A 225,751-nucleotide genomic window follows, 5' to 3' on the forward strand; every position below is an offset into this window, starting at 1 on the left:
GATCCCAGCCTGCGCGATATTCCGCTGGCGATTGGCGGCAGCGCCGATCGGCGCGGGGTGATCAGCACCGCCAACTACCCGGCGCGGCGCTACGGCGTGCACAGCGCCATGTCCACGGCGATGGCGCTCAAGCTGTGCCCGCATCTCACCCTGTTGCCGGGGCGCATGGCAGCCTACAAAGAGGCCTCGCTGCACATCCGCGAAATCTTCGCCCGCTATACCCCGTTGATCGAGCCGCTGTCGCTCGATGAAGCCTATCTCGACGTGACAGACAGCCCGCAATGCAACGGCTCGGCGACGCTGATCGCCCAGGAGATCCGCCAGGCGATCGCCGACGAACTGAACCTCACCGCGTCGGCCGGCGTCGCGCCGATCAAGTTTCTCGCCAAAATCGCCTCTGAGATGAACAAGCCGAACGGGCAATACGTGATCACGCCAGCGCAGGTGCCGGCGTTTTTGCAGCAGCTGCCGCTCAGCAAGATCCCCGGCGTCGGCAAGGTGACTGCCAAGCGGCTGGAAGAGGTGGGGCTTATCACCTGCGCCGACGTGCAGCAATACGATTTGGCGCAGCTGCTCAAGCGCTTCGGCAAGTTTGGCCGGGTGTTGTGGGAGCGGTGTCAGGGCATCGATCGGCGCGAAATCTTAGCGGAGCGGCTGCGCAAATCGGTGGGGGTGGAGCGCACGCTGGCGGAAGACATTCACGACTGGGAAGACTGCGAAACGCTGATTATCGACAAACTCTATCCCGAGCTGGAGATGCGGCTGCGCAAGGTAAAGCCGGATCTGCACATCGCCCGGCAGGGCGTGAAGCTGAAGTTTCAGGATTTTCAGCAAACCACCCAGGAGCACGTCTTCCCGGTGTTGAACCGGCAGGATTTGCTGGAGGTGGCGCGGCAGGCGTGGCGCGAGCGGCGTGAAGGGCGCGGCGTGCGGCTGGTGGGGTTGCATGTGACGCTGCTCGATCCGCAGCTGGAGCGGCAGCTGGCGCTGCCTTGGGAATAAAAAAGCCGGCGAGTCGCCGGCTTTTTGCGTTAAGCGCGCAGATTACGCGCGCTCAGGGATCGCTTTCAGCAGCGAGGTCAGCAGCTTCCAGTACAGACCGACGCTTTCGATATGCACTTGCTCATCCGGCGAGTGCGGGCCGGTGATGGTTGGCCCGATCGATACCATATCCATGTTTGGATACGGCTTTTTGAACAGACCGCATTCCAGACCGGCGTGGATCACCATGATGTTCGGCGTCTTGTTGAACAGCTCCTGATACAGCTCGCGCACCAAGTGCATCACCGGCGAGTCGGCGTCCGGCTGCCAGCCCGGGTAGCCCCCCTTCGGCGCTACCTTGGCGCCGGCCAGCTGGCCCAGCGCGGTCAGCATCTCGACAACGTAATCTTTGCCGCTGTCGATCAGGGAGCGGATCAGGCAGATGATTTCCGCTTCGTTTTCGCTTGTGGTGACTACGCCGACGTTCAGCGAGGTTTCCACCACGCCTTTCACCGCGTCGCTCATGCGGATCACGCCGTTCGGTGTGCCGTTCAGTAGCGCCAGGAAGCGTTGCTGGCTGTCGGCGCTCAGCGCCTGCGAAGCGCTGGTGGTCGGCTCCAGCAGCACGGTGATGTTCTTCTCTTTGGCGGAGAGTTCGTTCTGCAGCACGGCCAGGAACTCTTGGCTCAGCGCTTTCAGCGCGTCGGCTTTTTCTGCCGGCACCGCTACCACCGCGGAGGCTTCACGCGGGATGGCGTTGCGCAGGGTGCCGCCGTTCAGGTCCAGCACGCGCAGGTTCAGCGCCTCCGCATGGGCGAACAGGAAGCGCGCCAGCAGTTTGTTGGCGTTGCCCAGCCCGACGTGGATCTCGGCGCCGGAATGGCCGCCTTTCAGGCCCTTGAGGGTCAGCTTCAGGGTTTGGTAACCGGCCGGCACCGCTTCGCGCTGCAGCGGCAGGGTAGTGATGAAGTCGATACCGCCGGCGCAACCCATGTAGATTTCGCCTTCTTCTTCGGAATCGGTATTGATCAGGATGTCCGCCTGCAGCCAGTTCGGCTGCAGCCCGAAGGCGCCGTCCATCCCCGCTTCTTCGGTCATGGTCAGCAGGACTTCCAGCGGGCCGTGCTCAACGCTGTCGTCGGCCAGCACCGCCAGGGCGGAGGCCATGCCGATGCCGTTATCGGCGCCCAGCGTGGTGCCGCGCGCTTTCACCCACTCGCCGGCGATATAAGGCTGGATCGGATCCTTGGCGAAGTCGTGCACGGTGTCGTTATTCTTTTGCGGCACCATGTCCAGGTGCGCTTGCAGCGCCACCGGCTTGCGATTTTCCATGCCTTTGGTGGCCGGTTTGCGCAGCAGGATATTGCCGACCTGATCGCGCTCGGCGTGCAGGTTCTTTTCTTTGGCCCAGGTGAGGATGTGCTGCGCCAGCGCTTCTTCATGATAAGAAGGGTGCGGGATAGAACAGATCTTGGCGAAAATATCCCACAGCGGCTGTGGCGAAAGCTGAGACAATTCAGACACTATAAGTCTCCTGTGACGGCAAGCTCCGACAGGACGGGCGTGCCGCGCGGTTAAGGTGAGCGGGTATCTGTGCGTCGTGGCACGATCGTCAGAGAATATCACTTTATTTCCGGCGGTGCGCGCCCCGTATTGTGTGGTTTAAGCGCTTGATCACACGGCTTCGCTGCGGGAACGCTCGTTTTTTCAGCATCAATCACCGAAAAGCCGCCCGGCGGAAATCGCGAGGATTTCCTCGGTACAGCTGGAATTCAACGCGGCCAGTCTCTATAATCTCGCGCAACCTTTTTTCCCCTGAACTATAAAGTAAGCCGCTTCACCAGCCGGCTGGGACACGATTCTATGAGCGAAAAATACGTTGTTACCTGGGATATGCTGCAAATACACGCACGCAAGCTGGCGCACCGCCTGCTGCCTGCCGACAAATGGACGGGCATCATTGCCGTCAGCCGCGGCGGCCTGGTGCCGGCGGGCCTGCTGGCGCGCGAGCTGGGCATCCGCTATGTGGATACCGTCTGCATTTCCAGCTATGACCATGACAACCAGCGCGAAATGAAAGTGCTCAAGCGCGCCGAAGGCGACGGTGAAGGCTTCATCGTGGTGGACGATCTGGTGGATACCGGCGGCACCGCGAAAGCGATCCGCGACATGTATCCGAAAGCGCATTTCGTCACCATCTTCGCCAAGCCGGCGGGCCGTCCGCTGGTGGACGACTACGAAGTCGACATCCCGCAGGATACCTGGATCGAACAGCCGTGGGACATGGGCGTCAGCTTCGTTCCCCCTATCGGCGGTCGCTAAGTCCAGCCAGTTCCAGCCCAACGCCCGGTTATGCCGGGCGTTTGTTTAATGATAAACGTGATGGCGTTGTCAGGCTTACCGAAGGCAAGATATAAAAAATAAGGAAAATCAATTTATTGATTTTCGGCCGTTGACCACAAAGGAGGAAAAACCACGCTTTTTCCTCCTTTGTCAGCCGCCTGACGCCCGGTTATGCCGGGCGTTTGCGTTATCTTGGTTTATCCCGCCAGAGTTAGGTACACTACCTCCAGTTAAGTAGGCCTTTTGCGGCCTATCGCCAGATTTACGGAGGCTGTTGTTACCATGGCACAGGCCAACCTTTCTGAAATTCTTTTCAAGCCCAAATTCAAACACCCTGAAACCTCGACGCTGGTGCTGCGCGCGCGCAACAAAGTGAGCGCCGCCATGCATTCCGCATTGGAAGGCGACACTACCGGCAGCTGGTATCGCATGCTGAACCCGCTGCTGTGGGCCTGGCGCGGCGTCAGCCCGATCGAAATCCACGAAGTGCTGGCGCGTATCGCCGCCTCGGACGCCGAGCGCAGCAATCCGCAGCGGCTGGATACCGTGGTGGGCTACCGCAATGGCAACTGGATCTACGAGTGGATCCATCAGGGCATGCAGTGGCAGCAGCGGGCGATGGAGCAGCAGGATCCGCTGGTCGGCGGCGAGTACTGGCTGAAGGCCGCGAGCCTGTACAGCATCGCCGGTTACCCGCACCTGAAGGGCGACGAGCTGGCTGAACAGGCGGAGATGCTCGCCAACCGCGCTTACGAAGAGGCGGCGCTGCTGTTGCCGTATCAGCTGAAAGAGCTGGAGTTCCGCATCGAAGGCGGCGGCTGCGTCACCGGTTTCCTGCACATGCCCGAGAAGGGCGAAGCGCCGTTCCCGACGGTGCTGATGTGCGGCAGCCTCGACACGTTGCAGACCGACTACCACCGCCTGTTCCGCGACTACCTGGCGCCGCACGGCATCGCCATGCTGACGCTCGATATGCCGTCGATCGGCTCCTCCTGCAAATGGAAGCTGACGCAGGACTCCAGCTACCTGCACCAGCAGGTGCTGATCCAGTTGGCCTCGGTGCCGTGGGTGGATCATCAGCGGGTGAGCGCCTTCGGCTTCCGTTTCGGCGCCAACGTGGCGGTGCGATTGGCCTACCTGGAGCCGCAGCGGCTGCGCGGCGTGGCCTGCCTGGGGCCGGTGGTGCATCGCCTGCTGTGTGACAGCAGCACCCAGCTGAACGTGCCGGACATGTATATGGACGTGCTGGCCAGCCGCATGGGCATGGCTAACGCCTCGGACAACGTGCTGAAGGTGGAACTGAACAGCTACTCGCTGAAAATGCAGGGGCTGCTGGGGCGCCGCTGCCCGACGCCGATGATCTCCGGCTACTGGGAGCGCGATACGCTCAGCCCGAAAGAGGAGTCGCAGCTGATCGTCACCTCTTCGGTGAGCGGCAAGCTGATCGCCATCCCGCGCACCCCGGTTTACGACAGCTTCCATCGGGCGTTGCTGCAGATGTCCGGTTGGCTGAAGGATAAAATGCGTTAATTAGTTGCTAAATTTTAACAGTTTGTTAAAAAGAGTGGTCTACATTGAGGAGGTTAGAGAATGACGTTACCGAGTGGTCACCCTAAAAGCCGACTAATGAAACGTTTTGCCAGCTTGGGGCCGTACCTGCGTGAAGGGCAATGTGAGAACGACCGGTTTTTCTTTGATTGTTTGGCCGTCTGCGTCAATGTAAAGCCCGCTCCGGAGAAGCGTGAGTTCTGGGGCTGGTGGATGGAGCTGCAGGCGGAAGAGGCGCGCTTCACCTATTCGTACCAATTCGGCCTGTTCGACAAAGAAGGCGACTGGACGGCGCAAAACATTAAGGATGATGAAGTGAGCGCCAAACTGGAAGACACCCTGCGCGACTTCCATCGCCGCCTGGGCGAGCTGCTGGCGACCATGGAACTGGGGCTGGAACCCGCCGACGATTTCAAAGAAAAACTGATCAAACTCTCCGCCTGACCCCGTTTGACCACGTATTGTGCTGATTTCGCGTTGTGCCTGTTGGCATAACGCGTCTCTCCTGTTACAAAGACCTTTGCACTCTTCTTCTCATCATTACACACGGCAGAAATACTATGAACGGCAGCCAGACATTGGTTGTGAAATTGGGCACCAGCGTGTTGACCGGCGGCTCGCTGCGTCTTAACCGCGCCCACATCGTCGAATTGGTGCGCCAGTGCGCGCAGCAACACGCCGCGGGCCACCGCATTGTCATCGTCACCTCCGGCGCCATCGCCGCCGGGCGCGAGCACCTGGGCTATCCCGAGCTGCCCGCCACCATCGCCTCCAAGCAGCTGCTGGCGGCGGTGGGGCAGAGCCGGCTGATCCAGCTGTGGGAACAGCTGTTCTCCATTTACGGCATTCACGTCGGGCAGATGCTGCTGACGCGCGCCGATCTGGAAGACCGCGAGCGCTTCCTCAACGCGCGCGACACCATGACGGCGCTGCTGGACAACCGCATCGTGCCGGTAATCAATGAGAACGACGCCGTCGCCACCGCCGAAATCAAGGTGGGCGACAACGATAACCTGTCGGCGCTGGCGGCCATTTTGGCCGGCGCCGACAAACTGCTGCTGCTGACCGATCAGCAGGGCCTCTACACCGCCGATCCGCGCAACAACCCGCAGGCCGAACTGATCCGTGAAGTGCACGGTATCGACGACGCGCTGCGCGCCATCGCCGGCGACAGCGTCTCCGGTCTGGGCACCGGCGGCATGGGCACCAAGCTGCAGGCGGCCGACGTGGCCTGCCGCGCCGGCATCGACGTGGTGATCGCTGCCGGCAGCAAGCCGGGCGTGGTGGCGGACGTGATCGAAGGCAAACCGGTGGGCACCCGTTTCCACGCGCTGGAAACCCCGCTGGAAAACCGCAAGCGCTGGATCTTCGGCGCGCCGCCGGCCGGTGAAATCACCGTCGACGACGGTGCGGTGGAAGCGATGATGGCGCGCGGCAGCTCGCTGCTGCCGAAAGGCATCCGCGAAGTGAAGGGCGACTTCTCGCGCGGCGAAGTGATCCGCATCCGCAACCAGGCGGGGCGCGATCTGGCGCACGGCGTCAGCCGCTACAACAGCGACGCGATGCGTATGATCGCCGGGCACCACTCGCAGGAAATCAGCGAGATCCTCGGTTATGAATACGGTCCGGTGGCAGTGCACCGCGACGATATGATTGTCAGTTAAGGAGTGAGCATGCTGGAGCAGATGGGGAAGGCCGCCAAGCAGGCCTCCTGGCAGCTGGCGGTTCTGAGCACGGCGAAGAAGAATCAGGTGCTGTCGGTGATGGCCGACAGGTTGGAAGCCAACAGTGAAGCGATCCTGCTGGCGAACGAACAAGACATGGCGCAGGCGCGCGCCACCGGTATGAGCAGAAGCGCTGCTCGATCGCCTGTTGCTGACCCCGGCGCGGCTGGCGGCGATCGCCAACGACGTGCGCCAGGTATGCCGCCTGAACGATCCGGTCGGCCACGTGCTGGACGGCAACCTGCTGGACAGCGGGCTGAAGCTGGAGCGCCGCCGGGTGCCTCTCGGCGTGATCGGCGTGATTTACGAGGCGCGGCCGAACGTCACCATCGACGTCGCCAGCCTGTGCCTGAAGACCGGCAACGCAGTGATCCTGCGCGGCGGTAAAGAGACGCACAACACCAACCAGGCGACGGTGAAAGTGATCCAGCAGGCGCTGGAACAGTGCGGCCTGCCGGCGGCGGCGGTGCAGGCGATCGACAGCCCGGATCGCGCGCTGGTGAGCGAACTGCTGCGCCTGGATCGCTATGTCGACATGCTGATCCCACGTGGCGGCGCCGGCCTGCACAAGCTGTGCCGCGAGCAATCGACCATCCCGGTGATCACCGGCGGCATCGGCGTGTGCCACACCTACGTGGATGCCGACGTTGATTTCGACAAGGCGCTGACGGTGATTGAAAACGCCAAGATCCAGCGCCCTAGCGCCTGTAACTCGCTGGAGACGCTGCTGGTGAACCGCAGCATCGCCGCCGAGTTCCTGCCGGCGCTGAGCGCCAAAATGGCGGCGGCGGGCGTGACGCTGCACGCGGCGGAAAACGCGCTGCCGCTGCTGCAGGGCGGCCCTGCGACGGTGGTGCCGGTGAACGCGGAGGATTACGACGACGAATGGCTGTCTCTGGATCTGAACGTATTGCTGGTGGACGATATCGATCAGGCCATCGACCACATCCGCACCCACGGCACCAACCACTCCGACGCGATCCTCACCCGCTCGCTCAGCAGCGCCGAGCACTTCGTGCGCGCGGTGGACTCCTCGGCGGTGTACGTCAACGCCAGCACCCGCTTCACCGACGGCGGCCAGTTCGGCCTGGGCGCGGAAGTGGCGGTGAGCACCCAGAAACTGCACGCCCGCGGCCCGATGGGCCTGGACGCGCTGACCACCTACAAGTGGATTGGCTACGGCGACGATCTGGTGCGCAGCTAAGGCCGGATTGCGGTAATAAAGAGGTCAGGGCGCAGCGGGCTGCGCCCTGATTGTTTTTGGAAAAGGGGGACTGCACGACAGTCTGGTTGCTTGCAAAACAACCAAACGCCCCGGCGGGCTATTGACTCATTTCGCGCGCAGGTCTACCTTGTTCAACGCACTTCCGGCTTGCCCCGCAGGCCCGAATCGATGCCGATATAGCTCAGTTGGTAGAGCAGCGCATTCGTAATGCGAAGGTCGTAGGTTCGACTCCTATTATCGGCACCATCCTACCTATTTTAACGTCTCCCCAAGTCTACTCAAATACCCTTTAAAGCCTTATAATACGCGGTTTGACGGACCTTATTGTCTCTGCTCGTCTACTCACGTTCACAGAAATCCACGGTGAGCTGGGGGTATCAATGGGGGTATTCGCTGTTCGGTAGGAGATACCCTGTAAGCATACCTGTTTTAGTTCCATGCACTTTTTGAGAGTTCCGGGTTTTCAGCCATAAGTCGGTACTCTTCCGGCGTCAGCTTATTCAAGGGTTCATGAGGCCGCTCGTTGTTATATTCCATCAGCCAGCGCTCGGTAACTTCCCGCGTTTCATTCCCGTCCTGAATCGTAATGCGTATTGCTGGCAAAGGGCATTCCTCCCCTTGCTCAGGCAAGTTATAGCTTTGCTTTTTCCAGCATACGCATGACGAATAGATAGAAGACAGGAACAAAGAATATGGCTAATAATGTTCCACTTATCATACCGCCAAAAACGCCAGTGCCGATGGAGTGCTGGGGCTTATCACTGGCGCCGGTAGCGAGTATTAACGGTACAACACCGAGCGTAAAGGCGAGTGAAGTCATCATAATAGGGCGCAATCGCTGCCGGGATGCCAGCAATATTGCGGAAAAAATATCCATGCCTTGCATTCGTAGTTGTCTGGCGAACTCAATAATCAAAATGGCGTTTTTAGTAGAAAGCCCGATGATCGTTATCATTCCGACTCTAAAAAACACATCATTTGACATGTCAGCAATGAAGACTGCGCAAACCGCACCGATAAGCCCCAACGGCACAACCAACATCACGGCAAAAGGGGTTGCCCAACTTTCATAAAGGGCTGCCAGCACCATGAACACAACAAGAATAGAGAGCAAAATAAGCAATGGAAGTTGTGAAGCTGACTCTTTTTCCTGGAGCGAACTACCTGCCCATTCAGCTTTAAAGCCTTCGGGGAGATGGCTCGCCAGTCTCTCCATCTCTGCCATGGCAGTTCCACTAGAATGCCCATTAGCGGCACTACCTGTCACTCTGAGTGCGGGATACCCTTGATAGCGATTCAATTGCTGCGGTGACAAAGTCCATGATGAAGACACGAATGTTGAAAGAGGCACCATCTCTCCCATTTTATTTTTGATAGAGATTTTGAGTAAATCCGCGAGTTGCATCCGGTAAGCTATGTCAGCCTGAATAATGACCTGCTGAACACGGCCGTTATCAGTGTAATCATTGACATAGTAAGATCCAGAAGCCGCAGAGAGCGCTTCGCCAATTTCATTAAATGATACGCCAAAAGTTTCGGCCTTCTCTCTATCGACCTTTAATGAAAGACTTACACCCTCAGGTAAGCCATCAATAGCTACCCCTCCCAAAACCCTACTTTGATTAGCGTGCACAAGAAGCTGATCTGTTGCCTGTTTCAATGCGTGATAACCTTTTCCACCGCGATCTTCTATGTACATCATAAACTCTGAGGAAGTTCCCATATCAGAAATAGCCGGTGGCAATTGACTGGTTGTTTTACCATCATCAATATCCTTCATTGCGGCCTCAGCAAAATGAGCCTCATCCTGAGCCGTTGCCCCATTTCTATATGGCCAATCTTTTAGTGTTGTAAATGTCATCGCTGTGTTTTGGCCCGAACCGGAAAAACCAAAGCCAAGGATAGAGACATTATTCTCGATGGCACTACGGGTTGCTATCGCCGCCTCGTAGTGTTTCACAACTTCACGAGTACGCTCCATGGTTGCGTCGGAAGGAAGCTGGATTGATGACATAAAATATCCCTGATCTTCCTCAGGCAAAAACGATGAGGGGAGCTTTTTCAGCCCTAGAAAAAGCAGGCCGCAGAGGACAACATAAAGTAACATTACTCGCCCCCCACGTTTCAATATATATATCAATCCCGTTTCATAACGAATAGTTAACGCATTAAATCTGCGATTAAACCAACGTGAAAAGCGACCCGATTGATTCTCTTTTAGTTCATGTGCTTTCAGCAGGGATGCACATAAAGCTGGAGTCAACGTCAACGCCAAAAACGCGGAGAACAAAATAGATACGGCCATAGAGAGCGTAAACTGTTTGTAAATGACTCCCACCGAACCGCTGGCGAACCCCATAGGGATAAATACTGCGGTCAAGACCAGAGTAATACCGACAATGGCGGGAGTAATTTCTTCCATGGCTTGGTGTGTCGCCTGCTTGGGAGGAAGCCCTTTCTCCTCTATCAGACGTTCGACATTTTCCACAACTACGATAGCATCATCTACAATGATGCCGATTGCCAACACCATGCCAAACATGGTCAGTACATTGATGGAAAAACCACTGAACAGCATAACGGTGAACGTGCCCAACAATGCAACCGGTGCCACGATAGCCGGAATAAGCGTGCAACGGAGTTTATGCAAAAAAAGCAGCATAACGAGGAACACCAAAACCATTGCTTCAATGAACGTTTGGATGACTTTCTGTACGGATAATTTGACAAATGGGGCGGTATCAAAAGGGACTGAAAATGCCATCCCTTGTGGCAACGTGCTTGAAAGCTCTTTAAGTCGCGCATGGACGCCGGCAGCCGTACTGATGGCGTTAGCGCCCGGTGATAGTTTGATGGCAGCAGAGGTTGCTGGTTGGCCATTTTCACGCGTTTCAAATGCATAACTTTGCAAGCCCTGCTCTACGCGAGCAATATCAGCCAGTTTTAAACGACCGCCGCTGACATTCGCTTTAAGGGTGATATTGCGAAACTCTTCGACAGAAGAAAGCTGTCCGCTCACAGTAATAGGGTAAGTTACTTTTTGCCCAACAGCTGCTGGAGCATCACCAATCCTACCGGGTGAAACCTGTAGATTCTGTCGGCTAATCGCGGTAATGACATCATTAACCGATAACTTGTAGCTAAACATTTTTATCGGGTCCAACCAGATACGCATTGCCTTTTCTGCACCGAAAAGCTGAACTTTACCTACACCTGGTACGCGGCGCAGTTCATCGGTGATATGACGAGCAAAATAATCACTTAAGTCAGCCTCTTGATACTGGCCTGAAGGTGATTTCAAACCAATCAACATCAGAAAGCCAGAGTTGGCTGACTCCACGTTTATTCCATTCTGCCGCACAACTTGTGGAAGGCGCGCCTCTACCACCTTGATTTGGTTCTGAACGTCTACCTGAGCAAGTTTGATATCAGTACCAGGTTTAAACGTCATTGTTATTGAAGCGACACCCGATGTATCGCTGGACGACTCAAAATAAAGCAGGTTATCTACCCCAGAGATTTCACGCTCAAGCAGTGATATCACGGATGTATTCATGGTATCCGGTGTTGCCCCAGGATAGGTTACAGATATTGTCACACTGGGTGGTGCGACAGCGGGATATTGAGCTACCGGTAACTGGGGGATAGCAAGAACGCCACCAAGTATAATAAATAGTGCGATAACCCAAGCAAAGACGGGGCGTTCAATAAAAAAACGGGACATATAACACCATCCAAATTAATTATAAAGCGGTGATGGATTAATGTGACTGCAAAGCATAAAATGCTATAGTATGCTGAATCAAACCACGGTTCACTTTCCCACCTTATATACACGGTTCCATACTTCAAAAGCATCATGTAATAATAAGGGTGAGCTCATTGTCCAACTTACTCTGATTCTGTATTGACACGTCTACCAATATCCTTGAGTTCGGAATACTTCTCCAGTAATCGAGGTCCATCATCCAGGCTTGTGGCAAACATCCATAAGTAAGTCATTACCGAATAAATATGACCAGCATTGATGTTCACTGAATTGGACATCCATATAATCGTCAGGCTAAACAGCATGGCGACAAGACCACCGACCGACAAATACCCCAATGCTTCACGATCAGAAAGTCTTATGCGCAGCTTGGCAAGCGTAGAATAATGCCGGTTCAAAGATAACGTTGAAGCTTTGTTAACAAAGTCGACCTCTTTTTCAAGGCGATTGTTCAGTTTGTTATAAAGCACCTCATTTTTCCTGGTAAATCCGGACAGAAAACAAGCCAGGAATACCAAGATGGCCAAACATGAAATCCCTGCCCAGAATTCGATGATCAACAACATTACCGCTGCACCTATCATCGAGGAAAGTGATGTAATGAGCGTAGGTAAGTGCAACTCAAAGAAATCGACAAATTCTCTGGACAGTGTCACCCGGGCTGCAACGGTAGAGTGGTTAAGATTATTTCTGCGTTGCGCCATAACAACAGAAACCGCCAGAGCAGCATAAATCTTGGCAAAAGTGCGGGTGTCCACGCTTCTACGTGCAGCTCCCAGACACCAGATAAATAAGATCATCAATCCGTAAAGCACTGCATTAAGCGTCTGCCCGGCCATGATGGCATTGATGGCGATACCAGCCAAAATCGGGTACAGAAGATATGTCAGGTTTTCGGCAACAACCAGAAAAAAGGTGAAGAACAGCTTTTTCTTGTTTCTTTTTGCCAGTAATTTCAATGTATTGCTTGCACTTCCGACTGGCTTTTGGGCTGCGATATTATGACTGCTCATGACGTTTTTTTCTGTTAAAATTAAAAATTGAGCGATCGCTCAACACATGAGTGCATGCTATTTGAGCGTTTGCTCAAAGTCAATGGGAGAGGTTAAATGAAAGCTAAATCAGAGCTCATGAGAGAAAAAATATTAAATGGCGTCGTCGAGCTATTTATCGAAAAGGGCATTGAAAACGTCACTACGCGTGAGCTTACTGAGTATATTGGTGTCTCCAGAAGCCATATTTATCATTACTTTAAAGATTGGCAATCGTTGAGCATCGAAGCCGTTGCTAATTTCATGCGCAGCGAATTGGCAGAGTTTCGCACTATCATCACACCGCTACCAGCTATTCAGAAACTTCAAGAGTTCATTCATGGCATGATCTCAGAAGAACCTGACCCTACCAGAAAACTATATGGTTCGTTATGGTTACTTTCCACCCACAACGGAGCTTATGCCGAACAGATGCAATTCTTTTTAGAGGAATGGCACAAGGTATTAACTTATATCATTGACTCCGGTATAGAGGAGGGCGTTTTTCAGCGAGTCGATGTACACCGTACAGCACGACAACTGGATGCAATGCTGTTTGGCTACAGCGAACATTTGTTTACTTTGCCCTCTTCAGCTGCGTTATTACAGGCAAAAGAGGATATTGAAAGTTTTATAGAGAGAAATTTACTCATCGATAATATTAAGGTTCTATAAAGAAACTGGCGGCAGTTATTATTGAATGGTGTCGCCAGGTCTTGATTTTGTATTTTTATTAAAATCAATAATAAAATAATTATTATTTCAAAGCATCAAAGATCTGCCTAAACTTAACACGTTGCACCATTGCTTTTTATACTCCCATCTTGGATCTTCCATGCCTAACGAGTAGATTGTCTTAATATTTTTTTCTTTACCTGTCTTTTTCGCTAACTCTATGTTTTTATACATGAGGAGACTCCCCACACTATAGTTGGCAAAGGCTTGATCAACACCACCATTATGGCAGTCAAAAAAAATCCACTCTTTGCATTCGGCCTTAAATACAAGGTCATATGCGCAGGGTACCCCGTTAATCAACAGTACATGGCCAAACACCAGATGGCGTAACTCACTAAAGACGTCTAATAGAATCTCCTCTGAATAACATTCTAGCTTTTTACCCCATCTTTTTTTAAATAAAGAAATATAAATCTCTGATAACGCCTTGTCAGAAAATTTATCAATAGATAAACATTCCCCTCCGTTATTAATGAAGTATTCATATTCGGCTCGTCTTTTTTTATGGGTTTTCTTAGAAAAGTCATCCTTGACTACACAGGTTTTCCTTTTTAATTTCTGCCAATGAATACAATTGGAGAAGTCCCCTTTATGATGATGAGATAGCTGTTTTGTCTTAAATGGCATTAAGATTTTCCCACTGCCCTTTTTAAACGGGATGATGATATCATCAAAAAAAATAGGGTAATTATGCTTCTTAAGAGAAAGCTCATTATTTAGTGAAAAAGCAGCAGCTATAACATCACCTTTCCGTTTGTAAACATAAAAATCAGGGGGAGCAAGACGCTTACTCAAAAAGTCAACCACATCGGGATGCGTACACACGCTCCCGCCGAAAAGAGAGTATGTATAACCATACTCTTCCCTGGTAGATTTTTCCCAGCCTAAAATACGTGCTTTCATATCGGACTTACCGCTATCAAAAAATAAAATGTAACAAAATGAATTAAAACGGTAGTCAAACGAACGAGTAAAAGTGGTGGTACCTTGTAATTTCATAATAAAATCATGTGGTTGAATCGTGATATTCAAGGTGCGCAACAAAATATAAAGCTTGTAATAGTGTAATCGGGTATTCCATGAATTACAAAATAATCATTATCATAGCAATGAGCGTTTAAGAATTGCTAGACCTGTTTTTATAAAGGGCCATATTTTCTGCAATGGTAAGGCTTTATAAAAAATTAGATAAGTAACTATTTGGCTTGTTAATCGAGGATGCTATCGCGAGAGAATTAATGTTTTTTTCAAAAATAACTTCCTAACCTGGTCCCGTTCTTATTTTTTTTGTTCAATCAATAAGTTTCTTACCTAAACATCATCATGAAGAAACCAAATGATATACCGTAAACTTTGTGGATGAGGCCACATCATCCTATTCAGGCTTTCGCGTTCGATGCACCTTGCAGTGGACGACAAATCACGGTCATAGCCGCAGCGCTGCACAAGGGAAACAGTGCCAACAGCAGCCAGGGATAAATGGCCTGCGTTGAAGGTACCAGCGCCTTATCCAGCAACGGACCAAACAACAAATTACCGGTCAGCACCGCGAAGCCTCCGGCGGTGGCTAACGCGCCATAGTGCGCGCCAAGCGTCGACTCATCGGCGAACCGCGGGATCAGATCCTTAGCCGACGGCACCAGTAGCATCTGCCCTAACGTTAAAAGCGTGACCAGACAAGCCGAAGGCATTAACCGCAGCCAGCCAGCCAGCGGCGGTGTCGCGGCGAACATGGCCACACTCCCAAAAGCGGCAGACAGCAGCAAAAAACCCATCGGTAAGATTTTGATCGCTCCTACTCGCCGTGCGAAACGTGCAAGCGGAAGCTGGAGGGCAATGATCAGGACGGAAGCTAACATAAAAAGCGGGCCGAGATCTTTTTCGCTGCCGCCCGATCGCTGAATTTCAACCGGTAGCGCCAAATAGAGCTGGTTGTAGCTTAAAAGCCACGAACTGTAAGCGATGATAAAGGCGACGAAACGCGGCTGACGGAATGTCGTCCACCAGGGCACTCTTTCTAGCGCCCGCTCGCTGCGATGAGCGGCAGGAAGGCAGAAGTACAGCACCGCCAAGGCGACAACAAAGACCCCAGCCCCTGCAAGTGCCACCTGGCGGAAGCCGAGCCCTGTCAGCAGCGCGCCGACAACCGGGCCCAACACGGCGCCGAGTTCGCCGCACACGGCGAAAAGCGCGAACCACTCCGCGCGGCTGCGTTTTCCGTTTACCTCGCTGTGAGTGCCCGCTTTAGCCAACAGCGCTTCAATCGACGGTGAGAACAGTGCGCCGCCGATGCCGGTTAGGCAAGCCCCCAGAATAATGGGCCACAGGGATTGTCCAAGCGCCAGCAACAAATAGCCCGCAACGCGGATCATGCAGCCGCTCAGGATGACGACCTTTGCACCGTATCGGTCAGAAAGCGTGCCGCCCAAAATAAACATCCCTTGCTGCGAGAAGGTACGCAACCCGAGAATCAATCCGATAACGCCGCCGGAGAGCCGCATGTCGTCGCGCAAGAATATCGCCAGAAAAGGGACGACCGCGTAAAAGCCGATGTTGAAAACAAACTGGCTGCCCAGTAAAACGGGCGGCCGTAGCGTTGTGGCAGGACGAAGGGAGAAAAGAAACATGCCGCCGCATCCTAAACGATAAAATGGATGTGCTTTTTACCATGGAAGCGGGAGATCTCAATTTTCGTTTTCACCCTAAAGACGTCCCAGAGCAGTGCTTCCGACAAAATAGCCTCGGGGGTCCCGGTGGCGATGATTTGCCCGCCCTGCATCACAATCAGCGAATCACAGAACATCGCAGCGTGATTGAGATCGTGAATGGCCACAATGCTGGTGACGGGCAACTCGCTGATCAACTGCATGAGCTGCATTTGATGGTGAATGTCCAGATGGTTGGTCGGTTCATCCAGCAGGATCTCGCTGGGCGTCTGCGCCAGCGCACGGGCAATGTGCACCCGCTGGCGCTCCCCACCGGAGAGACTCAGCCAACCTTGAGCGCTTTTTTCCAGCATGTCCACTCTTTGCAGGGCGGCGGTGACGGTTTCATCATCGTGCGCGCTCCAGTTCGAAAAAGCGGAGTGATGTGGAATACGCCCGAGTTTGACCACGTCGCGAACGCGCATGTTGGCCTCAGTCATGCCATGCTGCTCAACGAAAGCTACCCGGCGGGCAAGCCGCTTTTTGGCGATACGGGCAATGTCTTGCCCATCCAGCGTCACGCGGCCGGCATCCGGGCGCCGCAGGCCCGCTAGGATGCGCAAAAGCGAAGATTTACCGCAACCATTGGGGCCAAGCAGCCCCACGGTTTCACCGCGAGAAACGCTCAGCGAGACGCCATTGACGATGACCTTTTTACCTACCTTCCAGGTAATGTTGTCAGCGGATATGCTCATCACTTATTCCTTGAACGGTAAATAATCACGGCAAAGAAAGGCACCCCGACCAGCGCAGTCACCACGCCGACCGGCAGAGTTTGCGGCGCAATCAGCAGACGAGAGGCAATGTCGGCCAGCACCATCAGGATAGCCCCCGCCAACGCGCTGGCAATCAGCAACGTCCGGTGCAGCGGGCCAAAAAAGAAACGCATCACATGCGGAACCACCAGTCCCACAAAGCCGATAGAGCCCGCCATACTGACGATGGTCGCGGTGATGAGTGCGGTGACGGTAAAAAGAGTCAGACGCACCCAGGGCACCGCGATACCGAGCGATGCGGCGGCATCATCACCGAAAGTAAATGCATCCAATGCCCGGGAATAGTAAAGGCATACGGCAAGCCCTATCGCCACCACCGCCAGCACCAGCTGGAATTCAGGCCATCGCACGCCGCTGAAGCTGCCCAACAACCAGAACATCACATCACGCGCCTGCTGCGCGCTAGCCGACGTGCTGATGGTGTAAGCGGTAATCGCATTGAAGAGCTGGGAAGCCGCAACGCCTGCCAGAATAGTGCGTTCATTTCCGCCGCGCGCGCCGTTGGTCAGAAAAGCGACAAAGGCAAAAGCGGCAAATGCCCCGGCAAAAGCACCCGCAGAAAGAGAGACGCCTCCGGTGCCTATGCCCATAACCACAACGGAAACCGCTCCCGTCGATGCCCCGGCAGAAACGCCGAGTACATAAGGCTCGGCCAGCGCATTCTTCAGCAAGCTTTGCAAAACGGCGCCGCAAATGGCTAACCCTGCGCCGCTGCATGCTGCCACCAGTGCACGGCTCAGACGGAAGTCCCAAATCACGCTTTCCTGGATTCGGCTGAGCGGCATTTCAGTCAGCCCCATTTTATTACTGATGGCATAAAAGACGCTTTGCAGCGGGATCGAAAGCTCCCCCACGCTCACGCCAATCGCGATCACCAGGAATAACAGCACCATGGCGAGCAAGATCGTGAAGCTCCGAAACAGCCCCTTGCGAGGCTGAAGAACGGCGGTCGTCATCAGTTCAGTCCCAGTTTTCTGAGTTGTTCGCCCACCTGTTCCGCACCGTAGAGCGTCCTGATTGTCGGGTTCATCGCCTGGCCGTCCATCACCACGATATGACCTTTTTTCACTGCGTCCAGTTGGCTGACGGCCGGGTCGCTTTTTAGGAATTTGATTTTTTCCGCCGCGTTGTCCAGCGCCCAACGATTACGATCCAGACTGGAGACCACGATTACATCCGGATTCGCCGCGATAATGCTTTCCCAACTTACCGTCGGCCACTCTGTCTCGGAAGTGATGGCGTTGTGTCCGCCCAGCACATTGGCGATAAATCCGGATGCGCTGTTTTTCCCCCCTACATAGGCGTCAGCTGAAGGGGATGAGCTCGAGAACCAAAAGACAAAGGAGAGATCCTGTTTGTTTTTACCGAACTCCCGGCGCAGGTTCGCCTCACGCTTTTTGAAATCGGCAATAACGGCCCGGCCGCGATCTTCAACGTTAAAAATGTTGGCGAGATCGGCAATTTCTTTATAGAGATAGGCCATATCCCACAACTTCTGCCGGCTGCCATACATGTCGCCGATGGCTTTTTTGGTGGCGCACATGCCCGGTGACACATAGCTGTTCACGCCCAGGGTCACCAGATCTTCACGTTTGGCGACCTTGCTTTCAGGCCCCAGCAACAGCGGTAATTGAGCAGCTACGAAGTCTGGATTCTGTGCAAGCACAGATTCAAGCGTAGGGATTTCTACCGTCAGCGTCTTGATTTTTGCATTCTGTTCAGCCAACTGCGGCAAGACTTTGGTCGGCCAAAATGCACTGGCGATTACCTTGTTTTGCAGGTTCAGCAGGAGCAAAATCTCAACGGTATTTTGCCCCAGCGCCACCACGCGTTCAGGTGCTTGGGAAAATGTCTCTTTATACCCACAGTTTTCGATGGTTAAAGGATAGGTGGTTGCCAGAGCAGAACTGACCGAGGCAAACGCTATACCCAACGCGCAGATGACCTTTTTCATTAGCTATCCTTCATTAAAATCGTTTTCGAAAATCCGGGGTGTTTTTTGAATGAAAATGAAACTCATTACTGAGGCGGGGTTTTATACAATGGCCTATATAGGGTGTCAATGAGAGATGGTACCCGCGCGTTATCATTGACGTGTGCAAGTACATGTGCATGAGTATGCAACCATATTGTACATATGGCTCAAGGTGGTGATCATGGTGTACATAGCAATGCTAAAGCATCCCATCGGCGGAAAACGGCCAATATCATGACTACAAGTACTCTTAAAACGGGTTAAACCTGTTTTTGCTTGAAGTTCATACTGTTTACCCCTCAGTGTACTGTGGCACATAGTGATACGGTAACTGTGCATTTGTTAATTTATTGAATTAAAATAAGAAAATCGATAATGAATAGTGCGCACAGTTTTCCTATAAATCTTTTATGCGCCAGGTTAAGCATCGGAGTTGTTTTAACTTAGATGCTACGGGACGGTGTAGGGACGATTGTATATATAAGTGTATATTTGGGTGTATTTTTAATTAAATTTTATTTAAAACAGTGTGTTATGTTTTTATTTCATTCCTATTATCGGCACCATCTCCTCTCCATACTCCCTCTGCTTACCCTTTCTCCGGTTAAACAACCGTTTAATTAATCACTGTTATAATTACCCCTGTTGAGCCTTGATGGATGAATGTTTTCCTCCTCAAGCATTGCGATGCGGCGCTCTGTGGAGCGGCATCCGTTTTTAGGCATGCCGGTGGTTCGGTGAGAAGTTAGGAGAAGTGAACTATGAGCAGAAAAGACAAGCTCGCGGCGGCCCTGTTGGCCATCTTCCTGGGCGGACTGGGCATTCACAAGTTTTACTTAGGGATGAAGTGGTGGGGGCTGTTCTACCTGCTGTTCTGCTGGACGGGGATCCCATCGATTGTCGGCTTTATCGAAGGCATTATTTATCTGTTCCAATCGGAAGAGAAATTCAACCAGAAATACAATCCTGGTCTGATTTAAGGCTTTTCTGACGGCGCTTCCTGTTGCGGGAAGCGCCGTTTTTCATTCCGTTACTGTTTCTTCATCATCATCTTGCCGCGCATCTCTTTGCTCATCATTTTATTCGAGCTGGAGATCACACAGTTATATTGCTTGCCTTGGTTAATGATCATAAAGGTGCTGACCGGATTTTTAAAATCCTTGTCGATGGTGAAATAAATATAGGCCTGCGGTAGTGCAGCCGGTTTAAAGGCGCCGAAAGCATAGATATCCGCCAGGCCCAGCGCAGAGAGATCGACCGTCAGCTCCATGGGTTTCATGGAATCCGGTGATGGGAACATCGACTTGGCCGACATCATCATGGTGCTGCTGTTGATGGTGTAATCGGTTTTGACCTTCATGCCCATATATTTCGATTCCGGCATGGAAAGTTCTTTTTGGCAGGCGGCGTCGTGCTGCGGCGCCGGGCTGCCGTTTTCCATCACGGCGTGCACGTGTTCCAGCATCACTTCCGCGTTGCCGGTGGTAGGTTGTGCATCGGCCGCGTAAGCCGCGCCGCTGAAGGCGGCTACAGAGGTAAGGATAATGCCCGTAACGATTTTCATTGTCGGTCTCCGGAATGCTAATAATGATATTAATTGCGGTGTGTAGCCTATTGGCCTGATAAAACGCAAAGTGACCCGTTCCGTAGAGATAAAATATCTGCGGAATATTGCTGGAAAAGAGTTTTTCTTCCTTGCGGCAAGCAAGGCTGTGTTAATTTTTTAAGCGCCTTTCTGATTTTTTATTCGGTGTTTTTCCTGCATATAAATAGTATGTCTAAACATAGTCAATGTTTAGAATATGTACAAATTATTGCGATTTTTTTCTCTTTACGCTTTCTGTTTTTTAATCGAGCAATAAATATTTATTGAGATACAGAGAGTTATGTTTTTACGCTGGGACCACTCGGTAAAGCGTTATTTATGTGATCTTCATAGTCACAGAAATAACGCTGAAATTATTACCTTTCTATTTAACGGCTAATTATTCATGGCATAGGCTTCAACCCCACTAACCGCCTGAGCTAGAATCAGGCGGTTTTCTCTTCGAAAAGGATATCGCCATGGCCGCCTGGGCGCTTTTGATCGTCGGTTGGTTATTGATTTGGCAGGATCACCCGGTTTGGGGTGTGCTGTGCATCGCGCTGTTTGCCGCGCTGCAATGGGCGAAGCGCGCCGCTAAAAGCGGGCAAGAACCCGAAGAGGCGACAGAGTGGCGCAAGACCGACTGGCGTTCGCAGCCGATTGAGATGGCGCACGCCGGCGACAGCGACCGGCAGATTGGCGGCGTGGGGGAACTGGGCATGGGCGGCCCCAGCTTTTGGACGCTGCTGCTGCGCGACGGGGCGATTGTGCATGGCGCTTGCGCCGCGCCGCAGGACGTGGACGATGGCAAGCTGCGCCTGATACCGACCCGCAGCCGCGAGGGAGAGGAGCTGACGGTATACGAGCCCGCCGCCCGGGCGATGTATGCGCTGCCTGCGTTGACCGATCGCGAGCTGGGAGCCTTGGCCGCCGGTTCCGTTGAGGCGTTGGCGCGGCTGCGGGCGACGTGTCGGCAGGTGGAAGCCACGCCGTTGCACCTTGTGCGCGGTCTGTGGGTGCCGCAGTGGGTAGCGGATCCGGCGGATCGGCTGGAGATCACGTTGCCCAGCGGCCGCGTGCTGGCGGCGCGCTCGATGTTGCCGGCGGATCTGCGCCAGGCGGACGATCCTGCCGCGCTGCTGCACACGCCGCCTTATGAACTGTTGTTGGATAACAGGCCGACCGATCGCTTCGTGCGCGATCTCGAACGCGTGGCGGGATCCCCGTCGGGTGACGGTTTGAGCGTCGGCGGCTGCCAGTTCCGCGGCGAGCATATCGTCGATGGCCTATACCATCTCTACTTCGCCGGCGAGTGGTTCAGCCTGCTCTCTTATGCGCATAAACCGGCGGGAGGGCGCGGTTCGGACACCACCTTTTTCGTCGAGCGGGTCGAGCCGCAAGACGGCGGGGTGTTTGTGATTGAATGGGATGCCTACAGCGTGGGGCCAGGCGGGCGTGAGCCGCGCGTGCCGGCCCCGCCGGTATTGGTTATCGCGGTAAGTTGGCAGGAAACGCCGCTGCAGTTGCCAACGGCCAACAACCGCGTGACCGTGCGTTTGCCCAACGCCACGGCGTAAGGCTTAAGGCAGCACCCTGACCTCGCCGTTGTGCATGGTCAGCACCGCGATCGGGCTGCCGGAGAAGCACTCCCTAAAGATCCAGTCGCTAGGCCGAAACGCCGCCGCAGGCAGCCCGGCCTGCCACTCCTCCCACTGCGGGGTCGGCTTATCCGGCGGTAAAGAGAAAGAGACCAGCCAACCGGCTTCGCAGTGCACCGTTTGGCCGGTTGGACGGGTGAAGGTATGCGCACCTGCCAGCTCCATCACCGGCGGTAAAACCTCGAAGGCGATGATCGGCACGCCGGCCACGCTCTGCGGCTGAGGAAAGCGCACGGCGGTCACGCCGTTCATCGTGATGGGGCTGTCTTCGGTGCCGGGCTGGCGCGGCTCCTGCCGGTTTACCCAGCTGCCTTTCGGCAGGGTGATTTCACCGAACGGTTTTGCCGCCTCGAGCGTCAGGTAACTGCGCCGATTCCAGCGTTCTTCCGCCCGCTGGCTCTTGAGATCCTGAAGGGCAATGTCGATCAGCATCAGCGCGAACGCCACCGGGTAGATCGCCAGCGCCGAGGCCAACAGATAGCCGCCCCAGGAAAGCGGCGGGCGCGGGCGGCCGCAGCGGGCGGCGGCGTATCGCCAGCCCCACCAGGCGAGCAGGATGCCGGCGAGCAGCAGGGCCAATAACAGCGCCAGCAGGCCGGCGGCGCCGGCGCCATAACCTAACAGCATGGCAAGTTCCTTATGTTCATGGCGTGGTGGAGCGATAGCGAACGAAGTAGGGCAGCGCCGGGGTCTCCCCGTCATCGCCATAGTGGCTTTCCGGTTCGATCACGGTTTGGCGTGCGTCGTCGCGCCCGTTGTAGCGGTACTCCAACGGCTGTCGGTAGCGCACTTCGGATGAACGCAGATCGAAAATCAGCGAAAGGCGCGCATCGCCGTTATCCGTTTGGGCGACCAGCTTGTCGTTGCCCGCCCACAGCTGATACAGCGATTTATCGCCGTTTTCCAACAGCACCGCCAACTGCCCGTCGGATTGATAACGCAGAAGCTGATACAGTCCTCTGTCCAGCGTTTGGGCGATCAGGTAGATGCCGCCGTCCGGAGATTGCGCGCTTTCCTTGACGCGCACCGTTAGCCAATGCAGTTCGGCCACCTCGCCGGTTTTGCCGTTAACGGCAATGTGCAAGGCGCCGGAACCGAGCACCGGGTTCATCCAAAACAGCACGCGATCGCCATCAACGGCGGTAAAGATCTCGGGCATGGATTTGCGCTTACCGGAGGCGTAAGCCGTCGGTGACTCCTCCTCGCCGCGCTCAAAGCCCAGCAGCTGTCGCTCATCCAACAGCGCCGGCAGATCCAGCGTCTGCCGCCAATGGGCGCCAAAGTCCGGGCTGTAGAATACGCCTTCGGTGCTGATGAAATACAGCGCGCGCTTTCCCGACAGCGCCACCAGTTTGCCGCCGATAAAGGAAGGCAGATTGTCGTCGCCCTCCGGCCAGGGGATCAGCGCCCCGATGGTGCCCCGTTGCACATCGACCAGCCGGCGCCCTTTGGACAGAAAAAGCATGCACTCCTGCTCGACGCAAACCGCATCGTAGATTGATTCGTCGAGTTGCCCCAGCATCTGCAACCCCTTCGGGCCGGTGAATAACACCTGGCTGAGGTAGTTGGCCGCCCAGCCGTAGAAGCTGTTGTAGGCGCTGGTCTCACTTCTTTTACTGATGAGCAGCAGAGCGCCGTTCTGCGCCGGGTAGCTGTGGATGAGATCGTAACGGGCTATTGTCGGCAACGTCTCGTCGCTCTGGGTCCATTGCCACTGCGCATAGCGTTGTTCAGGGGCGAGGAAATAGACGCCCACCGCGCTGGCCAAAAACAGCGTCAGGATAATAAGGGGTCTTTTATAAAGCGCTAGCGTCATCATTTCAGCTCCGTCACCTGTTCCTGCCGCCATAGCCTGCGGCGCAGATTGCGCAGGTATTTGAACGTCTTAAACGTGCGGTGCTGCTCAAAAGCGTAGAGGCGGCAGATCTGGGCGAAGCCCTCGATCAGCAGCGCCAGGCCGCTGACCATCAGCATCATCAGCAGCAGAATCGGCGGCAACTCACTGCCGAGGCGCTTCAGGGTCCAGGCATCCAGGTAAAAGCCCGCTGGGGTATCGGCGTTATCCCACACGATCAGACCGAGCATCAAACACATCATGATCGCGCCCAGGATGAAAACGACACGCGCGCTCAGGTTAAGGCCGGCTTCGGTGAAGTAGCGATTGCCGCCGATGAGATAGGTCTGGCGGTCGCGATGATTGATGATCCCACGCACCGTAGGCAACTCGGGGACGGTGTCGTTCTCGCAGTACAACACCTGCAGCGGATCGCCCTTAGCGATGAAAAGCGGATGCTGCCGACGAAATACCGGATGCAGTTTGGTCGTAGGGACGTTGAGCGCGCGGGTCGTCACCGCGAAGTGCGTCTCGTTCTGACGCCACGCGTAAGTGTCCAAATACTGCACCTGCCGCGGGATCTCATAGTGGCGAAGTTCGTAGCTCAGGGCGTTGACCGTCTCGATGCCGGAGGCCTCGACGCCGTCAGGAAGGGGAAGTGCGGTCTGCAGCGGTGCGGTCGTCGGCACGGCGTCTTTGCGGACGGCCCGGTATCTGATGCCGGGGATTTTCAGGCTGAGCGAATCGGGCGGCGTGACGTCTTGCCCCAGCAGCACGCGATCCAGTGCCCTGAGCAGGCGCCTGCGGCCGCGATGCCCGATCAGCAAGAGCTCTGAACCGACGAACAGCACCATGCCGATGCCGATGAGGCCGGCGATGATGGCGATAAAGAACAGGACAATGGTCAGCCAGGAATCTTCCCGGTCCATGATGAAAAAGGCGGCCGGGAAGCCACCGGCCAACGCGGCGCCCAGCACCAGCAGGGCGAAGTATTTCAGCTTGTATTTCAGCGTTCTGTCGGGTTCCAGCCGGCCTTTCGTGCCGTGCAGCAGCCAGTGCAGCCAGTAGCTGCCGTCACGCAGGCGGTGAGCGCCAATCTTCACCCGATCGCCGGCGGCGAGCGTGGCCAGCAGATTTTCGCTGTCGCTGAAGTCATCACGGTAAAAAAAGAACGTCTGGCCGGAGGCGATGATCCTCACCAGGTTGTCGGGCGCCGTCTGCTGGCAGGCGCATTGTTCGACGGTCACATTAAAAAATTGGGTTTGCATGTCATTCCCTGTCAGCGGGCGTGGCCCGAAAAGTCATCCCTGGCGCCGGGTATTCAGCGTTTTTTCATCAATGGCAGCATGCGCACCAGCGCATTGTCCTTGACGATGTAGTGATGGAACAGCGCGGCGGCGGCATGCAGGCCGATCAGCCAGTAGCCGAATGAGGCCAGCGTTTTATGCCAGCCGATAATCATCCGCGCCTGCGGCCGATCGGCCACGTCGGTGAACGGCATCGACAGGCCGAACAGATACCACTCCTTGCCGCCCAGATAGCGCGAATACACCCCCAGCACTGGCAGCGTCAGCAGCAGCAGATAAATCAGGGTATGCGTCAGGTGCGCCATGCCGGTTTGCCACTTCGGCGGTTTGGGCGCAATGGCGGGCGAGGGGCGGCGCCAGCGCAGGAACAGGCGAGCTAGCATCAGCGCAAACACCGTTACGCCGCAGCTGAAGTGGGTGACAACCAGCGCGTACCAGGGGGCGCTGCCCGGTTCGGCAAAGCCCCGCAGCTCGATGGTGACGCAGGTGATGACCAGCAGGATCGCCACCAGCCAGTGCAGGCGAATTTGCCACGGCATATAGGTGTTCTGCACCGGGTTACCTTTTGATGTTAAAGGGTCTGTGCGCCGATGGTAACGAAATGTTACATCGGAGGAAAGCGCGTGCGCGCAATTTAGGCAAAACGCCAGGCTCAACTCACTTATTAAGCGATTGGTTTAGTGGGGTATGCGCCAGGCGGTAGAGGGGCATCGTAAGTTGAGAAGCTAATGGACGACAGTTTCAGAGGCTGGCAGCTTATTAAGCGATGACGCGGGTTGCGCCGCAGCCCTCGCTGCGGCGCCTGGGATCAGTTCAATTTGGCCTTGGCGAAATCGCTGCCGTTCACGTCCACCACGTAGCCGCTCAGGTTGCTGCGGGTGGCGTAGAATACTTTGCCGGTGGCCAGCGGCAGCCACGGCGCCTGTTTGGCGAAGATCACCTGCGCCTGTTGATACAGCTTGGCGCGCGCCTGCGGCTGGTTCTCTTGGATCGCCTGCTGGATCAGCCGGTCGTAATCCTTATCGCACCAGCGCGCCACGTTGGCGCCGCTCTGCACCCCGGCGCAGCCGAGCAGGGTGGCGAAGTTGTCCGGATCGCCGTTGTCCGATACCCAGCCGTACAGCGCGCTCTGCTGCTCGCCTTTGCGCAGCCCGGCCAGATACTGGCCCCACTCCCAGGTGACGATCTTGGCCTTCACGCCCACCTTCGCCCAGTCGCTCTGGATCATCTCGGCGATGCGCTTCGAGTTCGGGTTGTAAGGGCGCTGTACCGGCATCGACCAGATGTCGGTCTCAAAACCCTGCTCCAGCCCGGCTTGCTTCAGCAGCTCGCGCGCCTTCTGCGGATCGTAGGCGTATTCCGGCAGCTTGTCGTTGTAACCCAGCATGCCCGGCGGCAGCAGCGAATTGGCCGGTGTGCCGCTGTCTTTGAACACCGCGGCGACGATCGCTTTCTTGTCCACCGCGTAGCTCAGCGCCTGACGCACCAGCAGGTTGTCGAACGGTTTTTTCTGGGTGTTGAACGCCAGATAGCCGACGTTCAGCCCGGTAATGTCGTGCAGCTGCAGGTTGCCGTCGGCCTTGATGGCGGCGAACTGTTCCGGCAGCGGCGCGGGGATGATCTGGCATTCGTTGGTTTTCAGCTTGGCCAGCCGGGTCTGCGGATCCGGCGTGATGGAGAAGATGAGGTGCTTGCTGGCCACTTCACCCTGCCAGTAGTGCGGGTTGGCGATGTAGCGGATCAGCGAATCCTGCTTGTACTGCTGCAGCGCAAACGGCCCGGTGCCGATCGGCCAGTTGTCGACGTATTCCGGCGTGCCCTTTTTCAGCATCGCGTCGGCGTACTCGGCGGACAGGATCGAGGCGAAATCCATCGCCCAGTCGGCGACGAAGGCGGCGTTGGGCTGGCTCAGCGTGAAGCGCACGTGGTGCTCGTCCACCGCTTCCACCTTGGTGATCAGCTTATCCAGACCCATGTCGGTGAAGTATTCATAGTTGCCGCCGGAGACCTTGTGATACGGGTTGGCGGGATCCTTCTGCCGCATCACGGTGAACACCACGTCTTCGGCGTTGAAGTCGCGCGTCGGGGTGAAGTATTTGTTGCTGTTGAATTTTACCCCCTGGCGCAGGGTAAAGGTGTAGGTCTTGCCGTCCGGGCTGACGCTCCACTCGGTGGCCAGCGACGGGGCGGGCGTTTTATCGCTTTCGCGCAGCGTCACCAAGCGGTTGTACAGCACCTGCGAGGTGGCGATAAAGGTTGGCCCGGAGCTGGAGAGCTGCGGGTTGAACGATTCCGGCGAGGCGACGGTGCAGTACACCAGCGCATCGGAAGCGGCCAGCGCGCCGCCCGCCGACAGCAGGCCGCAACCGGCCAGCACCAGCGCGGCGATTGGGTGTTTTAAAAACGTCAAGGCAAGATCCTCAGGTGGAGTGGGCCGTTACCGGCGAATTGAATTAACTATAGATAACGGATGGCGAGACCGGGAACAAGCGTCTCACCTGCGCATTCTGTGCGCCGCGCGTTGCTTGCCAAACCGCTTTACTGGGTCTCGCGCTTGCGGTCGGCATCATAGCGCTCGCGAGCGGCGTCCAGCTCGGGGAAATGGTATTCCGCCCATCGGTCCAGCGCCGTCAGCGTCTCGACCAGCGAGCAGGCGACGGCGCTGAGCCGATATTCCACATGTGCCTGATTTTTTTCACTTAAATCCAGCCGCTCGAGCAGCCCGTTGCGTTCCAACTGGCGCAGCGTTTGTGTCAGCACCTTCTGCGAAATGCCGTCGATGCGGCGCAGCAGTTCGCCGTTGCGCATTGGCCGCTGCGCCAGCGCAGGCAGGATCAACATCACCCACTTGCCGGAAATCAGCGCCAGCGCATCGCGCGCGGAGCACTTGCTCGAATAGACGTCGCCGGGATAAGCCATTGGGGGTTACCTTCAGGTGCGTAATTGCCAAGGGTGCGATAAAGCCACAGCATAGCAGCACCACCTTACAACGGGAGAAACAGGATGAACGTGCTGATTGTGCTGGCTCACCCCGAGCCGCATTCCTTCAATGCCCATTTGGCCGAACAGGCGCGGCAGGCCTGCCTGGCGCAGGGGCATCAGGTGAAGACGGTCGATTTGTATCAGGAGGGATTTGATCCGCGCGAGGGCGCCGGCCATTACCCCAGCAGAAAGCAGGCGGACAGATTTGATGCGATGCAGGAGCAGCGCCATCACTGGACGACTCAGGCGCTGCCGGCGGAGATCCGGCGGCATATCGAGCTGCTGCACTGGGCGGATACGCTGGTGCTGCAGTTTCCTTTCTGGTGGTTCGGCGCGCCGGCCATCATCAAAGGCTGGATGGATCGGGTGTTCGTTTATGGCGGGATCTACGACAGCCGCCATCGCCATGAGAACGGCGTAATGCGCGGCAAACGGGCGCTGCTGACCGTCACCGCCGGCGCTTCCGCACAGGCCTGCGCGCCGAACGGGCGCGACGGCGATATGCGGCTGATGCTGTGGCCCATCATGCATGCGTTGCACTATATCGGCTTTAGCGTGCTGGAGCCGTTCCTGGTCTATGGCGTGCGCGGCGGGTTGGCGGGCGAGGCTCTGCAGGCGCAAAACGCCGCGTTGGCGCAGGTGACGCAGGCGTACCGGGACGGTTTGAAGGCGTTTTCCGCCTGGCCGGCGGTGCCGTTCAACCGCAATGAAGATTTTGACGCCGATCTGGCGCTGAAGCCCGGCGTGCCGGTGTACAGCCCGTTCGTGCGGCATTGCGATCCGGATTAGAATCCGGCGTTCAGCAGTTCCTCGCGCAAATCGTCGATAATCGCCGGTTCGATGTCGGGGAACTGCTGCTGAATATCGGCGATGGCTTCGGCCACGCTCGGGCCGGCGAAGGTGCCGGAGAAGGGCAGCAGCGGCAGGTTCGCGTCGCTGTCCGGCAGTTCGCCGCGGATGGTGCCGGTGATCATGCCCGCTTTTTTTTCCGCCGTGAGGTCGTACTCCCCCACGCTTTTGTCGATCGGTTTCATTGGCCGCCTCGCTGTCGGTGAGTGTTTACCCTGTCTGTTAAAGCATAGTGTTTCAGGCAATGAATACCAATCAATGTATATAATATTAATATAAAACAAGGCGATGCGCGTTTTGTCGTTTGACGTTCGCCGGGGGCTGGCGCTATGCTCTTGGCGCTAAAGGAACCTTCCTCACTGACAGGGACAGACGACATGAAAAGACTGAAAAGCGCGGCGCTGTTGTTGCCGCTGTTGGCGCTCAGCGCCTGCACCCATCACCTCAGCAGCGCCGAGCTGCATGCCAAGCACTACATTTATCAAACCCGCGACGATTTCGATCCGCAATTCCGCACCGATGTGAACGGCAGTATTAAGAACGCCGTGCCGATGTTCGAACAGTTCTACCAGCTGGGGAAAAAGGATCGCGCGGCAGGCGTGGCGCGCAGCGAGGCGCAGAAAAAGGCTGACTATCTGGCCAGCCCGGAATTCCAGCAGAACATGGAACACAAAACCATTTTCATCAACCGCACTTACAGCGGCTCCGACAACCCTAAACGCCGCCAGGTGTTCTCGCAGGAAGCGGTAGGCGCGTACTGGGACGGTTACGAAGGGCGCTGAACATAATTCCTCACAAATATACCCGTCATACTTGAAGCTGCATCTGTGTTGACTGCGAGCGCTCACCCCAGTCACTTACTTGAGTAAGCTCCTGGGGATTCCCGCTCTTGCCGCCGTGATGCAACTCCAATTATTTAGGGTATAGAAGGTAATAAAAACTGGTCTTCTGGCGGTTATTTGATTATAAAAACCGCCGCTAAGGACGATGTTCATAGATGAAACCAGGAGTGTTTATGTTGGCAAAAGTTAAGCGTTCGTTCGCCGCCGCCGTCGTATTGATGTTGGCGCTGCCCGCGGTTCAGGCCGCGGATTACCGCGCGGGCGAGCAATACACCCGGCTGGATAAGCCGGTGGCCGCCGCGCCGGCGGTGGTGGAGTTCTTCTCCTTCTACTGCGGCCCTTGTTATCAGTTCGCCGAAACTTACCGTGTGGGCAGCACCGTGGCGCAGGCGCTGCCCGCGGGCGAGAAGGTCACCAAATATCACGTCAGCCTGATGGGCAAACTGGGCAATGCGCTGACCGAAGCCTGGGCGGTGGCGACGGTGCTGGGCGTGGAAGACAAGATTGAAGGGGCGATGTTCGACACGGTGCAAAAACAGCGCGCCGTCAACAGCGCCGACGATATTCAGCGGGTGTTCACGGCGGCCGGCATCGATGCCGCCACCTATGAAAACGCGCGCCACAGCCTGCTGGTCAAAGGGTTGATCGCCAAGCAGAATGAAGCGGTGAAAGCGTTTGACGTGCGCGGCACCCCGTCGTTCTACGTGGCCGGCCAATACAAGATAGACAATGCCGGCATGGCCGCCACCAGTGTTGAAGGCTACGCCAAAGAGTACGCGGCGGTGGTGCGTTACCTGTTGGACAAACAGCCTTAAGGTGGTTATCCCTTCGGCACCCGATGATCTGTGATCGCGGTGCCAAATCCCCCGCTCGCCATTGATTGTGTGTTAACGGATTGTTATGGTGATTTTCTGTTCAACGGCGCAGCGACGCCGGCGTTTGAAGGGAGAGATCATGACGGCATTGGCAACGCTCCGCGACGCCGGCTTCGAAGAGTGGCTGGGCAAAATCAACACCGCCTGCGGCAGGTTCTGCGCGAAAACGCTGGGGCCGGGTTTCAGCGGGGCGATGCAGGAGTTCCGCGCCCATGCGCTGCGTCTGAGCGTGGTCGACGTGGCCCAGGCCCGGCTGTATCGCACGCCGCGTGACATCGCCCGCAGCGACGGCGCACACTTTTTTACCGTCTTCCAGCTGCGCGGCAGTGCGTTGATGGAGCAGGGAGATCGCCAAACGATGCTCTCTCCCGGCGACATGACGCTGATCGACGCCTCACAGCCCAGCAGCTTCACCTTCCAGCGCGATTCGCGCCAAATCTCCCTGTTGTTGCCGCGCGGCTGCCTGCCGCTGCCGCCGCCTTGCGCGCAGCGTCTGGGGGCGGAGCTGAGCGCGGTGCGCCTCAGCCGCCAGCTGGTGCTGAGCAGCATGCAGGATCCTCAGCTCGCCGCGGCGGAAAGCGAGGCGGTGCTGAATGCGCTGGCGGCGCTGCTGCGCCCGGCTCTGGCGCTCGAACAGGCGCGGCCGGAGGGGCAACACCCGGTCTTTGACAAGGCGCTGGCGCTCATCGACAGGCATATTCAGTCGGCGCAGTTGCGTCCTGAGTGGGTAGCGGACGAGCTGGGGGTATCGTTACGCAGCCTGTATCGGCTGTTCGCCCGTCAGGGGCTGGTGGTGGCGCAGTACATCAGGAACCGCAGGTTGGATCTGTGCGCGCAGGCGCTGCGCAGCGCCGCCGGGCAGGAAAAGCTGGCCGGCATTGGCCTTGACTGGGGCTTTGCCGATCACAGCCATTTCTCGACCGCTTTCAAGCAGCGTTTCGGCATGTCGCCGAGCGAGTACCGTCGGCAGTATCAGTAAGTCAGGGCGCGGGCCAGGCCCGCGCCGCTGCACTCAATAGCGGATGCAGACCGATTTCGACTCGGTGTAGGCATCCAGCCAATCCGGGCCGAAATCACGGCCGCTGCCCGACTGTTTGAACCCGCCGAACGGCATGTTCGGGTCGATCAACGTATGGGTGTTGACCCACACGGTGCCGGCCTGAATGCGCGGCGTAAACGCCATCGCCTTTTGCAGGCTGGTGGTCCACAGGCTGGCGGTCAGCCCGAAGTCGGTGTCGTTGGCTTTGCTCAGTGCCTCTTCGGCGCTCGCCACCCGGATCAGGTTGACCACCGGGCCGAACACTTCCTCGCGCGTCAGGTTCAGCCGGTCATCCGGGTTGATCACCAGCGTCGGCGGAATGTAGAAGCCGTTGGCGTCCGGTCCGGCCGCGCCGCCGATAAGCTCGGCGTTTTTCGCCCGGGCGTCGTCCAGGTAGGCCGCCACCTTGTTGCGGTGCGCGAGCGACACCAGCGGGTTGATTTGCGCCCCGGTATCCATCCCCGGCCCGACCGACAGCGATTTCACCGCCTGTTCGAATCCGGCCACCAACCGATCGTAAATCGGCGCTTCGATATAAATTCGCGAGCTGGCGGCACACACCTGCCCCTGGTTGAGGAAGCTGCCGAGCATCAGGCCTTCGATCACCTGCTGCGGATCGGCATCTTGCAGCACGATGGCCGGGTTTTTACCGCCCAGCTCCAGCGTCACGCGGGTCAGGCGATCCGCCGCCGCGCGCGCGATGCTTTTGCCCACCGGCGTGGAGCCGGTAAAGCTGACTTTGGCGATCAGCGGATGTTCGGTCAGCGCCTTGCCGCACACGGTGCCGCGCCCGGTGACCACGTTGAACACGCCCGGCGGCACGCCGGCTTCGCTCGCCAGTTCGGCGATGCGCAGCAGGGTGAGCGGGGTGGTTTCCGACGGCTTGATGACGATGGAGCAGCCCGCCGCCAGCGCCGGCATCACTTTCCACATGCCGATCATCAGCGGGAAGTTCCAGGGCACGATGCCGGCGACGACGCCGATCGGTTCTTTGCGGGTATAAACCTGATATTTGGCGCCCGGCGGCATCGGAATGGACACGTCCAGCGTCTGACCGGTGATTTTGGTCGCCAGCCCGGCGGTGTAACGCATCCAGTTCAGGGTGCTGCCGACTTCGAAAGCGCGGGCGATGTTGATGGATTTACCCTGCTCCAGGGTTTCGAGCTGCGCCAGCTCTTCGGCGTGCTGCTCCACCAGATCGGCGAAGCGCAGCAGGATGCGTTCGCGCTCGACCGGCAGACACTGCGCCCAGACGCCTTCGCTGAAGGCTTTGTGGGCGGACTCCACCGCCTGCGCCACGTCGTGTTCGTTGGCGTCGGCAGTGGTGGCGATTTGCTGCCCATTGGCGGGGTTATACACCGCCAGGCGGCCTTCCGCGGCGGACGCGCGCCACTGGCCGTCGATATACAGCCCATGCTGACGATCGAGAAAACGCGACACGCTATCCAGCACGGCTACGGTATTGTCAGACATACATCCTCCGATCAGATTCATCAGGTTATCGTTAACCCTGAGAGTCTAGATCAGCGGTAAAGCGGCGGCTTTGCTCTGCCTGACATTCGATTTGTCCTGCGTGTCATTTTGCCGTGACGGAACAGTAAACTGCGGCCGGCGGGCGCCGGCCGGGAAGGATTACGAACTCAGGGTCGCCAGACGGGTGGCGAAACCGAGGAACAGCAGGCCGATCAGGCCGTTGCCGAGCTTCGCCAGGCCTTTCTTGTGGTTGAAGAAATGCGCCAGCATCGCGCCGGAGAAGATCAGCGTGCTCATGTAGATAAAGCTGACGGCTTCGAGGATCAGCGCCAGAATGGTGAACGACAGCCCGGTGTGCGCGTAGTTGAAATCGATGAACTGCACGAAGAACGACACGTAAAACAGAATAGCTTTCGGGTTGGTCAGGCTCAGCGTCAGCGATTTACGCAGAATGCTGTGGCCACCTTCAATTTGCTGCTGTTGCGCCTGCGCCTTCTGCACGAAGGTGGCGTAGAGGATTTTTGCGCCAAGGAACAGCAGGTAAATCGCGCCGAGAAAACGCACCAGGGTAAACAGGAACGGCGTGGTGCGGATCAGCGAAGCCACGCCGATATAGGCGCAAAAGATCAGGATCGCATCGCCGATAAACACGCCCAGCGCCGCGGTATAGCCGGCGCGCACGCCGCGCGATATGCCGGTTTTCAGCACGTACAGCGTATTCGGCCCCGGCAGAATGATGATGAAGACCACCCCGGCCAAATAGGTCCATAAATTCAGGACGCCAAAACTCTCTAACACAATAACCTCTCCATGCGCGCAACTAACAGGCAGAAACACTGGCCACGCCCGTGGCCGGCCGCGATCCTAACGCCGTGCAACCGGGTTGGCAACGTAATAAACTTCATGTTGTTGGTTAAAAATTGTCGAAAGATTGTTGAAAACGTCGGCGACGAATTAAAAAGCAAGAGTCGGCGTGTTTCGCCAACGGCCCGTCACTATGCTGGTTAACATCGAAACCGCAGTGAGGAACGGATGATGAAAAACGTAATCGACAGCGCCGATCCGCGCTGGCTGGCGATTGTCAGCCGCGACAAGCACGCCGACGGCCGCTTTATCTACGCGGTGAAAACCACCGGCGTGTATTGCTCGCCTTCCTGCCCGTCACGCCAACCGAATCGGCAAAACGTGGAGCTGTTTGACGACGCGGAGCAGGCGGAGGCGGCGGGCTATCGGCCCTGCAAACGCTGCCGGCAGGGGCTGACGCCGCTGACGGAACAGCATGCGCGGCAGATAGCTGAGGCCTGCCGCTATATCGAGCAGGCGGAAAAAGCGCCGTCGCTGCAGACGCTGGCGCGCCACGTCGGGTTGAGCCAATACCATTTCCACCGGCTGTTCAAAGCGATCACCGGCCTGACGCCGAAAGGCTACGCCGACGCGCAGCGCAGCCAACGCTTACGCGCCGGTCTTACGCAGCGGGAAACGGTGACCGACGCGATCTTCGACGCCGGTTATGGCGCCAACGGCCGCTTCTACCAGCAGGCCAACGCCGCGCTGGGCATGACGCCGAAGGCCTATCGGGCGGGCGGCAAAGGCATGCGCATCCATTTCGCCGTCGGGCGCTGTTCGCTGGGCGAGATCCTGGCGGCCCAGAGCGAGGTGGGCATCTGCGCCATTCTGCTGGGGGACGATGCGCAGCAGCTGGTGCAGGATCTGCAGGACAAATTCCCCAACGCCGAGCTGATCGGCGGCGACGCGCAGTATGAAGCGCTGATGGCGCAGGTGGTGGGCCTGATTGAAGCGCCGGAGAACGGGTTGGCGCTGCCGCTGGATATTCGTGGCACCGCGTTTCAACAGCGGGTCTGGCGGGCGCTGCAGGCGATACCGGTCGGCGAAACCGTCAGCTATGCCGATATCGCTTGGCGCATTGGGGCGCCCAAAGCGGTGCGCGCGGTAGCCGGCGCCTGCGCCGCCAACATGCTGGCGGTGGCGATCCCCTGCCACCGGGTGGTGCGCAACGACGGCACGTTGTCCGGCTACCGCTGGGGCGTCGATCGCAAGAAAGCGTTGCTGGAAAAAGAGGCGCAGCGATGAGCGGCTCGCTGGCGACCCGGCTGGCCGAATTGGACTGGGCGGCAATTGAACGTGAACTCGATGCGCAGGGCTGCGCGCGTCTGCCGGGCGTGCTCAGCCAAGAGCTGTGCCGCGAGCTTTCGGCGCTTTACCCGCAGGATGCGCATTTTCGCAGCCGCATCGTGATGGCGAAGCACGGTTTTGGCCGCGGCGAGTACCGCTATTTCGCCTATCCGCTGCCGCCGCCGGTGGCCGAAGCGCGCAGCCTGATGTATGCGCGGCTGGCGCCGGTGGCCAACCGTTGGAACGCCTTGTTGGGGCTGGCGGCGTGCTATCCCGCCGCACATGAAACCTACCTGGCGGAATGCCACCGGGCCGGCCAGCGGCGGCCGACGCCGCTGCTGTTGCGCTACGAAACGGGGGATTACAACTGTCTGCATCAGGACCTGTACGGCGAGCGGGTGTTTCCGCTGCAGGTGGCGTTTCTGCTCTCCGCCCCCGAGCAGGACTTCACCGGCGGCGAATTTGTGCTGACCGAACAGCGGCCGCGGATGCAGAGCCGGGCAGAGGTGGTGCCATTGCAGCAGGGCGACGCGGTGGTGTTCGCCGTGCATCACCGGCCGGTGGCGGGGGCGAAAGGCTGTTATCGGGTCAATCTGCGCCACGGCGTCAGCCGAATACGCGCCGGCCAACGCCACACGCTGGGGATTATCTTTCACGACGCGCTATAGCTTGCGCGCCAGCAGGGTGGCGAAGCGCAGCGAGATGCGGTTGCCGGCGGCGTCGGTCTTGTGCAGTTGGCCGACGTCTTCGTTGTATTTGAGGATCTCCCAGCCGCGATAATAATGCTTCAGCTCACCCGGCCGGAAGGTAAACGGGAACGGCAGCGGGCAGGGATAATCCTCGGTATCCATCGCCGCCACGATCAGGTTATGGCCGCCGCGCACGGTGCTGTCCTGCATGTCTTGCACGATATGCGGGATCTGCTGCCGTTCGAGGAACATCAAGACCACGGTGGACAGGATAAAGTCGTATTCGCCGCTGAAGCGGTGGGTGTTGAGATCCTGCACCCCGGCGCTCAGGCGGGTTAATTGCTCGGCGTCGACGATCTGGTTGAGGCGGGCTATCGACGGCGCATGCTTGTCCCAGGCGGTGACATCGAAACCTTTCAGATTGAGGTAGAGCGAATTGCGCCCGCCGCCGCAGCCCAGATCCAGCGCCTTGCCCGGCGCGATGCGCGCCGCCGCCTCAACCACTTCCGAGTGAGTGCGCGTCAGTTCGTATTTCTTGTGGTAGTAATCTTCCGGCGTGCAGTAAAACGCCAGCCGGCAGGTCATGTCGCCCGAAAAGGAAACGATGCGATGCCACTGTTGGGGGGCGATAAACGGCGGCTGGCTTTCAGGGCTAAACTGCCAGGTCTCGGTGGTGGCGCCGTCTTCGGTCATCATGGCGAACGTCAGGCTGCCGCTCAGCACGGTGAGCTTCGCCCAGGTGCCGCTCTGGGTGTTGTGGCGCTGACGAAAGGCTTCCGGCAGCGTTTCGCTGTTCCATTCCGGCAGGGTTTTATAGCAAAGCAACTGCTGCTCCATAGGGGGCTCCTCTGGCTGGGCAAGCAAAGTGATTTATATGATGCATATAAAATACATTTTTATCGATCGTTTGAACATAGCAGCCTGAAGGAAAGGCGCGGCGAGATCTTTATACTGGATTGTGCGCGGCGGCTGGGCTAATTTCAGTGCTGTTCATGTCATCACGTTCAGGGAAAAGATGTCGATACGCCGTTTATGCCACCCGAAGCCCCTCCGTTTGCTGAGCCTGGCCGCGCTGCTGGCGCTGGCGGGCTGTACCAGCAAAACCACCACCACCTCGCCGGCGGCGCGCCCCGCCGACGTCAAAGCGCGACTGATGACGCTGATCCCGGCCAATGCCGGCGATCGTCAGGGTTGGGCCACCGATATCACCGCCGCGTTCGCCGCGCAGGGCATTGAGCCGAGCGATGAGAACCTGTGCTCGGTGCTGGCGGTCACCGAACAGGAGTCGACGTTCCAGGCTAACCCGCAGGTGCCGGGGCTGCCGAAGATCGCCTGGAAGGAGATCGACCGCCGTGCCGATCAGATGCATATCCCTAACTTTTTGGTGCATACCGCGTTGAAGATCTCGTCGTCGAACGGCCAGAGCTACAGCGAGCGCCTGGATAAGGTGCGCACCGAAAAGGATCTGAGCGATATCTTCGATGACATGATCGACCGCGTGCCGATGGGGCAGAAGCTGTTCGGTCATTTGAACCCGGTTCATACCGGAGGCCCGATGCAGGTGAGCGTCGCCTTCGCCGAGGCGCATGCCAAAGGGTATCCTTATCCGGTTGACGGTTCGATTCGGCGCGAAGTCTTCAGCCGACGTGGCGGCATGTACTTCGGCATTATGCATTTGCTGGGGTACCCGGCCGACTATAGCCGGCCAATCTACCGCTTCGCCGACTTCAACGCCGGCTGGTATGCCAGCCGCAACGCGGCGTTCCAAAACGCGGTCAGCCGGGCGAGCGCCATTCCGCTGGCGCTGGACGGCGATCTGATCGACTTTGGCAGCGACAAGCCCGGCTCCACCGAGCTGGCGGTGCGCACGCTCGGCAAGCGCCTGAACATGAGCGACAGCGCCATTCGCCGGGCGCTGGAGAAAGGCGACACGGCCGACTTTGCCGATACCGACCTGTATAAGAAGGTCTATGCGCTGGCGGGCGGCAAGCTGCCGCGCGAGATGCTGCCGGGCATCCAACTGGAAAGCCCGAAAATCACCCGTAAGTTGACTACCGCCTGGTTCGCCAAGCGGGTGGATGAACGCCGCCAGCGCTGCATGGCGCGCGCCGGCGGTTAACCCTAAAGAAAACGCCGCCGGTGGCCTGAGTCACCGGCGGCGCGATCGCGCATCAGGCGCTGCGGCGCGGGTTGGTCAGGCCGAAGTTAAAGCTGTTGCAACGGTTGCAGAACTCTTTCATCACCGGCGGCGTGTCCATCATCGGCACTTTCACCTCGATAAACGCCAGCCTATCCTGCCGCGAGGCGTGTTCCAGGGCCATTTCCAGCTGTTGCGTGGTTTCCACCGCCACGCTGAACGGCTGCGATCGAGTATTCAGCACCGCCGGCAGTTTGGCGTAGTCCCACGGGCTGATGTCGTTGTAGGACGAGCTTTCGCCGAGGATATAGCGTTCGATGGTGTAGCCGTCGTTATTGATCAGGAAGATGATCGGCTTTTGCTCGCAGCGCAGCAGGGTGGACACTTCCTGCGCGGTCAACTGGAAAGAGCCGTCGCCGATGAACAGCAGGTGGCGGCGTTCAGGGGCCGCCATCAGGGTGCCGAGCAGCGCCGGCAGGGTATAGCCGATTGAGCCCCAAATCGGTTGGTTGACCACCTTGACGCCGTCCGGCATGCGCATGCCGCCGATGGCCGCGCCGGAGGTGCCGTTTTCCACCACCACCACGTCATCCGCCCGGATGAAGCGTTGGATGCGCCGCCACAGATAGGCCTGGTCGATAGGCGCGTCGCTCGGCGTCGCCAGCTTCTCATGTGGGCTGGCCAACGGCGCCAGGGGCTGCGCCGGCGCGTCTTCGCTCAGATCCAACAGTGCCTGCAGCAGATCCGCCGTCGACACCGCCGGGTAGGAGGTGTTGTCCAGCTTCATTGAGAACGGTTGGATGTCCACCTGAGCGGCGGCGGGAATGTGCTGGGAGAAATAGCCGGTGGTGGAATCCACCAAACGCACGCCGAAGCTCAGCACGCAGTCCGAGTGGGCCATGTGTTCATACAGTTCGGGGCGCGACAGATTGCCGCTGTAGCCGCCCATCCAACCGGCGGTGTTTTCCGGGATAATGCATTTGGCGGTGGGCATATTGGTCAGCGGAATGGCGAAGCGGTGAGCGACCGCGATGACCAACTGCTGCAACTGGTAGCGATCCACCATTTGATCGACCAATATGATTGGGCGCTGTGCGCGTTTGATTTTGGTTAACAGCGCCATCGCCGCTAATTGCACATTGTATTTATCGCTGGCCGGTAATTGCGGTGCCGCCGCCGCCGCGGCGATTTCAATTTCCACATCGCAAATATCCGACGGCAGCTGTAAATACACCGGTTTCTTCTCTATCCAGGCGCGGGAAATAACGCGTGGGATTTCTTGTGCGGCATTTTCCGGCGTAATCAAGGCTTGCGCAACGGTGAATTGTTTAAAGCAGTTCATGACGTTGTCGAAATTGCCATCGCCCAGGGTATGGTGCAACAGCTGGTGATTTTTCATCGCATGCAGCGGTGGCGTGCCGGCGATGCAGATAACCGGCGAAGATTCGGCATAGGCCCCGGCGATGCCGGACAGCGCGGCCAGATCGCCGACGCCGTAGGTGACGATCAGCGCGCCGGCGCCTTTCATTCGGGCGTAACCGTCGGCGGCGTAGGAGGCGTTCAATTCATTGCAGTTGCCGACAAACGCCAGCCGCTCGTCGTTTTCCAGCAGCTCCAGCAGGCTGAGATTATAGTCGCCGGGCACGCCGTAAATACGATCGACGTTCAGGGCGTGAAGCTGTTGCAGAATGAATGACCCGATAGTTATTTTCATTGATTGCTCCGAATTATTTATCTTTATTTTGTCAGGCGAAAATCAGCAAAAATAAATTGCTGGCGATGTTGTGTCGTTAGCATTAACAGTTATTTAAAGTGTCGGCTTGTTCAAGACAGGCGTGGCAGCCGATGAATAGGCGGTTTGTATTCGGCGCTTTACGCGATTGAATGATGTATAAATAGTGTGGTTATTATGCAGGAGGACGGTGCGGTATTTTTCCCTGGCGGTATATCGACAGAAAAATGGCGGCGTATTGGCATTTATCATGATGCAGGGCGAATCATCCGGTACTTTTGACGCCGCGTTAAATCCCATCGGGTGGCGTAACGCTACTTTGCTGGTAAAGAAAGGCAGAAGCCGGCGCAAAGAGGCATTTTGGTGATCCACCGCACGCTTATTTCATGAAACCATTGCGCAACCAATCAAAAACAAAAAATTAACAATGTCGCTTTTTTATTCGCGTCGTGTTGTCAGTTTTATTTTACGGGGCTGCAATGCGCGCCGCCTCGGGCCGGCGTAAACAAGCGTCGTTACGGGCGCTAATATAACGTGGCGACCATCACATTCCTTGGGGCCGATACGTAAACTTTTCTCTACGTGCGCCTGGATGGCGTATACCTACCAAAGGGCCTGCGTCCCAGCGGGGGTCGTCTGAGGGGGAAATAGCCATGAAAAGCTATCGACATGTGCTGGTGCTGATCCACGACGAGCGTGATGGGTTGCCGTTGCCGCGCGTCACCCTTCGGCGTTTTAAAATCGACTGTTCGGCCTTATTCTCTGGCGTTCGTGAACCGCCTCGATGTCGATGTGTTGGTCAAGCACCTGGCCCGCGAGTAGCGAACGACAAAGCGGACTTTTCCCACGGTTTTGCCGTCCGAAAGGCGCTAACATGCAGATGTCGGTGCAACCCGTTATAAACCAATGCGAATTTTCCGATGCTAAGCTTAACCAAGGCGAAACGGGCGTTGGATAAATTGGATACAGCTTGATCTTGCCTGGGCTATCGGTAAAAATCTTCGGCCGTATTTTTACAGGAGCTTTACCATGTTTCTCAAACGGACTCTGTTGGCATGTTCTCTGGCGTTGATATTTCCTGCACTGCCTTCTTACGCTGAGGTTAGTACAGAAAGTGGCAATACCGCGCAGGCCGAAAAACCGGGTCTATGGCAGCGCTTTACCCATAACGTGTCGGAGACCTGGAACAATTCGCCGAACCACGATCTCTATATTCCGGCCATCACCTGGCATAACCGTTGGACTTACGATGACGAACATATCGATAAGTACAACGAGCGCCCGTGGGGCGCCGGTTACGGCATCTCCCGCTACGACAGCGACGGTGACTGGCACGGCATCTACATCATGGCGTTCAAGGACTCCTTCAACAAGTGGGAGCCGATCGGCGGCTACGCCTACGAGAAGATCTGGCGTCCGTTGGATGACAAGGATTTCCGCCTGGGGCTGGGTTTCACCGCCAGCGTCACCGCGCGCGATAACTGGAAATATATTCCTATCCCGGCGCCGCTGCCGCTGGCTTCTATCGGCTATCAGCGGCTGACGTTCCAGGCGACCTACATTCCCGGCACCTATAACAACGGCAACGTGTTCTTCGCCTGGCTGCGCTGGCAGTTCTAAACTTCCTGAATTCCGAAAAACGGCGCGGCGGCGAGATAAAAGGAACTTGTCGCCGCAGGCGGCGTCGGAGAGGTATCCCGGCGCGCTGCGCCGATTGCATGCCGTTCTTACAGGAGTTTTATCACTATGATCACCAAACATCGTTTACTGCTGGCTTTGGCGCTGTCCGCGACCCTGGCCAGCGGCGCCACCCAGGCCGCCGGTCTGATGGATTCTCTCAGCAGCGCGGCGGGCGAACTGAGCAAGTCTGGCGGCGAAAGCGGCGGCGGCATGTCGCTCTCCTCGTTGACCGGCCTGCTGAACGGCGGCGACAAGGCGTTAAGCTCCAGCAGCATGACCAACGCCGCCGGCATCCTGCAGTACTGTGTGAAGAACAACGTGCTGTCGGCTAACGGCGCCGAAGGGGTGAAAGATCAGTTGCTCAGCAAACTGGGCATCACCAGCACTGAAAACGCCAAGAGCCAGGATTATCAGCAGGGCCTGGGTGGCTTGCTGCAGACCGGTGAAGGCAAGAGCCTGGATCTCAACAGCCTGGGCACCTCGCAGATCACCGAGAAGGTGAAGCAAAAAGCCTGCGATCTGGTGCTGAAACAGGGCAAATCCTTTATTTCATGATCAACCCACGGCGGAGCGTTCCGCCGTGGGTATTTTGCATAAGCTGGAAAAATGAAAAAAACGTTGATGCTTTCCCTGTTGGCAGGGATGACGATGTTGCAGGGGTGTTCCGTGAAATCCAACGATGCGCCGCCACCGCCGCAGGTGAAACCGATCGGCATGGCGAATCCGGCCGACGTGTATTGCACCAAAATCGGCGGCAAGCTGAACGCCAAAGAAAACGCGGCGGGCCAGTATTCGACCTGTACGCTGCCGAATGGGCAGGAAATTGAAAGTTGGGAGCTGTTCCGCCGCGATCATCCGGTGAAAAAGTAACCTCTGCGGCGCCGGCGACTCTGCCCGGCGCCCGATCAGAATTGCCGATCGCCTATCGACTGCAGCTGCAGGCTGCCGTCCTTTTGCAGCGATAACGGTATGCGCCAATCGCTCCGTTTATCCAGGTTGAACGGCCTGGAGCGGAACATGCAGCCGGTCTTGATGTTCTTGATTTTCATCACGTGTTCCGCATCCGCATTCATTTTAACCTCGAAGCTGCCGGCGGCCGGAATAAAGACTTCCGCCAGCTGCTGCGGCGCGGCGGGCGTTTCCATTTTGACCAACACCGCGAAATCGTTGCCTTGATTGTCCAGCGTCAGCCGATGCAGGCCGGTTGCGGGCAGGCCGGTCGGCTGATGCAGATAGCCGGCTGACGCGGGCCAGGGTTGCCCGGCATTATCGTGCAGCGGCCCGCCGCATTGCTCACGTGCTTCGCGCTGCGGCATTTCGCGCTTGATGGCGCGGTTGTAATCGGTGGGGGCGGCGAGGCTGAATTCGTCGTCATACTGGTGGGTGAGCAGATAGCGCTTGACGCCGAGCACCCCGAGGGCGACCAGCATGAAGAACAGAAATACCCTCAGGCGATTTTTAAAAATCAGCCCAAACAGCTTCCCGGGTAATTGAAACAGCCACCTTGCGATCGTCAATAACATCGTTTTCCCTTTACGCCCAAGCCGTTACGTCTGCGGTAACTTCGCTTGCCTCAGTATAGCCAAAGCGTTGCCACCGGGCGGCATGCGCCATGAAATTCCTGTTTTTTTATCCTAAACCTTCTTCCAACAGCAACAGCAGCAGGAAGCCGGCAAAGAACATCGCGGCGGCGAACGGGGTTTCCTTTCCGCCTTCATGCGCTTCGACCAGCAGCTCTTCGGTCACCAGGTAGAGCAGGGCGATCAGGCCAAAGGCCAGAAAGGCGGTCAGCCAAAATGCGCCCAGCATGGCCACCGGCGCCCCCAGCAGGCCGCCGATGGGCAACAGCAGCGCCAGGCCAACTATCGCCGCCATGACGCGCAGCCGCCTGCCGAGAAAGTCTTGCAAATCGCCGACGATCGACAATCCCAGGAACAGCACTTCCAGCGTTAACGCCAGCGTCAACAGCAGGCCGGCTTTGGCGCCGGCCGCGAAGGCAATGCCCAGCACCAGCCCATCGATAAAGATATCGACGCCGACCGCGGCGATAAAACCGACCGGCCCCTGCGCTTTTTCGCCCAGACGCCGAACCAGCAACATTAACAGCACCCCCACAGCGCCGCCCAGCAACACCGCCAAAGGCGACTGCTGTTTGAGATCGGGCAAGATTTCGGTGGCGGCGGCGGCGAACACGATGCCGGCGGTAAAGTGATGGATGACGCGCATCGCGGCGTCGCCGGGGCGGCGATAGAGCGCCACCGCTGCGCCGACGACGGTGGCTGCGGCGGGAAACAGCGTATAAAGCACGGCGGAGGTCATCGCGTCATAATCCCTTATCTGTGATGTCACTTTCAGTCTAGACGAGCGCCGCCGCTTGAGTGTTGCCAAAAAAGTGTTTGTTCGATCGTGTACGTTTGTGTACATTCATGATCACTTTAGCATCGCCGGATTGACATGATGTCCAAACTGTTACCGAATGAGCGCCATCAGGCCATTCTCGACACGCTCCGCCAACAGGGGCGAGTGCTGGCTCTGGAGATGGCGCAGCGGCTGAATACCACCGAAGCGACCATCCGCCGCGACCTGCGTCAGCTGGCGGCACAGAATCTGTGCAAACGCATCTATGGCGGTGCGCTGGCGCCGACGCCGGCCGAAGGCCCCGTTGCGGCGCGCATTGCCCTCAGCGGTGATGAGAAGCTGGCGCTGGCACAGACCGCGCTGGGGGTGATCGGCGAAGAACAGCTGATCTTCCTTGATGCCGGCAGCACCCACCTGTATCTGGCGGATCTGTTGCCGCGCGATCGGCGTTTGACGGTGGTAACCAATGCGTTGAGCATCGCCGGCAAAATGCTGGAACGGCCGGGGATCCGCACCATCCTGATCGGCGGCGAACTGGATGCGCAGGTCGGCGGCTGCGTGGACGCCAAGGCGGCGGAAGAGATCGACGGATTTCATTTCGATCTGGTGTTCACCGGCATTTGCGCCTACGACCCGGCCGGGGGCTTCTCCGCGTTGAGTTACCAGGACGCCACGTTCAAAAAGCGGTTGCTGACGCGCGCCGGCAGCGTGGCGGTGCTGTGCACCCGCGACAAACTCAATACCTACGCCCCTTACCCCTTCCTGCCCGCCGGGCGGGTGGATCATCTGGTGACGGCGCGCGGCGCGCACCCGCAGCTTGAGCAGCAGGTGGCGCAGGGCGGCGGCCAGATCTGGCACAGCGATTTATCGACCGGAGAATGATGATGAAAATAGCCCATGTTGCCCTGTGGACCCGTGACATCGACGCGCAGCTGGCGTTCTGGCAGCGCTATTTCAACGGTGAAGCGGGAGAGGAGTACGTCAGCCGCAATCGGCCGGGGTTCGTTTCCCGCTTCGTCAGCCTGGCGGCCGGGCCGACGCTGGAGATCATGCGCGTGCCGACGTTGCTGCCGGCGCAGGCGCAGGAGGAGCGGGTGGGCTGGGCGCACATCGCGCTGTCGCTGGGGGATGAGCGGCAGGTCGATCGGTTGGCGCAGCGCGCACGGCAGGAGGGCATCTTGCTGTCCGCGCCACGCTGGACCGGCGACGGCTTCTACGAGGCGGTCATTCGCGATCCGGACGGCAACGCGATCGAAATCACCGCCTGATTACTCTTCTTCAATGCTGGCGAACTGCTCACCCAGATAGTCGAGCAGCAGCCGCACCGCCGGCAGCAGGCCGCGGCGCGACGGGTAGACCGCGTGCACCACGCCGCCCTGCGGCTGCCAGCCAGGCAACAGTTGCACCAGCTCGCCGCGCAGCATGTCGTCGCGCATCATCATCGCCGGCAGTTGTACGATGCCGGCGCCGGCGATGGCGGCGGTGCGCAGCATCAGCATGTCGTCGGTGACCAGCCGCGGCGTGTGTTCCCACTCCACCCGTTCACCCTGCGGGCCGGTCAGCCGCCATTGGTGCTGAGCGCGCGCCGGGCCGAGATCGAGCGTCGGGTATTTACGCAGGTCTTCCGGCGTTTGCGCCGGCCCGAGGGTGCGCACCAGCGCCGGGCTGGCGGCGACGCACCAGGTGCGCTGCGCCAGGATCTTCAGCACCAGATCGCTGTCCTCCAGCGGCGGCGGCCGCACGCGGATCGCCAGATCCAACCCTTCCCCCACCACGTCCACCCGGCGGTTGGTGGCCTCCAGATGCACCGTCACCTTGGGATAATCGGCCATAAAGGCCGCCACCATGCTGCCGACGCGAGTGTGCAGGATCGCCACCGGGCAGGACATGCGCACCGTGCCGCAGGGCTCGGCGCGCGTCTGCTCGATCGCCTGCTGCGCGGCTTCCGCTTCCACCAGCATCGCCTTGCAGTGCGCGTAATAGGTTTGGCCGACCTCGGTCACCGAGAAGCGCCGCGTCGAGCGTTGGATCAGGCGCACGCCCAGCCGCTCTTCCAGCAGCGCCACGCGGCGGCTGAGTTTGGATTTGGGAATGCCCAGCGCCCGGCCGGCGGGGGCGAATCCCTGGTGATCGACCACGCTGGCGAAGAAAAACAGGTCGTTCAGATCGGTCAGCATCGCATCCCTTATCGTTCTACCAGTAGAACGCTGAGTGTACATCTTGCCTACTACTGCAGCAAACCCCGGCGGATTAAACTTCTGACATCAACTTAAGGCCGTGAGGTCTGAAACGGGAGTTCAAGATGAAAAAAATCCTCGGTATTCACAACAGCCCGGAAGCACATTGGGTCGGTAACGGTTTCCTGGTGAATTCGCTGTTCTCTTATAACGATTTGGGAGCGGAAATGAGCCCGTTCCTGCTGCTGGATCACGCAGCGCCAACCAAATTCCGCTCCGCCTCCGGCACCCGTGGCGTGGGTCAGCACCCGCATCGCGGGTTTGAAACGGTGACCATCGTCTATCAGGGCGAAGTGGAACACCGCGACTCGACCGGCAGCGGCGGGGTGATTGGCCCCGGCGACGTCCAGTGGATGACCGCCGCCTCCGGCATTCTGCACGAAGAGTTCCATTCGCGGGACTTCTCGCGCAAGGGCGGCACCATGGAAATGGTACAGCTGTGGGTCAACCTGCCGGCCAAGGACAAAATGGCCGAGCCGGGCTATCAGACGCTGCTGAACGCCGATATTCCGGTGGTTCCTCTGGCGGACGGCGCAGGGCAGGTGCGGGTGATCGCCGGTGACTTTGGCGGCCACGCCGGCCCGGCGCGCACCTTCAGCCCGCTTAACGTGTGGGACATGAAGCTGAATGCCGGCCATACCACCACGCTGACGGTGAAAGAAGGCCATACGCTGGCGCTGGTGATGCTGCACGGCGCGATCCTGGTTAACGGTGAAGACGTGGTGCGCGAAACCCAAATGGTGCGTTTCGACCGGGCGGGGGATTCGATCACCATCGAAGCCAACAACGACGTCGCGTTGTTGGTGCTGAGCGGCGAACCGATCGATGAGCCTATCGTCGGCTACGGCCCGTTCGTCATGAACAGCGACGCGGAAATCCAGCAGGCGTTCCGCGATTTCAACAGCGGCAAGTTCGGCAGCATGAACGCCGAAGCGAGCGCCGGTTGAACCTTGGCGCCTGGGGCGGACAGTGTTCCCCGGCTCAGGCGCTACACTTAAACCTCAACGCCCCGCCCTGCGGCGGGGCGTTTCATCCGCAACATCAACCCCACAGGAGTAAAACCATGACTGCAAATTACAAGCGCCTCGACAAAGACCAGGCCGCCGTATTGCTGGTGGATCATCAGGCAGGGCTGCTTTCGCTGGTGCGTGATATCGATCCCGATCGGTTTAAAAACAACGTGCTGGCGCTGGGTGATTTAGCGAAGTACTTCAACCTGCCGACCATTCTCACCACCAGTTTCGAAAACGGCCCCAATGGCCCGCTGGTGCCGGAACTGAAAGCCCAATTCCCCGATGCTCCCTTCATTCCTCGCCCTGGCCAGATCAACGCCTGGGACAACGACGACTTCGTCAAGGCGGTGAAAGCCACCGGCCGCAAGCAGCTGATCATCGCCGGCGTAGTGACCGAAGTGTGCGTGGCATTCCCGGCGCTGTCGGCGCTCAATGAAGGTTTCGAGGTCTTTGTGGTGACCGACGCCTCCGGCACCTTCAATGAGCTGACGCGTCAGTCGGCCTGGAGCCGCATGGAGGCCGCCGGCGCGCAGCTGATGACCTGGTTCGGCGTCGCCTGCGAGCTGCACCGCGACTGGCGCAACGACATCGAAGGCCTGGGCACGCTGTTCTCCAACCATATCCCGGACTACCGCAATCTGATGACCAGCTACAACACGCTGACGAACGGCAAGTAACGCAACGGCCCTTTACCCAACCTTTTGCCTCTCATCACGTTAAGCGCGTGTAAGCAAAGCGCAGCGGGGCGAAAAGGTAGCGAAAAGCGGCTTTCTCATGGGCCGGGGGCGGGGTAGCGTAATCCCGAACCCGGCAAATGAGGCTAATTCAATGAAACAAGCAATCAAGATCCTGGCGCTGCCCTGCATGGGCATGGCGCTGTTGTTCAGCGCGAGCGCGATGTCTGCCCCCGAGGCGCCTGCGGCCAAAGCGTTGCCGCCTGTGGCGGATGAACCGATGCGCATGCCGCCTTTCCCGGGCGGGCACCCGCCCAAGCCGGGGTTCTGCCGCGGCGGTGAGCTGTTCTGCGCCACCTCGGCCAGCGACAATCCGGTGGAAACCATCAACAAACTGACGGCGGTGATCCCGGCGGGCAGCGCCAAACATTACGAAGTGCGCGTCGCGGTGGTGGCGGTGCCTGACGCACCGCCCGGGCCTTAACACGCCCCGTCATCCCGCTCTGGCCTGGGCGCACCAGGCGCGTTAGGCTAAGGCGAGCATTTTTCGGGAGGCGGGATGACCCCTTTATCACAGTTGCCTTATCTGCAGCCCGGCGATCGCGCGTTGTTGTTCGACGGCGAATGCAACCTGTGTCATGGGCTGGTGAGATACCTTGTTCGCGCCGATCGGCAGCGGCGCATTCTGTTGGCGACGGTGCAATCCGTCGAAGGGCAGGCAATCCTGCAGGCGCTGGGATTGCCGACCGACCGTTTCGATTCCGTGGTCTATGTGGAACAGGGGCGCTGTTGGCTGCGTTCGGCGGCGTTGTTTCGGGCGCTGCGCCAAGTGGGATGGCCGTACCGCGCGCTGGCGCTGGCGCGTTTCCTGCCGCCGCGACTGGCGGACAAGATCTACGATGCGGTCGCCGGCAATCGCTACCGGCTGTTTGGCCGCAACGACGGCAGCGGCCTGCCGGGTGCCGACCAGCCCGGGCGCTATCTGCCTCGGCGGCGGGAGCCGCCGGCCTGAGCTTTACGCTTCTTTACCATCCAACCGCTTGAAATATCAGCACTCCAGCTCCATATAATGGGTCATTCAGCCAACAAGGAGCGCGTATGGGAATCAGTGAAGAAGAGCACATCCGCCGTTTGACCCAAGAGAAAAACGACATGGGCAATACGGCGAAATGGGTGGCGATCGTTTCCGCCGTCTACTTTGCCTTGATGGTGTTTTATGGCCATCCAACCGGCGTATTGGCGATGTCGGGCGCGGTATTCATTGTCTCTACCGCCACCTGGTTGAAAAAGCGCCAGAAGGTCAAATCTTACCGCATGGCGTTGGCCAAAATCAGCGACGATCAGCCCTGATAGTCGCAGCGCTTTAGCGTATACACCAGGCTCGGCGCCGCGCCGGGCACGTCATCCAGCGTATCCACCCGCTGCATGCCGATCTTTTCCAGCACTCGCCACGACGCCTGATTCTCCGCACGCACAATGGCGGAAATCTCCCCCAGCGCCAATCCGACAAAACCGTATTGCAGCGACGCCCGCGCCATCTCGGTGGCCAATCCCATGCCCCAGACGCGAGTATCGAAGCGATAGCCGAGGTTCACGGTGCGCTGCGCCCCGAGCGGTTTCCGGGACAATCCGCCAAAGCCGATAATCCAATCCGGCCGTTCGCGCAGAGCGATCGCCCAGGAACCGTAACCGTGTTGTTGCCACCCGGAAATCCTCTCTTGCAGCGCCGATGCGGCCTGCGCTTCGCTGGTGAGTGGGCCGGCGGGATTGAAACGCTGCGTTTGCGGATCGCCGAAGATGGCGTAGAAACGCGCGAGATCCGCCATCACCGGTGGGCGCATCTGCAGGCGTTCGCTGAAGAAAGGAGTGGAAGGATTAAAGCTTGTCATCGTTTCTCTCTGCTGGATAAATGAACAGTGTTCACTGTAGACCAGAATGGCGAAACGGGAAATCCCCCTCTGCGGGTGAGAGGGGGCGAAGGGAATTACAGGAAGGAGTCGTCGTCGTCGCTGTAATCGTCGTCGGCGTAGTCCGTGTCGTCCTGATAGTTGGCGTTCTGGAAGCCGTTGTCCTGGTTGAGGAAGCTACCGCCATCGCCGTTGTTGAAGGTATCCAGGTTGTTGGAGGCGTCGAAATTGCGCATTGCGCTGTCGTCCAGCGGCGCCGGGGTTTCCTCGATAATATTTACGATTTCCTGTGGTTGCGAATGGCGGAACATGCCGGTCAGCATGTCGGCCAATACCACGCCACCGGCGACGCCCGCCGCCGTTTGCAAGGCGCCTCCCAGGAAGCCGCCGGCGCGTGAAGGCGCCGCCTGCTGCGGTGGGGCATAGGCCGGTTGCTGCGGCTGCTGTGGCTGCTGCGCGTTGTTCCAGGCCGCCGTATTTTGCTGCTGCGCCTGATACTGTTCGCGCGGGCTTGGCGTACTGCGGCTGCCGCCGCCGAACAGGCCGGCCAGGAAGCCGCCACTGCTCTGCTGGCCGTTGGCGGTTTGCTGCAGCTGCGCCACCTGGGCCTCCAGCTCTTTGACCCGCTGATCCATCTGCTTGAGCGCCGCTTCCTGAATAATCATCGCCTGCGCCATGTAATAAGGGGCGGAAGGCTGCTCGCGAATATGCTGGTTGATTTGCTGCTCTGCCTGGAGATCCCGTGGGCCCGTCTTGGTCTCGGCTTCTTTCAGGCGGCCAAACAGACCATCGATAAGGCGTTGTTCTTCGGATTGCATAGGAGTACCTCAGGAGATAAATAACGGTGCTGGATGATCACTATCATCGGTATCAATTACCCTAGCGCGTTTACATGAACCAATAAATAAATGGCGGGTAAACCTGCCTATGAATTTGTTACCAATTGCGGCAGCGGGATCAGCATCACCAGCTTCAGACCGGCGTGCTCCGCCGGATGGAAGGTGAGTTGGCGATAGCGCAGCGCGCCTCGCTGAGGATGCTCGAACGCTCTTTCGCCGCCTTCGCGCGCCATGACGTCATGTTGCTTCCACCAGTGATTAAAGTCCGCGCTGTTGTGCGTCATGTTGCGCACGAAGGCGCGCATCTCTTCGGTATTTTGATGATGGCTGGTCTCGGCGCGAAACTCGGCCACCACGCGGCGCGCGCGCTCTTCCCAATCGCTGACCAGCGTTTTCGCCAACGGGTGGAAGAACATGAAGTGCAGCAGGTTGGGGCTGTTGGCCACATCCAGCCAGCCGCTGAACAGCGCCGCCGCCTGCGGATTCCAGGCGACGACGTTCCAGCTCACGTCCAGCAGATAGCAGGGCACCGTCATCTGATGCACGCTTTGCAGCACCGCGTCATTGGCGGTTTCTCGGTGCGCTTCCTGCTCGGGGTCGGCGATACGCGCCAGGGTAAACAGGTAGTGGCGTTCGGCCGGGCCGAGCCGCAGCGCTTTGGCGATGCGCGCCAGCGTGAAAGGAGAAATGGACACCTCGCGGCCCTGTTCGATCCAGGTATACCAGGTGGCGCTGATGCCGCTGATTTGCGCCAACTCTTCGCGGCGCAGGCCGCTGGTGCGGCGGCGCGAAGAGCTGGGCAGGCCGATCATTTCCGGCGTGATGCGTTCGCGGTGCGCGCGCAGAAACGCGCCGAGGGCTTTTGGCCCGGATAAGGCTTCTGATGACATAGCATGGTACCTATTTATACCAGGATAACTGCTCATATTGTACCCGTATAGTAGCCTGATTATAGTAGCCGAAAGCCTTCAGGCACAGGCGCAAGCCGGATAATAACAGGAGCAAACATGAGCAACAGCAACAGCCATAACAATGCGGTAGACCGGCAGTTCGGCGAGCAGGCCAATGCCTATTTAACCAGCGCGGTGCATGCGCAGGGCAAGGATTTGCAACGTCTGGCGCGGTTACTGGCGCCGCACGCCGAAGCGCGCCTGCTCGATCTGGGCTGCGGCGCCGGGCATGCCAGCTTCACCGCGGCGGCCAGCGTGTCGCAGGTGGTGGCCTACGATCTGTCGGCGCAAATGTTGGCGGTGGTGAAGCAGGCGGCGGCGGAAAAAGGCCTGAACAACATTCAGCAGCAGCAGGGCGTGGCGGAGTCTTTGCCGTTTGAGGACGCCAGTTTCGATCTGGTCATCAGCCGCTATTCGGCGCACCACTGGCGCGATGTCGGCCAGGCGCTGCGCGAGGTCAGGCGGGTACTCAAACCGGGCGGCAGCGCGATCTTTATGGACGTGGTCTCGCCGGGGCACCCGCTGCTGGATATCTACCTGCAAACCGTGGAAGTGCTGCGCGACACCTCGCACGTGCGCAACTATGCGCCGGGCGAGTGGCTGACGTTGCTGACCGAGGCCGGGCTGGTGGTACGCGAGGTGACGTCGGATCGATTGACGCTGGAGTTCGGCAGTTGGGTGGCGCGCATGCGCACGCCGGCGCATTTCGTCACCGCGATCCGCGCGCTGCAGCAAAGCGTGTCGCAGGAGGTGGCGGAGCATTTCGCCATCCAGCCGGACGGCTCCTTCACCAGCGATATCATGATGTTTGAAGTGACGAAGGGCTGAAAGCAACGGGGCAGCCGATGAAGGCTGCCCCGTGAAACGCGTCGACTGCGATACGCTTATTTTTTGTCTTCCAGCAGGCAGCGGTAGATCAGGCCGCCGATAATGCCGCCGACCAGCGGCACCAGCCAGAACACCCACAGCTGCTGCAGCGCCCAGGTGCCCTGGAAGATCGCTACGCCGGTGCTGCGCGCCGGGTTGACGGAGGTGTTGGTCACCGGGATGCTGATCAGGTGGATCAGCGTCAGCGTCAGGCCGATAGCCAGCGGGGCAAAGCCTGCCGGCGCGCTCTTGTCGGTCACGCCATGAATAACGATCAGGAAGAAGGCGGTCAGCACCAGCTCAATCACGATTGCGGCTTGCAGAGAGTAACCGCCCGGTGAGTGTTCGCCGTAACCGTTGGAGGCGAAACCGCCTGCCGTGGCGTCGAAACCGGCTTTGCCGCTGGCGATCAAATACAGCACCGACGCTGCGGCGATACCGCCGATCACCTGTGCGATAACGTAAGGGATCACGTCTTTCGCCGCGAAACGGCCGCCGGCGAATAAGCCGACGGTGACCGCCGGGTTAAAATGCCCGCCGGAAATATGGCCGACGGCATAGGCCATCGTCACTACGGTCAGACCGAAAGCGAGCGCGACGCCGAGGAAACCAATACCCAGCTGTGGGAATGCCGCTGCCAATACTGCGCTACCACAACCACCAAACACCAACCAAAATGTGCCAAAAAATTCAGCAAAAAGTCGCTTTGACATAGATTCCATCCTGCGGAATAGACTAACGGGCGTTAGCACTAAAAACTATAGAACAGCTTTTTAAGTTCATGCAGATATTCTATAGAATTTTCTTAATGCACCTTGAATAACGGCGGTATTAAATCCCTGACATTTTATTTTGTCTATGAGAAAAACACCGTTTTTCGCCGTGTTGACGCGCGTTTGCCGATTTTTTTATCTTTGCTATAAGAATTTACCCTAAGCAAAACGGCGGGCTATTTTCGGGCGGTTTTTTCCAGCGGTTTTCTCCATTCAATACGCTCAGGTTAATTGCTCATTTCTATTTGCCAGCCAACCTTATTGCCTGATGTGCATTTGACGAATTGCCTATTGTCATCTAAGTGTCATGCTAAATTAATATCGTCTTCTGCCTGACAACGCTTCATTTAACCTCGGGTAAAAAATATGAAAATAAAATCGCTCTCCCTGCTGTTGGCTTCACTGTTTCCGGTATTGGCTCACGCTGCCGACATTGAGGTGGCGCGTTATGTGGTCGGCTTCCCCGGCGGGGAACGCGTCGCCTATCAGGGGGCGTCCGCCAAGCATTTCCCGCAGGGATTGCCGGTAGGGATCGGCTCCGGGTTGATGTTCAACAAGAAGCAGGGCGACGATTTGGTGCTGACGACGCTGACCGATCGCGGCCCGAATGCCGATGCCCCGGCGGTAGGCAAGCAAGAGGCCAAGATTTTCGCCAATCCGCAATTCACGCCTCTGTTGATGGACATTCGTATCGGCGGCGGCAAGGCCGTAGCCGAGAATGCGCGGCCCTTGCACGACGAAAAAGGGCCGATCGGCGGGCTGCCGTTGCCGGGCGAGCTGATTGGTTCTACAAACGAAGTGGCGTTGAACGACGCGTTGCAGCCGCTGTCCGGCGATCGCCGCGGGTTGGATACCGAAGGGGTGACCGGTGACGGCAACGGCGGCTATTGGCTGTGTGATGAGTACGGCCCGTTTCTGATCCATATCGACGGCAAAGGTAAAATCCTCGCCAAATATGGCCCAACGCCGCAGGCCGGCGAACAAGCGGTGGCGGGCGGTTTGCCGAACATCCTGAAATGGCGTCAGCCCAACCGCGGTTTTGAAGGATTGACCCGGATGCCGGACGGGCGAATTCTGGCGGCGGTGCAGAGCACGCTGGATGTCGATGGCAAAAGCAAAAACAAGGCGCAGTTTACCCGGCTGGTGAGCTTCGATCCGCGCAGTGGCAAAACCGCCATGTACGGCTATCCCATCGATATCGACAGCTATAAAAAAGCCAAAGACGCCAAAATTGGCGATGTCGTGGCGTTGGACAACCAGCGCATCCTGTTGATTGAACAGGGAATCGGTAAAGATAAGTCGATGATAAACAAGATCTATCTGGTGGATCTCGCGCAGGCCAGCGATCTGAGCGCGTTTGACGGCCAGGGTAAAGCGCTGGAGTTCGACGATGCGAAAGATCTGGCTAAACGCGGCGTGAAGCTGGCGCAGAAACGGGAAGTGGCGGATCTGCGTCAGTTGGGCTGGCGCCAGGAGAAAGCGGAAGGGTTGGCGCTGATCGACGATCGCACGCTGGCGGTGATCAATGACAACGATTTCGGCTTGCAGGCCACGCTGGTGGATGCGTCGCCAAAGAGCAAGAAAATCGGCGACTATCAGCTGGAGAAAGGAGGGCGGTTGAGCCTCGACGGTGACAAAACCGACGCCTGCATCGAATTGCGCCCTCTGGAGCAGCCGGAATCGCTGAGTGAGCTCTGGGTGCTCACCTTGCCGCAATCCTTGAAGTGACCGACATCGGGGGCGATTGCGCCCCCGTCAGACCGTTGACAAAGGAGGAAAAAACGTGGTTTTTCCTCCTTTGTGGCCATCAGCCGAAAATCAATAAATTGATTTTCCTTGTTTTTTTATCCGCTGCTCTCTGCAAACCCGGTAATGGCATGAGGTTTGTCATCAATCTCACAGCGGGGGCGGTGACGCCCCCGTTTGATTCAGGCTTGCGCGTGCCGCTGCGGCGCTTTGCCGCGCGAGATGCTCTCCCACGTCGCCACCACCACCATGATCAGCGTCGTCAGGCCATTGACCATCAGCAGGTCGGTTAAATAGGCGATCGGGGCCAATACCGCCAGCGCCAGCAGCCCGACCAGATGCGACAGCGGGAAGCGGCGATACACCAGCCGTTTGTACAGCGCGTTGGCGAACAGGTAAATCGCCGGGCCGAGCAGCAGCACCGCCGCCGTGGCGTGTTGGATGCGTCCGTCGGGCTGGGCGATCACCAGCTCGTTGGCCACGGCGCAGACGATGATCGCCCCCACCAGCGCGACGTGCACATAATGGAAATAAGCGCCCAGCTGGCCGGGATTTTCCGCCTGGCTGATGGCGTGGCTGCCGGCTTTGCTGCTGGTGTCGAAGTAAACCCACCACATCGCCAGGCTGCCGAGAAAGGCCACCAGCGAAGCGATGAGCACCGGCAGGCTCCAGCTTTCCATTTCGCTCAGGGTGGCGCCGGTGATCAGAATGGTTTCCCCCAGCGCCACGATCACGAACAGCTGGCAGCGCTCCGCCAGATGGTGGCCTTCGATGGTCCATTCGCTGCTGCTGTCCGAGCGCCCCAGCACCGGCAGGCGAAAACCGAACATCGGCGAGACGTATTCGCACAAGACGGCGATCGCCCACAGCGCCAGGCGAGCATGGCCTTCCGCCAGCCCGCCGGCGATCCAGAAGACGGCGGAGATGCACAGCCAGCCGAGAATGCGGCGAAAGTTTTGTTTTAACGGATGATCGGGCGCCAGCAGGCGCAATACCGTGGCGGAGCGCCCGACCTGAATGGCGACGTAGAACAGGGCGAAGATCAGACCGCGTTCGCCAAACGCCTGCGGCAACGCGGCGGCGGCGAACAGCCCCAGCAGCATGATCGCGAACAGCAACAGGCGGATCTGGCGGGTATCCGGATTGAACCAGTTGGTGACCCAGGCGGTGTATTGCCAGGCCAGCCAGACGGCGAACCACAGCAGCAGGGTTTCCAGCGCGCCGGTCAGCGTCAGGTGATGCAACAGATAGTGGGAAAGTTGGGTCACGGCGAAAACGTAGATCAGATCGAACAGCAGCTCGGAAAATGAGACCGACGCGCCCTGACCGTCACGCACGCGCAGCAGGTTTTGCGACATAAGCGTTCTTCCTTAAAAGGGTAAGCCACAAAATTCAGCGTAGCTCAGCGCGCTCCGGCGGGTAAAAAATCTTAAATAGACGCGGCGCGCATTCTTTATCACGCGCCGTCTTTAATTGTTCATCAAATAGGGGTAAGGTGAAGCCTATAAAGTCATTCTCGCCTGAAAATACACACCCGCTCTCACTTCCTCCTTATTCTCCTCACAATGATTGATGTTCTTTACGTTGCATGACGTCCGTTTTCATTGGCTAGCGGATAATTAACATCACTGACAACGAGCGAATAAACAAGAACACCTGGAGTCAATCATGAAACTTATCCCAAGCATCGCAGCCGTATTGATCGCCGCCGCTTCATTTTCCACTTTCGCCGCGCCGCTGTCGTCGGTAAAACAGGTCAACAGCGAGCAGGCTGCCAATCTGCAAAGCCTCGGCGTCGTGTCGGTTTCCGGCGTTAGCGGCTCACCGCATGACGCCATCACCGCCCTGAAAGAAAAAGCCGCGGCGGACGGCGCCAGTCATTATCGCATTATCGGTCTGGACACCCCCGGGGACTCCAGCAACTGGCGCGGCAATGCGGAAATTTATCGCTAAGCGTTAGCTTTTTACCCTCTGGCCGCGGCAACGCGGCCAAAAAATAAACGGTCGCAATAATTATCTGAACGGTCGGCGCATAAACCGCTTATTCTCAGATCATTATTGCGACCGTTTTTCTTTGCGCGCCGCTGACAAGGTTGCATTTTATTACAACTGTGTCCGCCGCTTTCGGAATCATGTTAATGATTACTTAAGAAATTCGGCTCACATTGAGGGCTTAACCCAAGGAGGCCTCAATGTTAAATGCGACCCGACTGCAACTGATGAATCACTTCGCTTACCTGCAGCAATTTATGGCTTCACCGCGCACCGTCGGTACGCTGGCGCCTTCTTCCCCGTGGCTGTGTCAGGCGATGCTCAATCAGGTTGAATGGACCCGGGCGCTGTCGATCGCGGAACTGGGCGCGGCGGACGGCGTGCTGACCAAACGCATTCTGGGGCGGATGCGCGCCGATGCGGCGCTGGAGGCCTTCGAGATCCAACCCCATTTCGTGCATCGGCTGCGCGGGATTGACGATCGGCGGCTGCAGGTGATGGGCCATTCGGCGACCCGGATGGCCACGGATTACGACGTGGTGTTTTCCTGCCTGCCGCTGCTGTCGATCCCGGTCAGGATCAGCGTGCGCATTCTTCAGCAGGCCCGGCAGCGGCTGCTGGCGCGCAACGGCACGCTGGTGCTGTTCCAATACAGCCACCTGTCGGAAAAATTGCTGTCGCGCTATTTTCACTGGAAGCGCCTGCGGGTAGTGCGCAACTTCCCGCCGGCGCTGGTGTATGTCTGTACGCCGCGTTAGCTACAGTTTTTTCTCCATCACCACCACCTCTTCGTCATGCTGCCGCCGGCGCTCCAGAGGTTGCCAACCCCAGCCGGCGTACAGCGCTTCCGATTTGTCGGTAATGAGATGCAGAACCGAGTGATGGCGCTGCCGCGCCGCCTCGACGATGGCCATTTCAAGACGGTGGGCGATGCCCTTGCGGCGGTGATCGGGATGCACGAAGACGCCGGCCAGCCACGGGGTGAGATCCTGGCGCTGATGGTCGTCGCTGGGCCATAGGCTGGCCATGCCCACCGGACGATCGCCGTCGATCATCATCAGCGTCAGGTGGTCGTCGCCCGGTCGGCTGCATTGGGCGAAACGCAGCTGGGTGCGCTCCAGCGAGCCGCCGCGCTGTGAACCCCACTGGCCGAATGCCCAGGCGGCGCATACATCGGCAAACTGCGGGCAATCCGACAGCGGAATGATGCGTTGAGTCATGGAGGTCTCCCGGTTTTTAGCTGTTTCCCCGTTCTATTTAACCGATTTCCCCGCCATTTTTTTAACTTTTTAAAGCCGTTATTTTAGCGGTTTCGCCGTGTTTGCCGCACGCCCGGCGCCGTTTCCCGGATTTCTTTTGGCAATGGCGGCGCGGGATTGCAAGTGCTAATGAGAGTGATTATCATGCGCACACTATTTCCCCCTTTCGGCTCAATCATGCGCAATTTCCTCATTTTACTGCTGCTTTCTCTGTGGTTCGGCGTGTTCTCCGCCCAGGCGAAGACGGTGACCGATATCACCGGCCGTCAGGTTGTGGTGCCGGACAATCCGCAGCGCATCGTGGTGGGGGAGAGCCGCATGTTGTATACGCTGGCGCTGCTGGAGCCGGGCAACCCGGCGCAGCGCATCGTCGGCTGGCCGGCGGATCTGGCGCGTTTCGATGCGCAAAGCTGGCAGCTTTATACGCAGCAGTTTCCGCAGATAGCCCAGATCCCCGTCATCAGCGGCAATAACTTTCGCCAGGTCAATGTCGAAAGCCTGCTGCAGCTGAAACCGGATCTGGTGATCCTGGCGCGCTATGCGCGTGAAGACGGCGACAACGATCGGTTGGTTTCTGCGTTGAACAAGGCCGGCGTGGCGGTGATCTACGTCGATCTGCGCATCGATCTGCTGAACAACACCGTGCCGAGCGTGCGGCTGCTGGGCGACGTGCTCAATCGCCGGCAGCGCGCCGAGCAGTTCATCCAGTTTTATCAGCAGCATATGGCGGTGATTCAGCAACGTCTGGCGGGCTATCAGGGGCCGAAGCCCAAAGTGATGCTGCACCTGCATCTGGGGCGGCGCGACACCTGTTGCACCACCGCCGCGCACGGCAACCTTGGCGATCTGCTGACCTTCGCCGGCGGTGACAACATCGCCAACGCCAGCGTCAAAGGGGTGTATGGCGAGCTGAACCCGGAAACCATTCTGAGCGCCAATCCCGACGTGTACCTCGCCACCGGCATGGCTGGGCCGCAGGGCAAACGGCTGTCCGATCTGCGCCTCGGGCCGCAGGTCAGCCGCCAAGAGGCCGCTGACAGCTTCCGCCGGCTGATCGCCAAACAGCCGATGCTGACCAACCTGCAGGCGGTGAAAAACCACCGCGCCTGGAGCGTCTGGCACAACTTTTACCTCAGCCCGTACCACGTGGTGCTGGTCGAGGTGTTCGCCAAAGCGTTTTACCCGGATCTGTTCGCCGACATCAACCCGCAGCAGACCTTCCAACAGCTTTATCAGCAGTTTTTGCCGTTACCTTTTTCAGGGACCTATTGGAGTCAGTTAGATAATGAATAACAACAAACGCGGTTGGTGGTGCGCATTGCCGTTGGCGGCCTGCGCGACATCGCCGACGTGGGCGGCGGAAAAAACCGCGTCGCAGGAAGAAAACCTGGTGGTGATCGGCCGCAAAGACGCCGACGGCGTGCAGAGCTATCAGCCGTTGACCAGCGTCACCGGCACCCGCAGCGAAACCAACCTGCTGAACGTGCCGCAGGCGATCGACGTGGTGCCGCAGCAGGTGATTGCCGATCAGACGGTCAGCAGCCTGGATGAAGCGCTGTACAACGTCAGCGGCATTACCCAGGCCAACACACTGGGCGGCACCCAGGACGCGGTAATGAAACGCGGTTTCGGCGACAACCGCGACGGCTCCATTCTGCGCGACGGCGTGCGCTCGGTGCAGGCGCGCAACTTCACGCCGACCACCGAGCGGGTAGAGGTGCTCAAGGGGCCGGCTTCGATGCTGTACGGCATGGGGGAACCGGGCGGCATGATCAACATGATCACCAAAAAACCCCAGCTGCAGCAGCGCACTCATGTGGAAGGCTGGGGCAGCAGCTTCAACGGCGGCGGCGGCCAGCTCGACGTCACCGGGCCGCTCGGCACGTCGGGATTCGCCTATCGCATGATCGTCGATCACGATGAAACCGACTACTGGCGCAATTTCGGCCGCAACCGCCAGACGGTGATCGCGCCCTCGTTGATGTGGTATGGCGAGAACACCACCGTGCGGCTGGCCTATGAACATATGGAATATCGGGTGCCGTTCGATCGCGGCACCATTATCGATTCGCGCACCGGCAAACCGGTGAATACGCCGCGCGATCGCCGTTTCGACGAAGCCTATAACGCCACCCGCGGCGATCAGGACAGCATCACTCTGCAGATCGATCAAACGCTCAACGAACGCTGGAAAAGCTCGCTGACCTACGCCTATAGCCGCAACAGCTACAGCGACAACCAGGCGCGCGCTACGGCGCTGAATCCGGTGACCGGCGTGTTGACTCGCCAGGCCGACTCGACCGCCCATGCCGTCAGCCACGCCAACGCGGTACAGTTGACGCTCAATGGCGACGTGGACTGGGGGCGCATCAACCACCAGATGCTGTTCGGCTTCGATTTTGAAGATAACCGCACCTACCGCGGCGACATGATCCGCGGCAAAAAGAACAGCGATTTCAATATCTATCATCCGGTATATGGCCTGATGCCGCCCTCGACCGCGGTCAGCGCCAAAGACAGCGATCAGCGGGAAAATCTCACCAGCTACGGCTGGTTTATGCAGGATTCTATCCAACTGACCGATAAATGGCTGGTGATGGGCGGGCTGCGCTACGACGCTTTCGACGTCTATGCCGGCAAGGGGCGGCCGTTCCAGACCAATACCGACAGCTCGGACGGCAAGCTGGTGCCGCGCGCCGGGGTGGTGTACAAGCTGACGCCTTACGTGTCGCTGTACAGCAGCTATACCGAGTCGTTCAAGCCGAACTCTTCCATCGCCACCCAGATTGATTCGCTGCCGCCGGAGCAGGGCAAGTCGTGGGAAGTCGGCGGCAAGCTGGCGCTGCCGAACGGTGTTACCGGCACGTTGGCGCTGTTCGACATCACCAAGCGCAACGTGATGGTCAGTGAGCTGGTGGAGGGCGAAACCGTGACGCGCACCGCCGGGCGCGTGCGTTCGCAGGGCGTGGAGCTGGACGTGGCCGGTAATCTCACCGACTCGCTGAGCCTGATCGGTTCCTATGCGTATACCGACGCGCGCGTGGTGGACGATCCGGACAACAAGGGCAAAGAGATGACCAACGTGGCGCGCCATACCGCCTCGCTGTTCCTGACCCAGAACCTCGGCAGCCCCGGCCTGTACAGCGGCGATGAGATGCGTATCGGCGCCGGTGCGCGCTACGTGGGCCGCCGCCCGGGCGATGCCGCCAACAGCTTCAATCTGGATAATTACACCGTTGCCGATGCGTTCGCCGCTTACACCATGCCGATCAACGGCTATCGGGTGAAATGGCAGCTGAACGTGAAGAACCTGTTCGACAAAACCTATTACCCGTCCAGCGGCGGCAATTTGCGCGTGGCGGTGGGGGAACCGCGTGAGGTGGTGCTGCGCGGCAGTATCGATTTCTGAGCCGCGGGCGGTGAAATTTGCTTAAATAACCGCCCCAACGTTAAGGAGAACCCATGAGCCTGCAAATTCGTTTGGCGCAGCAGCGGGATATCGCGCATCTGATGGCGGTTGAACGCTCGGCGGCGCAGCTGTTTCGCCAGCAGCCGGCGTGGCGCTTTATCGCCGAAGGCGAGGTGATGAGCCTGCAACAGCACGCCGCGTTTATCGCCGAACGCCGTGAATGGCTGGCCGAAAGCGACAACGGCGAGTGCGCCGGTTTTATCGCCGTGCAGGCTCAGGGGAAAGACTGGCATATCGCCGAATTGTCGGTCGCCGGTGCCTGGCAACGGCAGGGCGTCGGCCGCCGCCTGATAGGGGCGGTGGCGGAAGAAGCCAAACGCCAGGGCGCCGCTCGCCTGACGCTCACCACCTTCATTGACGTGCCGTGGAATGCGCCTTATTACCGGCGGCTGGGGTTCCGGCCGCTCGACGACGCGCGGCTCACGGCCGCCTTGCGGCGGCATCTGGATGAGGATCTGGCGCACGGCTTTGCCGCTGGCAGTCGCTGTGCCATGGAATTTACACTATCGTAAATATTGAAATACAGAGCGGGCGGGGTATGATGCTGCCACCACGCCATCGCACCCGCTCGGTATTTTGGTATGCAATGCACTCAAGTCACCGCATAAGGGACAACCCGTAATGACACAAACCCTGTTCATGATAGGCGCTCGCGGAGCCGGCAAGACCACGGTAGGCAGCGCATTGGCGCTGGCGTTGGGCTATCAGTTCGTCGATACCGATCTGTTTATGCAGCAGGCGGCGCAGATGAGCGTGGCGGAAATGGTCGAGCGCGAGGGCTGGCTGGGGTTTCGTCGCCGCGAGACCATCGCGTTGCAAACCGTGACCAAACCGTCAACTATAGTTGCCACCGGCGGCGGGGCGATCCTGGCGGAGGAAAACCGCCAGTTTATGCGCCAGCATGGCACCGTTATCTACCTGCGCGCGCCGGCCAGCGTGTTGGCGCAGCGGTTGGAAGAGTACCCGGAAGATGCGCAGCGCCCGACGCTCACCGGCAGGCCGATCGCCGAAGAGATGCTCGAGGTGCTGGCCGCGCGTGAAGCGCTGTATCAGGATGCCGCGCATTACGTGATGGACGGCGCCGCCGATCCTCAGCGGGTGGTGGAACAAATCCTCGCGGTGCTGCCGCGCGAGACGGTGAAATAACCTTTTCTTCTCTTCGGGCGCTGGGCGCCCGTTTTCTTATTCCCTTTGCCGAGCGGCCGCAAAGTACGCGCCGGGCGTGACGCCGAAGCGGCGGCGAAAGGCGGCGATGTAGGCGCTGACGTTGTCATAGCCGCAGGCGTCGGCCACCTCGCTGACCGCTTCGCCGCGTGATAATCCCTCCAGTGAACGCAATACCCGCGCCTGTTGGCGCCACAGCGCGAAGCTGATGCCGGTTTCCTGCAGAAAGCGGCGGCTCAGGGTGCGTGGGCTGAGCCCGGCCCAGGCGGCCCAGTCGCGCTGGCTGTGCAGGCTGGCGGGATCGTTCAGCAGCGCCCGGGCGATGTTCAGCAACCGGGCGTCCTGCGGCAGCGGCAATTGCAACGGCGCGCGGCTTGCCGTGTGCATTTCATCCAGCAGCACCTGCAGCAGCCGCCGTTGCGGCGCGCTCATCGGGCCGGCGGAGAACTGCGCGATGCGTTCCACCAGGGCCTGCAACAGCGCTGAGGCGGTGAACAGCTGCGGCTGCGGCGGCATCTCCGGCGCGCTTTCCACCGGCAGATACAGACTCCAGCCCGCCACATCGCCACAGGCCAGCGCCTGATGGGGGCACCCCGGCGGCAGCCAGCCCAGCGCACCGCCGGTGATCGCCCATTGCCGGCCAGGCAGTTCCAGCGCCAGCATGCCGCGCGTCAAGAGATAGATCTGGCCGCCGTCGTGCCGGTGCCAGGGTGTCAGGTGCTTTCTTTCATGCTGAAGGCGTTGGCTGCGGATCTGCGTCATATTGGCCGTTTAACGTTATTTAAAGTCTTGATGCGGTTATTATGCCATCGCCTGGCCGGGATAGGATCGCCATTCCCCCCATTTCGGAGAAACGTGATGACTCAACTTACCCCGCTGAACCTGGTGCTCGATACGCTGCAGCAGGTGGTCGCCAGCCCGGAGCATCGGCCGACGCAGCTCGCCGCCCGTTTCAGCGCAGGCTACCGCCAGCAGGTGGATGGCAAGGTGCTGAACTTCGAGCAGTTTGAGCAACATATGGCGCTGCTGAAACGGCAAACCCGCCGCATGACGCTGAAGGTGCTCGCGGCGGCGGCGCAGGATGAGTCGGTGCTGACCCACCATCTGGTCGAGGTAGAAAAGCGTGACGGCACCTGCAGCCGCGTGCGGGTGCTGGCGCACTTCACCGTGCGTGAAGGCCGCATTTGCGCCTGCGACGAACTGACCGAGCTGTTGACGGGCGCCCCCGGCGATCGCGATCTCGGCTCGCGCGTGCCGGAATGAGGGCGGCTGCTATACTTGCTACTGTGTGAAACACACGGGAGAACGGCATGCGCGAAAATGATCAACCTGCTTATCCACGGAGCGCCCGCGTCGTAGAGGTGTTTCGAGGCGACCCGAACCTGCATCTGCGCCGTTTTGAGGTGCGCACCGACGACATTGAGCCGAATACGTTGCTCAGTGAACATGAAACCGAGCAGGAAGCGCTCGACGCCAAGCACCGCTATGAGGACGAGGCGTTAGAGCATTGACCTGCAGCCCAGCGGAAACCGGCGTCAGGCCGGTTTCCTGTTTATGGTTTGGAAATCGACGCCCTTGCTCTCTTTCCCGCGCGGATCGCACCGCTTGTCCCGCCAGACGCTGCGCACCGACTCTATTATGCTGTCCGCCCATTTGCCGGTAAGCGTCCCGGCCGCAGTTTGCTCTGCGCCGCGATCGCATTTCGCGTGAAAAACCAGTGACAGATCAACCGCAATCCCCCAATATGGATTTTCCATACAAGATGATGACGCGGGTGCCAGTCTATGCTGAAAGTGAATGAGTATTTTGCCGGAAAAGTGAAGTCTATCGGTTTTGACAGTAGCAGCATCGGTCTTACCAGCGTGGGTGTGATGGAAGAGGGCGAATACACCTTCTCCACCGCGCAGCCGGAAGAAATGACGGTGATCACCGGGGCGCTGAAAGTGCTGCTGCCGGGCGCGCCGGACTGGCAGGTGTTTACGCCGGGCGAGAAATTCTTCGTGCCGGGGCACAGCGAGTTCAACCTGCAGGTGGCCGACGCGACCGCCTATCTGTGCCGCTACCTGAGCAAATAAGGTTGCTCGTTAGGGGAACGCAGGGCTCAGCGAATGCTGGGCCCTGGTCGTTTCTGAGGCGGGATTAACGCTGGGCTTCGCCGCCGAGCGCTTCGATGGTGTTTTTGATCAACGCCGCTAGCTCGCTGGTCATCAGGATAAAGTCGGCGTCAAAGCGCTGGGCGAAGTCGTCGCGATCGATGTCGTCGTTCTGCTCGCGCAGCGTGTCGGCAAACTTCAGACGTTTTAATGAACCGTCGTCCGACAGCATCAGCTGAATGCGCTCCTGCCAATCCACCGCCAGCTTGGTCACCAGTTTGCCGGCTTCGATGTGCACCGCGATTTCGTCGCTGATCAGATTCTGTTTTTTGCAGCGGATCACGCCGCCTTCTTCCAGAATCGCTTTCAATTCCGCTTCATCCTGAATGGCGAAGCCGGCCGGCATCTCGCCGGAACGCACCCATTCGGTCAGCGTCAGTTCGATCGGGCTTTCCATCGTCAGCGGCACCACCGGCAGCGAACCGAGGCTTTTGCGCAGCAGCGCCAGCGTATCTTCGGCGCGTTTGGCGCTGGCGGCATCGACCATGATCAGATCGTTGACGGTGTCGATCCACATGAAAGTCTGGTTGAAGCGGCTGAATGCGCGCGGCAGCAGGCTGTGCAGCACTTCATCCTTCAACGCGTCCTTCTCGGTTTTCTTCAGTTTGCGGTGTTGTTCCGCCTCCAGGCGCTCAATCTTGGCCTGCAGCTCTTGCTTGATGACCGGCGACGGCAGGATTTTCTCTTCCTTGCGCGCGCAGATGACGATTTGGCCGTTGACCGCGTGCGTCAATGCATCGCTGTGCGAACCCATCGGGGAGACCCAGCCGGTCTTCGCCATGTCCTGGCTGCCGCACGGCGTGAAGGCGAACGCGCTGAGTTGTTTTTCCATTTCATCCGCGTTTAGCGCCACTTCGCGGCTCAAACGGTAAACCATCAAATTCTTAAACCACAGCATAATGTTATCCCAGGCTGGGCGTGCGTTCGGCACGCTGATTCGTCAAAAGCAGGGCGGCATGATAACGAATTGACGCTGAAAAATCGCCCCATTCTCTCTGAATTGCGTCGCTTTACGCAGCGAGAAAGGACGCGACGGAGGGTGGGAAACAGGTGATTCATTTGCGCGCTTACATTAGGCTGTGGCAACGCTGCGCGGCATCGAGGAGAAAAATACGTGCGCATTGGCATCGATTTGGGTGGAACGAAAATTGAAGTGATTGCGTTGGCGGACGACGGGCGGGAGCTGTTTCGCCATCGTATCGCCACGCCGCGCCATGACTACCGGCAAACTCTGGCGGCGATCGCCGGGCTGGTGAAACTGGCCGAGGATCATACCGGCGAACGGGGATCGGTCGGGATCGGCATTCCCGGCACGCTGTCGCCGTTTACCGGGCGGGTGAAAAACGCCAACTCGGTGTGGCTCAACGGCCAACCGCTGGACGAGGATCTGTCTGCGCTGCTGACGCGAGAGGTGCGCATCGCCAACGATGCCAACTGTCTGGCGGTGTCGGAAGCCACCGACGGCGCCGGCGCCGGCGCGAAAACCGTGTTTGCGGTCATCATCGGCACCGGCTGCGGCGCCGGCGTGGCGCTGAACGGCCAGGCGCATGCCGGCGGCAACGGCATCGCCGGTGAATGGGGGCACAATCCGCTGCCGTGGCAGGATGACGATGAGCTGCGCTACGCCCGCGAAGTGCCGTGTTACTGCGGCAAGCCGGGTTGCATCGAAACCTTTGTTTCCGGCACCGGTTTCGCCACCGACTATGTGCGCCTGAGCGGCAATGCGCTGCAAGGGCATGAGATCATGGCGCTGAGCGAGCGGGGCGATGCGTTGGCGGAGCAGGCGATTGGCCGCTACGAAATGCGGCTGGCGAAATCGCTGGCGCACGTGATCAACATGCTGGATCCGGATGTGGTGGTGCTCGGCGGCGGCATGAGCAACGTGGATCGTCTGTATCGCACGGTGCCGCAACTGGTGAAAGGCTGGGTGTTCGGCGGCGAGTGTGAAACGCCGATCCGCAAGGCCGTTCACGGCGACTCCAGCGGCGTGCGCGGTGCGGCCTGGCTGTGGCCGCAACAGCAGCGCTAAGCGTTGCAATAAAGCGCGAGGCTGCTCGCGCTTTAAACCCTTCACTGTACAAAAACTGGACGGCGCTTTATGCTTTAGCTAACTTAGCTAAGGAGGACGCGTATGCCGATTCAGGCCAATATGCACGAAGCCAAATCCAATCTGAGCCAGTTGGCGGACAGAGCCGCGGAGGGAGAAACCGTGATTATTGCAAAAGCAGGGAAGCCGTACGTACAGCTGGTCGCCATCAAGGGGGAAGCGCGCCGCCCTGGCGCCGCCAAGGGCAGGTTCACCGTGCCGGCGGATTTCAACGCCGGGGATGCGGCCATTGCGGCGTTGTTTGAGGGCGATGAATGAAGCGCCTGTTGCTGGATACCCACGCGCTGCTGTGGTGGCTGATCGACGACGCCTGCCTGGGCGTGAACGCCAAAAGGCAGATCGCCGATCCGGGCAATGCGGTGTACGTCAGCGCGGCCAGCATTTGGGAGATCTCGATCAAGCAGGCGCTGGGCAAACTGGCGCTGCCGGAAGACATCTTTGCGATCATCGAGGCCGAGGATTTTCTGTCGTTGCCGATGGACGCCTTTCACTGCCAACAGGCCGGGCAGCTGCCGCCCCATCATCAAGATCCTTTTGATCGCATGCTGATCGCCCAGGCGCAGGCCGAGGGGCTGACGCTGATCTCCGCCGACGCGGTGTTTCCGCAGTACGGCGTGCGGGTGGCGGACGCCCGCCGTTAAGCCGGCTTTTCCTCGCTTTCGCTGCGCACCCGTTCGATATGAATGGTCAGAAACATCATCTCTTCCGTGGTGAGCTGATGCTGATAGTGTTTTTCGATGTGGCGGTTGATCTTACCGGCGCAGGCGAATGACTCGCGGTACTTCTCTTTCACCACCTGATACAGCGAATCATCGTCGCTGTCGACGTAGTTTTTCCCCAGCAGCCGTTGGGCGAAAAATTTCAAGTGGGTCACGAACCGGTGGTAGCTCAGGGATTCCTCGTTGTAATCAAAGCGGAAATGGTACTTGACCAGGTTGAGGATCTCTTGCATCACGCGGGTAATGTGCAGCGTGTTGTGCATCTCGTCGTTAAGCTGGGCGTTGACCAGGTGTAGGGCGATAAATCCGGCTTCGTCCTCCGGCAACGCGGTATCCAGCCGCTGTGCGATCAGGGCCAGCGCCTCCAGCCCGACGGCGAATTCGGCCGGATAGAGTTTTTTAATCTCCCACAGCAGCGCATTTTTGATATCCAGCCCTTGCGCATGGCGCTGCAGGGCGAAGTGGATGTGATCGGTCAGCGTGATGTAGACGATGTTATGCAACTTGCCCGGCAGGCGTTCGCGGGCGAGGGTGATGATTCTGTCGGCGGTGGTGACGCAGGCCAATGGGATCTCGGCGAGCAGCTCTTTATAGCGCTCGGCGATTTCTCCGCCGTTATGGGTGAAGACCTTTTCGATCAGGCTTTCGTCCAGCGTATCGCCGGGCTTCTTTTTAAAGCCGATTCCTTTTCCCATCACCACCGTCTCTGCCTGACGGTCGTCCAGCGTAATCACCACGTTATTATTGAGTATTTTAGCGATTTTCATGGTTTTTCCCGGTGTTTCAGCATCCTGAAAACGAAAAAACCTGACGCCCGGAAGCGATCCCGGGCGTCAGGTTTTGCCTGTATTTTATCTTTCTGCCCTGCGGCCTGAGCGGCGGAGGGGATACAGTAACAATCCTGTTATGCTGGCATAATAACCCGTGCCCGCCGCGGCTCAACGCTTTTCACCGCGGAGTGCCGCCGCGGTCACACTTCTGCGCCGCGAGCCGCGGGATCATTCCAGCCTGAAGTGCGCTTCCAGCCGGCTGACGCCGAGCCCGTTGGCCTTTTTCACCTTGATCTGCACCGGAATGCGTTCTTTCATCGCCTCGACGTGGCTGATCACGCCGATGGTTTTGCCGGAGGCGTTCAGGCTGTCCAGCGCATCCAGCGCGGTGTCGAGGGTTTCGGCGTCCAGCGTGCCGAAGCCTTCGTCGAGGAACAGCGAGTCGATGCTGGTTTTATGGCTGACCAGATCGGACAACGCCAGCGCCAACGCCAGGCTGACCAGGAAGCTCTCGCCGCCGGACAGGGTGCGGGTATCGCGCAGCGCGTCCGCCTGCCAGGTGTCCACCACCTGCAGCTCCAGCGCATCGCTGGTCTTGCGCTGCAGCAGGTAGCGCCCGTGCAGCCGGCCGAGCTGCCGGTTGGCCAGATAGACCAGATGATCGAGCGTCAACCCCTGAGCGAAGCGGCGGAACTTGTCGCCTTCTTTCGAGCCTATCAGCTGGTTGAGGTAGCTCCAGTCGTCGTAGTCTTGCTGGCTGCGGGCGATTTGCTCGAACAGCGCCTGCTGATTGAGGCGACGAGCGGCATCGCTTTCCAGCTGATTGCGCAGTTCGCCCTGACGCAGCTGCAACGTTTTCAACTGCTGTGCCAGCTCGGCCAGCGATTGGGTGAGCGCATCGATATCCGCATTGGCCTCATCCAGCCCTTCAGGACGGTGCTGCCGATGCTGCTCCAGCGTTTGCGTCGCCTGTGTCAGCAGGGCGGCGGCCTCCACCTGTCGCTGTTGCAGCCGCTCTTTGCGCTGCTGCAATTCGCGACGCAGGGTGTCGTCCAGCAGCGCGGCGGCGAAGGCGGTTTCATCGGCGAACTCGCTGTCGGCCAGCGCCTGCTGCCACTGCTGCTGCGCCTGCTGCAGCCGCTCCTGCATCTGGGTGAGCTGTTGTTGCAGCCCGGCCTGCTGGCCGGCCAGGCGTTCGCGCAGTTCCTGCGCCTTTTGCCACTGCTCGGCGGCCTGAACGCTGGCCTGTTCGCAGGCGATTTGTTTGGCGCGCAGCTGTTCGCGCACCTGAGCCACCTGCTGTTCGCCGAACAGCGCCAGCCGCTGCGCACGTCGTTCAGCGAGGGTTTTCTCGCCTTCTTGCCAGCGTTGTTGCAGCTCTTGCTGCTGTTGCAGGCTGTCGGCGTGGGCTTTCTGCAGCAGCGTAAAGCGTTCTTCGAGCAACGCCAGTTGTTGCTGCGTCTGCTGCTGCTGCGTTTGCAGAGCGATGAGCGCGTCTTTCGCCTGCTGTACCGCCTGCGCCGCCTGTTCATGCTGCTGCAGCGCCTGTTGCCCGCGCCGTTCTTCGTCGTCGCAGCCGTTCAGCCAGGCGCTGAGTTGCTCGCCATCCGCCAGCGTAAAGTCGAACGCCAGCGGTGCGCTGAGCTGCCGCCACTGCTGCTGTTGGGCAGCCAGCTGCTGTTCATCCTGCGCGATGGTTTGCTGTTGGCGCTGCAACTGCTGTTGCAGGTTGTCGTAACGGGCTCGCAGCTCGACGCCTTGTTTTTGCAATGCTTCGGTCTGGACTTTCATTTGCTCCAGACGTTGCGCAGTTTCTGACAGTTTTACCTCTTGGTATTGCTCTACCGCCGGGTGCTCGCATGAGCCGCACAGCGGGCAGGGGGCGCCGGGTTGCAAACGGGCGCGCTCGGCCTCCAGACCCACGATCCGTTGTTCCAGCGCATAGGTTTTTTCAACATCGGCCTGGTGTGCTTTCTGCTGCTTAAATTGCTGACGGATGAGTTCTAGCTGTGGCTCCAACTGGGTCAGTTCATGTTGACCGATGTTTAGCTCTTGCCGCTGCTGTTCCAGCCGTTTAACGATTTGCTGCGACAAAGAGGATAGAGTAAATAGCTGCTGACGCGTTGGGCGCAGATCCGCCAGGGCGCTCAGGCGCTGGCGCAGCGGGGCCAGCGGCGTTTTTGCCTCCAGCGCCTGCTGCTGTTGCTGTTGAGCGGCCAGCGCTTCACTCAGCGCATTCAACTGCTGCTGAAACTGTGCGGCCTGCGTCGTCAGCTGGCTGCGCTGAGCGGTGAGCTGCTCCAGCGTAGTTTGCTGCTGGGCGCACTGCTGCGCTGCGGCATCGCCGGCCTGTCGCCGCTCGGCCTGGGTCGATAGCAGTTGGGCTATCTGGTGATCGAGCGGGGCGACCTGTTCGTCAATCAGCTGTTGCTGTTGCCGCATATGCTCGGCATGGGTTTGCTGCGCCTGGCGGGTTTTCTCCACCGCCTGCTGCAGCGGGGTCAACTGCGCTGACTGCTGTTCCTGCTGTTGCGCCAACAGAGCCGCTTGCTGCTGTATCGTCTGCAGCTCGGCGCGGCAGCGATCGCGTTCACCGCGCAGCGGCCGCAATTTCTCGGCCGGCTCGCTGAGCGCCAGCCGCTGCAGCTGTGGGGCGGCCTCTGTCTGCTCGCGCTGGGCGGTGTCCAGCCGCAATTGCCCCTCGTTTTGCTGTTGCCGGAGGCGTTGCCATTGTTGCAGCCAGCTCAGCGCCTGTTGCTGCCGCTGGGTTTGCTCGCCGAGGGCGCTTTCCTGCGTGCTCAGCGCCGCCAGCTGTTCGGTCAGAGACTGGCGCTGCTCGTCGTTCAGCAGTTCGATGCCGCTGGCGCGTTGGTGCAACGCATCCAGGTCAGTTTTGGCTTGCTTGTGCGACTCGAACACCTGCTCGGACAGCCGCCCATAGATTTCGGTGCCGGTCAGCTCTTCCAACAGCTCGGCGCGATCGTTGGCGTCGGCGTTGAGGAAGGCGGCGAACTGCCCCTGAGACAGCATCATCGATTTGGTGAAGCGGCCGAAGTCCAGCCCGGTGATGGCGGCGGTAAGTTCCAGCTTGTCGCGCACTTTGTCCGCCAGGATCTTGCCGTCCTCGCGGCGCGCCAGTTCGACCTTCGGCGCCTGCAGGTTGCCGTCCGGCGCATTTTTGGCGCGGCGCTGGCTCCAGAAGGCGCGATAGCCGACGCCCTTGACCTCAAACTCGACCTCCGCCAGCGACTCGGCGGTGTGGCGGGTCATCAGCTCATTCTGGCTCGGCGTGACGTTGAGGCGCGGCGTTTGGTGATACAGCGCCAGACAAATGGCGTCCAGCAGGGTGGTTTTGCCCGCGCCGGTCGGGCCGGTAATGGCGAACAGGCCGTTGCTGGCGAAAGGCTCGGCGGTGAAGTCAATTTTCCATTCGCCCTGCAGCGAGTTGAGGTTTTTTAACCGCAGGCTGAGGATCTTCATGAATTTGTCTCCTCGGCGTTGTGCTGCACCGCCTCGACCACCTGGCGGAACATCTGGCGCATCCGCTGTTGGCGCGTTTCGGGCATCTCAGCCTCCTGCGCCAGCCTGCGTTCGAACACCTCGTTGACGCTCAGCTCGTTCAGCGTTTCCTTATCCTGCTGCGCAATCGCCTGGCGGCGCTGCTCTTTGCTGCGCCGCAGCAGCACCACTTCCACTGGCAGCTCATCCGCCAGCAGCTGGATGCGGCGCTGGATGTCGCTGAGGTAGTCCTGCGTCGCCACTTCGATATCCAGCCACACCGGCCGCTCGCCGGCATAGTCGGCAAATTGCCGCAGCTGCCGTTCGATCTCGGCCAGATCGCCTTTGATCAGCTGCATGGGCTGGAACTGCGGGATCGTTAATGCGTCAACCCGCTGCAGGGCGCCGTCGGCGAAATCCACCAGGAAGACGCTTTTGGCTTTGCCCAGCTCATCGAAGCTGAGCGGGATCGGCGAGCCGCTATAGCGAATATGCTCCGATTTGGCGACGTTCTGCGCGCGGTGAATGTGGCCCAGCGCGATATAGTCGGCGGGCGGGAAGGCCTGCGCCGGGAAGGCGTCGAGGGTGCCGATATAGATGTCGCGCACCGAGTCGGAGGTGGTGACGCCGACGGTGGTCAGGTGGCCGGTGGCGACGATCGGCAGCGGCAAGCCCAGCTGGTCGCGGCGCTCGCAGGCCGCCTGATACAGCGTCTGATAATGTTCGGCGATGGCTTCCTGCAGCGCCTGCTGTTTCTGCGCGCCGGATTCGCCGGCGCGGCTGGTGAGCAGATCGCGCGGCCGCAGGAACGGAATGGCGCACAGCACCGCGCCCGGCTGGCCGTCGCGCCGGTTCAGCACCACGATTTGCTGTTCCGGGGCGCCCTGCGCGCTGGCGATCACCGTGGTGTTCAGGCAGGAGAGCAGCTCCCGCGATTCGTTCAGCGTCGCCACCGAGTCGTGGTTGCCGCCCAGCACCACCAACTGGCAGCCGGTGCGCTGCAGTTCCACCACGAAGCGGTTGTACAGCTCGCGGGCATAGCTGGGCGGTGAGCCGGTATCGAACAGATCCCCGGCGACGATCAGCGCATCCACCTGTTGCTGTTCGATCTGTTCGATCAGCCAGTTCAGAAAAGCCTGGTGCTCGGCGGCGCGGCTTTTGGTGAAAAAGTACTGGCCAAGGTGCCAGTCAGAGGTGTGGATCAGGCGCATGACACTCCCGGATGCAAAGATAATGGCGATGATTATAAAGGCCGCGACGGCGGCTGTCCCGGCGCAATGATGATGACAAGCGGATGATTTTTCTTTACTGCAGGAAATAATCGCTATGCTTACAGCCTATAACAGCCGGTTTTTTTCATAAAAGTGTCACAAAACTGACGCATAATGGCGCCCGAAAAGTCGCTAACACATTGGCAGGATTGACGATGGCAAGACGCATACTGGTGGTGGAAGACGAAGCGCCGATCCGTGAGATGGTGTGCTTTGTGTTGGAACAAAATGGTTACCAACCGTTGGAAGCCGAGGATTATGACAGCGCCGTGACGCGTCTGTCTGAGCCGTTCCCTGATTTGGTGTTGCTTGACTGGATGTTGCCCGGGGGTTCCGGCATTCAGTTTATCAAACATATGAAGCGCGAAGCGCTGACCCGCGATATCCCGGTGATGATGTTGACCGCGCGCGGCGAAGAAGAAGACCGGGTACGCGGCCTGGAAGTGGGGGCGGATGATTACATCACCAAGCCGTTCTCGCCCAAGGAGCTGGTGGCGCGCATCAAGGCAGTCATGCGCCGCATTTCACCGATGGCGGTGGAAGAGGTGATTGAAATGCAAGGGCTGAGCCTGGACCCGTCCTCCCACCGCGTGATGGCGAACGATCAGGCGCTGGACATGGGGCCGACCGAGTTCAAGCTGCTGCACTTCTTTATGACCCACCCGGAGCGGGTTTATAGCCGTGAGCAGTTGCTTAATCACGTCTGGGGCACTAACGTTTATGTGGAAGACCGTACCGTTGACGTGCATATCCGTCGGCTCCGCAAGGCGTTAGAAACCAGTGGGCATGATAAAATGGTTCAAACCGTTCGGGGCACCGGCTACCGGTTCTCAACGCGCTACTGATCGCGCCGCGCTGGAGAATATGCCGTGTTAGAACGTCTGTCGTGGAAGAGGCTGGCTCTGGAGCTGGCTCTTTTTTGTTTGCCCGCCTTACTGCTGGGGCTGATTTTCGGTTATCTGCCCTGGTTCCTGCTGGCCTCCGCGCTGGCTGCGCTGGTGTGGAATTTCTACAACCAGCTCAAACTCTCCCATTGGCTGTGGATCGACCGCAGCATGACGCCGCCGCCCGGCCGCTGGAGCTGGGAGCCGCTGTTTTATGGCCTGTATCAGATGCAGCAGCGCAACCGCCGCCGCCGGCGCGAGCTGGCGCTGCTTATCAAGCGTTTTCGCAGCGGAGCCGAATCGCTGCCTGACGCGGTGGTGATGACCACCGTCGAGGGCAACATCTTCTGGTGCAACGGGCTGGCGCAGCATCTGCTCGGCTTCCGCTGGCCGGAAGACAACGGCCAGCACATCCTTAACCTGCTGCGTTATCCGGAATTCAGCCACTATCTGCAACAGCAGGAGTTTTCGCGTCCGCTGACGCTGCAGTTGAACAACGAACACTACGTCGAATTCCGCGTGATGCCGTATTCCGAAGGGCAGTTGCTGATGGTGGCGCGCGACGTCACCCAGATGCGCCAGCTGGAGGGCGCGCGGCGCAACTTCTTCGCCAACGTCAGCCATGAGCTGCGCACGCCGCTGACGGTGCTGCAGGGCTACCTGGAGATGATGGGCGACGAAGAGCAGGGCGGTTCGCTGCGCAGCAAGGCGCTCAGCACCATGCAAGAGCAGACCCGCCGGATGGACGGGCTGGTCAAGCAACTGCTGACGCTGTCGCGCATCGAGGCGGCGCCCAATGTCGACATGAACGAGCGGGTGGATATCCCGCTGATGCTGCGGGTGTTGCAGCGCGAGGCGCAATCGCTGAGCGGCGGCAATCATGAGATCACCTTCCGGGTGAACGAACAGCTCAACGTGTTCGGCAATGAAGACCAGTTGCGCAGCGCGGTGTCTAACCTGGTGTACAACGCGGTCAACCACACGCCGAAGGGCACCCATATCGAAGTGAGCTGGCAACAGACGGCGCATGGCGCGCAGTTCCAGGTCAGCGACAACGGGCCGGGCATCGCCGCCGAACACCTTCCGCGCCTGACCGAGCGTTTTTACCGCGTCGACAAGGCCCGCTCGCGCCAGACCGGCGGCAGCGGGCTGGGGCTGGCGATCGTCAAGCACGCGCTCAGCCATCACGACGCGCGGCTGGAGATCCTCAGCGAACCGGGGATCGGCACCCGCTTTATCTTTACCTTGCCCAATCGGTTGATTGTTCCCGCCGCTTTATCAGAGAATGCGGTGAAAAATTAACGCGAGACACCGGTATGACCCGAATAACCCGAGGGCTGTTGCTTTGCCTGGCGCTGCTGGCCGGACGCGGCGCGCTGGCGCAGCCTGACGGCATGTTGGCGGGCAACCTGTCCAGCGTCGGTTCCGACACGCTGGCGAATCTGATGGCGCTGTGGGCGCAGGATTTCAGCCAGCATTATCCCAACGTCAACCTGCAGATCCAGGCCGCCGGCTCCTCGACCGCGCCGACCGCGTTGGCCGCGGGCGCCGCGCAGCTCGGCCCGATGAGCCGGCCGATGAAGGCGGCCGAGATCTCGGCATTCGAACACCGTTACGGCTATGCGCCGCTGGCGGTGCCGGTAGCGGTAGATGCGCTGGTGGTATTGGTGCATCAGGATAATCCGCTGCGCGGCCTCAACCTGCAGCAGCTCGATCGCATTTTCTCCGCCACCCGGCGCTGCGGCGAAAGCCAGCCGCTGACGCGTTGGGGCGAGCTGGGTCTGCGCGGCGACTGGGCGTCGCGTTCGCTGCAGCGCTTTGGCCGCAACTCGGCGTCCGGCACCTATGGCTACTTCAAACTGCGCGCGCTGTGCGGCGGCGATTTTATGCCGCGCGTCAATGAGCTGCCCGGCTCGGCCTCGGTGGTGCAGGCGGTGGCCGGTTCGCTCAACGGCATCGGCTACGCCAGCATTGGCTTTCGCGCCAGCGGCGTGCGGCTGCTGCCATTGGCGGAGTCGGGAGAGGACTATGTCGCGCCTACCGCCGCCAACGTGCGCAACGATCGCTACCCGCTGTCGCGCTATCTGTATATCTACATCAACAAAGCCCCCCATCAACCGCTGGAGCCGCTGACCGCCGCGTTCCTCGATCGCGTGCTGTCGACACCAGGCCAAAGCCTGGTCAACCACGACGGCTATCTGCCGCTGCCGCCGGCCACCCTGCAGAAGACCCGTCAGGCGCTGGGGTTGCCACCGCTCGCGCCGGCCATGGCGCAATAAGCGACAAAAAACGGCGTAATTTTCACCTTTTTTTATGGCGAAACGAAGCTCATACCACGCGAAAATCGGCTTTTTATTGGCGATTTCGAGCGGTAAAGCGATATATGCTTCACGTTTTGTGAATTCATTGTTCAAAAATGATACAAATCATGTAGTGTATATTTATTGATAGCCAATATGATCGACTGGTGGCTAAAGTTTATATGGTCGATAGCTCTGCTTTTCGCCGTGCGTCTTGCCTTGAAGCGCTATAAACGTTTACCTTAGCCTTCGTTGTCGGATTAAACCTCCATTTTTATAACTCCTAAAATTTTGCCCATCTTTATGAGCGGCCACTTTCGAATAGGGACATAAACGCCGGATCGACTGCGTTTAGGGTGCTTATTGGCGCGGCGACGATCGGGCATGCCGGCAACCGGGTGGGGCGTCACGCCACCACGCTATCGGACCCTTTTTTTCATTTGAACAGGCAACACGACATCGTATGAGTCATCGTTTAACGTCAAAAGATATCCTGGCACTGGGCTTTATGACCTTTGCCTTATTCGTCGGGGCCGGGAACATCATCTTCCCGCCGATGGTCGGTTTGCAGTCCGGTGAACACGTCTGGACTGCGGCGCTGGGCTTCCTGATCACCGCCGTGGGCCTGCCGGTCATCACCGTCATCGCGCTGGCGCGCGTCGGCGGCGGCATCGACGCCCTCAGTTCGCCAATCGGCCGCGGCGCCGGCTTGCTGCTGGCGACCGTCTGTTACCTGGCCGTCGGCCCGCTGTTCGCGACGCCGCGTACCGCCACCGTGTCCTTCGAAGTGGGCATCGCCCCGCTGACCGGCGACGGGGCCATGCCGCTGTTCATCTACAGCCTGGTGTACTTCGCGCTGGTGATCGGCATCTCTCTGTATCCGGGTCGCCTGCTCGATACCGTCGGCCATGTGCTGGCGCCGCTGAAGATCGTCGCGCTGGCCGTACTGGGCATCGCCGCGCTGCTGTGGCCTGCCGGTGCGCCGATTCCGGCGACGACGGCTTATCAGAGCGTGCCTTTCTCCTCCGGCTTCGTTAACGGCTATCTGACCATGGATACGCTGGGCGCGCTGGTGTTCGGCATCGTTATCGTCAACGCGGCGCGTTCGCGCGGCGTGAAAGACGCCGGTTTGTTGACCCGCTACACCATTCTGGCCGGTTTGATCGCCGGCGTGGGCCTGACGCTGGTGTACCTGAGCCTGTTCAAACTGGGTTCCGGCAGCGGCGCGCTGGTGCCGGACGCCACCAACGGCGCGGTGATCCTGCACGCTTACGTTCAGAACACCTTTGGCGGCCTCGGCAGCTTCTTCCTGGCGGCGCTGATCTTCATCGCCTGCATGGTGACCGCGGTGGGCCTGACCTGCGCCTGCGCCGAGTTCTTCGCGCAATACCTGCCGTTCTCTTACAAGACGCTGGTGTTTATTCTGGGCCTGTTCTCGATGGTGGTGTCCAACCTCGGCCTGAGCCACCTGATCCAGATCTCCATTCCGGTGCTGACCGCGATTTACCCGCCGTGCATCGTGCTGGTGGTGCTGAGCTTCACCCTGCGTTGGTGGCACAGCGCGCCGCGCATCATCGCGCCGGTGATGCTTGTCAGCCTGTTGTTTGGTATCCTTGACGCGGTGAAAGCGTCCAGCTTCCAGCAGCTGCTGCCGGCCTGGACCACTCACCTGCCGCTGGCGGAGCAGGGGTTGGCATGGTTGCCGCCTTCGCTGCTGATGCTGGCGCTGGTCGCGATTTATGATCGGGTGTGCACGCGTTCCCAAGTGACCGCGCACTGATAATCCCCCGGCTTAATCTAGGGCCACGGACATGTCCGTGGCTTTTTTACGTTTAAAACTATGGGTCATTTTCATGCAACAACAGTCACCCACCACTGTCCCCGACAATAAGCTGAAACGCGGCCTCAGCACGCGTCATATCCGCTTTATGGCGTTGGGGTCTGCCATCGGCACCGGCTTGTTCTACGGCTCGGCGGACGCCATCAAAATGGCCGGCCCGAGCGTGCTGCTGGCTTACCTGATCGGCGGCATCGTGGCCTTCATCATCATGCGCGCACTGGGGGAGATGTCGGTCAACAACCCGCAGGCCAGCTCGTTTTCCCGCTACGCGCAGGACTACCTCGGCCCGATGGCGGGTTACATCACCGGCTGGACCTACTGCTTTGAGATCCTGATCGTCGCCATCGCCGACGTGACCGCCTTCGGCATTTATATGGGGGTCTGGTTCCCGGAAGTGCCGCATTGGATCTGGGTGCTGAGCGTGGTGCTGATCATCGGCGCCATCAACCTGATGAGCGTCAAGGTGTTCGGCGAGCTCGAGTTCTGGTTCTCGTTCTTCAAGGTCGCCACCATCATCATCATGATCGCGGCCGGCATCGGCATCATCATCTGGGGCATCGGCAACGGCGGGCAACCGACCGGCATTCATAACCTGTGGTCGAACGGCGGCTTCTTCAGCAACGGCTTTATCGGCATGATCCTGTCGCTGCAGCTGGTGATGTTCGCTTACGGCGGCATTGAAATCATCGGCATCACCGCCGGCGAAGCCAAGGATCCGAAAAAATCGATTCCGAAAGCCATCAACTCGGTACCGTGGCGCATTCTGGTGTTCTACGTCGGCACGCTGTTCGTCATCATGTCTATCTACCCGTGGAACCAGGTGGGCACCAACGGCAGCCCGTTCGTGCTGACTTTCCAGCATATGGGCATCACCGTGGCGGCGGGCATCCTCAACTTCGTGGTGATTACCGCTTCGCTGTCGGCGATCAACAGCGACGTGTTCGGCGTCGGCCGCATGCTGCACGGCATGGCCGAGCAGGGCCATGCGCCGAAGATGTTCAGCAAGGTGTCGAAACGCGGCATTCCCTGGGTGACGGTGGTGGTGATGATGCTGGCGCTGCTGCTGGCGGTATACCTCAACTACATCATGCCGGAGAGCGTGTTCCTGGTGATCGCCTCCCTGGCGACTTTCGCCACCGTGTGGGTGTGGATCATGATCCTGTTCTCGCAAATCGCCTTCCGCCGCAGCCTGAGCAAAGAGCAGGTGAAGCAGCTGGCGTTCCCGCTGCGCGGCGGGGTGTTCACCTCGGTGGTGGCGATCGTGTTCCTGGTGTTCATCATCGGTCTTATCGGCTACTTCCCGACCACGCGCGTCTCGCTGTACGCCGGCCTGGTCTGGGTGGTGTTGCTGCTGGCGGGGTACTGGTTCAAGGTCAACCGCCAGAAAAAACGCGCGCTGCTGGCGACGCAGCAAGACTAAATGGAAAAACACCGGCTGAGGCCGGTGTTTTTTTAGGGGCAGGCGTCAAGCAAAGTCCAGCTTGCGCAGTTTGGAAACGTCGATGGACTGCCTGGCCTGCCACAGATCGTAAGCATCTTGCATTCCCATCCAGACCTGTTCGGAACTGCCTATTACGATGGACAGGCGGATGGCCATTTCCGGCGAGATATCGGATTTACCGCTGATCAGGCGTTGAACCGTAGACGGCGCGACGTCCAATGCTTTGGCCAGCGCGCGCGCGCTGAGATTCAGCGTTTCCATGGTTTCTTTGATCAACTCGCCAGGATGAGGAGGATTATGCATGCGGTTCATTAGTGATAGTCCTCATAATTCACGATATAAACATCACCCTCGACCAGTTCAAACGTGATGCGCCAGTTACCGGTCACGGTGACGGACCATTGCCCATTGCGAGCGCCCGTTAGCGGATGCAAGAAGAAGCCGGGTAAATCCACGTCATCAATCACTTTCGCTAAATCCAGCACGCTCAGCCGCAGCGCGATTTTTTTCGCCTGTTTGGCGTCGATACCTGCTGTTGAACCGGTTTCGAAAAACTTTTTGAGTCCCTTATGCTTGAAGCTTCTTATCATCCTGATGGCTCCATGAGTGTTGCGCTATACGCATCATAGTAGGGCGTTGCGTATCACGCAACAAATTGGGGCGTTTTTTAATCCACTATGTCTGGCGTTTGTCTTCCGCTTCATCATCCCCGGCGGCGCGGGCTTCGATGCGTATGCCGCCGTCGTTCAGGCGTTCCTCCTCTTCCTCGCCGGCGCAGCGCGCCAGCACTTCGCGAATGTCCTGCAGGTTGCTGCTGAGGGCGCTCAGCGAAGGTTGCAGATTGCGGGGCATGCGGCTTTCATCCAGCAAAGCGTTGTGCAGGCAGCCGATAAACAGCAGGGTGGCCATCAGGGTCAACAGCCGATGACGTATCCGTTTCAGCAAGGGCTTTCCCTCTCGGTGGTGAAGGTGAGGGCGCATTAACGCCGTTTTCGCCGGGGAAAAGAAGGGGATGGAGATATCTGCTGGCAATTGAAAGCGAATAATTACCAGCAGACACAGTTACGTCAGCCGACGTCAGGAAGCGTTCGCGCTTTGTCGCAGCATGCCGCGCATGTCGTTGCCGGTCGGCGTCTGATGCACGCGCAGACCGAACTCGTCGATCACCGCCAGGATATGGTCGAAAATATCCGCCTGAATGCTTTCGTACTCCGCCCAGACCGTGGTGTTGGTGAAGGCGTAGATTTCCAGCGGCAGGCCTTCCGGCGTCGGTGCCAGCTGGCGCACCATCAGGGTCATGTTCTGGTGAATGCGCGGGTGAGCGCGCAGGTAGGCTTCCAGATAGGCGCGCAGCGTGCCGAGGTTGGTCAGGCGGCGGCCGTTGAGCGGCGAGGCCAGATCGACGGCGATCTCCTGGTTGTGCTGGCTCAGCTCCTGGGTCTTAACGTTCAGGTAGCTGTGCAGCAGCGGGTTACGCTGCAGGCGGCGCTGTTCCTCTTCCGACAGGAAGTGCACGCTGCCGGTGTCGATATTCAAACTGCGCTTGATGCGGCGCCCGCCGGATTCCGACATCGAACGCCAGTTTTTGAACGAGTCGGAGATCAGCGCGTAGGTCGGTATGGTGGTGACGGTGTTGTCCCAGTTACGCACTTTGACCGTGGTCAGGCCGATGTCAGTGACCGCGCCGTCGGCGCCGTATTTCGGCATTTCCAGCCAGTCGCCGATCTTCAGCATGTCGTTGGCGGAGAGCTGAATGCCGGCCACCAGCCCGAGGATCGGATCCTTGAACACCAACATCAGGACCGCCGTCATGGCGCCCAGGCCGCTGAGCAGCAACAGCGGCGATTTGCCCATCAGCAGCGAGACGATCATGATGCCGATCAGGATCGCCGCCACCAGTTTCAGGCCCTGGAAAATGCCGCGCAGCGGCAGCTGATTGGAAATCGGGCTTTGGCGCAGCAGCGCCAGCAGCGTATCCAGCAGCGAGAACAGCGACAGCAGGGTGAAGGCGAGTATCCACACCTGTGCGGCGGTAACGATCACCGCCTGAGTCTGGCTGCCGCTCTGCAGCCACAGCGTCGCCTGGATGCTGATGATCACCCCTTGCAGCAGCAGCGCCACGCGCTGGAACAGTTTGTATTGGGTGATGGCCTGTTGCCAGACGCGTTGCGACTGCTGGCCGCGGCGCTGAAGGGCGGCCAACACCACCCGGTGCAGCACCAGGTGGATCACCACCGAGATCAGGACGATCAACCCCAAGACCATCAACAGCGACATCACTCCGCCGAATTCCAACCCAAATTGTTCCAGCCAGCGCGTTATCTGTTGTTGCATTACCGCTCCTTAAAAAATGCGCAAAAAATATCCTGTATGCTCAAAACGCGTTAGCCTAAGGGGTAACGTGCAGGATTTGTGCCTGTTTACCTTTTTTTACATCGAGTTAGCGTTATTTTTCGGTCTCCGCCCCCCGGCTCATCCCTGGGTTTTGCGGTCAGAGAGGAGGGGGAGTTGCACTTAACGTGGCATTGTTCGCTTCTTGAAGAATGCCGTCGATTTCGTTTGGTACAGCAGGAGAACAGTATGCTTAACGCCTGGCATCAACCGGTTCCGCCTTTTGTGGTGAAGCAAGGGCAACATTTGGATATCACGCTGTGGTTACAAGGGGATGAACTGCCGGAACGGGTGTTTTTGCGCGCCGAACCGGACAACGAAGAGTGGCTGCTGGTGATGAAAGCGCAGCGTCACGAGGGGATACGCCGCTACCAGGCCAGCCTGACGCTGAATGAGGGCGAGCCGACGCGGCGATACTGCTTCAAGCTGCTGTGGGCCGATCGCCAGCAGTGGTTCGGGCCGCAGGGCTGGTCGCCAACGCCGCCGGGCCAGCTGGCGCAATTCGCCGTCGACGAGCCTGACAACGGCCCCGAGTGGGTGGCGGATCAGCTGTTCTACCAGATTTTCCCCGATCGCTTCGCCAGCAGCGGCGGCGAGCACGGCATCCAGAGCGGCAGCTACCGCCATCACGCGGCCGGCGCCGAGGTGATCCGGCGCGACTGGCAGCATCCGCTGGAGGACAGCCACGCCGCTTCGACCTTTTACGGCGGCGATCTGGACGGCATCTGCGCCAAACTGCCGTATTTGCAGCAGCTGGGCGTGACGGCGCTGTATCTGAACCCGATTTTTACCGCGCCGAGCGTACATAAGTACGATACCGAGGACTATTACCAGGTCGATCCGCACTTCGGCGGCAACGCGGCGCTGGCGCGTTTGCGAGTGAGCACTCACAAGGTAGGCATGAAACTGGTGCTGGACGGGGTGTTCAACCACACCGGCGACTCGCATCCGTGGTTCGACCGCCATCGCCAAGGGCAAAACGGCGCCTGCCACCATCCCGATTCGCCGTATCGCGGCTGGTTCAACTTCTACCCGGACGGCCGCGCGCTCGACTGGAAGGGTAACGCCAGCCTGCCGAAGCTCAACTTCGCCGAGCCGCAGGTGGCGGAAGCGATCTATCGCGGGGAAGGCAGCGTGGTGCGTCACTGGCTGCGCCCGCCGTACAGCATCGACGGCTGGCGGCTGGACGTGGTGCATATGCTGGGGGAGAACGGCGGCGCTGCCGGCAACCTGCGTCACCTGGCGGGCATCTATCAGGCGGTGAAGCAGGAGAATCCTCAGGCCTACGTAGTGGGCGAGCACTTTGGCGACGCGCGTCGCTGGCTGCACGCCGGCGTGGAGGATGCGGCGATGAACTACATGGGGTTCGCGCTGCCGGTGCGGGCGTTTTTGGCGGGGCTGGACGTGGCCTATCACCCGGTGCGGCTGGACGCCGCCGGATGCGTGCAGTGGATGGACGGCTACCGCGCCGGGTTGCCGCACGGCCGCCAGCTGATCCAGTTCAACCAGCTGGACAGCCACGATACCGCGCGTTTCCTCACGCTGTTGCAGGGGAACGCGGCGCGCATGCAGATGGCGGCGGTGTGGTTGCTGAGCTGGATCGGCGTGCCTTGCCTCTATTACGGCGATGAGATTGGCCTGGACGGCGGCAACGATCCGTTCTGCCGCAAGCCGTTCCCGTGGGACGTCGGCGACTGGGATCGGCCGCTGCTGGCGCTGTTCCAGCGCATGGCGGCGCTGCGTAAACAGAGCCTGGCGCTGCGTCGCGGCGGCTGTCAGGTGCTGTACGCCAGCGGAGAAACGCTGGTGTTCGTGCGCCTGTATCAGCAGGAGCAGGTGCTGGTGGCGCTGCAGCGTGACGGCAGCGGCCAGGCGCAGCTGCCGCACAACCCGCTGTTGGCCCGCGGCCCGTGGCGGCGCGTGGAAGGGCGGGGAGAGTTGAGCGAAACGGCCGGCGGGCTGCGCCTGCAGCTGGCGGAAGAATCGGCCACCGTGTGGCGCTGTGAAGGCTAAGGGAACTGCGGGGGCCGAAGGGCCCCCGCGATTAAGGTGAGTGGGCGTTTACATCAGTAACCGACCGCGGAGCCTGCCGGGCGACGCACGTCGTTGGCGCCGTACAGGTAACCTTCGCGCACTTTGCCGGAAACCGCCGAATCGTTGCCGGAGTTGGCCGGGCTGACGCCCGCCGCGCCAGGCAAACCGACCAGAATCAGTTCGGCGGCGCCCCACGGCGTTTGTTCGACCATCTTATAGCCCATGCCGCTCAGCAGTTTTAGCGTATCGGCGGAAACGCCGCGCTGTTCGTAGTACACCTCATCCGGCAGCCATTGGTGATGGATGCGCGGCGCGTCCACCGCTTCCTGTGGCGCCATGCCGTGGTCGATCACGTTCAACGCGGTCTGCAGGGTGATGGTGATGATGCGCGAACCACCCGGCGAGCCCAGCACCATAAAGATCTTGTTGTCCTTGGTTACCAGCGTCGGGCTCATTGACGATAGTGGGCGCTTACCGGGGGCAATGCTGTTGGCGGTGCCCTGCACCAGCCCGTACAGGTTTTTCTCGCCCACTTTGACCGTAAAATCGTCCATCTCATCGTTGAGGAAGAAGCCGGTGCCCGGTGCGATCACCACGGCGCCGAAGCGGCCGTTGACGGTATAGGTGGTGGAGACCGCGTTGCCGTCATGGTCGACGATCGAATAGTGGGTGGTTTCCGGCTTCTCATGCGGTTCCATGCCGGGCTGCACATTTTCCGACGGCGTGGCCTTGTCCGCGACGATTTTCTTGCGGATCTGCTCGGCGTAGCTCTTGCTCACCAGCCGGTCGATCGGGTTCTTGATGAATTCCGGGTCGCCGAGGTAGGTGTTGCGGTCCATGTAGGCATGGCGCATCGCCTCGGTCATGGTGTGAATGGCCGCTGCCGAGTTGAAGCCCATGCTTTTCAGGTCATAGCCTTCCACCACGTTGAGGATTTCGCACAGCGTCACGCCGCCGGAGCTGGGAGGCGGCGCCGACACGAACTTGTAGCCGCGATAGCTGCAGGTGATCGGTGGGGTTTCGGTGACTTTATAGTTGGCGAAGTCGGCCGCCGTTAAAATGCCGCCGCCCTGTTTGGCCGCCGCCTCTACCGCCTGCGGGATCTTGCCTTTATAGAAGGCGTCGGTTCCCCCTTTGGCGATGGCCTCCAGCGTGTTGGCCAGATCGGTTTGCACCAGTTTATCCCCCGGTTGCAGCGGGCTGCCGTCCGGGCGCAGGAAGATTTTGGCCGATTCGGGATCCTGCTTGAAGCGTGCAACGGTGGTGTCGAGGATATCGGTGTCGGCGCGGGTCAGCACAAAGCCTTCGCGCGCCAGCTTGATCGCCGGTGCCAGCACCTGTTCGCGGCTCAGTTTGCCGTACTTCTCGCGCGCGGTTTCCATCCCCAGCACGGTACCCGGCACGCCCGCCGCCAGATAGCCGTACAGGCTGGCATCTTTCTTCACCTTGCCGTCGGCATCCAGATACATGTTGGCGCTGGCCGCGGCCGGCGCGGTTTCGCGGAAGTTGATGAAGGTATCGGTGCCGTCCGCCAGGTGGACGGTCATAAAGCCGCCGCCGCCGATGTTGCCGCAGCAGGGGTTAACCACCGCCTGCGCATAGCCGACCGCCACGGCGGCGTCGATGGCGTTGCCGCCCATTTTCAGGATATCCACCCCGACCTGCGAGGCCAGATGCTGCGAGGTGACCACCATGCCGTTTTTGGCCTCCACCGCCGGATTGGACGCCGCATGCAGGCTGCCGCTGACCAGCAGCGCCGCCATGGTCAGGGGTTTGCTCCATTTCTGTAAAAACATAGTTATTCCTACCCTGTCAGTTTTTTATTGTGTTGTGTTTGCTTGGCTGTTGTTCACTTGCAAAGCGCGAGCCAGCGTTATTGATAGTAGCCGCAGATGGGCGCACGCGCGGCGAGCAGGGTGGGAAATGTGAGCGGAAACAGGGAAATAAAGCACTGAAGGCGGGCGTATTGCCCCAAAAAGGGGCATAAAAAACCGGCCGCGGAGGCCGGTTGATTCACTATCAGGCTGAAATTACAGCTTGGCAGCGTTTTCAGACAGGTATTTTGCCACGCCGTCTGGGGAAGCGCCCATACCTGCTTTGCCTTTTTCCCACTGAGCCGGGCACACTTCACCGTGCTCTTCGTGGAATTGCAGCGCGTCAACGGTACGGATCATTTCGTCGATGTTACGGCCGATTGGCAGGTCGTTAACCACCTGAGCACGCACGATGCCGTCTTTGTCGATCAGGAAGGAGCCGCGCAGCGCAACGCCGGCTTCCGGGTGTTCGATGCCGTAAGCTTTCTGGATTTCACGCTTAACGTCAGCAACCATTGCGTATTTCACTTCACCGATGCCGCCTTTGTCGACAGGGGTTTTACGCCATGCGTTGTGGACGAACTCTGAGTCGAAGGAAACGCCAACCACTTCAACGCCACGCTTCTGGAACTCTTCATAGCGGTGATCGAAAGCGATCAGCTCGGAAGGGCATACGAAGGTGAAGTCCATTGGCCAGAAGAACAGGACGGCCGGTTTGCCGTTCAGGTGCTTCTTCAGGTTGAAGTTTTCAACGATTTCGCCGCTACCCAGTACGGCAGCTGCAGTGAAGTCAGGGGCTTGACGAGTTACCAGGACCATAATTACTCCTGTAATAGGTGTTAAAGGGTGGATGTAAAAACAAGGGCCAGTATAGGGGCCGCGACGTGGTGAATAAAGGGCAAAAGACCAATCGCTGAGATAGCTTTTACCTATTAAATTCACTAATTAAATTTGACAGGCTTTAAAAATAACCTTTTCCCACAAAAGGGCAAGCGGCAAAACGTAAATTCTTGCAAGGCGCTGCAATTTCAAACGCTTGGGCTTGACCTCACAGCGTTTTTTCCTTCGCCTGCTGCATCATTTGCGGATAAAACTGCCAGAATTGTGTTTCAAGCTGATGATAATGCCGCTCGACGTCGGCGAACGAGCCGGCCAGGGCATCGAGGCGCGGACGGCGGCTGGCCATGCCCTGCAATACCCGGGCGATGAACGGCAATTCGGCGTAGCGTTCCAGCCAGCGTTCCGGCCACAGATAGCCGTTCAGGTTCTGAAAACGCGGCGGCGTGAGCGGCAGGTAAGGTTCGATCTGGCTGCGGGCTTCCTGGGTAAACTGGTGCAGGTCGCGTGAAGGCTCCAACTGCTGCCAGTGGCGCGCCAGAAAATGGTCCCACACCACGTCGAGGGTAATTGGCGCTACGCGGCGGTAGGGGGCGCTGAAATAGTCGCGGCAGGCTTTCACCTGCGGCAGGCTGTCGGTCAGCACGTCGACGCGGCGGTGCATCATGATGCCGGCCACCACGTCGGGCTGGTAGTCGGCGGCGGGATTGCCGCGCACGAAATCGGCCAGCAGGTTGCCCAGCAGCGAGCTGTCCGCCAGCATGGCCAGGTGAAGATGAGCGAGAAAATTCATCCCTCAACTATACCCGAAGTCAGGCAAATCCTCCTTATTTCTTGCCGCTGACCGCCCCCGGCTTTAGACTAGGCCGCCTGTTTTTTACCAACCAGCCTTAAATTGAAGAAGTGAATACCCATGCGCGTCGCTGATTTTTCGTTTGAACTTCCCGAATCCCTGATTGCCCACTATCCCCAGGCCGAGCGCAGCGCATGCCGCCTGCTGCAGCTGGACGGGCCGAGCGGGGCGCTGACGCACGGCGTATTCACCGATCTGCTGGACAAGCTGGAAGCCGGCGACCTGCTGGTGTTCAACAATACCCGCGTGATCCCGGCGCGCATGTTCGGCCGCAAGGTCAGTGGCGGCAAGATTGAAGTGCTGGTGGAGCGCGTGCTGGACGACCATCGCGTGCTGGCGCACGTGCGCGCGTCGAAAGCGCCCAAGCCGGGCGCCGAGCTGCTGCTGGGTGATGACGAGAGCATCGCCGCCACCATGGTGGCGCGCCACGAGACGCTGTTCGAGCTGCGCTTCAACGACGAACGCGATGTCTTCACCCTTCTCAACGCGGCCGGCCATATGCCGCTGCCGCCTTATATCGCTCGCCCGGATGAGGACGCCGACCGCGAACTGTATCAGACGGTCTACAGCGAGAAGCCGGGCGCGGTCGCCGCGCCGACCGCCGGTCTGCACTTCGACGAACCGCTGCTGGCGGCGCTGCGCGCCAAGGGCGTTGAAATGGCGTTCGTAACGCTGCACGTCGGCGCCGGCACCTTCCAGCCGGTGCGCGTGGAAACCATCGAAGATCACGTGATGCACGCCGAATACGCCGAAGTGCCGCAGGAGGTCGTGGATGCGGTGCTGGCCTGTAAAGCGCGCGGCAAGCGCGTGGTGGCGGTGGGCACCACCTCGGTGCGTTCGCTGGAAAGCGCCGCGGCGGCCAGCAAAGAGGCGCTGATTGCGCCGTTCTTCGGCGACACCAGCATCTTTATCTATCCGGGTTACCACTATCAGGTGATCGACGCGCTGGTGACCAACTTCCACCTGCCGGAGTCCACCCTGATCATGCTGGTGTCGGCTTTCGCCGGCTACAAAAATACCATGAACGCCTATCAGCAGGCGGTGGCCGAGCAGTATCGCTTTTTCAGCTACGGCGATGCGATGTTCATCAGCCGTAATCCGCAGGCGGAAAACGAGTCCGTCGGCGGTTAATTTCCCGGGCTGCGCCCACGGCGCGGCCCTGTTTCAACGACATCAGACTGTTTCTCTGATGCTGGAGGCTTTGTGAAGTACGAACTACAAACTACCGATGGCCGCGCACGCCGCGGCCGCCTGATTTTCGACCGCGGCGTAGTGGAAACCCCGGCCTTTATGCCGGTTGGTACCTACGGCACGGTCAAGGGCATGACGCCGGAAGAAGTGAAAGAGACCGGCGCGCAGATCCTGCTGGGCAACACCTTCCACCTGTGGCTGCGCCCTGGCCAGGAGATCATGAAGCTGCACGGCGATCTGCACGATTTCATGCAGTGGCCGGGCCCGATCCTCACCGACTCCGGCGGTTTCCAGGTGTTCAGCCTGGGGGCGATGCGCAAGATCAAAGAGGAAGGCGTGTACTTCCGCAATCCGATCAACGGCGACAAGGTGTTCCTGAGCCCGGAAAAATCGATGGAAATCCAGTATGACCTGGGTTCCGACATCGTGATGATCTTCGATGAATGTACGCCGTACCCGGCCGACTGGGACTACGCCAAGCGTTCGATGGAAATGTCGCTGCGTTGGGCGCAGCGCAGCCGCCAGCGTTTCGACGAGCTGGAAAATAAAAATGCGCTGTTCGGCATCATTCAGGGCGGCGTTTACGAAGATTTACGTGATGTTTCAGTAAAAGGGCTGGTGGATATCGGCTTTGATGGGTACGCTGTGGGCGGCTTGGCTGTAGGCGAGCCGAAAGAGGATATGCATCGCATTCTTGAACACGTTTGCCCGCAAATTCCGGAAGATAAGCCACGCTATTTGATGGGCGTCGGCAAGCCGGAAGATTTGGTGGAAGGCGTGCGCCGCGGCATCGACATGTTCGACTGCGTCATGCCGACCCGCAACGCCCGCAACGGCCATTTGTTCGTGACTGACGGTGTGGTAAAAATCCGTAATGCCAAGCACAAGGATGATACTTCTCCGCTGGATAAAGACTGTGATTGCTACACGTGTCGCCATTACAGCCGCGCCTACTTGCACCATCTCGACCGTTGCAACGAAATATTGGGTGCTCGACTGAACACAATTCATAACCTGCGTCATTACCAGCGCCTGATGGCGGGTTTACGCCAGGCTATCGAAGAGGGTAAATTAGAGCAGTTTGTTGCGGATTTCTATGGTCGGATCGGCAAGCCGATTCCGCCTTTAAACGCTTGATCTAATAATTGATAACTTAATGAGGGAATTTCAATGAGCTTTTTCATTTCTGACGCCGTCGCATCCGCAGGGGCTCCGGCTCAGGGAAGCCCGTACTCTCTGATCATTATGCTGGTGGTGTTCGGCCTGATCTTCTACTTCATGATCCTGCGCCCACAGCAGAAACGCGCGAAAGATCACAAGAAGCTGATGGACTCCATCGGTAAAGGCGACGAAGTGCTGACCACCGGCGGCCTGATCGGTCGCGTGACCAAAGTGGCCGACACCGGCATCATCGCCATCGCGCTGAACGACACCACGGAAGTGATGATCAAGCGTGACTTCGTGGCGGCCGTTCTGCCGAAAGGTACCATGAAGGCCCTGTAATCTTTTTTCCCGAAGGGAATTGCCGTGCTAAACCGTTATCCTTTGTGGAAGTATCTGATGTTGATCGTCGTGATCCTCGTCGGTCTGCTTTATGCGCTTCCCAACATCTACGGTGAGGATCCGGCCGTACAAATCACTGGCGCGCGCGGCGTCGCCGCCAGTGAAACTACGCTGGACCAGGTCCGTACCGTATTAGAAAAAGACAACATCGCGAGCAAGTCGATTGCGCTGGAAAATGGCGCCATCCTGGCTCGCTTTAAAGATCCTGACGTTCAGCTGCGCGCCCGCGAAGCGCTGGTGACCGAGCTGGGTGACAAATTCGTCGTGGCGCTGAACCTGGCGCCGGCTACGCCGACCTGGCTGGCCATGCTGGGCGCAGAGCCGATGAAACTCGGTCTGGACCTGCGCGGCGGCGTGCACTTCCTGATGGAAGTGGACATGGACACCGCGTTGAGCAAGCTGCAGGAACAGACCATGGATACCCTGCGCAGCGAGCTGCGCGAGAAGGGCATTCCTTACGCGTCTATCCGCAAGCTGGACAACAACGGCGTGGAAGTTCGCTTCCGCGACGATGCGGCCCGTGACCAGGCCATCAGCTATATCGGCCCGCGTCAGCGCGATCTGGTGCTGTCCGCCAATGGCGCCAACACCATGAAAGCCAGCCTGACGGACGCCCGTCTGAGCGAAGCGCGCGAATACGCCGTACAGCAGAACATCACTATCCTGCGTAACCGCGTCAACCAGCTCGGCGTCGCCGAACCGCTGGTGCAGCGCCAGGGATCCGACCGCATCGTGGTTGAGTTGCCGGGCATTCAGGACACCGCGCGCGCCAAAGAAATTCTGGGCGCCACCGCGACGCTGGAATTCCGCCTGGTGAACACCAATGCGGACGCCACTGCGGCGGCCAACGGCCGCGTGCCGGGCGATTCCGAGGTGAAATACACCCGCGACGGCCAGCCGATCGTGCTGTACAAGCGCGTGATCCTGACCGGTGACCACATCACCGACTCCACCTCGAGCACCGACGAATACAACCAGCCGCAGGTTAACATCTCGCTGGACAGCGCCGGCGGCACGTCGATGTCCAACTTCACCAAGGACAACATCGGCAAACCGATGGCGACCCTGTTCGTGGAGTACAAGGACAGCGGCAAGAAAGACGCCAACGGCCGTGCGGTGCTGGTGAAACAGGAAGAAGTGATCAACGTGGCGAACATTCAGTCGCGTCTGGGCAACAGCTTCCGCATCACCGGCATCGGCAACCCGAACGAAGCGCGTCAGCTTTCGCTGCTGCTGCGTGCGGGTGCGCTGATTGCGCCGATTCAGATCGTTGAAGAGCGCACCATCGGTCCAACTCTGGGTCAGCAGAACATCACCCAAGGTCTGGAAGCCTGTCTGTGGGGCCTGGTGGCGTCCATCGTCTTCATGGTGGTCTGGTACCGTAAGTTCGGCGTGATCGCCACCACGGCGCTGGTCGCCAACCTGGTGTTGATCGTCGGCGTGATGTCCCTGTTGCCGGGGGCGACGCTGACCATGCCGGGCATTGCCGGGATCGTGTTGACGCTGGCGGTGGCGGTCGACGCCAACGTACTGATTAACGAACGTATCAAGGAAGAGCTGAAGAACGGCCGGTCCGTTCAGCAGGCGATCCATGAGGGCTATAAAGGCGCGTTCTCCAGTATCGTCGACGCCAACATCACCACCCTGATCACCGCGGTCATCCTGTACGCAGTCGGCACCGGTTCGATCAAGGGCTTTGCGATCACCACCGCTATCGGTGTGGCGACGTCCATGTTCACCGCGATTGTCGGTACCCGTGCCATCGTCAACCTGCTTTACGGCGGCAAACGCATTAACAAGCTGTCTATCTGAGGAGTGCGTTGTGGCACAGGATTATACTGTTGAGCAACTCAACTACGGCCGTAAAGTCTACGACTTTATGCGCTGGGACTACGTGGCTTTCGGCATCTCGTTGGTGCTGTTGGTCGCGTCGATCGCCACCATGTCGGTGCGCGGCTTTAACTGGGGTCTGGATTTCACCGGCGGTACGGTGATTGAAATCAACCTGGAGAAGCCGGCTAACCTCGACCTGATGCGCGATACGCTGGAGAAGGCCGGGTTCCAGGATCCGATTATCCAGAACTTCGGCAGCAGCCGCGACGTGATGGTGCGCATGCCACCGGCGACCGGCACCGCAGGCCAGGAACTGGGCAATAAGGTGATCGGCGTGATCAACGACTCGGTGGATAAAAACGCCACCGTGAAGCGCATTGAGTTCGTCGGCCCGAGCGTGGGCAGCGAGCTGGCGCAAACCGGCGGCATGGCGCTGCTGGTGGCGTTGATCTGTATCCTGATCTACGTCGGCTTCCGCTTCGAATGGCGCCTGGCGCTGGGGGCGGTTATCGCGCTGGCGCACGACGTGATCATCACGCTGGGCGTGCTGTCGCTGTTCCACATCGAGATTGACCTGACCATCGTCGCGTCCCTGATGTCGGTTATCGGTTACTCGCTGAACGACAGCATCGTGGTCTCCGACCGTATTCGTGAGAACTTCCGCAAGATCCGCCGCGGTACGCCTTACGAGATCATGAACGTGTCGTTGACCCAGACGCTGAGCCGTACGCTGATGACTTCCGGGACCACCCTGATGGTGGTGCTGATGTTGTACATCTTCGGTGGCGCGATGCTGCAAGGCTTCTCGCTGGCGATGCTGATCGGCGTGTCGATCGGTACCGTTTCCTCTATCTACGTCGCGTCCGCGCTGGCGTTGAAGCTGGGGATGAAACGCGAACACATGCTGCAGCAAAAAGTGGAAAAAGAGGGCGCGGATCAGCCTTCGATTCTGCCTTAACCGCCGCAGTATTCAGCGAAATGAGAAGGAGCGCCTATCGGCGCTCCTTTTTTTTGCCTCGGATTTCAGTGTTGCTGCACCACCGCCGGCTGGGCGGTGGCTACCAGGCTGTGCAGACGGATATAGCCCAGCTGTTCCGGCGTCAGGCCGCTGAAGCGCAGCTCGAAGTCCTGCCCGGGTTTCGGCAGCAGCGAGTCGGCGCTGGCGATCGGTTGCGACAGCGCCTCGGCGGTCAGTGGTCGGCCGGTGGCCGCGTCCAGTTGGCCCCATTCCACCACCGCTTTAAACGGCGGCAGCGTGGCCTGTGAGAGGATGCGCACATGCAGCTGCGCCTGGGCACCGTTGGCTTCGCTCTTGATGTGGCTCAGCGAAACGCTCAGTTCGCCGATGCCGCTTTGCAAACGGGCGGCGCTCCGCGCCGCCGGCAGCAGGTAGACGCCGTTGTCGGAGTGCTGATTGAGCTGGTTTTGCCGCTCCAGCGCGGTGGCCTGATCGGTCAATACGCTCACTTTTTGGTTCAGTGCGGCGACCTGATGGCGCAGCTGAGGCACGGCGGCGTTGTGCGCGCAGCCAGTGAGCAACACGGCGGCGGCGAGCAGGGCGATTTTGGGATAACGGGTTGTCATGACGGCGATTTCCTATGCTGAATCTCCTGCTATCAAGCTTAGCCCGCATGGCGGTGAAAGTCATATCGGCGCCGCCTGCCCGCCGCTTATCGCAACAAATGGCCGACGCCCTTTGTTGTGGCTTCACTTCGGGTTAAACTGCATTTATCTATAAAAAACGTTTATCAGGACGTGTTATGCATTGCCCTTTCTGCGCCGCCGTTGATACCAAAGTCATTGATTCCCGCCTGGTGGGGGACGGTTCGCAAGTACGCCGTCGTCGCCAGTGTCTGGTATGCAATGAACGCTTCACCACCTTCGAGGTGGCCGAGCTGGTGATGCCGCGAGTGATTAAAAGCGATGAGGTGCGCGAGCCGTTCAACGAAGACAAACTGCGTCGCGGCATGCTGAAAGCGCTGGAAAAGCGCCCGGTCAGCTCGGACGACGTGGAAAACGCCCTTAACCATATCAAATCCCAACTGCGCGCCACCGGCGAACGCGAAGTGCCGACCAAATTAGTCGGCAATCTGGTGATGGACGCGCTGAAAAAGCTGGATAAGGTCGCCTACATTCGCTTCGCGTCGGTGTACCGCAGCTTCGAAGACGTGCGCGAGTTCGGCGAAGAGATTGCCCGCCTGCAAGACTAAAGGATCTTTCATGCATCACGACGAATTTTACATGGCGCGCGCCTTCGAGCTGGCGCGGCTGGGGCGTTTCACCACCGCGCCCAATCCGAACGTCGGCTGCGTTATCGTGCGCGACGGCGAAATTGTCGGTGAAGGCTATCATCTGCGCGCCGGCGAGCCGCACGCGGAAGTGCACGCGCTGCGCATGGCGGGCGACAAGGCGCGCGGCGCCACCGCCTATGTGACGCTCGAGCCGTGCAGCCATCACGGCCGCACGCCGCCCTGCGCCGATGCGCTGGTGGCCGCCGGCGTGACGCGAGTGGTCGCGGCGATGCAAGATCCCAATCCTCAGGTGGCGGGGCGCGGCTTGTACAAGCTGCAGCAAGCCGGCGTCGAAGTACGTCATGGCCTGATGCTGGCCGAGGCCGAAGCGGTCAACCTGGGCTTCCTCAAACGCATGCGCACCGGTTTTCCCTATGTGCAACTGAAGCTGGGCGCGTCGCTGGACGGCCGCACGGCGATGGCCTCCGGCGAAAGCCAGTGGATCACCTCACCCGAAGCGCGTCAGGACGTGCAGCGGCTGCGTGCGCAGAGCGCCGCCATTCTCAGCACCAGCGCCACCGTGCTGGCGGACGATCCGTCGCTGACGGTGCGTTGGGATGAGCTGGATGCCGAGACCCAGCGCCTCTATCCGCGTGAAAATCTGCGTCAGCCGCTGCGCATCCTGCTCGACAGCCAAAATCGCATTACCCCGCAGCACCGCGTGGTGCAGCAGCCGGGCGCCACCTGGCTGGCGCGGCTGCAGGCGGATGAACAGGTCTGGCCGCAAGACGTTGAGCAGTTTATCTGCCCGGCGCACGGCGGCGGCGTCGATCTGGTGGTGATGATGATGCTGCTGGCCAAGCGCCAGGTGAATTCAATCTGGGTGGAGGCGGGGGCGACGCTGGCTGGCGCGCTGCTGCAGGCCGGCCTGGTGGATGAGCTCATTTTGTACATCGCGCCAAAACTGTTGGGCGATAATGGCCGCGGCCTGTGTCATTTGCCGGGTCTTGAGCGTCTGGCCGACGCACCGGAATTCGTCTTTAGCGACGTGCGCCAGGTTGGCCCCGATCTGCGTTTGCGCCTGCGGGCGAAACACTGAATCTCGCGCCCGCGCGCCGGTTTTACAAAAGCGCCGCGCAGGCGATGAAAGAATATGATAGAATCCGCCCCCCTGCGGGGTATTGAACCCATTTTTAAGGAAAGCCCATGAAAGTTATCGAAGGTGTTGTTGCTACTCCAAATGCCCGTGTGGCGATCGCAATTGCACGTTTTAACAATTTCATCAACGACAGCCTGCTGGAAGGCGCCATCGACGCGCTGAAACGCATTGGTCAGGTTGCTGACGACAACATCACCGTTGTCTGGGTCCCGGGCGCTTACGAGCTGCCGCTGACGGCGAGCGTATTGGCCAAAACCGGCAAATACGACGCGGTTATCGCGCTGGGCACCGTTATCCGTGGGGGCACCGCGCACTTCGAATATGTGGCGGGCGAAGCCAGCTCCGGCATCGGCAACGTTGCGATGAATGCCGAAATCCCGGTTGCCTTTGGCGTGCTGACCACCGAAAGCATCGAACAAGCGATCGAACGCGCCGGCACCAAAGCGGGCAACAAGGGCGCTGAAGCCGCGTTGACCGCACTTGAAATGATTAATGTTATCAAAGCTATTAAAGCCTGAATTTAGTTAAGGGGAATTCCGTGAAACCTGCTGCTCGTCGCCGCGCTCGTGAGTGCGCTGTTCAAGCGCTTTACTCTTGGCAGTTGTCTAAAAACGACCTTGCCGATGTTGAACACCAGTTCCTGACGGAGCAGGATGTCAAAGATGTTGACGTCGCCTATTTTCGCGAGTTGCTGTCCGGCGCGGCAGTGAATGCAGGTATGCTGGACGAACTGATGGCGCCTTACCTGTCGCGTCAGCTCGAAGAGCTGGGCCAGGTGGAACGCGCGGTGCTGCGCGTCGCGCTGTTTGAACTGAAAATGCGCGAGGATGTCCCTTACAAGGTGGCGATCAACGAAGCGATCGAGCTGGCGAAAACCTTCGGCGCGGAAGACAGCCACAAGTTTGTGAACGGGGTGCTGGATAAAGTGGCGCCAACCCTTCGCAAGAAAAAGTAAAAACATTAAGGCCGGCATTCCCGGCCTTAATTTCTTCTAGTGGAATATCGATATGGCATGCGGCGAATTTGACCTCATTGCCCGCTATTTTGACCGGTTTAAGCGCGTGCGCCGGGATGTACAGTTGGGCATTGGAGATGACTGCGCACTGCTGGCAGTGCCGGAAAAACAGCTGGTGGCCGTCAGTACCGATACGTTGGTCGCGGGCATTCACTTCCTGCCGGACATCGATCCGGCCGATCTCGGGTATAAAGCGCTGGCGGTCAATCTGAGCGATCTGGCGGCGATGGGCGCCGATCCGGCGTGGCTCTCGCTGGCCCTGACGCTGCCGGAGGTGAACGAACCCTGGCTGAAGGCGTTCAGCGACAGCCTGTTCGATCAACTCAATTATTACGGCATGCAGCTGATCGGCGGCGATACCACGCGCGGCCCGCTGAGCATGACCTTGACCATTCAGGGGCTGATCCCGGCCGGCCGGGCGTTGAGCCGCAGCGGCGCGCGCATCGGCGACTGGATCTATGTGACCGGCACGTTGGGCGACAGCGCCGCCGGTTTGGCGATCCTGCAGGATCGCCTGGCGGTGACGGATAGCGCGGCGCGTGATTATCTGGTCGCTCGCCATCTGCGTCCGCAGCCGCGGGTGCTGCAGGGGCAGGCGCTGCGCGATCTGGCCAGCTCGGCAATCGATCTTTCCGACGGCCTGATTTCCGATCTGAAGCATATCCTGAAGGCCAGCGACTGCGGCGCGCGCATCGTGCTGGACGAGCTGCCGATGTCGCAGGCGCTGAGCAGCCATGCCGATGCCGAACAGGCGCTGCGTTGGGCGCTGGCGGGCGGCGAAGACTACGAGCTGTGCTTCACCGTGCCGGAGATCAACCGCGGCGCGCTGGACGTGGCGCTGAGCCACCTCGGGGCCGATTACACCTGTATCGGTCAGATTGGCCCGCTGTCTGAAGGCATTCGCTATTACCGCAACGACGAGGCGGTGGTGCTGGACTGGGCCGGGTTCGATCATTTCAACGCGGAGCCGGGCACCCATGGATGAAGCCAAGCGTCGGCTGCGGATGAGCAATCCGTGGCACCTGCTGGCCACCGGTTTCGGCAGCGGTTTGTCACCGGTGATGCCGGGCACCATGGGATCGCTGGCGGCGATCCCGTTCTGGCTGCTGCTGATCCAACTGCCGTGGCAGCTCTACTCGCTGACGGTGATGTTCAGCATTTGCATCGGCGTCTATATTTGCCACCGCACGGCAAAAGACATGAAGGTGCACGATCACGGCAGCATCGTCTGGGATGAGTTCGTCGGCATGTGGATCACGCTGATGGCGCTGCCGGTCAACGATTGGCGCTGGGTCGCCGCCGGTTTCGTCATCTTCCGCATTCTGGATATGTGGAAGCCGTGGCCGATCCGCTGGTTCGACCGCAACGTGCATGGCGGCATGGGCATCATGGTCGACGATATCATCGCCGGCGTGCTGTCTGCGGGCATCATCTACCTGATTGGGCACCACTGGCCGATCGGGCTGTTCTGACAGCCGGGCGCGCTTCTTCGCGCCCGCCTCTCTTATTCAAACCCCGTCACCCGATGCGGCACGTAAGCCGTTTCCAACTCCGCCACCTCTTGCGGCGACAAACTCAAATCGACCGCGGCAATGGCGTCGTCCAACTGCTCGCTGCGTGACGCGCCAACGATCGGCGCGCTGACCGCCGGCTTGTTCAGCAGCCAGGCCAGCGCGATCTGCGCGCGTGGCACGCCGCGTTCCTCCGCCAGGCTGGCGACGCGCTCGGCGATAATGGCGTCGATGCCTTCGGTTTCATCGTACAGACTCTTGCCGAACTGGTCCGAGACCAGGCGGGCGGTGGTTTCGCCCCAGGGGCGGGTCAGGCGGCCGCGCGCCAGCGGGCTCCACGGCAGTACGGCGATGCCTTCGGCGACGCACAGCGGGTGCATCTCGCGCTCTTCTTCGCGCTGGATCAGGTTGTATTGATCCTGCATGCTGACGAAGCGCGTCCAGCCGTGCAGATCGGCGGTATACAGCGCCTTGGCGAACTGCCAGGCGTACATGGAAGAGGCGCCGATGTAACGCGCCTTACCGGCTTTCACCACGTCGTGCAGTGCTTCCAGCGTCTCTTCCAGCGGCGTTTCGTAATCCCAGCGATGGATTTGCAGCAAATCGACATAGTCGGTGCCGAGACGGCGCAGGCTGTCGTCGATGGACTGCATGATCTTGGCGCGCGACAAACCGCGCTCCAGGTTGCTCAGCGGGAAATAGACCTTGGTTGCGATCACCACCTCCTCGCGGCGTGCATAGTCGCGCAGCGCCCGGCCGAGGATCTCCTCGCTGCTGCCGTCGGAATAGCTGTTGGCGGTGTCGAAAAAGTTGATGCCGGCTTCCAGCGCCTGTTTCAACAGTGGGCGGCTGCTTTCTTCCGGCAGCGTCCAGGCGTGATTGCCGCGGCTCGGTTCGCCGTAGGTCATGCAACCCAGGCAGATGCGCGAGACGTTCAGATCGGTGTTGCCCAGTTTGAGATATTTCATGCTTGCCTCCCATTCACAGCTCAGACAGTAACTGTAGCGCGGATCCCGGAGGGCGGAAATGAAAACGCCCCCGAAGGCGGAGGCGTTTTATCAGGCGCGAGTGGCGAATTACTGCGCCAGCCAGGTTTCGATTTGGCGCTGAATGCCGGCGGCGTCCAGCCCCAGATCGGCGCGCAGTTCTTCCTGGGTGCCCTGTGAGACGAAGCTGTCCGGCAGGCCGAGGTTCAGCACCGGCACCGGACGGCGTTTGGCCATCAGCAGTTCGTTGACGCCGCTGCCGGCGCCGCCCATGATGGCGTTCTCTTCCAGCGTGACCAGCGTTTCATGGCTGGCGGCCAGTTCGAGCACCAGCTGCTCGTCCAGCGGTTTGACGAAGCGCATGTCGACCAGCGTGGCGTTGAGCGCTTCCGCCGCCGCAGCGGCCTCCGGCAGCAGGGTGCCGAAGTTGAGAATGGCGATCTTTTCCCCCTGGCGGCGCACCACGCCTTTGCCGATCGGCAGCAGGCTGAGCGGCTCCAGCGCAGCGCCGGTGCCGGTGCCGCGCGGATAGCGCACGGCGCTCGGGCCGTCGTTGTAGTGATAGCCGGTATACAGCATCTGGCGGCATTCGTTTTCGTCGCTCGGCGTCATGATCACCATGGTCGGGATGCAGCGCATGAACGACAGATCGAACGCCCCCTGGTGGGTCTGGCCGTCGGCGCCGACGATGCCGCCGCGATCGATGGCGAACATCACCGGCAGGTTTTGGATCGCCACGTCATGGATCAGCTGATCGTAGGCGCGTTGCAGGAAGGTGGAATAGATCGCCACCACCGGCTTGTAGCCGCCGATCGCCAGCCCGGCGGCGAAGGTGACCGCGTGTTGCTCGGCGATCGCCACATCGAAATATTGCTGCGGATAGTCGCGCGAGAACTGCACCATGCCGGAACCTTCGCGCATCGCCGGCGTGATCGCCATCAGTGAGCTGTCTTTGGCGGCGGTTTCACACAGCCAGTCGCCGAAGATTTTCGAATAGGTCGGCAGACCGCCGGCGCTTTTCGGCAGCGTGCCGCTGGCGGGATCGAACTTCGGCACCGCGTGGAAGCTGATCGGATCCTTCTCCGCCGGCGCGTAACCGCGGCCTTTCTTGGTCATGATGTGCAACAGCTGCGGGCCTTTCAGATCGCGCATGTTTTTCAACGTGGCGACCAGGCCCTGTACGTCGTGCCCGTCTACCGGGCCGATGTAGTTGAAGCCCAGCTCTTCGAACAGCGTACCCGGCACCACCATGCCTTTCAGGTGCTCTTCGGTGCGTTTCACCAGCTCCTTGATCGGCGGCACGCCGGCCAGCACTTTTTTGCCGCCTTCGCGCAGGGTGGAGTAAAGCTTGCCGGACAGCAGCTGCGCCAGATGGTTGTTCAGCGCGCCGACGTTTTCCGAGATCGACATCTCGTTGTCGTTCAGCACCACCAGCATGTCCGGATTGATGTCGCCGGCGTGGTTCATCGCTTCGAACGCCATGCCGGCGGTGATGGCGCCATCGCCGATCACGCACACCGTGCGGCGGCCTTTGCCTTCACGCTCTGCCGCCACCGCCATGCCGAGGCCGGCGCTGATCGAGGTTGACGAATGGCCGACCGACAGCACGTCGTATTCGCTTTCGGCGCGCCACGGGAAGGGGTGCAACCCGTTCTTTTGCCGGATAGTGGCGATCCGGTCGCGGCGGCCGGTCAGGATTTTGTGCGGGTAGGCCTGGTGACCGACGTCCCACACCAGATGATCGAACGGCGTGTTGTAGACGAAATGCAACGCCACCGTCAGTTCGACGGTACCCAGCCCGGAGGCAAAGTGGCCGCTGGAGCGACTGACGCTGTTCAGCAGATATTGCCGCAGCTCATCGCACAGCTTCGGCAAGCTCTCTTTGGGCAGTGAGCGGAGTTCCTCGGGGTTTTCCGCTAGCGCCAGGGTTGGGTATTTGGCTATATCAAGACTCATTCGATACTCATATCAGAGGAGTTAACGTCACACGTTAATTGTCGCGTTCAATAATGAAGCTGGCTAACGCTCGCAATGGCGCTGTGTTATAAGATTGCGCTGCCAAAGTGTCTAATGCAGCTAATGCTTCCTGATAGAGATCCCACGCTTTTGCTTTCGCGCTGTCAAGCCCGAGTAACGCCGGGTAGGTACTCTTTCCGTGTTGTTGGTCCGCTCCCTGGCGCTTGCCGATCTTTTCAGTCTCGCCGACAACGTCCAAAATGTCATCCTGCACCTGGAACGCCAGGCCGACCGCAGCAGCATAACGATCCAACTGCGGCAGCGCCGCTCGTCCTGCTTCGCCGGCGCTCAGCGCGCCCAGACGCACCGCGGCGCGGATCAGCGCACCGGTTTTGTGGCGGTGGATCTGCTCCAGCGCCTGCAGATCGACACGCTTGCCTTCGGCCTCCAGATCCAGCGATTGGCCGCCGCACATGCCGGCGACGCCGCTGGCTGCCGCCAGTTCGGAGACCATCGCCAGCCGATCGCGCAGCGCCACGTCGGGCATTTCGGCATCGGCCAGGATCGAAAACGCCAGCGTTTGCAGCGCATCGCCGGCCAGGATCGCGTTGGCTTCGCCGAATTTAATGTGGCAGGTCGGCTGGCCGCGGCGCAGATCGTCGTCGTCCATCGCCGGCAGATCGTCGTGGATCAGCGAGTAGGCGTGAATGCATTCCACCGCCGCCGCCGGCGCGTCCAGATTGGTCAGCGATACGCCGAACATCTGGCCGGTGGTGTACACCAGGAACGGGCGCAGGCGCTTGCCGCCCAGTAAGGCGCCATGACGCATCGCCGCCACCATGTTGCCGTTGTTGAACGGCAGCGGGGCGATGAAATCCAGCAGCGCGCGATCGGCGCGCCGGCGGAAAATCTGCAGTTGATCGGCAAAAGCGGCCGATGGGACGATCTCAGACATGTCGGTTACTCGGTATCCGGTGTGAAAGGCGCCAACGCCGCGTCGTCGGCGCTGTCGTTAAGGAGGATCTGCACACGCTGTTCCGCCTGTTGCAGTTTCTGCTGGCCTTGACGCGCCAGCTGCACGCCGCGTTCGAATTCGTTCAGCGCGTCTTCCAGCGGCAGTTCGCCCGACTCCAGACGCGTCACGATGCTTTCCAGCTCGCCGAGGGCGCTTTCAAAGCTGGCTGTTTGCTCTGTACTGGCTGATTGTGCTGGTTTTTTCGGCATAATTTTCTTTTTACGTCATCATGTGAACCGTGGCGCCAGAGCCTATCCTAGCGGATCTTGATTAGCAAATCATGGCGCTCATGTGTGGTTTTGTGCGCAGAGCACGGCGATATGGTGATATACTCCGCGCCGTAATTCTTATCTGACAACAAAGACCGCCATGAAGTTTATCATTAAATTGTTCCCGGAAATCACCATCAAGAGCCAATCTGTGCGCTTGCGCTTTATCAAGATTCTCTCGACCAATATTCGCAACGTCCTGAAGCAGTATGATGAAACGCTGGCGGTCGTCCGTCACTGGGATCATATCGAAGTTCGCGCCAAAGATGAAAACCAGCGGCCGGTCATCGCCGACGCGCTGACGCGGATTCCCGGCATCCACCATATTCTGGAAGTGGAAGATCGCGCTTATACCGATATCCACAACATCTTCGAGCAGACGCTGGAAGCCTACCGCGCCCAGCTGGAAGGCAAAACCTTCTGCGTGCGCGTCAAGCGCCGCGGCAAGCAGGCGTTCAACTCGCAGGACGTGGAGCGCTACGTCGGCGGCGGTCTGAACCAGCATATCGACAGCGCGCGCGTTAACCTGACCCGCCCGCAGGTCACGGTAAACCTCGAGATCGAAGACGACAAGCTGATGCTGGTTAAACGCCGCCTCGAAGGCATCGGCGGTTACCCGGTCGGCACTCAGGAAGACGTGATGTCGCTGATTTCCGGCGGTTTCGACTCGGGCGTGTCCAGCTATATGCTGATGCGTCGCGGCTGCCGCGTGCACTTCTGCTTCTTTAACCTGGGCGGCGCCGCGCATGAGATTGGCGTGAAGCAGGTGGCGCACTATCTGTGGAACCGTTTCGCCAGTTCGCACAAGGTGCGCTTCGTCGCCATCGACTTCGAACCGGTGGTGGGCGAGATCCTGGAGAAAGTCGACGACGGCCAGATGGGCGTGGTGCTCAAGCGCATGATGGTGCGCGCCGCTTCGCAAGTGGCCGAACGCTACGGCGTGCAGGCGCTGGTAACCGGTGAAGCGCTGGGGCAGGTGTCCAGCCAGACGCTGACCAACCTGCGCTTGATCGACAATGCGTCCGATACGCTGATCCTGCGTCCGCTGATCTCGCACGATAAAGAGCACATCATCAAACTGGCGCGTGAAATCGGCACCGAGGACTTCGCCAAAACCATGCCGGAATACTGCGGCGTGATTTCGAAGAGCCCGACGGTAAAAGCCGTCAAGGCCAAGATTGAAGAGGAAGAAAGCCACTTCGATTTCAGCATTCTCGATCGGGTGGTGAGCGAGGCGAAGAACGTCGATATTCGCTCCATCGCCGAGCAGGCGCAGGAGCAGGTGACCGAAGTGGAAACCGTCGCGGCCTTCGGCGCCGACGAGGTGATCCTGGATATCCGTTCCAACGACGAGCAGGAAGAGAAGCCGTTGCAGCTGGAACAGGTTGAAGTGAAAGCGCTGCCGTTCTACAAGCTGAGCACCCAGTTCGGCGATCTGGATCAGAGCAAAACCTATCTGCTGTACTGCGAGCGCGGCGTAATGAGCCGCCTGCAGGCGCTGTACCTGCTGGAGCAGGGCTTCAGCAACGTGAAGGTTTATCGCCCGTAATGCGGGCAGCGGCGTAAATGAGAGGGGCTGAACCGGTGTTCAGCCCTTTTTTTATCGACAAGCCGCTCAGTCGCGGAAATCGTACATCCCAGGGATCAGCACCAGCTGCGCGGCGATCTCCGCCGCTTTGGCCTTGCCGAGCAGCAGGTCTATCAGCTTCAGTGCAAACTCCATCGCGGTGCCCGGCCCCTGGCTGGTGAGCAGGTTGACGCGCGCGTCGTACACCACGCGGCGCTCCATCCATTTATCCGCCGATATCCGATCTTTCAAACCCGGGAAACCGGTCATATTGCCGATCGGGAATAGATCGTGGTGCTGCAGCACCAGCGCCGGGGCCGCGCAGATGGCGGCGACGATGTGGCCCTGCAGATGCATCTGCCGCACTTTTTCCACCAGCAGCGGACTGTCGCGGAAGCATTCCGCCCCCTGCAGGCCGCCGGGCAGCACGATGGCGTCGAAAGGCTCATCGACGATCGCCACCAGCGGCGCGTCGGCCAGCAGTTTGACGCCGCGCGAACAAACGATAGTCAGCTCGCCGTCGCCGGCGACGCTGGCGGTAGTGACTTTAACGCCCGCCCGCACCAGCAGATCGATGGTGGTGACGGCTTCGGTTTCTTCGCTACCAGGTGCCAGGCAGACCAGCGCCGATACGCTCATATTCATTTTCCTTTCGTTTAATCAATTCAAACAGCCGCGCATTCTCCGGCAGCGTGAGGCCGTGGCTGCGCGCGCGGCGCAGCAGGTAGCCGGTGATGTAGTCGATCTCGGTATGCCGCTGGCTGCGGATATCCTGCAGCATCGACGAAACGTTGTCGGCGGTGCTGTGGATCACGTCCATCACGTATTGCATCAGGCCTTCGCAGGAGGTGTGGTAACCCTCCATGGCCATCACGCTGGCGACTTCACGACACAGCGCTTCGATCTGCTCCGGGTAGCGCTGCAGATCGCCGTTGCGGCAGCCGTACAGCGCCGTCAGCGGGTTGATCACGCAGTTGACCGCCAGCTTGCGCCAGTTGGCCGAGGCGATGTTGTTGTGCCAGGCGACGTCGGGCAGCGCCTGATGCAGCACTTCCGCCAGGTGGCTGAGGTGCTGGGCGGCCGGTGAGGTGGGGCCGATGTGGGTGATGCCGGTGGCGACGTGGATAATGGTGCTGCCTTCGTGGCGCGCGGCGTGGGTGGTGGTGCCCTGCAAGATGGGCTGGCCATTCGGCGGCAGCTCCTCCTGAGTGCCCATGCCGTTGTGCAGCAGCAAGATGGCGCAGCGGGGGCTCAGCTTCGGCAACAGCGCGCTGACCGCGCTGGATACCTGCCAGGCTTTCAGCGTCACCAGCAGCAGCTCGCTTTGCGCGAGGTGCTCCGGATCGTTGGTGGGCAAATTGCGATTAAACGAGACGCCTTCCGGCTCTATCACGTTCACGGCGCAAAAAGGCTGCGGCACTCTTAGCCATCCCTGTACATCGTGGCCCTGCTGATACAGCCGGGAGAGCCACAGTTGTCCGAGCGCGCCGCAACCAAGAATGGTTATTTTCATTCAGTCTCCTTGGAAACACGGGAATACCGCTCAATTACCGTGATCTAACTATAGGCTTTATGGCAGCCTGAAGCGCTATCCCTGCGTGCGTTCAGCAGATTTTGTCTGAGGCGGCAAAGCGGTTATCATGCTCGGCATCAAAATCGCCTAAGCTATTAGGCACTCATTCAGGAGGAAGAAGTATGCCATCTTTCGACATCGTTTCCGAAATTGATATGCAGGAAGTGCGTAACGCCGTTGAGAACGCCACCCGCGATCTCGGCACCCGCTGGGATTTTCGCAACGTGCCGGCCAGCTTTGAGCTAAACGAGAAGAATCAAAGCATCAAGGTTGCCACCGAGTCTGATTTCCAGGTGCAGCAGCTGCTCGACATTCTGCGCGAAAAGCTGAGCAAGCGCAGCATCGACGGCGCCGCGCTGGAGATCCCGGACGAGTTTACCCACAGCGGTAAAACCTACAGCGTGGAAGCCAAGCTGAAGCAGGGGATTGAAACCAGCGTGGCGAAGAAAATCGTCAAGCTGATCAAAGACAGCAAGCTGAAGGTGCAGGCGCAGATCCAGGGCGAAGAAGTGCGGGTGACCGGCACGTCACGCGACGACTTGCAGAGCGTGATGGCGCTGGTGCGCGGCGGCGATCTGGGCCAGCCGTTCCAGTTCAAGAACTTCCGCGATTAATCTCGACGGGGCCGGCATTGCCGGCCCTGATTTTTTACAGCGAATTGACCAGCGCTTCCAACTGACCGCGATTGGTCTGCTTGGTATCCACCTTGACGTAGGCGCTGCGCTCTTCCGGCACGACGATCGCCTCGGCCACGCCGGGCTGCGCCTTCAGGCGGCTTTCCAGCGCTGAATCCTTCACCGCCAGTTCCGACAGCGTAATGCGCAGGCTGCTGACATACGGCGGCTCTTTCATGGTGCTGCTGACCAGGAACCAGACGGCGGCCAATACCGCGCCGGCGATAAACACCAAGCCAGCCCCTTGCAAACCGTACAGCCAGCCGCCGAGGCTGCCGCCGATCGCCACGCCGATAAACTGGCTGGTGGAGTACACCCCCATCGCGGTGCCCTTGTAGCCGGCCGGCGATTCTTTGCTGATCAGCGAAGGCAGGATGGCTTCCATCACGTTGAAGGCCATAAAGAACAGCTGCACGCCGGCGATGATGCCCCATAGATGAGCACCGGAGAGCCACAGCAGCACTTCGGCGCAGAACAGCACCGCCACGCAGCCCATAAACACCTGCTTCATGCGGCGATATTTCTCGGCATAGATAATGAACGGCACCACGGCAGCGAACGACACCAGCATGGTCACCAGGTAGACGATCCAGTGTTCGCTGGCCGCCAGCCCGGCTTTTTCCATCGCCAGCGGCAGCGCCACGAAGCTCGACATCAGCAGAATGTGCAGACACATGATGCCGAAGTTGAGTTTCAACAGGCGCGAGTTGCTCAGCACTTTGCGGAAGCTGCCGCGCACGATGCTGGACTCGCGGTTCAGCAGATGGGTGTCGGCGGAAGGCACCACTGCCAGGGTGATGACGATGCCGGCCAGCGCCAGCACGGCGATCATCCAGAACAGCGCGTGCAAGCCCAAGGCGTGAGTGATGATAGGGCCCAGAACCATGGCGATGGCGAAGGTGATGCCGAAGCTGACGCCGATAAAAGCCATCGCTTTGGTGCGGTTCTGCTCGCGGGTCAGATCGGAGAGCAGCGCCATTACCGCGGCGGCGATGGCGCCGGAGCCTTGCAACGCGCGGCCGAGGATCACGCCCCAGATAGAGTCAGTGACGGCGGCGATCACGCTGCCGAGGGCAAAGATCAGCAGGCCGCCGACGATCAGCGGCTTGCGGCCGATGCGATCGGACACCAGGCCGAACGGGATCTGAAACACCGCCTGCGCCAGGCCGTAAATGCCGATGGCGATGCCGATCAGCGCTTCGCTGGCGCCGTTGAGCGCCATGCCGTAGGTGGTCAACACCGGCAATACCATAAACATGCCGAGCATGCGCAGGGAGAATACGGTGCCCAATCCCCAGGTGGCGCGGCGCTCCTGCGGGGTCATTGAATTATCGTTCACATCAAACCTCGGTAAAAACCATGCCATCAGACGTTGAGACAGCGCCTGATGGCATGATTTCTGTAAAGCTGCGTCATTTTAGTGTGCAGGGCAGGGGGGGTAAATCGAATGTTGTTTAACAGATATTACAGTTTGGCCGCTTTTCGGCGTGACAAATAAAATGGGCCGCATACGCGGCCCATTGACAGATGATTTGGCTTACCAAACGTAGGTCACCAGCGCTTCAGGCGCCGCCGTGGCGCTGAAGTCGATCGACATCATCACGCTCAGCGAGGTGATGGCGACGATGGAGAACACGAACAGTTTACGCGCCCAGACGCTGTCGTTTTCGGTTTTGTAACCGCGCAGCGCCATGCCCAGCCACCATACGCTCACCGCCGCAGCGACGATCAGGTATTTGTAGCCGGCGTAGCCCACCAGGGTCAGCATCAGCGTGGCGATCATAAACGCCAGGATGTAGACCGTGATGTGGTTCTTGGCGACGGAAATGCCTTTCACCACCGGCAGCACCGGAATGTTGGCCGCCTGGTAATCTTTAAAGCGGAAGATAGCGATCGCATAAGAATGCGGCATCTGCCACAGGCTAAAGATAGCCAGCAGGATCAACGCGCCGGCGTCGAACTCGTTGGTGACCGCGCAGTAACCGATAACCGGCGGCGCGGCGCCCGACAAGCTGCCGATCAGCGTGCCGTAGACCGAGTGGCGCTTCATGTACAGGCTGTAAACGCCGACATAAACCACGAAGCCCATCACCGCCAGCCACATGGCCAGCGGGTTGGCCGCGATATACAGCAACGCGAAGCCCACAATACCCAACGCGGTCGCATAAACCAGGGTGACACTCGGCGCGATCAGGCCTTTTACCAGCACCCGATTCTTCGTTCTCTCCATCTTCTTGTCGATGTCGCGGTCGATGTAGTTGTTAAACACACAGCCCGACGCGACCACCAACGAGACACCCACCAGGGTGGCGAGAAACAGGGGATAGTCGATGCTCCCTTTGGAAGCGAGCAGGAATCCCCCAACGACAGAAATTAAATTGCCGAAAATAATTCCTGGTTTAGTGACTTGCAGGTATTGCTTAATCATCACGTGCAGCTCAGCTCTTAATCGACCATCATATTGATGTTGAGGTTGTACATAATCCAGAGTGAACCTACAACAACGATACCGATGATCATAGCGGTGAACAGCAATGCCACCAGGTTCCAGCGCTCTTCCGATGAGGTGTTCATGTGCAGGAAGTAAACCAGGTGAACAATCACCTGGATAACCGCCATACCGACAACAACCGCCAGGATGGTGGAATGAGAGGCAGTGCCGTTCATTACCATCGCAAATGGAATTACCGTCAGGATGATCGACAGGATAAAGCCGATCAGGTATGACTTCACGCTGCCGTGGCTTGCGCCGCCGTGAGAGGTTTCATGGGATGAATGGCTCATTACATAACCCCCAGCAGGTAGACAACGGTAAATACGCAGATCCAGACCACGTCCAGGAAGTGCCAGAACAGGCTCAGGCACATCAGGCGGGTTTTGTTGGTCGCGGTCAGGCCGAACTTGCTCACCTGAATCATCAGCACGATGATCCAAATCAGGCCGGAAGTCACGTGCAGACCGTGGGTGCCGACCAGCGCGAAGAAGCTGGACAGGAACGCGCTGCGATCCGGACCGAAGCCTTCGGCGATCAGGTGATGGAATTCATAGATTTCCATCGCCACGAAGCCCAGACCGAACAGGAAGGTCAGGAACAGCCAGGTGTTTACACCGCCAACTTTACCCTTGTTCATGGCGATCATCGCCATGCCGTAGGTGATGGAGCTGAATAACAGCAGGAAAGTTTCGACCAAGACAAACTTCAGGTCGAAGATGTCTTTGCCAGAGGGACCGCCGGCGGTCCCGTTCACCAGGACTGCATAAGTCGCGAACAAGCTCGCAAACAAAATACAGTCGCTCATCAGGTAGATCCAGAATCCGAAGACCTTGGTCTCACCCGCATCGTGGTGCCCATGCTCTGCATGGGCTGCGTTATGATTGGTCAGAGTTTCAGTTGACATGGTTCACGCCTGCTTTACGGATTTGTTCGTAGTGTTGGTTCTCAATGCGCTCGATTTCATCAACCTGCACATAGTAGTCAACATCGTGATCGAAGCTCTTGCCGATCCAGACGACGATCATACCGATGAAACCGGCCAGAGCCATCCACCAGATTTCCCAAATCATTGCGAAACCGAATACCAGGCTGAAGAAGGCGATGATAACGCCAGCGCCGGTGTTCTTAGGCATATGAATCGGTTCGTACTTAGCCGGTTTCTTATAGGCTTCGCCTTTTTCTTTCATGTCCCAGAATTCATCACGGTCATGAATCTGCGGCACTACGGCAAAGTTATAGAACGGCGGTGGAGAAGACGTTGACCACTCCAGAGTACGAGCGCCCCATGGGTCACCGGTCAGATCGCGGTTCTGTTCGCGGTCACGGATACTGACGAAGATCTGGGTCAGCTGGCACAGGATGCCGCAGGCGATCAGCGCCGCACCGCCGGCTGCAACCAGCAGCAGAGGGTGGAACTCAGGGTTGATGTTCTGGCTGATACGACGGGTCATGCCCATAAAGCCCAATGCGTACAGCGGCATGAAGGCGGTGAAGAAGCCGATGATCCAGAACCAGAACGCGCGGATGCCCCATTTTTCGTTCAGCGTGAAGCCGAAGGATTTCGGGAACCAGTAGGTCAGACCCGCGAAGCAACCGAACACCACGCCGCCGATGATGACGTTGTGGAAGTGCGCGATCAGGAACAGGCTGTTGTGCAGCACGAAGTTCGCGCCCGGCACCGCCAGCAGAACGCCGGTCATACCACCCACGGAGAAGGTGATGATGAAGCCAACGGTCCACAGCATTGCGGAGTTGAGCTTGATGCGGCCCTGATACATGGTGAACAGCCAGTTGAAGATTTTCACCCCGGTCGGGATGGAAATGATCATGGTGGCGATACCGAAGAAGGCGTTAACGTTCGCGCCGGACCCCATGGTGAAGAAGTGGTGCAGCCATACGATGAACGACAGAACGGTGATCGCGATGGTTGCCCATACCAGTGAGGTATAGCCGAACAGGCGTTTTCTGGAGAAGGTCGCGGTGACTTCGGAGAACACGCCGAACACCGGCAGAACCAGAATGTACACCTCTGGGTGACCCCAGGCCCAAATCAGGTTGATGTACATCATCATGTTGCCGCCCATATCATTGGTGAAGAAATGGGTGCCCAGATAGCGATCCAGGGTCAGCAGCGCGATGGTGACGGTCAGAATTGGGAAAGAAACGATGATCAGGACGTTGGTACACAGCGCCGCCCAGGTGAACACCGGCATCTTCATCATAGGCATGCCAGGGGCACGCATCTTCAGAATGGTGGCGAAGAAGTTCACGCCGGTCAGCAGGGTACCCAGACCGGAAATCTGCAGACTCCAAATCCAGTAATCGACCCCGACGCCAGGACTGTACTCTTTACCCGACAGCGGCGGATACGCCAGCCAACCGGTCTGAGCGAATTCACCGACCCCCAGGGAGATGTTGATCAGCACAACGCCCACCACGAAGAACCAGAAGCTCAGGGAGTTCAGGAACGGGAAGGCGACGTCGCGCGCGCCGATTTGCAGCGGCACCACGACGTTCATCAGGCCGACCACGAAAGGCATCGCCATGAAGAAGATCATGATGACGCCGTGCGCGGTGAAGATCTGGTCGTAGTGGTGCGGCGGCAGGAATCCGGCTTCGCCGGCGGACGCCAACGCCTGCTGGCTACGCATCATGATGGCGTCGGCGAAGCCGCGCAGCAGCATGACCATCGCCACGACGATATACATGATACCAATTTTTTTATGGTCGACCGAAGTCAGCCATTCGCTCCACAGCCACTTCCATTTGCCGAAATAGGTCAGCAGCGCCAGCACTGCCAGGCCCCCGACGATAATTGCGGCTACGGTGACCATGATGATCGGTTCGTGGTACGGAACCGCATCAAGTGTTAATTTTCCCAACATCAGTTATTCCTCGGCTCCGGCGTGAGCAGCATGTTCACCCATGTCCATACCTTGGCTCATGTCCATGCCTTCGTGCGCGCCAGCGCCCTTGTGCATATCCATGTCGCCCATGAATTTGGCAATTGTTTCTTTGAACAAATTCGGTTTGACAGCGGCAAAGTACTCGACCGGGTTGTTTTCACTCGGCTCTGCCAGTTTGTTAAAGTCGTCGGTGGTGTTCAGGTTTTTAGGCGATGCCTTCACCTTGGCCACCCACTGATCGAAGTCGCCTTCGGTCGGGGTAACGATCGCGGTGAATTTCATACCGGAGAAGCCTGCGCCGCTGTAGCTGCTGGAGATGCCCTTGTAGGCACCGGCTTCGTTGCCGATCAGGTGCAGTTTGGTCTGCATGCCGGCCATCGCATAAATCTGTCCACCCAACTGCGGGATAAAGAACGAGTTCATTACCGAGTTAGAGGTGATCTTGAATTCGACTGGAACATCTTTCGGGAAAGCCAGCTCATTAACGGTCGCAATGCCTTGTTCCGGATAGATGAACAGCCATTTCCAGTCGAGCGACACCACTTCGATCGTCATCGGCTTCTTGTCGGTGACAATCGGCTTGAACGGGTCGAGTTCGTGGGTAGTCTTCCAGGTAATGGTGCCAAGGATGGCGATGATAATGATAGGAATGGTCCAGACGACCGCTTCGATCTTGTTGGAGTGGGCCCAGTTCGGACTGTACTTGGCGTCTTTGTTGGAAGCGCGATACTTCCAGGCAAAGGCGAACGCCATGAAGATAACTGGCACCACCACGATCAACATCAACGCGATTGCAGTGATAATCAGTGTCCGTTGCTCAACACCAATTGCTCCTTTGGGATTCATCAAAACCATATCGCAGCCACTGAGCAATACAGTGCCTGCAATTAATGACAGCATCCCAATACTTTTATTGTATTTCTTAAGTCTCATCTAACGACCTCAATAACAAAGGCTCAATTGTCGTTTCATGTGTGCGGGCATTTTACGGGAAGGTTGCAGTACTGTAAACATGCTTAAGGGAGTGTCAGCGGCTTGTTGACACTTTCTGTTAAGGGGGTCACAGATGTAACCCTGCGTGACAATTTACCAATGACAACAACGCGTTGGCACGCTGAATCGTGACGAGCAGTCCGTATGTTAAGGAAAACTAAAGGTATGATGAATCTGGCGAAGAAATGCGCGGCGGGGAAATACGCAGAAAAGGTTTATTTAATGTAAAATAATTGTGTCTTAAAGGTGAATTTAATTTTATTTCCGAGCGCCGCAGTCGGATAAAAAAATAATTTTCTCGCTGATTATCTTTTTTTAACGAAATAAATACACCCCCGGATCGCTTTTTTTCGGCCGGCAAAATCGCCGGCCGGTCGGGTTACGCCAAACGAGCGCGGCGCAGCGCCAGATAATCCAGCATGCTGCCCATCGCGACGCCGAGCAGGCTCAATGCGGCGCCGATCTGCAGCAGCCGGTCGGCCAACAGCGGCGCCTGCGTCCAGTCGAGCGCATTGGCGATCAGCAGCAGCAACCACAGCCCCAGCAGCGAGCAGCCCAGCGTCAGCAGGCGCAGCGCCCAGCGGTAAGCCTGGGTAAACGCGGTGCGCGGCATAAAGTCGCCATGCTGCTGGGTGTGTTCCAGCGTCTGGCGGCAGACGCCGAGCAACAGCAAGCCCGGCAGCGCGGCGGCGATCGAAAACAGATAGAACAGCGGCCAGCCATGGGCTTCGACGAACCAGCCGGCGATCGGCCCGACATAAACGCGGCCCACGGCGGACAGCGCCGACAGCAGCGCGAACTGGGTGGCGGAGAACGAACGGTTGCATAGCGTCATCAGCAGCGCGACGAAGGCCGCGGTGCCCATGCCGCCGCACAGGTTTTCAAGGAAGATGGCGCTGCCCATGGTGAGCAGGTTCTTGTCGGTCACCGCCAGGATCCAATAGCCGAGATTGGAGACCGCCTGCAGGACGCCGAACAGCATCAGGGCGCGGAACAGGGTGAGACGCTGCATCAGCACGCCGCCGAACAGAGCGCCGACGATGGTGGCGAACAGCCCGAGGGTTTTGTTCACCAGCCCCACTTCGCCGGCGTCGAATCCCACGCCGCGGATCAGGAAGGTGGTGCTCAGGCTGCCGGCGAAGGCGTCGCCCATTTTGTACATCACGATCAGCAGCAGGATCAGCCAGGCGTTGTTGCGGCCGAAGAAATCGCGCAGCGGCGCGACGACCGCCTGTTCCATGGTGCGCGGCGCCGGGATGCTTTCATCCGGTTCCGGCGCCATCAGCGTGGCAGTCACGCCGATCAGCATCAATCCGGCCATCAGCCAGTAGGTGGCTTGCCAGCCGAAATAGCGATCCGCCAGCCACAGCGCCAGGCCGCCGGAAACCAGCATCGCCAGCCGATAACCCAGCACCGATATCGCCGCGCCCGCGCCGCGTTCTTCGGCTTTCAGCAGGTCGGTTTTATAGGCGTCGAACACGATATCTTGCGAGGCGGAGCAGAACGCCACCAGCACCGCCAACGCCGCCAGCCACCACAGGTGCTGCGCGGGTTGCATAAAGCCCATCGCCACGATCGCCGCCACCAGCAGCAGCTGGCTGATCAGCAGCCAACCGCGCCGCCGCCCGAGGAACGGCGGGGTATAGCGATCCATGAAGGGCGACCAGAGGAATTTGAAGACGTAGGCCTGGCCCACCAGCGAGAAGATGCCGATGGTTTTCAGATCGATGTTTTCGACGGTCATCCAGGCTTGCAGCGTGCCGGAGGTCAGTGCCAGCGGCAGACCCGACGCGAAGCCCAGCAGCAGCAGAATGGCGGAGTTACGCTGGGTGAAGATGTTCAGATAGTGTTTCGACATGAGTTCCCTGTCTGCGCCGCCCGATCCGCCGGGCGGTGCCAGGCGCGCCGATTAGCGCGCGTTTTGCTTGATAAAGTCGTTGACGCTGGTGTCCTGCGCCATGTCGGCGATCACGTCGCCCAGCACGGAGTTGACGGCGTCGGTGATCTTGTCGTTGGTCGCCGTGAAGGCGCCCTGCACGTTATAGGTCGAGCGGTAGTTTTTCACCTGCTTGTTGCCGTTCTTCGCCTGGGCGATGATCGAGATGTCGGCTTTGGTGGTGATGTTGTAGCGCAGGTTGCCTTCGGATACGTCCGCGTACAGATTATTGACGACCACCTGCAGCGCGACCGGGCCGTCGGCGCCAATCATGTAACCGCGGGCGCCCATTTGTTTCTCCAGCACTTCCTGCAGCAGGAAACGCAGATCGCGCGACGGCGTCAGCGTGACCAGTTGGCCGTCGCGGTTTACCTTGGCCAGCGCCTGATCGGTGCGCTGATCCGCGCCGTTGATGCTGATGGTGATGCCCTGCAGGGTCGGATCCTGCTGCGGCAGAACGATTTTCGGCGTGACGTTCAGGGTGTTGCTGCTGGTCGCGCAGCCGGCCAGCAGCAGGGCGGCCAGCAAAGGAAGACAAAGTTTCTTTAACATGTTTTCTGTCTCATTCTCGATGGATTTAGCAATAATCAGAGCGGGATAGCCGACAACGAATTGCCGACATCATAGCATCGCCGCCGTGCGGTGGAAGCGCGGAAGGCGCCTGAGTGACAAATTTTTACCTGCCGTTGATAAAAACACGCTTTTTTGGCCCGCTCAATCGGATAATCCCCCAAGCGGCGGGGATGACGCTCATCCTCTGACCGCAGAAAAGAGAAATTTGTCCAGGCGATGGTCTAAACGGGGGAAAACCGGCTAATATTGAACTAGATGGGCACGGTCCTCTGCCGGTGTTGTAAGGAGATCCTATGATTCGCGAGCAAATAGAAGCAAAGTTAAGGGCGGCGTTTGAGCCCGCGTATCTGGAAGTCGTTGATGAAAGCTATCGTCATAACGTTCCGGCGGGTTCAGAAAGTCATTTCAAAGTGGTATTGGTCAGCGATCGCTTCGTCGGCGAACGGTTTTTGACGCGTCACCGCTCCATCTACGGGGTATTGTCGGAAGAGTTGGCCGATGGCGTACACGCGCTGGCGCTGCACACCTATACGCTCAAAGAGTGGGAAGGGTTGCAGGATACCGTGCCGGCCTCGCCGCCGTGCCGCGGCGCCGGGACGCTGGCCTGAGGGGGAAATTTTCAGGTATCAGTGGAACTTTGCCCTCGAATTAGGGTATTACTACTGACGAATTTTGAAACGGCCTGCGGGCCGTTTCTGTTTTTGACGACGACACGGCCGATGCGCAATATGGCCAACGTTCGGTCTGTTTTGGCGGCCTTTTGGCGATCGAATCGACAAAAGTGTGATTTTTAGCGCGCCTGCGCCGCCTAGCTTTCCTCGACTCGCCATGCATGCGCCGCTATAATGTCGCGTCTTATTTTTCCGGAATGGTTTCGGGACGCTTCTGTCATCAGGGAACTCGGTTCTTATTTGTAGCCGTCCTGGTTCTTGGAACGGAGTTGACCGAGCACTGTGATTTTTTTGAGGTAACAAGATGCAAGTTTCAGTAGAAACCACTCAAGGCCTTGGGCGCCGTCTCTCTATTACTGTACCGGCTGATACTATCAAGCAGGCGGTGAAGAAAGAGCTGATCAACGCAGCGAAAAGCGTGCGTATCGACGGCTTCCGCAAAGGCAAAGTGCCGATGAACATCGTGGAACAGCGTTACGGCGCCTCTGTTCGTCAGGACGTGCTGGGCGAAGCGATGCAGCGCAGCTTCGTTGACGCTATCATCAAAGAAAAGATTAATCCGGCCGGCGCACCAAACTACGTGCCGGGCGAGTACAAAGAAGGTGAAGACTTCACTTTCGCCGTTGAATTCGAAGTGTATCCAGAAGTTGAGCTGAAAGGCCTGGAAAACATCGAAGTTGAAAAACCAGTAGTGGAAGTGAACGACGAAGACGTCGACGCGATGCTGGACACTCTGCGCAAGCAGCAGGCGACCTGGAAAGAAACCGATCGCGCGGCGGAAGCTGAAGATCGCGTGACCGTTGACTTCACCGGTTCTATCGACGGTGAAGAGTTCGAAGGCGGCAAAGCGTCCGACTTCGTGCTGGCAATGGGCCAGGGCCGCATGATCCCAGGCTTCGAAGAAGGTCTGGTCGGTCACAAAGCGGGCGAAGAGTTCTCCATCGACGTGAACTTCCCGGAAGACTACCACGCGGAAAACCTGAAGGGCAAAGCGGCCAAATTCGCTATCGTGCTGAAGAAAGTTGAAGAGCGCGAGCTGCCGGAACTGACCGAAGAGTTCATCAAGCGTTTCGGCGTGGCGGACGGTTCCGTTGCCGGTCTGCGCACCGAAGTTCGCAAGAACATGGAGCGCGAGCTGAAAGGCGCCGTGCGTAACCGCATCAAGTCTCAGGCGATCGAAGGCCTGGTGAGCGCGAACGAAATCGACGTGCCTGCTGCGCTGATCGACGGTGAAATCGACGTGCTGCGTCGTCAGGCTGCACAGCGTTTCGGCGGCAACGAGAAGCAAGCGCTGGAACTGCCACGCGAGCTGTTCGAAGAGCAAGCCAAACGCCGCGTAGTGGTTGGCCTGCTGCTGGGCGAAGTGATCAGCACCAACGACCTGAAAGCTGACGAAGACCGCGTGAAGACGCTGATCGAAGAAATGGCCTCCGCCTACGAAGATCCGAGCGAAGTCATTGAGTTCTACAGCAAAAACAAAGAGCTGATGAACAACATGCGCAACGTGGCTCTGGAAGAGCAAGCGGTTGAAGCCCTGCTGGCAAAAGCGAAAGTGACTGAAAAAGCCACTACCTTCAGCGAGCTGATGAACCAAACTCAACAGGCGTAATGCCTGCGTGCCGGGCGCGATGAACGGCGCCCCCGGTTTCGCCTGGCGAACCGGCGCACGATGAAAAAGCCCGCAACCTCAGGTTGCGGGCTTTTCTTTTTGCCACGTTGCTGATTAATCTCAGGTTAAGCGGGGCAATATGCACTATATTTACCCTGTTGCCTGGGGAACTGGCTGGCATGATAACGGTCAGAATAACGGCATCGTTTCCGGCGCGCGGAGAAAATCGGCCTCTGGGCTTGAAATCGCGCCGGGCTCCCCCAATCTGTAAAGAATAATTCTGGGGCTGTTTGCCAAAGTGCGCGGGATGAAATAACCGTCGGGTACGTGTGGCGCGGGTCGAATGCTTGAGCATAGTCATCATGGCCGTTCTCAAGTAGAATCGGCGTATTAGGGTGACACCCTGGCCGCCAAGGCAATTTCTATTAGGAGACGGTAATGTCATACAGTGGCGAACGAGATCAATTTGCACCGAACATGGCGCTGGTGCCGATGGTGGTAGAGCAGACTTCACGCGGGGAGCGTTCTTACGACATCTATTCCCGCCTGCTGAAAGAGCGCATCATTTTCCTGACCGGCCAGGTGGAAGATCACATGGCCAACCTGATCGTGGCGCAAATGCTGTTCCTCGAAGCGGAAAGCCCGGAAAAAGACATTTTCCTCTACATCAACTCGCCGGGCGGGGTGATCACCGCGGGCATGTCGATTTACGACACCATGAAGTTCATCAAGCCGGACGTCAGCACCATCTGTATGGGGCAGGCGTGCTCGATGGGCTCCTTCCTGCTGACCGCGGGCGCCAAAGGCAAACGTTTCTGCCTGCCGAACTCGCGCGTGATGATTCACCAGCCGCTGGGCGGCTACCAGGGCCAGGCGACGGACATCGAAATCCACGCGCGTGAAATCCTCAAGGTGAAAGCGCGCATGAATGAACTGATGGCCGAGCATACCGGCCAGCCGCTGGAGCAGATCGAGCGCGATACCGAGCGCGATCGCTTTATGACCGCGGAAGAAGCCGTGGAATACGGCCTGGTTGACGGCATTCTGACACACCGCAGCTAGAACCACGCGGCGCCGATGGACTATAGTAATCAGAGTGGGCAGGGGCTCGCTCTGTTGTAGCCTCCCGGCGTTCCCGATATGAGTTTGGGCGCACTGCCGCCGTGATTTTCCTGCGGGACAAGACTAAAGAAGAGGTTTGACTGATGACAGATAAGCGCAAAGACGGTTCAGGAAAGCTGCTGTACTGCTCTTTTTGCGGCAAAAGCCAGCATGAAGTGCGTAAGCTGATTGCCGGGCCGTCAGTGTATATCTGCGATGAATGTGTCGATCTGTGTAACGACATTATTCGCGAAGAGATTAAAGAAGTTGCCCCGCATCGTGAGCGCAGTGCGCTGCCGACGCCGCACGAAATCCGCCACCACCTGGATGACTATGTCATCGGTCAGGAGCAGGCGAAGAAAGTGCTGGCGGTTGCGGTGTACAACCACTACAAACGCCTGCGCAACGGCGATACCAGCAACGGTATCGAGTTGGGCAAGAGCAACATCTTGCTGATTGGCCCGACCGGCAGCGGCAAGACTCTGCTGGCGGAAACGCTGGCGCGCTTCCTGGACGTGCCGTTCACCATGGCCGACGCCACCACGCTGACCGAAGCCGGTTACGTGGGCGAGGACGTGGAAAATATTATCCAGAAGCTGTTGCAAAAATGTGACTATGACGTGCAGAAAGCGCAGCGCGGCATCGTTTATATCGATGAAATCGATAAGATTTCCCGCAAGTCCGACAACCCGTCTATCACGCGTGACGTTTCGGGTGAAGGCGTGCAGCAGGCGCTGCTGAAGCTGATTGAAGGCACCATCGCCGCGGTTCCGCCGCAGGGCGGGCGCAAGCATCCGCAGCAGGAGTTCCTGCAGGTCGATACCTCCAAGATCCTGTTTATCTGCGGCGGCGCATTTGCCGGCCTGGATAAGGTGATCGGTCAGCGCGTCAACACCGGCTCCGGCATCGGCTTCGGCGCGACCGTCAAGGGCGAGTCCGAGAAGGCCACCGAAGGCGAACTGTTGCTGCAGGCCGAACCGGAAGACCTGATCAAGTTCGGTCTGATCCCTGAGTTCATCGGCCGTCTGCCGGTGGTGGCGACCCTGAGCGAGCTGAGCGAAGACGCGCTGATTCAGATCCTGAAAGAGCCGAAGAACGCTCTGACCAAGCAGTATCAGGCGCTGTTCAACCTGGAAGGCGTGGAGCTGGAGTTCCGTGACGAAGCGCTGAACGCCATCGCCAAGAAAGCCATGGCGCGCAAAACCGGCGCCCGCGGCCTGCGTTCCATCGTGGAAGGCGCGCTGCTCGATACCATGTACGATCTGCCGTCGATGGACAGCGTGGATAAAGTGGTGATCGACGAGTCGGTGATCGCCGGTCAATCCAAACCGCTGCTGATTTACGGCAAGCCGGAAGCCCAGGCGTCTGGCGAATAATTAGCCAGTTAAACCAGCGCGTTATCAGCAAAATGGGGGATTTCATCCCCCATTTCTTTTTCCTGCATTCTTGCCGTTGAATGTAAGAGATTCATCCCCATATACTCATTAACCAGATTTTATGAAACGTTAGATGCTTGCGTCTCATGAGATTCCCCCTCAACCTGGCGGAAATTAAACTAAGAGAGAGCTCTATGAACCCTGAGCGTTCCGAACGCATTGAAATCCCCGTTTTGCCATTGCGCGACGTGGTGGTTTATCCGCACATGGTGATCCCGTTATTTGTTGGCCGGGAAAAATCGATTCGGTGCCTCGAAGCCGCAATGGATCACGATAAGAAGATCATGCTGGTGGCACAGAAAGAGGCCTCAACGGATGAACCTGGCATTAACGACTTGTTCTCGGTTGGCACCGTAGCGTCGATCCTGCAGATGCTGAAGCTGCCGGACGGCACGGTAAAAGTGCTGGTCGAGGGGCTGCAGCGCGCACGCATCACTACGCTGTCCGACAGCGGTGAGCATTTTGCCGCGCAGGCGGAATACCTTGAATCGCCGGCTATCGACGAGCGCGAGCAAGAAGTGCTGGTGCGCACCGCGATCAATCAGTTTGAAGGCTATATCAAACTGAACAAAAAAATCCCGCCGGAGGTGCTGACGTCACTGAACAGCATCGACGACGCCGCGCGCCTGGCGGACACCATCGCCGCCCACATGCCGCTGAAACTCAGCGACAAACAGTCGGTGCTCGAGATGTCCGACATCACCGAGCGTCTGGAATACCTGATGGCGATGATGGAGTCGGAGATCGACCTGCTGCAGGTTGAGAAACGCATCCGCAACCGCGTTAAGAAGCAGATGGAGAAGAGCCAGCGCGAGTACTATCTGAATGAGCAGATGAAGGCGATTCAGAAAGAACTGGGTGAGATGGACGACGCGCCGGACGAGCATGAAGCGCTGAAGCGCAAGATCGATGCGGCGAAAATGCCGAAAGAGGCGCGCGAGAAAACCGAAGCGGAACTGCAAAAGCTGAAGATGATGTCGCCGATGTCGGCGGAAGCGACCGTGGTACGCGGCTACATCGACTGGATGCTTCAGGTGCCGTGGAACGCGCGCAGCAAGGTGAAAAAAGACCTGGTCAAGGCGCAGGAAGTGCTCGATACCGATCACTACGGCCTGGAGCGCGTCAAGGATCGCATCCTCGAGTACCTCGCGGTGCAGAGCCGCGTCAGCAAAATCAAAGGGCCTATCCTGTGTCTGGTTGGGCCGCCGGGCGTGGGTAAAACCTCGCTGGGGCAGTCGATCGCCAAAGCGACCGGGCGCCAGTACGTGCGCATGGCGTTGGGCGGCGTGCGTGACGAAGCGGAAATCCGCGGTCACCGCCGTACCTACATCGGATCGATGCCGGGCAAACTGATCCAGAAAATGGCCAAGGTTGGGGTGAAGAACCCGCTGTTCCTGCTGGATGAGATCGACAAGATGTCTTCCGACATGCGCGGCGATCCGGCTTCCGCTCTGCTGGAGGTGCTGGATCCGGAACAGAACGTGGCGTTCAACGACCACTACCTGGAAGTGGATTACGATCTGTCCGACGTGATGTTCGTCGCCACCTCCAACTCGATGAACATCCCTGCGCCGCTGCTGGACCGTATGGAAGTGATCCGTCTGTCGGGTTATACCGAGGACGAAAAGCTCAACATCGCCAAACAGCACCTGCTGCCGAAGCAGCTTGAGCGCAACGCGCTGAAAAAAGGCGAGCTGACGGTCGACGACAGCGCCATCATCGGCATCATTCGCTTCTACACCCGCGAAGCCGGGGTGCGCAGCCTGGAGCGCGAAATCTCCAAACTGTGCCGTAAAGCGGTGAAAACGCTGCTGATGGATAAGAAGCGCAAGCACATCGAGATCAACGGCGACAACCTGAAGGACTACCTGGGCGTGCAGCGCGTCGATTACGGCCGTGCGGATACCGAAAACCGCGTGGGCGAAGTCACCGGGCTGGCGTGGACGGAAGTGGGCGGCGATCTGCTGACCATCGAAACCGCCTGCGTGCCGGGCAAAGGCAAGCTGACTTACACCGGCTCTCTGGGTGAAGTGATGCAGGAATCGATTCAGGCGGCGCTGACCGTGGTGCGCGCGCGCGCGGAGAAATTGGGCATCAACGCCGATTTCTACGAGAAGCGCGACATCCACGTGCACGTGCCGGAAGGGGCGACGCCGAAAGACGGCCCAAGCGCCGGTATCGCGATGTGCACCGCGCTGGTCTCCTGCCTGACCGGCAACCCGGTACGCGCCGATGTGGCGATGACCGGCGAGATCACGCTGCGCGGCCAGGTATTGCCGATCGGCGGCCTGAAAGAGAAACTGTTGGCGGCGCATCGCGGCGGCATCAAAACCGTGCTGATCCCTTACGAGAACAAGCGCGATCTGGAAGAGATCCCGGACAATGTAATCGCCGATCTGGAGATTCATCCGGTGCAGCGAATCGATGAAGTTTTGAACATTGCGTTGCAAAACCCGGCCTTCGGCGCACTGCCGGTAGCGGCAAAATAGTGACGAATCGCAAAAACCATTGATAAAACTTATACTGGCAAGCCATTTCGGACTTGCCAGTATTTTTTTGTACCGCTAAGTTAGATCTCTGTCGGCCCACGTTTTGCCACGCAGTCGGTGGCTTGCCAAGGTTCGATGGGATTGATATAACAGCTGCGCTGTCGCAACCGTAGGGATTTTTCGGTGCGACGATAGAATTCTAGAGGGGATGATAGAGTGAATAAGTCACAACTGATCGACAAGATTGCCGCAGGTGCTGATATTTCCAAAGCGGCAGCTGGACGTGCTTTAGACGCAGTAATCGCTTCCGTTACCGACTCTCTGAAAGCTGGGGATGACGTGGCTCTGGTTGGTTTCGGTTCCTTCACCGTGCGTGAACGTTCGGCTCGTACCGGCCGTAACCCGCAAACCGGTAAAGAAATCAAGATCGCGGCAGCCAAAGTGCCGGCCTTCCGTGCAGGGAAAGCGCTGAAAGACGCTGTAAACTGATTTGGCGTCTAACCGTTTAGCGTAACAGGGTTTTGTAATAAACAATCACCTGACGCAGCGGTGCTGGTAAGGTAAGATACAAGGCGCATCGGACTGATGCGCTTTTTTTATTTTTGTCGCAGGGAACGCGCCTGCACAAGGGTTGTTAATCCACATCACAGCGGAGTGTTGTCACACTATGATGGACAATTTACGCGCGGCTGCCAATCACGTCGTGCTCAAAATCATCCTGGCCCTGATCATCCTGTCATTCGTCCTGACCGGGGTGGGTAACTACCTGATCGGCGGCTCCGGCGATTATGCTGCGAAAGTAAATGGTCAGACGATCGAACGCGCTCAGCTGGAACAGGCTTTCCAAAGCGAGCGTAGCCGCATGCAGCAGCAGCTGGGTGACCAGTTCTCTGCGCTGGCCGGCAACGAAGGCTACATGCAGCAGATGCGCCGTCAGGTGTTGTCCCAGTTGATCGACAACATGCTGCTCGACCAATACGCCAAGAAGCTGGGCCTGGCGGTCAGCGACGATCAGATCAAGGACGCCATCCGCAAGGCGCCTTATTTCCAAACCAACGGCCAGTTCGATAACGCCAAGTACCTCGACCTGATCGGCCGTATGGGCTACACCGCCGACAACTTCGCGCAGTCGATGCGTCAGCAGCTGGTCAATCAGCAGCTGATCCAGGCCTTCGGCGAATCCGGCTTCGTGCTGCCGTCCGAATCGCAAGCCATGGCGGCGTTGGTGCTGCAGGAGCGCGACGTGCGTCTGGCGACTATCGATCTGAAGGCGCTGCAGGCGAAACAGAGCGCCGGCGACGACGAACTGAAGGCGTATTACGATCAGAACAAGAACAGCTTCATCGCCCCGGAGCAGGTGAAGGTGAGCTATATCCCGCTGGACGCCGCGTCCATGCAGGATAAGGTGAAAGTGAGCGAAGAGGACATCAGCGCTTACTACGACCAGCACAAGAGCAGCTACGGCCAGCCGGAGCGTAAAAACTACAGCGTGATCCAGCTGAAAACCGAGGCGGAAGCCAATGCGGCGCTGGATGAGCTGAAGAAGGGCGCCGATTTCGCCACACTGGCGAAAGAGAAATCCACCGACATCATTTCACGCCGTACCGGCGGTGAACTGGGTTGGCTGGAGCCGGAAACCACCGCCGACGAGCTGAAGCAGGCTAACCTGACTGAAAAAGGGCAGCTGTCCGGCGTGGTGAAATCTTCCGTCGGCTACCTGATCGTGCGTTTGAACGACATCGAACCAGAGAAACTGAAGCCGCTGAGCGAAGTGCATGACGCTATCGCCAAGCAGGTGAAGCAGGAGAAAGCGGTAGATGCGTATTACGCGCTGCAGCAGAAGGTGAGCGAAGCGGCGACCAGCGACAACGAATCCCTGGCCTCGGCTGAAGAAGCGGCGGGCGTGAAAGCGGCGCAAACCGACTGGTTCACCCGTGACAACATCCCTGCGGCGCTGAACTTCAAGCCGGTGGTGCAGGCGATCTTCGACGGTTCGCTGATCGGCGAGAACGGCGCGCCGGGCAGTAACTCCGACGTGATCACCGTAGACGGCGACCGCGCCTTCGTGGTGCGCGTGAGCGGTCACAAGCCGGAAGGCATCGAGCCGTTCGACCAGGTAAAAGACCGCGTGGCGGATCTGGTGAAGCGCAACAAGGCGGTGCAGGAAGCGAAACTACAGGGCGAGAAGCTGCTGGTTGAGCTGAAGCAGGGCAAGGGCGACGAGGCGATGAAAGCCGCCGGCCTGAGCTTTGGCGCCGTGCAGAAGATGGCGCGCGCGCCGGAAGACAGCCAGCTGGTGGAGAGCGTGTTCGCGTTGCCGCACCCGCAGGACGGCAAACCGGTGTACGGCATGTCGCAGGATCGCCAGGACAACGTGGTGCTGATCGCACTAGATGCGGTGAAGCCAGGCACGCTGCCGGAAGACGAAATGAAAACCTTCGTCGGCAAGATGGAAGAGGGCGCGACCGGCGTTTCCTTCGATTCGCTGCTGGCGAGCCTGCGTAAAGAAGCCAAAATTAAAATGGGCGCCGCTGAGCAACAGCCGCAGTAATCGCCGCATTTTTCTGCAACGCAGTGCAACAAACAAAGGCCGCTTTCGCGGCCTTTTCCACATCTGATATCCGCCGATTGCTGAATATCTGCCGCCGCGGCAAGGTAGCCGTGCTGTCACACACAAGGAGGATACAGCATGCAACATACAGAGAAAAAAACGTTATCAGGTTACCGTCATCACGTTAAAGCCGCGCTGGCCGCGCTGTTGTTATGCCTGGCGGTGCCGGCCGCCGCGGCGGATAAAGCCGATGCGCCGGCGCCGATGCTCTCAACCCCGACGAGCAATGGCGGGCAACAGGCGATGACCAAGGCGGCCGAAGAGACGGCGGTCAGCATCAATCAGGCCACCGCCGAACAGCTCGCAGCGGCTTTGAGCGGTGTCGGTCTGAAGAAGGCGGAAGGCATTGTGCGCTATCGCGAACAGAACGGGCCATTCACCCAGGTTGAGCAACTGCAGGAGGTGCCGGGCATCGGACCGGCGCTGTTCGAGAAGAACCGCACTCGGCTGAAAATGTGATCCCGGTCGCGGCTGCGCGGCAAAATGCCGCTGAGGCAATGGCGACTCTGCTACATTTTACAGGTCTTACCAGTTTGGCGCGTTGACCAAACGGGCGAGGGAGCCCACGCGGCTCCCTCTTTCTGTAATCACCAGGCAGGAGCGATCGTTCCCTATGCAAACCTTTATCAAAGTTCGCGGTTATCACCTTGATGTCTACCAGCACGTTAACAATGCCCGCTATCTGGAGTTTCTGGAGGAGGCGCGCTGGGAGTGGCTGGAAAACGAGGCAGGGTTCCGCTGGATGACGGAAAACAACATCGCTTTCATCGTGGTGAACATCAATATCAATTACCGCAGCCCGGCGGTATTGGGGGATAAACTGCGCATCGACAGCCAGATGGTGCAGCTCAACGGCAAAAGCGGGGTGCTGAGCCAGAAGGTGACGCAGGATCCGGCGGGGACGCCGGTGGCCGACGCGCTGCTGACTTTCGTGTGCGTCGATCTGAAAACGCAGCGGGCGCTGCCGATTGAAGGGGAATTGCGCGAGCACCTGGAAGCGCTCACGCCCAAATAACATTCGCAGTCAGCTCACCGGCGGCGGAGGCTGCCGCCGTCGCTGCCTCAGGCCAGACCGGCCTTCTGTTTCAACGCCGCCATCACTTCCGCCTGGTTGGCGCGATATTGCGTCAGGCCATTGGCGCGCAGGTTGCAGGCGGCGCATTCGCCGCAGCCGTCACCCTTGATGCCGTTGTAGCAGGTCAGCGTATCCTGACGCACCCGATCCAGCTGCTGGTAATAGTCCGCCAGCGCCCAGGTTTCGGCCTTGTTCAGCCACATCAACGGCGTTTCGAAGCGGATATCGCGGGCGATGCCCAACACCACCGCCTGGTTCAGCGCTTTGACGAACTCGTCGCGGCAATCCGGGTAGCCGGAGAAGTCGGTTTCACACACGCCGGTGATCACCGCCTCCGCTTCCACCTGGTAGGCGTAGATCGCCGCCAGCGTCAGGAACAGGATGTTGCGGCCCGGCACGAAGGTGCTCGGCAGCGCGTTTTTCTGGTTGGGATCGTAGGCGGGAACCGGAATATTGTCGCGAGTCAGGCTGCTGATGGCCAGCTCATTGAGCAACGTCACGTCCAGCACCTTGTGCGCCTTGGCGCCGAGGGCCTCCGACAGCTCCTGAGCCACTTCAATTTCGGCGCGATGGCGCTGGCCGTAATCGAACGTGACGCAGTGAACTTCGTCATACTGTTGCAATGCCTGGATCAAGCAGGTCGTGGAGTCTTGTCCACCGCTGAAAACGACAACCGCGCGCTTCATAAAATCACCTTTTTGGGCTTTGGCCATTCCCGATACACATTCGGGCGGCAGGATAAAAATTGCGTTGCGGCGACAATAGTAGCAGAAAGGGCCGTCAGGCGCAGGGCGGTTCGGCTCCGGTCGGTGCGTCATCCACCGGCGGCGGCAGCCACGCCTGGCAAAAATCGAACCAGCCATGGGCGGTCAGCGTCACGCCATGCATGCGCGGCGGCGCGCTGATCTGATACTGGTAGTGGAACAGCGGCGTGATGATGGCGGCGGCCATCAGCTGTTGATAATAGGCCTGCAGCCGTTCGAAGCGCAGTGGCTGCGCCTGCAGCTGCTGGATCTCCCGCAGCGTCTCCTGCTGCTGCTGCCAGCGGCTTGCCGTCAGGATGCCGCGCCACAGCGGATCCTGCCGCAGCCAGCTCTCCAGCGTCGCCTCCGGCGCCTCGCCGATCAGGTTGTCCGCCAGCAGCAGGTCGGCCTGGGCGATCTGCGCCTCGCTTTGCCAGCGTTTGCCGGCGTAGTAACGCACTTCCAGCTCGCAGCCGTGCTGCGCGAGCAGCCGCTGTAGCGCGACCGTCACCGTTTCCAGCTCGACCGGCGGCCGATACAGCAATGTTAGCCGAGCGGGCAGCGGGACATCTTCTTCAATCCGTTGGCTGGGGATGCGCCAGCCGGGCAGCATTTCATGGCTGGGGGTGATCACGCTGTTGGGGATCGGCAGATGGCTGAGCAGGCCGGACTGCTGGATCAGCATCAGCAGCTTTTGCCCCTGGGCTTCGCTCAGCACGCCGTGGCGCAGGTTCAGCGCCAGATAACACCAGCCCAGGCTCATGCTGCGCTGCACCGGCCGGGCCTGCGCCAAATCGTCTTGCTGGCCGATGGTGATGCGCACCGGATGCCGGCAGCTGGCATCGGCGCCGGCGGTGGGCAGATCGGGCGTGATCCAGTATTCGATGGTGTCCAGATACGGATGCTGCCGATGGTAACCGGCATGCTGTTCCAGCCTCACCAACTGCGGTTCATTCAACGCCAGTTTAAATGGGCCGGCGCCGATGGCCGGCAGCTCCGGGTGTGTCATCAGACAAGGTAGCTCCGCCAGCCGGTGGGCCAGCCAATAGTCCGGCAGGTGCAGGTCGAACTGAATGCACAACGGATGCGGCAGGCTGACGTTCGCGATGCTGCTCAGGCTGGGTTGGCTGCGCGGATGGCCCAGCAGTTTTTCCAGCGTTTGCAGCAGTTGCTGGCCGGTCAACGGTTCGCCGTTGTGCCAGCGCAGCTGGCTACGCAAAAAGAACCGCCAGCGCAGGCCGCCATCGCTTATCTGCCAGTGGTGCGCCAGATCGGGCTGCGGCTCCGGGTTACCGGTCATCAGGCGCGTCAGCCCGGCGTGCAGGGTCGACACCAGATGTTGCTCGGCGCGGCCGGTCAGCGTGAGCGGATCGAGCGCCTCCAGCGTACGGTAATAGGGAATGCGCAGCGTCGGGCTGCCGGCTTGCCATTGCCCGCCGAGGTGCGGGCTGAGCAGATCCTGCAGGTGTTGCGGATCGAGCTGCGCCATCTCCAGCGCCCCCTGATGATTGCCCTGTTGCAACAGCTGCTGCAACAGCTGCGCGCGCAGCTCATCCGGTGTTTTCAGGCAGTGCAGGCTGGCGCGTTTGCCGCGGCCGGGCTGCGAATGCCAGCTCAGCCAGCCCTGATCCTGCAGCTGCTGCACCAGCGTGCGGGCATGGCGTTCGCTGCAGTAGAACATTGCCGCCAGCTCGCCGATGGTCACGGCGACCGGCGCGTTGCCGAGCTGTTGATACAGGCGTTGATATTGGCTGAGACGGTGAACCAGGCGCATGAGCAGAAATCCGGAACAGTTTTCCCAAATTGTTCACTATTACTTCCGCAAATACCATCCCATACTGCACTGATTGTAATCGCGTTCACATTCATGAGGTCTTTATGTATCGCCTGGCGGCTTTCGATATGGACGGCACGCTGTTGATGCCGGATCACCGGGTTGGCCCGGAAACGCTGGCGGTGCTGAACCAGCTGGTGGAGCGGGAGATGGTGGTGACGTTCGCCACCGGGCGGCACTACCTTGATGCGCAGCCGATCATGGCGCAGCTGGGGCTGCAGGGCTATCTGATCACCGGCAACGGCACGCGGGTGTATGACAACCGTGGCCAACAGCTGCACGCCACCGATCTGCCGGCGGAGATCGCCGAAGAGGTGCTGCATCATCATTGGCGCACCCGCGCCAGCATGCACGTGTTCCGCGACGAAGGTTGGCTGACCGAGTTCCCCGCGCCGGAAGAGATGCTGCAGGCGCACCACCTGAGCGGCTTTCGTTTCCAACTGGCTGACGTGCGCCGCTTACCGGCGTTCGGCAACAGCAAGGTGTGCTTTGTCGCACCGCATGAGGCGTTGCTGGAATTGCAGGTGCAGCTGCGGGCGCAGCTGGGCGGCGAGGCCGATCTGTGTTTCTCCGCTTACGATTGCCTGGAGGTGCTGCCGCTCGGTTGCAACAAGGGCGCGGCGCTGGACCGGCTGAGCCGTCACCTGGGATTGACGATGGCCGACTGCATGGCGTTCGGCGATGCGATGAACGACAAAGAGATGCTGGGCGCGGTGGGACACGGCGTGGTGATGGGGAACGCCCTGCCGCAGCTGAAATCCCTGCTGCCGCAGCTGCCGGTTATCGGCCACTGCCAACAACAGGCGGTGGCTCATTATTTACAACATTGGCTGCGTTCACCTTGCCTCACCTATTCCCCCGAATAATGAGGTTCTCCTTACAGCCGGCCGGGTATGACTACCCGGCTTTTTTTTACGTTGCGCCCGGCGTTACAAATCCGCCAGCTGCGCCAGATACGGTTGCAGATCGCCAATGTTGTTGCTGACCCACTCCGGGTTGTAATAGGTATCGAGGTAGCGCTCGCCGCTGTCGCACAGCAGGGTGACGATCGCCCCTTGCTCGCCGTTTTCCCGCATCTGCTTCGCCAATTGCAGCGCGCCCCAGACGTTGGTACCGGTGGAGGCACCGACCTTGCGGCCGAGCACGGCCTCCAGCCAGTGAATGGTGGCGACGCTGGCGGCGTCCGGCACCCGCAACATGTTATCGACCACCGAAGGGATGAACGACGGCTCGGCGCGTGGGCGGCCGATGCCTTCGATACGGCTGCCGCAGCTGCCGATCAGGGTGCGATCACCGTGGTGGAAGCAGTCATAGAACACCGAGTTTTCCGGATCGACCACCGTCAACCGGGTGTCGTGCCCCTGATAACGGATATAGCGCCCCAGCGTGGCGGAGGTGCCGCCGGTGCCGGCGCTCATCACGATGTGTTTCGGCACCGGGAAGGGTTCGCGCGCCATCTGGCGGAAGATGCTGTCGGCGATATTGTTGTTGCCGCGCCAGTCAGTGGCGCGCTCGGCGTAGGTGAACTGATCCATATAGTGGCCGTTCAGCTCTTTCGCCAGCTGTTCGGAAGCGGCGTAGATCTGGGCGGCGTGATCGACGAAGTGACAGCGGCCGCCGTAAAAGGCGATCTGTTCTACCTTGCGGCGTGCGGTGCAGGACGGCATCACCGCGATGAACGGCAGACCGATCAGCCGCGCGAAGTAGGCTTCGGACACCGCCGTGCTGCCGGAAGAGGCCTCGATGATGGTGGTGTTCTCGGTGATCCAGCCGTTGCACAGGCCGTAAAGGAACAGCGAGCGCGCCAGGCGGTGTTTCAGGCTGCCGGTCGGGTGGGTGCTCTCATCTTTCAGGTACAGGCAGATGCCGGGAAACGCCGGCAGGTTCAGGCGAATCAGGTGCGTATCGGCGGAGCGTTGAAAATCCGCTTCTATTTCACCGATAGCATATTTTACCCAAGAGTTTGTCATGATTTGGCCTCAGAATAGGGGGCTGATTTATGGCGTAGCATAGCCTGTCGGCAGGAAAAAAGGATTGCCATTTTCCCTGTTTAATCGCCTAATGGGAGAAAATTTTTCTCCAGGTGGCCGCCATGTTAGATAAAACAGACCGTAAGCTGCTGTGCATGCTGCAGCAAGATTGCACCCAGTCGCTGCAGGCGCTGGCCGATGCGGTTAATTTGACCTCTACGCCGTGCTGGAAGCGCCTGAAGCGTCTGGAAGACGAAGGCTATATCCGCGGCCGGGTGGCCTTGTTGGATAACGAAAAGCTTGGCCTGGGGCTGACGGCGTTCGTACTGATCAAGACCCAACAGCACAGCAGCGAGTGGTATCAGGCGTTTGTGCAGCTGACCAGCCAGATGCCCGAGGTGCTGGCGTTCTACCGTATGGCGGGAGAGTACGACTACCTGATGCAGGTCGAAGTGGCGGACATGAAAAGTTACGACGGTTTTTACAAGCGCCTGGTGAACGGCGTGCCGGGCCTTATCGACGTCACCTCGAGCTTTGCCATGGAAAAAATCAAATACACCACCGCGCTGCCGGTGCCGGAGTGAAAAGTTCACCGGACGGGCGGCTCAACGGTGGTATCCTGCTCCGTTGAAGCGGAAAAAGAGACAAACCTCATAAAACCCTGGAATCAAACTGCGTGAGATTATTTGCACAAATCGGCTGGTACTTCCGCCGGGAGTGGCGCCGCTACCTGGGCGCGGTGGTATTGCTGATCGTCATCGCCATCCTGCAACTGCTGCCGCCTAAACTGGTCGGCATCATCGTGGACGGCGTCACCGAAAAACAGATGTCCACCGGCGTGCTGTTGGCCTGGCTCGGGCTGATGATCGGCACCGCGATCGTCGTTTACCTGCTGCGCTATGTGTGGCGGGTGCTGCTGTTCGGCGCTTCCTACCAGCTGGCGGTCGAGCTGCGCGAAAACTTTTACCGTCAGCTCAGTCGGCAGAACCCGGCGTTCTACCTGCGCCACCGCACCGGCGATCTGATGGCGCGCGCCACCAACGACGTGGATCGCGTGGTGTTCGCCGCCGGTGAAGGCGTGCTGACGCTGGTGGATTCGCTGGTGATGGGGTTGGTGGTGCTGGTGGTCATGAGCACCCAAATCAGCTGGCAGCTGACGGTGTTGGCGTTAATCCCGATGCCGCTGATGGCGATCGCCATCAAATATTACGGCGATCAGCTGCACCAGCGCTTTAAATCGGCGCAGGCGGCGTTTTCCAGCCTCAACGATCAGGCGCAGGAAAGCATGACCAGCATCCGCATGATCAAGGCCTTCGGGCTGGAAGATCACCAATCCAACCGCTTCGCCGACGTCGCGGCGCAGACCGGCGCCAAGAACATGCACGTGGCGCGGGTGGATGCGCGCTTCGATCCGACCATTTATATCGCCATCGGCGCCTCTAACCTGCTGGCCATCGGCGGCGGCAGCTGGATGGTGGTGAACGGTTCGCTGACGCTCGGGCAACTGACCAGCTTTGTGATGTACCTCGGCCTGATGATCTGGCCGATGCTGGCGCTGGCCTGGATGTTCAACATCGTCGAGCGCGGCAGCGCGGCCTACAGCCGTATCCGCAGCCTGCTCGACGAGGCGCCGGCGGTGCAGGACGGCCCGCAGGCGTTGCCGGCCGGGCGCGGCGTGCTGGAGGTGGATATCCGCGCGTTCCACTACCCGGAAAACCCGCACCCGGCGCTGCATGACGTGGCGCTGACGTTGAAGCCGGGGCAGATGCTGGGGCTGTGCGGGCCGACCGGGGCCGGTAAGTCGACATTACTGTCGCTGATCCAGCGTCAGTTCGACGTCGACCAAGGGCAGATCCGCTATCACGGCCTGCCGCTTCCGCAGGTCAGGCTCGACGACTGGCGTTCGCGGCTGTCGGTAGTGAGCCAGACGCCGTTCCTGTTCTCCGATACCGTGGCGAACAACATCGCGCTGGGCCAGCCGGGGGCGACGCAGGCGCAGATTGAACAGGCGGCGCGGCTGGCCAGCGTCCATGAGGACATTCTGCGGCTGCCGCAGGGCTATGACACCGAAGTGGGCGAACGCGGCGTGATGCTGTCGGGCGGCCAGAAACAGCGCATCTCCATCGCGCGCGCGTTGCTGCTGGATGCGGAGATCCTGATCCTCGACGATGCGTTGTCGGCGGTGGACGGCCGTACCGAGCACCAGATCCTGCACAACCTGCGCAGCTGGGGGCAAGATCGCACGGTGATCATCAGCGCGCACCGGCTGTCGGCATTGACCGAAGCCAGCGAAATCCTGGTGATGCAGCACGGCGGCGTGGCGCAGCGCGGCGATCCGGCGGCGCTGGCGGCGCAGCCGGGCTGGTATCGCGATATGTACCGTTATCAGCAGCTGGAAGCGGCGCTGGACGAAGCGCCGGAAAACGGTGAGGAGGCGTTGGCCGATGAATAAAGTGCAAAAGCTGTGGCCGACGCTGAAGCGGCTACTGGCCTACGGCTCGCCGTACCGCAAACCGCTGGGGGTGGCGGTGCTGATGCTGTGGGTGGCGGCGGCGGCGGAAGTCGCCGGGCCGATCCTGGTCAGCTATTTTATCGATAATTACGTCGCCAAAGGGCAACTGCCGCTGATGATTGTCGGCGGGCTGGCGGCGGCCTACATTCTGCTGGAGCTGCTGGCGGCGGCGCTGCACTACTTCCAGGCGCTGCTGTTCAACCAGGCGGCGGTAGGCGTGGTGCAGCGGCTGCGTACCGACGTGATGGACGCCGCGCTGCGCCAGCCGCTCAGCGCCTTCGACACGCAACCGGTCGGGCAATTGATCTCGCGCGTCACCAACGACACCGAAGTGATCAAGGACCTGTACGTGATGGTGGTCTCCACGGTGCTGAAAAGCGCCGCGCTGATCGGCGCCATGCTGGTGGCGATGTTCAGCCTCGACTGGCGCATGGCGTTAGTGGCTATCTGCATCTTCCCGGCGGTGTTCGTGGTGATGGGCATCTATCAATATTACAGCACGCCGATTGTGCGCCGGGTGCGCAGTTATCTGGCGGACATCAACGACGGTTTCAACGAAGTGATCAACGGCATGGGCGTGATCCAGCAATTCCGCCAGCAGGTGCGGTTCGGCGAGCGCATGAGCGCCGCCAGCCAGTCGCACTATCTCGCGCGCATGCAGACGCTGCGGCTCGACGGGTTTCTGCTGCGGCCGCTGCTCAGTCTGTTTTCGGCGCTGGTGCTGTGCGGTTTGCTGATGTTGTTCGGCTTCAGCGGCGAAGGCGTGATTGGCGTCGGCGTGCTCTATGCCTTCATCAACTACCTGGGGCGTTTGAACGAACCGCTGATCGAGTTGACGTCACAACAGTCGATCCTGCAGCAGGCGGTGGTGGCCGGCGAACGTATTTTCGAACTGATGGATCGCAGCCAGCAAAGCTACGGCGCAGACGATCGTCCGTTGGCCAGCGGCAGCATCGACATCACCGATCTGAGCTTCGCCTACCGTGCGGATAAAAAGGTGCTGCAGCATATTTCGCTGGCGGTGCCCTCACGCGGCTTCGTGGCGCTGGTCGGCCACACCGGCAGCGGCAAGAGCACGCTGGCTAACCTGCTGATGGGCTATTACCCGGTCAGCGAAGGGGAAGTGCGTCTCGACGGCCGTCCGCTCTCCAGCCTGTCGCACCGCACGCTGCGCCAGGGCGTGGCGATGGTGCAACAGGATCCGGTGGTGATCGCCGATTCGGTGCTGGCCAACGTGACGCTGGGGCGCAACATCGATGAAGAAGCCGTCTGGCGGGCGCTGGAAACGGTGCAGCTGGCGAGTCTGGTGCGCGGCTTCCCACAGGGTATCCATACCCGGCTGGGGGAGCAGGGCAATAACCTGTCGGTCGGGCAGAAACAGCTGCTGGCGATGGCGCGGGTATTGGTGCAGGCGCCGCAGATCCTGATCCTCGACGAGGCGACCGCCAACATCGACTCGGGCACCGAGCAGGCTATCCAGCGGGCGCTGCGCGTGATCCGCGAGCACACCACGCTGGTGGTGATCGCTCACCGCCTCTCGACGATCGTCGATGCCGATTCCATTCTGGTGCTGCATCGCGGCCAGGCGGTGGAGCAGGGCAACCATCAACAGCTGCTGGCGCAGCAGGGGCGCTACTACCAGATGTATCAGCTGCAGCTGGCGGGCGAGCAGTTGGCGGAAGCGGTGCGCGACGAGAGCCAACCCGCCTGATCCCACGGGCCGCGATCGCGGCCCTTATTTTTCCCCAACGCACCACAAGCAGGCAACTCCGCCAGGCTACGCCCCCTTTCTGCACTTTTTCGACGCGACGCGCACCAAATCAGTGCGCATTATTTAACCCATTCAAGGTATCGGTACTGCACCGCGCCGCGGCGGCGCCCGCGTGCCCGCTAATCCGCTGAATCGCCATGCAAAATAAAATTTGGCACAGCCCTTGCTACATATGAGGCGTACCGGGGTGAGTTTGGGCTTAATTCGTGGAGAGGCAATATGAAGCTGGTGACCGTGGTAATCAAACCGTTCAAGCTGGAGGACGTGCGCGAGGCCTTGTCCTCCGTGGGCATTCAGGGGTTGACCGTAACCGAAGTGAAGGGCTTTGGCCGCCAGAAAGGGCACGCCGAGCTGTATCGCGGCGCCGAATATAACGTCAATTTCCTGCCCAAGGTCAAAATCGATATCGCCATCGCCGACGATCAGTTGGATGAAGTGGTTGATGTCATTAGCAAAGCCGCCTACACCGGCAAAATCGGCGACGGCAAAATTTTCGTTGCCGAATTGCAACGCGTGATCCGTATTCGCACCGGCGAAACCGACGAATCGGCACTGTAACCGCGAACTCAGTTAAGTGATGGGGATGATTGATAATGAAAAGACTGTTATCCATGTTGGGCCTGAGTTCGGTAACCCTGGTTCCTTCTTTGGCCCTGGCCGCCCCGGCGGTCGCCGATAAGGCCGACAACGCCTTTATGATGATCTGCACCGCGTTGGTGCTGTTCATGACGCTGCCCGGCATCGCGCTGTTTTACGGCGGCCTGCTGCGCGGCAAAAACGTGCTGTCGATGCTGACGCAGGTTACCGTCACCTTCGCGCTGGTCTGCGTGCTGTGGGTGCTGTATGGCTACAGCCTGGCGTTCAGCGAAGGCAATGCGGTGTTCGGCGGATTCCAGACGGCGATGCTGAAAGGCATCGGCATCGACAGCGTCACCGGCAGCATCAGCCAGATGATCCATGTCGCTTTCCAGGCCTCCTTCGCCTGCATTACCGTGGCGCTGGTGGTGGGGGGCTTCGCCGAACGCATTCGCTTCTCGGCGGTGCTGATCTTCGCGATCGTGTGGTTCACCCTGTCTTACCTGCCGATCGCGCACATGGTGTGGGGCGGTGGCTATCTGGCCACCGACGGCGCGCTGGACTTCGCCGGCGGCACCGTGGTGCACATCAACGCCGCCAGCGCCGGGCTGATCGGCGCCTATCTGCTCGGCAAACGCGCCGGCTTCGGTAAAGAGGCGTTCAAACCGCATAACCTGCCGATGGTGTTTACCGGCGCGTCCATCTTGTATATCGGCTGGTTCGGCTTTAACGCCGGTTCCGCCAGCGCGGCTAACGGCATCGCGGCCTTGGCATTCCTGAACACTGTGGTGGCTACTGCGGGCGCCATTCTGTCCTGGACCTTCGCCGAGTGGGTGCTGCGCGGCAAGCCTTCGTTGCTGGGCGCCTGCTCCGGCATGATCGCCGGGCTGGTTGCCGTTACGCCGGCGGCGGGCACCGTGGGCGTGGGCGGCGCGTTGATCATCGGCCTGGTGGGGGGCGTCGCAGGCCTGTGGGGCGTAGTGACGTTGAAGAAATGGCTGAAAGTGGACGACACCTGCGACGTGTTCGGCGTGCACGGCGTGTGCGGCATCGTCGGCTGTCTGCTGACCGGCGTGTTCACCGCTTCTTCCCTCGGCGGCACCGGCTATGCCGAAGGGGTGACGATGGGGCATCAGGTGTGGATCCAGCTGCTGAGCGTCGTGATTACGCTGGTGTGGTCAAGCGTCGCCGCCTTTATCGCCTTCAAGATCGCGGGCGCGATGGTGGGGCTGAGAGTGCCGGAAGAGCAGGAGCGCGAAGGGTTGGACGTCAACAGCCACGGCGAGAGCGCCTACAACCAGTAAGACTCGAAGCAGGGCAGTGCGCTAAATACGAAAATAATGATGAAGCAAAAAGGGGCGATGGAAACATCGCCCCTTTCTTTATGCCGCAAATCAGGCGTCGCGTTGGCGAATCACCCCTTCCTGTACGGTGGTGGCGACCAGCACGCCGTCGCGGGTGTAGATCTGGCCGCGCACAAAGCCGCGTGCGCCGGAGGCGGAGGAGCTTTCCACCGCGTACAGCAGCCAATCATCCATGCGGAACGGGCGGTGGAACCACATCGAATGGTCAATGGTGGCCACCTGCATGCCCGGCTCGAGGAAGCCGACGCCGTGCGGCTGCAGCGCCGTCGGCAGGAAGTTAAAGTCCGATGCGTAGCCCAGCAGATATTGGTGGATGCGCGCATCGTCCGGCATGCTGCCGTTGGCGCGGAACCACACGTAGCGATGCGGTTCTTCCACGCTGCCCTTCAACGGGTTGTGGAATTTCACCGGGCGCATTTCGATCGGCTTCTGACCGATAAATTTTTCGCGTACTTTGGTCGGCAACATCGGCGCCAGCTTCTGAGCAATCTCTGATTCGGACAGCAGCCCTTCCGGCGGCGGGACGTCCGGCATCTGGTTCTGGTGCTCGAAACCTTCTTCCGGGCTCTGGAAGGAGGCGGTCATATAGAAGATAGGTTTGCCGTGCTGGATGGCGCTGACGCGACGGGCGCTGAAGCTGTTGCCGTCGCGCAGGGTTTCTACGTCGTAGACGATCGGCTTGCTGCTGTCGCCCGGGCGCAGGAAGTAGCTGTGGAACGAGTGCACGCTGCGCTCGTCCGGCACCGTCTGTTTGGCGGCGTACAGCGCCTGGCCGACCACTTGCCCGCCGAACACCTGACGCAGCCCCAGATCTTCGCTTTGGCCGCGGAACAGCCCTTCTTCGATTTTCTCCAGATCCAGCAGATCGAGGAGGTTTTGCAATGCCTGGCTCATAAAATTGTTACCTTTCTAATAATCATTTTGCGCAGTGTGCGGAATATCACGGCGCGGCGTCAATATCTTGCGTTAAAGGGCCGATGAGAATGCTCTTAATAGTGAGCGCGTTGGGCTGGCTAAGTGATTAATAGGCGGGGCAAAGTGGATTTATCAGTGTTTTGTGCTAAGTTTAATGAGTGAGGTGGTGAAAGCCACCAACGTGTTGATAATAAAAAAGGAGACCGATCCATGAAACTCTGGCAAATCGTAGGCGGTGCCGCAGCACTGACGATCACGCTGGCAGGATGCGCGCAAAAGAGTGCTGATGTGCCTACACCGGCGGCCGGCAACCCGGCGGCTGCGCAAACGCAGATTCAGGGGCCGGCGGTGACAGGTTCGGTTAATATACGTCAGCGCATTGCGCTGCCGCCGGACGCCGTACTGACTGTCACCCTCTCTGATGCCTCGCTGGCGGATGCGCCGTCCAAAGTGATTGCACAGCGCGCGATACGTACCGAAGGGCAACAAGCGCCGTTCAACTTTACGCTGCCGTACAACCCGTCTGATATCCAACCGAATGCGCGCATCATTCTGAGCGCGGCGGTGACGGTCAACGGGCGACTGATGTTCATTACCGACACGATCCAGGAAGTGGTTAACCGCAACGGCACCCGCGCCGATCTGCTGCTGGTTCCGGTGCAGGGCGTGCCGATGCAGGCTGCGCCAAGCGCGATGCAGTAATTCTGCTGCGGTACGGCAAGACCCAATCAACAGCCTTTGCGCTTCGGCCAAAGGCTGTTTTGTTTTACCAGCGCCAGCCGTAGCGATCGAAATCGACCGTGCTGTGCGGGCCGAAAATAATCCCCTCCGCCAGCAATGCCTGCCGTTGCCGTTGAAAATCCTCCCCCTGTTGCGAGATTTGCCCGTGCCGGTTGATTACGCGGTGCCACGGCAGCGTGCTGCCTTCCGGCAAACGCCGCAGCACGCCGCCGACCTGACGCGCGGCGCGCGGCGAACCGGCCAGACGGGCGACTTCACCGTAGGTGGTGACTTTGCCGTACGGAATAGCGGCCACGATATGGAATACCCGCTGGCTGAAAGAGGCGTCTTCTGGTTGCATGTTGCAGTTCCTGCGCGAGTCAAAACCCAGGCGGAGAGTGTGCCACAATGCAGGTGGGCAAGAAAACAGCGGTTGGCCCGGGTTGGCTTGCTATTTGATGGGGCATCGCCGATAATGCCCACCGCTTCGGAGTACAGAAGCCGTCAATGGGGGCCCTGTTGGTTCTCCCGCAACACTAACTTGTGAACTCGGTCAGGTCCGGAAGGAAGCAGCCGCAGCAGGTGACGTGTGTGCCGGGATGTAGCTGGCAGGGTCCCCACCCATTTGCGTCCCGCAAAACGCTCTTCCCCGTTATTCATCAAGTCGATACGCTGAACAGGCGTTACTTTCACCTCGCGATCGCGAAGCGTGCCCTCTGCACCGTTTTAGCCTTTATCCCCCTGATAGAAATGTATTGTTGCCAACAGATCCGATGACGGCGAAAAAATAACGCGTATACCGCCATTTGTGGGACAAATAAGGATGGAGAGATGGGGAAAATTCTTAAAGTTGCGCACCTGTTGGGATGACGTTAGTATTGTTTTTTCTCTGTGCGAAAAAACTATCCGCGCTTAGCGGCGGTCGTCGAACTGGCTCAATAAGTTTAAATAATAACCCGTGTGCGCTGTCAGGCTAAACATGATTTATATCATTGATAAAGATATTACATTTAATACTGAAAACGGTTCATTGAAAAGTTTAAAGAAGGGGCGGGAAGTTTTCTTATCCAGCGTCAATGCCAGAGTATTCAAATGCTTGCTTGAACACGGCCATGAGACGGTGAGCCGCGAGACGCTGTTGCAGCAGGTTTGGACCGATCACGGCTTGAGCGCCTCTTCCGCGACGTTAAATCAATATATCAGCCTGACCCGACGCGCATTGACATCTGTCGGTTTCAACGAGCGTCTCATCGTTACCCTATCCAAAAAGGGGTATAGACTTAATCGAATAATACCTGTCGACCGACTGCGGATTGATTTACCCGAGCCCCCTCAGCTTGCCGATGCCGCGGTGACGTTGGCGTCACCTGCCGCAACGACAAAAAACACCCATCACTATTTTTTTATTCTGCTGCGCAGTTTATCGATCGTCGTACCCTTATCTTTTCTGGCGCTGTGCTTCATCTATTACAAGCACCATCGCGACAGTGAAAAGAAGCAGGTATTGTCCTACGTCGGCACGGTGAACGGTTGCCCGATCTACTATGCCGGCCATTTTTTGGCGAATCACCAGGACGGCTACTTGCAGTTTCTGGTCAGGAAAGATTTGTATGGCCGGCATTGCCGATCCGGCGAGGTCGTCATTACCAAGGTTAACCGTTCTCAAAATGCCAATGAAGACAGCGGACGCCAGTTTATCGCCAAATGCACGAAGGACAGTGCGGCTGTTTTGCATAACTGTGAGAGCGAGTACATTCGGGCATGGAAAAAAAGTTAAATATTCTGTCAGCCACGCTGGTCGGCCTGTGCGTGTTGACCGGCAGCGTGATGTATTCCCTGATACGCAGCCATCATGACTTCAGTGATTTTTCCTGTGAAGCGAACGCCACGTTCAATTATTTCAATTCACTGGACGCGCAGGCGGCCCATAACGACATTCAGCTGTCGCTGAAAATAAACTATATCTTTTTGTCCGGCGATAAGGGCGTGATGGTCCTGTCGGGGTTAGCCAACGACGGTGAAAAGAAATACTTCGTCAATCGGCGGGTTAACTTCAGCTATGTTTCGCAGGGGAGTTTTTATCGATTTCAGTACGGCGAGGTCAACTATTCGCCGCGTGATACCTTGCCGGAAGAGATTTATACCTACTTTTTCAGCAATGAGTCGACGTTTTATCATATTCGCAGCATTGATAAAAACACGTTGATGTTTAGCAATGCCTATTCGCCGATGTTCTTATGCAATATTGAATCCTGACGTTTACTTTATTGCCCCTCCGATAAAGATGTATTTTATTTGCCGTTTATAGCGTTCCGCCGTCTTTTTAGCGCACAACTAATAACATGAGTTATTATCGGTCATTGTCTATTTTTCGCATCACTAATCGAATTTAATGGCGGTTCACTTATTTTATAAATTCTTCTATCACTATGTTTTTAAATGACTTAATGGCTTTAGGCTTGTGTTGTTTTGTTAGATTAATTTTATATTGTTTATTTTAAATAAATAAGTTGCATGAATATTTTTAACATGATTAATTGAGCCGGCTCTTAACACGGCGAATCACTTATTTGCGTTGAAAATGCATCTGCCGCATGCGTGCAAAGGTAATGGCACAGGGAGCCTTTGGACTTCATTAAACTGATAGGCGAGAGATGGACATACATAGCATTGCCCTGAACGAGACTCTGTTGGAAAATGAGTTAGTGATCTTAAACAACAATGAAAAGACGCTGTTATTTAAAAAAGAGAATGTGCTCATCGAAATGACCGAATTGCAGCGGCGTTTCATGCTGTGCCTGTTGAGTGGCATCTATAAGAAAAATGACATTATTCGCGCAGTCTGGTTCTGCAACCATGAGACCATCAGCGACAATAACTATTATCAAATGATATTCCAATGCCGCGCTTTGCTCTCCCGCCACGGTATTCCGGGCGAGGTGATCAAAACCATTCCCCGATTTGGCGTGATGCTGAGTTTCCAGGCCTGCGAACGCGCGAATACGCGGGAGCAATGCTTGGCACCGGCGGCTAATAAACAGCGGCGAACGTGGCTGGATGCCGTGAATTATAAAGTGGCGCTGGCCATCACGCTGCTGTTTTCCGTGGCGATGGTGTTGGGCATTTCCGCTTAGCGTTGGCGCCGTTGAATAACCGGGGGGCCAGTGAGCAAGCGGTTAATAGACTTTTTTATTCTACTTTTCTTCCTGGCTAATTTGACGTTCATGCTTTCTCAGGTGTGGCGAATGATAACCGTGAATAACGAACCCGTTGAGCCGCACCTTGAAAGTGGGCGTGAGCAAGTGCGCCATGGCGTCTTTCCCCAGGAAGATGACATCGAGAAAATTAACGACGCACACTGGTTTGGCCGCTATCAGGCGGCGAAAAGCGGCGAAAAGGCGCGCGGGTATAAGGTCGGCGAGTGGGCGATCGGCGCCGAGCTGCTGGCTAACGCGCCGGAGGCCGCGGCGCTCGGCAAGATAACCGGTCTGCTGTTCAGTGATAACGCCGAAAAAAGCCTGGTTATAGTGGAACATGGCGGTAAGCAAACCGGGTATGGCGTTGGCGACCGGCTGGTCGGCAGCAATGCCGTTATCGTGCGGATATTAAAAAACAAAATACTGCTCGATGAAAACGGTTATTACGCCGCGCTGACGTTTAAAGAGTAGCCGGCGCGCCGCTTCGGCGTGGGGTGTTTTACAGCATAAGGCAACACTGTGATGACGCATTTTATTTTTCGTTCCCGCGCAGGCTGGAGCGCCGGTTTATGGCGCGCGTTAGCGGCGGTGGCCGTCATGATTGCCCTGGGAGGCCTGGCGCGTGCGGAGCAATTCTCCGCCAATTTCAAAGGCACGGACATTCAGGAATTTATCAATACGGTCAGTAAAAACCTGAGCAAGACCATCATTATCGATCCGGCGGTGAAAGGTAAGGTTACGGTGCGCAGCTACGAACAGCTCGACGAGAAGCAATATTACCAGTTCTTTCTCAATGTGCTGGACGTCTACGGCTATACGGTCATCGGCATGCCCAACAATGTCCTGAAGGTGATCGCCGCCAAAGAGGGAAAAAGAGCCGCGCTGTCGCAAAGCGGCGGCGAGGCGATCGCCGAAGGGGATGAAGTGGTGATGCGCGTGGTGCCGCTGCGCAATATCGCGGCCAAAGACGTTTCTCCGATCTTGCGCCAGCTTAACGACAGCATCGGCGTGGGCAGCGTGGCGCATTACGAGCAGGGCAATGCGCTGTTGATCACCGGCCGAGCCGGGGTGGTCAACGGCCTGCTCGACCTTGTGAGGGAGATGGATCAGGACGACGGCAATCAGGTGGAGACCTTCGCGCTGAAGCATGCGGCGGCGCCGGAGATCGCGCGGATGGTGAACGAACTGTTTCGCGAAGAGGGCAAACGGCGTATGGCCGGGGCAGGCTCGCTGCGGCTGGTGGCGGATGAGCGCACCAACAGCGTGATGATCGCCGGGGACGATCGGGCCCGCGAACACGCCAAAGAACTGATTGAGCAGTTGGATAACAAGAGTGTCACCCAAGGCAATACCCAGGTCATTCCGCTCAAATACGCCAAGGCGCAGAGCCTGGTCGAGGTGCTGACCGGCGTGAGCGCGGGCCTGCAAAACGAGAAAGAGAGCGCCGCCGCCAACGTGGCGCTGTTGAAAAATGTGGTGATCAAGGCCGATGAGCAGACCAATGCGCTGATCATCACCGCCGCGCCGGACGTGATGCGCGATCTGGAGGCGGTGGTCGCCAAGCTGGATGTACGGCGCGCGCAGGTGCTGGTCGAAGCGGTGATCGTCGAAGTGCAGGATGGGCAGGGGCTGAACATCGGCGTGCAGTGGGCCAACAAATACGGCGGCGGCACGCAATTCGCCGGCCAGGCGCCCGGCATCTCGGCGGGGTTCGAAAACGGCATGAGCGATGTGTTCGGCAAGGCCAACGGCCTGATGACCGGTTTCTACAGCGGCAACTGGGGCGTATTGCTGTCCGCCATCGCCAGCAACAACCAAAACAATATCCTGGCTACGCCGAGCATCGTTACGCTCGATAACGCCGAGGCGGAGTTCAGCGTCGGGCAGGATGTGCCGATCCTCACCGGTTCGCAAACCACTAATAGCGATAACGTTTTCAATACCGTGTCGCGCAAAACGGTGGGCATCAAGCTCAAGGTCAAACCGCAGATCAATCAGGGCCAGTCCGTGCTGATGCAGATCGAGCAGGAGGTCTCCAGCGTTGCCGACAGCGCCGGCGCCACGCCGGATTCGCTGGGGGCGACCTTCAATATCCGCACGGTCAACAACACGGTACTGGTGGACAGCGGTGAGACCGTGGTGGTGGGCGGACTGCTGGACAAGTCCAACTCGGAGCTGGAGAGCAGCGTGCCGATCCTGGGCAAGATCCCGCTGGTGGGGGCGCTGTTTCGCTCGAACGCCACCAAAGCGAGCAAGCGTAATTTGATGCTGTTTATCCGCCCGACCATCATTCGCAGCACCGAGGGGTATGCCCGGCAGAGCCAGCGCAAGTTAGGCAAGTTCGACGCCGAGCAGCAGGACGATCGTGAGCTGAATAACGCACTGCGCAGCGAGATCGCCGGCGATAAGAAGGCGATCGACAATCGGGCGTTCCTCGCCACCGTCGCGCGTATCGAGGCGTTTTATTCGCGCGGAGCGCGCCCGTGAAGCCCCGTTCTGTGGGGGCGCGGCTGCCTTTTGGCTGGGCGCGGCAGCATGGCGTGCTGGCCGTCGACGGGCAGAGCGGCATCCAACTGTATTGTCACCCCGAGACCAGCCAGGCCGCGTTGATGGAGGCGTACCGCTGCCTGCCCGGTGAGCCGACGCTGGCCCGGCTGGACACGGAGGCCTTTGAACAACGGTTGGTGGCGCACTATCAGCGGGAAAGCGGCCAGGCGCAGAAAATGATCGACGATCTGGGCGGCGAACTGGATTTCTATGCGTTGGCGGAAGAGCTGCCGCAGCAGCAAGACCTGTTGGACGAACAGGACGATGCGCCGATTATCCGCCTGATTAACGCCTTGCTGAGTGAGGCGATCAAAGAGCGCGCCTCCGATATTCACATCGAAACCTACGAGAGTGAGCTGGTGATCCGTTTTCGCATCGACGGCGCGCTGCGCCGCATTCTGGCGCCGCAGCGCAAGCTGGCGGCGCTGCTGGTGTCGCGCATCAAGGTCATGTCGAAGCTGGATATCGCCGAGAAGCGCGTGCCGCAGGATGGGCGCATGGCGCTGAAGGTTGGCGGGCGGGCGATCGACGTGCGGGTGTCGGTGATGCCGGCCAGCCACGGCGAGCGCGTGGTCATGCGCCTGTTGGATAAACAGGGCGTGCGGCTCGAACTGCCCAGCCTGGGCATGGCGGCGGCGCATCAACAGGCGTTGCTGCGCCTGATCCGCCAGCCGCACGGCATTATTCTGATCACCGGCCCGACCGGTTCGGGCAAGAGCACCACGCTCTATACCTTGCTGAACCAGATCAATGACGAACAGCGCAACATCATGACGATCGAAGATCCCGTCGAGTATGAACTGGCCGGCATCGCGCAGACGCAGGTGAACCCCAAGGTGGACATGACCTTCGCGCGCGGGCTGCGCGCGCTGCTGCGTCAGGATCCCGATGTGGTGTTGATCGGCGAGATCCGCGACGGTGAAACGGCGCAGATCGCGGTGCAGGCCTCATTGACCGGGCATCTGGTGCTGTCGACCCTGCATACCAACACGGCGATCGGCGCCGTGACCCGGCTGCGGGACATGGGCGTTGAACCGTTTTTGCTTTCCAGCTCGCTGAGCGGCGTGTTGGCGCAGCGCCTGGTGCGCCGGCTTTGCCCGCACTGTCGCGAGCCTTATGCGCTGCCTGACGCGCAGCGGCGCCAACTGGGGCTGGCGTCGACGCAGGCGCTGACCTGCTGGCGCCCGATAGGATGCGAGGCCTGCGGCGGGCAGGGCTATCGCGGCCGAATCGGTTTGCATGAACTGTTGGTGCTGGATGAACCGATGCGCAGGGCAATCCACCGTAGCGACGGTGAGCTGGACATCGCCAGGCTGGCCGGGGAGCGCTATCAGCCGCTGCGCCAGGATGGGATCGCCAAAATGTGCGCCGGAGAGACCAGCCTGGAAGAAGTGTTGCGGGTGACGCGCGAAGGGGATAGCGATGAAGTTTGATTATCGCGCCTGCGATCGTGAGGGGCGCGCCCGGCGTGGCGTGTTGGAGGCGGATTCTCTGCGCCAGGCTCGCGATCGGCTGCGTGAGAAGGGGTGGCTGGTGCTGGCGGTGCAGGCGCGCAGGCGATCCGCTCTTGCCGGCCTGCTCGCCGGCCGTTGGATGAGCGGCGTGAGCAGCGGCGATCTGGCGCTGCTCACCCGGCAACTGGCGACGCTGCTGTCTGCCGCGCTGCCGCTGGAAGAGGCGCTGATGGCGGTGGCGCGGCAAACGGAGAAAAAAGGCCTGCAGGCGGCGTTGACTCAGGTGAGGCAGCGCATTCTGGAGGGTTTCCCGCTGGCGCAGGCGCTGGGGCAGTATCCGCAGATTTTTGACCGTCTCTATTGCGCCATGGTGGCGGCCGGTGAGATTGCCGGCCATCTGGGGCCGGTGCTGGAACGGCTGGCTGACTATGTCGAACAGCGCCAGCACATGAAGAACAAGATCGTGCAGGCGTTGGTGTACCCGATGGTGCTGACGGCGGTGGCGATTGGCGTGGTGGCTATCTTGCTGACGGCAGTGGTGCCGAAGGTGATCGAACAGTTTGTGCATATGAAGCAGACCTTGCCGCTGTCGACCCGGATGCTGCTTGGCGCCAGCGACGGATTGCGCCAATGGGGGGCGGCGGTGTTGATGGCGGCGCTGGCGGGCCTTGGCGCTTTCCGTTATCGCCTGCGGGATCCGGCGCGGCGCGCACGCTGGCATGCGTTCATCCTGCGGCTGCCGGTGGTCGGCAAGCTGTCGCTGGCGGTGAATACCGCGCGCTACGCCAAAACGCTGAGCATTTTGAACGCCAGCGCCGTGCCGTTGCTGGAGGCGATGCGCATCAGCGCCGGCGTGTTGGGCAACGAGGCTGCCCGTGAGCGCCTGCTGGCGGCAATGGAGCGGGTGCGAGAGGGGGAAGGATTGTCGCCGTCGCTTGAAGGCACCGCGCTGTTCTCGCCGATGATGCGACACATGATCATGTCCGGCGAGCGCAGCGGCGAACTGGACATGATGCTCGAACGGGCGGCGGCGATGCAGCAGGAGGCCTTCAGCCGGCAAATCACGCTGGCGCTGGGGCTGTTTGAGCCTTTATTGGTGATCGCGATGGCCGGTTCGGTGCTGTTTATCATTCTGGCCATCCTGCAGCCGATATTGCAGCTCAATAATATGGTCTGCTAATCATGCCATTAATGGAGAGTAAAGTGATTCATATCAGCAATATGCGCAGGTCCCGGCAGCGTGGGTTCACGCTGCTGGAAATCATGGTGGTGATCGTCATTCTGGGGCTGTTGGCCAGCCTGACCATCCCAAGCCTGATGGGTAACAAGGAGAAGGCCGATCGGCAAAAGGCCGCCAGCGATATCGTCGCGCTGGAGAACGCGCTGGATATGTACAAGCTGGATAACGGCCGTTATCCCAGCGCGGAGCAGGGGCTGGCGGCGCTGGTGACCCGGCCGACGCTGGCGCCGATCCCAAGGAATTATCCCGAAGACGGTTATATCCGCCGCTTGCCGCAAGACCCCTGGGGGCAAGCGTATCGTCTGCGCAACCCGGGGCGCCATGGCAAGCTGGATGTGTTCACGCTGGGGCCGGACGGTGTCGCTGATACCGATGATGACATCGGTAACTGGGTGGCCGACGCGCCATGAGGCGCATACGCGGTTTTACGCTGCTGGAGACCATGTTGGTATTGCTGCTGCTGGGGGTGACCAGCGGCCTGGTGATGCTGAGTTTTCCAGCGGATGAGAAGCCGTTGGCGCAGCAGGGGGAGCGATTGAGCCATTGGCTGAATGCTCTCGCCGAGCGGGCCGAGCGCGAAGGGGTGAGGTATGGCGTGGCGTTCGATGACGGCGGTTGGCGCAGCGTCGCCGAAGCGGGGCGGGAGAGCCGGGAGCAGTACGCTCTGCCGGACGGCGTCGCGCTGCGGCTGAGCGTTGAAGGGCAAACCGTCGCGCTCGCCGCAGAGGCGGCGCTGCCGCAGGTGTGGCTGTATCCGGGGGGCGAAACCACGGCGTTCAGCGTGGAGCTATCGCAGGGCAAGTGCCTGTGGCGATTGCAGGCGCCCGGTTACTTTGTATTTGAAACGACGGACATTCGTTGCGATGACGCGGAAAATGAGACGCCAGCAAGGCATGACGCTGCTGGAAGTGATGGTGGCCATGATGATCTTCGCCATCGGCTGTCTGGCGCTGATCAACAGCACAGGCGGCCAGGTGCGTAGCCTGAGCGCGATCGAAGCCAAGACCGTGGCGCTGTGGGTGGCGGACAACCAGCTGACGCTGCAGCAGCTCGAGCCCCGCCCACCGACGTTGGCCTGGCATTCGGGCACCACGGTAATGGCCGGTGAAACCTGGCACTGGCGCTATCGCGGGCGGGAGACCAGCGACGCCGGGATGCGGGCGATCGCGATTGAAGTCAGGCGCGACCCGCAGGATCGCAATGCGCTGGTGGAGATGCTCACCTACAGGGCGTTGTTGTGAAGCGCGCTTTGCAACGGGGTTTTACGCTGGTGGAAATGCTGTTGGCCATCGCCCTGTTCGCCATGCTGTCGCTCACCGCATTGACGGTCTTCAGAGGCGTGCTGAAAAACGACGAAATCACCCAGCGCAAATCGACGCAGTTGACCCAGCTGCAACGGGCGCTGGCGATCGTCGAGCGCGATTTGACGCAGGCGCAGGCGCGCGCGCCGACCGGCGATAAACGCTGGCCGGCGGCGCCGGAGTTTGCGGTGCTGCAGACGGCGGGAGAGGAAGGCGGCGATTTTCAGCTGCTGCTGATCCGAAACGGCTGGCCGAACCCCCAGGCCCGATTGCCGCGCGCCACGCAGGAGCGGGTGGCATATCGCTACCGGCAGGGGCGGCTCGAACGCCTCAGTTACCCGAATTTGAGCAGCCCGCAGACGGCGGCGCGCAGCGTGCTGCTGCTGTCTGAGGTGACGCGGTTCCAACTGCGTTTTTACCGGCAGGGCGAATGGTTGACGGCCTGGCGCGCCGGCGGGCTGCTGCCGCAGGCGGTGGAGATCGCCATCGACACCCCCGCGCTGGGGGAAGTCCGGCGCATCGTCACGCTGCCCGCCGCGAGGCCATTATGAATAAACAACGCGGTATGGCGCTGTTGATGGTGTTGTTGATGATGTCGCTGATGGCGATCGTGGCGGTCAATATCAACGATAACTGGCAGCGTTCGCTGGCGCGCACCCAGTCTCAGCAGGATCGGTTGCGGGCGAAATGGCTGCTGCTGGGCGGCGAGAGCTACGCCCGGCAGCGGCTGCAGCAGGCGGGAGAGCGGCGGAAGGCGTGGGGGGCATCAGGGGTGACCTTCAGCATGCGCACCGAAGAGGGGGAAGTGGCGATACGTCTGCGCCGCGTTGACGCCTGTTTCAACCTCAACGCCCTGATCCGCGCCGCCGGCCCGGCGGATGTCGGCGATAGCGAGGGGGGAACCCCCAATAAGGAGAGGCGAATATTCATGCTGCTATTGAACAATCAGGGGATCGCCGCTGCCCAGGCGGGCGCGATTGCCGATGCGATCGTCGCCAGAGCCTATGGCGAAGGGTATCTGATGGGGGATGTCAGCGAGCTGCGGGAGCTGGCCGGCATCGACCGCGAGCTTTATCTGCGTCTTGCGCCGCTGCTTTGTGCGGCGCCGGATGCCGAGCTGCGCCTCAATCCGGACGCCGTGAACGACGCTCAGCTGCCGCTGCTGCGGGCGATGTTGATGAACGCGCTGAGCGATGAGCGGCTGCGGGCGCTACTGGCGGCCCGCCCGCCGCAGGGCTGGCAGACGCTGGCGTTTTTGTCGCAGGAAAAAGCGCTGCAGGCGCTGGGCGAGGATGGCCTTGGCGAGCGACTGATTTTCGACGATAACCGCTGGATTGCGCAGCTGCAGCTTAGGCTGAACGACGGACGCTATCGGCTGGTCAGCGCGTTGCAGCCGGGCCCGTCAGGCGTCACGGTCAGCGGACGTCGGTTCGACAGAGGGGAAGGGTAAACGATGGCGAACACCATCCTGCTTATCGCGCTGGACGATGATGCGATGGCCGATGTGCGCTGGGGCCGCGTCGGCGAGACGCGCTGCCGCTTTGCCGCCCGCCTCGATCTGGCCGAAGGCGGTAGCGAGTTGGCGGCTATGGCGCAGGGCAGCCGGGTTGTGGTGCTGGTGCCTGCCCGTCATGTGGTGCTGAGACAAACGACATTCCAGGGCAAGGCCCGGCAGGCGACGCCGCTGGCGCTGGCGTACTCCCATGAGACCGGGTTGTTGACCGATGTCGAGCAGATGCATTGGGCGGTGCTGGGCAAGGTGCAGCGCGATTTCACTATCGCCGGCGTTGCGCTGGCGCAGATGCAAGGGTGGGTTGATAGTCTCAACGCCTGCGGCATTCGCGTCGATGCCCTGCTGCCCGACGTGCTGGCGTTGCCGTTGCCGAACCAATGCAGCGCACTGCGCTGGCGCGGACACTGGCTGCTCCGAACGGGGGGCATGCAGGGCATGCAGTTGCCCGATGCCTGGGGGGACAGTGTCCCGTGGCCGACGCCGGATTGGTGTCTGCACAGTGGCGGAGAGGTGCCGGCGGGCTGGGAAACGGCGCGTATCGATGAGGATCCTCTGTGGCGATTGGCGGAAGAGGCCTGGAACAGCCCATCCACGCTGTTGCAGGGGCGTTTCAAACCGGGCGTGCGCTGGCCGCGCCGTCTGCCCGATAAGACCGCCTGCGCGATGCTGCTGCTCAGCGGTTCGCTGCTGGTGGGGGGCTTGCATCACCAATTGAAGGCCAGACAGAGCGAAAGCCAGATAACGGCGCTGACTCAGCGCCTGCTGCCGAGTGGCGAGACCGCGCCGGCGTTCGCCGAACGGGCGGCGCAAGCGTGGGCACGGCGTATGCAAGACACCCTGAATGCGCCGCAGCTGTTCAGGCTGTTGCCCTACGCGGCCGAGGCGCTTGCTGTCTGGGAACCTCCGCAGTTGCAGGCGCTGGCTTTCGACGCCGCCGACGATCGTTTGGTGGTGACGGTAAACAGAAACGACGCGCCGCTGCCGGCGCCGGTCAACGACGGTGGCGTCAGCATGACGTTCAGCGAGGGAAGCGCGCCTAACCAGGCGATCCTGACGGTGAGAGGTGAGCGATGAACATCGGTTGGCGCGATAAGGCGCTGCGGCGGGCAGTGCTGTTAAGCCTGTTGATGCTGATGGCCTGCGGCTACTGCCTGTATCAATTTTCACAGGCGCAAAAAAACGCACAACGGCTGGCGGCGCTGCGGGAGCAGGCGCGCGTCATCCAACAATTGCAGGCGCGTTTGCCGCAGAGCGCCGCCGCGCGCGAGCAACTGCCGGAGCGACTGCGACAGAGTGCGCTGGCATATCGCATCGCCATCGCCGAACTGACGGAAAGTGAAGCGGATGTGCGGGTCACGCTGCCGCCCGTGCCGTTTGAACGCCTGTTGCCGTGGCTGGCCGCCCTGCAACGCGAGCACGGGATCCGCGTGCTCTCACTCGCCGCAGAACGTGCGGGGCAGGCGCCGGGTGTGGTGCAAATAAGCCAACTGCGGGTAACGGCGCAACCGGCGATGTCACCCACGCGACGACAATAGAGGATCCAGAGAACCATGCTATCCGCAATAAACGCAGTGGCCGATGAACACTGGCTGCTATTTAGCGCTGTGTTGAGCCTGTGCATCGGCAGTTTTATCAATGTGGTCGTTTATCGGCTGCCTGTCATGCTTGAGCGCGAAATGGAAATGGCGCAGGCCGAACGATTTAATCTCTTTTTGCCGCGTTCATTCTGCCCGTGTTGCACAATGAAAATATCGGCGCTCGATAATATTCCTTTATTAAGTTGGCTGCTGTTGCGCGGTCGCTGTCGTTATTGTCGCACGCCTATTTCCATCCGTTATCCACTGGTGGAGTTATTGCTGATGCTAATGGGAATAACGCTGGCCTGGCGCGTCGGCATCGGTGTGGATTGGTTTTTCATGTTGGCGTTTGCTGCATTGCTGCTGGCCTTGGCGGCGATCGACAGCGAGCGTCAGCTGTTGCCGGATTGCCTGACGCTGTCGCTGCTGTGGGCCGGGCTGTTGTGGCATTGCCTGGCGCACCCGGCATTTTTGCCGACGGCGGTCATCGGCGCGCTGGCGGGGTATTTGACGCTGTGGCTGCTGTATTGGGGATTTCGTCTCGCGACCGGACGCGAGGGGCTGGGATACGGCGATTTTAAACTGCTGGCGGCGCTCGGCGCCTGGGGCGGCTATGCCGTTTTGCCGTCGATTCTGCTGTTTGCCGCCACCGGCAGCCTGCTGTGGCTGCTGCTGCGGGTGTGGCGCGGCGGCGATGGGGCGCAGCCCCTGCCTTTCGGCCCGGGGTTGGCGGCGGCGGGCGCCGGCGCGGTAGCCTGCCAGTGGCTTGCGCTACCGCTGGCGGGTTAACGGAGCTGGGCTAAAAACGGCGCCAGCGTTCGGTTGAGTCCGCTGCACTTCTCTTGCAACGGCGTGGCGTCGGCCTCCAGCTGCGCGGCGACGTTTTTGCCTGCATCAAGCAACTGGGTGCGATTAAGCGCCGGCGCCCAGCCTTTTCTCTCCGCCGCCTGCAACGCCGCCGCCGCGAGTGGGTCGTTGGCCGGGATATCGGCGCGGTTGCAGCGTTCTCTCAGAAACTGGCCGGCACCGACCAGCGATGACAGCTGGTCGCGCTGGATGGCGGCGTCAGGGGCCGATTTGGCGGCGTGCTGACAGCCGGATAACAGCAGGCATGCCATGAACGCCGTGGCGATGTTTTTCAATGTCACGTTATTTTCCCTGTGGAATTAATTGGCGCGGTGTCGGTATTTTCTTGCGCCGCATGGCGGCGCTTTACGAGGTCAGGAATATTTTAACCCTTTATCATGCGGTTTAATATTCTGACGGCATTAGGTTTTATTATTTTAATGCATTCTAAGTGCCGGGCGTTCAGGGCTTCTACTTATTATTCCTCTCGCGGTATCGCCGCATCTCTTTGAGTTTCTTCTCACTCAGTTGGAATCCAATAAATTTAACTGGAGTCGTAATGAAATTATCCAAAATCGCCCTGATGATGGCAGCGCTCACTGCCTCCTCGGCCGCCTGGTCGCACGGTTATATCGAAGTGCCCGAGAGCCGCGCTTACAAGTGCAAGCTGGGCAGCAACACCGACTGCGGCCGAGCGCAGTGGGAACCGCAGAGCGTCGAGCAGGTTTCCGGCTTCCCTGGCGGCGCGACGCCGCGCGACGGCCAGCTGGCCAGCGGCGGGGTGGGCGGTTTCGAGCCGCTGGATCGTCAGGGCGTCAACGTCTGGGCGTTGAACACCATGAAGCCGGGACCGCAGACGTTCACCTGGTACCACACCGCCAAGCACAAAACCAATAACTGGCGTTATTACATCACCAAACAAGACTGGGACGTGAATAAGCCGCTGTCGCGCGAGGCTTTCGAAAAAGAGCCGTTCTGTGAAGTCGATGGCCATGCTCAGGCGCCAAAAGATCGCGAAGTGCACCAGTGCGTGGTGCCGGAGAGAACCGGCTATCAGGTGATTTATGGCGTGTGGGAAATCAATGACACGGTGAACAGCTTCTATCAGGTGGTTGACGTCAACTTCGAGGACGACGGCGTCGTGTCCGAATGGCGCAAGCAGCTGCAAGGCTCTCTCACCGGCAAAAACCTGCAGGTTGGCGACAAGGTGATCGCCCGCTTCTTCGATGCGGACGGTGAAGTGCTGACGATGAAAACCGAGCTGGCGATCGACAGTGAGGCGCTGACCGACAAAAACCGCTGGAGCCACGCGTTGGCCAGCAAGATCAACGCCGAACAGAAAGCGGTGCGTGCCGGGGTGAAAGACGGTAAAGGCAACGTCAATCCGGTGTTTGGCAATAATGCGGTCTTTGCCAAACAAGGCAGCACGATGAAGAGCGTGGTGATCTCCTATGAGGAAGAAACGCCGGCTATCACCGAAGAGATCCGCATCGGCAACCTGTCCAGCACCAAGATCAAGGACGGTAAAGCTCAGCTGACCTTCAATGCCGAGGTTAAAGGCAAATTGACCGTTGAGGCGCGCGTTTACGATCACGGCCAGACGGAAAAAGGCTACGTGAAAGAGACGCTGGAAGACGCCAGCCAGCCGCTGACCATCGCGCTGAACAACGTCAGCGAGGGCCACCACATGCTGAAAGTGATCGCCAGCAACGACAATGGGCAGAGCATTCAGCCGGATATCGAAAACTTCAATCTGGAAGCTGAATCCACCGGCGGTGGCGGCAATGGCGACTACAACTTCGTCTTCCCGAACGCGCTGAGTAAATACACCGCCGGCACCACGGTGCTGCAACCGAAAGACGGCAAGGTTTATCAGTGCAAACCTTTCCCTTACAGCGGTTACTGCATGCAGTGGAACAGCGGCGCGACTCAGTTTGAGCCGGGCGTGGGATCCAACTGGCAGGACGCCTGGGTCGTGAAAAAATAAGTGCGAATCGGATAGTCAAGCGGCCAATGATGGCCGCTTTTAAAGGAGCTTTATGTCACACGAACCTGCCCGTTACGATCTTTTCAGTCGGTTACTGCATTGGGGCATTGCCGCCGTGATGATCTACGTCATGATCGTGGGTTATTCACTGCATTTTATGACGGATGCGCGCATCTTCGCCTTTTTCTCCGTGACCAATATGTCGTTGGCCTTGGTGCTGACACCGCTGATGGCGGCGCGCTTTATCTGGCGTTTTTTCCGGCCTAAAGTGCCTTATGGCGATATGCTGCAAGGGCACGAGAAGGGGTTGGTGCATTTGCTGCACGAAATATTCTACCTGCTGATTTTCGTGGTGTTGCTGAGCGGATTTCTCATGCTGGAGCACGGCTTTGCGGTTTTCGGCGCGATCGATTTCCCCCGTCCGATTGCGAATCTTGAGGTTAATCGTTTCTTTTTCGCCGTGCACCGTTATTCATGCATCGCGCTGTCGGCCATGATTGTGCTGCACATCGCGGCGGTGATTAAGCATCACTGTTTCGCCCGGCGGGCGATTTTGCGCCGCATGCTCTGAGCCTGGCGGTGATGGATCACGCCGCCCGGCGCGGCGGCGTGGCAGCGATGGCCTCAGGGATATTCGCCGCGATTTGCACCACACAGGCAATGTGAGGCGAGTGTCTTCACGCGTGAATAGCGTTAAGGCGTAATACCCCGGGCATTAACCGAGAATTGTTGCTATTTATTATTAACGGCAAAGATGAGTGTAATTAACATTCCGTTGTCAATAGGAAAATGACCTATTCAACTTGAACATTGAAGCCGATAAAAGCATCGGCTCAACGCGTTGGGGGCTGATTATCTGACATATTTCCAAACGGAGGTGGGGATTTTGTCATACAGCTTGTTCATGGTCAGCTCCGCCAAACGATGATCGGCGGCTGAGTAAAACAGCTCTAGTTCATCATCGGAAAGCTCGTACTTATTTTTTTCAATAACACGTTCGAGAGTATCAATCGTGGTGCATTTACGTAAACGCATCAGATAGTCGGTTTTAGTCATGGTGGCCTTTTAGTTTAATAACCGTAAAATAGCTCGGGAATAATTATCCCCTAAGTTTTCATTGTCGTACAGATGTCCTCTCCTGAGAACATTCTGAATAATCTCGCCTTGGTTTTTTGCCAGCGGCGCAGGTCGGAATCATTGATACCGTAGCTGCTGAACAGCGTATAGGTATCGTCGAGATATTCCTCGACTAACTCCGACAAATCGGATTCGTCCATGTATTTAATTTTATAACTCATCACAAACGAAGCGATATGTTCGATCAACTCATTAAGCTGAAGGTTGACGGAGGATGTCGGATCGTTGACCCACCCGTGGTGGCTGTCTCCCAGGGTGGCGATACCTTCATCATACAAATTTTCGCACAAGAATTTGAGTTGAGCAATGTCGTGTCGCTTAGGCGAATACTCATCCATATCATCCCCTCCGTAAGTCTTAATGGCGGTGTTGATAACACTATGTGAGTAAGCTGATTTACATCATGAACGGAGGCAGCTTAACGGTGGTTAAATAAACTTCCCGTAAAATGAATATAAATCATTTTTTCGCGTTTGGCCTGCAGTTATTACGTAAACTTACAATTCATCCGCGGTTGATGGGCGTGAGTTATCAATGATGTCGAAGATTAAACCCCGTTGCGCCACACGGAACCGGACGCTATCGCTGATCGTGTCTTCGCTGTTGATATCCAGGCAAGCATTAAAAATGCCCCACTTATAGCGATAACTCATTGAATAATCGCTGTCACCTTGTTGCACTATATCAAGTATTTCTAATGAATCTTCGGCATAGCGTGCGCTTTCAGAATAAAAACTGAGTCCGCTGGTCAGCGCCGGCACTAACTCCGCAATATTGTCATTAATCACTTTCTTTAATTTTTTAACAGAAAGTGCGTTGACGTCCAGGTTACAGGCAAGGGTAACAAGCATTAATCTCGGCCAACAACAATGTTATCTGCTCATCTTACTCCTTTTCCACTCGCGCCGGTAAATTTTTCGATTTACCGCTGTTTTTTTTACCTTCCGCCAACATTTTTGCCGAACGGGAATATCCCTGAGTTTGATAAGGGGGCGAGGGGGGGACCTGCTGCGCGACGAGCTGTTACGTTCCGTTGCATTAATGAGTCCGGCAACGCTTGAGACATACCATTAATTGTGATGTTATATTATAACCATAAATCTGCTGCTTTGGTTATTCCCTTGATTCCCACTTCGCAAAATGACGCCGCGTCGTCACTGAATTCGTTGTTCACCACCTCCGCGGCCGTGCGCTGTGCGGGCGCTATCGTTTTGTTGACTCTGCTGTGGCTCGGCATTTTTTGGGCGGTGTCGCTGCCATGATTTCATTACGTCAGCTGGCGATAGGCTATGGCGCCACGCCGCTTTTCCCGCCGCTGAGCGGGCAGTTTAGCGCCGGTTCGTTAACCGCGGTGGTGGGCGTCAACGGGGCAGGGAAATCGACGTTGCTGAAAACGTTCGCCGGTTTGTTGCCGCCCTTGGCGGGTCGCCTGGACTTTAGCGGTGAAAAGCCGCCGCGCAAGGCTTATTTACCACAGCAGGCGGATCTGGATCGGCAATTCCCGATCGCGGTGAGCGATCTGGTGGCGATGGGATGTTGGCCGCAAAGCGGCATGTTCGGCGGTATGAACCAGCGTGCGGCGAGCCAGGTTAATGAGGCGCTGGCGAGCGTCGGCATGAGCGCGCTGGCGCACAGTCCGGTGGGCGAGCTCTCCGGCGGCCAGCTGCAGCGGGTGCTGTTTGCGCGCCTGTTGGTCCAACAGGCGCCGTTGATCCTGCTGGATGAACCCTTCACCGGCATCGACAGCGCCACTACGCAGATCCTGCTGCAGGTGATCGCGCAGCTGCACCAGCAGGGGAGAACGGTGATCGCCGTCCTGCATGACATGTCGATGGTCGCCGAGCATTTTCCGCAGGTGCTGTTGCTGACCCCGCAGGCGTGTCATTGGGGCGCGGCCGAGCGCGTGCTGGAACAGGTGCCGCGGTATCTCGCCGCCGAACGGCAGCCGGGCCTACGGGTGGTGGCGCCATGATGCTGTTGCATGGGCTTATCGACCCTTTTCTCTCTTTCGGTTTTATGCGACGCGCATTGATGGCGTGTCTGGCGCTGTCGCTCAGCGCCGCCCCGCTGGGGGTGTTTCTGTTGCTGCGCCGCATGAGCCTGGTGGGGGATGCGTTGTCCCACGCGGTGTTGCCCGGCGCGGCAATCGGTTATCTGATTTCCGGCATGTCGCTGGTGGCCATGGGCGTGGGCGGCTTTATCGCCGGGCTGGCGGTGGCGATGTTGTCCGGCCTGGTGAGCCGCCGCACGCCGCTGAAAGAGGACGCCAGCTTCGCCGGATTCTATCTGGGGTCGCTGGCGCTCGGGGTCACGTTGGTCTCGCTGCGCGGTTCCAGCGTGGATCTGCTGCACGTGCTGTTCGGTTCGATTCTGGCGGTGGATGCGCAGGCGATGCTGATGGTCGGTGCGATCGCCACGGTGTCGCTGCTGGCGCTGGCGGCGCTGTACCGCGCGTTGGTGATCGAGTCCTTCGACGTCACTTTCCTGCGCGTTAACGCGCCGCGCCGGTTGGCGCTGATCCACGGCCTGTTTTTGGCGCTGGTGGTGGTCAATCTGGTGGCGGGGTTCCAGGTCCTCGGCACCCTGATGTCGGTGGGGCTGATGATGCTGCCCGCCGCCAGCGCACGCTTCTGGGTGCGCAATCTGCCGCAGACGCTGGCGGTGGCGATGGGCATCGGCGCGCTGTCCAGCCTGATTGGGCTGGTGTGGTCCTACTACGCTTCGCTGCCTGCCGGTCCGGCGATCGTGCTCAGCGCCAGCGTCATCTTCTTTGTCTCGATCCTGTTTGGAACGCGTGGAGGCATTTACGCCTTTGCGCGCCGTTGAGAAGTGCCATTTGCAAGGAGAAAATATGAAACGTTTACCTATATCGCTGGCGGTCGCTGCTCTGCTGGCCAGCCCATTGGCGATGGCGAAGACCGTCGACGCCGTCGCCAGCTTTTCCATTCTGGGAGATATCGTTAAACAGGTAGGGGGCGATCACGTCAAGGTCAGCACACTGGTGGGGCCAGATGGCGATCCGCACAGCTTCGAGCCTTCACCGCAGGATGGCAAGACGTTGGCGCAGGCCGACGTGGTGTTCGTTAGCGGCCTGGGGCTGGAAGGGTGGATCGATCGCCTGGTCAGCGCTTCGGGTTATAAAGGACAGGTGATTACCGCGTCACAGGGCATCAACACCCGCCAAATGGAGGAGGACGGCAAACCGATTACCGATCCCCACGCCTGGAACAGCATGAAAAACGGCGTGCAGTACGCCACCAACGTGATGAACGCCCTGATCGCCGCCGATCCCGAGGATGCCAACTATTTTCGCCAGCGCGGTGCCGAATACATTCAGCAGTTGCAAAAGCTGGATCTGTGGGCCAAAACCCAGTTCGCCGCTGTGCCGCCGCAGAAACGTAAGGTGCTCACCAGCCATGATGCCTTTGGTTACTTTGGGCAAGAGTATGGCGTCACCTTCCTTGCGCCGGTCGGATTTTCCACCGAGGCCGAAGCCAGCGCCAGCGATGTGGCCGGCCTGATCAAGCAAATCAAACAGGAAAAAGTTAACGCTTACTTTATCGAAAACCAGACCGATCCGCGGCTGGTGAAACAGATTGCCGCCGCCACCGGCGCCAAGGCGGGCGGCGAGCTGTACCCTGAAGCGCTCTCGCGCGTGGGCGGCCCGGCGGCCACCTATGAGCAGGCGTTCAAGCACAATGTCGACGCGCTGCTGAGCAGCATGAAGTAATCTCCGCCCCCGCTTGCCGGCGGGGGCAGCTTGCAGGCACTTTCTCGCCATAAAAAAAGCCCCGTTGAGCAGCAACGGGGCTTTGCGACAGATGACACTTTGGAGTTAACGCTTTTTCTTACGTCCCTGTACCGCTTTGAATCGCGGATTGCTTTTACAGATCACATAGATGCGGCCACGACGACGCACGACTTTGCAATCCGGGTGGCGATTTTTCGCCGAACGCAATGAACTCAATACCTGCATGGGGGTTCCTTGTTACTTATTGCCGATAAAGCGGCCAAAGCGCTGCTGGAAGCGCGCCGTGCTGCCTTCTTTGGAATAGTCTTTCTGCTTGCCGGTGTAATACGGATGCGAAGCGGAAGAGACGTCGAGGGTGACATACGGCCAGCTTTCGCCGTCCAGCTCGATGGTGCGATCGGTTTTGATGGTCGATCCCACTTTGAAGTAGGCGTTGGCGCTGACGTCGTGGAACACCACGGTGCGATAATCGGGATGGATGCCGGGTTTCATAATGGCTCTCTCATGTAATGTTATACTATAACAACAATTATGCGCCGACCGGGCATCACGATCAAGCGTAAATTGCACACACGAGTGAATTAATGAGAACGGTTTGCATTAAACAACTGAAGCAAAAGAAAAAGGCCGCATGCGCGGCCTTTTCGATTATCGGGTAGAAATTTCTTCACTGAACGATCAGTGATGTTCTACCGGGTGGCTGTGTTCCAGGTCTTCGTTCTTCTTGCTGAAGCGGCGGCGAACCACCACGAAGAACACCGGTACGAAGAAGATCGCCAATACGGTCGCGGTGATCATCCCGCCCATTACGCCGGTACCTACCGCGTTCTGTGCGCCGGAGCCTGCGCCGCTGCTGATAACCAGCGGCAGAACCCCGAGGATGAAGGCCAGGGACGTCATCAGAATTGGACGCAGACGCATACGCACCGCTTCCAACGTCGCTTCGATCAGACCTTTGCCTTCTTTCTCCATCAGATCCTTGGCGAATTCCACGATCAGGATGGCGTTCTTCGCCGATAGACCGATGGTGGTCAACAGCCCCACCTGGAAGTACACGTCGTTATTCATGCCGCGCATCGTCGCGGCCAACAACGCACCGATAACCCCCAGCGGCAATACCAGCATGACCGAGAACGGCACGGACCAGCTTTCATACAGCGCCGCCAGACACAGGAACACCACCAGAATCGAGATGGCGTACAGCGCCGGCGCCTGGTTGCCCGACAGACGTTCCTGATAGGACATGCCGGTCCAGTCGTAACCGATGCCGCTTGGCAATTTGGACGCCAGCTGTTCCATCAGGTTCATCGCTTCACCGGTACTCTTGCCCGGTGCAGCCTGGCCCAGAATTTCCATCGACGGCAAGCCGTTATAGCGTTCCAGACGCGGTGAGCCGTATTCCCATTTCGCCGAAGAGAAGGCGGAGAATGGCACCATCTGGCCGCTGGTACCGCGCACGTACCACTTGTTGATGTCTTCCGGCAGCATGCGGAATGGCGCTTCGGCCTGTACGTACACCTTCTTCACACGACCGCGGTCGATGAAGTCGTTGACGTACGAACCGCCCAGTGCGGTGCTCAGCGTGCTGTTGATGGTGGTGATGCTCACGCCCAGCGCCTTGGCTTTCTCCTGATCGACGATCAGTTTGAACTGCGGCGTATCTTCCAGGCCGTTCGGGCGCACGCCCACCAGCACGTCCGGATGCTGAGCAACCATGCCCAACAGCTGGTTACGCGCTTCGGTCAGTTTTTCGTGCCCCAGGCCGCCCTGGTCAATCAGCTCGAAGTCGAAGCCGGTTGCGGTACCGAGTTCGATGATCGCCGGCAGGTTGAACGGGAACACCAGGCCTTCTTTAATCTGCGAGAAGGCGCCCATGGCGCGACCCGCGATCGCTTCCACCTTGTTCCCGGCCCCTGGACGCTCACCCCAGTCTTTCAGGCTGACGAATGCCAGGCCGTTGTTCTGGCCGTTACCGTTGAAGCCGAAGCCCGCGACGGTAAACACCGAAACCACGTTGTCCTTTTCCTTGTTCAGGAAGTAGTCGGAGACTTCTTCCAACACCTTGTTGGTGCGGGATTCGGTGGCGCCGGCAGGCAACTGCACCATGGTCAACAGGATGCCCTGATCTTCGTCCGGCAGGAACGAAGAAGGCAGGCGCAGGAACAGCAGGCCCATGCCAACCACGATCAGCAGGTAGATGATCAGGTAGCGGCCGGTGCTGCGCAGGATGTTGCCCACGCTGTCGGTATAGTGATGCGTGCTCTTCTCGAACATGCGGTTAAACCAGCCGAAGAAGCCCGTTTTAACCCCGTGATCGCCTTTCGGGATCGGTTTGAGCAGGGTGGCGCACAGCGCCGGCGTCAGGATCAAGGCCACCAGCACCGACAGCGCCATCGCGGACACGATGGTGATCGAGAACTGACGATAGATGGCGCCGGTTGAACCGCCGAAGAACGCCATCGGCACGAATACCGCCGACAGCACCATGGCGATACCCACCAGCGCGCCCTGGATCTGGCCCATCGATTTACGGGTCGCTTCTTTCGGCGGCAGCCCCTCTTCGGACATGACGCGCTCGACGTTTTCCACCACCACGATGGCGTCATCCACCAGCAGGCCGATCGCCAACACCATGCCGAACATCGTCAGGGTGTTTATCGAGAAGCCGAACGCCGCGAGTATCGCAAAGGTCCCCAGCAACACCACCGGCACCGCGATGGTTGGGATCAGCGTCGCGCGGAAGTTCTGCAGGAACAGATACATCACCAGGAATACCAGGATGATGGCTTCGATCAGCGTTTTCACCACTTCGTTGATGGAGATCTTAACGAATGGGGTGGTGTCGTACGGATAAACCACTTTCATCCCTTGCGGGAAGAAGGGCGCCATCTTGGCCAGCTCGTCTTTCACACCTTTGGCGGTGTTCAAGGCGTTGGCGCCGGTCGCCAGTTTGATACCCAGGCCGGCGGCAGGCTTGCCGTTATAACGCGCGGTAACGGCATAGCTTTCCGCGCCGCGCTCAATGTGAGCGACGTCGCGCAGGCGCACCTGGGAACCGTCGGTATTGACCTTCAGCAGGATCTTGCCGAACTCTTCCGGCGAAGTCAGACGGGTCTGCGCGATGATCGAGGCGTTCAACTGCTGCCCCGGCACCGGCGGCAGGCCGCCCAGCTGGCCTGCGGCGATCTGGTTGTTCTGCTCGGTGATGGCGGAGGTCACATCCGTGGTCGTCAGCTGGTAGTTGTTCAGCTTGTTCGGATCCAGCCAAATGCGCATCGCGTACTGGGCACCGAACAGCTGCACTTCACCCACGCCGGACGAACGGCTGATCGGGTCCTTGATGTTGGACGCCACGTAGTCCGCAATATCGTCCTGAGTCATGTTCGGATCGTCGGAAACGAAGCCGGCCACCATCAGGAAGCTGCTGCTGGATTTTTCTACTTTCAGGCCCTGCTGCTGAACTTCTTGCGGCAGCAGCGGGGTGGCCAACGACAGTTTGTTCTGGACCTGAACCTGTGCGATGTCAGGATCGGTGCCGGACTCAAACGTCAGGGTAATGGTGACGCTACCAGAGGAATCACTGGTGGAGGACATGTACATCAGGTTATCGATACCGTTCATGTTCTGTTCGATAATCTGTGTGACGGTATCCTGCACCGTTTTGGCATCTGCGCCCGGGTAGTTGGCGGAAATACTCACCGCCGGCGGTGCAATAGTGGGATACTGCGCGATTGGCAGTTTCATTATTGCAAGCACCCCCGCCAACATGACGATGATGGCGATTACCCAGGCGAAAATTGGGCGGTCTATAAAGAACTTAGCCATGTATTACAGGCTCCTTTTTATGACTTCTGCGCTTCAGACTGCGGCTGTTTTTGCGCCTGAGTGTCAACTTCCTGCACTTTTACCTGCGCGCCCGGATGCACTTTCATCAGGCCGGTGACGATGACGCGATCGCCGGCTTTCAGGCCATCGGTAACCAGCCATTTGTCGCCAATCGCCTGGTCCGCCTTCAGCGTGCGCAGCTCAACTTTGTTGTCTGCCCCTACCACCAACGCCGTCGCGTCGCCGCGCGGGTTGCGGGTGACGCCCTGTTGAGGCACCAGCAACGCATCGCTGCGTACGCCTTCGTCCAGACGGGCGCGCACGAACATGCCAGGCAACAGCGTATCGTTCGGGTTAGGGAACAGGGCGCGAATGGTGATGGAGCCGGTGGTCTCATCGACGGTGACGTCGGAGAACTCCAGCGTGCCTTCCTGCGCGTATTCGGTGCCGTTTTCCAGCATCAGTTTCACTTTGGCCTTGCCGTTTTCCTGCTTCAGCGCGCCGCTGGCCAGTTCTTGCTTCAGGCGCAGGAAGTCGGTGCTCGACTGGGTGACGTCGACATACATCGGATCCAACTGCTGCACGGTGGACAGGGCGGTTGCCTGGCCGTTGCTGACCAGCGCGCCTTCGGTCACGGCGGATTTGCCGATGCGGCCGGAGATCGGAGAGGTCACCTTGGTGTACGCCAGGTTGATGCGCGCGGTTTCCACGGCGGCCTTGGCGGCCACCACGGCGGCATCCGCTTGCTGCAGCGTGGACACGGCGTTGTCATAGTCCTGCTTGCTGATGTAGCTGGTGCCCAGCAATGGCTTGTAGCGGTTTACCGTCACGCGCGCGATGGAAGCGCTGGCCTGCGCTTTGGCCAAATCGCCTTTCGCGCTGTCGTAGCTGGCCTGATAGGTCGCGGGATCGATTTGGTACAGAGACGTCCCGGCCTTGATATCGCTGCCTTCAACGAAGTTACGCTTCAGGATGATGCCGCTGACCTGAGGGCGAACTTCGGCGATGCGATACGCAGCGGTGCGGCCAGGAAGATCGGTAGTGATATTGAGAGGCTCGGCCTTCAAAGTGACTACGCCCACTTCAGGAGCCTGCTGTTGGGCGCCTTGCTGTTGGGTTTCTTTATCGTTACATCCTGTTAGCACTAAGCTGCCTGAAAGCATCAGAACGGCCGCCAGAGGCGTTAACCCTCTGTTTTTGTTCATAGAAAAACCTCAAGTGTCCGATTTCAAAATGATCAATGGATCACAAGCTTTAAAACCCATTGCTGCGTTAATTATATGTGCGTGCTATGGTACATACATTCGCGAATGTATGTAAATCACACTCCCCCTAAATAACAATGCCATGGCACGAAAAACCAAACAGCAGGCGCAAGAAACCCGACAGCAAATCCTCGATGCTGCGGTGAGAGAGTTCTCTGAACGTGGCGTTGCTGCAACGTCACTGACAGATATTGCCACCGCTGCCGGGGTTACGCGTGGAGCCATTTACTGGCACTTCAAAAATAAGGTAGACCTGTTTAATGAAGTTTGGGAATCTACCGAGCCGAAAATTGACCAGCTCGAAACAGAGTATCAGGCAAAGTTTCCCGATAATCCACTGCGGGTTATCCGGGAAATTCTGATTTACATTCTGACGTCTACGGTTGAAGACGGCCGCAGGCGGGCGTTGATGGAGATTATATTCCACAAATGCGAGTTTGTCGGTGAAATGATGCCGCTGCTGGATTCGCGCAAGGTGTTGTACCTCGCCGGCTACGAACGCATCGAAGCGGTGCTGTATAACTGCATTCACCACGAGCAATTGCCCGCCGATTTGCATACCCGCCGTGCGGCGATCATCCTGCGCGGTTATATCACCGGCCTGATGGAAAACTGGCTGTTTATGCCGGAAAGTTTCGATCTGCGGGCCGAAGCCGAAGCGCTGGTCGATGCGTTTTTGGAGATGCTGCAGTTTTGCCCCACCTTGCGCCTCAACCCCGACGTCGACCGCCTTCCTTTATAAGGAGAGATTTCATGTCATCAGTTGTTCTCATCGCCAACGGCGCCGCCTATGGCCATGAATCCTTGTTCAATGCGCTGCGGTTGGCCATCGCGCTGAAAGAGCAGCAAAGCAGTCTCGACCTGCGGCTGTTTCTGATGTCCGACGCGGTGGTGGCCGGGCTGGCAGGACAGCAGCCGCACGAAGGATACCATCTGCAGCAGATGCTGGAGATCCTCACCGCGCAGCAGGTGCCGGTCAAGCTGTGCAAGACCTGCGCCGACGCGCGCGGCGTCAGCCGCTTGCCGCTGGCGGACGGCGTGGAGATCGGCACGCTGGTCGAACTGGCGCAGTGGACGCTGGCGGCGGAGAAAGTGCTCACTTTCTGATTTCGCGACAACGGGACATCACCGGCAACGTTTTTGTTGTTCGTTGCCCGCCGGCGATCGTGATAATCTTCAGGCTTCTTAACCGATCCGAAGCTAAATCATGCATCGCTGGTTGACTCTGCCCTCTCTGACGCCGCGCTCGTTTGTCGGCGCATGCCGGCGGCGCATCGCCGCCGCGACACTCCTTTTCCTGATTTGCGCGCTGAGCTTGCCGGTGCAGGCGGCGCTGAACGGCGATTTGCCGCAGCGCAGCGAAGTGCAAAGCCAGCTGGAAGCGCTGAACAAGCAAAAAGCCCTGACGCCGGTCGAAAAGCTGTCCCAACAGGATTTAACCCGCACGCTGGAGCTGCTGGACGCCATCGAGCGCAATCGGCAGGATGCGGCGCAGCTTAAACAGCAGGTGCAGCAGGCGCCGGCGAAGCTCAATCAGGTGACCGCCGAGCTGGATGCGCTGAAGCAGCCGGTAGACAATGCGGCGGCGCGCGCCGCGCTGTTGCCGCTGTCGCTGCGCCAATTGGAAAGCCGGCTGTATCAAACGCTCGACGAGCTGCAAAGCGCGCAGGAGAGCCTCTCTACTTACAACAGCCAACTGGTGTCGCTGCAAACCCAGCCTGAACGAGTACAAAGCACCATGTACGCCGCTTCGCAGCGCCTGCAGGAGATCCGCAGCCAGCTCAGCGGCCAGACGCCGGGGCAAGATTCGCTGCGCAACAGCCAGCAGGTGATGCTGACCACCGAGCAGGCGTTGCTCAACGCACAGCTTGAGCTGCAGCGCAAAAGTCTGGAAGCCAATACCACGCTGCAGGATCTGCTGCAAAAACAGCGTGATTACACCACGGCGCATATCGACGCGCTGGATCGCTCGGTGCAGTTGCTGCAGGAGATCGTCAACAGCAAACGTTTGACGCTGTCTGAAAAGACCGCTAAAGAGGCGCAAAACCCGGAAGACGCCACCGATATCCAGCGCGATCTGTTGGTCAGCAAACAGCTGGACGTCAACCGCCAACTGAGCCAGCGGCTGATCGCCGCCACCGAAGAGAGCAACACCCTGTTCCAGCAGAACATTCGGGTCAAAAACTGGCTCGACCGCGGGCTGCAGGCGGAGCGTAACCTTAAAGAACAGATCCAGGTGCTGAAGGGCAGCCTGGTGCTGTCGCGCATCCTGTATCAGCAGCAGCAGAGCCTGCCGCAGGGCACGCTGTTGGCGGATATGGACACGCGCATCGCCGATTTGCGGCTGGAGCAGTTCGATATCAATCAGCAACGCGACGATCTGTTCAAGGGAGAGGATTACATCAACCAGCTGGTGGCCGAAAGCAAGGAAAAGGCCGGCCCGGAGGTGATCGACGCGTTAAACGAGATCGTCGATATGCGCCGCGAACTGCTGGATCAGCTGAACAAGCAGCTCAGCAACCAGCTGTCGCTGTCGATCAACCTGCAGATCAATCAGCAGCAGCTGACCAGCGTTTACGGTTCGCTGCAAGATACGCTGACCCAGCAGATTTTCTGGGTTAACAGCAACAAGCCGGTCGATCTGGCGTGGCTGAAGGCGATGCCGGAGGCGGTGCGCGATCAGATTGCCGGTCTCGATCTCAAATTCGACGGCGGCAAGCTGGTGCAGGGCGGGCTGAATGCGCTGGTGTTCCTGATCCCTATGCTGTTGGCGATCGGGGTATTGCGCTGGCGCTACCGGCTGATCGACGGCCATTTGCAAAAGCTGGCCAACGACGTGGGGCAACTTAAGCGCGACGGCCAACTGCACACGCCGAAGGCCATCGCGCTGACCTTGCTGAAAGTGTTGCCCGGCGCCGCGTTACTCCTCGGCGTCGGTTTCTGGATGTATCGCGCGGATTTCGGCATCAGCGACTTTATATGGGCATTGTCGCAGCAGCTGGCGCTGTCGTGGCTGGTGTTCGGCTTCAGCTATCGCATGCTGAAACCGGACGGCATCGCCGAGCGGCATTTCAACTTCGGCGCCAACCTGTGCGCGCATTACCGCCGTCAGACGCTGCGGCTGGGGTTGGCGCTGCAGCCGTTGATCTTCTGGTCGGTATTGGGCGAGAAAGCGCCGCTGCGTCTGGTGGAAGACGTGATCGGCCAGATCGTGGTGATGTTGACGCTGGCGCTGCTCACGGTGCTGGTGTTCCCGCTGTGCCGCGACAGCTGGCGTGAAAAAGGCTCGCATGCCGTGCGGCTGGTGGTGGTCACCGCGCTGGCCGCCACGCCGCTGATCCTGCTGGGGCTGATGTTCGCCGGCTACTTCTATACCACGCTGCGGCTGGCCAGCCGCTGGATGAGACAGCCTGTATCTGTTTTTCCTGTGGAATATCGTATACCTGACCGCGCTGCGCGGCCTGAGCGTGGCGGCGCGGCGTCTGGCTTACCGGCGCGCGTTGGCGCGGCGGCAAAACGTGGCGAAAGAAGGAGCCGAAGGCGGCGAACCGGTGGTGGAAGAGCCGCCGCTGGCGCTCGATCAGATCAACCAGCAGTCGCTGCGCCTGACCACCCTGGTGCTGTTCGCCATCTTCGCCAGCGCCTTCTACGCCATTTGGTCGGATCTGGTGACGGTCATCGCTTATCTGGACAGCATCACGCTGTGGCATTACACCAGCACCGTGGCGGGCAGCAGCGTGTCGCAGGCGGTGACGCTGGGCAACATGATGGTGGCGATCGCCGCAGTGATTGTCGCCTACGTGCTCACCCGCAACTTGCCCGGTTTGCTGGAGGTGGTGGTGCTGTCGCGGCTGCAACTGCGGCAGGGGGCGTCTTACGCCATCACCACCGTGCTCACTTACCTGATTACCGCCGTGGGCGCCGTGGTTGCGCTGGGATCGCTCGGCGTATCCTGGGACAAACTGCAATGGCTGGCCGCCGGTCTGACGGTCGGGCTGGGCTTCGGCCTGCAAGAGATCTTCGCCAACTTCGTCTCCGGCCTGATCATTCTGTTCGAACGCCCGATCCGCATCGGCGATACCATCACCATCGGCACCTTCTCCGGTTCGGTCAGCAAGATCCGCATTCGCGCCACCACCATTACCGACTTCGATCGCAAAGAGGTGATCATTCCGAACAAGGCGTTCGTCACCGAGCGTCTGATCAACTGGTCGCTGTCCGATACCATCACCCGCGTGCTGATCAAGGTCGGCGTGGCCTACGGCTCCGATCTCGACAAGGTGAAAAAGGTGCTGCTGCAGGCGGCGCACGACAATCCGCGGGTGATGACCGATCCCGAACCGCAGGTGTTCTTCCTCAACTTCGGCGCCAGCACGCTGGATCACGAACTGCGGCTCTATGTGCGGGAACTGCGCGATCGCAGCTACACGGTGGACGAACTGAATCGCTCAATCGACCGCTTGTGCCGGGAAAACGGCATCGACATCGCCTTCAATCAGCTGGAGGTGTATCTGCATAACCAGCAGGGCAATGAAGTGCAGGAAGTGAAAAGAACGCTATCGCCGGACGACGGCGGCCAGACGGCGGCGGATAAGCAATGAGAGGCGAAAGGGACAGCGGCGCTGTCCCCGGTTACTGTCCGGCAGGCAGATAGGGAGAGGTGACGCCGGCGCGCTGCAGCTTTTCCTGATAATCCCGTTTGACGATATCCAGCGCCGCCAGCGCGGTGGCCGGATCGATCTCGTTGCATTCCAGCAGGTAAATCAAGTCTACCGCCAGCTGCAGTTCGGGTGAGGCGTTTTCCAGAGACATAGCACCTGCGCTTATTTAATTAATGGGATGAATAACTCGGGTATCGGCAGAGTATAGTGAACCCGGCGCGCAACCGGGGAATAATCATTAAAATATTGTGATAAATCTTCAAAAACCGTTTTCTTTGCGCTCGATATTGCGCTCGATGCGCGCCAACGCCTGACGACAGCGCATCAGCCGCCCCTCCAGCGCCGCCAGCTCGTGCTGCAGCTTTTGCTGCGCCGCCAGCGTGGTCTGGCGCCCCAGCAGGCTTTCCCGATCCTGAATCATGGCGATCAGCCGGCGTTCGTAATCCTGATGCTCGGCCAGCTTGTGGTAGAGATCGACCTCGGGGGCTTCCTTCGGCTGATTTTTGCGCCGCAGCGCCTGGGTCGCCAGCTCGCGCTGCAGGGCGGCGATCTGAGCCACCAGTTTTTCGGCCAGAAAGGCCACCTGGCTGGCGCGGCTGTCGTTAGCGGCGTTTTGCAGCTGGGCGAAGTTTTTCTCCACTTCGGCCAGGTAGTCGCGCAGCCGCGTGCCGCGGTTGGCGAACAGGGCGGCGTCGAACCGCGCCTGCGGGATCGGGGCGTCGCCGCGCGGGCTGACTTCGGCCGCCAGCGCCGCAATCTGCTGTGCCAACACCTGTAATAGACGCTGAGTGCTCACATAAGCTCCCTCTTGATTTCAACAGGCGTAAGCTTGCCCGCGAAGCCGTCCTGAAACAAGCGCCGCATGCATATTCCGCCGGCGCGGCGCCGATGCTACAGTAAGCCGCAACCGATTGAGGAGCGAAGAACCGCATGACGCGTGGGTTATTGATCATTTTGGGCTGGTTGGCGGTGGTGCTGGCGACGTTGGGCGTGGTGTTGCCGCTGTTGCCGACCACGCCGTTCCTGCTGTTGGCCGCCTGGTGCTTCGCCCGCTCCTCGCCGCGCTTTCATCACTGGCTGCTGTACCGTTCCTGGTTTGGCCCTTATCTGCGCCATTGGCAGCAGCATCGCGCGCTGCCGCCGGGGGCGAAGTGGAAAGCGGTGCTGGTGATCGTGCTGACCTTCGCCTGTTCGCTGTGGCTGGTGAAAATCTGGTGGGTGCGCGGGCTGTTGCTGCTGATGTTGGCCATTTTGCTGACCTTTATGCTGCGCCTGCCGGTTATTGATCTGCCGCAACAAAAACAGCGCTGATTGTACCTTAAACTCCTCAATAGCTTTCAAGCCGCAGCCAGGCGACAAACGCAGGCATCCCCGGGAGCTTACTTAGGTAAGTAATGCGTGCGGTCAACAACGCTGCGGGTTGAAAGATGCAGGGGAGAGTTGCATTTGTCCGCCAGTTTGCATAGATTTGGGCGTTTTCGTGCGCGGATCGCCTGCCATTTTTTCTCCGGTGTGTTTCACCCGGGGGCGGCGGGTGAGCGGCGCGCCGGTTTTCAGGCAGTTTTATCAGGCAACAATTATGACCGCTACTGCGCAGCAGCTTCAGTTTATTAAAGACAGTATCAAAACCATCCCGGATTATCCGAAGCCGGGCATCCTGTTCCGCGACGTGACCAGCCTGCTGGAAAACCCGTTGGCCTACGCCGCCAGCATCGAGCTGCTGGTTGAGCGCTATCGCGAAGCGGGCGTGACCAAGGTGGTGGGTACCGAAGCGCGTGGTTTCCTGTTCGGCGCGCCCGTCGCGTTAGCGTTGGGCGTCGGTTTCGTGCCGGTGCGCAAACCGGGCAAACTGCCGCGCGCCACGCTCAGCGAAAGCTATGAGCTGGAGTACGGCACCGACAAGCTGGAGATCCACACCGACGCCATCACCGCGGGCGACAAAGTGCTGGTGGTGGACGATCTGCTGGCGACCGGCGGCACCATTGAAGCGACCACCAAACTGATCCGCCGTCTGGGCGGTGAAGTGAAAGACGCCGCGTTCATCATCAACCTGCCGGATCTGGGCGGAGAAGCGCGTCTGAACAAGCTGGGCATCGACTGCTACTGCCTGGTGGACTTCGCCGGTCATTGATGCGGCATCGCCCCTTGGGCACAACGGCCTCGCGGATTGCCGCGGGGCTGTGTTAGCATGACCCTCCAGATTACTCGACTTCTCCGGTATTAATGAGCTATCAGGTTCTCGCCCGTAAGTGGCGCCCTCAAACGTTCGCAGACGTGGTCGGCCAGGAACATGTCCTGACCGCGCTGGCCAACGGCCTCTCGCTGGGGCGGATCCATCACGCCTATCTGTTCTCGGGCACGCGCGGCGTGGGGAAAACCACCATCGCCCGCTTGCTGGCCAAAGGCCTGAACTGTGAAACCGGCATCACCGCCACGCCGTGCGGCCAATGCGACAACTGCCGCGAGATCGAGCAGGGGCGCTTCGTCGATCTGATCGAGATCGACGCCGCTTCCCGAACCAAGGTGGAAGATACCCGCGATCTGCTGGACAACGTTCAGTACGCGCCGGCGCGCGGCCGCTTCAAGGTCTACCTGATCGATGAAGTGCACATGCTCTCGCGCCACAGCTTCAACGCGTTGCTGAAGACGCTGGAAGAGCCGCCGCCGCACGTCAAATTCCTGTTGGCCACCACCGATCCGCAAAAATTGCCGGTGACCATTCTTTCCCGCTGCCTGCAGTTTCACCTCAAAGCGCTGGACGTCGATCAGATCCGCCAGCAGCTGGAAACGGTGCTGACGGCGGAGCAGATCACCAGCGACGCCCGCGCGCTGCAGCTGCTGGCGCGCGCCGCCGACGGCAGCATGCGCGATGCGCTGAGCCTGACCGATCAGGCGATCGCCATGGGGCAGGGGCAGGTGACCGCCGCCACCGTCAGCCAGATGCTCGGTACGCTCGATGACGAGCAGCCGCTGGCGATCCTCGAAGCGCTGGTCAGCGCCGACGGTGAAAAGGTGATGGCGCAGGTCGCGCAGGCCGCTTCGCGCGGCGTGGATTGGGAAAACCTGCTGGTGGAGACGCTGGCGTTGCTGCACCGCATTGCGATGGTGCAACTGCTGCCTTCGATGCTCGACAACCACTACGCCGCCGTGGAACAACGGCTGCGTGAGCTGGCGCGCACCCTGCCGCCGGCCGATGTGCAACTCTATTACCAGACGCTGTTGGTGGGCCGCAAAGAGCTGGCCTATGCGCCGGATCGCCGCATGGGGGTTGAGATGACCCTGCTGCGCGCGCTGGCGTTTCACCCGAAAGCGGTGATCCCGGAGCCGGTGGCGTTGGTGCAGACCGCGCCGACGCCGATGGCGCAGCCGCAGCAGGCCGCATCGCCACAGCCGCCGCAGTTTCAGGACGCGCCGCCGCCGCTAGGGCAGCCGGCCGCGCCGCAGCGACAATCATCGACCCCTTTACCGGATGCCACCGCCCAGCTGTTGAAAGCGCGGTCCCAGCTGCAACGGCAGCAGGGAGCATCCACACCAAAAAAGAATGAGCCGGCGGCGCCAGGAATAGCGCGGCCGGCAAACTCGGCGCTGGGGCGTTTGGCTTCCGTGACCGAGCGCAGCCAGCAGCGCCTGGCGGAGAAGAAGGTGCCGGAAAAACCGGCGAAACCGGAAGCCTATCGTTGGCGCGCGCAGACCGAGCCCGAGGCGGCGCCGGAACCGCTGGCGACGCCGAAAGCGCTGCGCACGGCGTTGGAGCACGAGAAAACGCCGGAGCTGGCCGCCAAGCTGGTGGTGGAGTCGCTGGAGCGCGACGCCTGGGCGGCGGAAATCGATAAGCTGAAGATCCCGAAACTGGTGCAGCAGCTGGCGTTGAACGCCTTCAAGCAGCAGCCGGAGCCGGGCAAGATTAGCCTCCATCTGCGGTCTTCGCAGCGCCATCTGAATTCGCCTTCGGCGCAGAAGACGCTGGCCGACGCGCTCGGTGAGCTGTACGGCAGCCCGATCGAGCTGACCGTGGTGGAGGACGATAATCCGGCGGAGCGCACCCCGCTGGAATGGCGACAAGCCATCTATGAGGAAAAGCTGGCGCAGGCGCGCCAGTCCATCGAAGCGGATACCAACATTCAGACGCTGCGCCGATTCTTCGACGCGGATCTGGATGAAGAGAGTATTCGCCCCCTTTAAACGCTGCGCGATGTGCGCGGCCCTAGCGACGAGAGACGACTATGTTTGGTAAAGGCGGTCTGGGCAACCTGATGAAGCAAGCCCAGCAAATGCAAGAAAAAATGCAGCAGATGCAGGAAGAAGTCGCCAAATTGGAAGTGACCGGCGAATCTGGCGCCGGCCTGGTGAAAGTCACCATCAATGGCGCGCACAACTGCCGCCGCGTGGAAATCGATCCAAGCCTGATGGAAGACGACAAAGAGATGCTGGAAGATCTGATCGCCGCTGCGTTTAACGACGCCGCGCGCCGCATCGAAGAGACCCAGAAAGAGAAAATGGCCTCCGTCTCCAGCGGCATGCAGTTGCCGCCTGGCTTCAAGATGCCGTTCTGATGCAAACCAGCCCGCTCCTTGAATCCCTGATGGAGGCGCTGCGCTGCCTGCCGGGCGTCGGCCCGAAATCGGCTCAGCGCATGGCGTTTCAGCTGCTGCAGCGCGATCGCAGCGGCGGCATGCGCCTGGCGCAGGCGTTGACGCGCGCGATGTCGGAGATCGGCCACTGCGCCGACTGCCGCACCTTCACCGAGCAGGACGTCTGCACCATTTGCGCCAATCCGCGCCGCCAGCAAAACGGCCAGATTTGCGTGGTGGAAAGCCCGGCGGATATCCACGCCATCGAGCAGACCGGCCAGTTCGCCGGGCGCTACTTTGTGCTGATGGGGCATCTGTCGCCGCTGGACGGCATCGGGCCGGGCGATATCGGTCTGGATCGCCTGGAGCAACGGCTGGAAAAGGAAAGCATCACCGAAGTGATCCTCGCCACCAACCCGACGGTGGAAGGGGAGGCGACCGCCAACTATATCGCCGAGATGTGTGGCCAGTATGGCGTGCTCGCCAGCCGCATCGCCCACGGCGTGCCGGTGGGCGGCGAGCTGGAGATGGTCGACGGCACCACGCTGTCGCATTCGCTGGCGGGGCGCCACGCCATCAAGTTCTGATGTTTTCCCGGATGGGGCCGCCCGGCCCCATTGTTTTTTGCCAAAAATTTCCCGCCGTCCGCTTGAAAAACAAGACCCTGACCCTCATCTGATCCTCATTGTTCGATTTTGGTAGCCATTGTCTTTGAGGTAATCAATGAGTATGAAAGGTCAAGAAACCCGCGGGTTCCAGTCTGAAGTAAAACAGCTGCTTCATTTGATGATCCATTCGCTGTACTCCAACAAAGAAATTTTTCTGCGCGAGCTGATCTCCAACGCCTCTGACGCCGCCGACAAGCTGCGCTTCCGCGCTCTGTCCGCGCCGGAGCTGTATGCCGGCGACGGCGAGCTGCGCGTGCGTTTGTCCTTCGATAAAGAGCAGCGCACCCTGACCATTGCCGACAACGGCATCGGTATGCGCCGCGAAGAAGTGATCGAAAACCTCGGCACCATCGCCAAATCGGGCACCAAAGCGTTTCTGGAATCCATCGGTTCCGACCAGGCGAAAGACAGCCAACTGATCGGCCAATTCGGCGTCGGTTTCTACTCGGCGTTCATCGTGGCGGACAAAGTGACCGTGCGCACCCGCGCGGCCGGCGCCGCCGATGACGAGGGCGTGTTCTGGGAGTCCGCCGGTGAAGGCGACTACACCATCGCCGACATCACTAAAGAGACCCGCGGCACCGAAATCACCCTGCATCTGCGCGAAGGCGAAGATGAGTACCTCGACGCCTGGCGCCTGCGCTCGGTGATCGGCAAATATTCCGATCACATCGCCTTGCCGGTAGAGATCGAAAGCAAGAACGAAGAAGACGGCACCGTCACCTGGGAGAAGATCAACAAGGCGCAGGCCCTGTGGACCCGCAGCAAGGCTGACGTGACCGACGAAGAGTACAAAGAGTTCTACAAGCACATCGCCCACGATTTCACCGATCCGCTGAGCTGGAGCCACAATCGGGTGGAAGGCAAGCAGGAATATACCAGCCTGCTGTATATCCCGGCGCAGGCGCCGTGGGACATGTGGAACCGCGATCACAAGCACGGCCTGAAGCTGTACGTGCAGCGCGTGTTCATCATGGACGACGCCGAGCAGTTCATGCCGAACTATCTGCGCTTCGTGCGCGGCCTGATCGATTCCAACGATCTGCCGCTGAACGTATCGCGCGAGATCCTGCAAGACAGCCGCGTGACGCAGAACCTGCGCGGCGCGCTGACCAAGCGCGTGCTGCAGATGTTGGATAAGCTGGCCAAAGACGACGCCGAAGGCTACCAGAAATTCTGGCAGCAGTTCGGTCTGGTGCTGAAAGAAGGCCCGGCGGAAGACAACGGCAACCAGGAAGCGATCGCCAAACTGCTGCGCTTCGCCACCACCCACGGCGACAGCTCGGCGCAGACCGTGTCGCTGGAAGAGTACGTCGGCCGCATGGCGGAAGGGCAGGAAAAGATTTACTACATCACCGCCGACAGCTACGCCGCCGCCAAGAGCAGCCCGCATCTGGAGCTGTTCCGCAAGAAAGGTATCGAAGTGCTGCTGTTGTCCGATCGCATCGACGAGTGGATGATGAGCTACTTGACCGAGTTCGACGGCAAGCCGTTCCAGTCGGTCAGCAAGGCGGATGAAACGCTGGATAAACTGGCGGATGAAACCGAAGAGCAGAAGGCGGCCGAGAAGCAGTTGGAACCGTTCATCGAACGCGTGAAAACCCTGCTGGGCGACCGCGTGAAGGATGTGCGTCTGACGCACCGCCTGACCGATACGCCGGCGATCGTGGTGACCGACGCCGACGAGATGAGCACCCAGATGGCCAAGCTGTTCGCCGCTGCGGGCCAGCAGGCGCCGGAAGTGAAGTACATTTTCGAGCTTAATCCTGAGCATGCGTTGGTCAAACGCGCATCCGACGTGGGCGATAACGAACATTTCGCCGAGTGGATCGACCTGCTTTTGGATCAGGCGCTGTTGGCTGAACGCGGCACGCTGGAGGATCCGAACCTGTTCATCCGCCGCATGAACAAGTTGCTGTCCGCCTGAAGTTGATTATATGCGCCCTTAACGGCACCGTTAGGGGCGCATTTCCTGTTTTTCCCTGCATTTTCCCCTCTTTTGTTCGCTTGAATTTTTGCATGTTCCGCAATCGATTTCCTTCGCGCGCCTTGAGCCTGCCCCCCCTGAAATGGTATCGTTGAGCGTTTTCGCAATTTTATAAAAACTACATAGCAAGGGGATTTACGCAATGCGTATCATTCTGCTGGGCGCTCCGGGCGCTGGTAAAGGTACTCAGGCTCAATTCATCATGGAGAAATACGGCATTCCGCAAATCTCCACCGGTGATATGTTGCGCGCAGCCGTGAAGGCCGGCAGTGAACTGGGCAAGCAGGCGAAAGAGATCATGGACGCCGGCAAGCTGGTGACCGATGAGCTGGTGATCGCGCTGGTCAAAGAGCGCATCGCTCAGGAAGATTGCCGCAAGGGCTTCCTGTTGGACGGCTTCCCGCGCACCATTCCGCAGGCTGACGCGATGAAAGAAGCCGGCATCAACGTGGACTTCGTGCTGGAGTTCGACGTGCCGGACGAGCTGATCGTTGACCGCATCGTTGGCCGCCGCGTGCACGCGCCGTCCGGCCGCGTATACCACGTGAAGTTCAATCCGCCGCAGGTGGAAGGCAAAGACGACGTGACCGGCGAAGAGCTGACCACGCGCAAGGACGATCAGGAAGAGACCGTGCGCAAGCGCCTGGTGGAATACCATCAGATGACCGCGCCGCTGATCTCTTACTACAGCAAAGAAGCGGCAGCGGGCAACACCCAATACCGCAAAATCGACGGCACCCGCAAGGTGGCCGAAGTGAGCGCAGAGCTGGCGACTATCCTCGGTTGATAGCAAGCTGGCTGTGCATGACGCCGGGCCTGTGGCCCGGCGTTTTTTTTTTGCCGTTTTCCCGCCAAATTGTGATCGCGGCGGCTTGTTGCGGCCGTGCCCGTTAATCGCCCGCGCCAAATGGCGTATAACAAGCCTGCGTTTTCATCCTCAGCAGGGAGCCGGCATGCTCAGACAGACCAAACTTCTGGCGGAAGCCACCGCGCGCCAGATCGTCCAGCGGGCGATGGGCATCATCAGCCATTCCGTCAACGTGATGGACAGCAACGGCGTGATCATCGCCTCCGGCAACCCGCAGCGTCTGTTCCAGCGTCATGAAGGCGCGGTGCTGGCGCTGGCGGAGAATCGGGTGGTGGAAATCGATCGCGCCACCGCCGAACACCTGAAGGGCGTGCGGCCCGGCATCAACCTGCCGTTCAGCTTTCGCAATCAGCGGGTGGGAGTGATCGGCATTTCCGGCGAGCCGGCCGAGGTGCGCTCCTACGCCGAGTTGGTCAAAATGGCGGCGGAGATGATGGTGGAGCAGGCGGCGCTGCTGGATCAGCACCAGTGGGAAAAACGCTACCGGGAAGAGCTGGCGAACCAGCTGTTGCAGCCGCAGCCGAACACGGCGTCGCTGGAAGCGATGGCGGCGTATCTGGGATTGGATCTGCGCCAGGCGCGCATCGTCTGGATCGTCGAGCTGCAAGAGGCGCAGCCGCACCTGCTGCGCGAACTGCTGGCTGAGCTGGAGGCCACCCAGCGCGATGCGTTGATCGCCATTACCGGCTTCAATGAAATGACCCTGCTGCGCCCGGCCAGCATGGCGCAAGGCGAGTGGAGCCTGAAGCTGGAGCGCCAACAGGCGCAGCGTTTGCAAAACCAGCTAAAGCATCGCTTTCGGGTGCGGCTGATCGTCGGCGGTTTCTACGACGATCCGCAAAGCGCCTACCGCTCCAGCCTGACCGCGCGCGCCACCCAGGCGATGGCGCAGCGCCTGAAATTGCGCCACGCCACGCTGTTCTACCACGACTATCCGCTGCCGTCGCTGCTGTGCGATCTCGGGGAGGACTGGCGAGCGCAAGAGCTGGGGCGCCCCTGGCGGACGCTGGAGGAACAGGATGAAAAAGGCGTGCTGCGCGCCACGCTGCGCCACTATTTTTCGCAGAATTGTGATCAGACGCAGGCCGCCGCGCAGCTGCATATTCACGTCAATACCCTGCGCTATCGCCTGCAGCGCATCGAAGCCATAACCGGCATGAAAATCAATCAATTAACTGACTCTCTGCGGTTGTATATCGGCATGCTGATGCACGACTGAGTTGTGCCAACCCACAAATTCCGCGCCGTTCCTTCGGCGATTTTTTGTTGTTTCCCCTCAGGCCAACGCCGGGCGCGCGGGATATGTTGGCCTGCACATCAACCACGGAGAAAACAACAATGACAACCGTATCCACTCTGGGGGCGCTGGTGGCGTTAGCCGTCGCCATCGTCCTGATTCTACGCAAGGTTCCACCGGCTTACGGCATGATTGCCGGCGCGCTGGCGGGCGGGCTGTGCGGCGGCGCCGATCTGGTGCAGACCGTGACGCTGATGATCGGCGGGGCGCAGGGCATCACCAACGCCGTGATGCGCATTCTGGCGGCGGGGGTATTGGCCGGGGTGCTGATCGAATCCGGCGCGGCGCACACCATCGCCGAAACTATCGTACGCAAGGTGGGCGAAACCCGCGCGCTGCTGGCGCTGGCGGTGGCTACACTGATCCTGACGGCGGTGGGGGTGTTTATCGACGTGGCGGTGATCACCGTCGCGCCGATCGCGCTGTCGATCGCCCAAAAGGCCGGCATTTCTCGTGCGGCGATCCTGCTGGCGATGATCGGCGGCGGCAAGGCCGGCAACGTGATGTCGCCCAACCCGAACACCATCGCGGCGGCGGACAACTTCCACGTGCCGCTCACCTCGGTGATGATGGCCGGCATCGTGCCGGGGCTGTGCGGCCTGGTGGTGGCCTATCTGCTGGCGCGTCGCCTGAGCGATAAAGGCGGCAGGGTGATGGCTGAAGAGCTGACTCAGCATGCCGAAGGGGCGCGGCCGGGCTTCGCTGCGGCGATCAGCGCGCCGCTGGTGGCGATCCTGCTGCTGTCGCTGCGGCCGATCGCCGGTATCGCCGTCGATCCGCTGATCGCGCTGCCGGCCGGCGGTTTGGCGGGCGCGCTGCTGATGGGGCGAATTCGTCAGTGCAATCAGTTTATGGTATCTGGCCTGTCGCGCATGGCGCCGGTGGCGATCATGCTGCTCGGCACCGGCACGCTGGCGGGCATTATCGCCAACTCGGCGCTGAAGGATGTCTTGATTACCGGTTTGACGCACACCGGGCTGCCGGCCTGGCTGCTGGCGCCGCTGTCCGGCGCGCTGATGTCGATGGCGACCGCCTCGACCACCGCCGGCACCGCCGTCGCCTCCGGGGTGTTCAGCTCCACGCTGCTTGAGCTGGGGGTGAGCGGATTGGCCGGCGCGGCGATGATCCATGCGGGCGCCACGGTGCTGGATCACCTGCCGCACGGCAGCTTCTTCCACGCCACCGGCGGCAGCGTCAATATGGCGGTGCACGAGCGGCTCAAGCTGTTGCCGTATGAAACGCTGGTGGGGTTCACCATCGCGGCAATCTCGGCGCTGATGTTTGGCGTATTTAACCTGGCGGGATAAGGAACAGTGATGAAAACGCTGAAAAAAGTGGTTATTGCCCCGGATTCTTTCAAAGAGAGCCTGAGCGCGCTCGGCGTCGCCGACGCCATTGAGCGGGGATTCCGTCAGATTTACCCGCAGGCACACTACGTGAAGCTGCCGATGGCGGACGGTGGTGAAGGCACGGTGGAGTCGATGGTGGCGGCCACCGGCGGTGAAATCGTTCAGGTGACGGTCACCGGCCCGCTGGGGGAGCCGGTGCAGGGGTTCTATGGCTTGTTGGGCGACGGCGAAACCGCGGTGATTGAAATGGCCGCCGCCTCCGGGCTGCATCTGGCGCCGCCCAACCGGCGCGATCCGCGCATTACCACCAGTTACGGCACCGGCGAACTGATGCTGGCGGCGCTGGATCGCGGCGTGAAGGCGATCGTTCTCGGCATTGGCGGCAGCGCCACCAACGACGGCGGCGCCGGAATGATGCAGGCGCTGGGCGTTAAATTGCTGGATAAGGATCGTCGCCCGCTGCCAATGGGCGGCGCGGCGCTGGCGCAGCTGGCGCACCTCGATCTCGCCGGACTGGACGCACGTTGGCAGCGGGTGAGCGTAACCGCCGCCTGCGACGTGGATAATCCGCTGTGCGGTGCAAAGGGCGCGTCGGCGGTATTTGGGCCGCAGAAAGGGGCGACGCCGGAGATGGTGGCGCAGCTCGATGCGGCGCTGCATCACTACGGCGAACTGCTGGAACGGGAAACCGGCCGCGCCGTGCTGGCCCAGCCAGGGTCGGGCGCGGCGGGCGGCATGGGGGCGGCGCTGCTCGGCATGCTCAACGCGCGTTTGCGGCCGGGCATCGAGATTGTCACTGAAACCCTGCGCCTGGATGAAGCGGTGCGCGATGCCGATTTGGTGATCACCGGCGAAGGGCGGCTGGACAGCCAGTCTGTCCACGGTAAAACGCCGATCGGCGTGGCGCGGGTAGCCAAGCGTCACGGCGTGCCGGTGATCGCCATTGCCGGCAGCCTGGCGCCGGATTATCCGGTGGTGCATCAGCACGGCATCGATGCGGCGTTTTCGGTGCTCGATCGCATCGTGACGCTGGAAGACGCGCTGGCGGACGCCGATCGCAATCTGCAGGTGACGGCGCGCAATGTGGCGGCGGTATGGCAGCTGGCGCAAGGAAGATGCCCACAGGCATAGCCTGTTGCTGTTATCGGTTTCGACGCAGGACTTTTCCGTTACAATAGCCGGCATTAATGGCTGCTGACATCCCGACCCAGAACGGAATGCCGGCCGGAAAGGAAATGAGGGGAACTGAGATGAAGCAAGAGAAACACGGCGTATTGCTGGTGAACCTGGGCACGCCAGATGCGCCGACCTCGTCGGCGGTCAAACGCTATCTGAAGGAATTCCTCAGTGACGATCGCGTGGTCGATACGGCGCCGCTGATCTGGTGGCCGATCCTCAACGGCGCGATCCTGCCGATCCGCTCGCCGCGCGTGGCGAAACTCTATCAGTCGGTGTGGATGGAAGAGGGTTCGCCGCTGCTGGTGTACAGCCGCCGCCAACAGCGGGCGCTGGCGGCGCGCATGCCGAATACGCCGGTGGAGTTGGGCATGAGCTACGGCTCGCCGAGCCTGGCGGAAGCCATCGACAAGCTGCTGGCGCAGGGCGTGACCAACCTGGTGGTGCTGCCGCTCTATCCGCAATATTCCTGTTCCACCAGCGCGGCGGTATGGGATGGCGTGGCGCGGGTGCTGAAAGGCTATCGCCGCTTGCCTTCTGTGGCCTTCATTCGCGATTACGCCGAACACCCGGCCTATATCGCCGCGCTGCAACAAAGCGTGGAGCGCTCGTTCGCCGAGCACGGCCAGCCGGACCGGCTGGTGCTGTCTTTCCACGGCATCCCCAAACGTTATGCGCGGCTGGGCGACGACTACCCGCAGCGCTGCGAGGATACGCTGCGAGCGCTGAGCGCGACGCTGCCGCTGGCGCCGGAGCGGGTGATGATGACGTACCAATCGCGCTTCGGCCGCGAGCCTTGGCTGACGCCGTATACCGATGAGACCCTAAAAGGGCTGCCGGCGCAGGGCGTGAAGCACATTCAGCTGATCTGCCCCGGTTTCTCAGCGGACTGCCTGGAAACGCTGGAAGAGATTAAAGAGCAGAACCGCGAGATCTTCCTTAAGGCCGGCGGCGAGAAATTTGAATACATCTCTGCGTTGAACGACGAGCCGGCGCATATTGACATGATGCAGCAACTGGTGGCGCAGCGTCTGTAATCATCCATAATCTGTCTATTAGATGCATCGTGATCGGGCGGGGATGTGTTAACATTCTCCGCTTGTTAAACCGCCACCACCACCAATCACATGAAATTTCCTGGTAAACGCAAGTCCAAACACTATTTCCCGGTGAGCGCCCGCGATCCGCTTCTGCAGCAGGCCCAGCCCGAAAGTGAAATCAGCACCTCGTATATCGTCGGCATCGACCAGACGCTGGTGGATATCGAGGCGAAAGTGGACGACGCTTTTGTCCAGCGCTACGGCCTGAGCCTGGGCCACTCTCTGGTGATCGAAGATGACGTCGCCGAGGCGCTGTATCAGGAATTGAATGAAAACAACCTGGTCACCCATCAGTTCGCCGGCGGCACCATTGGCAACACCATGCACAACTATTCGGTGCTGGCGGACGACCGCTCGGTGCTGCTCGGCGTGATGTGCAGCAACGTGAAAATCGGCAGCTACGCCTACCGTTATCTGTGCAATACCTCCAGCCGCACCGATCTTAACTATCTGCAGGGCGTTGACGGCGCCATCGGCCGCTGTTTCACGCTGATCGGCGAAAGCGGCGAGCGCACCTTCGCCATCAACCCCGGCCAGATGAACCAGCTGCGCCCGGAAAGCATCCCTGAAGAGGTGATCGCCGGCGCGTCGGCGCTGGTGCTGAGCTCTTATCTGGTGCGCTGCAAGGAAGGGGAGCCGATAAAGGAGGCTACCCTGCAGGCGATCGAATACGCCAAAAAGCACGATGTGCCGGTGGTGCTGACCCTGGGCACCAAGTACGTGATCGCCGACAACCCGCAGTGGTGGCGCGACTTCCTGAAGGAAAATGTGACCATTCTGGCGATGAACGAAGACGAAGCGCTGGAGCTGACCGGGCTGAGCGATCCGCTGACCGCCTCGGACATGGCGCTGGAGTGGGTGGATCTGGTGCTGTGCACCGCCGGGCCGAACGGCCTGTATATGGCGGGCTACACCGAAGAGGCCAACAAGCGTCAGACCCAGCACCCGCTGTTGCCGGGGCATATCGCCGAGTTCAACCGCTACGAGTTCAGCCGCGCCATGCGTCGCGAACACTGTGACCATCCGCTGCGCGTTTACTCGCACATCGCGCCGTATATGGGCGGGCCGGAGAAGATCATGAACACCAACGGCGCCGGCGACGGCGCGCTGTCGGCGTTGCTGCACGATATCGCCGCCAACGGTTATCACCGCCACAACGTGCCGAACTCGAGCAAGCACGTGCGCAGTTACCTGACATACTCTTCGTTGGCGCAGGTGTGCAAATACGCCAACCGCGTCAGCTACCAGGTGTTGAACCAGCATTCGCCGCGTCTCACTCGTGGCCTGCCGGAGCGCGAAGACAGCCTGGAAGAGTCCTATTGGGAGCGTTAACCCGCTGAAAAAGAAAAGGTCCGGCATGCCGGACCTTTTTTAATGCGCGGTGCCTCAGATCGGGCAGCCCCCCATTTTTTCTTCTTCGCTCAGGGTATCCAGCTGCAGGATGTTCAGCATGCTGTTAGCGATCTCCCGTTCGCCCATCACCACCTGATTGGCGCCGCGATCGGTGATGTAGGCCACCTCGTCGTCGTAGTGGGCGCGGGCGATGATCTCGATGTTCGGCCGCTTGGCGCGCGCCGAGGCGACGATCTCGCCGGCCTCATAGCCGTTCGGGATGGTCAGCAGCAGCCAGCGCGCGCAGTCGAGCCGCGCCAGATCCATCACTTCCGGATTGGCGGCGTTGCCCAGCACCGTCTTGATGCCCTGTTCGCGCAGCGCTTCCACCCGCGGACGGGAGTTCTCGATCACCACCAGCGGAATGCCCGCCTCGGCCAGTTTGCCGCCCAGCAGGCTGCCGACGCGGCCGTAGCCGACCACCAGCGCATGGTTGCACATGTCCACCGGGATCTGCTTCTCTTCTTCCACCGCCTCTTCGAGAATTTGCTCTTCGATGGTTTCGGTTTTGGCCAGATAGCGCTCCAGCAGGGTGAACAACAGCGGGTTGAGCATGATCGACAAAATGGCGCCGGCCAGCACCAGATTGCGCCCGTGTTCCGACATCATGCCGAGCGCGATGCCGAGGCCCGCCAGAATAAAGGCGAACTCGCCGATCTGCGCCAGGCTGGCGGAGATGGTCAGCGCGGTGCGCTTGGAGTGGCCGAACATTTTCACCAGCAGGAACGCGGCGGCGGATTTGCCGAACACGATGATCGCCAGCGTCGCCAGCACCGCCAGCGGTTCGTTAATCACGATCATCGGATCGAACAGCATGCCAACCGAGACGAAGAACAGCACGGCGAACGCGTCGCGCAGCGGCAGGGTGTCGTGCGCCGCGCGGTGGCTCAGCTCGGACTCGTTAAGCACCATGCCGGCGAAGAAGGCGCCCAGCGCGAAGGAGACGTCGAACAGCTTCACCGCGCCGTAGGCGATGCCGAGCGCCAGCGCCAATACCGCCAGGGTGAACAGCTCGCGCGAGCCGGTGCTGGCGGTTTTCGACAGGATCCACGGCACCAGGCGGCGGCCGACCACGATCATCAACGCAATGAAGGCGATGACCTTACCGATGGTCAGCGCCAGCTCCATCAGCAGCTGGCCGCTGCTGGCGTTGTCGTTGCCCAGCATGTTGCCGAAGGCGGGCAGTAATACCAGCGTCAGCACCATCGCCAAATCTTCGACGATCAGCCAGCCGATGGCGATTTGCCCGCGCTGGCTGTCGATCAATTGCCTCTCCTCCAGCGCGCGCAACAGCACCACGGTGCTGGCGGTGGAGAGACAGAGGCCGAACACCAGGCCGGAGATCAGATCCCAGCCGAGCAGCTTGGACAGCCCCATGCCGAGCAGGGTAGCGACGGCTATCTGCGCCACGGCGCCAGGTATGGCGATAGATTTTACTGCGAGGAGGTCTTTCAAAGAGAAGTGCAGGCCAACACCGAACATCAACAGGATAACGCCGATTTCCGCCAGTTCCGGCGCCAGTGAGGTATCGGCGACGAAACCGGGGGTGAACGGGCCGGCGAGCACCCCTGCGGCCAGATACCCCACCAGGGGTGAGATGCGCAGGCGGTTCGCCAGCATACCGAGGAGGAAGGCGAGTACTAACCCTCCGACGATGGTGGTGATGAGCGGTGTTGAATTATGCATCCATACTCCTTCTGGCTATGCATCGCGGCACGGGAGAAACGCAACAAAGTTACGAAAAGATACATTTAGTTTATTGCATTTGTTCGCGGCTTGCTTGGCTAATTTGGCCTTTTTTGTAAAAAAGCAGAGGATTTCGCTTAAGGCGCGGCAATGAGGGAGTTTTGTGCCAGATAAACCAAATAACATTGATTTATCCGTAGGATAACCCGGATGAATAAATAATTTCATCCGGGCGGTTCGCGGGGTTATTGCGGTTTATGCTCCATATTGGGCAGTAGCGCGGTGATAATGCCGATCAGCGGTAGGAAAGCACAGATTTGGTAGACCAGCTCGATACTGGTCAAATCCGCGACATAGCCAAGAACTGCCGCACCTAACCCGCCCATACCGAAAGCAAAACCGAAGAATAAACCGGAAACCATGCCGACTTTACCGGGGATCAGCTCCTGTGCGTAGACCAGGATGGCGGAGAAAGCGGAGGCGAGAATAACCCCGATGATCACCGTCAAAATGCCGGTCCAGTACAGGGATGCATGGGGTAAAATAAGCGTAAATGGCGCTGCGCCAAGGATTGAGCCCCAAATAACGTATTTTCTCCCTATCTTGTCGCCAAGAGGCCCGCCGATGATGGTTCCGGCGGCTACCGCGAACAGGAAGGCGAACAGGTGAATTTGCGCATTCTGCACCGAAACGCCGAACTTATGTATCAGATAAAAGGTGTAATAGCTGCTGATGCTGGCCAGATAGAAGTATTTAGAGAAAATCAGCACCAGCAGAATGCCCAGCGAGTAGGCGACGGTACGTTTTGGCAACGGTTTCAGCATTGCGGGGCTTTTCGGCTGCCCTTTCGCCGCCCGATGCTGATGTTGGTACCACTTGCTGACCTGCAGCAATACCACGATCGCCAGCAGCGCCGCCAGCGTGAACCAGGCGACGTTGCCTTTGCCGTAAGGCGCGATGATCAGCGCGGCCAGCAGCGGGCCGAGCGAGCTGCCGAAGTTGCCGCCGACCTGGAACAGCGACTGCGCCAGGCCGTGTCGTCCGCCGGAGGCCATGCGCGCCACGCGCGAGGATTCCGGGTGGAATACCGATGAGCCGGTGCCCACCAGCGCCGCCGCCAGCAGCACCAGCGGGAAGGTGTTCGCCACCGACAGCAGCAGCAGGCCGGACAGGGTAAAGCCCATGCCGATAGGCAGTGAGTAAGGCTGCGGGTGTTTATCGGTGTAATAGCCGATCAGCGGTTGCAGCAGGGAAGCCGTTAGCTGATAGGTCAGGGTGATCATACCGATCTGCACGAAGCTGAGGTGGAAATCGGCTTGCAGGATCGGATAAATCGCCAGGATCAGCGACTGGATCATATCGTTGAGCAGGTGAGACACGCTGATGGCGCCAAGGATGGAGAAAGCGGTCCTCTTTACCGTACTGCCCTTGGCGGGCGGCATCGCGCTTTGGCTACTGTCGGTCATATTATTATTAGCCTGATAAGTTGTTGAGCACAGAGATGACATCTTAGGCAGGGCGTTCAATTTTTACCATATCTGAAATAATCAGACTCACATCGCAAAAAATTGAAATCAGCTGTCATTAATTCGCGCTACAATTTCGCCCTCATCATAAAAGCCATTTAATACACGGAGATCCGCCATGCGTTTTTCGCTGAAAACCACCGCATGCGCGTTGGCCGTATCCCTGACGCTGCTGTCGGGGGCCGCCAGTGCCTGGGAAAAGGATAAGACCTACGCCATCACCATTCTGCATACCAACGATCATCACGGTCACTTCTGGCAGAACGATCACGGTGAATACGGTCTGGGCGCGCAGAAAACCCTGGTGGACGGCATTCGCCGCGAAGTGGCGGCGCAGGGCGGCAGCGTGCTGTTGCTGTCCGGCGGCGATATCAACACCGGCGTGCCGGAATCGGATCTGCAGGACGCCGAGCCGGACTTCCGCGGCATGAACCTGGTGGGTTACGACGCGATGGCGATCGGCAACCACGAATTCGACAACCCGCTGAGCGTGCTGCGCCAGCAGGAGAAGTGGGCGACCTTCCCGCTCTTGTCCGCCAACATCTACCAGAAAAGCACAGGCCAGCGCCTGTTCAAGCCTTACGCCTTGTTCGACAAACAGGGCATCAAGATTGCCGTGATCGGCCTGACGACCGACGACACCGCCAAGATAGGCAATCCGGAGTACTTCACCGACATGGAGTTCCGCGTGCCGGCGCAGGAAGCGAAGCAGGTGGTGGAGCAACTGCGCAAGGACGAGAAGCCGGACGTGATCATCGCCGCCACCCATATGGGGCACTATGACAACGGCGAGCATGGCTCTAACGCGCCGGGCGACGTGGAGATGGCGCGCAGCCTGCCGGCGGGATATCTCGACATGATCGTCGGCGGCCACTCGCAGGATCCGGTGTGCATGGCCGGCGACGACCGCAAACAGGCGGATTATGTGCCGGGCACGCCATGCTCGCCGGATCGTCAGAACGGCACCTGGATCGTGCAGGCGCACGAGTGGGGCAAATACGTCGGGCGCGCCGATTTCGAATTCCGCAACGGCGAGCTGAAGCTGGTGCATTATCAGCTGATCCCGGTGAACCTGAAGAAGAAGGTGGAGAAAGCCGACGGCACCAGCGAGCGCGTGTACTACACCCAGCAGATTGCGGAAGATCCGACCATGATGAAGCTGCTGACGCCGTTCCAGGATAAGGGCAAGGCGCAGCTGGGCGTGAAGATCGGCAGCGTCAACGGCAAGCTTGAAGGCGATCGCAGCAAGGTGCGCTTCGTGCAGACCAACCTGGCGCGGGTGATGCTGGCGGCGCAGAGGGAGCGCGCCGACGCCGACTTCGCCGTGATGAGCGGCGGCGGGGTGCGCGATTCGATTGAAAGCGGCGATATCACCTACAAGAACGTGCTCAAGGTGCAGCCGTTCGGCAACACGCTGGTGCATGTCGATATGAAAGGCCGCGAGGTTGAACAGTATCTGGCGGTGGTGGCCAACATGAAGCCGGATTCCGGCGCCTATGCCCAGTTCGCCAACGTCAGCCTGGTGGCGGACGGCAAGGGCGTCAGCGAGGTGAAGATCAACGGCCAGCCGCTGCAGGCGGATAAAACTTACCGCATGGCGACGCTGAACTTCAACGCGCTGGGCGGCGACGGCTATCCGAAGCTGGACGGGCTGCCGAGCTACGTCAACACCGGCTTTATCGATGCCGAAGTGCTGAAGCAGTACATCGAGAAACACTCGCCGCTGGATGCGGCGGCCTACGAGCCGAAGGGCGAAATCGTCTATCGCTAGGGGCGTCGCGGAACGGCGCTCTCGCTTGTCGCGGGGGCGCCGTTCCCCCCTCGCTTTTCTCCTCTGCATCAATGCCTTTTGTCAGCGTTGCCGTTTTAAACGGCGTCTTACTTTCTTCTCTCCATATACGCCCTCGGCGGGCAGCCCGCCATATTCTTGAAAAAAGTGGCGAAGGCGCTGTCGCTGGAAAACGCCAGCCGACCGGCGACGTCGGATTGGCTCATCCCTGCGGCCAGCATCTCTATCGCTTTGATCAGGCGCCATTGCTGACGCCATTGTTGATAACCGAGCCCGGTTTCACGGCGGAAAATCCGGCTGATGGTTTTCTCGGAAGCGCCGCTATAGCGCGATAGCTCGTGCAGCGGCGGAAGCATGTCCAGATTGGCCAGATGGCGCAGGCGGCGGTCGCTGGGCAGCGGCAGCAGCGTCAGTTCGTGCGGCGCGGCGGCGATCTCGTCCAGGCAGACCGCCAGAATATTGGCGTAAGGCCCATGCTGCCAGTCGGTGTCGAAGGCGGCGAACGCGATGCGTTCCAACACCTCGCGCAGCAGCGGCGAGGCTGTCAGTACGGCAAGCTGCGCAGGCAGACAGGCATAGCGATCGGCGTCGAGATAAAGCGAACGGTAACCGACGACGCCGTTGACCTGAACGCGGTGAGCCACCTGCGGCGGGATCCAGGCGACTCTGCCCGGCGGCAGCATGCAGATGCTTTGGTTGAGCGTGATGCGCATGCTGCCTTGCTGACAGAACAGCAACTGCCCCCTGTCATGCCAATGCGTGCCCGAGTCGTGCTGCGCCAGTTCGGCGGCGATCCCGAGCACCCCGTTGTCGAGCGTATCCGGATTAAAACTGTCCTGCGCCTGCAGCCACGCCATAGTCTGTCCGATTTTGTAAATTTATTGTCTTTTATATTGTAATCGGCGCTGGGACCAGATGCTACCTTGTGCAGCCTATTCTTGGCTACAGGATCTGTTATGCAACGTAAACTGACGCTGACGTTGGCGACCTCGATGATGATGTTTCCCCAGGTGGTGGAGACCATCTACAGCCCTGCATTGACGCATATTGCGCACGGTTTCCGGGTCAGTGCGGAAATGGCGGCGCAAACGCTCTCTTGTTACTTTTTCGCCTTTGCGCTGGGCGTGGTGGTATGGGGGCGGATGTGCGACGTCATCGGACGCCGTCCCACCATTTTGGCCGGGCTGACGCTCTATCTGCTGGCTTCTCTCGTTGCGCTGTTCAGCGGCAGCTTCAGCGTACTGCTGGCCGCGCGGGTGCTGGCCGCCTTTGGCGCGGCGGTCGGTTCGGTCGGGACGCAAACGGCGATTCGCGATCGCTTCGACGGTTATGAATTGGCGCGGGTGTTCTCGGTGATGGGGATCGCCATGGCGATCAGCCCGGCGGTTGGCGTGTTGAGCGGCGCAGTGCTGACTCACTATTGGGGCTATCAGGGGGTGTTCGGCGGTTTGGCGCTGTTGGCGGCGCTGTTACTGGGCTATGCCGGTTGGCAACTGCCGGAGACGCGTCCGCAGCAGGTGGTGAAGAATTCATTTTTCGGCACGCTGGGACGGATGGTCAAGGACGGGGATATTTGGCTCAGCGCGCTGTTGGTGGCGTTGTTCAATATTTGCATGTTCAGCTATTACCAGCTGGCGCCATTCCACTTCTCGGCGTTGGCGCTGCCGGCACAGTGGTTCGGTTATACCGGTTTGGTGTTGGCGGCCGGGGTGGGTATCGGCGCGGCGATCAACAAGTTTTTGATCGGCAAGCACTGGCTGTTCCCCGCGCTGTTGATGCTGGCCTGCGGATTATCGCTGACCGGCGGCCTGCTGGTACTGCTGCTGGAAGGGACCTTGTGGTTCGTTCTGCCGATGATGCTGGTGGTGATGGCGTACGGTATCGCCATTCCCAATATTCTGGCGCGCGCGCTGCGCCATTATAAAGACTGCATGGGCACCGCCGGCGCCATCCTTGGCCTGATGTATTACCTGATGCTCGGCGGTGGCTTGGTGTTGGCGGGGCTGTCGCAGCACCTGGGCGCCGTGCTGTCGCTCTGCAGCCTCTGCGTGCTGCTGTTGGCGTGGCGGGTGGTGCACAACGAGCGTCGTTTGGCGATGCTTGAGAGTGAAAACGCCTGACGGCTATATGCTGGCCGGTTCACTCAGGTGGCCTGCCAGCAACTGGTGAATGCCGGCTATCACGGCGTCGCGCTGCGTGGTGATATACATATGCCCGCCGGCAAAAGTGCGCTGCTGAAAATCGCCTTGCGCGATCCGGCGCCAGTCGAGCAAATCCTGCCGATCGATCAGCTCGTCGTTTTCACCATAAAACATCGCCAGCGGGGCGGGGTAACCCGGTTGCTCAGGGAAAAGCAATTGGCTGGACAGCATCAGATCGGCACGGATCAGCGGCAGATAGTAATCGAGCAGCGCGCTGTCGTCGATGAGCGACGCATCCAGACCCTCGCCGGCACATAGCGCGTTCAACAAAGCGGCACGCGGCATTCTCAGCAACGAACTGTGGCGCGCCAGGAAGGGCGATGAACTGGCGGAAATGATCAACTGCAGCGGCGGCTGAGGCAGCGCCGTCGCTAACGCCAGCGCAACCCGTCCGCCAAGACTGTGGCCGAAAAAGATCAGCGGTTTGTCCTGCAGTGGCTGCAGTGCCGGCATCAGTTGATTGATGAGTGATTGGGGGTGACAGAGCGGCGCTTCGTTTGCCCGCTCCTCTCGACCGGGGTATTGCACGGCATAGAGTTCGATGTCCTGATGCAACGAGGGGCTCCACCCCTGAAAGGCAGTGGCGCCGGCGCCGGCATGAGGAAAAGCGATCAGCCGCAGGCTGCCCTGGCGCCCTGGCGTCAGCGGTTTCAAGCTGCGTGGGGCGTTGGGGAAGTGGGTGCAATGCATGGCGAAATCCGTATTTTCAGGGGGCCAAGGAAGCCTGAACTTCCTTGGCGTTAAGGAACGCATTCAGTTGATGGCGTTCCACAATTCATCGAAGATCGGCGTGAACAGCGTTGATTTCAGATAGTCTGAACCCGATGAACCGCCGGTACCTTTCCGCTGCCCGATAGTACGTTCCACCAGTTTCACATGGCGGTAACGCCACTCCTGCAGCAGTGAATCCAAATCCAGCAGTTGATTGAGCAGCAGCGACTCGCAGCTCGAACGCGTCAGCGATTGCCTGATGATGTCGTCGAAGCCTTGCGCCGCCTGATTGGGCTGATCATTGAGACGCATCAGATGGCCGCGTATTGCCTGCCATAGGGAAACCGGTTGGATGATAGCCGCCAATCGACGCTGTGCCTCTTCATCACCCTGATACTGCTGTAGTTTTTTCGGATTTTCCTTGCCGAGCAGCGCTTCTATGCCGGCGAACTGGTAGGATTGAAAACCGCTGGCGGTGCCGAGATAGCTGCGAAAACGCTGGAATTCGTGAAACTTCAGCGTGCAAATCACGGCGATCTGATTCACCACGGTTTGGGTAATGGCATTGACGCGCGTCATCGTTTCGATCGCCGCCGGTATATCTCCTTCTTCGATCTGCGCGATCGCCAGATGAAGCTCATCGATCAGCTGCTTGAACCAGAGCTCGTAGGTTTGATGAGTGATGATAAACAAGTTTTCATTGCGGTGTTCCGCAGACGGCGAGGCTGGCTGTTGCAGCGACAGCAGCTGGTTTAGCTGCAGATAGCTGGCGTAATTCATGATGTCACTTTCCCTGTAGAAAACGAAAATAAGATGGGCCGGCTGGGAAGGGCATCCCCGCTCAGATCCGGCAGTTGAATGGTCAGAAAATAGTGTCCCGCCGTGGCCTGCGCGGGAACCTGAATCAGCTCGGTCACGGAGGCGTATTTGCGCCCTTCTTGCGGCCTGTCGGGGGCCTCAAGCCCCCAAAAACGTCGATGGTTGTCCATGCGTCCGCCGTCGTATAGACGGTCGATCGACGGAATGTCCACCAACAGATGCTGGACGCCGAGTTCGACGATGCGCGCCAAGGCTTGATGGCTGAAGTAGGGCGCGCAGGACGCGGCGCGGAATTCGCTCGGCGCCTCGACCGCAATCACCAAAGCCTGCAGGTAGTCGCCCGACAACGGCGCCAACGCGTCATCGAGCGCCGCCCGGGTAATCAGCCAATCTTCACAGGCAGCGCTGGCGTTATAGCTCTCCACGGTCGCGTCCGCTCGCTGCGGCCTGATGCGAATCAGGGTGGCGGCGATGAACGGTTCAAGCGGCAAGTCAGCCACGTTGCGCGTTTCAGGAAGAATATGGCCGATGCATTCGGTGTGCGTACCATGGCAGTGCGGCACCAGGCTGATGCGCTCGGCGTTGCAGACCCCGCCATGACGCACGTTGGCGACGGTATCGCCGTAACTCAGCGGCGCCGAGTCGGCGGGGGCCACACCATAAAGGTTGGTTGGGTTATCGGCGAAGTCCAGCCTGGCCGAGAGCCGCAGCGGCTCTCGGTGGTCAAGGTGATGACAACGCCCTTGGTGGTACACCTCAATGCGTTTCATCGGCGACCTCGGCAGTTTTGCTCAAGGCCAGCGCGGTAAGTTCGCGGATCTGGCTGTGCATGATGAATTCGCGGATAGTCAGCGAGACGCCCATCTGTTGACGAATGGCGTGCAGCAGCTGCGGGATCTGCAGTGAATTTCCACCCAGGCTGAAGAAGCTGTCGCAGACGCTGATCTGCGTCTGTGACAATACTTGTTGCCAGATATGCTGCATGGCGCTTTCCGCCTCATTGGCCGCGGGCGTGTAGTCCGCTTCGGAAGCCGAGTAGCGGGTTTCCGGCGCCGGTAGCCGACGGATGTCGATTTTGTTGTTGTTGGTGAGCGGGAAGGCCGACAGCACCACAAAACCGGACGGGATCATGATATTCGGCAAACGGGCTTTCAGCGCCGTGCGTACCGCTTTTTCATTCAGCTCTTCGCCCGACGTTAACTGCAGGTAGCTGACGATGCGGGCCTGCTGGCCTTCACCGACAATTAAACTGAGTGACCGCTCGATATTGTCGAGGGACGATAGACTGAGATCGATTTCGCTCAACTCAATACGGTGGCCGCGAATTTTGACCTGGTGATCGTTCCGGCCGAGATACTCCAGCTGCCCCTGTCGATTAAAACGCACAATGTCGCCGGTGCGGTACATATAGCGCTCGGCGCCGAACGCCTGACGCCGTAGAAAGACCTTATCGCTCAGCGTCGGGTTGCGCCAATACCCCGGCGATACCCCTGCGCCGCCCAGCCACAGCTCACCAAATGCGCCGCTTGGCAGCGGGTTGCCGGCCTGATCCATGACCAGAACCTCAGTCGCCTGGATCGGCGTGCCGATACAGTCGCTTGCGCCTTCGTGAGTCAGATCGGCGCAGGTCGACCAGATGGTGGTTTCCGTCGGGCCATACACCTGCAGCACCCGTGTCGCGATACGTCGCAATTGCGTCAACAGGGCCGCCGGCATTTTCTCGCCGCCGCATAGCACGGTCAGGGGGCGTTGGCTCGCCGCCGGCAGGTGGTGGACGATGGTACTCCAGACGGTAGGTGTCGCTTGAATCACGCTGGGCTGCTGTCGCTCGATAAAGTGATACAGCTTGACCGGATCCATGGCGGTTTCTCGTGGACACAGCGTGACGTGCGCGCCGCCGGCCAGCGAGCAGAACAGTTCCAACCCAAAAATATCGAAGCTGATGCTGGTCAGGCTGAGCACCTTATCGCGCGCGCTCAGCGCCAGCCGCCCGACGAAGTCGTTGGTGAAATTGTTCAGGTTGCCATGCGTGATCATCACCCCTTTGGGGTTACCGGTTGAGCCTGAGGTGTACATGATGTAGGCCAGCGTATCGTCGGCTGGGATCGGCAACGCGTCGGCCGCTGCAGGATGAGAAACCAGCGAGTCGAAACCGACGGCGGGACTGGCCCAACCTTGCTCTGGCTCACCATCGGTCACCAGCAACCGGGCTTGCGCGTTCTCGATCATGTAGCTCACGCGGTCGGCCGGGTAGTGTACGTCAATCGGCACGTAGTGTTTGCCGGCTCTCAGCACGCCGAGCAGGAGCACGGCGACGTGGCAACTTTTCTCCATCATGACGCCGACCGAGAAAGGCCGGCTGTCGATGCGCAGCAATGCATGCGCGACGCGCTCAGACTGCGCCCACAGCTGACGGTAGCTGTACTGTTGCCGTTCGCAGCTGACGGCGAGGCTGTCAGGCTGAGTATGTGCCAACCGGCCAATGTGCATCAGCAGCGAGTCACGTGAACCTGCGTCGGCGTTGACGGCCAACTGTTGCAGCCACTGTTGTTCCCGTTCGCATAGCGGGTTGAGGGCAAGCTGCGCCGTATTGGCCGGCAGGGTGAGCAGTTGCCGCAGCGTTTGCTGATAGTTGTCCAACAGCATTTGCATGCTGGCGGGATAAAACAGTTCGCTGGCGTAATCGAGTTCGATGGTGACGGCGTCCTGTTCCACACTGAAGTTCCAGGTCATATCGAACATCGAGAAGCCGGACGAAAGCGGCAAGCGATGCAGAGTGCAATCGCGCAGGTTTTGTTGGCATACGTCACCGGCGTTCTGCAGGATAGCCATGATCTGGAATAACGGATTTTTATTCGACATCCGTTCGTATTCGATCTGGTGCAAGATCCGGTCGAAGGAGAGCTGCTGATGCTGGTAGGCGCCGATGCAGGTTTCCATCATGTTACCGATCAGTCCGGCCAGGGTGTCCTGTTCGCTCAGTTGGATACGCAGCGGTACGGTATTGACGTGGAAGCCGCTGACCTGCGCCTGATCCAGGTTATCCCGCGCTGCGATGGCGGTGCCGATGACGATATCCTGCTGCTGGGTATAACGGCTGAGCAGCAAACTTAATGCCGCGCAGAGCAAGGCGAAAGGCGTGGCGCCCAGCGCTTTGCCCCGTGACGCCAGCAGACCGGCTACGTCAGGCTGCAGCTGATAATGGATGCGCTCTCCGGCGTGCGTCGGCATTAGCGGGCGCGGTTTATCCAGCGGGAAGTCCAGTTCGCGGCAGTCTTGCAGTTGCTGTTGCCAATAAGCAACATCCGCCGGCGCAGGTGACGCGATGCCGCTATTGACGATGTCGATAGTTTGAATCTGCGGTTGCGGTGCGTCTAAGCCGTGGTGATCGTCGAGCTCGTTATAGCGCTGCCACAGATCGTTAAGGATCAGTTGTTCGCTCCAGGCATCGGTAATAATGTTGTGTTTTACCCAAATCAAAACATGGTGCTGCTGCTGATACTGGACCAGCCGAAGCACCAGCGGCGGACGAGCGGTGATGTCGAAAGGCGTGGCACACAGTTGGCGCACCCACTTTTCTGCCGACAGCGTTTGGCCTTCCACCCAGTGATCGGCAAGGCGAATCGGGGTATGTGGTTCTGCCAACTGATAGGCGATACCGTCGGTTTCGGTGAAACGAGTGCGCAGGCTTTCATGTTTTTCATAAATAAAATTGAGCGCCTGCTCAAAGCGGCCCAGATCAAGCGGGCCCTGGATGTCTATCGCCAGCGGCAGGTTGTAACTGCAGTCGTCAGGATTCAATGCGCTCAGGTACCAAAGCAGGTTCTGCTGTGGGCTGAGCGGCGCGCGGCGTTCGTCGCAGATCGCGATGGCGCGCTCCGCGGCAACGGCCTTATTCTCGATATATTCGGCCAGTTTGCGCACCGTATTGTGGCGGAACAGATCGGCGATGCTCAGGTGGCAGCAAAGATCGCGTGCGACGAGCGCGACGATTTTGCTCATGGTCAGCGAGTGCGCGCCCAGGTTGATGAACTCCTGGGTGACGTCGGCTTGCGGACAGCCGATCGCGTTGGCCACGATGCGCTCGAGAATGGCCTCCGTTTCGGTTTCCGGCGGTGTAAGGCGCTCATTCCGCTCATCCAGTGGCCAGTTTTCCAACTGTTGGCGGGCGATCTTGCCATTGATGGTCAGCGGCAGCGCCGGCAAGAAAATAAAGACGCTGGGGATCGCGGCGGGGTGGAGCAGTGTGACCAACGCGTGGCGCAGCGCGTCGATCGTCAGCTCAGGCGAAGCGGGTTGCACGAAGGCGGCGAGAATTTTGCCCGAGGGCTGGCTGCGAGCGACCACGCAGGCGCTTTCAACCAGTGGATGACTGCGGACGGCGCTTTCCACTTCTCCCATCTCGATGCGCACTCCGCGTATCTTCACCTGGTGATCACGGCGGCCGACGAAAATAATGTTGCCCTGTTCGTCCCATTTGGCGATGTCGCCGGTTCGATAAAGACGCTCTTCGGCCGCCATATACGGCAGCCGACAGATAATGAACTTCTCTGCGCTCAGCGCCTCTTGATGCAGGTAACCGTGCGCCAGGCCGCTGCCGGCGATGCACAGTTCGCCCTCAAAACCGACCGGCAGTGGATTATGGTGGAGATCAAGGATGTGGCAACGGTAGTTTTTCAGCGGTTTGCCAATGCAGTTCCAGGGAACGCCGGGACGATACTCGCACAGCGAAGTGGCAATGGAAGCCTCGGTCGGCCCGTAACCGTTGCACAATCGGGTGCGCTCGGCCCACCAGGCGACGACGTCTGCAGGCGGGGCATCTCCCATGACGATCATCGTCCGCAGTCCCGGCCACATTTCGCGGGGCAACAATTCCAGAATTGCCGGCGTAATAGTGATATGGCCGATATCGTGTTGAGTCAGATAGTCGTGCAGCGCGCCGACATCGGTATGCAGCTCCGAGGGCGCAAGATAAAGCGTCGCGCCGCTGACTAACGCGCCATAGACGTCCCAGCCGAAGGCGTCGAAACCCAGCGAGGCGATGGCCAGCACGCGGCTGCCTTGCGCCAGTCCAATGAAATCGCGGTGGTTTTGCGCCACGTTGCTCAGGCCTTCCCGCCCGATCATGACGCCTTTGGGCTTGCCTGTCGTCCCGGAGGTATAGCAGACGTAAGCCAGAGCGTCTCGCGATTGAGGGAGTTGCTCCGCATGGATGTTCAGCGAACGGTAATCAATGCTTGATGGCGCAATGCATGGCGCGTCGCCGGAGTGCAACGGCGAGTCGGCCAAAATCAGCGCGGGCTGTACGTCGTCAAGAATGCTTTGATTGCGTGCCGCTGGCGCCTGCGGGTCGAGCAGCACATAGGTTTTATTGCTTTTCAGTATCCCCAACAGCACGATCAGCAGCGTCGCTGACTTGTCCATCGAGACGGCGACGACCGAACTGGCGGCGCCGCTGTGTTCAAGCAGCCAACAGGCAAACTGATCCGAGGCGCGATCGATTTCGCCATAGCTGTATGTCTGGCCATCGGCATGCAGCGCGGCCTGTTGCGGATGAGCGGCGGCGGCGTGGCGGAACAAAGCGATGACGTCGTGCGCCAGGAGCTCGGCATCGTCGGTTGCGTTGAATTGGCTCAGGCGATGTAACGTGTGAGGTTGAGTAACAATGGGCGCGGCGATGGGATCGGCCGGATCTGCCAATAGCGCGTCAAGATAGTCGGTGAACGCGTTGAAACGCATGTCGTCGCCATACAGGGTAAGCTGAGTGCCGTCACCGCAAGCCGCTACGTCGACCATCACTCGTGGCTGGGCATAGCGTCCCTGTTTGAGCGCGCCGGTTTCATTAAAGAAGAAATGTTGCAGCTGTGCGGGGGACGTGATGTCCGCTACCGGCACCGTATGGAAGTCGGCGCCGGGTTGCCAGGTGAGATGGCAGAGATCGCTGCCGCAACGTCCCTGCATCTGATCGCCAAGACGCTCCATCAGCAATGCGGTCAATTCGCGCATGCGCGTCGGTGATTCGGCATAGTATTTACGCGCCAAGCGGTAGGGAAGTTCTTGTACCGGCGGTATACCGCCACGCGACAGCTCGACCACAATGTCGACAAGCCTTTCCTGCAGCAGGGGAAGTTGGGCGTCAGCGGCCATATCCGACAGCGCATCGCACAGATAAGCGGCCTGGCCGGCGGAGCTAAAGTACAGAGAGAAGTGTTCTTGGTTTTGCAGGGTGTCAATGTCGTTAATATTTTTTTTATTGGTTGCGAGCGTCAGCAGATTTTTTCCCTGCTGTTGCAGTCGTCGTATTGTTTCAGCGTTATTTTCAGTGGTGATAATAAGGTCGAGCTTTTCGGTTGGGCGGTGTTCGAGACTGATAAAGCTAACCTGATGGCCGTATTCCTGGATTTCGTCGGTTAATAATTTACCGCAGGCGCTGTCGCCGAAATAGCCAATATGAAGTAATTCCATTTTTGCTTCCTGAGAATAATGGTTTCCCTTGCGGAATATCAAAGGCGGTGGATTTTTATACCGGTTAATTAGATTTTTACATGCAGCGCATCGGCGATAGGCAAATCAGCCAGAATGCCCGATTTATTCAGCGCCACCAACATTTGCTCCGTGACGATATTATTGGTTTCCCACGGTTTAACATGCGTTGCTGGATAAGTGTCTGCGATGATGTCGATAATTTCCGCTTCTGTCAGTCCGAGTTGGCGCAACATGCAGGCGCTGAAATCTTTGGCGATAGCGTCGGTTGCGTAGCCTTCCAGGAAAGCCAAAATCGGTTGTTGCAACGCTTGCTTGGTCGCCGCGTCGCTGTGGCGCCAGATATGGCTCAGCACCTGCTGTGAGAAGCGGGCATGGCGGCCTTCATCCGCAACGTGATCTTTCATCACCAGATAGAAGGTCGGGAAGATATCTTCGTTGTTGATCACATCGATCAGATCGGTCGTCAGCGCCTGCTCCGACAGGGACACGCAAACCAGTCGCAGCAGTTCGCGCAGCCGTTCGTCGCCCATTGCCAACGATTGCGCCAGGGCATAGGAGGCCTCAGTATCTTTTGGCATCGGCAGCGGCGCAATGGATGTCATCAGCTCTACCTGATTGATCAGATCCAGCGCCACCAGGGCGTGATAGGACTCATCCACGACCACGGTCAGCGCGTCTAAGCGCATTTCAAGCGGAAAGTCTACGCCGACCGCGTTTTTGTAGAGCTTGTAACTGGAATCATTGATGATATCCAACTCGATGTTGGCGATGCCATTCAGGTAATGGTAGAGGGTTTGTACCTGAATATAGCGCAAGGCTTGTTCACCGAGCGCGGCAACGCGCGGATGGAGGCACAGCGGCAGACGTTCGAGGGGGAAGAAAAGGGTTGATTGGCTGTCCTGTTCGTTGAGAAGGCGACGCGGGCGGGAGCGGACAATCGCGGCGCGATCCCATTTTTTCAATGTGGTTTCAATGAGGCTCATCGGTTAATCCTTATTAATAGAGTTCTATTTCAATATCCGATTGTGAATAGGCGCAGCAGGCCAGAATAATATTCTCTTCTAACTCCTCTTCGCATAAGGCACTCTGTTTTTCATGGCGTATATTTCCGCTGATTAGAAGTAATTTGCAACAGCCGCACCTCCCCTTTCGGCATAGGTTGGGAATGTCGATATTTAATCTTTCAAAGTTTTCAAGCAGCGACGTTTCAGGACAAAAGTCACCGATGCCCGCGCCATCAAAAATAACTTGATGACCATCGGGCCCTGTATTTGCAGACATGGCGTGTTATTCCCTATGGAAGTCAGTGAGTGAGATCACATTTTAAAATTCATATAAGTAAATTGTTATTAATAATAGGTTGTGAGTTTTAATGGGGAGTAACGATAGCTTTGGCTTTGTTTATTGTCAACACGACACATTAAAAACATTAACATTATATTAAAGGTTGTTTCACATAATATAGTTCATATTCAAACTTTATTGCCTGGATTGTTTAGCATTTCTTATTATTGCTTGTTTTATAATATCAATAGGCAAAAATCGTTGTTCAGTGAATGGAAAACAGGACGTCGCCGCCTTCCAATGATAGCCTGAGCGACAATTTGGTTTTGATAACGCAAACAGGAAGATGACATGTTGAAAACCGCAGGCTGGCTGCTGCCCGCCATCGTGGCGCTGGCGGGGTGTTCGTCATCCGGCGAACGTCATGGACAAACCCTCAGCCAGGCGCTGGCGGCCCTCGGCCAGGACAAGGCGTTGGCCGGGGCGTCGAACGGCGTGATGGTGCGCGATGCCGACAGCGGCAAGGTGCTGTATCAGGCGCACGCGGAGCAGCGTTTGGCGCCGGCTTCCAACATGAAGATATTCACTTCTTTGGCGGCGTTCGGCGTGCTGGGGGCGGATTACCGGTTTGAAACCCGGCTGCTGACCGCCGGCGAGCAGCGCGGCGACACGTTGCGGGGAGATCTCTATCTGCAGGGCAGCGGCGATCCGACGCTGCATCCGGACGATCTCGACACCTTCGCCGCGGCGCTGGCGCAGCGCGGCATCCGTCATATACAGGGGCGGTTGTTGCTGGACGCCGGCGCCTTCGATCAAACGCCATTCGGCGCCGGCTGGAGCTGGGACGATGAACCCTTCGCCTTCGCTGCGTCGATCTCGGCGCTGAACTACGCCTTTACTCCCGGCGGCGATATCAACGTGGTGCAGGTGGATGTGCGGCCGGGCGCTCGCGCCGGCGCGCCGGGACGGGCGAGCTTCTATCCCGCCAATGACGCGGTGACGCTGGTCAATCGCACCACCACCGGCAGTCACACCGCGCTGACGTACGAGCGCCGGCCGGGCAGCAACCGGATCGTGGTCAGCGGCACCATCGCCGCACAGGCGGAGGCCAGCTCGCGATTGATTACCGTCGATCAACCGGCCCTCGTCGTCGGCGCTTTATTGCAACATGCTCTGCGCGCGCACGGCATCACCCTGCGCGGCAACGCTGAAGAGGGCGTGACGCCGGCCGGCGCACAGCTGCTGGCGCAAAAAACCTCGCCGCCGCTCTCCCGCCTGGTCGTCACCTTCCTGAAAGTGTCCAATAACGGCTACGGCGAGATATTGACCAAGGCGATGGGCCGCAAGACGCAGGGTAAAGGGGATTGGGCCGCCGGCCTTCAGGCGATAAACGGATTTGTGCAAAGCCAGGGCATAGCGGCCGACGCGTATCGCCAGGTGGACGGTTCAGGGCTGTCGCGCATGAACCAGATCACGCCGCAACAGCTGACGACGCTGCTGCTGGCGGCCAGAAAACAGCCGTGGTTCGCCGACTGGTATCGCGCCTTGCCCGTCGCGGGCGAGCCGGGGTTGCTGGTGGGCGGCACGCTGCGTAACCGCATGGTGAAAAGCGCGGCGGCGGGGCGCGCTCACGCCAAGAGCGGTTCCATGACCGGCGTATCGTCGCTCAGCGGCTATGTTGATTCGGCGACCGGGCGGCCGCTGGCGTTCGCCATCATCAGCAATAACTATCTGGTGCCCGGCGCGCAGGTGAAGGCGTTGGAGGACCGCCTGGTAGAAACGCTGGCGGCCTGTGACGCCACGGTGGTGTGCCGCTGAGTACGCGGCGTCAGTCGCGTTTGGCGATGTCGGCGAAGCTGCCGGCCAGCAGGCGGCACAGATCGGCGGCGGCCAGCTCGATATCCAGCCCGCGTTTGCCGCCGGAAACGTAAATGGTGGCGAACGCTTGCGCCGGGCTGTCGATCACCGTCGGCAGCCGTTTTTTCTGCCCCAGCGGGCTGATGCCGCCCACCAGATACCCGGTGACGCGCTGCGCCAGCTGCGGATCGGCCATCTCGGCCTTTTTGGCGCCGAGGGCGCGGGCAACCTTTTTCAGATCCAACTGGGTTGCGACCGGCGTGACCGCCACCGCCAGGTGTTTGGCGTCGCCGTTCAGCGCCACCAGCAAGGTTTTGTAAACCCGATCGGCATCCAGCCCCAGCTTTCTCACCGCCTCATCGCCGAAGTTGGTTTCGTCGCTGTCGTGGTGATAAGGATGAAGGGTGAAGGCGACCTTTTGTTTCTCAAGCAGAACGACTGCGGGCGTCATGATGTGTTGTCCAAAATGTCCCCGGCGGGGAAGGGGTGATAACCAGTCTTAAAAATACAAAAATCCAACCTGCCCGGCAACCTGAGCGGCTGTTACATAAAGCGGGTTGCCAAGATATTCACCGGGTTGCTACCCTGTTTACTGTAACCGTTAACACGGTTGCTATGCGTATAACTAGAATACAAGAAATTCCTCTTTGACTGGCCAATAGCGATATTGGCCACTTTTTTACCCCTGCGGCTGCAGCATCGCCGGCAGGTTATCCTCGCCATACAGGTGCAATGCGCCAACCGCCACCACATAGTCTCCGGCCGGCAGCGCCTCCAGCTGACGCCGCCAGTCGCGATTGCGCTGATGCATCAGCACGTCGTAAAGCCCGGCGCTGAAGGTGGCCGGCAGCGTGTCCAGCGTGCCGCGCGGTTTGGCGTCCAGCCACCAGCTCACCATGGTTTGCAGCAGCCGCGCGTTGGTATGCCAATGCTCCAGCGTATCGCGCAGCAGCGCGATGCCGCCTTCCGGCAGCTGTTCCAGCATCGCCAACTGCTGCTGCGCCCCCTCGAGTTCGATCACCGGTTTGTCCTGCGCTCTGGCGGCCTGCAGCAGCTGATAATCTACGCCGTACTCTGCGCGCAGACCCAGACGCTGGGCCTGCCGCGCCTGCATCATCAGCGCCACCTGCCAGCCGGGCAGGGTGGCGAAGGCGTGCGGATCGGCGCCCAGTTCGTGGCACAGCGCCAGCAGCTGTTGATATTCTTCGGCGGACAGGCGCTGTTCCAGCTCGGGCTGTTGCTCTGCGTGGTCGAAAGGGGAGGCGGCGCCGGTGATATCGGCTTCGACGATCAGCGCGTCGGCCTGTTGCAGCCGGGCGGCCAGCCGGGGCGGCAGCGGCGACATATCGACGGTGCCCATATGGATGCTGCCCACCAGATGGAGCCGACGCTCGCCCGGCAGAGTGATGTCCAGCGCCGGATAAGCGTAACTTTTGGGCGAGATCAGACCGAGAAAGGCGGCGAGGCGGCGTAACAGTTGACCCATACGGCGTGGCTCCTGAATAACGGGTGCGCGTTTTCGCGTGCAAGGCGAGGGAAAATCGTCATTCATGCTAAACGCTATCCGCCGCGCAGGGAAGCCCGGAAAACAGCGGGGCGCCTTGACGGCGCCCCGGAGCTTACTTCCTGGGTTTAAAACGCAGCAGCCGGTTGGCGTTGCTGACTACGGTAATCGATGACAGCGCCATCGCCGCGCCCGCCACCACCGGGCTGAGCAGCGTGCCGGTCAGCGGGTAGAGCACGCCGGCGGCGATCGGAATGCCCAGCGTATTGTAGATAAAGGCGCCGAACAGGTTCTGCTTCATGTTGCGCAGCGTGGCCTTCGACAGTTCCACCGCATCCGCCACGCCGTGCAGGCTGTGACGCATCAGGGTGATGGCGGCGGTCTCGATGGCGATGTCGCTGCCGCCGCCCATCGCGATGCCCACGTCGGCCTGCGCCAGCGCCGGGGCGTCGTTGATGCCGTCGCCGACCATCGCCACGCGTTGGCCCTGTGCCTGCAGCTGTTTGATCGCCGCCGCTTTGCCGTCCGGCAGCACGCCGGCAATCACCCGATCGATACCGGCCTCTTTGGCGATGGCGTTGGCGGTCACCGGGTTGTCGCCGGTCAGCATCACCAACTGATATCCCTGCTGGTGCAGGCGCTGCAGCGCCGCGATGCTGTCCTCGCGCAGCGGATCGCGAATGGCGAACAGCGCGGCCGGTTTACCGTCAACGGCCAGCAGCACCGGCGTCACGCCGCGTTCGGCCTGGGCGCGCATCGGCGCCTCCAGTTCGTCGGCCGCGACCTGATGTTGTTTCAGCAGCGCGGCGTTGCCCAGCAGCACCTGCACGCCGTCGATCTCCCCGCTGACGCCGGCGCCGCGCAGGGTGCGGAACTGCGCCACCTGCGGCAGCGTTTGCCCGGCGGCGCGTTCCATGATGGCGCGCGCCAGCGGGTGATTGGAGCCTTGTTCCAGCGCGGCGGCCCAGCCGAGCGCCTGCTGTTCGCTGACCTGATTGAAGGTCAGGATCTCCACCACCTGCGGTTTCCCTTCGGTCAGGGTGCCGGTTTTATCGAACACCAGGGTATCCAACTGGCTGGCCTGCTGCAGGGCGTCGGCGTCGCGCACCAGCACGCCGAATTCCGCCGCGCGGCCCACGCCGGAGATGATCGACATCGGCGTCGCCAATCCTAACGCACATGGGCAGGCGATGATCAGCACCGTGGTGGCGATCACCAGCGTATAGACCAGCTGCGGCTGCGGACCAAAGAAGTACCACACCGCCGCGCTGAACAGGGCGATCGCCACCACCGCCGGCACGAACACCGCCGAGACGCGGTCGGCCAACTGGCCAATCGCCGGCTTACTGCTCTGCGCCTGACGCACCAGTTTGATGATGCGCGCCAGCGTGGTTTGGCTGCCGATGGCGGCGGCGCGGAACAGCACGCTGCCGTCGTCGACTACCGTCCCGGCATGCACCGTGTCGCCGGGGCCTTTCTGCTGCGGCACCGCTTCGCCGGTCAGCATCGCTTCATCAAGCCAGACTTCGCCCTGCACGATTTCACCGTCGACCGGCACGCGATCGCCGGTGGTCAGCCGCAGCGTCATGCCGAGCTGCACCTCCGCCAGCGGAATATCGCGCTCGCCGTCGTCAGTCACCAGCCGCGCGGTGGGCGGTGTCAGATCGAGCAGCCGCTCCAGCGCCTGCGAAGAACGTTGGCGGGCGCGCTGTTCCAGCGCATGGCCGAGGTTGATCAAACCGATGATCATCGCGCTGGCCTCGTAATAGAGGTGACGCGCCTCCATCGGGAAGAAATCGGGCCAAATGTTGACGGCGATCGAATAGAGCCAGGCGGCGCCGGTGCCGAGCGCCACCAGGGTATCCATGGTGGCGCTGCCGTTCATCAATGCGCGCCAGGCGTTGCGGTAGAAGTGCCCGCCGGCGAACACCATCACCGCCAGGGTAATGACGCCGACCAGCAGCCAAGGGCGCTGGGTTTCCGGCGTCAGCGTCATGCTGCCGCCGAACAGCCCCCAGGCCATCAGCGGAATACCCAACGCCAGCCCCAGCGCCGCCTGCCAGCTAAAGCGCTTCATGTTGGCGCGTGCGGTCTGTTGCTGACGTTCGCGGCGTTCGGTTTCGTCCTGAATCATCTCGGCGCCGTAGCCGGCTTTTTCCACCGCCGCCACCAGCGCCTGCGCATCGGCGGCGCCTGTCACCAGCGCGCTGCGCTCCGCCAGGTTGACGCGCGCATGCTCCACGCCGGGAACGCTTTGCAGCGCCTGCTGCACCTTATTGACGCAGCTGGCGCAGGTCATGTCGCTGAGCAGCAGCTGTACGCTGTCGTCCGCGTTGTCGGTTGCCGGAAGAGAAGGCTGCGCCGCTGGCTGAACGTCCGGCAACGAAGGTGTTGCGTCAGTCAACGGCTCAGTTTTTGGGACGACGGTGCCCGCCACGCTGGCGTGATAACCGGCATGTTCCACCGCGGCGATCAGCGCCTGCGGATCGGCATCGCCGTACACTTTCGCGTTGTCGATCTCGACGTCGGCGGCGAACACGCCCGGCACCGCTTCCAGCGCCTTGCGGGTGCTGCCGACGCAGTGCATGCAGCTCAGGCCGCTCAGCTGCAGTTCGGTGTCGGCGCGCGGCGCGACTTCTGCCTGATAGCCGGCGGCGATCACGCTGTCGATCAATGCGCTGTCCGGCGCTTCGCCGGTCACTTTGGCGTAATGGACGTTAACCTCCGCCTGTTCGACATCGCTGCGGCTTTCCAGGGCTTTTTTCACCCGCTGCGCGCAGTTCATGCAGGACAACCCCTGCAATGCCAGCATAGTGGTGTGTGACATGATTGAACTCCTTGCGTAGAGGCGGTGTTTAAAGGTTGACCGCCTGACCTGTTTTCACTAAGAATGGAGCTTAAACCTTCCAGCAAGGGTAAGGTCAAGGAGGGAAAATGAATATTAGCGACGTCGCGAAAAAAACCGGTTTAACCAGCAAGACGATTCGTTTTTACGAAGAGAAAGCGCTGATTACCGCCCCGATCCGCAGCGACAACGGTTACCGCCACTATTCCGCCAAGCATGTCGAAGAGCTGACGCTGCTGCGTCAGGCGCGGCAGGTGGGCTTCAACCTGGACGAGTGCCGCGAGCTGGTAGCGTTGTTCAACGATCCGGCCCGCCACAGCGCCGACGTGAAGGCGCGCACGCTGCAGAAGGTGGCGGAGATCGAAAAGCACATCAGCGAGCTGGGGAACATGCGCCAGCGCCTGTTGACGCTGGCGGAACAATGCCCGGGCGACGAGGGGGCGGAGTGCCCCATCATCAATAACCTGGCGGGGTGTTGTCGTTCTAATTAACGGCTGATGGCGCGGATCACCAGCGTGACCCCTTCCACCGCCACCACTTCCACTTCGGTGCCGGCGGGCAGATCTTCCGCCGCCTGCGCGCGCCAGCTGCTGTCACCGATATTAATGCGCCCCATGCCGTTGTGCATCGGCTCCGTCAGCGTGGCGCGGGTGCCGATCAACTGACGGTTGCGCTGGTTGAGCACCGGCGAACCGCCGGATGCGGCCGCCGGGCGGCGACGCAGCCAGTACCACCACAGATAGGCGACGACGACGGTCAGGACGGCGAAGATCACGCCTTGCCATTCCCAGGAAAGCGGTGGCAGCAGCCAGATCAAGGCGCCGACCAACAGCGCCGCCACGCCGCTCCACAGCAGGTAGCCGCCGGCGCCGAGCATTTCCGCCGCCAGCAACACGCCCCCGAGGGAGAGCCAGAACCACAGCGGATTCGCCGCGATCAGTTCGAGCATGATTATTTGCCTTTGCTTTCTTTCAGCAGTTCGGTAATGCCGCCGATCGAGCCGAGCAGGCTGCTGGCGTCCAGCGGCATCATCACCACTTTACTGTTGCTGGAGGAACCGATCTTCTGCAGCGCGTCGGTGTATTTCTGCGCCACGAAGTAGTTCACCGCCTGAATGTTGCCGCTGGCGATGGCGTCGGATACCAGCTGGGTGGCGCGCGCCTCGGCCTCGGCGGCGCGTTCACGCGCTTCCGCCTGCAGGAACGCTGACTGGCGTTCGCCCTCGGCCTTCAGGATCTGCGATTGTTTCTCCCCCTCGGCGCGCAGAATGGCCGCCTGACGCACCCCTTCCGCCTCGAGAATGTCGGCGCGCTTGGTGCGCTCGGCCTTCATCTGGGCGTTCATCGAGGCGATCAGTTCCGCCGGTGGCCGCACGTCGCGGATCTCGATACGGGTGATTTTCACCCCCCACGGGTTGGTCGCTTCATCGACGATGTGCAGCAGGCGGCTGTTGATGCTGTCGCGCTGCGACAGCATTTCGTCCAGCTCCATCGAGCCGAGCACGGTGCGGAAGTTGGTCATGGTCAGGTTGACGATCGCCTGTTCAAGGTTGCTGACTTCGTAGGCGGCACGCGCCGGATCGACCACCTGGATAAAGCACACCGCGTCGATGGCGACGTTGGCGTTATCGCGGGAAATCACTTCCTGCGAAGGAATGTCCAGCACCTGCTCCATCATGTTGATTTTTCGGCCGATGCGGTCCATGAACGGCACCACCAGGTTCAGCCCCGGCATCAGCGTTTTGGTATAGCGGCCGAAGCGTTCTACCGTCCATTGGAACCCCTGCGGCACAATTTTGACGCCGGCGAACACCACAATCAGTGCGACGACGATCACGATGGGAATAAAAGTAAGCATGCAAACCTCCTGTCAGACATATGTAAACAGATATTACGACAGCGCCGGAAAAATGCCTACTGATACCGCCACTTAATCCAGGGCGCTGACGCAACCCGCGAGCGGTGGATCCCGCGTCTGGAACAGAGTGTTGTCACGACAAGTGTGGCACAGCTGAAAAATAAGTATGCCTAAATGGCATGATTTCAATAATTTTTATTCATTTCATGATGTTGCTCGCCTTGGCTAGAGTAAAAACACCCCCGTGTTTACCGTCAAAAATTTGTCATTTTCATTTGCGACTATGCTTTTTGAAATGACATTTCGGCCAAGGATTGTTATGGATTCGCTCAGTGTTGATGAACTCGCCCAGAAGAACGATCGCTGGTATCGCATTGTGGAGGAGATGTTGGCGGAAGCCGGCGTCGCCATCAACGGCCCGCGCGCCTGGGATATCCGGGTGCATAACCCGGCGCTGTTCAAACGCATTTTGCAGGAAGGCTCGCTCGGCTTCGGCGAAAGCTATATGGACGGCTGGTGGGAGTGCGAACGGCTGGACATGCTGTTCACACGCATTCTGCAGGCCGGCGTCGATGAACGGCTGCCGAAAAGCCTGAGCGACATCGCGCGCATCGCCTATGCCCGGCTGTTCAATCGCCAATCGCGCAAGCGCGCCTGGCAGGTGGGCAAAGAGCACTACGACATCGGCAACGACCTGTTCCGGGCGATGCTCGATCCTTATATGCAATACTCCTGCGGCTACTGGAAAGAGGCGCAGACGCTGGAGCAGGCGCAGCAGGCCAAGCTCAGGATGATCTGCGAAAAACTGCAGTTGAAACCGGGCATGACGCTGCTGGATATCGGCTGCGGCTGGGGCGGATTGGCGCAGTTTGCGGCGCAAAACTACGGCGTCTCGGTGCACGGCGTGACCATTTCGGCCGAGCAGCAGAAGCTGGCGCAGGAACGCTGCGCCGGGCTGGACGTCGAGATCTTGCTGCAGGATTACCGCGATCTGGATCGGCAGTTTGATCGCATCGTGTCGGTCGGCATGTTTGAGCACGTCGGGCCGAAAAACTATGAGACCTACTTCAGCGTCGCGGCGCGCAACCTGAAGCCCGACGGTCTGTTCCTTCTGCACACTATCGGTTCCAATCAGACCGATCTCAACGTCGACGCCTGGATAGACAAATACATCTTCCCCAACGGCTGCCTGCCTTCGGTGCGGCATATCGCCGAGGCCAGCGAAGGGCGTTTCGTGATGGAGGATTGGCACAACTTTGGCGCCGATTACGATCGCACGCTGATGGCTTGGCTGGAGAATTTCAAACGGGTGTGGCCGGATCTGATGGGCGGTTATTCCGAGCGCTTCGAACGCATGTTCACCTATTACCTGAACGCCTGCGCCGGCGCGTTCCGTTCGCGCAACATTCAGCTGTGGCAGGTGTTGTTCAGCCCGGCGGGCGTGGAGGGCGGGGTGCGGGTCTATCGCTAATCCCCGTCATATTTCAAGCTGGCTGCACGTTCGAGCCCTGGTCACTTAGTTATCTAAGCGCCCAGGGCTTCTCACATTTGCCGCCTGGATGCAGCTTCAAGTATGACGGATATCAGTACAGCAGGGAGTACAGCTGGCGGCGATATTTAGCGGCCAGCGCGTCGCCGGTGCCGAGCGCGGCCAGAATGTCCATCAGGGTTTTGCGCGCGCTGCCGTTGGCGGCGGCCAGATCTTTCTTCAGATGCCCCATCAGCAGTTCCAGCGCTTCTTCGTTACGCCCGACCTGATGCAGTTGCAGCGCCAGCTGCACCGCCAGTTCGACGTTGTCCGGCTGCTGCTGCACCTGCTGTTGCAGCTGTTGGATTTCCGGCGTGTCCGCCGCCTGCTTCAACAATTCAATCTGCGCCACCAGACCTTGATAGCGGGTATCGCGATCCTGCAGCGGGATGGTCGCCAGCACCGCTTCAGCATCTTCGCTGCGGCTGAGCGCAATCTGAGTTTCGGCCAGCGTCAGGCCGATGTCGCTGCGCTGTTGGCTGCTCTGCCAGGCGTCTTTCAGCAGCGGCAGCGCTTCGGCGGCGTTGCCGGCGGCCAGCAGCTCCTGCGCCTGTGCCAGTTTCAGATCTTCTTCCTTCGGCAGGAAACGCTGCAGCAAATCGCGGATCGCTTCTTCCGGCTGCGGGCCCTGGAAGCCGTCGACCGGCTGACCGTCTTTGAACAGGTAGACCGTCGGAATGGAACGCAGCCCGAATTGCGAGGCGATCATCTGTTCGGCGTCGCAGTCTACCTTGGCCAGAATGAACTGACCGGCGTATTCCACCGCCAGCTTGTCCAGCACCGGCGTGAGCTGCAGGCAGTGTTGGCTGCGCTCGGACCAGAAGTAGAACAGCACCGGTGTGGACATCGATTGTTCCAGCGTCTGGTGCAGGTTAGTTTCGTTAATATCAACAACAGCTTGAGCTAGCATCTTTTTTCTCTCTGATCGTGCGGAGCCATGGGGTGTAGATGGGGGCGCGCCGCCATTCTTCAACCCCGTCGGGCGAATTAAGCGTTGCTGCGCAGCAGCCAATCCAGACAGCGGCCCGGCAAAATGCGGCGCAGCACGCTCATCGCGTGCGCCAGCAGGGTGACCGGATAGCGCAGTTTGGCGCGCGGGCTTTCCAGCGCGTGGCGCAGTTTGGGCAGAATGGCCTCCGGCGGCAGCGTCAGGCGCTTGGCGATGCCGGGATTGTGCACCGGTTTGTCGCTCTGCGCCTGATTGACGTTCTGGCTAAAGTGGGTGGAGATCGGCCCCGGTTCGATCAGGCTGACCTGAATGCCGCTGCCGTGCAGCTCCATGCGCAGCGCGTCCGACCAGGCTTCCAGCGCGAACTTGCTGGCGGCGTAGGCGCCGCGCCCGGCGCTGGAGACCAGGCCCATCACCGAACTGGTCTGAATGATCCGCCCTTCGCCGTGCGGCAACATCGCCGGCAACAGCAGCTGGGTCAGTTGGTGGGTGCCGAACAGGTTGGTGGCGAACTGCCGTTCCAGCTGGCTGCGCGAAATGCGGCTGAGCGGGCCGTAAACGCCGAAACCGCCGTTATTGAACAGACCGTACAGTCGGCCGTCGGTCAGCGCGATCACCTCGGCGGCGGCGCGCTCGACGCTGGCGCTGTCGTCCAGATCCAGCTCGATGCCTTCCAGCCCGAGCTGGCGCATGTTTTCCACGTCCTGCGGTTTGCGGCAGGCGGCCAGCACCCGGTAGCCGCGGTTGCGCAGATCCTGCGCCGCAATCAAGCCAATCCCGCTGGAACAGCCGGTTATCAATACCGCTTTTTGCATAACTTTACCTAGTGTACGACCCTAATTTAGTGAGACTCATGCTTTACTAGAGGCTCCAGGCGCTCCGCCATCCAGGTGGCGATAAACGGCTGGGCGTCCCCATTGGGGTGCAATCCGTCATCCTGCATCCATTCCGGCTTCACCACCACCTGTTCCATATAGAACGGCAGCAGCGGAATGTTGAACTGCTTGGCCAGCGCCGGGTAGACGGCGCCGAACGCTTCAGTATAGCGGCGGCCGTAGTTCGGCGGGATGCGGATCTGCATCAGCAGCGGCTGCGCGCCGGCCTGCTGCACTAACGTGATGATTTGGCCGAGATCGCGCTGTACGTCCTGCGCCGGGAAGCCGCGCAGGCCGTCGTTGGCGCCCAGCTCGATCAGCACCCAGCGCGGCTGATGCTGTTTCAGCAGCGCGGGCAGACGCGCCAGCCCCTGCGCGGCGGTGTCGCCGCTGATGCTGGCGTTGACCAGCTGCGGCGCACCCGGTTTTTTCTGCCACTGTTCGGCCAACAGCGTCGGCCACGCCCGCTCGATCGGCAGGCGGTAGCCGGCGCTTAAACTGTCGCCCAAAATCAACAAGGTATCGGCGGCGGCAGCGCGTAAACTGAATAATCCCAACAGCAAAAGGAAGGGAAGATGCCAGCGGAAAACGTTCTTGAAGTTCATCATCTTAGTAAACACGTTGGTCAGGGTGAGCATCAGCTCACCATCCTTACCGGAGTCGAGCTGCTTGTCAAACCCGCGCAGACGATCGCCCTGATCGGCGAATCCGGATCGGGGAAATCGACCTTGCTGGGCATTTTGGCCGGGCTGGATGACGGCAGCGAAGGCGAGGTGCGCTTGCTCGGCGAGTCGCTGACCGCGCTGGACGAAGAGGGGCGCGCCGCGCTGCGCGCCAGGAATGTCGGCTTCGTGTTTCAGTCGTTCATGCTGGTGCCGACGCTGAACGCGCTGGAGAACGTGCAGCTGCCGGCGCTGTTGCGCGGCGAGAGCGACAGACAGAGCCGCGAGCAGGCGGTGCAGCTGCTCGAGCAGTTGGGGCTGGGGAAACGGCTCGATCACCTGCCGGCGCAGCTGTCCGGCGGCGAGCAGCAGCGCGTGGCGCTGGCGCGCGCCTTCAGCGGCCGACCGCGGGTGCTGTTCGCCGATGAACCGACCGGCAACCTCGATCGTCAGACCGGCGATCGCATCGCCGACCTGCTGTTTTCCCTCAACCGCGATTTTGACACCACCCTGATCCTGGTGACCCATGACGAAACCCTGGCGGCGCGCTGCCAGCGGCGGCTGCGGCTGCGCGAAGGCAAGCTGTGGGAGGAAGCATGATCTGGCGCTGGTTCTGGCGCGAATGGCGCTCGCCGTCGCTGCTGATCGTGTGGCTGGCACTGACGCTCTCCGTCGCCTGCGTGCTGGCGCTGGGCAGCATCAGCGATCGCATGGACAAAGGGCTCAGCCAGCAGAGCCGCGATTTTATCGCCGGCGATCGGGTGCTGCGCAGCGCGCATCCGGTGCCGGAAGGTTGGCTTCTGGACGCGCAGCAACAAGGGCTGAAGGTGAGCCGTCAGCTGTCGTTCACCACCATGACCTATGCCGGCGATCGGCCGCAGCTGGCGGACGTGAAAGCCACCGATTTGGCCTATCCGCTGTACGGCAAGCTGGAAACGCGCCCGGCCAACATCCAGCCCGAACCGGGCAGCGTGCTGGTGGCGCCGCGTTTGCTGGCGCTGCTGAACGTGAAAGTGGGGGATTCGCTGGAGGTCGGCGACACCACGCTGCGCATCGCCGGTGAAATCATTCAGGAGCCGGACGCCGGTTTCAATCCATTCCAGACCGCGCCGCGCATCATGATCAATCTGGCGGACGTCGATAAGACCGGCGCAGTGCAGCCGGGCAGCCGCCTGACCTATCGTTACATGTTCGCCGGCGCCGAGCCGGATATTCAGCGTTACGAAGAACGGCTGACGCCGCAGTTGACGCCGGATCAGCGCTGGTTCGGGCTGCAGGAATCCGGCAGCGCGCTGGGCAAGTCGCTGCAGCGCTCCCAACAGTTCCTGCTGTTGTCGGCCCTGCTGACGCTGCTGTTGTCGATCGCCGCCGTGGCGGTGGCGATGAGCCACTATTGCCGCAGCCGCTACGATCTGATCGCGGTGCTGAAAACCCTTGGCGCCGGGCGCGGCGCGCTGCGCAAATTGATCGTCGGCCAGTGGCTGGCGGTGATGGCGCTGGCGGCGGTGTGCGGCGGGGCGATCGGGCTGGCGTTCGAGGCGCTGTTGATTCGCCTGCTGAAGCCGGTGTTGCCGGCCGCGTTGCCCGCCGCCGGCGTCTGGCCGTGGCTGTGGGCGCTCGGTGCGCTGGTGCTGATTTCGCTGCTGGTCGGGTTGCGGCCGTATCGCCAGTTGCTGGCCACCCAGCCGCTGCGGGTGCTGCGTCGCGATGTGGCGGCCAACGTCTGGCCGCTGCGCTACTTCCTGCCGGTGACGGCCGCGATCGTGGTCGCGTTGTTGGTGTTGCTGATGGGAGCCAGCACGTTGCTGTGGGCGATCCTGGCGGGCATGGCGGTGCTGGCGCTGCTGCTGGGCGGTATAGGGTGGGGCAGCCTGCTGCTGTTGCGCCGCATCACGCTCAAGAGCCTGGCGCTGCGGCTGGCGGTCAACCGCCTGCTGCATCAGCCGTGGGTGACCATCAGCCAGTTGGCGGCGTTCTCGCTGTCGTTCATGCTGTTGGCGCTGCTGTTGGTGCTGCGCGGCGATCTGCTCGAACGCTGGCAGCAACAGCTGCCGCCGGACAGCCCGAACTATTTCCTGCTCAACATGACCGAGGCGCAGGTGCCGCAGGTGAAAACTTTCCTGCAGCAGCACCAGATCAAACCGGAAACCTATTACCCGATCGTCCGGGTGCGCCTGACCGAGATAAACCAGCAGGTGGCGACCGAACGGGTGCATGAAGACGATCCGGGCGGCGAGGCGGTGAACCGTGAGCTGAACCTGACCTGGCTGGCCGAGCTGCCGGATCACAATCCGCTGGTGGCGGGCAATTGGCCGCCGAAAAGCGGCGAGGTTTCAATGGATGAAGGCATCGCCGGGCGGCTGAAGATCAAGCTGGGCGACACGCTGACCTTCAGCGGCGATACCCAGGCGTTCAGCGCCAAAGTCACCAGCCTGCGCCAGGTGGATTGGGAAAGCCTGAAGCCGAACTTTTACTTTATCTTCCCGCCGGGCGCGCTGGACGGCCAGCCGCAGACCTGGCTCACCAGCTTCCGCTACGACGGCGACGGCCGGATGCTGACCCAGCTCAACCGCCAGTTCCCAACGCTCAGCCTGCTGGACATCGGCGCGATCCTGAAACAGGTCGGCGGCGTGCTGCAACAGGTCAGCCGCGCGCTGGAGGTGATGGTGGTGCTGGTGGTGCTGTGCGGCGGCCTGCTGCTGCTGGCGCAGGTGCAGGTCGGCATGCGTCAGCGGCGGCAGGAGCTGGTGGTCTATCGCACGCTGGGGGCCGGTAAACGGCTGCTGCGCCGCACGCTGTGGTGCGAGTTTGCCCTGCTGGGGCTGGTGGCGGGCATCGCGGCGGCGGTGGGGGCCGAAGCGGCGCTGTGGCTGCTGCAAAGCCGGGTGTTCGACTTCCCGTGGACGCCGACGCCGGTGCTGTGGTGGGCGCTGCCGCTGGCCAGCGCGCTGCTGCTGTCGCTGTGCGGCGGCTGGCTGGGCGTGCGCTTGCTGCGCGGCCGGGCGCTGTTCCGCAGTTATGATGGCTGATCTGGCGATCGCAGGCCCGTTGCCGCCAAGCGTGGCCGGGCCTGCCGATTTTCTTTCGCGCGTCACTGGCGCAATTCCTCTTCATGCCCATTCATTGTGAAATCGATTACATTTATGTCATATCGATACGTTTGCCATTGGTCATCGGTGTAGCGGATAGCGGGCCGGCTTCGCCTGTTTTACGCATTGATTTAGAGGGTTATGCATGGATTAAGTGAATTCATCCGCCATAAAAAACGGCCTAAAAAGATTTAATGGAATGTAACCGTTTTCACTAATGTGATCGCACTCACTTATCTCCGACGCATTGCCTCCTATCATGTCGCACACTGATGACCGTTTTCTCCTGGAGGCTGTATGAGCGATACCGTCAAAGTGACACCGGCGGAGAAAAGCCCGACTCATGTCGGCATGACTTTTTTCGTCTGTTTTTTAGCCGCCTTGGCCGGCCTGCTGTTCGGTCTTGATATCGGCGTGATCGCCGGCGCCCTGCCGTTTATTACCGACACTTTTCAGATCACCAGCTCTCAGCAGGAGTGGGTGGTCAGCTCAATGATGTTTGGCGCCGCCGTCGGCGCCATCGGCAGCGGCTGGATGAACTTCCGGCTGGGGCGCAAATACAGTTTGATGATCGGCGCAATCCTCTTCGTGGCGGGATCGCTGTGTTCTGCGTTCGCTCCCAACGTGGAGGTGTTGATCGTTTCACGTATTCTGCTGGGATTGGCGGTGGGGATCGCTTCTTATACCGCGCCGATTTATCTTTCTGAAATCGCGCCGGAGAAAATTCGCGGCAGCATGATCTCGATGTATCAATTGATGATCACCATCGGCATTCTGGCCGCTTACCTGTCTGATACGGCATTCAGCTATACCGGCGCCTGGCGCTGGATGTTGGGTGTCATCACCATCCCGGCCGGGCTGTTGTTGGTCGGCGTGTTCTTTTTGCCTGACAGCCCGCGGTGGTTGGCCTCGCGTAATCGCCATGAGCAAGCGCGTCAGGTGTTGGAGAAGCTGCGCGACAGCAGTGCCCAGGCGCAGTATGAGCTGAATGAAATTCGTGAAAGCCTCAAACTGAAGCAAAGCGGTTGGGCGTTGTTCAAAGGCAATAAAAATTTCCGCCGCGCGGTTTTCCTTGGCATTCTTCTCCAGGTGATGCAGCAGTTCACCGGGATGAACGTCACCATGTATTACGCGCCGAAGATTTTCGGTCTGGCGGGCTTCGCCAGTACGGAACAGCAGATGTGGGGCACGGTGATCGTCGGTCTGGTCAACGTGCTGGCCACCTTTATCGCTATTGGGCTGGTTGACCGCTGGGGCCGCAAGCCCACTTTGATCCTTGGGTTTATCGTGATGGCCGTCGGCATGGGGGCGCTGGGCACCATGATGAACATCGGCATGAACTCGGCGGCGGAGCAATATTTCGCCATCGTCATGCTGCTGATGTTTATCGTCGGCTTTGCCATGAGCGCCGGCCCGCTGATTTGGGTGCTGTGCTCAGAGATCCAGCCATTGAAAGGCCGCGATTTCGGCATCACCTGTTCCACCGCCACTAACTGGATAGCCAATATGATCGTGGGGGCGACGTTCCTGACCATGCTGAATTCGTTGGGCAGCGCTCACACCTTTTGGGTCTACGCGGGGCTTAACGTGCTGTTTGTTTTCATCACGCTGGCGCTGATCCCGGAAACCAAAAATATTTCACTGGAACACATTGAGCGCAATCTGATGGCCGGCAAACCGTTGCGTAATATCGGCTCGCGTTGATCTTTGCGGCAATAAAAAAGGTTCAGCCTGGGCTGAACCTTCTTCTTTTCGGCGGTGTAAACCGTTAAGCCAGCTTCTGCTGTGCCCAGGCCAGCCCGCTTTGGTATTCGCCCGGCAGCAGCGGCGCCAGCGCCTGCAGCGCTTGACGCAGATCGGCGGCGCTCGGGTCGTTCAGATTTAGGTGGCCGACCTTGCGGCCCGGGCGAACCTCTTTCTCATACCAGTGCAGATGCACCAGCGGCAGCGACAGCCACTGTTCGTTGACGGCGGTGCCGATCAGGTTGACCATCACCGACGGTGTGCTCACCACCGGCTGCGGCAGCGGCAGGCCGAGGATGGCGCGCAGGTGCAGCTCGAACTGGCTGATGGATGCGCCGTTTTGCGTCCAGTGGCCGCTGTTGTGCACGCGCGGCGCCAGTTCGTTGATCAACAGTCGATCGCCGACGATAAAGCACTCCATCGCCATCACGCCGACGTAGTTCAGCTCGTTCAGGATCGCCGCCAGCATCTGCTCGGCCTGTTGCTGCAGCGCCGGATTGGGCTGCGGCAGCGCCACGCTGGCGCGCAGGATGCCGTCTTCATGCAGGTTGTGGGTCAGCGGGTAGAAGACCGAACGGCCGTCGTGGCCGCGCGCGCCCACCAGCGACACTTCGCCGGAGAAATTGATGCCTTGCTCGACGATGCACTCGCCATAGGCATCGGCCGGCAGTTCGGCTTCCTGCCCCGGACGCAAGCGCCACTGGCCGCGGCCGTCATAGCCGCCGACCCGGCGTTTGACGATCGCCAGCTCGCCCAGCGCAGCGAACACCTGCGGCCATTCGGCGGCGCTCGCCAGCAGCTGCCACGGCGCGGTCGCCAGGCCGAGTTGATCGAGCAGCTGCTTTTGCGTCAGGCGATCCGCCAAACGCGGGAAGATGTCACGGTTGACGAAGGCGCTGTGAGTCGCCAGTTCGCGCGTCAGCGCGGTTTCCGGCCAGCGTTCAATCTCGGCGGTAATGACGCTGTTCTGATACGGCACCGCCTCGGGTTCGGCATCGATGCCGACAGGGTAGACGGCGATGCCCAGCGGTTCGCCGGCCTGGCGCAGCATGCGCCCCAGCTGACCGTTGCCCAATACGCAAACCGGCTTCATGCGTCCTCCCGCGGATCGGGGTGGTTCAAAACGTCTTCAGTCTGCGCCTGACGCCAGTCCGCCAAACGCTGCGCCAGCGCGGCGTCGTGCAGCGCCAGGATCTGCATCGCCAGCAGCCCGGCGTTGGCGGCGCCGGCTTTGCCGATCGCCAGCGTCCCCACCGGAATGCCGCGCGGCATCTGCACGATGGAGTAGAGGCTGTCCACGCCGCTCAGCGCGGCGCTTTGCACCGGTACACCCAGCACCGGCACCAGCGTTTTCGCCGCCAGCATGCCCGGCAGATGCGCGGCACCGCCGGCGCCGGCGATGATCACGTCAAAGCCGTTGGCGGCAGCCTGCTCGGCGAAGCTGAACAGCTTGTCCGGCGTGCGGTGAGCGGAAACGACTTCGACATGGAAGGGGACATCGAGCTGGGTCAGGACTTCGGCGGCGAACTGCATGGTGGCCCAGTCACTTTTCGATCCCATTACAATTGCGATTTTAGCCCCGGCATTGGCGGCTGAAGCGGCGTTGGCTCCCATGGGTGTAAGGCTCCTGTGATTTGTCTGGCGTCGGCTGAGGGCCGAATGAGGGCGTAGAGCATACCATGAGCGCACGGCGAGGAAAACGGTTGCGTCGCCGGTTTTCACCGGCGAAAGCGCGAATTTTCACCCGCGCGCCAGTGCGGAACTCAGAACGGGAATTGGATCAGCTCGACGGCGTCGGCGCTGACTTTGATCATCGATCCTTCGACGTGCCAGGCGCCCAGCACCGCGCGATGGGCTTCGCCGTTGCTCAACGCCAGCCGATGCACCGCCGGGCGATGGGTATGGCCGTGGATCATCCAGTGCACATCGTGGCGCAGCATCGTTTGCTCGACCGCCTGCGGGTTGACGTCCATGATGGCGTCCGACTTGTACTGGTTGGATTGCTGGCTGCGGGCGCGCATCTTGGCGGCGATCTTCAGTCGCCAGCGCAGCGGCAGCGCGAGGAACAGTTTTTGAATCAGCGGGTTGTGCACTTTACGGCGGAATTGCTGATAGGCTTGATCGTCGGTGCACAGGGTGTCGCCGTGCAGGATCAGGATCCTGCGGCCGTACAGCTCCAGCACTTTTTCTTCCGGCAGCAGCTGCATGCCGCTGGCGCGGGCGAAGCGCTTGCCGAGCAGAAAATCGCGGTTGCCGTGGATGAAATAGCAGGGCACGCCGGCCTGTTGCAGCGCTTTCAGCGCCGCGGCGATCTCCGCGTGCAGCGGCTCGGGATCGTCGTCGCCGATCCAGGCTTCAAACAGGTCGCCGAGGATGTACAGCGCGTCGGCGTGCACCGCTTCGCGCCGTAAAAAACGCAGAAAACCGGCAGTGATTGCCGGTTCCTGTGCGCACAAGTGCAGATCTGCGATGAACAGCGTACTCATGCAGCCGCGATTACTCGCTGACGGTCACGCTGTTGATCACCACGTCTTCTACCGGTACGTCCTGGTGCATGCCGCTGCGGCCGGTTTTCACGCCTTTGATCTTGTTGACCACGTCCATGCCTTCAACCACTTCAGCAAACACGCAGTAGCCCCAGCCCTGCACGTTTTCGCCGCGGAAGTTCAGGAAGTCGTTGTCAGCCACGTTGATGAAGAACTGTGCGGTGGCGGAGTGCGGATCGTTGGTGCGCGCCATTGCCAGGGTGCCGATGGTGTTTTTCAAACCGTTGTTGGCTTCGTTCTTGATGGCCGCGTTGGTCGCTTTCTGGTTCATGCCCGGCTCGAAACCGCCGCCCTGGATCATGAAGCCGTTGATCACACGGTGGAAGATGGTGTTGTCGTAGAAACCGGCGCGGCAGTAGTTCAGGAAGTTTTCAACGGTAACCGGCGCTTTGTCAGCAAAGGTCTTGATAACGATATCGCCGTGATTGGTGTGGAAAGTAACCATAGTTTTAATCCTAACAAGGTGAAGTGAGACGTCACGTAAAGCGAGTGAACATTCAGACCGCCCTTATAACATATCCGCCCCAGCGAGTCAGCAGCGGCTCAACCGCGCACTGTCTGTGGTAATTGTATTTATGTTATATTATAACAATTGCGCCGGCCGGCGAATTTTGCGCTTTTTCTTCGCGTGAAGTCAGCAAAGCATGGCCTTAACCTTGCAATAGATCAGGCTTCAGGTTTCAATACGCTACCGGGCGTTAAACCTGAAGCCCGGTTATCTTTTTTGTTATCACGCACACCACGGAATCTCCCGATGCTAAAGATTTTTAATACCCTGAGTCGTCAAAAAGAGGAATTCAAACCCATTCATGCCGGGAAAGTGGGCATGTACGTGTGCGGGGTAACCATCTATGACCTGTGTCACATCGGCCACGGTCGTACCTTTGTCGCTTTCGACGTGGTGGCGCGTTACCTGCGCTATCTCGGCTATTCGCTGAACTACGTGCGCAACGTCACCGACGTGGACGACAAAATCATCCGCCGCGCGGCGGAAAATCATGAGACCTGCGATCAACTGACCGAACGCATGCTGGCGGAAATGCATGCCGACTTCGACGCGTTGCTGATCGATCGCCCGGACAGCGAACCGCGCGCGACCCAACACATCGCCGAGATTATCGAGATCACCCAGCGCCTGATCGATCGCGATCACGCCTATGTGGCCAGCAACGGCGACGTGATGTTCTCCATCGACAGCGATCCGCAGTACGGGCTGCTGTCGCGCCAGGATCTGGAGCAGCTGCAGGCCGGCGCGCGCGTGGAGATCGACGACGTTAAGCGCAACCCGATGGACTTCGTGCTGTGGAAGATGTCCAAACCGGGCGAGCCGAGCTGGCAGTCGCCGTGGGGGCCGGGCCGTCCGGGCTGGCACATCGAATGCTCCGCCATGAACTGCAAACAGCTGGGCACCCACTTCGACATCCACGGCGGCGGTTCCGATCTGATGTTCCCGCACCACGAGAACGAGATCGCGCAGTCGAGCTGCGCCCACGACGGCCCGTACGTCAATTACTGGATGCACTCCGGCATGGTGATGATCGACAAAGAGAAGATGTCCAAATCGCTGGATAACTTCTTCACCATTCGCGACGTGCTCGGCCATTACGATGCGGAGACGGTGCGTTACTTCCTGATGTCCGGCCACTATCGCAGCCAGCTGAACTACAGTGAAGAGAATCTCAAGCAGGCGCGCACCGCGCTGGAGCGCCTCTATACCGCGCTGCGCGGCACCGACGCCAATGCCGCGCCGGCCGGCGGCGAGGCGTTCGAAGCCCGCTTCCGCGAAGCGATGGACGACGACTTCAACACCCCGGAAGCCTACTCGGCGCTGTTCGATCTGGCGCGCGAGGTTAACCGCCTGAAGGGGGAAGACATGGCGGCGGCCAGCGGCATGGCGGCGGAACTGCGCAAGCTGGCGAACGTGCTTGGCCTGCTGCAGCAGGAGCCGGAGCAGTTCCTGCAAGGGGGCGCACAGGTTGACGACGGCGAAGTGGCGGAGATCGAAGCGCTGATCAAACAGCGTAACGAAGCGCGCGCCGCCAAGGACTGGGCGCTGGCGGATGCCGCGCGTGATCGCTTGAACGAGATGAACATCGTGCTGGAAGACGGCCCGCAGGGCACCACCTGGCGCCGTAAGTAATCCGGCAGAAGGAAACAAAAAAGGCGCTGAATTCAGCGCCTTTTTCTATGGCTGCGGGTTAGGGTTTAACCATGACCTTGCCGCCGCCGAACTCCACCACCTGATCGGCGACGATCTTGCAGCGCTTGCGGGTTTCGACCTTACCGTCGACTTTCACCTGCCCTTCGGCGATGACTTCTTTGGCGGCGCCGCCGCTTTCACACCAGCCCTGGAACTTCAGCAGATCGCACAGTTCGACATGGGGATGATTGTCCAGATTGAAAATTTCCATACTGCCTTACTTATTTAGGTTGAACGTCGTGATATTCCTCGCAGGCCTGCAAGGTATTTTGGATCAGTGTAGCCACGGTCATCGGGCCAACGCCACCCGGCACCGGGGTGATGTAGGCGGCGCGCTCGCTGGCGGCGTCGAAATCGACATCGCCCACCACTTTACCGCTTTCCAGGCGGTTGATGCCGACGTCAACCACGATGGCGCCCGGTTTGATCCAGTCGCCCGGAATGAAGCCGGGTTTGCCGACCGCCACCACCAGCAGATCGGCGTTCTCGACGTGATGACGCAGATTCTTGGTGAAGCGGTGGGTGACGGTGGTGGTGCAGCCGGCCAGCAGCAGCTCCATGCTCATCGGGCGGCCGACAATGTTGGACGCGCCGACCACCACGGCGTTCAGGCCGTAGGTATCGATGTTATAACGCTCCAGCAGGGTGACGATGCCGCGCGGCGTGCATGGGCGCAGCTTGGGCGCGCGCTGGCACAGGCGGCCGACGTTGTACGGGTGGAAGCCGTCGACGTCTTTGTCCGGATGGATGCGTTCCAGCACCTTGACGTTATCGATGCCGGCCGGCAACGGCAGCTGCACCAAAATGCCGTCGATTTCCTCATCGGCGTTCAGCTGGTCGATCAACGCCAGCAGCTCGGCTTCACTGGTGGCAGCGGGCAGGTCGTAGGAGCGGGAGAGGAAGCCGACTTCATCGCAGGCGCGGCGCTTGCTGGCGACGTAAATTTGCGAAGCCGGATTCTCGCCGACCAGCACAACCGCCAGCCCTGGCGCGCGCTTGCCGGCCGCCAGACGTTGTTTCACTTGCTCAGCCACTTCGTTTCTAACCTGCTGCGCAATCGTTTTACCATCAATAATCTTTGCTGACATCAGTGTGGAAATCCATCAATTAAGAAAAGCGGGGATGCCGCTATTCTGTCAGAAGCTGAGCGCGCTGTCAGGCGCAGAATCACCCTCGCCACCGTTGCCGAGACCGATTTACGCTTTTTTTATGCCGGCTTCAGGAACCTCTACGCCATTTTTACCGGCATTTGCATACGCTGGGGCCATACACAGGGCGAAAGAGGGCAGGATCATGAGAGCGATAACCCGGCTTTATCCGTTGCATCATCAGCCTGATCAGCAACCGGCGCAGCCTAAGCACGTTGGTGAGACGGTGTTCGATTCTTCGCTGCATCCGGCGGACAGTGAGCAACTCACCGCGCTGCATCAGCTTTGTCAGCACCAGGCGACGCCGTCGTGGCGGGCGCGCCTGAGCGCCCTGTGGCGGAAGCTGTGCGCATGAACGGCAGCGCATGGGTAGGGTGCGCGCTATTGCTGGCTTGGGCGCCGTGGAGCCAGGCTTCTTTAAACAGCGCACGCCCTGACTCCGCTCTGGGGAAAAGAGGGGAGGCGACCTGCAACATGCAGGTGGTTGAGCATGCCGATTGGGGCGACATTACGGCGGTCGTTCAGTCCGTGCGCCTTTGCCTGCGGCGGGGCGATGGGCGGCAAGGGGCCGAACGCAAGCCAGGCGATACCGCTGTCGGCCTGGCGCAACGCAGCATAGCGCGGGCCGCCGCACGGGCGCTGGCGGAAAAAACGCCATAAAGCACCGTCGCCGCCGTAACGTCATGAAAAGGCATTGACTCGCTAACCTCTGACCGTATAATCGCAACCCGCAACCACAGGTTGCCGCATCTCAATGCGCCCTTAGCTCAGTTGGATAGAGCAACAGCCTTCTAAGTTGTAGGTCACAGGTTCAATTCCTGTAGGGCGTGCCATTAAGTATCAATGAGTTACGCCTTTCATCCCGTCTTTCCGATTTCATCATGGGACAGATTTGGGACTAAACCTCCGAAAATCGCATCAATTTGCCTCGCATGCTCAGTGAGATGGTTCGGTGTAAGGTGAGCGTATCGCTGAACCATTTCTATGCTCACCCAGCCGGTCTATTCTCCAAAGCTCAGCTTTTCGACGGTCGTGCAATTTCTGCGCTTGGCGAGTGATTAGGTATCCGGCCTCGGCGCCGCTGTTCCACCGGTGAAAACTCCTATTTCTCCCTCCCACGTTTATTCGCTAACGATGGTTCACTTCCCGCACCGGGCTCTCCGGTCGGGGAGTAAGTTCAGCACGCGCCGCACGGTGCAGCAATAAAAGACATTAATAACCTCAATGGGTTGGGAATTTTCTCGGTAACCCTGCAATTTGTAAAGGATTGATCGTTTTCAACGATCGGTAAGATCTTATTGATCTGCACAACCAATTATCTTTGCTGCACGGTCGCCGTTAAGATCGGGCAGGATATTATTCGGCGGTAACTCTTTATTCATCCGGTGAATACCACGTAGCGCTCGACAATTTATCAGGATAAAACCCCCGTACTCAGCCATGACGAGAACGTCTGCTAATTGCCCGCTTTCCCGCGATAACGAGATTGACGGTTCAGGGAGCACGGCAGAGAGAACGGCGTTTTCTCCCTGCAGCATTCTCGGGGTTTCGAACCGTGGCGCAGCGCTATTTTTATCCTCACGGACTCTTTCGGCCCTGCAGTGGCCTTTTGTATTTTTCTGAGGCGACGAACCATGAATGCCCATCGCACCACCGGCAAACGCCCCGTATCCCCGCTGGCCACACTCCCCGATCGCCGGGTGCCCAATGCGCTTTTGCACCGGGATAGCGTGCAACGCATTCTCGTCATCAAGCTGCGCCACTTTGGCGACGTCCTGTTGATGACGCCGGTGCTCAGCACATTGCGCGTCAACTACCCCAATGCGTTGATCGATGTGCTGGTCTATGACGGCACCGAGGCGATGCTGGCCGGCAATCAGGATGTTTATCTGGCCTTTACCGTGGATCGAGAGCTCAAGCGCCAAGGGCTGAAAGCGCAATACCGCGGCGAATATGCGTTATGGAACAGCCTGCGGACCGGCCATTACGATCTGGTGATCAACCTCTCCGATCAGTGGCGGGCGGCGTTGTATTGCCGTTTTCTCAAACCGACCTTCAGTCTGGGGTTTCGCTACCCCAAACGCGACAATCGACTCTGGCGGGCCTGCCATTCGCTACTGGTCGACGTTGCCGGCCCGGCGCAGCACACCGTGCTGAATAATCTCAGCATTCTGGCGCCACTGGCCTTGCCCACGACAATCACGCAGGTGACGCAGGCCTGGCGGCAATCTGATGTGGATGACGTTGACCGGCTCAGTCGACGCCATCACCTGACCGATTTTGTGCTGATACAGCCGACCGCACGCTGGGCTTTCAAGACCTGGACGGTGGACGGATTCAGCGCCGTGATTAACCACCTGACCGCCCAGGGCAGAACGGTGGTGCTCACCGGCGGACGCACGCAAGATGAAGCCACCATGATAAGCGCCATCATGGCCCGCTGCCTGTTACCGCGGCGGGTGATTAATCTGGCCGGGCGTCTGGAGCTGCCGGAGCTCGCGGTGTTGATTGACCGGGCGCGGCTGTTTATCGGGGTCGATTCGGTGCCGATGCACATGGCCGCCGCGCTGAATACGCCCTCGGTGGTGCTGTTCGGGCCCAGCGACCTCGCGCGATGGTCCCCGTGGCAGGCGCCCCACACGTTGCTGTGGGCCGGAGACTATCGTCCGCTGCCCGCCCCGGACGCCGTTGACACCAATACCCGCGAGCGTTACCTCGCGGCCATCCCGGCCGGCGATGTGATACAGGCGGTTAACAGGCAACTGGCATCCCTCGTCGGGTCTGTGCAGCGTTAACCCTGCGCGGCCTTCCACCGTGTTTTTTCTCTTATCAATGAGTACGCCACGATGCTATTCAACTCAGCAGTTTCCTCGTCGATACAGACGCCCCTTCAGCAACGGTTGTTTGCGTTTACCGCCTTTTTGCTGGGAGCCTCCCTCCCGACCTCCAATCCCCTGATGAATATCTCACTGGGGCTGGTTGTCGTCTGTCTGCTCTGGCTGCGCGATATCCGGCAGTGGGCTGCACTGGCTTGTCATCCCCTGGTTTGGTTGCCGGCCCTGATGTTTGCGCTGCTGGCGTTGTCATTGCTGACGCATGCTCACG

At 59.5% G+C, this 225,751-nt stretch carries 216 protein-coding genes, 2 tRNA genes, 1 other RNA gene, 5 pseudogenes and 1 other annotated feature (2 of these 225 running past the window's edge); of the genes and pseudogenes, 127 read left to right on the forward strand and 97 right to left on the reverse strand.

The genetic code is table 11. The annotated features are described in order from the left end of the window. Positions 1-1,002 carry the 3' portion of a DNA polymerase IV gene (gene dinB / locus ACORQT_RS04315; protein WP_042783740.1) on the forward strand. It extends 60 nt beyond the left edge of the window, so only the last 1,002 of its 1,062 coding nucleotides appear in the window; its start codon lies beyond the left edge, outside the window; it ends in the stop codon at positions 1,000-1,002. A 42-nt stretch (positions 1,003-1,044) separates the two neighbouring features. On the opposite strand, the gene pepD is transcribed toward dinB, so the two are convergent. Continuing rightward, complete coding sequence (gene pepD / locus ACORQT_RS04320; RefSeq protein WP_042783741.1) at positions 1,045-2,505, reverse strand: beta-Ala-His dipeptidase; 1,461 nt, start codon at positions 2,503-2,505, stop codon at positions 1,045-1,047. Between the two features lie 339 nt (positions 2,506-2,844). On the opposite strand from pepD, the gene gpt reads away from it, so the two are divergent. From gpt to ACORQT_RS04350, 6 genes and pseudogenes are all read left to right on the forward strand, one after another. After that, positions 2,845-3,303, forward strand: coding sequence for a xanthine phosphoribosyltransferase (gene gpt / locus ACORQT_RS04325; protein WP_033651025.1), 459 nt, complete (start codon positions 2,845-2,847; stop codon positions 3,301-3,303). 303 nt (positions 3,304-3,606) lie between these two features. Then, complete coding sequence (frsA, locus tag ACORQT_RS04330) at positions 3,607-4,854, forward strand: esterase FrsA (RefSeq protein ID WP_089191218.1); 1,248 nt, start codon at positions 3,607-3,609, stop codon at positions 4,852-4,854. Between the two features lie 60 nt (positions 4,855-4,914). Next, complete coding sequence (gene crl, locus ACORQT_RS04335; protein WP_033641981.1) at positions 4,915-5,316, forward strand: sigma factor-binding protein Crl; 402 nt, start codon at positions 4,915-4,917, stop codon at positions 5,314-5,316. Positions 5,317-5,432: 116 nt separating this feature from the next. Continuing rightward, positions 5,433-6,536: a glutamate 5-kinase gene (gene proB, locus ACORQT_RS04340; protein ID WP_033651028.1), complete on the forward strand. Its 1,104-nt coding sequence runs from the start codon at positions 5,433-5,435 to the stop codon at positions 6,534-6,536. A 9-nt stretch (positions 6,537-6,545) separates the two neighbouring features. Next, positions 6,546-7,800 (forward strand): annotated as a pseudogene (gene proA, locus ACORQT_RS04345) (glutamate-5-semialdehyde dehydrogenase). Between the two features lie 191 nt (positions 7,801-7,991). Next, a tRNA-Thr gene (locus tag ACORQT_RS04350) sits at positions 7,992-8,067 on the forward strand. A gap of 183 nt (positions 8,068-8,250) precedes the next feature. Here ACORQT_RS04350 and ACORQT_RS04355 read toward each other — a convergent pair. From ACORQT_RS04355 to ACORQT_RS04365, 3 genes and pseudogenes are all read right to left on the reverse strand, one after another. Further along, positions 8,251-8,391, reverse strand: a pseudogene (locus tag ACORQT_RS04355) (integrase core domain-containing protein); the annotation flags it as partial. Between the two features lie 61 nt (positions 8,392-8,452). Further along, a complete protein-coding gene (locus tag ACORQT_RS04360; protein ID WP_444859323.1) occupies positions 8,453-11,545 on the reverse strand; it encodes a multidrug efflux RND transporter permease subunit in 3,093 nt (1,030 codons plus the stop codon). Between the two features lie 167 nt (positions 11,546-11,712). Further along, positions 11,713-12,603: an ABC transporter six-transmembrane domain-containing protein gene (locus tag ACORQT_RS04365; protein ID WP_089191224.1), complete on the reverse strand. Its 891-nt coding sequence runs from the start codon at positions 12,601-12,603 to the stop codon at positions 11,713-11,715. Positions 12,604-12,699: 96 nt separating this feature from the next. Here ACORQT_RS04365 and ACORQT_RS04370 point away from each other — a divergent pair, with 96 nt between their 5' ends. Then, positions 12,700-13,296, forward strand: coding sequence for a TetR/AcrR family transcriptional regulator (locus ACORQT_RS04370; RefSeq protein ID WP_444859324.1), 597 nt, complete (start codon positions 12,700-12,702; stop codon positions 13,294-13,296). 87 nt (positions 13,297-13,383) lie between these two features. Here ACORQT_RS04370 and ACORQT_RS04375 read toward each other — a convergent pair whose 3' ends face one another. The 5 genes from ACORQT_RS04375 to ACORQT_RS04395 form a co-directional block, all read right to left on the reverse strand. After that, positions 13,384-14,358: a hypothetical protein gene (locus tag ACORQT_RS04375; protein ID WP_089191226.1), complete on the reverse strand. Its 975-nt coding sequence runs from the start codon at positions 14,356-14,358 to the stop codon at positions 13,384-13,386. A 380-nt stretch (positions 14,359-14,738) separates the two neighbouring features. Then, entirely contained in the window at positions 14,739-15,986 is a 1,248-nt protein-coding gene (locus ACORQT_RS04380) for an MDR family MFS transporter (protein WP_048326490.1), read from the reverse strand. A gap of 11 nt (positions 15,987-15,997) precedes the next feature. Continuing rightward, entirely contained in the window at positions 15,998-16,759 is a 762-nt protein-coding gene (locus ACORQT_RS04385; RefSeq protein ID WP_048326492.1) for an ABC transporter ATP-binding protein, read from the reverse strand. Next, on the reverse strand, positions 16,759-17,796 hold the full coding sequence (locus ACORQT_RS04390; protein WP_197752387.1) for a FecCD family ABC transporter permease: 1,038 nt from the start codon (positions 17,794-17,796) through the stop codon (positions 16,759-16,761). Before ACORQT_RS04390 ends, ACORQT_RS04385 begins: the two co-directional genes overlap by 1 nt. Beyond that, the gene (locus ACORQT_RS04395) at positions 17,796-18,794 is read right to left on the reverse strand and encodes an ABC transporter substrate-binding protein (protein ID WP_164057971.1); all 999 of its coding nucleotides are present in this window, start codon (positions 18,792-18,794) and stop codon (positions 17,796-17,798) included. The genes ACORQT_RS04390 and ACORQT_RS04395 overlap by 1 nt, the downstream gene beginning before the upstream one ends. 782 nt (positions 18,795-19,576) lie before the next feature. On the opposite strand from ACORQT_RS04395, the gene ACORQT_RS04400 reads away from it, so the two are divergent. Continuing rightward, positions 19,577-19,795, forward strand: a complete 219-nt coding sequence (locus ACORQT_RS04400) for a TM2 domain-containing protein (RefSeq protein ID WP_033641985.1) — start codon at positions 19,577-19,579, stop codon at positions 19,793-19,795. Positions 19,796-19,845: 50 nt separating this feature from the next. Here ACORQT_RS04400 and ACORQT_RS04405 read toward each other — a convergent pair whose 3' ends face one another. Then, positions 19,846-20,379 carry a hypothetical protein gene (locus tag ACORQT_RS04405; protein WP_046688312.1) on the reverse strand — a complete coding sequence of 178 codons (534 nt, stop codon included), beginning with the start codon at positions 20,377-20,379 and terminating at the stop codon, positions 19,846-19,848. A 500-nt stretch (positions 20,380-20,879) separates the two neighbouring features. Here ACORQT_RS04405 and ACORQT_RS04410 point away from each other — a divergent pair, with 500 nt between their 5' ends. Next, a complete protein-coding gene (locus tag ACORQT_RS04410) occupies positions 20,880-21,977 on the forward strand; it encodes a hypothetical protein (RefSeq protein ID WP_147838753.1) in 1,098 nt (365 codons plus the stop codon). Positions 21,978-21,980: 3 nt separating this feature from the next. Here the strand turns inward: ACORQT_RS04410 and ACORQT_RS04415 are convergent, their stop codons facing one another. From ACORQT_RS04415 to ACORQT_RS04440, 6 genes are all read right to left on the reverse strand, one after another. Beyond that, entirely contained in the window at positions 21,981-22,685 is a 705-nt protein-coding gene (locus ACORQT_RS04415) for a hypothetical protein (RefSeq protein WP_046688314.1), read from the reverse strand. A gap of 16 nt (positions 22,686-22,701) precedes the next feature. After that, positions 22,702-23,877: a hypothetical protein gene (locus ACORQT_RS04420; protein WP_444859325.1), complete on the reverse strand. Its 1,176-nt coding sequence runs from the start codon at positions 23,875-23,877 to the stop codon at positions 22,702-22,704. Further along, positions 23,874-25,160: a hypothetical protein gene (locus ACORQT_RS04425; protein WP_047025792.1), complete on the reverse strand. Its 1,287-nt coding sequence runs from the start codon at positions 25,158-25,160 to the stop codon at positions 23,874-23,876. The genes ACORQT_RS04420 and ACORQT_RS04425 overlap by 4 nt, the downstream gene beginning before the upstream one ends. Before the next feature lie 53 nt (positions 25,161-25,213). Continuing rightward, positions 25,214-25,738 carry a cytochrome b561 gene (gene cybB, locus ACORQT_RS04430; RefSeq protein WP_147880973.1) on the reverse strand — a complete coding sequence of 175 codons (525 nt, stop codon included), beginning with the start codon at positions 25,736-25,738 and terminating at the stop codon, positions 25,214-25,216. 269 nt (positions 25,739-26,007) lie between these two features. Then, positions 26,008-27,609, reverse strand: coding sequence for an ABC transporter substrate-binding protein (locus ACORQT_RS04435; RefSeq protein WP_033641991.1), 1,602 nt, complete (start codon positions 27,607-27,609; stop codon positions 26,008-26,010). A gap of 128 nt (positions 27,610-27,737) precedes the next feature. Beyond that, complete coding sequence (locus ACORQT_RS04440; RefSeq protein ID WP_122016484.1) at positions 27,738-28,118, reverse strand: winged helix-turn-helix transcriptional regulator; 381 nt, start codon at positions 28,116-28,118, stop codon at positions 27,738-27,740. A gap of 84 nt (positions 28,119-28,202) precedes the next feature. On the opposite strand from ACORQT_RS04440, the gene ACORQT_RS04445 reads away from it, so the two are divergent. Then, positions 28,203-28,970, forward strand: a complete 768-nt coding sequence (locus ACORQT_RS04445) for an NAD(P)H-dependent oxidoreductase (protein WP_164057399.1) — start codon at positions 28,203-28,205, stop codon at positions 28,968-28,970. Here the strand turns inward: ACORQT_RS04445 and ACORQT_RS04450 are convergent. Further along, complete coding sequence (locus ACORQT_RS04450) at positions 28,967-29,215, reverse strand: hypothetical protein (protein WP_164057398.1); 249 nt, start codon at positions 29,213-29,215, stop codon at positions 28,967-28,969. The genes ACORQT_RS04445 and ACORQT_RS04450 overlap by 4 nt on opposite strands. Before the next feature lie 192 nt (positions 29,216-29,407). On the opposite strand from ACORQT_RS04450, the gene ACORQT_RS04455 reads away from it, so the two are divergent. The 3 genes from ACORQT_RS04455 (at position 29,408) to feaR (ending at position 31,726) form a co-directional block, all read left to right on the forward strand. Next, positions 29,408-29,812, forward strand: coding sequence for an Exc2 family lipoprotein (locus ACORQT_RS04455; RefSeq protein WP_033651039.1), 405 nt, complete (start codon positions 29,408-29,410; stop codon positions 29,810-29,812). A gap of 233 nt (positions 29,813-30,045) precedes the next feature. Next, a complete protein-coding gene (locus ACORQT_RS04460; RefSeq protein ID WP_444859326.1) occupies positions 30,046-30,687 on the forward strand; it encodes a DsbA family protein in 642 nt (213 codons plus the stop codon). A 139-nt stretch (positions 30,688-30,826) separates the two neighbouring features. Continuing rightward, positions 30,827-31,726 carry a transcriptional regulator FeaR gene (gene feaR / locus ACORQT_RS04465; RefSeq protein WP_444859327.1) on the forward strand — a complete coding sequence of 300 codons (900 nt, stop codon included), beginning with the start codon at positions 30,827-30,829 and terminating at the stop codon, positions 31,724-31,726. Positions 31,727-31,759: 33 nt separating this feature from the next. Here the strand turns inward: feaR and ACORQT_RS04470 are convergent, their stop codons facing one another. Together ACORQT_RS04470 and leuE are read right to left on the reverse strand one after the other, a co-directional pair. Beyond that, positions 31,760-33,259, reverse strand: a complete 1,500-nt coding sequence (locus ACORQT_RS04470) for an aldehyde dehydrogenase family protein (protein ID WP_444859328.1) — start codon at positions 33,257-33,259, stop codon at positions 31,760-31,762. 159 nt (positions 33,260-33,418) lie between these two features. Next, positions 33,419-34,057, reverse strand: coding sequence for a leucine efflux protein LeuE (gene leuE, locus ACORQT_RS04475; RefSeq protein ID WP_004940625.1), 639 nt, complete (start codon positions 34,055-34,057; stop codon positions 33,419-33,421). Between the two features lie 237 nt (positions 34,058-34,294). Here leuE and ada point away from each other — a divergent pair, with 237 nt between their 5' ends. Together ada and ACORQT_RS04485 are read left to right on the forward strand one after the other, a co-directional pair. Further along, positions 34,295-35,350, forward strand: coding sequence for a bifunctional DNA-binding transcriptional regulator/O6-methylguanine-DNA methyltransferase Ada (gene ada, locus ACORQT_RS04480; RefSeq protein ID WP_033651042.1), 1,056 nt, complete (start codon positions 34,295-34,297; stop codon positions 35,348-35,350). Beyond that, positions 35,347-36,060 (forward strand): 2OG-Fe(II) oxygenase, encoded by a 714-nt coding sequence (locus ACORQT_RS04485; RefSeq protein WP_033651043.1) that lies wholly within the window; start codon positions 35,347-35,349, stop codon positions 36,058-36,060. Before ada ends, ACORQT_RS04485 begins: the two co-directional genes overlap by 4 nt. Here ACORQT_RS04485 and tehB read toward each other — a convergent pair. Beyond that, positions 36,055-36,918 (reverse strand): SAM-dependent methyltransferase TehB, encoded by an 864-nt coding sequence (gene tehB, locus ACORQT_RS04490; RefSeq protein ID WP_033651044.1) that lies wholly within the window; start codon positions 36,916-36,918, stop codon positions 36,055-36,057. The two genes, ACORQT_RS04485 and tehB, sit on opposite strands and share 6 nt — an antisense overlap. 178 nt (positions 36,919-37,096) lie before the next feature. Between tehB and ACORQT_RS04495 the strand changes: the two genes are divergently transcribed. Further along, positions 37,097-38,200, forward strand: coding sequence for a DUF1615 domain-containing protein (locus ACORQT_RS04495; protein ID WP_033651045.1), 1,104 nt, complete (start codon positions 37,097-37,099; stop codon positions 38,198-38,200). 52 nt (positions 38,201-38,252) lie between these two features. Here ACORQT_RS04495 and ACORQT_RS04500 read toward each other — a convergent pair whose 3' ends face one another. Next, positions 38,253-39,932 carry an alpha-keto acid decarboxylase family protein gene (locus ACORQT_RS04500; protein WP_147838743.1) on the reverse strand — a complete coding sequence of 560 codons (1,680 nt, stop codon included), beginning with the start codon at positions 39,930-39,932 and terminating at the stop codon, positions 38,253-38,255. A 1,047-nt stretch (positions 39,933-40,979) separates the two neighbouring features. Here ACORQT_RS04500 and pagP point away from each other — a divergent pair. From pagP to ACORQT_RS04515, 3 genes are all read left to right on the forward strand, one after another. Then, the gene (gene pagP / locus ACORQT_RS04505) at positions 40,980-41,570 is read left to right on the forward strand and encodes a lipid IV(A) palmitoyltransferase PagP (RefSeq protein WP_033642007.1); all 591 of its coding nucleotides are present in this window, start codon (positions 40,980-40,982) and stop codon (positions 41,568-41,570) included. Between the two features lie 126 nt (positions 41,571-41,696). After that, positions 41,697-42,185, forward strand: a complete 489-nt coding sequence (locus ACORQT_RS04510; RefSeq protein WP_033642008.1) for a DUF2501 domain-containing protein — start codon at positions 41,697-41,699, stop codon at positions 42,183-42,185. A 51-nt stretch (positions 42,186-42,236) separates the two neighbouring features. Continuing rightward, a complete protein-coding gene (locus ACORQT_RS04515) occupies positions 42,237-42,500 on the forward strand; it encodes a putative hemolysin (protein ID WP_019454261.1) in 264 nt (87 codons plus the stop codon). Between the two features lie 35 nt (positions 42,501-42,535). Here the strand turns inward: ACORQT_RS04515 and ACORQT_RS04520 are convergent, their stop codons facing one another. Together ACORQT_RS04520 and ACORQT_RS04525 are read right to left on the reverse strand one after the other, a co-directional pair. Beyond that, positions 42,536-43,153, reverse strand: coding sequence for a hypothetical protein (locus ACORQT_RS04520; protein WP_033642009.1), 618 nt, complete (start codon positions 43,151-43,153; stop codon positions 42,536-42,538). Between the two features lie 106 nt (positions 43,154-43,259). Further along, complete coding sequence (locus ACORQT_RS04525; protein WP_033651048.1) at positions 43,260-43,949, reverse strand: hypothetical protein; 690 nt, start codon at positions 43,947-43,949, stop codon at positions 43,260-43,262. Positions 43,950-44,087: 138 nt separating this feature from the next. On the opposite strand from ACORQT_RS04525, the gene ACORQT_RS04530 reads away from it, so the two are divergent. Then, the gene (locus tag ACORQT_RS04530; RefSeq protein ID WP_033642011.1) at positions 44,088-44,870 is read left to right on the forward strand and encodes a DeoR/GlpR family DNA-binding transcription regulator; all 783 of its coding nucleotides are present in this window, start codon (positions 44,088-44,090) and stop codon (positions 44,868-44,870) included. 2 nt (positions 44,871-44,872) lie between these two features. Further along, positions 44,873-45,256 (forward strand): VOC family protein, encoded by a 384-nt coding sequence (locus ACORQT_RS04535; protein ID WP_033642012.1) that lies wholly within the window; start codon positions 44,873-44,875, stop codon positions 45,254-45,256. Here ACORQT_RS04535 and ACORQT_RS04540 read toward each other — a convergent pair whose 3' ends face one another. Further along, the gene (locus tag ACORQT_RS04540) at positions 45,257-46,165 is read right to left on the reverse strand and encodes a LysR family transcriptional regulator (protein WP_004940584.1); all 909 of its coding nucleotides are present in this window, start codon (positions 46,163-46,165) and stop codon (positions 45,257-45,259) included. 125 nt (positions 46,166-46,290) lie between these two features. Here ACORQT_RS04540 and ACORQT_RS04545 point away from each other — a divergent pair, with 125 nt between their 5' ends. From ACORQT_RS04545 to ACORQT_RS04565, 5 genes are all read left to right on the forward strand, one after another. Continuing rightward, positions 46,291-47,172, forward strand: a complete 882-nt coding sequence (locus ACORQT_RS04545) for a pirin family protein (protein ID WP_016928920.1) — start codon at positions 46,291-46,293, stop codon at positions 47,170-47,172. 116 nt (positions 47,173-47,288) lie between these two features. Further along, positions 47,289-47,915, forward strand: coding sequence for an isochorismate family cysteine hydrolase YcaC (ycaC, locus tag ACORQT_RS04550; RefSeq protein ID WP_004928476.1), 627 nt, complete (start codon positions 47,289-47,291; stop codon positions 47,913-47,915). 151 nt (positions 47,916-48,066) lie between these two features. Further along, positions 48,067-48,396, forward strand: a complete 330-nt coding sequence (locus ACORQT_RS04555; RefSeq protein WP_042783760.1) for a hypothetical protein — start codon at positions 48,067-48,069, stop codon at positions 48,394-48,396. Positions 48,397-48,471: 75 nt separating this feature from the next. Then, entirely contained in the window at positions 48,472-48,924 is a 453-nt protein-coding gene (locus ACORQT_RS04560) for a thiol-disulfide oxidoreductase DCC family protein (RefSeq protein ID WP_042783761.1), read from the forward strand. 86 nt (positions 48,925-49,010) lie between these two features. Then, positions 49,011-49,262 carry a hypothetical protein gene (locus ACORQT_RS04565; protein ID WP_033642017.1) on the forward strand — a complete coding sequence of 84 codons (252 nt, stop codon included), beginning with the start codon at positions 49,011-49,013 and terminating at the stop codon, positions 49,260-49,262. On the opposite strand, the gene ACORQT_RS04570 is transcribed toward ACORQT_RS04565, so the two are convergent. The 3 genes from ACORQT_RS04570 to ACORQT_RS04580 form a co-directional block, all read right to left on the reverse strand. Then, positions 49,253-49,801 carry a GNAT family N-acetyltransferase gene (locus tag ACORQT_RS04570; protein WP_042783762.1) on the reverse strand — a complete coding sequence of 183 codons (549 nt, stop codon included), beginning with the start codon at positions 49,799-49,801 and terminating at the stop codon, positions 49,253-49,255. The genes ACORQT_RS04565 and ACORQT_RS04570 overlap by 10 nt on opposite strands. Positions 49,802-49,896: 95 nt before the next feature. Continuing rightward, complete coding sequence (locus tag ACORQT_RS04575; RefSeq protein WP_197749707.1) at positions 49,897-50,637, reverse strand: DUF2076 domain-containing protein; 741 nt, start codon at positions 50,635-50,637, stop codon at positions 49,897-49,899. Between the two features lie 107 nt (positions 50,638-50,744). Then, positions 50,745-51,548 (reverse strand): helix-turn-helix transcriptional regulator, encoded by an 804-nt coding sequence (locus ACORQT_RS04580; protein WP_033642020.1) that lies wholly within the window; start codon positions 51,546-51,548, stop codon positions 50,745-50,747. A gap of 117 nt (positions 51,549-51,665) precedes the next feature. On the opposite strand from ACORQT_RS04580, the gene ACORQT_RS04585 reads away from it, so the two are divergent. Further along, positions 51,666-52,436, forward strand: a complete 771-nt coding sequence (locus ACORQT_RS04585; RefSeq protein WP_197849856.1) for a class I SAM-dependent methyltransferase — start codon at positions 51,666-51,668, stop codon at positions 52,434-52,436. Positions 52,437-52,492: 56 nt separating this feature from the next. Here ACORQT_RS04585 and aqpZ read toward each other — a convergent pair whose 3' ends face one another. Continuing rightward, a complete protein-coding gene (gene aqpZ / locus ACORQT_RS04590; protein WP_444859329.1) occupies positions 52,493-53,188 on the reverse strand; it encodes an aquaporin Z in 696 nt (231 codons plus the stop codon). A 426-nt stretch (positions 53,189-53,614) separates the two neighbouring features. Between aqpZ and ACORQT_RS04595 the strand changes: the two genes are divergently transcribed. After that, positions 53,615-54,976: an esterase-like activity of phytase family protein gene (locus ACORQT_RS04595; protein ID WP_444859330.1), complete on the forward strand. Its 1,362-nt coding sequence runs from the start codon at positions 53,615-53,617 to the stop codon at positions 54,974-54,976. Between the two features lie 200 nt (positions 54,977-55,176). On the opposite strand, the gene ACORQT_RS04600 is transcribed toward ACORQT_RS04595, so the two are convergent. Beyond that, positions 55,177-56,352: a low temperature requirement protein A gene (locus ACORQT_RS04600; RefSeq protein WP_047025781.1), complete on the reverse strand. Its 1,176-nt coding sequence runs from the start codon at positions 56,350-56,352 to the stop codon at positions 55,177-55,179. Positions 56,353-56,662: 310 nt separating this feature from the next. Here ACORQT_RS04600 and ACORQT_RS04605 point away from each other — a divergent pair, with 310 nt between their 5' ends. Beyond that, a complete protein-coding gene (locus ACORQT_RS04605; RefSeq protein ID WP_033634035.1) occupies positions 56,663-56,947 on the forward strand; it encodes a YdgH/BhsA/McbA-like domain containing protein in 285 nt (94 codons plus the stop codon). Positions 56,948-57,186: 239 nt separating this feature from the next. Continuing rightward, positions 57,187-57,744 carry a class I SAM-dependent methyltransferase gene (locus ACORQT_RS04610; protein WP_033642027.1) on the forward strand — a complete coding sequence of 186 codons (558 nt, stop codon included), beginning with the start codon at positions 57,187-57,189 and terminating at the stop codon, positions 57,742-57,744. Here the strand turns inward: ACORQT_RS04610 and ACORQT_RS04615 are convergent, their stop codons facing one another. Next, the gene (locus tag ACORQT_RS04615) at positions 57,745-58,206 is read right to left on the reverse strand and encodes a GNAT family N-acetyltransferase (RefSeq protein WP_033651058.1); all 462 of its coding nucleotides are present in this window, start codon (positions 58,204-58,206) and stop codon (positions 57,745-57,747) included. Between the two features lie 216 nt (positions 58,207-58,422). On the opposite strand from ACORQT_RS04615, the gene ACORQT_RS04620 reads away from it, so the two are divergent. The 4 genes from ACORQT_RS04620 (at position 58,423) to aroL (ending at position 62,860) form a co-directional block, all read left to right on the forward strand. Next, positions 58,423-59,538 (forward strand): ABC transporter substrate-binding protein, encoded by a 1,116-nt coding sequence (locus ACORQT_RS04620; protein ID WP_046688335.1) that lies wholly within the window; start codon positions 58,423-58,425, stop codon positions 59,536-59,538. Next, complete coding sequence (locus ACORQT_RS04625; RefSeq protein WP_444859331.1) at positions 59,531-61,654, forward strand: TonB-dependent siderophore receptor; 2,124 nt, start codon at positions 59,531-59,533, stop codon at positions 61,652-61,654. The genes ACORQT_RS04620 and ACORQT_RS04625 overlap by 8 nt, the downstream gene beginning before the upstream one ends. Before the next feature lie 53 nt (positions 61,655-61,707). After that, positions 61,708-62,226: a GNAT family N-acetyltransferase gene (locus ACORQT_RS04630; protein WP_164057387.1), complete on the forward strand. Its 519-nt coding sequence runs from the start codon at positions 61,708-61,710 to the stop codon at positions 62,224-62,226. A 109-nt stretch (positions 62,227-62,335) separates the two neighbouring features. Further along, a complete protein-coding gene (gene aroL / locus ACORQT_RS04635; RefSeq protein WP_033642032.1) occupies positions 62,336-62,860 on the forward strand; it encodes a shikimate kinase AroL in 525 nt (174 codons plus the stop codon). Positions 62,861-62,896: 36 nt separating this feature from the next. Here aroL and ACORQT_RS04640 read toward each other — a convergent pair whose 3' ends face one another. Then, a complete protein-coding gene (locus ACORQT_RS04640; protein ID WP_047572480.1) occupies positions 62,897-63,640 on the reverse strand; it encodes a helix-turn-helix domain-containing protein in 744 nt (247 codons plus the stop codon). A 96-nt stretch (positions 63,641-63,736) separates the two neighbouring features. Between ACORQT_RS04640 and ACORQT_RS04645 the strand changes: the two genes are divergently transcribed. The 3 genes from ACORQT_RS04645 to ppnP all read left to right on the forward strand — a co-directional run bounded on the left by ACORQT_RS04645 (position 63,737) and on the right by ppnP (position 64,953). After that, a complete protein-coding gene (locus ACORQT_RS04645; RefSeq protein ID WP_033651063.1) occupies positions 63,737-64,141 on the forward strand; it encodes a nuclear transport factor 2 family protein in 405 nt (134 codons plus the stop codon). Positions 64,142-64,188: 47 nt separating this feature from the next. Further along, positions 64,189-64,389, forward strand: coding sequence for a YaiA family protein (locus tag ACORQT_RS04650; RefSeq protein WP_015376810.1), 201 nt, complete (start codon positions 64,189-64,191; stop codon positions 64,387-64,389). A gap of 273 nt (positions 64,390-64,662) precedes the next feature. Beyond that, on the forward strand, positions 64,663-64,953 hold the full coding sequence (gene ppnP, locus ACORQT_RS04655) for a pyrimidine/purine nucleoside phosphorylase (RefSeq protein WP_004940463.1): 291 nt from the start codon (positions 64,663-64,665) through the stop codon (positions 64,951-64,953). A gap of 64 nt (positions 64,954-65,017) precedes the next feature. Here the strand turns inward: ppnP and rdgC are convergent, their stop codons facing one another. Further along, the gene (gene rdgC, locus ACORQT_RS04660) at positions 65,018-65,929 is read right to left on the reverse strand and encodes a recombination-associated protein RdgC (protein WP_004940461.1); all 912 of its coding nucleotides are present in this window, start codon (positions 65,927-65,929) and stop codon (positions 65,018-65,020) included. A 216-nt stretch (positions 65,930-66,145) separates the two neighbouring features. Between rdgC and mak the strand changes: the two genes are divergently transcribed. The 3 genes from mak (at position 66,146) to ACORQT_RS04675 (ending at position 67,779) form a co-directional block, all read left to right on the forward strand. Further along, the gene (gene mak, locus ACORQT_RS04665) at positions 66,146-67,060 is read left to right on the forward strand and encodes a fructokinase (RefSeq protein WP_042783773.1); all 915 of its coding nucleotides are present in this window, start codon (positions 66,146-66,148) and stop codon (positions 67,058-67,060) included. A 102-nt stretch (positions 67,061-67,162) separates the two neighbouring features. Next, positions 67,163-67,396 (forward strand): type II toxin-antitoxin system Phd/YefM family antitoxin, encoded by a 234-nt coding sequence (locus tag ACORQT_RS04670; RefSeq protein ID WP_004940455.1) that lies wholly within the window; start codon positions 67,163-67,165, stop codon positions 67,394-67,396. Continuing rightward, positions 67,393-67,779 carry a type II toxin-antitoxin system VapC family toxin gene (locus ACORQT_RS04675; RefSeq protein WP_033651066.1) on the forward strand — a complete coding sequence of 129 codons (387 nt, stop codon included), beginning with the start codon at positions 67,393-67,395 and terminating at the stop codon, positions 67,777-67,779. Before ACORQT_RS04670 ends, ACORQT_RS04675 begins: the two co-directional genes overlap by 4 nt. On the opposite strand, the gene licT is transcribed toward ACORQT_RS04675, so the two are convergent. The 3 genes from licT to sbcD form a co-directional block, all read right to left on the reverse strand. Next, on the reverse strand, positions 67,776-68,624 hold the full coding sequence (licT, locus tag ACORQT_RS04680) for a BglG family transcription antiterminator LicT (RefSeq protein WP_042783774.1): 849 nt from the start codon (positions 68,622-68,624) through the stop codon (positions 67,776-67,778). The genes ACORQT_RS04675 and licT overlap by 4 nt on opposite strands. A 231-nt stretch (positions 68,625-68,855) precedes the next feature. After that, on the reverse strand, positions 68,856-72,107 hold the full coding sequence (sbcC, locus tag ACORQT_RS04685) for an exonuclease subunit SbcC (protein WP_164057386.1): 3,252 nt from the start codon (positions 72,105-72,107) through the stop codon (positions 68,856-68,858). Next, positions 72,104-73,336: an exonuclease subunit SbcD gene (gene sbcD, locus ACORQT_RS04690; RefSeq protein WP_042783776.1), complete on the reverse strand. Its 1,233-nt coding sequence runs from the start codon at positions 73,334-73,336 to the stop codon at positions 72,104-72,106. Before sbcD ends, sbcC begins: the two co-directional genes overlap by 4 nt. 215 nt (positions 73,337-73,551) lie before the next feature. Between sbcD and phoB the strand changes: the two genes are divergently transcribed. The 5 genes from phoB to proY all read left to right on the forward strand — a co-directional run bounded on the left by phoB (position 73,552) and on the right by proY (position 79,840). Further along, a complete protein-coding gene (gene phoB, locus ACORQT_RS04695; protein ID WP_004940438.1) occupies positions 73,552-74,241 on the forward strand; it encodes a phosphate response regulator transcription factor PhoB in 690 nt (229 codons plus the stop codon). Between the two features lie 24 nt (positions 74,242-74,265). Then, entirely contained in the window at positions 74,266-75,582 is a 1,317-nt protein-coding gene (gene phoR / locus ACORQT_RS04700) for a phosphate regulon sensor histidine kinase PhoR (protein WP_042783777.1), read from the forward strand. A 14-nt stretch (positions 75,583-75,596) separates the two neighbouring features. Then, a complete protein-coding gene (locus ACORQT_RS04705; protein ID WP_042783778.1) occupies positions 75,597-76,559 on the forward strand; it encodes a PstS family phosphate ABC transporter substrate-binding protein in 963 nt (320 codons plus the stop codon). A 484-nt stretch (positions 76,560-77,043) separates the two neighbouring features. Next, positions 77,044-78,360, forward strand: coding sequence for a branched-chain amino acid transport system II carrier protein (gene brnQ, locus ACORQT_RS04710; protein WP_021504688.1), 1,317 nt, complete (start codon positions 77,044-77,046; stop codon positions 78,358-78,360). 73 nt (positions 78,361-78,433) lie between these two features. Continuing rightward, positions 78,434-79,840, forward strand: coding sequence for a proline-specific permease ProY (gene proY, locus ACORQT_RS04715; RefSeq protein ID WP_033651183.1), 1,407 nt, complete (start codon positions 78,434-78,436; stop codon positions 79,838-79,840). 45 nt (positions 79,841-79,885) lie between these two features. Here proY and ACORQT_RS04720 read toward each other — a convergent pair whose 3' ends face one another. From ACORQT_RS04720 to ACORQT_RS04735, 4 genes are all read right to left on the reverse strand, one after another. Then, entirely contained in the window at positions 79,886-80,173 is a 288-nt protein-coding gene (locus tag ACORQT_RS04720; protein WP_025160069.1) for a HigA family addiction module antitoxin, read from the reverse strand. Further along, positions 80,173-80,451, reverse strand: coding sequence for a type II toxin-antitoxin system RelE/ParE family toxin (locus ACORQT_RS04725; RefSeq protein ID WP_033651073.1), 279 nt, complete (start codon positions 80,449-80,451; stop codon positions 80,173-80,175). Before ACORQT_RS04725 ends, ACORQT_RS04720 begins: the two co-directional genes overlap by 1 nt. An 85-nt stretch (positions 80,452-80,536) precedes the next feature. Next, complete coding sequence (locus tag ACORQT_RS04730) at positions 80,537-80,806, reverse strand: hypothetical protein (protein ID WP_444859332.1); 270 nt, start codon at positions 80,804-80,806, stop codon at positions 80,537-80,539. Between the two features lie 132 nt (positions 80,807-80,938). Further along, complete coding sequence (locus tag ACORQT_RS04735) at positions 80,939-82,195, reverse strand: mechanosensitive ion channel family protein (protein ID WP_033651075.1); 1,257 nt, start codon at positions 82,193-82,195, stop codon at positions 80,939-80,941. Positions 82,196-82,441: 246 nt separating this feature from the next. On the opposite strand from ACORQT_RS04735, the gene malZ reads away from it, so the two are divergent. Next, the gene (malZ, locus tag ACORQT_RS04740) at positions 82,442-84,265 is read left to right on the forward strand and encodes a maltodextrin glucosidase (protein WP_164057385.1); all 1,824 of its coding nucleotides are present in this window, start codon (positions 82,442-82,444) and stop codon (positions 84,263-84,265) included. A gap of 53 nt (positions 84,266-84,318) precedes the next feature. Here the strand turns inward: malZ and ggt are convergent, their stop codons facing one another. The 3 genes from ggt to ACORQT_RS04755 all read right to left on the reverse strand — a co-directional run bounded on the left by ggt (position 84,319) and on the right by ACORQT_RS04755 (position 87,730). Next, complete coding sequence (gene ggt, locus ACORQT_RS04745) at positions 84,319-86,082, reverse strand: gamma-glutamyltransferase (protein WP_072628292.1); 1,764 nt, start codon at positions 86,080-86,082, stop codon at positions 84,319-84,321. A 234-nt stretch (positions 86,083-86,316) separates the two neighbouring features. Next, positions 86,317-86,919, reverse strand: a complete 603-nt coding sequence (locus ACORQT_RS04750) for a peroxiredoxin C (RefSeq protein WP_004940403.1) — start codon at positions 86,917-86,919, stop codon at positions 86,317-86,319. Between the two features lie 229 nt (positions 86,920-87,148). After that, a complete protein-coding gene (locus ACORQT_RS04755; RefSeq protein ID WP_025301748.1) occupies positions 87,149-87,730 on the reverse strand; it encodes an ACP phosphodiesterase in 582 nt (193 codons plus the stop codon). 120 nt (positions 87,731-87,850) lie between these two features. Here ACORQT_RS04755 and queA point away from each other — a divergent pair, with 120 nt between their 5' ends. The 5 genes from queA (at position 87,851) to secF (ending at position 93,335) form a co-directional block, all read left to right on the forward strand. Continuing rightward, on the forward strand, positions 87,851-88,921 hold the full coding sequence (queA, locus tag ACORQT_RS04760) for a tRNA preQ1(34) S-adenosylmethionine ribosyltransferase-isomerase QueA (protein WP_033651079.1): 1,071 nt from the start codon (positions 87,851-87,853) through the stop codon (positions 88,919-88,921). Positions 88,922-88,993: 72 nt separating this feature from the next. Next, positions 88,994-90,118: a tRNA guanosine(34) transglycosylase Tgt gene (gene tgt / locus ACORQT_RS04765; protein ID WP_016928877.1), complete on the forward strand. Its 1,125-nt coding sequence runs from the start codon at positions 88,994-88,996 to the stop codon at positions 90,116-90,118. A 33-nt stretch (positions 90,119-90,151) separates the two neighbouring features. Continuing rightward, entirely contained in the window at positions 90,152-90,484 is a 333-nt protein-coding gene (gene yajC, locus ACORQT_RS04770) for a preprotein translocase subunit YajC (RefSeq protein WP_004940391.1), read from the forward strand. 24 nt (positions 90,485-90,508) lie between these two features. Next, positions 90,509-92,356 carry a protein translocase subunit SecD gene (secD, locus tag ACORQT_RS04775; protein ID WP_071845087.1) on the forward strand — a complete coding sequence of 616 codons (1,848 nt, stop codon included), beginning with the start codon at positions 90,509-90,511 and terminating at the stop codon, positions 92,354-92,356. A 10-nt stretch (positions 92,357-92,366) separates the two neighbouring features. After that, positions 92,367-93,335, forward strand: a complete 969-nt coding sequence (gene secF / locus ACORQT_RS04780; protein WP_019454209.1) for a protein translocase subunit SecF — start codon at positions 92,367-92,369, stop codon at positions 93,333-93,335. 65 nt (positions 93,336-93,400) lie between these two features. Here secF and ACORQT_RS04785 read toward each other — a convergent pair whose 3' ends face one another. Beyond that, a complete protein-coding gene (locus ACORQT_RS04785; protein ID WP_033651081.1) occupies positions 93,401-93,961 on the reverse strand; it encodes a DUF3251 domain-containing protein in 561 nt (186 codons plus the stop codon). A 176-nt stretch (positions 93,962-94,137) separates the two neighbouring features. Here ACORQT_RS04785 and nrdR point away from each other — a divergent pair, with 176 nt between their 5' ends. The 6 genes from nrdR (at position 94,138) to pgpA (ending at position 98,254) form a co-directional block, all read left to right on the forward strand. Beyond that, a complete protein-coding gene (gene nrdR / locus ACORQT_RS04790) occupies positions 94,138-94,587 on the forward strand; it encodes a transcriptional regulator NrdR (RefSeq protein WP_004940387.1) in 450 nt (149 codons plus the stop codon). Positions 94,588-94,597: 10 nt separating this feature from the next. Continuing rightward, the gene (ribD, locus tag ACORQT_RS04795) at positions 94,598-95,707 is read left to right on the forward strand and encodes a bifunctional diaminohydroxyphosphoribosylaminopyrimidine deaminase/5-amino-6-(5-phosphoribosylamino)uracil reductase RibD (RefSeq protein ID WP_164057383.1); all 1,110 of its coding nucleotides are present in this window, start codon (positions 94,598-94,600) and stop codon (positions 95,705-95,707) included. A 107-nt stretch (positions 95,708-95,814) separates the two neighbouring features. Continuing rightward, positions 95,815-96,285, forward strand: a complete 471-nt coding sequence (ribH, locus tag ACORQT_RS04800) for a 6,7-dimethyl-8-ribityllumazine synthase (protein ID WP_004940385.1) — start codon at positions 95,815-95,817, stop codon at positions 96,283-96,285. Between the two features lie 20 nt (positions 96,286-96,305). Beyond that, complete coding sequence (gene nusB, locus ACORQT_RS04805; protein ID WP_004940384.1) at positions 96,306-96,722, forward strand: transcription antitermination factor NusB; 417 nt, start codon at positions 96,306-96,308, stop codon at positions 96,720-96,722. Between the two features lie 52 nt (positions 96,723-96,774). Next, the gene (gene thiL / locus ACORQT_RS04810) at positions 96,775-97,767 is read left to right on the forward strand and encodes a thiamine-phosphate kinase (RefSeq protein ID WP_033642058.1); all 993 of its coding nucleotides are present in this window, start codon (positions 96,775-96,777) and stop codon (positions 97,765-97,767) included. After that, positions 97,760-98,254, forward strand: a complete 495-nt coding sequence (gene pgpA, locus ACORQT_RS04815) for a phosphatidylglycerophosphatase A (protein WP_033634010.1) — start codon at positions 97,760-97,762, stop codon at positions 98,252-98,254. The genes thiL and pgpA overlap by 8 nt, the downstream gene beginning before the upstream one ends. A 32-nt stretch (positions 98,255-98,286) precedes the next feature. Here the strand turns inward: pgpA and ACORQT_RS04820 are convergent, their stop codons facing one another. The 4 genes from ACORQT_RS04820 to xseB form a co-directional block, all read right to left on the reverse strand. After that, positions 98,287-99,261, reverse strand: a complete 975-nt coding sequence (locus ACORQT_RS04820; RefSeq protein WP_164057382.1) for an aldo/keto reductase — start codon at positions 99,259-99,261, stop codon at positions 98,287-98,289. A gap of 108 nt (positions 99,262-99,369) precedes the next feature. Beyond that, a complete protein-coding gene (gene dxs, locus ACORQT_RS04825) occupies positions 99,370-101,235 on the reverse strand; it encodes a 1-deoxy-D-xylulose-5-phosphate synthase (protein ID WP_033642060.1) in 1,866 nt (621 codons plus the stop codon). A 34-nt stretch (positions 101,236-101,269) separates the two neighbouring features. Continuing rightward, positions 101,270-102,190, reverse strand: a complete 921-nt coding sequence (ispA, locus tag ACORQT_RS04830; protein WP_033642061.1) for a (2E,6E)-farnesyl diphosphate synthase — start codon at positions 102,188-102,190, stop codon at positions 101,270-101,272. 5 nt (positions 102,191-102,195) lie between these two features. Continuing rightward, entirely contained in the window at positions 102,196-102,459 is a 264-nt protein-coding gene (xseB, locus tag ACORQT_RS04835; protein WP_033642062.1) for an exodeoxyribonuclease VII small subunit, read from the reverse strand. A 160-nt stretch (positions 102,460-102,619) separates the two neighbouring features. On the opposite strand from xseB, the gene thiI reads away from it, so the two are divergent. Further along, positions 102,620-104,068 carry a tRNA uracil 4-sulfurtransferase ThiI gene (gene thiI / locus ACORQT_RS04840; RefSeq protein WP_089191252.1) on the forward strand — a complete coding sequence of 483 codons (1,449 nt, stop codon included), beginning with the start codon at positions 102,620-102,622 and terminating at the stop codon, positions 104,066-104,068. A gap of 66 nt (positions 104,069-104,134) precedes the next feature. On the opposite strand, the gene yajL is transcribed toward thiI, so the two are convergent. Both yajL and panE read right to left on the reverse strand, forming a co-directional pair. Beyond that, on the reverse strand, positions 104,135-104,725 hold the full coding sequence (yajL, locus tag ACORQT_RS04845; RefSeq protein ID WP_164057381.1) for a protein deglycase YajL: 591 nt from the start codon (positions 104,723-104,725) through the stop codon (positions 104,135-104,137). After that, entirely contained in the window at positions 104,688-105,599 is a 912-nt protein-coding gene (gene panE / locus ACORQT_RS04850) for a 2-dehydropantoate 2-reductase (RefSeq protein ID WP_033642065.1), read from the reverse strand. Before panE ends, yajL begins: the two co-directional genes overlap by 38 nt. 182 nt (positions 105,600-105,781) lie before the next feature. Here panE and ACORQT_RS04855 point away from each other — a divergent pair, with 182 nt between their 5' ends. Further along, entirely contained in the window at positions 105,782-106,273 is a 492-nt protein-coding gene (locus ACORQT_RS04855; RefSeq protein WP_444859333.1) for a YajQ family cyclic di-GMP-binding protein, read from the forward strand. A gap of 34 nt (positions 106,274-106,307) precedes the next feature. On the opposite strand, the gene ACORQT_RS04860 is transcribed toward ACORQT_RS04855, so the two are convergent. The 8 genes from ACORQT_RS04860 to ACORQT_RS04895 form a co-directional block, all read right to left on the reverse strand. Further along, positions 106,308-107,672: an MFS transporter gene (locus ACORQT_RS04860; RefSeq protein ID WP_025301760.1), complete on the reverse strand. Its 1,365-nt coding sequence runs from the start codon at positions 107,670-107,672 to the stop codon at positions 106,308-106,310. Between the two features lie 198 nt (positions 107,673-107,870). Beyond that, positions 107,871-108,761: a heme o synthase gene (gene cyoE / locus ACORQT_RS04865; RefSeq protein WP_025301761.1), complete on the reverse strand. Its 891-nt coding sequence runs from the start codon at positions 108,759-108,761 to the stop codon at positions 107,871-107,873. A 17-nt stretch (positions 108,762-108,778) separates the two neighbouring features. Next, positions 108,779-109,117, reverse strand: coding sequence for a cytochrome o ubiquinol oxidase subunit IV (locus tag ACORQT_RS04870; protein ID WP_004940369.1), 339 nt, complete (start codon positions 109,115-109,117; stop codon positions 108,779-108,781). Further along, positions 109,117-109,731 (reverse strand): cytochrome o ubiquinol oxidase subunit III, encoded by a 615-nt coding sequence (locus ACORQT_RS04875; protein ID WP_004940367.1) that lies wholly within the window; start codon positions 109,729-109,731, stop codon positions 109,117-109,119. Before ACORQT_RS04875 ends, ACORQT_RS04870 begins: the two co-directional genes overlap by 1 nt. Further along, positions 109,721-111,712, reverse strand: coding sequence for a cytochrome o ubiquinol oxidase subunit I (cyoB, locus tag ACORQT_RS04880; RefSeq protein ID WP_033642067.1), 1,992 nt, complete (start codon positions 111,710-111,712; stop codon positions 109,721-109,723). Before cyoB ends, ACORQT_RS04875 begins: the two co-directional genes overlap by 11 nt. A gap of 3 nt (positions 111,713-111,715) precedes the next feature. Next, positions 111,716-112,666, reverse strand: a complete 951-nt coding sequence (gene cyoA / locus ACORQT_RS04885) for a cytochrome o ubiquinol oxidase subunit II (RefSeq protein WP_033642069.1) — start codon at positions 112,664-112,666, stop codon at positions 111,716-111,718. A gap of 439 nt (positions 112,667-113,105) precedes the next feature. Further along, positions 113,106-114,584 (reverse strand): muropeptide MFS transporter AmpG, encoded by a 1,479-nt coding sequence (gene ampG / locus ACORQT_RS04890; RefSeq protein WP_164057379.1) that lies wholly within the window; start codon positions 114,582-114,584, stop codon positions 113,106-113,108. Between the two features lie 51 nt (positions 114,585-114,635). After that, positions 114,636-115,214 (reverse strand): lipoprotein, encoded by a 579-nt coding sequence (locus tag ACORQT_RS04895; protein WP_042783787.1) that lies wholly within the window; start codon positions 115,212-115,214, stop codon positions 114,636-114,638. Between the two features lie 314 nt (positions 115,215-115,528). Between ACORQT_RS04895 and bolA the strand changes: the two genes are divergently transcribed. The 9 genes from bolA (at position 115,529) to ACORQT_RS04940 (ending at position 126,167) form a co-directional block, all read left to right on the forward strand. Beyond that, complete coding sequence (bolA, locus tag ACORQT_RS04900; RefSeq protein ID WP_004940361.1) at positions 115,529-115,843, forward strand: transcriptional regulator BolA; 315 nt, start codon at positions 115,529-115,531, stop codon at positions 115,841-115,843. A gap of 367 nt (positions 115,844-116,210) precedes the next feature. Then, a complete protein-coding gene (tig, locus tag ACORQT_RS04905) occupies positions 116,211-117,515 on the forward strand; it encodes a trigger factor (protein ID WP_031300019.1) in 1,305 nt (434 codons plus the stop codon). A gap of 438 nt (positions 117,516-117,953) precedes the next feature. Beyond that, positions 117,954-118,577, forward strand: coding sequence for an ATP-dependent Clp endopeptidase proteolytic subunit ClpP (gene clpP / locus ACORQT_RS04910; RefSeq protein ID WP_016928858.1), 624 nt, complete (start codon positions 117,954-117,956; stop codon positions 118,575-118,577). A 143-nt stretch (positions 118,578-118,720) separates the two neighbouring features. Next, a complete protein-coding gene (gene clpX / locus ACORQT_RS04915; RefSeq protein WP_004940354.1) occupies positions 118,721-119,992 on the forward strand; it encodes an ATP-dependent protease ATP-binding subunit ClpX in 1,272 nt (423 codons plus the stop codon). Positions 119,993-120,186: 194 nt separating this feature from the next. Beyond that, complete coding sequence (lon, locus tag ACORQT_RS04920; RefSeq protein ID WP_019454189.1) at positions 120,187-122,541, forward strand: endopeptidase La; 2,355 nt, start codon at positions 120,187-120,189, stop codon at positions 122,539-122,541. A gap of 216 nt (positions 122,542-122,757) precedes the next feature. After that, positions 122,758-123,030 carry a nucleoid-associated protein HU-beta gene (hupB, locus tag ACORQT_RS04925; protein ID WP_004940351.1) on the forward strand — a complete coding sequence of 91 codons (273 nt, stop codon included), beginning with the start codon at positions 122,758-122,760 and terminating at the stop codon, positions 123,028-123,030. 178 nt (positions 123,031-123,208) lie between these two features. Then, the gene (gene ppiD / locus ACORQT_RS04930) at positions 123,209-125,092 is read left to right on the forward strand and encodes a peptidylprolyl isomerase (RefSeq protein ID WP_033642073.1); all 1,884 of its coding nucleotides are present in this window, start codon (positions 123,209-123,211) and stop codon (positions 125,090-125,092) included. A gap of 138 nt (positions 125,093-125,230) precedes the next feature. Beyond that, positions 125,231-125,611 (forward strand): ComEA family DNA-binding protein, encoded by a 381-nt coding sequence (locus ACORQT_RS04935; RefSeq protein WP_033642074.1) that lies wholly within the window; start codon positions 125,231-125,233, stop codon positions 125,609-125,611. Positions 125,612-125,765: 154 nt separating this feature from the next. Next, positions 125,766-126,167, forward strand: coding sequence for an acyl-CoA thioesterase (locus tag ACORQT_RS04940; protein ID WP_033642075.1), 402 nt, complete (start codon positions 125,766-125,768; stop codon positions 126,165-126,167). A gap of 47 nt (positions 126,168-126,214) precedes the next feature. Here the strand turns inward: ACORQT_RS04940 and queC are convergent, their stop codons facing one another. Continuing rightward, positions 126,215-126,913, reverse strand: coding sequence for a 7-cyano-7-deazaguanine synthase QueC (queC, locus tag ACORQT_RS04945; protein ID WP_033644204.1), 699 nt, complete (start codon positions 126,911-126,913; stop codon positions 126,215-126,217). 94 nt (positions 126,914-127,007) lie between these two features. Then, positions 127,008-128,744, reverse strand: coding sequence for an SgrR family transcriptional regulator (locus ACORQT_RS04950; protein WP_033642076.1), 1,737 nt, complete (start codon positions 128,742-128,744; stop codon positions 127,008-127,010). 104 nt (positions 128,745-128,848) lie between these two features. On the opposite strand from ACORQT_RS04950, the gene cof reads away from it, so the two are divergent. Further along, complete coding sequence (cof, locus tag ACORQT_RS04955) at positions 128,849-129,670, forward strand: HMP-PP phosphatase (RefSeq protein WP_094142063.1); 822 nt, start codon at positions 128,849-128,851, stop codon at positions 129,668-129,670. A 63-nt stretch (positions 129,671-129,733) separates the two neighbouring features. Here cof and ACORQT_RS04960 read toward each other — a convergent pair whose 3' ends face one another. After that, positions 129,734-130,774: a PLP-dependent cysteine synthase family protein gene (locus ACORQT_RS04960; protein ID WP_033642080.1), complete on the reverse strand. Its 1,041-nt coding sequence runs from the start codon at positions 130,772-130,774 to the stop codon at positions 129,734-129,736. Between the two features lie 122 nt (positions 130,775-130,896). Between ACORQT_RS04960 and ACORQT_RS04965 the strand changes: the two genes are divergently transcribed. The 5 genes from ACORQT_RS04965 to amtB all read left to right on the forward strand — a co-directional run bounded on the left by ACORQT_RS04965 (position 130,897) and on the right by amtB (position 136,937). Next, the gene (locus ACORQT_RS04965) at positions 130,897-131,358 is read left to right on the forward strand and encodes an Lrp/AsnC family transcriptional regulator (RefSeq protein WP_004940330.1); all 462 of its coding nucleotides are present in this window, start codon (positions 130,897-130,899) and stop codon (positions 131,356-131,358) included. A gap of 92 nt (positions 131,359-131,450) precedes the next feature. Further along, positions 131,451-133,226: a multidrug efflux ABC transporter permease/ATP-binding subunit SmdA gene (gene smdA, locus ACORQT_RS04970; RefSeq protein ID WP_033642081.1), complete on the forward strand. Its 1,776-nt coding sequence runs from the start codon at positions 131,451-131,453 to the stop codon at positions 133,224-133,226. After that, positions 133,219-134,997 (forward strand): multidrug efflux ABC transporter permease/ATP-binding subunit SmdB, encoded by a 1,779-nt coding sequence (smdB, locus tag ACORQT_RS04975; RefSeq protein ID WP_033651091.1) that lies wholly within the window; start codon positions 133,219-133,221, stop codon positions 134,995-134,997. Before smdA ends, smdB begins: the two co-directional genes overlap by 8 nt. Before the next feature lie 279 nt (positions 134,998-135,276). Then, complete coding sequence (glnK, locus tag ACORQT_RS04980) at positions 135,277-135,615, forward strand: P-II family nitrogen regulator (RefSeq protein WP_004940327.1); 339 nt, start codon at positions 135,277-135,279, stop codon at positions 135,613-135,615. Between the two features lie 35 nt (positions 135,616-135,650). Continuing rightward, on the forward strand, positions 135,651-136,937 hold the full coding sequence (gene amtB / locus ACORQT_RS04985; protein WP_042783788.1) for an ammonium transporter AmtB: 1,287 nt from the start codon (positions 135,651-135,653) through the stop codon (positions 136,935-136,937). A 90-nt stretch (positions 136,938-137,027) separates the two neighbouring features. On the opposite strand, the gene tesB is transcribed toward amtB, so the two are convergent. After that, positions 137,028-137,891, reverse strand: coding sequence for an acyl-CoA thioesterase II (gene tesB, locus ACORQT_RS04990; RefSeq protein ID WP_033642086.1), 864 nt, complete (start codon positions 137,889-137,891; stop codon positions 137,028-137,030). A gap of 231 nt (positions 137,892-138,122) precedes the next feature. Between tesB and ACORQT_RS04995 the strand changes: the two genes are divergently transcribed. Then, positions 138,123-138,614 (forward strand): YbaY family lipoprotein, encoded by a 492-nt coding sequence (locus tag ACORQT_RS04995; protein WP_033642087.1) that lies wholly within the window; start codon positions 138,123-138,125, stop codon positions 138,612-138,614. 64 nt (positions 138,615-138,678) lie between these two features. Here ACORQT_RS04995 and ACORQT_RS05000 read toward each other — a convergent pair whose 3' ends face one another. Then, positions 138,679-138,993 (reverse strand): MGMT family protein, encoded by a 315-nt coding sequence (locus ACORQT_RS05000; RefSeq protein WP_033642088.1) that lies wholly within the window; start codon positions 138,991-138,993, stop codon positions 138,679-138,681. 156 nt (positions 138,994-139,149) lie between these two features. Here ACORQT_RS05000 and ffs point away from each other — a divergent pair. The 17 genes and pseudogenes from ffs (at position 139,150) to ACORQT_RS05085 (ending at position 152,250) form a co-directional block, all read left to right on the forward strand. Beyond that, an RNA gene (gene ffs, locus ACORQT_RS05005) (signal recognition particle sRNA small type) lies at positions 139,150-139,246 on the forward strand. 365 nt (positions 139,247-139,611) lie between these two features. Then, complete coding sequence (locus tag ACORQT_RS05010) at positions 139,612-140,409, forward strand: winged helix-turn-helix domain-containing protein (protein ID WP_033642089.1); 798 nt, start codon at positions 139,612-139,614, stop codon at positions 140,407-140,409. After that, positions 140,394-140,888: a FidL-like protein gene (locus ACORQT_RS05015; RefSeq protein WP_033642090.1), complete on the forward strand. Its 495-nt coding sequence runs from the start codon at positions 140,394-140,396 to the stop codon at positions 140,886-140,888. The genes ACORQT_RS05010 and ACORQT_RS05015 overlap by 16 nt, the downstream gene beginning before the upstream one ends. Positions 140,889-141,322: 434 nt before the next feature. Next, the gene (locus ACORQT_RS05020) at positions 141,323-141,766 is read left to right on the forward strand and encodes a winged helix-turn-helix domain-containing protein (protein ID WP_226772955.1); all 444 of its coding nucleotides are present in this window, start codon (positions 141,323-141,325) and stop codon (positions 141,764-141,766) included. Between the two features lie 111 nt (positions 141,767-141,877). Further along, positions 141,878-142,300: a type II secretion system protein N gene (locus tag ACORQT_RS05025; protein WP_050594402.1), complete on the forward strand. Its 423-nt coding sequence runs from the start codon at positions 141,878-141,880 to the stop codon at positions 142,298-142,300. Between the two features lie 126 nt (positions 142,301-142,426). Continuing rightward, positions 142,427-144,316 carry a type II secretion system secretin GspD gene (gene gspD, locus ACORQT_RS05030; RefSeq protein ID WP_042785647.1) on the forward strand — a complete coding sequence of 630 codons (1,890 nt, stop codon included), beginning with the start codon at positions 142,427-142,429 and terminating at the stop codon, positions 144,314-144,316. Continuing rightward, positions 144,313-145,809 (forward strand): type II secretion system ATPase GspE, encoded by a 1,497-nt coding sequence (gene gspE, locus ACORQT_RS05035; protein WP_042783792.1) that lies wholly within the window; start codon positions 144,313-144,315, stop codon positions 145,807-145,809. Before gspD ends, gspE begins: the two co-directional genes overlap by 4 nt. After that, entirely contained in the window at positions 145,799-147,010 is a 1,212-nt protein-coding gene (gene gspF, locus ACORQT_RS05040) for a type II secretion system inner membrane protein GspF (protein ID WP_444859334.1), read from the forward strand. Before gspE ends, gspF begins: the two co-directional genes overlap by 11 nt. A 41-nt stretch (positions 147,011-147,051) precedes the next feature. Continuing rightward, positions 147,052-147,480, forward strand: coding sequence for a type II secretion system major pseudopilin GspG (gene gspG, locus ACORQT_RS05045; RefSeq protein ID WP_033644207.1), 429 nt, complete (start codon positions 147,052-147,054; stop codon positions 147,478-147,480). Then, positions 147,477-148,052 (forward strand): prepilin-type N-terminal cleavage/methylation domain-containing protein, encoded by a 576-nt coding sequence (locus ACORQT_RS05050; RefSeq protein WP_072022490.1) that lies wholly within the window; start codon positions 147,477-147,479, stop codon positions 148,050-148,052. Before gspG ends, ACORQT_RS05050 begins: the two co-directional genes overlap by 4 nt. Next, positions 147,946-148,311 carry a type II secretion system minor pseudopilin GspI gene (gspI, locus tag ACORQT_RS05055; protein ID WP_444859335.1) on the forward strand — a complete coding sequence of 122 codons (366 nt, stop codon included), beginning with the start codon at positions 147,946-147,948 and terminating at the stop codon, positions 148,309-148,311. The genes ACORQT_RS05050 and gspI overlap by 107 nt, the downstream gene beginning before the upstream one ends. Next, positions 148,308-148,922, forward strand: coding sequence for a type II secretion system minor pseudopilin GspJ (gspJ, locus tag ACORQT_RS05060; RefSeq protein ID WP_164057375.1), 615 nt, complete (start codon positions 148,308-148,310; stop codon positions 148,920-148,922). Before gspI ends, gspJ begins: the two co-directional genes overlap by 4 nt. Continuing rightward, entirely contained in the window at positions 148,919-149,821 is a 903-nt protein-coding gene (gene gspK / locus ACORQT_RS05065; RefSeq protein ID WP_164057374.1) for a type II secretion system minor pseudopilin GspK, read from the forward strand. The genes gspJ and gspK overlap by 4 nt, the downstream gene beginning before the upstream one ends. Before the next feature lie 3 nt (positions 149,822-149,824). After that, positions 149,825-150,958, forward strand: coding sequence for a type II secretion system protein GspL (gene gspL / locus ACORQT_RS05070; protein WP_164057373.1), 1,134 nt, complete (start codon positions 149,825-149,827; stop codon positions 150,956-150,958). Continuing rightward, positions 150,955-151,419: a type II secretion system protein GspM gene (gspM, locus tag ACORQT_RS05075; RefSeq protein ID WP_033651100.1), complete on the forward strand. Its 465-nt coding sequence runs from the start codon at positions 150,955-150,957 to the stop codon at positions 151,417-151,419. The genes gspL and gspM overlap by 4 nt, the downstream gene beginning before the upstream one ends. 126 nt (positions 151,420-151,545) lie before the next feature. Continuing rightward, positions 151,546-151,713 (forward strand): annotated as a pseudogene (locus ACORQT_RS05080) (prepilin peptidase); the annotation flags it as partial. Positions 151,714-151,743: 30 nt separating this feature from the next. Then, positions 151,744-152,250, forward strand: a complete 507-nt coding sequence (locus tag ACORQT_RS05085) for a prepilin peptidase (protein ID WP_229597905.1) — start codon at positions 151,744-151,746, stop codon at positions 152,248-152,250. On the opposite strand, the gene gspS is transcribed toward ACORQT_RS05085, so the two are convergent. Further along, positions 152,247-152,609, reverse strand: a complete 363-nt coding sequence (gspS, locus tag ACORQT_RS05090; RefSeq protein ID WP_033642100.1) for a type II secretion system pilot lipoprotein GspS — start codon at positions 152,607-152,609, stop codon at positions 152,247-152,249. The two genes, ACORQT_RS05085 and gspS, sit on opposite strands and share 4 nt — an antisense overlap. A gap of 257 nt (positions 152,610-152,866) precedes the next feature. On the opposite strand from gspS, the gene gbpA reads away from it, so the two are divergent. Together gbpA and ACORQT_RS05100 are read left to right on the forward strand one after the other, a co-directional pair. Beyond that, positions 152,867-154,294 carry an N-acetylglucosamine-binding protein GbpA gene (gbpA, locus tag ACORQT_RS05095; protein WP_042783800.1) on the forward strand — a complete coding sequence of 476 codons (1,428 nt, stop codon included), beginning with the start codon at positions 152,867-152,869 and terminating at the stop codon, positions 154,292-154,294. Positions 154,295-154,346: 52 nt separating this feature from the next. Then, entirely contained in the window at positions 154,347-154,865 is a 519-nt protein-coding gene (locus tag ACORQT_RS05100; protein ID WP_164057372.1) for a cytochrome b, read from the forward strand. Between the two features lie 281 nt (positions 154,866-155,146). On the opposite strand, the gene ACORQT_RS05105 is transcribed toward ACORQT_RS05100, so the two are convergent. From ACORQT_RS05105 to ACORQT_RS05115, 3 genes are all read right to left on the reverse strand, one after another. After that, complete coding sequence (locus tag ACORQT_RS05105) at positions 155,147-155,350, reverse strand: HHA domain-containing protein (protein ID WP_004940313.1); 204 nt, start codon at positions 155,348-155,350, stop codon at positions 155,147-155,149. Positions 155,351-155,400: 50 nt separating this feature from the next. Then, positions 155,401-155,769, reverse strand: coding sequence for an Hha toxicity modulator TomB (gene tomB, locus ACORQT_RS05110; RefSeq protein WP_004940312.1), 369 nt, complete (start codon positions 155,767-155,769; stop codon positions 155,401-155,403). A 159-nt stretch (positions 155,770-155,928) separates the two neighbouring features. Next, complete coding sequence (locus ACORQT_RS05115; RefSeq protein ID WP_047572432.1) at positions 155,929-156,282, reverse strand: hypothetical protein; 354 nt, start codon at positions 156,280-156,282, stop codon at positions 155,929-155,931. 407 nt (positions 156,283-156,689) lie between these two features. Between ACORQT_RS05115 and ACORQT_RS05120 the strand changes: the two genes are divergently transcribed. Genes ACORQT_RS05120 through ACORQT_RS05130 form a run of 3 tightly spaced genes read left to right on the forward strand, consistent with a single transcriptional unit; the run spans position 156,690 to position 159,161 of the window. Then, positions 156,690-157,403 (forward strand): metal ABC transporter ATP-binding protein, encoded by a 714-nt coding sequence (locus ACORQT_RS05120; protein WP_042783802.1) that lies wholly within the window; start codon positions 156,690-156,692, stop codon positions 157,401-157,403. Next, positions 157,400-158,257: a metal ABC transporter permease gene (locus tag ACORQT_RS05125; RefSeq protein ID WP_042783803.1), complete on the forward strand. Its 858-nt coding sequence runs from the start codon at positions 157,400-157,402 to the stop codon at positions 158,255-158,257. The genes ACORQT_RS05120 and ACORQT_RS05125 overlap by 4 nt, the downstream gene beginning before the upstream one ends. Positions 158,258-158,282: 25 nt before the next feature. Further along, positions 158,283-159,161 (forward strand): metal ABC transporter solute-binding protein, Zn/Mn family, encoded by an 879-nt coding sequence (locus tag ACORQT_RS05130; protein ID WP_042783804.1) that lies wholly within the window; start codon positions 158,283-158,285, stop codon positions 159,159-159,161. A 105-nt stretch (positions 159,162-159,266) separates the two neighbouring features. Here ACORQT_RS05130 and ykgO read toward each other — a convergent pair whose 3' ends face one another. The 4 genes from ykgO to sdeX all read right to left on the reverse strand — a co-directional run bounded on the left by ykgO (position 159,267) and on the right by sdeX (position 164,212). Then, positions 159,267-159,407: a type B 50S ribosomal protein L36 gene (gene ykgO / locus ACORQT_RS05135; protein ID WP_004940304.1), complete on the reverse strand. Its 141-nt coding sequence runs from the start codon at positions 159,405-159,407 to the stop codon at positions 159,267-159,269. Positions 159,408-159,419: 12 nt separating this feature from the next. Continuing rightward, complete coding sequence (locus tag ACORQT_RS05140; protein ID WP_004940303.1) at positions 159,420-159,674, reverse strand: type B 50S ribosomal protein L31; 255 nt, start codon at positions 159,672-159,674, stop codon at positions 159,420-159,422. 186 nt (positions 159,675-159,860) lie between these two features. Further along, on the reverse strand, positions 159,861-163,007 hold the full coding sequence (sdeY, locus tag ACORQT_RS05145) for a multidrug efflux RND transporter permease subunit SdeY (protein ID WP_033651107.1): 3,147 nt from the start codon (positions 163,005-163,007) through the stop codon (positions 159,861-159,863). A 17-nt stretch (positions 163,008-163,024) separates the two neighbouring features. Then, on the reverse strand, positions 163,025-164,212 hold the full coding sequence (gene sdeX, locus ACORQT_RS05150) for a multidrug efflux RND transporter periplasmic adaptor subunit SdeX (RefSeq protein WP_033642108.1): 1,188 nt from the start codon (positions 164,210-164,212) through the stop codon (positions 163,025-163,027). 142 nt (positions 164,213-164,354) lie between these two features. Here sdeX and acrR point away from each other — a divergent pair, with 142 nt between their 5' ends. Together acrR and ACORQT_RS05160 are read left to right on the forward strand one after the other, a co-directional pair. Further along, complete coding sequence (acrR, locus tag ACORQT_RS05155) at positions 164,355-165,014, forward strand: multidrug efflux transporter transcriptional repressor AcrR (protein ID WP_033642109.1); 660 nt, start codon at positions 164,355-164,357, stop codon at positions 165,012-165,014. Positions 165,015-165,025: 11 nt separating this feature from the next. Beyond that, positions 165,026-165,379, forward strand: coding sequence for a DsrE/DsrF/TusD sulfur relay family protein (locus ACORQT_RS05160; protein ID WP_042783805.1), 354 nt, complete (start codon positions 165,026-165,028; stop codon positions 165,377-165,379). On the opposite strand, the gene ACORQT_RS05165 is transcribed toward ACORQT_RS05160, so the two are convergent. Then, entirely contained in the window at positions 165,369-165,701 is a 333-nt protein-coding gene (locus tag ACORQT_RS05165) for a hypothetical protein (protein ID WP_444859437.1), read from the reverse strand. The genes ACORQT_RS05160 and ACORQT_RS05165 overlap by 11 nt on opposite strands. Here ACORQT_RS05165 and mscK point away from each other — a divergent pair. Further along, positions 165,618-168,873 (forward strand): annotated as a pseudogene (gene mscK / locus ACORQT_RS05170) (mechanosensitive channel MscK). The gene ACORQT_RS05165 and the pseudogene mscK overlap by 84 nt on opposite strands. Before the next feature lie 31 nt (positions 168,874-168,904). On the opposite strand, the gene rsmS reads toward mscK, so the two are convergent. Both rsmS and priC read right to left on the reverse strand, forming a co-directional pair. Further along, entirely contained in the window at positions 168,905-169,084 is a 180-nt protein-coding gene (rsmS, locus tag ACORQT_RS05175) for a pleiotropic regulatory protein RsmS (protein ID WP_016928837.1), read from the reverse strand. A 108-nt stretch (positions 169,085-169,192) separates the two neighbouring features. After that, positions 169,193-169,729, reverse strand: a complete 537-nt coding sequence (priC, locus tag ACORQT_RS05180) for a primosomal replication protein PriC (protein WP_033642112.1) — start codon at positions 169,727-169,729, stop codon at positions 169,193-169,195. 134 nt (positions 169,730-169,863) lie between these two features. Here priC and ACORQT_RS05185 point away from each other — a divergent pair, with 134 nt between their 5' ends. The 12 genes from ACORQT_RS05185 (at position 169,864) to ACORQT_RS05240 (ending at position 183,281) form a co-directional block, all read left to right on the forward strand. After that, complete coding sequence (locus tag ACORQT_RS05185; protein WP_016928835.1) at positions 169,864-170,244, forward strand: DUF454 family protein; 381 nt, start codon at positions 169,864-169,866, stop codon at positions 170,242-170,244. Positions 170,245-170,512: 268 nt separating this feature from the next. Further along, positions 170,513-171,064, forward strand: a complete 552-nt coding sequence (apt, locus tag ACORQT_RS05190; protein ID WP_019454166.1) for an adenine phosphoribosyltransferase — start codon at positions 170,513-170,515, stop codon at positions 171,062-171,064. Positions 171,065-171,156: 92 nt separating this feature from the next. Further along, entirely contained in the window at positions 171,157-173,115 is a 1,959-nt protein-coding gene (dnaX, locus tag ACORQT_RS05195) for a DNA polymerase III subunit gamma/tau (RefSeq protein ID WP_047025747.1), read from the forward strand. Then, positions 172,448-172,512 (forward strand) — a sequence feature (DnaX frameshifting element). (Overlaps the previous gene by 65 nt.) Positions 173,116-173,156: 41 nt before the next feature. Beyond that, positions 173,157-173,486, forward strand: coding sequence for a YbaB/EbfC family nucleoid-associated protein (locus tag ACORQT_RS05200; RefSeq protein WP_004940264.1), 330 nt, complete (start codon positions 173,157-173,159; stop codon positions 173,484-173,486). Then, a complete protein-coding gene (gene recR / locus ACORQT_RS05205; protein ID WP_004940263.1) occupies positions 173,486-174,091 on the forward strand; it encodes a recombination mediator RecR in 606 nt (201 codons plus the stop codon). The genes ACORQT_RS05200 and recR overlap by 1 nt, the downstream gene beginning before the upstream one ends. Before the next feature lie 142 nt (positions 174,092-174,233). After that, positions 174,234-176,099: a molecular chaperone HtpG gene (gene htpG, locus ACORQT_RS05210; RefSeq protein ID WP_033651110.1), complete on the forward strand. Its 1,866-nt coding sequence runs from the start codon at positions 174,234-174,236 to the stop codon at positions 176,097-176,099. A 202-nt stretch (positions 176,100-176,301) separates the two neighbouring features. Next, a complete protein-coding gene (adk, locus tag ACORQT_RS05215; protein WP_004940261.1) occupies positions 176,302-176,946 on the forward strand; it encodes an adenylate kinase in 645 nt (214 codons plus the stop codon). Between the two features lie 166 nt (positions 176,947-177,112). After that, entirely contained in the window at positions 177,113-178,246 is a 1,134-nt protein-coding gene (locus ACORQT_RS05220; RefSeq protein ID WP_164057371.1) for a sugar diacid recognition domain-containing protein, read from the forward strand. A gap of 119 nt (positions 178,247-178,365) precedes the next feature. Next, positions 178,366-179,631 (forward strand): GntP family permease, encoded by a 1,266-nt coding sequence (locus ACORQT_RS05225; protein ID WP_033651112.1) that lies wholly within the window; start codon positions 178,366-178,368, stop codon positions 179,629-179,631. A gap of 9 nt (positions 179,632-179,640) precedes the next feature. Then, the gene (locus tag ACORQT_RS05230; protein WP_033651113.1) at positions 179,641-180,804 is read left to right on the forward strand and encodes a glycerate kinase; all 1,164 of its coding nucleotides are present in this window, start codon (positions 179,641-179,643) and stop codon (positions 180,802-180,804) included. Positions 180,805-180,923: 119 nt separating this feature from the next. Next, positions 180,924-181,886, forward strand: a complete 963-nt coding sequence (gene hemH, locus ACORQT_RS05235; RefSeq protein WP_004940253.1) for a ferrochelatase — start codon at positions 180,924-180,926, stop codon at positions 181,884-181,886. 90 nt (positions 181,887-181,976) lie between these two features. Continuing rightward, positions 181,977-183,281, forward strand: a complete 1,305-nt coding sequence (locus ACORQT_RS05240) for an inosine/guanosine kinase (protein ID WP_099783768.1) — start codon at positions 181,977-181,979, stop codon at positions 183,279-183,281. 54 nt (positions 183,282-183,335) lie between these two features. Here ACORQT_RS05240 and ybaL read toward each other — a convergent pair whose 3' ends face one another. Both ybaL and ACORQT_RS05250 read right to left on the reverse strand, forming a co-directional pair. After that, positions 183,336-185,027 carry a YbaL family putative K(+) efflux transporter gene (gene ybaL / locus ACORQT_RS05245; RefSeq protein ID WP_025160055.1) on the reverse strand — a complete coding sequence of 564 codons (1,692 nt, stop codon included), beginning with the start codon at positions 185,025-185,027 and terminating at the stop codon, positions 183,336-183,338. 245 nt (positions 185,028-185,272) lie between these two features. Further along, complete coding sequence (locus tag ACORQT_RS05250; protein ID WP_033651115.1) at positions 185,273-186,493, reverse strand: MFS transporter; 1,221 nt, start codon at positions 186,491-186,493, stop codon at positions 185,273-185,275. 178 nt (positions 186,494-186,671) lie between these two features. Here ACORQT_RS05250 and ushA point away from each other — a divergent pair, with 178 nt between their 5' ends. Beyond that, positions 186,672-188,324 carry a bifunctional UDP-sugar hydrolase/5'-nucleotidase UshA gene (gene ushA, locus ACORQT_RS05255; RefSeq protein WP_164057370.1) on the forward strand — a complete coding sequence of 551 codons (1,653 nt, stop codon included), beginning with the start codon at positions 186,672-186,674 and terminating at the stop codon, positions 188,322-188,324. Between the two features lie 107 nt (positions 188,325-188,431). Here ushA and ACORQT_RS05260 read toward each other — a convergent pair whose 3' ends face one another. Next, the gene (locus tag ACORQT_RS05260; RefSeq protein WP_164057369.1) at positions 188,432-189,199 is read right to left on the reverse strand and encodes an AraC family transcriptional regulator; all 768 of its coding nucleotides are present in this window, start codon (positions 189,197-189,199) and stop codon (positions 188,432-188,434) included. A 99-nt stretch (positions 189,200-189,298) separates the two neighbouring features. Here ACORQT_RS05260 and ACORQT_RS05265 point away from each other — a divergent pair, with 99 nt between their 5' ends. Beyond that, entirely contained in the window at positions 189,299-190,462 is a 1,164-nt protein-coding gene (locus ACORQT_RS05265; protein WP_164057368.1) for a multidrug effflux MFS transporter, read from the forward strand. Between the two features lie 3 nt (positions 190,463-190,465). On the opposite strand, the gene ACORQT_RS05270 is transcribed toward ACORQT_RS05265, so the two are convergent. The 6 genes from ACORQT_RS05270 to ACORQT_RS05295 all read right to left on the reverse strand — a co-directional run bounded on the left by ACORQT_RS05270 (position 190,466) and on the right by ACORQT_RS05295 (position 199,840). After that, the gene (locus ACORQT_RS05270; RefSeq protein ID WP_159085267.1) at positions 190,466-191,233 is read right to left on the reverse strand and encodes a thioesterase II family protein; all 768 of its coding nucleotides are present in this window, start codon (positions 191,231-191,233) and stop codon (positions 190,466-190,468) included. 63 nt (positions 191,234-191,296) lie between these two features. Further along, a complete protein-coding gene (locus ACORQT_RS05275) occupies positions 191,297-192,034 on the reverse strand; it encodes a tryptophan 2,3-dioxygenase family protein (protein WP_042783814.1) in 738 nt (245 codons plus the stop codon). Beyond that, a complete protein-coding gene (locus ACORQT_RS05280; protein ID WP_108680252.1) occupies positions 192,031-192,843 on the reverse strand; it encodes a cyclase family protein in 813 nt (270 codons plus the stop codon). The genes ACORQT_RS05275 and ACORQT_RS05280 overlap by 4 nt, the downstream gene beginning before the upstream one ends. Further along, entirely contained in the window at positions 192,830-198,538 is a 5,709-nt protein-coding gene (locus tag ACORQT_RS05285; protein WP_164057367.1) for a non-ribosomal peptide synthetase, read from the reverse strand. The genes ACORQT_RS05280 and ACORQT_RS05285 overlap by 14 nt, the downstream gene beginning before the upstream one ends. A 68-nt stretch (positions 198,539-198,606) precedes the next feature. Further along, entirely contained in the window at positions 198,607-199,542 is a 936-nt protein-coding gene (locus ACORQT_RS05290; RefSeq protein ID WP_164057366.1) for a diiron oxygenase, read from the reverse strand. 13 nt (positions 199,543-199,555) lie between these two features. Next, positions 199,556-199,840: a 2Fe-2S iron-sulfur cluster-binding protein gene (locus ACORQT_RS05295; RefSeq protein ID WP_071845084.1), complete on the reverse strand. Its 285-nt coding sequence runs from the start codon at positions 199,838-199,840 to the stop codon at positions 199,556-199,558. 354 nt (positions 199,841-200,194) lie between these two features. Here ACORQT_RS05295 and dacB point away from each other — a divergent pair, with 354 nt between their 5' ends. After that, complete coding sequence (dacB, locus tag ACORQT_RS05300; RefSeq protein WP_164057838.1) at positions 200,195-201,661, forward strand: D-alanyl-D-alanine carboxypeptidase/D-alanyl-D-alanine endopeptidase; 1,467 nt, start codon at positions 200,195-200,197, stop codon at positions 201,659-201,661. Positions 201,662-201,671: 10 nt separating this feature from the next. Here the strand turns inward: dacB and ybaK are convergent, their stop codons facing one another. The 3 genes from ybaK to copA all read right to left on the reverse strand — a co-directional run bounded on the left by ybaK (position 201,672) and on the right by copA (position 206,031). Beyond that, positions 201,672-202,151, reverse strand: a complete 480-nt coding sequence (gene ybaK, locus ACORQT_RS05305) for a Cys-tRNA(Pro)/Cys-tRNA(Cys) deacylase YbaK (protein ID WP_004940240.1) — start codon at positions 202,149-202,151, stop codon at positions 201,672-201,674. A gap of 228 nt (positions 202,152-202,379) precedes the next feature. Next, positions 202,380-203,186 carry a TraB/GumN family protein gene (locus ACORQT_RS05310; RefSeq protein WP_025301805.1) on the reverse strand — a complete coding sequence of 269 codons (807 nt, stop codon included), beginning with the start codon at positions 203,184-203,186 and terminating at the stop codon, positions 202,380-202,382. A 133-nt stretch (positions 203,187-203,319) separates the two neighbouring features. Beyond that, a complete protein-coding gene (gene copA / locus ACORQT_RS05315) occupies positions 203,320-206,031 on the reverse strand; it encodes a copper-exporting P-type ATPase CopA (RefSeq protein WP_164057839.1) in 2,712 nt (903 codons plus the stop codon). A 107-nt stretch (positions 206,032-206,138) separates the two neighbouring features. Between copA and cueR the strand changes: the two genes are divergently transcribed. Further along, a complete protein-coding gene (gene cueR / locus ACORQT_RS05320) occupies positions 206,139-206,540 on the forward strand; it encodes a Cu(I)-responsive transcriptional regulator (protein ID WP_025301807.1) in 402 nt (133 codons plus the stop codon). Here the strand turns inward: cueR and ACORQT_RS05325 are convergent. Both ACORQT_RS05325 and ACORQT_RS05330 read right to left on the reverse strand, forming a co-directional pair. Next, the gene (locus ACORQT_RS05325) at positions 206,537-206,998 is read right to left on the reverse strand and encodes an NfeD family protein (protein WP_033642133.1); all 462 of its coding nucleotides are present in this window, start codon (positions 206,996-206,998) and stop codon (positions 206,537-206,539) included. The two genes, cueR and ACORQT_RS05325, sit on opposite strands and share 4 nt — an antisense overlap. A gap of 2 nt (positions 206,999-207,000) precedes the next feature. Continuing rightward, positions 207,001-207,906 carry an SPFH domain-containing protein gene (locus ACORQT_RS05330; RefSeq protein WP_164057840.1) on the reverse strand — a complete coding sequence of 302 codons (906 nt, stop codon included), beginning with the start codon at positions 207,904-207,906 and terminating at the stop codon, positions 207,001-207,003. A gap of 319 nt (positions 207,907-208,225) precedes the next feature. Between ACORQT_RS05330 and cfa the strand changes: the two genes are divergently transcribed. Further along, positions 208,226-209,377 carry a cyclopropane fatty acyl phospholipid synthase gene (gene cfa / locus ACORQT_RS05335; RefSeq protein WP_042783820.1) on the forward strand — a complete coding sequence of 384 codons (1,152 nt, stop codon included), beginning with the start codon at positions 208,226-208,228 and terminating at the stop codon, positions 209,375-209,377. A 112-nt stretch (positions 209,378-209,489) separates the two neighbouring features. Here cfa and ACORQT_RS05340 read toward each other — a convergent pair whose 3' ends face one another. From ACORQT_RS05340 to tesA, 3 genes are all read right to left on the reverse strand, one after another. After that, positions 209,490-210,344 (reverse strand): co-chaperone YbbN, encoded by an 855-nt coding sequence (locus tag ACORQT_RS05340; protein ID WP_042783821.1) that lies wholly within the window; start codon positions 210,342-210,344, stop codon positions 209,490-209,492. A 77-nt stretch (positions 210,345-210,421) separates the two neighbouring features. Beyond that, positions 210,422-211,198, reverse strand: a complete 777-nt coding sequence (locus ACORQT_RS05345) for an SDR family oxidoreductase (protein ID WP_004940195.1) — start codon at positions 211,196-211,198, stop codon at positions 210,422-210,424. 26 nt (positions 211,199-211,224) lie between these two features. After that, entirely contained in the window at positions 211,225-211,863 is a 639-nt protein-coding gene (gene tesA, locus ACORQT_RS05350; protein WP_162472522.1) for a multifunctional acyl-CoA thioesterase I/protease I/lysophospholipase L1, read from the reverse strand. Here tesA and ybbA point away from each other — a divergent pair. The 3 genes from ybbA (at position 211,834) to ACORQT_RS05365 (ending at position 216,713) form a co-directional block, all read left to right on the forward strand. Further along, positions 211,834-212,520: a putative ABC transporter ATP-binding protein YbbA gene (ybbA, locus tag ACORQT_RS05355; protein WP_004940192.1), complete on the forward strand. Its 687-nt coding sequence runs from the start codon at positions 211,834-211,836 to the stop codon at positions 212,518-212,520. The genes tesA and ybbA overlap by 30 nt on opposite strands. Beyond that, positions 212,517-214,949 (forward strand): putative ABC transporter permease subunit YbbP, encoded by a 2,433-nt coding sequence (gene ybbP / locus ACORQT_RS05360; protein ID WP_033642137.1) that lies wholly within the window; start codon positions 212,517-212,519, stop codon positions 214,947-214,949. Before ybbA ends, ybbP begins: the two co-directional genes overlap by 4 nt. Before the next feature lie 357 nt (positions 214,950-215,306). Further along, a complete protein-coding gene (locus ACORQT_RS05365; RefSeq protein ID WP_033642138.1) occupies positions 215,307-216,713 on the forward strand; it encodes a sugar porter family MFS transporter in 1,407 nt (468 codons plus the stop codon). Positions 216,714-216,777: 64 nt separating this feature from the next. On the opposite strand, the gene purK is transcribed toward ACORQT_RS05365, so the two are convergent. The 4 genes from purK to ppiB all read right to left on the reverse strand — a co-directional run bounded on the left by purK (position 216,778) and on the right by ppiB (position 219,743). Beyond that, on the reverse strand, positions 216,778-217,845 hold the full coding sequence (gene purK / locus ACORQT_RS05370; RefSeq protein WP_016928803.1) for a 5-(carboxyamino)imidazole ribonucleotide synthase: 1,068 nt from the start codon (positions 217,843-217,845) through the stop codon (positions 216,778-216,780). Next, complete coding sequence (purE, locus tag ACORQT_RS05375; protein WP_004940188.1) at positions 217,842-218,366, reverse strand: 5-(carboxyamino)imidazole ribonucleotide mutase; 525 nt, start codon at positions 218,364-218,366, stop codon at positions 217,842-217,844. Before purE ends, purK begins: the two co-directional genes overlap by 4 nt. A gap of 149 nt (positions 218,367-218,515) precedes the next feature. Next, the gene (locus ACORQT_RS05380) at positions 218,516-219,238 is read right to left on the reverse strand and encodes a UDP-2,3-diacylglucosamine diphosphatase (RefSeq protein ID WP_033642139.1); all 723 of its coding nucleotides are present in this window, start codon (positions 219,236-219,238) and stop codon (positions 218,516-218,518) included. Positions 219,239-219,248: 10 nt separating this feature from the next. Next, positions 219,249-219,743 carry a peptidylprolyl isomerase B gene (ppiB, locus tag ACORQT_RS05385; RefSeq protein ID WP_016928800.1) on the reverse strand — a complete coding sequence of 165 codons (495 nt, stop codon included), beginning with the start codon at positions 219,741-219,743 and terminating at the stop codon, positions 219,249-219,251. Positions 219,744-220,052: 309 nt separating this feature from the next. On the opposite strand from ppiB, the gene cysS reads away from it, so the two are divergent. Then, positions 220,053-221,438, forward strand: coding sequence for a cysteine--tRNA ligase (gene cysS, locus ACORQT_RS05390; RefSeq protein WP_033642140.1), 1,386 nt, complete (start codon positions 220,053-220,055; stop codon positions 221,436-221,438). 58 nt (positions 221,439-221,496) lie between these two features. On the opposite strand, the gene ybcJ is transcribed toward cysS, so the two are convergent. Both ybcJ and folD read right to left on the reverse strand, forming a co-directional pair. Then, positions 221,497-221,709 (reverse strand): ribosome-associated protein YbcJ, encoded by a 213-nt coding sequence (ybcJ, locus tag ACORQT_RS05395; RefSeq protein ID WP_033642141.1) that lies wholly within the window; start codon positions 221,707-221,709, stop codon positions 221,497-221,499. A gap of 10 nt (positions 221,710-221,719) precedes the next feature. Further along, complete coding sequence (gene folD / locus ACORQT_RS05400; RefSeq protein ID WP_004940177.1) at positions 221,720-222,586, reverse strand: bifunctional methylenetetrahydrofolate dehydrogenase/methenyltetrahydrofolate cyclohydrolase FolD; 867 nt, start codon at positions 222,584-222,586, stop codon at positions 221,720-221,722. A 205-nt stretch (positions 222,587-222,791) separates the two neighbouring features. Between folD and ACORQT_RS05405 the strand changes: the two genes are divergently transcribed. From ACORQT_RS05405 to ACORQT_RS05415, 3 genes are all read left to right on the forward strand, one after another. Further along, complete coding sequence (locus ACORQT_RS05405) at positions 222,792-223,001, forward strand: hypothetical protein (protein ID WP_042783825.1); 210 nt, start codon at positions 222,792-222,794, stop codon at positions 222,999-223,001. Further along, positions 222,998-223,306, forward strand: coding sequence for a hypothetical protein (locus tag ACORQT_RS05410; RefSeq protein WP_072628240.1), 309 nt, complete (start codon positions 222,998-223,000; stop codon positions 223,304-223,306). The genes ACORQT_RS05405 and ACORQT_RS05410 overlap by 4 nt, the downstream gene beginning before the upstream one ends. 96 nt (positions 223,307-223,402) lie before the next feature. Further along, positions 223,403-223,479: transfer RNA gene (locus tag ACORQT_RS05415), tRNA-Arg, on the forward strand. Positions 223,480-223,503: 24 nt separating this feature from the next. On the opposite strand, the pseudogene ACORQT_RS05420 reads toward ACORQT_RS05415, so the two are convergent. Beyond that, positions 223,504-223,644, reverse strand: a pseudogene (locus ACORQT_RS05420) (integrase); the annotation flags it as partial. Between the two features lie 636 nt (positions 223,645-224,280). Between ACORQT_RS05420 and rfaQ the strand changes: the two are divergent. Continuing rightward, on the forward strand, positions 224,281-225,441 hold the full coding sequence (gene rfaQ / locus ACORQT_RS05425; protein WP_198793338.1) for a putative lipopolysaccharide heptosyltransferase III: 1,161 nt from the start codon (positions 224,281-224,283) through the stop codon (positions 225,439-225,441). 51 nt (positions 225,442-225,492) lie between these two features. Next, positions 225,493-225,751: the 5' end (the start) of an O-antigen ligase family protein gene (locus tag ACORQT_RS05430; protein ID WP_060659843.1), read on the forward strand. It continues 989 nt past the right edge of the window; only the first 259 of its 1,248 coding nucleotides appear in the window; it begins with the start codon at positions 225,493-225,495; its stop codon lies off the right edge, out of view.

Source organism: Serratia sp. (in: enterobacteria) (genome assembly GCF_052400455.1).
Classification (GTDB): Bacteria; Pseudomonadota; Gammaproteobacteria; order Enterobacterales; family Enterobacteriaceae; genus Serratia; species Serratia ureilytica.

Excerpts from the sequence above, each read along its gene's own strand:
- smdB (WP_033651091.1), top strand. The coding sequence starts at position 133,219 with ATGAATAAAGTGCAAAAGCTGTGGCCGACGCTGAAGCGGCTACTGGCC.
- ACORQT_RS04820 (WP_164057382.1), bottom strand. The coding sequence starts at position 99,261 with ATGAAATATCTCAAACTGGGCAACACCGATCTGAACGTCTCGCGCATC.
- ACORQT_RS04485 (WP_033651043.1), top strand. The coding sequence starts at position 35,347 with ATGAGCGGCTCGCTGGCGACCCGGCTGGCCGAATTGGACTGGGCGGCA.
- ACORQT_RS04870 (WP_004940369.1), bottom strand. The coding sequence starts at position 109,117 with ATGAGCCATTCATCCCATGAAACCTCTCACGGCGGCGCAAGCCACGGC.
- ACORQT_RS05000 (WP_033642088.1), bottom strand. The coding sequence starts at position 138,993 with ATGCAACCAGAAGACGCCTCTTTCAGCCAGCGGGTATTCCATATCGTG.
- ushA (WP_164057370.1), top strand. The coding sequence starts at position 186,672 with ATGCGTTTTTCGCTGAAAACCACCGCATGCGCGTTGGCCGTATCCCTG.
- ybaL (WP_025160055.1), bottom strand. The coding sequence starts at position 185,027 with ATGCATAATTCAACACCGCTCATCACCACCATCGTCGGAGGGTTAGTA.
- ACORQT_RS05100 (WP_164057372.1), top strand. The coding sequence starts at position 154,347 with ATGTCACACGAACCTGCCCGTTACGATCTTTTCAGTCGGTTACTGCAT.
- ampG (WP_164057379.1), bottom strand. The coding sequence starts at position 114,584 with ATGTCGAAACACTATCTGAACATCTTCACCCAGCGTAACTCCGCCATT.
- ACORQT_RS05160 (WP_042783805.1), top strand. The coding sequence starts at position 165,026 with ATGTCATCAGTTGTTCTCATCGCCAACGGCGCCGCCTATGGCCATGAA.
- sdeY (WP_033651107.1), bottom strand. The coding sequence starts at position 163,007 with ATGGCTAAGTTCTTTATAGACCGCCCAATTTTCGCCTGGGTAATCGCC.
- lon (WP_019454189.1), top strand. The coding sequence starts at position 120,187 with ATGAACCCTGAGCGTTCCGAACGCATTGAAATCCCCGTTTTGCCATTG.
- ACORQT_RS04515 (WP_019454261.1), top strand. The coding sequence starts at position 42,237 with ATGAAAAAAACGTTGATGCTTTCCCTGTTGGCAGGGATGACGATGTTG.
- ACORQT_RS04360 (WP_444859323.1), bottom strand. The coding sequence starts at position 11,545 with ATGTCCCGTTTTTTTATTGAACGCCCCGTCTTTGCTTGGGTTATCGCA.
- ybbA (WP_004940192.1), top strand. The coding sequence starts at position 211,834 with ATGCCAGCGGAAAACGTTCTTGAAGTTCATCATCTTAGTAAACACGTT.
- ykgO (WP_004940304.1), bottom strand. The coding sequence starts at position 159,407 with ATGCAGGTATTGAGTTCATTGCGTTCGGCGAAAAATCGCCACCCGGAT.
- sbcC (WP_164057386.1), bottom strand. The coding sequence starts at position 72,107 with ATGAAGATCCTCAGCCTGCGGTTAAAAAACCTCAACTCGCTGCAGGGC.
- ACORQT_RS04620 (WP_046688335.1), top strand. The coding sequence starts at position 58,423 with ATGCGCAATTTCCTCATTTTACTGCTGCTTTCTCTGTGGTTCGGCGTG.
- ACORQT_RS05125 (WP_042783803.1), top strand. The coding sequence starts at position 157,400 with ATGATGCTGTTGCATGGGCTTATCGACCCTTTTCTCTCTTTCGGTTTT.
- ACORQT_RS05050 (WP_072022490.1), top strand. The coding sequence starts at position 147,477 with ATGAGGCGCATACGCGGTTTTACGCTGCTGGAGACCATGTTGGTATTG.
- ppiB (WP_016928800.1), bottom strand. The coding sequence starts at position 219,743 with ATGGTTACTTTCCACACCAATCACGGCGATATCGTTATCAAGACCTTT.
- adk (WP_004940261.1), top strand. The coding sequence starts at position 176,302 with ATGCGTATCATTCTGCTGGGCGCTCCGGGCGCTGGTAAAGGTACTCAG.
- ACORQT_RS05185 (WP_016928835.1), top strand. The coding sequence starts at position 169,864 with ATGACGCGTGGGTTATTGATCATTTTGGGCTGGTTGGCGGTGGTGCTG.
- ACORQT_RS04675 (WP_033651066.1), top strand. The coding sequence starts at position 67,393 with ATGAAGCGCCTGTTGCTGGATACCCACGCGCTGCTGTGGTGGCTGATC.
- ACORQT_RS04615 (WP_033651058.1), bottom strand. The coding sequence starts at position 58,206 with ATGACTCAACGCATCATTCCGCTGTCGGATTGCCCGCAGTTTGCCGAT.
- licT (WP_042783774.1), bottom strand. The coding sequence starts at position 68,624 with ATGAAAATCGCTAAAATACTCAATAATAACGTGGTGATTACGCTGGAC.
- ACORQT_RS05115 (WP_047572432.1), bottom strand. The coding sequence starts at position 156,282 with ATGCTTGTTACCCTTGCCTGTAACCTGGACGTCAACGCACTTTCTGTT.
- acrR (WP_033642109.1), top strand. The coding sequence starts at position 164,355 with ATGGCACGAAAAACCAAACAGCAGGCGCAAGAAACCCGACAGCAAATC.
- ACORQT_RS04510 (WP_033642008.1), top strand. The coding sequence starts at position 41,697 with ATGATCACCAAACATCGTTTACTGCTGGCTTTGGCGCTGTCCGCGACC.
- ACORQT_RS04600 (WP_047025781.1), bottom strand. The coding sequence starts at position 56,352 with ATGTCGCAAAACCTGCTGCGCGTGCGTGACGGTCAGGGCGCGTCGGTC.
- cybB (WP_147880973.1), bottom strand. The coding sequence starts at position 25,738 with ATGCCGTGGCAAATTCGCCTGCACTGGCTGGTGGCGATCCTGCTGGTC.
- ACORQT_RS04750 (WP_004940403.1), bottom strand. The coding sequence starts at position 86,919 with ATGGTCCTGGTAACTCGTCAAGCCCCTGACTTCACTGCAGCTGCCGTA.
- ACORQT_RS05380 (WP_033642139.1), bottom strand. The coding sequence starts at position 219,238 with ATGAGTACGCTGTTCATCGCAGATCTGCACTTGTGCGCACAGGAACCG.
- queA (WP_033651079.1), top strand. The coding sequence starts at position 87,851 with ATGCGCGTCGCTGATTTTTCGTTTGAACTTCCCGAATCCCTGATTGCC.
- sbcD (WP_042783776.1), bottom strand. The coding sequence starts at position 73,336 with ATGCGCCTGATCCACACCTCTGACTGGCACCTTGGCCAGTACTTTTTC.
- ACORQT_RS05405 (WP_042783825.1), top strand. The coding sequence starts at position 222,792 with ATGAGAGCGATAACCCGGCTTTATCCGTTGCATCATCAGCCTGATCAG.
- ACORQT_RS05250 (WP_033651115.1), bottom strand. The coding sequence starts at position 186,493 with ATGACCGACAGTAGCCAAAGCGCGATGCCGCCCGCCAAGGGCAGTACG.
- gbpA (WP_042783800.1), top strand. The coding sequence starts at position 152,867 with ATGAAATTATCCAAAATCGCCCTGATGATGGCAGCGCTCACTGCCTCC.
- ACORQT_RS04540 (WP_004940584.1), bottom strand. The coding sequence starts at position 46,165 with ATGCTGACCGATCTGAACGACCTGTTTTTCTTCGCCAGCGTGGTCGAT.
- ada (WP_033651042.1), top strand. The coding sequence starts at position 34,295 with ATGAAAAACGTAATCGACAGCGCCGATCCGCGCTGGCTGGCGATTGTC.
- ACORQT_RS04580 (WP_033642020.1), bottom strand. The coding sequence starts at position 51,548 with ATGTCATCAGAAGCCTTATCCGGGCCAAAAGCCCTCGGCGCGTTTCTG.
- ACORQT_RS05280 (WP_108680252.1), bottom strand. The coding sequence starts at position 192,843 with ATGAAACGCATTGAGGTGTACCACCAAGGGCGTTGTCATCACCTTGAC.
- apt (WP_019454166.1), top strand. The coding sequence starts at position 170,513 with ATGACCGCTACTGCGCAGCAGCTTCAGTTTATTAAAGACAGTATCAAA.
- ACORQT_RS05340 (WP_042783821.1), bottom strand. The coding sequence starts at position 210,344 with ATGCTAGCTCAAGCTGTTGTTGATATTAACGAAACTAACCTGCACCAG.
- ACORQT_RS04565 (WP_033642017.1), top strand. The coding sequence starts at position 49,011 with ATGGGAATCAGTGAAGAAGAGCACATCCGCCGTTTGACCCAAGAGAAA.
- ACORQT_RS04640 (WP_047572480.1), bottom strand. The coding sequence starts at position 63,640 with ATGACGCAGATCCGCAGCCAACGCCTTCAGCATGAAAGAAAGCACCTG.
- ACORQT_RS04400 (WP_033641985.1), top strand. The coding sequence starts at position 19,577 with ATGAGCAGAAAAGACAAGCTCGCGGCGGCCCTGTTGGCCATCTTCCTG.
- gspM (WP_033651100.1), top strand. The coding sequence starts at position 150,955 with ATGAACATCGGTTGGCGCGATAAGGCGCTGCGGCGGGCAGTGCTGTTA.
- ACORQT_RS04735 (WP_033651075.1), bottom strand. The coding sequence starts at position 82,195 with ATGCAACAACAGATAACGCGCTGGCTGGAACAATTTGGGTTGGAATTC.
- tomB (WP_004940312.1), bottom strand. The coding sequence starts at position 155,769 with ATGGATGAGTATTCGCCTAAGCGACACGACATTGCTCAACTCAAATTC.
- ACORQT_RS04450 (WP_164057398.1), bottom strand. The coding sequence starts at position 29,215 with ATGAAACCGATCGACAAAAGCGTGGGGGAGTACGACCTCACGGCGGAA.
- gpt (WP_033651025.1), top strand. The coding sequence starts at position 2,845 with ATGAGCGAAAAATACGTTGTTACCTGGGATATGCTGCAAATACACGCA.
- cfa (WP_042783820.1), top strand. The coding sequence starts at position 208,226 with ATGGATTCGCTCAGTGTTGATGAACTCGCCCAGAAGAACGATCGCTGG.
- ACORQT_RS05240 (WP_099783768.1), top strand. The coding sequence starts at position 181,977 with ATGAAATTTCCTGGTAAACGCAAGTCCAAACACTATTTCCCGGTGAGC.
- ACORQT_RS05200 (WP_004940264.1), top strand. The coding sequence starts at position 173,157 with ATGTTTGGTAAAGGCGGTCTGGGCAACCTGATGAAGCAAGCCCAGCAA.
- ACORQT_RS04895 (WP_042783787.1), bottom strand. The coding sequence starts at position 115,214 with ATGTTAAAGAAACTTTGTCTTCCTTTGCTGGCCGCCCTGCTGCTGGCC.
- ACORQT_RS04570 (WP_042783762.1), bottom strand. The coding sequence starts at position 49,801 with ATGACAAGCTTTAATCCTTCCACTCCTTTCTTCAGCGAACGCCTGCAG.
- ACORQT_RS04720 (WP_025160069.1), bottom strand. The coding sequence starts at position 80,173 with ATGAACCGCATGCATAATCCTCCTCATCCTGGCGAGTTGATCAAAGAA.
- ACORQT_RS04375 (WP_089191226.1), bottom strand. The coding sequence starts at position 14,358 with ATGAAATTACAAGGTACCACCACTTTTACTCGTTCGTTTGACTACCGT.
- aqpZ (WP_444859329.1), bottom strand. The coding sequence starts at position 53,188 with ATGTCAAAGCGACTTTTTGCTGAATTTTTTGGCACATTTTGGTTGGTG.
- clpP (WP_016928858.1), top strand. The coding sequence starts at position 117,954 with ATGTCATACAGTGGCGAACGAGATCAATTTGCACCGAACATGGCGCTG.
- tehB (WP_033651044.1), bottom strand. The coding sequence starts at position 36,918 with ATGGAGCAGCAGTTGCTTTGCTATAAAACCCTGCCGGAATGGAACAGC.
- xseB (WP_033642062.1), bottom strand. The coding sequence starts at position 102,459 with ATGCCGAAAAAACCAGCACAATCAGCCAGTACAGAGCAAACAGCCAGC.
- ACORQT_RS05130 (WP_042783804.1), top strand. The coding sequence starts at position 158,283 with ATGAAACGTTTACCTATATCGCTGGCGGTCGCTGCTCTGCTGGCCAGC.
- ACORQT_RS04390 (WP_197752387.1), bottom strand. The coding sequence starts at position 17,796 with ATGACGACCGCCGTTCTTCAGCCTCGCAAGGGGCTGTTTCGGAGCTTC.
- cyoB (WP_033642067.1), bottom strand. The coding sequence starts at position 111,712 with ATGTTGGGAAAATTAACACTTGATGCGGTTCCGTACCACGAACCGATC.
- malZ (WP_164057385.1), top strand. The coding sequence starts at position 82,442 with ATGCTTAACGCCTGGCATCAACCGGTTCCGCCTTTTGTGGTGAAGCAA.
- ACORQT_RS04470 (WP_444859328.1), bottom strand. The coding sequence starts at position 33,259 with ATGTCTGACAATACCGTAGCCGTGCTGGATAGCGTGTCGCGTTTTCTC.
- gspK (WP_164057374.1), top strand. The coding sequence starts at position 148,919 with ATGAATAAACAACGCGGTATGGCGCTGTTGATGGTGTTGTTGATGATG.
- ACORQT_RS05265 (WP_164057368.1), top strand. The coding sequence starts at position 189,299 with ATGCAACGTAAACTGACGCTGACGTTGGCGACCTCGATGATGATGTTT.
- brnQ (WP_021504688.1), top strand. The coding sequence starts at position 77,044 with ATGAGTCATCGTTTAACGTCAAAAGATATCCTGGCACTGGGCTTTATG.
- cof (WP_094142063.1), top strand. The coding sequence starts at position 128,849 with ATGTATCGCCTGGCGGCTTTCGATATGGACGGCACGCTGTTGATGCCG.
- cysS (WP_033642140.1), top strand. The coding sequence starts at position 220,053 with ATGCTAAAGATTTTTAATACCCTGAGTCGTCAAAAAGAGGAATTCAAA.
- ACORQT_RS05010 (WP_033642089.1), top strand. The coding sequence starts at position 139,612 with ATGATTTATATCATTGATAAAGATATTACATTTAATACTGAAAACGGT.
- ACORQT_RS05260 (WP_164057369.1), bottom strand. The coding sequence starts at position 189,199 with ATGGCGTGGCTGCAGGCGCAGGACAGTTTTAATCCGGATACGCTCGAC.
- cyoA (WP_033642069.1), bottom strand. The coding sequence starts at position 112,666 with ATGAGACTTAAGAAATACAATAAAAGTATTGGGATGCTGTCATTAATT.
- ACORQT_RS04575 (WP_197749707.1), bottom strand. The coding sequence starts at position 50,637 with ATGCAATCCGAAGAACAACGCCTTATCGATGGTCTGTTTGGCCGCCTG.
- ACORQT_RS05275 (WP_042783814.1), bottom strand. The coding sequence starts at position 192,034 with ATGAATTACGCCAGCTATCTGCAGCTAAACCAGCTGCTGTCGCTGCAA.
- ACORQT_RS05410 (WP_072628240.1), top strand. The coding sequence starts at position 222,998 with ATGAACGGCAGCGCATGGGTAGGGTGCGCGCTATTGCTGGCTTGGGCG.
- ACORQT_RS04630 (WP_164057387.1), top strand. The coding sequence starts at position 61,708 with ATGAGCCTGCAAATTCGTTTGGCGCAGCAGCGGGATATCGCGCATCTG.
- ACORQT_RS04960 (WP_033642080.1), bottom strand. The coding sequence starts at position 130,774 with ATGACAAACTCTTGGGTAAAATATGCTATCGGTGAAATAGAAGCGGAT.
- ACORQT_RS04545 (WP_016928920.1), top strand. The coding sequence starts at position 46,291 with ATGAAAAAAATCCTCGGTATTCACAACAGCCCGGAAGCACATTGGGTC.
- ACORQT_RS04755 (WP_025301748.1), bottom strand. The coding sequence starts at position 87,730 with ATGAATTTTCTCGCTCATCTTCACCTGGCCATGCTGGCGGACAGCTCG.
- tesA (WP_162472522.1), bottom strand. The coding sequence starts at position 211,863 with ATGAACTTCAAGAACGTTTTCCGCTGGCATCTTCCCTTCCTTTTGCTG.
- ACORQT_RS04950 (WP_033642076.1), bottom strand. The coding sequence starts at position 128,744 with ATGCGCCTGGTTCACCGTCTCAGCCAATATCAACGCCTGTATCAACAG.
- gspF (WP_444859334.1), top strand. The coding sequence starts at position 145,799 with ATGAAGTTTGATTATCGCGCCTGCGATCGTGAGGGGCGCGCCCGGCGT.
- copA (WP_164057839.1), bottom strand. The coding sequence starts at position 206,031 with ATGTCACACACCACTATGCTGGCATTGCAGGGGTTGTCCTGCATGAAC.
- ribH (WP_004940385.1), top strand. The coding sequence starts at position 95,815 with ATGAAAGTTATCGAAGGTGTTGTTGCTACTCCAAATGCCCGTGTGGCG.
- ACORQT_RS05330 (WP_164057840.1), bottom strand. The coding sequence starts at position 207,906 with ATGCTTACTTTTATTCCCATCGTGATCGTCGTCGCACTGATTGTGGTG.
- ACORQT_RS04725 (WP_033651073.1), bottom strand. The coding sequence starts at position 80,451 with ATGATAAGAAGCTTCAAGCATAAGGGACTCAAAAAGTTTTTCGAAACC.
- clpX (WP_004940354.1), top strand. The coding sequence starts at position 118,721 with ATGACAGATAAGCGCAAAGACGGTTCAGGAAAGCTGCTGTACTGCTCT.
- ACORQT_RS04855 (WP_444859333.1), top strand. The coding sequence starts at position 105,782 with ATGCCATCTTTCGACATCGTTTCCGAAATTGATATGCAGGAAGTGCGT.
- proB (WP_033651028.1), top strand. The coding sequence starts at position 5,433 with ATGAACGGCAGCCAGACATTGGTTGTGAAATTGGGCACCAGCGTGTTG.
- ACORQT_RS04610 (WP_033642027.1), top strand. The coding sequence starts at position 57,187 with ATGTTAAATGCGACCCGACTGCAACTGATGAATCACTTCGCTTACCTG.
- ACORQT_RS05225 (WP_033651112.1), top strand. The coding sequence starts at position 178,366 with ATGACAACCGTATCCACTCTGGGGGCGCTGGTGGCGTTAGCCGTCGCC.
- ACORQT_RS04410 (WP_147838753.1), top strand. The coding sequence starts at position 20,880 with ATGGCCGCCTGGGCGCTTTTGATCGTCGGTTGGTTATTGATTTGGCAG.
- purK (WP_016928803.1), bottom strand. The coding sequence starts at position 217,845 with ATGAAGCCGGTTTGCGTATTGGGCAACGGTCAGCTGGGGCGCATGCTG.
- ppnP (WP_004940463.1), top strand. The coding sequence starts at position 64,663 with ATGCTGAAAGTGAATGAGTATTTTGCCGGAAAAGTGAAGTCTATCGGT.
- ACORQT_RS04380 (WP_048326490.1), bottom strand. The coding sequence starts at position 15,986 with ATGTTTCTTTTCTCCCTTCGTCCTGCCACAACGCTACGGCCGCCCGTT.
- ACORQT_RS04395 (WP_164057971.1), bottom strand. The coding sequence starts at position 18,794 with ATGAAAAAGGTCATCTGCGCGTTGGGTATAGCGTTTGCCTCGGTCAGT.
- ACORQT_RS04420 (WP_444859325.1), bottom strand. The coding sequence starts at position 23,877 with ATGATGACGCTAGCGCTTTATAAAAGACCCCTTATTATCCTGACGCTG.
- dnaX (WP_047025747.1), top strand. The coding sequence starts at position 171,157 with ATGAGCTATCAGGTTCTCGCCCGTAAGTGGCGCCCTCAAACGTTCGCA.
- ACORQT_RS04875 (WP_004940367.1), bottom strand. The coding sequence starts at position 109,731 with ATGTCAACTGAAACTCTGACCAATCATAACGCAGCCCATGCAGAGCAT.
- glnK (WP_004940327.1), top strand. The coding sequence starts at position 135,277 with ATGAAGCTGGTGACCGTGGTAATCAAACCGTTCAAGCTGGAGGACGTG.
- dacB (WP_164057838.1), top strand. The coding sequence starts at position 200,195 with ATGTTGAAAACCGCAGGCTGGCTGCTGCCCGCCATCGTGGCGCTGGCG.
- phoB (WP_004940438.1), top strand. The coding sequence starts at position 73,552 with ATGGCAAGACGCATACTGGTGGTGGAAGACGAAGCGCCGATCCGTGAG.
- ACORQT_RS05085 (WP_229597905.1), top strand. The coding sequence starts at position 151,744 with ATGCTAATGGGAATAACGCTGGCCTGGCGCGTCGGCATCGGTGTGGAT.
- thiI (WP_089191252.1), top strand. The coding sequence starts at position 102,620 with ATGAAGTTTATCATTAAATTGTTCCCGGAAATCACCATCAAGAGCCAA.
- ybaK (WP_004940240.1), bottom strand. The coding sequence starts at position 202,151 with ATGACGCCCGCAGTCGTTCTGCTTGAGAAACAAAAGGTCGCCTTCACC.
- ACORQT_RS04425 (WP_047025792.1), bottom strand. The coding sequence starts at position 25,160 with ATGCAAACCCAATTTTTTAATGTGACCGTCGAACAATGCGCCTGCCAG.
- ACORQT_RS05365 (WP_033642138.1), top strand. The coding sequence starts at position 215,307 with ATGAGCGATACCGTCAAAGTGACACCGGCGGAGAAAAGCCCGACTCAT.
- ACORQT_RS05270 (WP_159085267.1), bottom strand. The coding sequence starts at position 191,233 with ATGCATTGCACCCACTTCCCCAACGCCCCACGCAGCTTGAAACCGCTG.
- feaR (WP_444859327.1), top strand. The coding sequence starts at position 30,827 with ATGACGGCATTGGCAACGCTCCGCGACGCCGGCTTCGAAGAGTGGCTG.
- ACORQT_RS04650 (WP_015376810.1), top strand. The coding sequence starts at position 64,189 with ATGCGCGAAAATGATCAACCTGCTTATCCACGGAGCGCCCGCGTCGTA.
- ispA (WP_033642061.1), bottom strand. The coding sequence starts at position 102,190 with ATGTCTGAGATCGTCCCATCGGCCGCTTTTGCCGATCAACTGCAGATT.
- ACORQT_RS05310 (WP_025301805.1), bottom strand. The coding sequence starts at position 203,186 with ATGGGTCAACTGTTACGCCGCCTCGCCGCCTTTCTCGGTCTGATCTCG.
- pgpA (WP_033634010.1), top strand. The coding sequence starts at position 97,760 with ATGGATGAAGCCAAGCGTCGGCTGCGGATGAGCAATCCGTGGCACCTG.
- ybbP (WP_033642137.1), top strand. The coding sequence starts at position 212,517 with ATGATCTGGCGCTGGTTCTGGCGCGAATGGCGCTCGCCGTCGCTGCTG.
- rdgC (WP_004940461.1), bottom strand. The coding sequence starts at position 65,929 with ATGCTGTGGTTTAAGAATTTGATGGTTTACCGTTTGAGCCGCGAAGTG.
- nrdR (WP_004940387.1), top strand. The coding sequence starts at position 94,138 with ATGCATTGCCCTTTCTGCGCCGCCGTTGATACCAAAGTCATTGATTCC.
- thiL (WP_033642058.1), top strand. The coding sequence starts at position 96,775 with ATGGCATGCGGCGAATTTGACCTCATTGCCCGCTATTTTGACCGGTTT.
- ACORQT_RS04965 (WP_004940330.1), top strand. The coding sequence starts at position 130,897 with ATGTTAGATAAAACAGACCGTAAGCTGCTGTGCATGCTGCAGCAAGAT.
- aroL (WP_033642032.1), top strand. The coding sequence starts at position 62,336 with ATGACACAAACCCTGTTCATGATAGGCGCTCGCGGAGCCGGCAAGACC.
- hemH (WP_004940253.1), top strand. The coding sequence starts at position 180,924 with ATGAAGCAAGAGAAACACGGCGTATTGCTGGTGAACCTGGGCACGCCA.
- ACORQT_RS04405 (WP_046688312.1), bottom strand. The coding sequence starts at position 20,379 with ATGAAAATCGTTACGGGCATTATCCTTACCTCTGTAGCCGCCTTCAGC.
- cueR (WP_025301807.1), top strand. The coding sequence starts at position 206,139 with ATGAATATTAGCGACGTCGCGAAAAAAACCGGTTTAACCAGCAAGACG.
- ACORQT_RS04370 (WP_444859324.1), top strand. The coding sequence starts at position 12,700 with ATGAAAGCTAAATCAGAGCTCATGAGAGAAAAAATATTAAATGGCGTC.
- pagP (WP_033642007.1), top strand. The coding sequence starts at position 40,980 with ATGTTTCTCAAACGGACTCTGTTGGCATGTTCTCTGGCGTTGATATTT.
- bolA (WP_004940361.1), top strand. The coding sequence starts at position 115,529 with ATGATTCGCGAGCAAATAGAAGCAAAGTTAAGGGCGGCGTTTGAGCCC.
- ACORQT_RS05325 (WP_033642133.1), bottom strand. The coding sequence starts at position 206,998 with ATGCTCGAACTGATCGCGGCGAATCCGCTGTGGTTCTGGCTCTCCCTC.
- ACORQT_RS05290 (WP_164057366.1), bottom strand. The coding sequence starts at position 199,542 with ATGAGCCTCATTGAAACCACATTGAAAAAATGGGATCGCGCCGCGATT.
- ggt (WP_072628292.1), bottom strand. The coding sequence starts at position 86,082 with ATGTTTTTACAGAAATGGAGCAAACCCCTGACCATGGCGGCGCTGCTG.
- crl (WP_033641981.1), top strand. The coding sequence starts at position 4,915 with ATGACGTTACCGAGTGGTCACCCTAAAAGCCGACTAATGAAACGTTTT.
- ACORQT_RS04525 (WP_033651048.1), bottom strand. The coding sequence starts at position 43,949 with ATGACCTCCGCCGTGCTTTATACGCTGTTTCCCGCCGCAGCCACCGTC.
- ACORQT_RS05025 (WP_050594402.1), top strand. The coding sequence starts at position 141,878 with ATGATAACCGTGAATAACGAACCCGTTGAGCCGCACCTTGAAAGTGGG.
- ACORQT_RS04520 (WP_033642009.1), bottom strand. The coding sequence starts at position 43,153 with ATGTTATTGACGATCGCAAGGTGGCTGTTTCAATTACCCGGGAAGCTG.
- ACORQT_RS05105 (WP_004940313.1), bottom strand. The coding sequence starts at position 155,350 with ATGACTAAAACCGACTATCTGATGCGTTTACGTAAATGCACCACGATT.
- ACORQT_RS04585 (WP_197849856.1), top strand. The coding sequence starts at position 51,666 with ATGAGCAACAGCAACAGCCATAACAATGCGGTAGACCGGCAGTTCGGC.
- ppiD (WP_033642073.1), top strand. The coding sequence starts at position 123,209 with ATGATGGACAATTTACGCGCGGCTGCCAATCACGTCGTGCTCAAAATC.
- ACORQT_RS05015 (WP_033642090.1), top strand. The coding sequence starts at position 140,394 with ATGGAAAAAAAGTTAAATATTCTGTCAGCCACGCTGGTCGGCCTGTGC.
- recR (WP_004940263.1), top strand. The coding sequence starts at position 173,486 with ATGCAAACCAGCCCGCTCCTTGAATCCCTGATGGAGGCGCTGCGCTGC.
- queC (WP_033644204.1), bottom strand. The coding sequence starts at position 126,913 with ATGAAGCGCGCGGTTGTCGTTTTCAGCGGTGGACAAGACTCCACGACC.
- ACORQT_RS04785 (WP_033651081.1), bottom strand. The coding sequence starts at position 93,961 with ATGACAACCCGTTATCCCAAAATCGCCCTGCTCGCCGCCGCCGTGTTG.
- ACORQT_RS04670 (WP_004940455.1), top strand. The coding sequence starts at position 67,163 with ATGCCGATTCAGGCCAATATGCACGAAGCCAAATCCAATCTGAGCCAG.
- ACORQT_RS05220 (WP_164057371.1), top strand. The coding sequence starts at position 177,113 with ATGCTCAGACAGACCAAACTTCTGGCGGAAGCCACCGCGCGCCAGATC.
- ACORQT_RS04940 (WP_033642075.1), top strand. The coding sequence starts at position 125,766 with ATGCAAACCTTTATCAAAGTTCGCGGTTATCACCTTGATGTCTACCAG.
- ACORQT_RS05120 (WP_042783802.1), top strand. The coding sequence starts at position 156,690 with ATGATTTCATTACGTCAGCTGGCGATAGGCTATGGCGCCACGCCGCTT.
- ACORQT_RS05345 (WP_004940195.1), bottom strand. The coding sequence starts at position 211,198 with ATGCAAAAAGCGGTATTGATAACCGGCTGTTCCAGCGGGATTGGCTTG.
- ACORQT_RS05230 (WP_033651113.1), top strand. The coding sequence starts at position 179,641 with ATGAAAACGCTGAAAAAAGTGGTTATTGCCCCGGATTCTTTCAAAGAG.
- gspG (WP_033644207.1), top strand. The coding sequence starts at position 147,052 with ATGCGCAGGTCCCGGCAGCGTGGGTTCACGCTGCTGGAAATCATGGTG.
- cyoE (WP_025301761.1), bottom strand. The coding sequence starts at position 108,761 with ATGATTAAGCAATACCTGCAAGTCACTAAACCAGGAATTATTTTCGGC.
- rsmS (WP_016928837.1), bottom strand. The coding sequence starts at position 169,084 with ATGTCTCTGGAAAACGCCTCACCCGAACTGCAGCTGGCGGTAGACTTG.
- ACORQT_RS04595 (WP_444859330.1), top strand. The coding sequence starts at position 53,615 with ATGAAAATAAAATCGCTCTCCCTGCTGTTGGCTTCACTGTTTCCGGTA.
- ACORQT_RS04705 (WP_042783778.1), top strand. The coding sequence starts at position 75,597 with ATGACCCGAATAACCCGAGGGCTGTTGCTTTGCCTGGCGCTGCTGGCC.
- ybcJ (WP_033642141.1), bottom strand. The coding sequence starts at position 221,709 with ATGGAAATTTTCAATCTGGACAATCATCCCCATGTCGAACTGTGCGAT.
- frsA (WP_089191218.1), top strand. The coding sequence starts at position 3,607 with ATGGCACAGGCCAACCTTTCTGAAATTCTTTTCAAGCCCAAATTCAAA.
- sdeX (WP_033642108.1), bottom strand. The coding sequence starts at position 164,212 with ATGAACAAAAACAGAGGGTTAACGCCTCTGGCGGCCGTTCTGATGCTT.
- ACORQT_RS04385 (WP_048326492.1), bottom strand. The coding sequence starts at position 16,759 with ATGAGCATATCCGCTGACAACATTACCTGGAAGGTAGGTAAAAAGGTC.
- gspI (WP_444859335.1), top strand. The coding sequence starts at position 147,946 with ATGAGACGCCAGCAAGGCATGACGCTGCTGGAAGTGATGGTGGCCATG.
- yajC (WP_004940391.1), top strand. The coding sequence starts at position 90,152 with ATGAGCTTTTTCATTTCTGACGCCGTCGCATCCGCAGGGGCTCCGGCT.
- ycaC (WP_004928476.1), top strand. The coding sequence starts at position 47,289 with ATGACTGCAAATTACAAGCGCCTCGACAAAGACCAGGCCGCCGTATTG.
- ACORQT_RS04605 (WP_033634035.1), top strand. The coding sequence starts at position 56,663 with ATGAAACTTATCCCAAGCATCGCAGCCGTATTGATCGCCGCCGCTTCA.
- ACORQT_RS04935 (WP_033642074.1), top strand. The coding sequence starts at position 125,231 with ATGCAACATACAGAGAAAAAAACGTTATCAGGTTACCGTCATCACGTT.
- ACORQT_RS04625 (WP_444859331.1), top strand. The coding sequence starts at position 59,531 with ATGAATAACAACAAACGCGGTTGGTGGTGCGCATTGCCGTTGGCGGCC.
- tig (WP_031300019.1), top strand. The coding sequence starts at position 116,211 with ATGCAAGTTTCAGTAGAAACCACTCAAGGCCTTGGGCGCCGTCTCTCT.
- ACORQT_RS04440 (WP_122016484.1), bottom strand. The coding sequence starts at position 28,118 with ATGGCTTATCCCGGCGACGTCTATTCGAGCAAGTGCTCCGCGCGCGAT.
- gspD (WP_042785647.1), top strand. The coding sequence starts at position 142,427 with ATGATTGCCCTGGGAGGCCTGGCGCGTGCGGAGCAATTCTCCGCCAAT.
- ACORQT_RS04455 (WP_033651039.1), top strand. The coding sequence starts at position 29,408 with ATGAAAAGACTGAAAAGCGCGGCGCTGTTGTTGCCGCTGTTGGCGCTC.
- ACORQT_RS04555 (WP_042783760.1), top strand. The coding sequence starts at position 48,067 with ATGAAACAAGCAATCAAGATCCTGGCGCTGCCCTGCATGGGCATGGCG.
- proY (WP_033651183.1), top strand. The coding sequence starts at position 78,434 with ATGCAACAACAGTCACCCACCACTGTCCCCGACAATAAGCTGAAACGC.
- yajL (WP_164057381.1), bottom strand. The coding sequence starts at position 104,725 with ATGAGCGTATCGGCGCTGGTCTGCCTGGCACCTGGTAGCGAAGAAACC.
- ACORQT_RS04535 (WP_033642012.1), top strand. The coding sequence starts at position 44,873 with ATGAAAATAGCCCATGTTGCCCTGTGGACCCGTGACATCGACGCGCAG.
- ACORQT_RS04645 (WP_033651063.1), top strand. The coding sequence starts at position 63,737 with ATGACTCAACTTACCCCGCTGAACCTGGTGCTCGATACGCTGCAGCAG.
- folD (WP_004940177.1), bottom strand. The coding sequence starts at position 222,586 with ATGTCAGCAAAGATTATTGATGGTAAAACGATTGCGCAGCAGGTTAGA.
- ACORQT_RS05140 (WP_004940303.1), bottom strand. The coding sequence starts at position 159,674 with ATGAAACCCGGCATCCATCCCGATTATCGCACCGTGGTGTTCCACGAC.
- tesB (WP_033642086.1), bottom strand. The coding sequence starts at position 137,891 with ATGAGCCAGGCATTGCAAAACCTCCTCGATCTGCTGGATCTGGAGAAA.
- ribD (WP_164057383.1), top strand. The coding sequence starts at position 94,598 with ATGCATCACGACGAATTTTACATGGCGCGCGCCTTCGAGCTGGCGCGG.
- amtB (WP_042783788.1), top strand. The coding sequence starts at position 135,651 with ATGAAAAGACTGTTATCCATGTTGGGCCTGAGTTCGGTAACCCTGGTT.
- ACORQT_RS04995 (WP_033642087.1), top strand. The coding sequence starts at position 138,123 with ATGAAACTCTGGCAAATCGTAGGCGGTGCCGCAGCACTGACGATCACG.
- panE (WP_033642065.1), bottom strand. The coding sequence starts at position 105,599 with ATGAAAATAACCATTCTTGGTTGCGGCGCGCTCGGACAACTGTGGCTC.
- ACORQT_RS04365 (WP_089191224.1), bottom strand. The coding sequence starts at position 12,603 with ATGAGCAGTCATAATATCGCAGCCCAAAAGCCAGTCGGAAGTGCAAGC.
- ACORQT_RS05295 (WP_071845084.1), bottom strand. The coding sequence starts at position 199,840 with ATGTCTGCAAATACAGGGCCCGATGGTCATCAAGTTATTTTTGATGGC.
- ACORQT_RS04530 (WP_033642011.1), top strand. The coding sequence starts at position 44,088 with ATGTCCAAACTGTTACCGAATGAGCGCCATCAGGCCATTCTCGACACG.
- ACORQT_RS05285 (WP_164057367.1), bottom strand. The coding sequence starts at position 198,538 with ATGGAATTACTTCATATTGGCTATTTCGGCGACAGCGCCTGCGGTAAA.
- gspL (WP_164057373.1), top strand. The coding sequence starts at position 149,825 with ATGGCGAACACCATCCTGCTTATCGCGCTGGACGATGATGCGATGGCC.
- ACORQT_RS04460 (WP_444859326.1), top strand. The coding sequence starts at position 30,046 with ATGTTGGCAAAAGTTAAGCGTTCGTTCGCCGCCGCCGTCGTATTGATG.
- ACORQT_RS04445 (WP_164057399.1), top strand. The coding sequence starts at position 28,203 with ATGAACGTGCTGATTGTGCTGGCTCACCCCGAGCCGCATTCCTTCAAT.
- ACORQT_RS04500 (WP_147838743.1), bottom strand. The coding sequence starts at position 39,932 with ATGAAAATAACTATCGGGTCATTCATTCTGCAACAGCTTCACGCCCTG.
- dxs (WP_033642060.1), bottom strand. The coding sequence starts at position 101,235 with ATGAGTCTTGATATAGCCAAATACCCAACCCTGGCGCTAGCGGAAAAC.
- ACORQT_RS04495 (WP_033651045.1), top strand. The coding sequence starts at position 37,097 with ATGTCGATACGCCGTTTATGCCACCCGAAGCCCCTCCGTTTGCTGAGC.
- ACORQT_RS04415 (WP_046688314.1), bottom strand. The coding sequence starts at position 22,685 with ATGCTGTTAGGTTATGGCGCCGGCGCCGCCGGCCTGCTGGCGCTGTTA.
- htpG (WP_033651110.1), top strand. The coding sequence starts at position 174,234 with ATGAAAGGTCAAGAAACCCGCGGGTTCCAGTCTGAAGTAAAACAGCTG.
- purE (WP_004940188.1), bottom strand. The coding sequence starts at position 218,366 with ATGGGAGCCAACGCCGCTTCAGCCGCCAATGCCGGGGCTAAAATCGCA.
- ACORQT_RS04560 (WP_042783761.1), top strand. The coding sequence starts at position 48,472 with ATGACCCCTTTATCACAGTTGCCTTATCTGCAGCCCGGCGATCGCGCG.
- rfaQ (WP_198793338.1), top strand. The coding sequence starts at position 224,281 with ATGAATGCCCATCGCACCACCGGCAAACGCCCCGTATCCCCGCTGGCC.